This is a genomic window from Bacillus sp. CGMCC 1.16607 (genome assembly GCF_042683745.1).
GTDB lineage: Bacteria > Bacillota > Bacilli > Bacillales > Cytobacillaceae > Pseudoneobacillus.
Genome location: NZ_JBHUJX010000025.1, coordinates 228,830 through 459,515, shown reverse-complemented (window position 1 = coordinate 459,515; position 230,686 = coordinate 228,830). Strand labels below are relative to the sequence as shown.

Genomic DNA, 230,686 nt, shown 5'->3' with positions numbered 1-230,686 from the left:
GGCTATTTTTTCAATGTCTTACTTAAGAAAGTTCCAAATGAAATATAATAGAAAAATGAGTAAGAAACATAGGAATAATAAGATACGAAAGTGAGTGATCCTATTATGGATCTTTTGAAAATAAAAGACCCTTCTTTCTTAAAAGGAATGACCATCCCAGAATTAGAATCATTAAGCCAGGAGATCCGCCAGTTTCTTATTGAGAAGCTTTCCACAACAGGGGGGCATATTGGACCAAATTTAGGGGTCGTTGAATTAACAATTGCACTGCATACTTGCTTTGAAAGTCCAAAAGATAAACTAATATGGGATGTCGGACATCAGTCCTATGTACATAAAATTTTAACTGGAAGAGCAAGCCAATTTGATACGCTAAGACAATTTAAAGGACTGTGCGGCTTTCCGAAAATGATCGAAAGTGAACATGATGTTTGGGAAACAGGGCATAGTTCCACTTCTTTATCTGCTGCAATGGGAATGGCAATTGCCCGCGACCTTAAGAATGAATCATCTTATATTATCCCAATTATTGGTGATGGTGCTTTAACGGGTGGTATGGCCTTGGAAGCATTAAACCATATCGGACATGAAAAGAAAAATATGATAGTCATATTAAATGATAATGAAATGTCTATTGCTCCCAATGTTGGTGCTCTCCATTCTGTTTTAGGAAGACTTCGTACTGCTGGAAAATACCAGTGGGTAAAAGATGAATTGGAATTTATCTTAAAGAAAATTCCAGCGGTAGGTGGCAAATTAGCCTCTACAGCTGAAAGGGTAAAGGATAGTCTCAAGTATTTATTTGTGTCAGGTATGTTTTTTGAAGAATTGGGATTTACCTATCTAGGCCCTGTTGACGGTCATAATTATGAAGAACTATTTGAGAATTTTAAATATGCTAAAAAAACGGAAGGACCTGTACTTCTTCATGTCATTACGAAAAAGGGGAAAGGGTATCATCCAGCTGAAAATGATAAAAAGGGTACTTGGCATGGTACAGGACCTTATAAAATGGAAACAGGCGATTTTGTCAAACCATCTTTGCCAACTCCACCTGCTTGGAGCAGTCTAGTAAGTGAAACGGTTCGTAAGCTTGCGCGTAAGGATGATCGCATTGTAGCTATCACTCCTGCGATGCCTGTTGGTTCTAAATTAGAGGGGTTTGCAAGTGAATTTCCAGATCGAATGTATGATGTGGGGATCGCTGAACAACATGCAGCAACTGTAGCAGCAGGATTAGCAACACAAGGTATGAAACCATTTCTTGCTATTTATTCGACTTTTTTACAGAGAGCTTATGATCAAGTTGTTCATGATATTTGCCGCCAAAATTTAAATGTATTCATTGGTATCGACCGTGCAGGTTTAGTGGGAGCAGACGGTGAAACTCATCAAGGTGTTTTTGATATTGCTTTTTTACGCCATATTCCTAATCTCGTTCTTATGATGCCAAAGGATGAAAATGAAGGTCAGCATATGGTGTATACAGCAATTCAGTATGATCAAGGTCCTATTGCAATGCGTTTCCCAAGAGGGAATGGGATTGGTGTACCTATGGATGAAAACCTACGAACCATTCCGATTGGTACATGGGAGGTATTGAAAGAAGGCGATGATGTGGCTATCCTCACCTTTGGAACAACCATTCCAATGGCATTAGAAGCTGCCGCACAATTAGAAAAAGAAGGTATTCAAGTTAAAGTTGTAAATGCTAGGTTTATCAAACCATTAGATGAAAAAATGCTCTTTAACATAATGAAATCAGATATCCCGATTTTAACGATTGAAGAAGCTGTTCTACAAGGTGGATTTGGAAGTACAGTTTTGGAGTATGCTCATGACCATGGCTACTCATCTGCAAAAATTGAAAGAATGGGAATTCCTGATCAATTTATCGAGCATGGAAATGTGGACTGCTTATTAGAGGAAATTGGTTTAACAACTGAAGAAGCAGTTAAAAAAATAAAAAAACTTGCATTGTTAAAAGTAAAAAGGGCGTAAATATGAAACGTAAGAAAGAGCGACTCGATGTTTTACTAGTAGAAAGAGGATTAATTGAAACACGTGAAAAAGCAAAAAGAGCAGTAATGGCTGGGCTTGTATATTCAAAGGAACAAAGATTAGATAAGCCGGGTGAAAAGGTCATTTCAGACATTCCATTAACAATAAAAGGGAATGTAATACCTTATGTAAGCCGCGGAGGGTTAAAGCTAGAAAAGGCTTTAGAAGTATTTAATCTTGATATTAAAGGCAAGAAGATGATTGATATTGGAGCTAGTACAGGAGGTTTTACGGATTGTGCTCTCCAAAATGGTGTCTTAATGTCTTATGCATTAGATGTAGGCTACAATCAATTAGCGTGGAAATTAAGACAGGATGAGCGTGTAGTTGTGATGGAACGAACGAACTTCCGTTATGTCACACCGGCTGATTTAACTATGGGATTACCAGAGTTTGCCTCCATAGATGTTTCTTTTATTTCCTTAACATTAATTTTACCTGTTTTGAAACATTTATTAATGCCGAACAGTGATGTAGTTGCGCTCATTAAACCACAGTTTGAAGCTGGAAAGGACCAAGTGGGGAAAAAAGGAATCGTTCGTGATCCTAGTGTCCATCTGTTGGTTATTGAGAAAATCATTCGTCACTCTATTCAAGAAGGTTACGATGTGGTTGAATTGTCATTTTCCCCGATAACTGGAGGAGACGGCAATATAGAGTTTTTAATCCACTTAAAATGGGCAGGAAATCAAGAGAATAAGAATGGGGAATCCCTTCTCACTATTACACCAGAAGATGTGGTGAAAACAGCACATAATGAACTGAAAACGAAAAAGGAAGAGGAATAAGATCACACTTATCCTCTTCTTTCTTTTGGTATCAAAAAACATGTACAATCCCGATAAAATGGGCTAACATATGATTAGATAAGACAAATTATTACATATTAATGGTTTGTAATTAGAGGTGAAAGTATGAATAAGGGTCAACGTCATATAAAAATTAGGGAAATAATCACTAACAATGATATTGAGACACAGGATGAATTAGTCGATGCTTTAAAAGAAGCAGGGTTTAACGTTACACAGGCAACGGTTTCTCGTGATATAAAAGAGCTTCATTTAGTGAAGGTCCCATTAATGGATGGAAGATATAAATATAGCTTGCCAGCTGACCAACGTTTTAATCCTTTACATAAATTAAAGCGGACATTAATGGATGCCTTTGTAAAAATTGACTCGGCAGGGCATTTATTAGTAATGAAGACATTACCAGGGAACGCAATGGCTATAGGTGCTTTAATTGATAACCTTGTTTGGGAAGAAATATTAGGTACTATTTGTGGTGATGATACGATTCTGATTATTTGTCGAACACCTGCAGACACTGATATCATAACAAACCGCTTCCTTGAGATGCTTTAAAAAGGAGTGAATGGATTGTTAGTTGAATTATCAATAAAGAACTTTGCGATTATTGAACGTCAAGCGATATCTTTTGAAAAAGGGTTAACTGTTTTATCAGGAGAAACCGGTGCTGGAAAATCCATCATAATTGATGCTATTCATTTATTAGTAGGTGGAAGAGGATCATTTGAATTTGTTCGCCATGGTGAGGAGAAGGCAGAAATTGAAGGTTTGTTTCAAATCGATGAAAAAGAACACCCGATTTTACATAAAGCTTCTGAATTTGGAATTGATATTGAGGATGGAATGGTTGTACTTCGAAGAGAAATTTCCAAGACTGGAAAAAGTATTTGCCGAATAAATGGTAAATTAGTAACGATTTCTGTATTAAGAGAGTTAGGTGGTCATTTAGTTGATATTCATGGTCAGCATGAGCATCAGGAACTTATGAATGAATCATCACATCTTTCTTTATTAGATCAATTTGGGGCGGAAGAAATTGAGCCTGCATTAAAAGAATATCAATTAGTTTATCGTAAATATGAGCAAACAGTAAAAAAGCTAAAGAGTTTAAGTGAAAATGAGCAGCAAATGGCTCATCGGCTAGATTTGATTCAATTTCAATTTGAAGAAATTCAAAAAGCAAACTTAAAGTTAAATGAGGATACAGAATTATTTGAAGAAAAGAAAAAGCTAAACAATTTCGAGAGAATATTTAGTTCGATTCAATCTTCGTATACGGCTTTAAATGGGGAACAAAAAGGTCTTGATTGGATAGGAACAGTCATGGGTCATTTGGAGGATGCTGCAAGTTTAGACTCCCAATATCAAGAATTATTTGAAACAGTATCCAATATCTTTTATTCCCTTGAAGATGCAAATCGGACATTAAGAAATGAAATTAGTGGATTGGAATATGATCCTAACCGTTTAAATCAAATAGAAGAAAGGTGGAATGAGATAAATCAGTTAAAAAGAAAATATGGAAAAACGATTGAAGAAATCTTAGAATATGCTGCAACAATCGAAGAAGAAATAGGAACCATTCAAAATAAAGAAACCCATATTGGTCAATTAGAAAAAGAGATGGTCGAGCTTAAAAAAGAACTGCAAAAGGAATCGCAAACTGTAAGTAAATTAAGAAAAAAGTGGGCTGATAAGCTAACTGTTTTAATCCACAAGGAACTTAAAGAGCTCTATATGGAAAAAGCTATTTTTGAAATTCGATTAGAAAAGGCAGATGACACTTTCTCTCTTTCTGGGTCGGATATGACTGAGTTCTACATTTCAACGAATCCAGGTGAACCGTTAAAACCTTTAGTGAAAATAGCCTCAGGTGGTGAGCTTTCACGAATGATGCTTGCATTGAAAAGTATTTTTTCCAAGCATCAAGGAGTAACATCGATTATCTTTGACGAGGTTGACACAGGTGTAAGTGGTCGAGTGGCACAAGCAATAGCAGAAAAAATTTATCAAGTAGCTGTTGACTCACAAGTATTATGTATTTCCCATTTACCACAAGTAGCGGCGATGGCGGACACTCATTTATATATTTCTAAAAATATGACAGAAGGAAGAACAAAAACCTCAGTTAACACTTTATCTAATGAAGAAAAGATAAAAGAAATCGGACGTATGATATCTGGAATCGAAATAACTGATTTAACGAAGGAACACGCAAAAGAACTTCTTTTATTAGCTGAACATATGAAGAAACAAAAAGAAACTATCGTCTAAACGGTAGTTTTTTTCTTTTCCAATATACTCTTTTCTGCTTTTCTTTATCTTCCAGTTATAAATGAGCCTTTACAAGGCAAAATTATAATTGTAGCCAATAAGACGTTTGTGGACTAGAAGCGAGGAGAGTGAAAAATTTGTTCATTGAAAGCTTAAGAAAAATAATGGGTGGAATTCTCCTTGTTTCATTAATTTCATTAGGTTTTTCCTCGTTTTTTCAAGAATATATAGATATTCCTAAAAGTATTACCGTATTTGAAGGTCAGAATTTACAGTTAAACAAAGCTATTCCGGCTGCCATCTCGTTAAATCATAATAATTCAAGTGTTTCCATACGAGATGAAAAAGAAACGATAAATATTAGCGGAAAAGAGCAAGGAAACAATGAAATGCTTCTTGAATTAGCAGGTTTCCCAATAAAAAAGGTCGATGTTCATGTTTTAAAGGATTTTAAAGTAATACCTGGTGGCCAATCCATTGGTGTAAAACTTAATACAGTTGGCGTGTTAGTTGTTGGTCATCATCAGGTTAGTACAAGTAATGGCAAAAAGTCTCCTGGAGAAATAGCAGGAATTAAAGTTGGTGATATTATTACCAAAATAAATGGCCAAACCATAGAAAAGATGACAGATGTTGCACCATTTGTGCAAAATTCTGGTGAAAATGGTAAACCATTGCAAGTCGTTATTAGCCGTGAAAGCGGTGAGTTTACAACGAATCTTCAACCTTTAAAAGATGAAAATGAAGCCACTTATAAACTTGGGTTGTATATACGTGATTCTGCTGCGGGGATTGGAACAATGACTTTTTATGATCCAAAGTCTAAAAAATATGGTGCATTAGGTCACGTCATTTCGGATATGGATACGAAAAAACCCATAGTGGTAGAAGATGGACAAATTGTTCGATCAACTGTTACCTCGATAGAAAAAGGAAGTAATGGCGATCCAGGTGAAAAACTCGCTCGCTTTTCTTCTGACCGTGAGATCATTGGTAATATAAATAGAAATAGCCCATTTGGAATATTTGGCGAACTAAATAAAGACATTTCCAATGGAGTATTAGATAAACCACTGCCAATTGCATTATCTCATCAAGTAAAAGAGGGACCAGCTCAAATATTAACAGTTGTAGAAAATGATAAAGTCGAATTATTCGATATCGAAATTGTGAGTACGATACCACAAAAGTTTCCAGCAACGAAAGGAATGGTTTTAAAAGTAACCGATAAAAATTTACTTGATAAAACGGGTGGAATCGTTCAAGGGATGAGTGGAAGTCCGATTATTCAAGATGGAAAATTAATTGGAGCCGTTACCCATGTTTTTGTAAACGATCCGACGAGTGGATATGGAGTCCATATCGAATGGATGCTTAATGAAGCGGGAATTGATATTTATGAGAAATCAAGAAAAAAGGCAAGTTAATATGTAATACCATAAAAAAATAGGCGTTTTGCGCCTATTTTTTATGGTATTATATAAATAAAATAAAGATTTTTCGACAAAATCATTATAAAAACTTTGTCAACTATCGAAATAAGTCGAAACAGCTAGAAAAACAGAGGAAATATAAGGTTTTCCGTAAATTTTAAGAAAATTTTAAAAAACAAGAGGATTTTCTGTTGCATTGTCGAATTTGTCATTTAGAATAGAAATAAAGAAGAATTGTTTTGGCAACATTCGAATCTGAGGAGGAAATTTGCATTGAGAAAAATCAAAGTTTGTATTGTTGATGATAATAGAGAGTTAGTGGGATTATTAGAGGATTATCTCTCATCCCAAGAAGATTTAGATGTTGTTGGAATCGCACACAATGGTCAAGAATGTCTAACAATGCTTGAACATACTGATCCAGACGTTCTTGTTTTAGATATTATCATGCCACACTTAGATGGATTAGCCGTCTTAGATAGACTTCGTGATATAAAAAAGAATTCTCTACCGAATGTCATCATGCTTACAGCTTTTGGACAGGAAGATGTGACGAAAAAAGCAGTAGAATTAGGAGCGTCCTATTTTATTTTAAAACCATTTGACATGGAAAATTTAGCAAGCATTATTCGTCAAGTGAGTGGGCAATCGAATCAGGTCACTAGAAAGCCAATGAATATGGGTTTCCGTCAGCCTTTAGAGCAGAAACCAAAAAATTTAGATGCAAGCATTACGAGCATTATCCATGAAATCGGTGTACCAGCACATATTAAAGGTTATTTATATCTGCGTGAAGCGATTTCTATGGTTTATAATGATATTGAATTACTTGGTTCTATTACAAAGGTTTTATACCCTGATATTGCAAAAAAATATAATACTACCGCAAGCCGTGTAGAACGTGCGATACGTCATGCCATTGAAGTAGCATGGAGTCGTGGGAACATTGATTCAATTTCCTCTCTCTTCGGATACACCGTCAGTATGTCAAAAGCAAAACCTACGAATTCAGAATTCATCGCAATGGTTGCAGACAAACTTCGTCTTGAGCATAAGGCTTCATAAACTAGAATTAGACAATTAAGTTTATTGACAATCTTTGCTGATAGGAGAGTATTTTTGGATGACAAAGATTTTTGCCCATCGAGGATATTCAGCTGCTTTTCCGGAAAATACGATGAAGGCGTTTATAGAAGCGGAAAAAGTCGGCGCTTGCGGATTAGAAATCGATGTACAACTTACAAAAGATGGTGAAGTTGTCGTTATACACGATGAAAAAGTAGATCGAACAACAAACGGCAGTGGATTCGTTAAAGATATTACTTATAAAGAAATAAGAAAATTAGATGCGAGTTACAAAAATAAAAAGTGGTTAAAAAAAGAACCAATTCCATCCTTAAAGGAATTATTAGAATGGATGACTTCAAATTCACTAATTTGTAATATTGAATTGAAAAATGGGATATTCCCTTATACAGGGATGGAAGAAAAGGTTATTTCCTTAATAAGGTACTATAATTTGGAAGACCGAATTATTTTATCCTCATTTAATCATTATAGTATAGTTTATTGTTATCGACTTGCACCGGAGATTGAAACAGCACCATTATATTCTGAAGGATTATTCATGCCTTGGGTATATGCAAATTCAATTAAAGCGAAGGGGATTCACCCCAAATTAGTTGCAGCTCCAAATGAAATTATTTTAAGTGCAATGGAAAATGGTGTTGCAGTCAGACCTTATACCGTTAATAAAGAAGAAGATATGCGCCGACTCATTGAAATCGGCTGTAGCGCCTTCATTACCGATGATCCAGTAAAAGCGATCCAAGTTTTTAATAATATTAAAAAGATACCGTAAATAAACGATAATGAGTTTGGTTTTGAAGTAGCAAAAGTAAAATAATAAATCAATTTGAAGCCCAACTCTTATATGATTTGGGCTTCATTTATTTGGTAATCTATTAGAGTTTCGATGAATAAAACAAATCGATTAGCAATTTAGATTCGGAGGACGATAACATACAGAAGGAGTGCTAAATTGATAAAGATTTTAATAGGGATAACGTCACTAATATTTATAATTATTGGTATATTACACGTTTTTTGGGCATTTGGGGGAAGTTGGGGAGTAAATTCGGTTCTTCCAACTAAAGATGACAGTACATTACCAGTATTACGACCAAGAATGTTAGGTACACTTTTTATCGGATTACTTTGCTTTTTTGCATCTGTACTTTTATTAATTCAAATAGATTTGTTCACAGTTATTAAATCCTCCTCTCTTTCAAAATGGCTTTGTATGGCTGGAGGAATTGTTTTCTTGATACGTGCTATCGGTGAAGGAAAATATGTAGGTTTTTTTAAGAAAATTAAACATACTAGATTTGCAAAACAAGATACAGCCTTCTATTCCCCTCTTTGTGTTTGGATTAGTATTATTTTTTTTCTAGCATCATTTATATGAGATTTCGACAATCTACAAATTGATGAGCGTATTCAAGTGGTAAAATAGATTTTAGACGTATTATGAAAAATGGCGAAATTCGAAAGAAAAAGCAATGGAAATGAATTCCATTGCTTTTTTTATTGCTACCATTATGTTGAAAACTTTACAAAATATGATACTAATCGGGTTGTGAAATCCGGAACCCAACCCGTTAAATAAACTATGGTCTCTTTTTATTTTGAAAACGTGCTTGAACCTTATTTCTCTTTTTATCACGGTGTAAGATAAATCCGGCAACAAAACCTAAACCAACAAGAAAGAGAATGAGACCGCCGATAAACTGCAAAGATAAATAAGGAAAGGGGGAGTGAAGAATTCCAAAAAGCATATCTCTCATTAATTTAATCCCGACAGCTGCAAAGAAACCTGGGATAAGTAAAATGATTAAAGCAATAATTCTTGTCATCTAAATCATCCTAACTTGAGTCAATATTAAAATGATAAACCAAGGCAGAAAATTGTCAAGAACTCTGTTTGCATGTAAAATAATTATATTGAAAAATTTTTCACATTGTTTTGTGAAAGTTTAGAAATTTTTTTCAATTGAGGATGATGATATGCAAAAAGTGATGATTGTAGGAGCTGGAAAAGGCGGTTCTTCGATTCTAAAAATTTTAAAAGAAACAGCTGTTTTGGATGTGCAAGTTGTTATTGATCATAATCAGACGGCTCCTGGATTACAATTGGCTAAACAAGAAGGGATTCAGACTGGAAATGATTGGAGACCATTTTTGTCGGATGATATTGATATCATTATTGAGGTTACTGGAAATGAAGACGTATTTAAAGAACTAAGAGATGCAAGGAGTAAAAATACCGTTCTTATTCCAGGTAGCGTTGCTTTTTTAATTTCTAAATTAATGGAAGAAAAAGAAGAGCTAATTGAAACATTGCAAAATGAAACGTATAAGCAAGATTTAATTTTTAATTCTACTGATGATGGAATGATTGTTATTAATGTTACGGGAGAAATTATTTTCTTTAATCGTAGCGCAGAGAAAATGGTTGAAATTCAAAGTGAAAATGCGATTGGAAAACATGTCCTAGATATTATTCCAAATAGTAGATTGCCAAGAATATTAGAATCGAGACGTATCGAAGCCAACCAAGAGCAAATTTTATCAAATGGTTTGAAAATTATTACAACCAGAATTCCGATGGTCGATGAAAATGGGAAATTATTTGGTGCCTTTGCCGTTTTTAAAGATATTACAGAAGTTGTCAATTTAGCGGAAGAGGTTACGAATTTAAAAGAAATTGAAACGATGCTTCAAGCCATTATTCAATCAAGTGATGACGCAATATCAGTAGTAGATGATTCAGGACGTGGGATATTAATTAACCGAGCCTATTCCAGGTTAACAGGTTTAAAGGAAGAGGAAGTGATTGGGAAACCAGCAACAGCTGATATTTCCGAAGGTGAAAGTATGCATATGAAGGTTCTTCAAACGAGAAGACCGGTTCGGGGTGTAGCGATGAGAGTTGGCCCGAATAAGAAAGAAGTTGTTGTCAATGTAGCTCCGATTATTGTTGATGGTAAACTCAAAGGTAGTGTTGGAGTCGTTCATGATATGTCAGAAATTCAAAGTTTAAATCGTGAATTGAATCGAGCAAGGCAAATCATTCGAACCCTTGAAGCGAAATATTCATTTGAAGATATCATTGGCACTTCCGAGGAAATGAAAATTGCCATTGAACAAGCGAAGCTAGGAGCAAAAACTCCTGCAACTGTATTGCTAAGAGGAGAGTCCGGTACAGGAAAAGAATTGTTTGCGCATGCTATACATAATGCTAGTGATCGGAAGTTTAATAAGTTTATTCGAGTTAATTGTGCGGCTATTTCAGAGACCTTATTAGAAAGTGAATTATTTGGTTATGACGAAGGGGCATTTTCTGGAGCAAAACGTGGTGGGAAAAGAGGTCTTTTTGAAGAAGCTAATAATGGCAGTATTTTTCTCGATGAAATTGGGGAACTATCAGCAGGCACACAGGCGAAATTACTTCGAGTTCTGCAAGAGCAAGAAATAATTCGTGTTGGAGGGACGAAGCCAACGCCAATTAATGTTAGAGTTATCGCAGCGACGAATGTAAATTTAGAAAAAGGAATGGCAAATAAGACGTTTAGGGAAGACTTATATTATCGTCTTAATCGTATGCCTATTCAAATTCCCCCTTTACGAAAGAGGCTACAGGAGATTCCTGATCTTTGTGAACGATTACTACATAAAATTAATCGTGATTACGGTAGAAATGTCGAAGGGGTAACGGATGCGGCCTTAAATCAACTTATGTTATACGAATGGCCGGGGAATGTTCGAGAGTTAGAAAATATTTTGGGTAGAGCCATCATTTTTATGCATTATTATGAAACGATGATCGATATTCATCACCTACCTGAATTAAAAAATAAATATACTTTGAAAAAAAATGATCAACAAGATCCTCAAATTTTTGATATGGATCAGTCTTTGTCAGAAATGCTTGATCATTACGAATCTAAAGTTATTTCACAATCTTTAATCAGATACAATGGAAATAAAACCTTAACAGCAAAAGCACTAGGATTATCATTGAGAAATTTATACTATAAGCTCGAAAAATATCAAATTGCAAACAATGGCATGCAATAAATTTCATATAGTGCAAAAAAATGCACACTCAAATACTTTTTTTATCGAAAAATGAAGCGTTTTCATAAGTGTTAAAGTTGGCACGGTTCTTGCAATATACAAATTGTATATGTTTACAGCAATAGAAAGGGTTGGATTCAACTTATGAAACTGGATGTATTAATCAACAAGGCAACCCAAATGGAGAATCAAACTGTTGCAGTAGCTGCCGCTGAGGATGAAGAAGTCATTGAAGCTGTTTCAGAGGCAATCAAACATAATCTTGGAAGTTTTCTCTTATTTGGAGACAAAGAAAAAATTGTACAATTAATTAATGAAAAAAACAGTGATTTACTGTCAAATCCTGCTGTGAAAATTATTCATACAAATTCCAAACAATTAGCAGCGGAAAATGCCGTTAAAGCGGTTAAACTTAATGAAGCAACTGTATTAATGAAAGGGAATATCCCAACTGCTAATATACTAAAAGCAGTATTGAACAAAGAATATGGTTTAAGAACTGGGAATGTTCTCTCGCATGTAGCTGTATTTGCAGTAGAGGGCTTTGACCAATTTATCATTATTACGGATGCTGCAATGAACATTGCACCAGATTTGGAACAAAAAGCTCAAATAACAAAAAATGCAGTAACCATTGCGAGAAAAATCGGGGTTGAAAAACCTAAAGTTGCAGCAATTGCAGCTGTTGAAGTAGTTAATCCTGCCATGCAGGCAACATTAGATGCCGCGGCACTTACTTTAATGAATCAAAGGGGACAAATTCAAGATTGTATCGTTGATGGACCTCTTGGTTTAGATAATGCTATTTCCCAATTCGCTGCAGAACATAAAGGAATCACAAGTAAAGTAGCCGGAAGAGCTGATATACTACTTGTTCCTACTATAGAGGTTGGAAATTCCTTGTATAAATCCCTTATTTACTTTGCTAATGCGAAGGTTGGGGCAGTAATTGCGGGTGCTAAAGCTCCAATTGTATTAACCTCCAGAGCAGATACAGCTGAGAGTAAATTATATTCTCTAGCGTTAGCAATCTGCTCTGCTGCAAAATAATTTGAATAATTACTAACTTTTTTTGAAAATGGGGAGGAAATAATAATGGAAATCTTCAAGTACTTAGAAAAGTATGATTATGAGCAAGTTGTATTTTGTCAGGATAAATCTTCAGGTTTAAAAGCAATTATCGCTATTCATGATACAACATTAGGACCTGCTCTTGGTGGTACACGTATGTGGACATATGAATCAGAAGAGGCAGCTATTGAAGATGCTCTTCGCCTTGCAAAAGGGATGACTTACAAAAATGCGGCAGCAGGATTAAACCTTGGTGGGGGTAAAACAGTTATTATCGGTGATCCTCGTAAAGATAAAAATGAAGAAATGTTCCGTGCTTTTGGACGTTATATTCAAGGCTTGAATGGTCGATATATTACAGCTGAAGATGTAGGTACGACTGTAGCTGATATGGATCTTATTCACGAAGAAACCGATTTTGTTACAGGGATTTCACCTGCATTTGGATCATCAGGAAATCCATCACCTGTAACTGCTTACGGTGTATATGTTGGGATGAAGGCAGCTGCTAAAGAAGCTTTTGGTACAGATTCACTTGAAGGAAAAGTGATTGCTATTCAAGGTGTGGGTAATGTTGCTTATACCTTATGCCGTTATTTACATGAAGAAGGTGCACAACTTATTGTAACGGACATTAATAAAGAAGCTGTACAACGTGCAGTGGAAGAGTTTGGTGCAAAAGCGGTTGATCCAAATGAAATTTATAGTGTAGATTGCGATATTTATGCTCCATGTGCGTTAGGTGCAACGGTAAATGATGATACAATTCCACAACTTAAAGCGAAGGTTATTGCAGGTTCTGCAAACAATCAATTAAAAGACACTCGTCATGGAGATATTATCCATGAAATGGGAATTATCTACGCTCCAGATTACGTAATCAATGCAGGTGGAGTAATTAACGTGGCAGATGAGTTATATGGATATAATCATGAACGTGCAATGAAGAAAGTAGAACAAATCTACAATAGTATCGAGAAAATTATCGAAATTGCAAAACGTGATGGAGTACCTACTTATGTAGCTGCTGATCGTATGGCAGAAGAACGTATTGAAAAAATGCGTAATTCTCGTAGTCAATTTTTACAAAACGGTCATCATATCCTAAGCCGTAGAAAGTAATAAACATATTAGGAAAGAGGGACTGGTCGTGGTCTGAAAGTTTATCATGACTAGCCCCTTATTCCCATTTTGTTAACAATTTAAAAAGAGTTTTTTGTACTACAAAAATGTCTAGCTCCAGCGCCTAGCCCCTCGAGGTCAAATGTTCGAAACCCAAAAAGTCAAAGAACGACTTTATGGGTTTCGAAGCATTTGCTTGTCGGGGCTGACCAAGGCGCTTGCGCTTTTCTTACAATGGAGGAATCTACTTTGTTAGATAAAGAATATCGAATACTCGTTATCAACCCGGGTTCGACATCTACGAAAATTGGGGTTTTCGATAATGAAATGTCTATCTTAGAAAAAACGATTCGTCATGATTCCGAGATCATCAATTCCTTTGATAATATTATTGATCAATACGAGTTTCGGAAAAATACGATTCTCGAAACTTTGGATGATGAAGGAATGAATATTTCTAAATTAAGTGCTGTATGTGGCCGTGGAGGACTACTTCGACCAATCGAAGGTGGTACTTATTCAGTCAATGACTTGATGCTTGAAGATTTACGTGCAGGATATTCTGGTCAGCATGCTTCAAATTTAGGAGGAATCATTGCTTTTGAAATTGCCTCAGGTTTAAATATTCCATCTTATATTGTCGACCCAGTTGTGGTAGATGAATTAGATGAGATTGCTCGAATTTCTGGCTTTTCACTTATTGAAAGAAAAAGTATCTTTCATGCTTTGAATCAAAAAGCGGTGGCGAGACGAGTAGCAAAACAACTTGGCAAGAAGTATGAAGAACTGAATTTAATTGTCACTCATATGGGTGGTGGTATTACCGTTGGTGTACATAAACAAGGGCGAGTAGTGGATGTGAACAACGGTCTTCACGGAGATGGACCTTTCAGTCCGGAACGTGCGGGTACAGTTCCGGCAGGGGATCTCGTTTCGCTTTGTTTCTCAGGAGATTATTACCGTGAAGAAATTATGAAGAAGCTAGTTGGTCAAGGTGGATTAGTCGGTTATTTAGGCACGAATGATGCGGTGAAAGTTGAGCAAATGATTCAAAGGGGTGACGAGAAAGCTAACCTTGTTTATTCAGCAATGGCTTATCAAGTAGCAAAGGAAATTGGAGCTGCAAGTGCTGTTCTGAAAGGGAAAGTTGATGCCATCATTCTTACAGGTGGTTTAGCTTATGGAAAAGATTTTGTTCATGAAATTAGTGAAAGAATTAATTGGATAGCAGATGTGATTGTTCACCCAGGTGAAAATGAGCTTCAAGCTTTGGCCGAAGGTGCTCTTCGTGTGTTAAGAGGGGAAGAACGGGAAAGAGAATACCCTGGTGAAATGAAGAAAACAACTTCAGTATAAGGAGGAGAAGTTTAGGATGGCACGTGAATATGATCTAGTCATACTAGGTGGCGGTACAGGTGGTTATGTTGCAGCGATTAGAGCCGCGCAGCTAGGATTAAAAACAGCAGTAGTAGAAAAGGCAAACCTTGGTGGAACATGCCTTCATAATGGCTGTATCCCCAGTAAAGCTTTATTAAGAAGTGCTGAAGTTTATGCACAGACAAAACATAGTGAAGATTATGGTGTCATAACTAGCGAAGTATCGGTTAATTTTTCTAAGGTACAGGAAAGAAAAAATAAAATCGTTGATCAATTACATAAAGGCGTTCAACATTTAATGAAAAAAGGAAAGATTGATGTATTTGAAGGTTTAGGAAGAATCTTGGGACCATCCATCTTTTCTCCAATGCCAGGAACAATTTCTGTTGAGATGAATGATGGCTCTGAAAATGAAATGTTAATTCCGAAAAATGTAATTATTTCCACGGGATCTCGACCAAGAACACTTCCAGGATTGGAAATAGATGGCCAGCAAATATTAACTTCTGACGAAGCTTTAAAGATGGAAGAATTACCGAAATCAATGATTATTGTTGGTGGCGGTGTCATTGGAATCGAATGGGCATCCATGCTTTCAGATTTTGGAGTAGAAGTAACCGTTATTGAATATGCGAACCGCATTATTCCTACAGAAGATGATGAAATTTCAAAAGAAATGCAAAGATTAATGAAGAAAAAAGGCGTGAAAATTGTTACAGGTGCAAAGGTTCTGCCAGAAACTTTAGTTAAAGACACTGAAGTAAAGATTTCTGCTGAAATTAAAGGCGAGAACAAAGAATTCGCAGCTGAAAAGATTTTAGTTTCAGTTGGTCGTCAAGCCAATATTGAGGGAATCGGCCTTGAGAACACAGAAATTCAAATTGATCGTGGCGCAATTGTAACAAACGAATTTTTCCAAACAAAGGAATCACATATTTATGCGATTGGCGACGTGATTGGTGGTTTACAACTAGCACATGTTGCTTCCCATGAAGGAATTGTAGCTGTTGAACATATCGCTGGGGAAAATCCACATCCTATCGATTATAACCTTGTTTCAAAGTGTATTTATAGTACACCTGAAGTAGCTGGCGTAGGATTAACCGAAGTACAAGCAAAAGAAAAAGGTCATAAAGTGAAAGTAGGAAAGTTTTCATTCCGTGCCATTGGAAAAGCGCTTGTTTTTGGTGAAAGTGATGGTTTCGTCAAGATTATTGCTGATGAAGAAACAAATGATTTATTAGGTGTTCATATGATTGGTCCGCATGTAACGGATATGATCTCAGAAGCGGGTCTTGCAATGGTCCTAGACGCAACACCTTGGGAAATCGGTCAAACGATTCATCCACATCCAACATTGTCAGAAGCTATTGGCGAAGCAGCTTTAGCGGTTGATGGGAAAGCGATCCACGGGTAAAAGAAATTTCAGTACATGTTTATAAATAGGAGGTAAAAAAAATGGCAGAGAATCGTCATCAAGCATTAGGCTTAAGTGATGAAAAAGTATTAGAAATGTTTGAAACCATGTTATTAGCACGTCGAATTGACGAGCGTATGTGGTTATTAAACCGTGCAGGAAAAATTCCTTTTGTCATTTCTTGTCAAGGGCAAGAAGCTGCACAAGTTGGTGCTGCATTTGCACTTGATCGTGAAAAAGATTATGTTCTTCCATACTACCGTGATATGGGTGTTGTTTTAACTTTTGGAATGACCGCTAGAGATTTAATGCTTTCAGGCTTTGCTAAGGCAGAGGATCCAAACTCTGGTGGACGACAAATGCCAGGCCACTTTGGCCAAAAGAAAAACAAAATTGTAACAGGTTCATCTCCCGTTACAACGCAAGTTCCACATGCTGTTGGAATTGCATTAGCAGGTAAATTGGAAGAAAAAGATTTAGTTACCTTTGTAACATTTGGTGAAGGTTCTTCTAACCAAGGAGATTTTCACGAAGGAGCTAACTTTGCAGGAGTACATAAACTTCCAGTGATCTTTATGTGTGAAAATAATAAGTATGCCATTTCTGTACCTATTGAAAAGCAATTAGGTTGTGAGAACGTATCTGATCGTGCTATTGGATACGGTATGCCAGGGTTTACAGTAGATGGAAACGATCCATTAGAAGTGTATAAAGTAGTGAAAGAAGCAGCAGATCGTGGTCGACGTGGTGAAGGGCCTACATTAGTTGAGACTATTTCCTATCGATTAACTGCCCATTCTTCTGATGATGATGATAAAGTATATCGTGAACAAGAGGAAGTAGCAGAAGCAAAAGCAAAGGATCCAATTATTACTTTTGCTGCTTACTTGAAGGGTGTAGGAGTTTTAACAGAAGATCTCGAAAAAGAAATGAATGATCGAGTGATGAAGTTAGTTAACGAAGCAACCGATTATGCGGAAAATGCTCCATATGCAGATCCAGAACATGCAATGAAGTATGTATACGCGGAATAGTAGGGGGGAACAAACATGGCGGTAATTTCATATATCGATGCGGTAACAATGGCAATTCGTGAAGAAATGGAAAGAGATCCGAGAGTATTTGTTCTCGGTGAAGACGTTGGTAGAAAGGGTGGAGTTTTTGGAGCTACCCGTGGGTTATACGATCAATTCGGTGAATATCGTGTTCTTGATACACCTCTAGCGGAGTCAGCAATTGCTGGGGTCGGTATCGGTGCAGCTATGTATGGAATGCGTCCAATTGCTGAAATGCAATTTGCTGATTTCATCATGCCTGCAGTTAACCAAATTGTTTCGGAAGCAGCAAAAATTCGTTATCGTTCGAATAATGATTGGAGTTGTCCGATGGTTATCCGCGCACCATACGGTGGTGGTGTTCACGGTGCACTATATCATTCACAGTCCGTTGAATCAATGTTTGCAAGCACTCCTGGTTTAAAAATAGTTATGCCTTCAACTCCTTATGATGTAAAAGGCTTATTGAAAGCGGCTATTCGTGATGAAGATCCTGTGTTATTTTTTGAACATAAAAGAGCGTATCGCTTAATCAAAGGCGAAGTACCTGAAACAGATTATGTTCTACCGATCGGTAAAGCTGATGTGAAACGTGAAGGTGAAGATATTACCGTAATTACATACGGATTAAGTGTACATTTCGCTCTGCAAGCAGCTGAAAAATTAGCGAAAGACGGTATTTCTGCACATATTCTTGATTTACGTACGGTTTATCCGTTAGATAAAGAAGCGATTATTGAAGCAGCATCCAAAACAGGCAAAGTCCTTTTAGTAACGGAAGATAATTTAGAGGGCAGTATTATGAGTGAAGTATCGGCTATTATTGCAGAGAATTGTTTATTTGAGTTAGACGCACCGATTAAACGTCTAGCTGGACCGGATGTACCTGCAATGCCATATGCTCCGACGATGGAAAAATATTTTATGATTAATCCAGATAAAGTCGAAAAAGCGATGCGTGAACTGGCTGAATTTTAGTTCTAACTATCTAGCTGCAGCGCCTAGCCTCTCGAGGTCAAAAGCCAATCCCTAAATGAAGGCAAAAAACGCCTTCTTTTAGGGCTCGTCTTTTGCTTGTCGGGGCTGAGCAAGGCGCTTCCGCTTTTAAATTAAGGGGGTTAACCACTTGGCTATCGAACAAATTAAAATGCCCCAATTAGGGGAGAGTGTCACAGAAGGTACAATTAGTAAATGGCTTGTAGCTGTCGGTGATAAAGTAAATAAATATGATCCACTTGCAGAAGTGATGACAGATAAAGTTAATGCAGAAATTCCATCTTCTTTTTCGGGAATAATCAAGGAATTAATTGCAAATGACGGAGATACTTTAGCAGTTGGAGAAATTATTTGTACAATTGAGGTAGAAGGTGGCGGAAGTGAGCAGGCTCCTGCAAGCTCTGCACCAACTAGTGAAGCTCAAACTACACCAAGCAACTCTATGATTGAAGCAGATGCTCCTAATAAAGCTCGATATTCACCTGCTGTACTAAAGCTATCCCAAGAAAATGGAATTGATTTAACACAGGTGAAGGGAACGGGTGCAGGCGGACGGATTACTCGTAAAGATTTACTTGCTATTATCGAATCAGGAAATATTCCACAGGCAAGTACTGCCCCAGCATCAGTTCAACCTACAGTTGAATCTGTAGCTGCAACAACATCCGTTACACCTGCAGCACCAGTCGCACCAAAAGCAGCACCTGCACCAGTGAGTGTTCCTACTCTTCCTGGGGATATTGAAATCCCAGTTACAGGTGTTCGTAAAGCTATTGCGACAAATATGCTTCGCAGCAAGCACGAGGCACCACACGCTTGGACAATGATGGAAGTGGACGTAACAAACTTAGTGGAATACCGTAATTCCATCAAAGATGAATTTAAGAAAAAAGAAGGCTTTAATGTTACTTTCTTTGCTTTCTTTGTAAAAGCTGTAGCTCAAGCATTGAAGGAATTCCCACAAATTAATTCAATGTGGGCTGGCGATAAAATTATTCAAAAGAAAGACATCAATATTAATATTGCTGTAGCAACAGAAGATGCATTGTTCGTACCAGTCATTAAGCATGCTGATGAAAAAACGATTAAAGGTATCGCTCGTGAAATCACTGAGTTAGCTGGGAAAGTACGTAAAGGTCAATTAAAATCAGATGAAATGCAAGGTGGAACATTTACAGTGAATAATACTGGATCTTTCGGTTCAGTCCAATCAATGGGTATCATCAACTACCCTCAAGCTGCTATTCTGCAGGTGGAGTCCATTGTGAAGCGTCCAGTTGTTATGAATAATGGAATGATCGCTGTTAGAGATATGGTTAATCTATGTCTGTCTCTAGATCATCGCGTATTAGATGGATTGGTTTGCGGACGTTTCTTACAACGAGTGAAGGAAATTTTAGAAAACACTTCAAAAGAAACAACTTCCGTTTATTAATAATTATGAGAGTGACTACTTTGATTGGTAGTCACTCTTTGTTATTATTTCTATGATTTTAATTGGTTTTATACTAAAATAGTATTAATAATTAGAATTTTATTACTAGAAGGGAGGGCAGCTGTACTTGTGCAGCGTCCAAATGAGGAATGAAACATTTTCACCTTCAAGTTTTCAGGATTGGAAGGAAAAAGCTGAAGAATCACTAAAAGGAAAAAAGCTTGATTCTTTAATGAAACATACATATGAGGATATCGTTTTGAAACCGCTTTATTCTGCGGATGACCTATCTGAAAAAATAAGTTTACCAGGTGATAAGGATTATCGAAGAGGGATACATGCGCTCGGATATCTTACAAATCCTTGGAAAATTGCTCAAAACATATCTTATGAAAATGTCGATGAATTAAAAGTAAATCTTGCTGAAGCATTGAATAAAGGACAATCAGCTTTAGCTTTTAAAGTGAAAAAAGATTTATTGGATTCGCTAGACTTTTTAAGTGAACTTATTTCGGTAGCACCTTTAGCAATTGAAACTAAGGGATTACAAAAAAGCTTTTTGGAACAATTGGTTGCAATTTTAGGACAAAATAAATGTAGCGGCTATGTTGGAGAAGATCCAATTTCTTTATTAGTCAAGCAAGGTTCATTTCCATTAACAATTTCAAGCTATTTAGATACCTGGGCAGAATCAATTAGTCTAACAGACCAGTCTTTACCGAAACTCAAAACTATTCTTATTGATACGACTCCTTACCATAACGGTGGAGCGAGCTCCGTCCAAGAGCTTTCTGTTGCATTAGCAACTGCTGTGTATTATATAGAAGAATTAAAAAAGCGTGGACTTTCACTTGAAAAGCTGTTTGTGAAATTGATCTTTAAGTTTCAAATTGGATCAAACTTCTTTATGGAATTAGCTAAACTAAGAGCCGCGCGTGTACTTTGGGATAAAATTGGGGAAGCATACGGTATTTCTTCTGAACATAGAGGAATGGAAATCATTGCAGAAACCTCATCCTTTACCAAAACTTTGTATGACCCTCATGTAAATATTCTTCGTTCAGGAAATGAAGCATTTGCAGCTATTTTAGGGGGAATTCAATACTTACAAGTTCAAGCCTTTAATGATCTAGAAACGATAACGACTCTATCAGAAAGATTAGCTAGAAATACTCAGCTAATTTTAAAAGAAGAATCGCACCTAAAAAATACTGTGGATCCAGCAGGTGGTTCTTGGTATATCGAATCATTAACGAATGAGTTAGTCGAAAAATCATGGAATTCCTTTTTAGAAATAGATGATCAGGGTGGGATTCTAGCTGTTTTAGAATCCAACTGGCTACAAACCGAAATTGCAAAAGTCTTAAAGAAACGCCTTAACGATGTTCATACTCGGAAACAAAGCGTGATCGGAACAAATGTGTATGCCAATCTGCAAGAAGCAGGTAAGAAGTCGTATCTAATTGAACCTGCAAGCATACCTGATACAGGAAATTTTCATTCAATCAATCCTATTTTACCATTAAGATTATCAGAGTCTTTTGAAAAACTAAGACAAAGGGCAAGTTTATTAAAAAATCAATCTCCAATCGGGTTAATTTGTTTAGGGGAAGTAAAGCAGCATAAAGCACGTGCAGATTTTATAACAGGATTTCTTGCAGCGGGTGGTTTAGGATGTGTTAGAAGCCATTCGATTTCAAATTCTGATGAGGCAGAAGCGTTTTTATTGGCAAGTTCATCAAAACATTTTGTTATCTGTAGCTCGAATGAGATTTATCATGAGTTTGGTCTTGAAATAGTAAAAAAACTAACTTCTTCCCATTCTGAAGTTAGTTTATACTTGGCTGGATTACCAGAAAAAGATGTACAAAGCGATTGGCAAAGTGCAGGAATTAATCAGTTTATTCATGTAAAAACCAATTGCTTTGAATTTTTATCTTCCATCATTACTGAGATTGAGGAGGTGGAGCATAGTGAGTAATAAACCTGATTTTCGAAAAATAAAGTTGAATACCCAGGAAAAATTCTCAAAAGAAGATTGGAAGAAAAAAGCGGAAACAGAAATCAATCAAAATATAGATCAGTTGTTATTTGAAACAAATGAGCAAATAAAATTAAAGGCGTTATATTCTGAAGAAGATATCACTAATCTTGAACACATAAATGATATGCCGGGAATCGCTCCATTTACACGTGGTCCATATCCGACAATGTATGTGAATCGCCCTTGGACAGTTCGCCAATATGCAGGATTCTCTACAGCAGAAGAAAGTAATGCCTTCTATCGCCGTAATCTTGCGATGGGGCAAAAGGGATTATCGGTGGCGTTTGACTTAGCTACTCATAGAGGTTATGACTCAGATCATCCTCGTGTAGTGGGCGATGTTGGTAAAGCTGGAGTAGCAATTGATTCCATCGAAGATATGAAAATATTATTTGACGGAATTCCTTTAGATCAAATGTCTGTCTCTATGACGATGAATGGTGCAGTTCTTCCAGTACTTGCCTTCTTTATTGTTACGGCTGAGGAACAAGGGGTAAGTAAAGAAAAACTGTCTGGAACGATTCAGAATGATATTTTAAAAGAGTATATGGTGCGTAACACCTATATATATCCACCAGAAATGTCGATGAAAATTATTGCCGATATTTTTGAATATACGGCTAAGTATATGCCGAAATTTAACAGTATTAGTATTTCTGGGTACCATATGCAGGAAGCCGGAGCACCAGCTGATATTGAACTTGCTTACACGCTTGCTGACGGATTGGAATATGTAAGAACAGGGCTGAAAGCGGGAATTGATATTGATTCCTTCGCACCAAGATTATCGTTTTTCTGGGCAATTGGCATGAATTATTTTATGGAAGTTGCTAAAATGCGCGCAGGACGATTCATTTGGGCTAAGATGATGAAGTCATTTAATCCTAAAAATTCAAAATCACTTGCTTTAAGAACTCATTCGCAAACATCAGGATGGAGTTTAACAGAACAAGATCCATATAATAACGTCATCCGTACTTTATTAGAAGCACATGCAGCGGCGATGGGGCATACTCAATCTTTACACACGAATGCGCTTGATGAAGCGATTGCTTTACCGACCGATTTTTCCGCACGTATTGCACGAAACACGCAGTTATTTTTGCAGGAAGAAACGGGAATCACGAATGTGATTGATCCTTGGGGTGGCTCGTATTATGTAGAAGCGTTAACGAAGCAGCTTATCGATCGCGCTTGGGAGCATATCGAGGAGATTGAGAGTTTAGGCGGGATGGCAAAGGCGATTGAGACAGGTCTTCCTAAGATGAAAATCGAAGAAGCTGCAGCCAGAAGACAAGCCCAGATCGATTCAGGTAAAGAAGTAATCATTGGAGTGAATCGCTACCGACTCGACGAAGAAGAGCAAATTGAAATTTTAAATATCGATAATACCGAGGTTCGTGCGAAGCAGCTTGAGAAGTTACAGCTGTTAAAGGATTCTCGAGATGAGAAGCAAGTGGAAGAAGCATTATCCCAATTAACGAAAGCGGCAGAAAAAGGAGAAGGAAATTTACTCGAGCTAGCTGTTCAGGCAGCACGAGTTAGAGCAACTTTAGGAGAAATTTCTGATGCGATTGAAAAGGTAGCGGGAAGACATAAAGCTGTCATTCGTTCAATAAGTGGTGTGTATAGCAGTGCTTATTCAAACGAGGAAGAGATTAATATAGTCAAAGAAATGACTGACGAATTTTTAGAAAATGAAGGTAGACGTCCAAGGATTCTTATTGCAAAAATGGGCCAAGATGGCCATGACCGTGGAGCTAAGGTCATTTCTACTGCTTTTGCTGATTTAGGCTTTGATGTCGATATCGGACCATTATTCCAAACACCAGAAGAAACCGCACGACAAGCTGTTGAAAATGATGTCCATGTTGTTGGAATGAGTTCACTTGCTGCGGGTCATAGAACATTACTTCCACAATTAATCGCGGAGTTAAAAAAGTTAGGTCGTGAAGATATTTTAGTTGTTTGTGGTGGTGTTATTCCTTTCCAAGATTATCAATATCTATATGATCAAGGTGCTGCCGCAATATTCGGGCCAGGAACTGTTATTCCCGTGAGTGCACAAAAGGTTATTCAAGCTATATACAAGCAGCTTGGCTATGAGGAAGTGTCATCGTAAATGGCAGAAAATAAGGACCAAATATCTGGCAAAGGTCGATTTCAAAATCGGAGTGGGACATCCATTTCTATTCCGATGCTCTATGAAGGAATTATGCAAAAGGATCGTACAAGTTTGGCTAGAGCGATAACCTTAATTGAGAGTAATGCCGAAAAGCATTTCCCCATTGCTCAGGAGTTGTTACAATTGATTCTCCCTCATGGTGGAAAATCATTAAGAATCGGTATTTCAGGAGTTCCTGGTGCAGGAAAGAGCACATTTATTGAAGCGTTTGGAATGCATTTATGTAGCTTAGGATTACGGGTTGCCGTTTTAGCGGTCGACCCAAGTTCCAGCATAAGTGGTGGGAGTATTCTTGGTGACAAAACAAGAATGGAACAGCTTTCTCGTCATCCAAATGCCTTTATTCGACCATCTCCCTCAGAGGGAAAACTTGGCGGGGTCCATCGAAAGACAAGAGAAACGATGCTCTTATGTGAGGCGGCTGGCTTCGATGTCATTTTAGTCGAAACAGTCGGAGTAGGGCAAAGTGAAGCAATTATTCGTGACATGGTCGATTTCTTCATGCTCCTTGTTCTAACCGGAGCTGGAGACGAGCTCCAGGGCATGAAAAAAGGAATTATGGAGCTAGTCGATGCCATTGTTGTCAATAAAGCGGATGGAGAAAATAAGCCTCGCGCTTTGAAAACAAAGTCTGAGTATAACCGTATCCTACATTTCATTCATCCGGCAACGGTAGGCTGGGAAGCAAAAGCCTATACATGTTCGTCACTAAAGTTTGAAGGGATCATAGAAATATGGGATATGATTTTACAATTTGAAAAAACAACGAGGAACTCGGGCGTATTCGATGACCGACGGAAAAAACAAAATAAACATTGGCTTTATTCTATGATCAGTGATCAGCTACATTATCGTTTTTTCCATAAACAAGAAGTAAGAGCATCACTACCAGCGCTTGAAAAAGCTGTGATGAATGGAGAAAAAACAGTTTCAGCTGCGGTTGATGAATTATTCTCAAATTGAAATAATCCCTCTTTAATTGGTATGATGTTATTATAAAATTAGAAAGGAGTTTTTTATATGAATATTGACTTTAATTTATTTATGAATGACGTTGTTCGCCAAGCACGTCAAGAAATAACGGCTTCAGGATATGAGGAGTTAAAAACGTCTGAAGAGGTGGAGCACGCACTTGCTAAAACAGGTACGACTCTAGTAATGGTTAATTCTGTTTGTGGTTGTGCAGGTGGAATTGCTAGACCAGCAGCGGCTCATTCATTACATTATGACAAGCGCCCAGACCATTTAGTTACTGTTTTTGCTGGGCAAGATAAGGAGGCAACTGAAAAGGCAAGAACTTATTTTACTGGGTTCCCACCTTCTTCACCTTCATTTGCCCTTTTAAAAGACGGTAAGCTGGTTACTATGATTGAAAGACATGAAATTGAAGGTCATGACCCTATGTCAGTCGTGACAAAATTACAAAATGCTTTTGACCAACATTGTGAAGAATTGTAACACACTAAAAACCCCAGAGATTATCTGGGGTTTGTTTTTTTGCGGATCCCCCTTCTCTATTAATATTTAAAAATACTATTGCATAATTATAAAACCGTGTTAAAATACATTTATGTGAATAAATATTAATATTTTTTATAAAAATATGGGGAGGATCTTAAAATGAAAAAAGGTTTTTCGATTATGATGATTCTATTAATTGGTTTACTCGCTGCTTGTGGGACAAGCGATAAAGCAAATAATTCAACTAACGGTTCTAAAGAAGAAGAGAAGAAAGTGATTGTTATGGGAACTTCGGCGGATTATCCACCATTTGAATATATTGATACAGCTAAAGGGGAAGAAATTATTGGTTTTGATGTAGATATTGCCAAGTCTCTCGCTGACAAGCTTGGATATGAAGTTCAAATTAAAGATATGGAATTTAGCGGTTTAATTTCAGCCTTAGAAAATGGTCAAGTTGACTTCGTTTTATCGGGGATGACTCCAACAGAAGAGCGTAAAAAAAGTGTAGATTTTAGCGATGTTTACTATACAGCACATCATATGATCGTTTCTAGCAAAGATAGTGGAATTAAATCGATTGATGATCTAAAAGGTAAAACAGTAGGGGTACAACTTGGTTCAATTCAAGAGGAAAAAGCAACGGAAATGGCTAAAACAATCGATTTCAAGATTGAAAATCGCAATCGTATTCCTGAGTTAATTCAAGAAATCAAGGCAGGTCGTTTTGATGCGGCGATTATCGAGGATACAGTAGCAAACGGATATTTTAAAAAGAACAAAGATATTGAAGGATTTACAATCGAAGATGCTGCTGCAGAAGAAGCTGGTTCTGCGATTGCATTCCCTAAAAACAGCGATTTAACAGAAGATTTTAATACAGCATTAAATGAAATGATCGAAAATGGTGAACTTGATAAATTAGTAGTGAAATGGTTTGGCGGAGAATAATGGTTTCTCGTTAAAAACGTTCAGGAGATATAACTTCTGAACGTTTTTAAAATATGTTATGAAAGGTTGTTTTATGGAATGAATTTAAATTTCGCAGATATTCTTCCCTCCCTGCCATTTATTTTAAAGGGTGTAGGGGTTACTCTTAAAATTGTTCTTGTCGCTGGTATACTTGGATTTGCATTCGGTGTCGTTTTGGCATTATTAAAAATATCATCACTAAAAATATTAAATTGGTTAGCGGATGCCTATACATCCATTTTCCGTGGAACTCCATTAGTACTGCAATTGATGCTTATTTACTTCGGATCTCCACAAATATTTGGCTATCAAATTGAGCCATATACGGCAGCTGTCCTAGCATTTGCCCTGAACTCTGCGGCTTATATTTCTGAGATCATTCGTGCGGGAATATTAGCTGTTGATAAAGGTCAACAAGAGGCAGCTATGGCACTAGGAATTCCTTATAAGAAAATGATGTGGGATATAATTTTACCACAAGCTTTAAAAAATATTTTACCCGCACTTATGAATGAATTTATTACTTTAACAAAAGAATCTGCGATCGTAACAACCATTGGAGCAATGGATATTATGCGTCGTTCCTATATTGTTGGTGCAGATAAATTTTCCTTTTTCGAGCCGCTATTGCTAGCTGGACTTATTTATTACTTAATGGTCATGACGTTAACTGTTCTTGGAAAAGTGTTAGAAGGGAGAATGAGACGAAGTGATTAAAGTAGCTGATTTGCATAAAAATTATGGGAAACTCGAAGTGTTAAAAGGAATTTCGACAACGATAAAAGAAGGTGAAGTGGTCGCAATTATCGGGCCATCAGGATCTGGTAAATCTACTTTTTTACGTTGTTTAAATTTACTAGAAACTCCAACGGGTGGGCAAGTATTCATTAATAACAAAGATATTACAGATAAAAAAGCGGATATTATGAGTGTACGACAAAATGTAGGAATGGTATTTCAGCACTTCCATTTATTCCCTCATAAAACTGTAATGCAGAATCTGACCTATGCTCCCATCAAGGTGAAGGGGCTAAGTAAACAGGAAGCAGAAAAATTGGCTTTGGAATTATTAGATAAGGTTGGTTTAGCTGAAAAAGCGAATGAATATCCGACTAGATTATCTGGAGGTCAGAAACAAAGAGTAGCTATTGCAAGGGCTTTGGCGATGCAGCCTGATGTTATGTTATTTGATGAGCCAACCTCTGCGCTCGATCCAGAAATGGTTAAGGAAGTTCTTGAAGTAATGAAATCTTTGGCACATACGGGAATGACAATGGCTATCGTCACACATGAAATGGGTTTTGCCCGAGAAGTTGCGGATCGAGTACTATTTTTAGATGGTGGCGTATTAGTGGAAGATGCTCCTCCAAAAGAATTTTTCTCACAACCAAAGAGTAAACGTGCACAAGAATTTTTAGAAAAAATGCTTTAAAACAATTAATTATTATCATAAAATAACAATAATAAAATATTTGTATGTAAATGATAAAGAAAAAGATGGTCAATGATGATCATCTTTTTTCATTATATTAGGGAGACGTCTTATGAAATATCGAATTGGTTATCGAACACTCAAAACAGCGCTTGGCACGACGATTGCGATTATGATTGCCCATCAGGTTGGCCTTGGGAATTATGTTTCAGCCGGTATCATTACTATCTTATGTATTCAAGTGACAAAACGAAAATCTTTAATGACCTCATGGGAACGTTTTTTAGCCTGTCTATTAGCGATGCCTTTTTCCTTTATCTTTTTTGAAGGGATTGCCTATCATCCAGTTATGATTGGAATTATGCTTTTATTTTTTATCCCGACGCTTGTCATGCTGAAGCTAAAGGATGGGGTTGTAACAAGTTGTGTCATTATTTTACATATTTTCTCAGCAGGTCAGGTTACATGGGGACTGCTATTACATGAAGTGGAAGTAATTGTTATCGGAATTGGCGTGGCCTTATTGATGAATTTATATATGCCAAGTTTAGATAAAAAGCTAGAAGACTATCAACAAATGATTGAGGCAAATTTAAGGATAATCTTTCAAGAATTGGTGCAATATTTACAAACAGGTAGGAGTGATTGGAATGGGCAAGAAATTTTGGCAACAGCAAAGCTAATTGAGGAAGCGAAAGCCCTCTCTTATCGCGATGTGGAAAATCGATTTTTACGAAATGAAAATCTTTATTTTCATTATTTCAAAATGAGGGATAAGCAGTTAGAAATTGTAGAGAGAATTTTACAAATGATTACCACAATTCCGTTAACGGTTAAGCAAGGGAAAATGACTGCTGACTTTTTTGCGGAATTGTCAGAACATATTCATCCTGGAAATACGGCTACCTACTTTTTGACTAAGTTAAAAGAGCTAAGGGATGAGTTTCAAGAAATGCCTTTACCAAAGACAAGAGAAGAATTTGAATCAAGAGCTACTCTTTTTCAAATTGTTAAGGAAATAGAGCAGTACTTAATTATAAAAAGCTCCTTTAAAGGGCTAAGGAAAGAAAATAGCCCGAATCAAATGCAAGTAAATGAGGCAAACTATGGAAAATAAGGTAAGGGTGATGTTATGTTTAAAACATTTACAGCCTTTGTACTGACTCTCTTCCTTTCTCCTATTTGGCCATTGGGGCAGAATCCTATGCCAGGAGACCCATTTGTCATTGTTAATAAACAGAAAAATGAAATGGCTTTTATTAACGAAAATCGTGTACAAACGGTCATAAGTGTGGCGACTGGAAAAACAGAGGATCTTACTCCTGAAGGACTATTTACCATTACGGTAAAAGCGATCAATCCTTATTATCGAAAGAAAGATATTCCAGGTGGGTCGCCTGATAATCCTTTAGGAACTAGGTGGATCGGTTTTGATGCGAAAGATTCAGATGGTCGAACATACGGTATTCATGGAACCAATCAACCCGAATCAATTGGAAAAAATGTTTCACAAGGTTGTATTCGAATGCAAAATGAAGCGGTAGAATCATTATACGATTTCATTCCATTAGGTACAAAAATTGTTGTCACTTCAACCAATAAAAGCTTTGAAGACATTGCTAGAGAAAATGGCGCAATACAAAAATAGGGACTGCTCCTTTGGAACAGTCCCTATTCTTTTATAAAAACGATGCAACTCCAATAAGTAAGGTTGAAGCAAGCATTGCGAATAGCATACAGTACACAACGATTTTTTGTGTTTTTTTTGACATGGTTATACCATTCCCTTCTATTTCTTCGATTTTCACTACTATTATTTTACCTAGAAAAGTCTCCTACAACAACCACTTAAATAAGGAAGGATTTTTGACTTTTTTGTCGAATAATGAAATGATTAATATTATTTTAAACTTTCAAACTGGAGAGGGTACAATTGGTTAAGAAAATTGATCATATTGGGATTGCTGTTCATTCCATTGAGAAAGCTCTTCCCTTTTATACAGAAATATTAAATCTATCACTCCAAGGAATAGAAGAGGTAGAAAGTGAAAAAGTGAAAGTCGCATTTTTAAAAATAGGCGAGTCAAAGCTTGAACTTCTAGAACCTACCACTTCAGAAAGTGCGATCGCTCAATTCCTTGCTAAGCGTGGGGAAGGGATTCATCATGTGGCATTAGCGGTTGATTCGATCCAAGAGCGAATCAATGATATAAAGGAAAAAGGAATTCGGATGATAAATGAAACGCCAAAACAAGGTGCTGGTGGGGCAATGGTGGCCTTTATGCACCCTAAATCAACTGGCGGAGTCCTTATTGAATACTGCGAAAAGAGAGGATTGAACAAATAAATGGCAGACATCTATGAAAAAATCAACGAACTTTATGATCGCAAACGTGAAATTGAACTTGGTGGCGGAGATGAACGAATTGAAAAACAGCATGAAAAAGGAAAATTAACAGCTAGAGAACGAATTGAGCTACTTGTTGACGAAGGCTCCTTCGTAGAATTAAATCCCTTTCTTGAGCATCGATGCAATGATTTTGGTTTAGCTGATCAAAAAGGACCTGGAGATGGTGTTGTAACAGGCTACGGAAAGGTAAATGGCCGCCCGATTTATTTATTTTCTCAGGATTTCACGGTATTTGGTGGAGCATTAGGGGAAATGCACGCGAAAAAAATCGCTAATGTGATGGATTTGGCAGCTAAAAACGGTGCACCCTTTGTTGGTCTCAATGATTCAGGCGGAGCACGAATTCAAGAGGGCGTCGTCTCATTAGATGGATATGGCCATATTTTCTACCGCAATGCGATTTATTCTGGAGTGATTCCACAAATCTCAGTCATTATGGGGCCTTGTGCTGGTGGGGCTGTATACTCACCTGCCATTACTGATTTCGTCTTTATGGTTGAAAAAACGAGTCAAATGTTTATTACCGGTCCAAAAGTAATCGAAACCGTGACAGGTGAAAAAATATCGGCAGAGGACTTAGGGGGAGCCCTAGTTCATAGTTCAATTAGTGGAAATGTTCATTTCCATAGTCAAACGGAAGCAGAAATTCTTGAAAAGGTTCGCAATCTATTAAGCTATTTGCCACAAAATAATGAAGAGAAGCCGCCTCGCAAAGAAGCTGATCTGGAAGATGATTATCGTCCAGATTTAACGGATGTTGTCCCATTCGATGCGGTAAGACCATACGATGTTCGAAAAGTAATTGAGCAGGTAGTGGACCAAAATTCATTCATGGAAGTTCACCAAGATTTTGCTAGAAACATTGTTGTTGGGTTGGCAAGGGTTAAAGGCGAGGTAGTCGGACTTGTTTGTAATCAGCCAAAGTTTATGGCTGGAGGGCTTGATATTGATTCATCTGATAAAGCATCCCGCTTTATTCGTTTCTGTGATTCCTTTAATATTCCGATTATTACGTTTGAGGATGTAACAGGCTTTTTCCCAGGAGTAAAACAAGAACACGGGGGAATTATTCGTCACGGAGCGAAAATTTTATATGCTTATTCTGAGGCAACCGTTCCGAAATTAACGATTATTTTACGAAAAGCATATGGTGGTGCTTATGTTGCACTAAATAGTAAATCGATTGGAGCAGATCTAGTATTTGCATGGCCAAATGCAGAAATAGCCGTAATGGGACCACAAGGAGCTGCCAATATTATTTTTGCGCGCGAAATCGACAGTAGTGAAAATCCAGAAGCGCTACGTCAGCAAAAAATCGAAGAATACCGTGAGAAATTTGCGAATCCATATGTTGCTGCAAGTATGGGAATGGTCGATGATGTCATCGATCCAAGAGAAACTAGAATAAAAATTATCCAAGCGTTAGAAATGCTTCGTAATAAAAAGGAATCACGTCCAGCTAAGAAGCATGGGAATATTCCTTTATAATTTAACATTATAAGGTAGATGAAGCATATTTTTGCTGATTCTATCTTTTTTTATTTTTTTGGAAACTGTAAAATACTCGGATGTAGATAACTTCTTAACTTGTATAATCCACGTCCAGCGCAAGCGTCCTAGCCCCGACGTACAGGAAGTGTTAGTGTCGACAATGCGACAGGACGCCCGAGCCTTTGTCGTCCTCGAGGTCAAATGGCGCCCCAAAGATGAGGTTAAAGTGCAAACCTCCTCTTTGGGACGGCATTTGCTTGTCGGGGCTGATCAAGATGCCCCGCGCTTTTGTTCTTTAACTTCCAATCGACTAGGTGTTTGATTTGTATGGTTTATCATTTCTTTGTATAATTTAAAATGAATACATAATTGGAGGTTATTTCAGATGATAAACGAGCAACGCCTTTTAGACGAATTTTTAGAACTTGTACAAATTGATTCGGAGACGAAATTTGAAACCGAAATTGCGAAGGTATTGAAGCAAAAATTTACTGATTTAGGCGTTGATGTTTTCGAAGATGATACGACTGCGCAAACAGGACATGGTGCAGGGAATCTGATTTGTACACTACAAGGAACAAATGATTCGGTAGAACCTATTTATTTTACTTGCCATATGGATACAGTCGTACCGGGCAAAGGAATTAAACCATCTATTAAAGACGGTTATGTTGTCACAGATGGAACAACCATTTTAGGAGCAGACGATAAAGCTGGATTAGCTGTCATTTTTGAGGTTATTCGTGTGCTTAAAGAACAAAATCTTCCACATGGAACAATTCAATTTGTGATTACAGTTGGGGAAGAGTCTGGTCTTGTAGGTGCGAAGGCCATCGATCCTTCTTTAATAAAAGCCAAGTTCGGTTATGCGCTTGATAGTGATGGAAAAGTAGGGAATGTTGTGGTTGCTGCGCCAACACAAGCGAAGGTGAAAGCAACGATTTACGGTAAAACCGCACATGCTGGTGTGGCCCCTGAAAAAGGTATTTCAGCTATTACGATCGCAGCGAAATCAATTGCGAAAATGCCATTAGGGCGTATTGATGAAGAGACAACAGCTAATATTGGACGCTTTGAAGGTGGTAGTCAAACCAATATCGTTTGTGACCGTGTTGATATTTTAGCAGAAGCCCGCTCGCTAGTTCCTGAAAAAATGGAAGCACAAGTAGCGAAAATGAAGGAAGCGTTTGAAACCGTTGCTGCTGACATGGGTGGAAGAGCGGAAGTCGATGTTCAAATCATGTACCCTGGCTTCAAATTTGCTGAAGGAGATCATGTGGTTGAGGTAGCGCGCAAAGCAGCTACGAAAATTGGTCGAAGTTGTGAACTCTTACATAGCGGCGGTGGAAGTGATGCAAACGTCATTGCTGGATTCGGTATTCCGACTGTCGTTCTTTCGGTAGGTTATGAAGAAATTCATACAACAAATGAAAAAATGCCGATAGAAGAGCTAAATAAATTAGCGGAAATGACTTTAGCGATAATTGATGAAGTAGTAAATGGATAATGTGAAATTTCCATCAGTGGGGGGGTTCTTCATCCCCCACTGATGGTTAGTTGAACTAATCACGCACAGAACGGCACGTCCTGTGCCTTCGCCTGACCAGGACATCCTGTCCGTCGTCGGACCATTATGGGCAGTTGATCTTCCCACCTATATTCTTTGTTCACTCAGAATCTTGAGGTGGGGATCTTACTGCCCGTTATAGTGGGATAAAAGTAAAGTAGAGGGCCTTTTGGCTCTCTTTTTTCTATTAATAAGGTGTAAATTAATGTATAGTAGTAGTACAAACGTAATAAATAGGAGGCTCTGAAATGGTAGAATCCAATAAAGTTGTCGTTTTCCAGGTAAATAAAGAAGAATATGCAATTTCTATTCAATATGTCATTTCGATCGAAAAGTTGGAGGGAATTACACCTATTCCTCATCTTCCTAATTATGTAAAAGGAATGATGGTCGTAAGAGGAGAGCTCGTTCCAGTTATTGATTTAGAACAGATCTTTTATCGGCGTCAATTAGAACAGACAGAATCATCTCGCTTAATCGTCCTGAAGACAGAAGAATTATCCATTGGGATCTTTGTTGAAGATGCAAAAGAAATAATCGACATTCCAGCTGAAAAGATCAAACAGGTTGGTTTAGTTGCATACTCTAAAACTTCTTACTTTACTGGAGTTGCAAATCTTGATTCGGGTCTAATAACATTAATCGATCCTTTAAAACTAGTTCAATCCTTAGAAGGAATTAAAGAAATTAAGGAATACATGAAAAGTCATCAGTAATGGTGGCTTTTTTGTATTCTCTGGCTGCTTTTTGCAAAAAATAGTTCCTGAAGCAATGTAATTATTTAGGAATGGATGGAGTCTATGAAATTTTTATATTTGACGAGTGAATTAGTTATTGGATTTTTCTTATTATTTGGCATTGTAAAGTTTGTTGGTAAGAAAATTATTAATCAAATTAGTCCTTTTACTTTTATTGCTGCTGTTGTTTTAGGGGAACTATTAGGAAATGCTCTGTATGATCATAATATTGGTATTCCTTATATTATTTACTCTATGTCTCTTTGGGCAGTGATGTTATTTTTAGTAGAACTTATTGGACAAAAATCTTTATTCCTTCGGGGCATATTTGAAGGGAAGCCTACTGCTTTAATAAAAAATGGAGTTGTCGACCGGGAAGCACTCAAAAAAAGCCGCTTAAATATCAATCTATTACAAAGCATGCTTCGTCAAAGTGAAACCTTTTCCATTAGAGAAGTTGCGTATTGTTATTTAGAAGCCAATGGCTCACTTAGTATATTAAAAAAATCAAAATACCAGAAAACAACTCAGGAAGACTTTCAAATGCTTGACCAACCTGTATATGTACCTGTTAGTTTAATTCGGGACGGAGTTGTTTTATGGGACGAAGTGAAAGATTTAGGTTTTGATGAAGAATGGTTACAAGGGAAATTACAAGCCCAGGGAGTGGATAATTACAAAAAGGTTTTTCTTGCAGAGTGGTTGGAAGGGGACGAACTCTTTGTTCAGACGATGTAATCAAAAAAACACAAAGCGACTGAATGGAAATTTCGCTTTGTGTTTTTTCTTATTGTTAAAGAAACTATAAAATACTCGGATGTGGATACCTTCCTAACTTGTACAGTCCACGTCCAGCTCCGGGCGCCTTGCGCTTTTCTTAATAGGATTGCTCTAATTCATCAACTAATGAACCAACAAAAGAAACAGCTTTCTTAATCGCATCTGGTTTTGTCATGTCAACACCAGCATGTTTCAATAAGTCTTGCGGTTTCATTGTTCCACCGGATTTTAAAACTTCCAGCCAACGATCAACAACTGGTTGCCCCTCTTCTTGAATCATTTGGGCAACTGCTGTGGAAGCTGTAAGTCCTGCAGAGTACGTATATGGATAAAGTCCCATATAATAATGTGGTTGACGCATCCAAGTTAAGCTTGCACCTTCATCGATTTCTACAGAATCACCCCAGAATGATTTCAGGACATCTCCTTTAATATCACAAAGAGTTGTTGCAGTTAACGGTTTTCCTTGTTCAGCATGAGCATAAACTTGACGTTGGTACTCACCTTCAAGTAAATGAGTAACAAAATTATGATAATACGTTCCCAGTAATTGAAGAATGACCCAACGTTTCATTTGTGTATCTTCGGTATTTTTCAATAAATGCTGTCCTAATAGGAGCTCATTCATTGTCGATGGTGCCTCCACAAAATAAGTAGATGGTCTTGTATTAAAGATGCGTTGATTTTTATTTGCAAGATAGAAATGTCCAGCATGGCCAAGCTCATGGGTAAGGACAAATGCACCACGCATCGTATCCGTCCAAGTGATTAAAATATATGGATGCGATCCATATGGGCTTGAGCAGAATGCACCAGTAGATTTACCTACATTATCAGCTAGGTCTACCCATCTTTCTGACAATCCTTTTTCCATAATTTCGCCGTATTCAGGCCCCATTACCTTTAAAGACTCTAAAATGACTTTACTTGCTTCTTCATAAGTAGTTTTTGGATTAAAATCAGGGTCTAAAGGTGCCTTTAAATCACAGAATAACATTTTATCTAAACCTAACACTTGTTTCTTTAAGTTAGCAAATCTTCTCATATGCGGTGCTAACTCTTTTTGAATGATATCAAGCTGATTATGATACATCTCGACCGATACTTGTTGCGGGTCTAGTAGCATATGTGTGACAGATTCATAGTTTCTTAATTTTGCCATCGCTACTTGTTTTTTTACCTCTGTTGCATAAGTAGTGGCAAACGTATTTTTATATTGTTTTAATGTTGAAACGAATGAGTCATATGCGTTTCGGCGAATGGTTGTGTCTGCTGAAAATTCATAACGATCTTCAAATAAAGCAAATGAGTTAGGCAGTTCATTTCCTTCTCCATCTTGGAAGGAAGAGAATTGCATATCTGCTGACTTACTCATTTCGTAGATTTTATATGGTGCTCCATGAACTTCTCCTAATGAAGCTAAAGCAACTTCTGTTTCGGGTGATAATTTATGTTTCTTTGATTCTAGTAGTTCGGTTAAGTTTTTGCGGAAAGGAGCAAGTTCCGTCAATTCATCTATGTATGCCTCAACAGTCCCCTCTGGAAGAGAGAGAATTTCCGACGAAATAAATGAGAGTGATGCATTAACCTTAGTAAATAATGCAGCAAATTGGGAAGAGTTGGCTTGGTTGACTGGATTTGTGCCATCTTCTGTTTGTCTTAAATTAGCATAAGTACCAACAAGAACTAATCGCTGCTGAAGTTTTTCTTGAGCTAGTAGGCATTCGCAAAAGCTTTTCGCTCCACTTTCAAATGTACCTTTATATTGTGTTACGGTAGAAAGGTCTGCCTCAATCGATTTTAATTCTTTTTCCCAGCTTTCGAAGGTTGGAAATAAATCATCTAGCTTCCAAGTTAAATGCTCAGGAACTTCTGAACGGACATAGCGTTTTTCTGCTGTAGTTGTCATTTTTACCCCTCCATTATTTCGTATTTCAAATATTTCGCAAAACTAATTATAAATCATTTCTTCTTTTAATCATAGTATATTATTTTGAATTTTGCCACTATTAATAGTGACCTTCTATTCTATTTCAAATTTTTTCATCGTATTCCTGTATGGTAAAATAAATGTGTGATGAAAAGTTAAAGGAAGTGGCTGTAATGAAAGAGTTTTATCCGAAAAATGGTAGGGTCATTTTACATGTTGATATGAATAGTTTTTATGCCTCTGTTGAAATGGCTTTTGATCCTACCTTAAAGGGAAAGCCACTTGCAATTGCCGGAAATGTTGAAGAAAGACGTGGCATCATTATTACATGTAGCTATGAGGCAAGGAAGTTTGGCGTTAAAACGACGATGGCACTTTGGGAAGCAAAGAAGCTGTGTCCTGATCTGATCATGATGAAGCCTAACTTTGATCGTTATCGGACGGCATCATTACAGATGTTCGAAATTCTGCGTCAATACTCCGACTTAGTTGAACCCGTTTCAATTGATGAAGGCTATGTCGATATTACAGAAAGCTATCGATTTGGCAGTCCTTTAGAAATAGCTCAAACATTACAAAAAAAAATTTTAGAAGAGCTTGATCTACCATGCAGTATAGGTATTGCGCCGAATAAATTTTTAGCAAAAACAGCTTCTGATATGAAAAAACCTATGGGAATCACTGTTCTTAGGAAAAGGGATATTAAAGCAGTTCTATGGCCACTGCCTACGAATGAAATGCACGGTGTGGGCAAGAAAACAGCAGAGAAATTAAAAACAATTGGCATACATACTGTTGGCGACTTAGCGATAGCTAATGATATTCAGTTGAAAGCTTTGTTAGGAATTAACGGTATTCGTATGAAAGAAAGAGCAAATGGAAAGGATCAGAGAGTAGTAGATCCAGAAGCAGTTGATGAGTTTAAATCAATTGGTAATTCGACGACACTTCCTAAAGATACTACCAATCAACAGGAATTATTTCGTGTGTTGGATAAACTTGCAGAAACGGTTTCAATTCGGATGAAAAGAAAGAAAGTGGTTGCCACAACGATAGGAATTACCATTCGTTTTAAAGATCGTAAAACGATCACTAGAAGTAAGAAAATGGCTAATCCATTTTTTAAACAGGAAGAGATTTTCGTAAGTGCAAAAAACTTATTTTTAAAACATTGGAATGGAGATCCCATTCGCCTTTTAGGGATCACTTCAACGGATTTAACTGATCACGATCATGCCTTCAAGCAACTCGATTTATTTTCTTATGAAAAAGAAGCAAAAAAAGAGCCACTTATTCAAACGGTGGCAATGTTGAAAGAAAAGTATGGAAAAAATATAATTGAACAAGCGAGTGAAAAGGAGATTCAAAAGAATCAAGCAGGGACGTTTACTAGTTTTAATCGGGATTTTTTACAATAAAACGGAAGCGCCTTGATCAGCCCCGACAAGCAAATGCTTCGGCACCCGGAAAGTCGTTCTTTGACTTTTTGGGTGCCGAACATTTGACCTCTAGGGGCTAGGCGCTGGAGCTGGATATAAAAAAGAGGGGAGGATGACACGATCGTGTAACATCTTCCCCTTTTCATTTATTTGTTAAGTCCGTCCAGTAAGAGTATTCTTGCCGGTGATGCATCGACGCCTTGAAGTTTGAGTGGGGCAGCAACCATGAAATATTCTCCAGCTTCAACCTCTTTTAATCGAATTCCTTCAATAATGATAATATCTTTACCCATTAGCGCACGATGGGTTGGGTGACCTTCTTGGGCACGTTCAATACCAAGGGCATCGATGCCGACGCCGCTTATGCCAATTTCAGCCAAGTATTCAGCAGCATCTTCTGCTACATAAATAAATTCGAAATTAAACTGGTCATCATACGAATTCTTGGTTTTAAAGAGAATAAAGTCACCTTGATTGATTGACAAATCTTTAATATCCTCTTTTGTAATTTTTTCAGAAGCGCTTGTTAAATCAAACACTTTGCAGGATCGAACGAGTCTTTCAATCGGAAGTGTTTCGATTGTTTTTCCATCATTCATCATATGAAGAGGGGCGTCAACATGTGTTCCCGTATGAACATCTAGACTAATTCGTGATTCGGTGACGTGCGCATTTGTAACCGTTTCGATTTTTGGTTGTTTTTCAGGCTTGTTTTTATAAACAGGCATTCCTTCAAAAATAGGTGCTGTAATATCAATAATTTTCATTTGAATATCTCCCATTTTTAACATTTTTCGACGTCTAAGTCCGTAATTGGCCACCAGAAGAATCCGTCTTTTTCTAGTAAATCATCTGATGCTTTTGGTCCCATTGAACCTGATTCATAGTTTGGAAAGCTCTGTTCCTTTTCGTTTTCCCATACTTGTGATATTTTATCAACAAATGCCCAAGAAAGAGCCACTTCGTCCCAATGGGTAAAGTTTGTTGCATCGCCGCGCATACAATCAAACAAAAGAGTTTCATATGCTTCAGGAGTATTCATAGCGTCTACACCTTTATTAGCAAAATTTAGTTTGATTGGTGTCGCATCCATTTTTTGACCGGATTTTTTGGCATTTAAATATAATGTAATTCCTTCTTCTGGTTGAATATGGATAACAAGGAGGTTAGGGCTTAATGTTTGATCTGTTTTATAATAAAGATTCATTGGGATATCTTTAAATTGAACGACGATTTTGGTTGATTTCGCTGTCATTCGTTTGCCAGTTCTTATATAAAAAGGCACACCAGCCCAACGGAAATTATCAATCATCAGCTTTCCAGATACAAATGTCTCGGTATTCGATTGTGGGTCAACCATATTTTCTTCCCTATAAGAGGGAACATTTTCTTCTTTTATGATTCCTTTTCCATACTGTCCACGAACAAAATATTGTCCCACTTCTTCGTGTTCAAAAGGTCTCATCGCTCGAAGTGCTTTCACCTTTTCTGAACGGATTTCATCTGTCGTTAATTTAATTGGTGGTTCCATTGCTAGTAACGCAACCATTTGTAGCATATGGTTTTGAACCATATCTCTTAAAGCCCCACTATTTTCATAATAACGTCCGCGTTCCTCTACTCCTAGCGTTTCACTAGATGTAACCTGTATGTTTGAAATATATCGATTATTCCAAAGTGGTTCGAAAATGGCATTGGCAAATCGAATGACTTCGATATTTTGTACCATTTCCTTTCCTAAATAATGGTCAATTCGGTAGATTTCATTTTCTGAAAAAGCTTTTCTGATTTGATCATTTAACGTGTTTGCCGTGTCTAAACTATGACCGAACGGTTTTTCGATGACTAAACGTTTAAATCCGTTTACATCTGTTAAACCGTCTGATTTCAAATGTTCGGCAATTTGACCGAAAAATTCTGGAGCCATCGCTAAATAGAAGATGCGATTTCCTTCTAAGTTGTAATGATTGTCAAGTTCTTTTGCAAGACTTTTCAGTACAGCATAGGAGCTTGGATCAGCAATATCATGTGATTGGTAATAGAAATGGGAGATAAATTCATCAATTTTTTCTGTCGTTCCTAAGAATGTAGAAATGGATTCTTTTACATTTGTTTGGAATTGTTCTGTAGTCAGTGTTCTTCGGGCAACTCCTATTACCGCAAAACGCTCTGATAGCTTGCCTTTTATAAACAATTGATAGAGAGATGGAAATAGTTTGCGATTAGCTAAGTCCCCTGTTGCTCCAAAAATCATAATCAAAGCTGTTGGTTTTTCTTTATGTGTCACGATTAGTACCTCACTTTATGTAATTGATATAAATGAATTAATAAAAAAGATCAAACCAATATTAAATTTTATCGTTTCGACAAGAAATGCGCAAATTTTAGTTTCTTTCCTTAGCTTTCGAAGAAGTGTAAAAGACTATCCAGTATTCCCACGATTTGTTTTCTGAAAGAGAGAATTGTATAAATTATGTTATATTAGTTGTAAATGAGAATTCGATGTTTGCCTCGAATTCTTACTATATAAAGGAGATGGATGAGAGTGAAGCTGTTTTTTTTAGGAACAGGTGCTGGAATTCCTGCCAAACATCGAAATGTGACTTCGATCGCCTTAAAGCTTTTAGAAGAAAGAGGTTCTATATGGCTTTTTGACTGTGGGGAAGCGACCCAGCATCAAATTTTACATACCCCAATTAAACCACGACGTCTAGAGAAAATCTTTATTACGCATATGCATGGTGATCATATTTATGGTCTGCCCGGGCTTCTTGCGAGTCGATCCTTTCAAGGAGGGGAAACGGAATTAACGGTATATGGTCCTAAGGGAATCGAAGAGTACATTCGCATTAGTTTAGAGGTCAGCCAGACGTATTTAAAGTATCCCCTAAAGGTGGTTGAAATAGGGGATGGCGTGATTTTTGAAGATGAGCAGTTTATTGTTAAAGCAAAGCTTTTAGAGCATGGGATTCCTTCTTACGGCTTTCGTGTTGTTGAAAAGGACAAACCAGGGACACTATTAGTAGACAAGCTATTACAAATGGGAATTCAGCCAGGTCCTCTTTATCGAAAAATTAAAGAAGGAGAATCTGTTTTGTTAGAGAATGGGGAGATGATTGAAGCTTCCGAATTTCTTGGTGAGGCGCAAAAAGGGCGTGTCGTCACTATTTTAGGAGATACAAGGAAATGTGATAATGCGCTTGTACTTGCTAAAAATGCTGATGTTCTTGTTCATGAAGCGACATTTGCGAAAGATGATGAGCAACTAGCCTATGATTATTACCATTCAACGACTGGGCAGGCTGCTGAAATTGCTGCTAAAGCACAGGTGGGGAAACTCTATTTGACCCATATTAGTTCGCGTTATGATCGAGAATCAGTTTTAATGTTAGAAAAAGAGGCGAAAGAGGTTTTTGCCAATTCGGAAGTAGTGGAGGATTTTAAAGAATTTTTGATATAGAAAGAAAGACTCCAATTCACTTATAAAGTGTGGAGTCTTTTTATTGTTTTTTAAAGCCAACCCCGCTCATATTGATTCGGACTTTCGATTTTCGTCCCAAGCTCTTTTGCTGCAGTTCGTGGCCAATACGGATCTCTTAACAGCTCTCTTGCGATAAAGATTAGATCAGCGCGTTCATTTTGTAAAATTTCTTCTGCTTGTATACCGGTTGTTATGAGGCCAACTGCCCCCGTTGGAATTTGAGCTTCTTCTCTAATTTTTTCAGCAAATTTTACCTGATAGCCAGGATAAACATGTATTGCTGCTGGAACGACTGCACCTGAGCTAACATCGATTAGGTCCACCCCTTGTTCCTTCATCCAAAGGCTATATGTAACATAATCTTCCGGAGTTAAACCTCCATCGTGGTAGTCATTTGCAGATACACGGACAAATAAAGGCCCATTCCAAACAGTTTTAACGGCTTCAATAACCTCTCGAAGGAAACGATATCGATTTTCTGCTGAACCACCATATTCGTCATTTCGTTGATTGGAAAGCGGTGAGAGGAACTCGTTAATTAAATATCCATGTGCCCCATGAATTTCAATCACATCGAATCCAGCTTTTTTCGCTCGTTCTGCTCCTGCTTTAAAGGCTTCTACCGTTATTGTAATATCTTCTTTACTCATTTCTTTTGGTGTCTTCATTTTGTCATTGAATGGAAGAGAGGAAGGGGCAATAATTTCACCTTCAAGCACTGCTTTACGTCCAGCATGAGCGATCTGAATTCCGGTAGCAGCTCCATGCTCTTTTATTAATTGAACGAGCTTGCTAAGACCGTCGATATGATCATCACTCCATATTCCTAAATCCTGGGGAGAGATTCTCCCTTGTGGGGTGACTGCTGTAGCTTCTAATATAATTAAACCAACTTGGCCAACAGCGCGACTGACGTAGTGAGTGTAGTGCCAGTTCTCTACTTTGCCATCTTCATTATGACTGGAGTACATACACATTGGCGCCATAACAATACGGTTTTTCAAAGTCATATCCTTAATCGTATACGGAGTAAAAAGCTTAGTCATTGACATAAAAAACTCCTCCTTTATTTCGTTATACTAAATTTTCTTTTTCATTATAACAATTAAAGAAAAAATAGCGAACTAAGACAACTTATAAAACGCTTTGCCGCATTAACGCACCGGGGGACTGACCCCCGGTGCGTTAATGTGGCAAAGTGGATTTGAATTCGGTTCCGAGTTTTTTTGATTGGTTGGTTGCTTCGATGATGCATGTGATGAAGGCTTCTTGTACGTTGTATTGCTCTAGTACTCGGATTCCTGCTTCGGTTGTTCCGCCTGGGCTTGTGACTTCTCGGCGAAGCTGGTAGGACGGTTTTTGTGATTTTGTTAGCATTTCAGCAGTCCCCAATAAAGTTTGAACAATCAACTCTTTGGCTAGTTTTGGCTCCAGGCCGATTTCCACAGCACTTTTCTCCATAGCCTCTACAAGATAATAAAAATAAGCAGGACCACTTCCAGAAAGACCAGTTACGGCATCAAGCTGAGCTTCTTCAACAAATCGAGTTAAACCAATCGTATCAAACATTTTTTTCACACATTCCACTTGCTCTAAAGTAGAGTGTGTATTATAAGCTAATGCTGTTGCGGACTTGCCGATGGCTGCGGACGTGTTCGGCATGGCTCTTATAATCGCTAATGGACGTTCAGCAAGTTCTTCAATTGTTTGAAGTGAAACTCCTGCAAGAACGGATACCATTAACATTTTCTCTGTCAGAAATGGTTTTATCATTTCTATCGCGCTACCTGCATCCTTGGGCTTCATTGTAAGTATTACGATGTCTGCTCCTGTCATTAAATCAAATAAATCATACGTCGTATTAATTTGAAATTCTCCTTGAAGCTTCTCCAGTTTCAAGCTATCGCTACGGTTGGTAATCCATATATTTCTACGATCAATAAAGTGATGATCAACCATTCCTGAGATTAATGCCTCAGCTATCGAACCAGCACCAATGATTGCAATCTTTTTCACTTCCATCTCCTCCTGGTTCATTTTTTGTGAAAAATAAAAAGACCCTTCGTCCGTAAAAAGGACGAAAGGTCTTAGCTCCCGTGGTACCACCTTCATTCATCTTCTGATATGAAACGTGTCCGTTTCACTAGAAAGATGCTTCTTAATCCATTAACGTCGGAGACACGGTCAGGTTTGCCTGACAGCTCATAAGGTAGGTTCGATAGATAAGAGGACGGTGAAACCTTTCAGCAGGTTCCCTAGTTTCACTCTCTTTCGTCATTGTCCATCTACTGGTCTTATTCATCACTTCTGCTTCATGAAATTTTATAGTGATTATGAGGGAAGGGAGGATTGTCTGTCAAGAGCGTAATTTGCCCTAGTGTATATTCTTTCTTCATTAAATTATGTGAAAATAATGACAATGGATACAAGAATCGTTAAACTTAAATAATAATAGGCATGAAAAAATATAACTCTTTAAATACCTTATTTAAAAATAATATTAGGGAGCAAGTAAAATGACAGAATGGATAAATGGAATTGCGAAATTGACGCTACCAACTCCTTTTGCTGTTGGGGATGTAAATGCGTTTTTAATAAATGGCCCACGTCTAACCCTCGTAGATTGCGGCCCTAAAACGGAGGATGCTTGGAACTCACTTCAGCATCAACTCGATCATCTAATGCTAACTCCTGATGATATTCAGCAAGTAATACTTACCCATCATCATCCTGATCATGTAGGATTGCTTGACTTTTTGCCAAAAACAGTTGAAGTGTTCGGTCACTATTTAAACGAGCGATGGCTTTTACGATCTGAACAGTTTTTAAAAGAACATGATGATTTCTATAAAAAGCTCTTTGTCGAATTTGGTATTCCCGATGCATACTTTCCATATATAAATCAATTAAAAAAGACATTACGTTTTTCCTGCAATCGTTCCTTAACGGGTACCCTACAGGAAGACAGCATCGTACCAGGTTTAGTAGACTGGCAAATCATTTTTACTCCCGGACATGCTCTTAGCCATATCTCATTATTTCGGGAAAGCGATGGGGTCTTAATCGGCGGCGACCATATTTTGGCTCATATTTCACCCAATCCATTGTTAGAGCCACCATACATTTCAGAAGAGGACAGACCAAAACCACTTATCCAGTACAATCAATCTTTGAAAAAATTACTCCAATATCCGATTCAAAAAGTTTATACAGGACATGGTGAAGAGGTCTATAATTTACCGCAGTTAATTGATAAAAGATTAAAGAAGCAGCATGAACGGGCGATGGCAGTAAAGGAATTCCTTAAAGAAGGACCCCTCTCTGTATTCGAAATTTGTAAGCGGCTATTTCCAACTGTTTATGAAAAGGAATTTTCACTTACCATTTCAGAAACAGTTGGACAATTAGATTATTTATTGGATATAGAGGAAATTGATCAAATAAAGGATCAACAAAAATATCTTTATTCTGCGAGGTGAAATCATGCCGTCATTACTTGGGAGAAATATTGTCATCACGGGAGCTTCAAGTGGAATTGGTGCCGAGATCGCTAAGCTGTGCGCTGCCAAAGGGGCCAATCTAGCTTTGCTTGCTCGAAGCATCGATAAATTGCAGCAAATAAAAAAGGAATTAGAAGAAAGATACTCAATTAAAATAATCGTTTATCACCTGGATGTTTCCAACATGGAAGAAATCGAGCGTGTTTTTCATGCAATCTTTGAAGAAATGAAGTCCATTGATATATTAGTAAATAATGCTGGATTCGGGGTATTCCGTGAAGCTCATGCGGCATCTATTGAGGAAATAAAATCAATGTTTGATGTAAATGTCGTCGGACTAATGGCTTGTACAAGTAAAGTGTTACCGAAAATGCGAGAGCGACGTTTTGGTCATATTATCAATATTGCTTCACAAGCTGGAAAAATTGCGACCCCTAAATCAAGTGTGTACTCAGCAACAAAGCATGCGGTTTTAGGGTACTCTAACAGTCTCCGAATGGAGTTAGCGGATCAAAATGTCTTCGTTACAACGGTTAACCCTGGCCCGATTGCTACTAATTTTTTTAATATCGCTGATGAGCAGGGAACATATGTGAAAAATGTCCAAAGATTTATGCTGCAGCCCGATTATGTAGCAAACAAAGTTGTAAGTGCGATGCTAACGAAAACACGCGAGATTAATTTGCCGCGCTGGATGAACCTTGGGAGTGTCATTTACGCCTTATTTCCAAGGACATTTGAACGCATTGGACGCAAAGCGTTTAATAAAAAATAGAGGTTTTTAAGTTTGTCATTTGTCTCACTAGGTCTCAAGTCTTAGTGGTAATTCATTCCAGAGCCGTTATTTTACTTTAAGATCTTTTCCTATAATGTGATTAAGGTAGAAATAACAGGAGGAATGAAAAAATGAAAAAGAATATAGTATTAGGGTTAGTGGTTGCGGCAAATTTAATGTGGGTAGCAGGTTGTAGCAGTATTGTAAATGGAAAATCAGATCAATCTGAAAAAATTCATATTAAAGAAGATAAAGTAAAGCAATTAGATATCACTTTAAACATCGGGGCTGGACAGCTAAATGTGTCGGAGGGTACAAAAGAGTGGGTTGAGGGGGAAATTGATTATAATATCGATGACCTTGAGCCAAAAGTGAAATACAAGCGTTCTGGTCAAAACGGAAAACTTGTTATTGAGCAGTCGAAAAAGAATTTCTCTGGCATCAAAATGGGTGACATCAAAAATGATTGGGATCTACAGCTTTCAAACAAAGTTCCGATTGATCTATCAGTGAATTCTGGGGCTTCGGAAACAAAGCTTGATTTACAAGGATTGCAGTTAAGCAGTTTAGATATTGATGCCGGTGTTGGCGATATCACGGTTGACTTAAGTGGTGATTGGAAAGAGAGTTTTGATGTGGATCTAGAGATGGGAGTAGGTCAGTCGACGATTATCCTGCCAAAAGATGTTGGGGTGAAGATTAAATCCTCTAAAGGAATTGGCCATACGGATTTCAAAGGCTTTATTTCAGAAGGTAATGGCGTTTATGTCAATGAGGCTTATAAAAATGCCGATGTGAAAATTGAGGTCAATACGGAACTTGGTATTGGTGAGGCAAATTTTGTTTTGGAGAAATAGTTAGCTAGGATGGTCCAAATTAATTTGGATCGTCCTTTTTATATTATCCAAAATAAAAAGAACCATCATATCCTGCGTCGGAAGAATGGTTCTTTCTTTTAAAAAGATATAGATGGTCTTTTTTCGTCTTTGTTTTTCGTGTTCTCATGTCTGCAAAGACGAAAGGACTTCTGCTATCCGCTGGATTTCTTCTTCCTTCACGGACTAATTTTTCGCGTAGCTTTTTTGCTTTTGATTTTGCCAAAATAATCACTCCTATATATTTTCCATAATTATACCACAACAAGCGTTTGATTGTGCTTGTTGTGGTTTTGGCCAAATAGTTTCTCTTTTTCATTTTCCTAATAAATGTAGGATATCTTCTTCAAGCTTTTCAGGCCCATCTGTCGATGCAAATCGTTTGATCACATTTCCATTAGAATCGATAAGAAACTTGGTGAAATTCCATTTGATCGATTTCGAACCAAGGATTCCAGGTGCTTCTTTTGATAAATACTTGAAAAGCGGCTCTGCATTTTCTCCTTTAACATCCACTTTGGCGTACATTGGGAATGTGACTCCGTAATTCAATTGGCAGAACTCTATTATTTCATCATTTGTTCCTGGTTCCTGTGCCCCGAATTGGTTACTTGGGAATCCTAGAATCTCGAAACCGCGAGCTTTATATTTTTCATATAATTTTTGAAGGCCTTCATATTGTGGGGTAAAGCCACATTCACTTGCTGTATTGACGATTAATATTACTTTGCCTGAGAAATCCTTTAAAGATTGGACCTCACCGCGAATTGTTTTCACTTCAAAATCATATATTGTCATCAACGTACCTCCCAATTGATTTTTTAGTATATGGTATCATTATATCTATTTATGATCATTATTTCATTTAACTTCTCTTTTGTGATTGCCTTAAGGCTAGTAATTAATGCAATTAGTTGTATTTTGAAAGGTGGAAATGGTTTGAGTATTGTTGAAATTATAACTTCACGACGTACAATAAAAAAATTTAAAAGTGATCCGATTGAACGGAATGTCATTATTTCCTGGTTAGAGGCAGCAAGTAAAGCCCCAAATCACAAAATGACAGAACCTTGGGAAGTTTTGTTTGTTGGTCCTAAAACAAGAACCGACTTAAACCATAAAACGAATTTCGGAAACGCTTCAGTGGTATTCGCTGTTTTATCAAAGAAAGGTTCTACTGTTATAGAAAGAGAAGAAAATATGGCTGCAACGTCATGCTTTATTCAAAATTTTATGCTCGCTGCATGGGCGGAGGGAATCGGAAGCTTTTGGTCTTCTACTGGTGCATCCAAAAAGAATCGTGACATCTTAGGTGTAACCGAAGAATATGACGTGATTGGTGTAATAAGTGTAGGATATCCAGAAGAAATCCCTCAGGATAAGCCAAGAACACCGATTGAATTGAAAATAAAGGAACTCTCTTAAAAGAGATAGAATGAGAAAAGCGTAAGCGCCTTGATCAGCCCCGATAAAGAATCCAGAGACATAGTCGCACTTATGCAAACCGTTCGTTGGTTTGCCAAGCAAATGCTTCGCCAGCCAGAAAGTCATTCTTTGACTTTTTGGCTGGCGAACATTTGACCTCGAGGTCGACAAAACCGCGACGTCCTGTCGCATTGTCGACACTAGTACATCCTGTACGTCGGGGCTAGGACGCTTGAGCTGGACAATTTTCGAAGTCCGAAAATGTTATACTTTCTTATCTTATGAAAAAACACCGGTTACTTTGTAAAATTAAAGATAAGTGAATGTATGTTTTCTTTATAAGAACAGTAACTTACTTTTAATGTCGCACATTTATGATAATTAGTACATCACTTATATATAGTGGTGTACTCAGACTGAAGACAAACTCAAAGAATTTTTGAGTTTGTCTTCAGTCTTTTTTCTTATGAAATGAAAATGAACAAGTAAAGTTGATTTCCGCTCCGGGCGAACGTTTTCCGCGGGGTGTGATCTTTTAACCTCCTCAGTCGCTTTGCTCCTTGAGGGGTCTCAAGGTTCACACTATTTCCCGCAGGAGTCGTCGCCCTACGCTCCAATCAACGGTGTTTCTAAAAATTTTGAGGTGATTCATCCCTATCTACAATTGGCTTGAAGATTAGATTATTATACATCTTTTTTTTACCAACTTTGAGAATCTCTAGGTTATAATGTTTATAGCTGAATGTATATGAAAGAGTTGTAATCTTTCTACTTAGGGATTTATTTTCTTTATCAAAAATGGGGTGGCGCGGCAGTAATATATACAACTCACGGAAGGTAGTAACAAGCCGAGATAAAAAATGTACAAGAATTTTTTTGATAATTTAAGAGGGAACGTGAAAAATGACTAGTTTTATTAATGTGGAAGGTTTGTATAAATCATTTGGTCAACAATCAGTATTAGAAAATGTAAACTTCAAGGTTAAAAAAGGGGAGGTAGTAGGGCTATTGGGCCCAAATGGAGCTGGGAAAACGACCTTTATCCGAATATTGAATGGCGTTATCAAACCGGAAAAAGGGTCAATCTCATTAAACGGTATGGATCCATCTACCGGGGGAGATGCAATTAGAAAAATATCTGGAATTGTGACGGAAAGTGCGGGATTGTATCACCAGATGAGCGGAAAAGAGAACCTGGAATTATTCGCTGAATTATATGGGGTATCGGATAAGGTAAGAGTGTCAGAGCTACTTGACCTTTTTGATTTGAAAGAACATCAGGATAAGCCAGTGGGAAAGTATAGTACCGGAATGAAAAAGCGGTTGGCATTGGCTAAAGCGCTGTTGCATAAACCGGATATCTTGTTTTTAGACGAACCGACAAATGGATTGGATCCTGATGGAATTCAGATGGTCTTAACCTATTTAAAAAAATATAATCAGGAAACAGGGACCACGATTATTATTTGTTCACATGTCCTTCATCAATTGGAGACAATCTGTGATTCTTTTGCTTTCATTGAGAATGGGACGATAGCTGAACAAGGAACTTTAACAGAGTTAGAGGATAAATATGTTCAAAACGTTAGCGTGAAAGTAAATACGACCTTTAAGCCACAAGAAAACCATTATTCAGGGTTTCCTTGCAGAGTAATGGGAGAATCTATAGTAGTTTTCGATTTGCCTTCTAAAAATGATATCCCTCAGTTGCTAAATGGCTTGCTGAAGACGGATCCTGTTTATTCGGTTACGATTATGAATAATGATTTACAATCGATTTATTTCAGGGTAAGGGGGGGCAAGTAATGGGTACAAATATTAGTAAAGCTCTGATCAAAAAAGACATTAAAGATATTTTTAGAAGTAAAACATTGCTAGTAACCATGATTATCATTCCAATAATGTTTTGTGTTATATTCCCTTCAATTGTGATGGGGAGTGCCCTAATTTTTGATGTCGAAAAAATAGTCGGAGATGATGGACAGAAACTAATTGATACTTTTCTCAAAAGTACGACGGGAAATGCGTTTTCTTCTTATACACTTGAGCAGCAAATTGTTTATATGTTCATTAATTTTATGCTTCCAACCTTATTTTTGCTGGTTCCGATTATTACTGCCATGACAGTAGCTGGTAATAGCTTTGTTGGAGAGAAGGAAAACCGAACGCTAGAAAGTTTATTATTTTCACCAATTTCGATTAAAACGTTATTTCTTAGCAAGATATTAGCATCTTTATTACCGCCATTATTTGTTTCTCTTATCAGTTTTGTAGTTTGTGGTGTCATTATCAATTCTTTGGGGTATCCTTTGTTTGGTGAGTTAATCTTCCCATCGGGTAACTGGGTGGCATTAATAACCTGTCTTTTCCCAATGGTTATTTTACTTTCGGTGCTGATGAATATCTTAATATCAGCAAGGGTGAAGACGTATCAGGAAGCCCAGAACCTTGGTGGCATTATCGTTCTTCCTGTTATTGCCATGATGATTGGCCAGGTTACTGGACTGTTTTTACTGGGAGTTCAGTTAATTATCCTGATTTCAGTAGGTTTATTAATGGTTAATCTGGTGTTATGGAACATCATTTCAAAAAATAATAACAGGTATGTGTTATTTGAAAAACAAATTCATTAATGGATTTTAATGTTAAAATATGTTCTTAAGCAAACGGGGCTATTCTTCATGAAGGAGAATAGCTCTTTCCTATGGGAACAATTTATCTTTCTATGCCCAACAGCTTTACAAATTTTTAATATTGAGAGAAACAGATTCCCTATATCCTTTTTTCCGACACCATAGTAATATTATTATTATTATTATTATTATTATTTTCAGGTAGTAAAGTATATTGTGAGATATATAACCAAAAAGGGGGAGCACATATGTTCAGGCACCGCCAGAAACAGGGAAAAGGCATCAAATGGTTAGATTCTCCATCAAAAAAGGGAGTAATTAATGTTACGGACACTTTAATTAGTGAAAAACTTAACATGATTCAACTAAACGAGGAACATCTACAGCATGTAATTAGTGTAAAACCCGTGGTTGAAACTCACATAGAGGAGCTTGTAGAAAGATTTTATAAGACTGTGCTACAGGTTCAAGAATTAAAAAACATGATTGAAGCTCATAGTTCTGTTGAGCGATTACGCCAAACGCTTCGTATTCACTTAGTAGAGTTGTTTGAAGGAAGACTTGACGCTGAATTTTTTGAAAAGCGAATCAAAGTAGCGAAAATTCATTATCGAATTGGTCTAAAGCCAGCTTGGTATATGGGTGCATTTCAAAACCTACAACAAGCGTTATTTCAAGTCATGATGGATGAAGTGAAGGATAGAGATGAGTTCCGTTTAATCTGGGATGCAATAACAAAACTATTAAGCTTGGAACAGCAATTGGTTTTGGAAGCATATAATGAGGAAACTGAGCACAAGATACAAGAAACATTTGAAGAAGGTCAAAAGAATTTACAAAACAAAATACATGAAGTGAGTGAAGGATTGGTAGCGGTGTCTGAACAGACTCATGCTTCTGTGGAATCCCTTATTTCGAACAGTCGAGATGTCAATTCTTTAGTCGAAGGTAGCTACGAACAAGCGAAAGAGGTTCAAGCCCAAGTCCAGGAAGGACAAAATGTAATACTTACCCTCTTAGAACATATGAAACAAGTTGAAGAGGACACGTTATCCATGAGGCAAACGGTCCAACTGTTAGAAGATTCTTCAAATAAGATTTATAAAGTCATTCAGATGGTTCATGCCATCGCTGATCAAACCAACCTGTTGGCATTGAATTCGGCAATTGAAGCAGCAAGAGCAGGAGAGCATGGAAAAGGATTTTCAGTAGTGGCACAAGAAGTAAGAAAACTAGCGGAACAAACCAAAAATTCAATCGCTGACATCCAAAACCTTGTTGACACATCACAAACGTATACCAGAGAAGTAAACAGCGTATTGAAACGAGTAGAAGGGGCTGTACAATCTAGTGCTGATGCGTCAAGCTCTACCAGTACTTCCTTCCAAGCGATACGGATTTCAATAGAGAAGAACGAATTGAATCTAAGCTCAATGAATTTACAAATTGAGGAGTTAGTAAAAATTATTGAAGAAATTGGAGATGCTACTACTCATGTGGCAACGTCGGCTGAAAAGCTAACTCAAGCTACTCAAATGATATAGGAAAAAAGCCCGTTATGGGCTTTTTTAAATTCCTCTATTTCTTATGAAGTTCCGGCAATTAAAGTAAAGAGCTTATCCAATTTTTCTGACTTTTGCATGGTATGCGGATGAAGAAAACCAATTGTAACCAAAGTGAATTAAGATTCCTCGTTCATGGGTAATCTGTTCTTTTAATTCTATTATCACTAGTTATAAACACTGGACTGAATACCTACCTACAACCTTCATTGCTACTACCTATTTAATTATGGGTGGAAGTTAAAAGTAAGTACCGGTTAGTTATGACAATTTGTTGAACTTTTCCTAAATAAAAAGACGCAATGTGAAGTTCTTTGAGATGTTTCGAGGGATATTAAATCGGCAATAAGTGCCGACAACTATTGAATATTCAGAAGTAGAGCATAAAACAATACAGCTGTAGGTGTAGAAGATTCAATATATCCCAATATAAATCATTAATTATTTGAGGCAGTTTTTAATTCGAAGTTACATAATTTTGATAAAGGGTGTGTAGTTATTAAAGCGGTTATTTTTGATTTTGATGGTACACTTGTTGATATTCTGCCAGTTTGTTTTTAAGCATTTCAAGCTGTATTTAAGGACTTTGACAACAAAGAGGTTACTCCAGATGAGATAAAGGCTATGTTCGGTCCATCTGAGACTGGAATCATCAGAGAAAATCTTATGGATTCAAATCATGACAAAGCAATTGAATTATATTATAAAAGGTATATAGAAAAACACCAAGAACTTGTTCTTGAGAATGAGGAGATTAACGATTTACTCCTGTTTTTAAAAAGAGAAGGTTTTAAATGGGGGGGTGTAACAGGAAAAGCTAGCAGAAGTTTGCGGATCTCTTTAGATTGCCTAAATATGAAGGACTTATTTGATGTGATAATCACTGGGGATGATGTTTCTATACCAAACAAAACCTCATCCAGAAGGACTGAACAAGGCATTGGCACAGCTAAACTTAAAAAACACCGATGCTATTTATTTAGGAGATAGTGACGCTGACATTTTAGCTGGTAAACAAGCTAACGTACATACGATCGGAGTACAGTGGTTGCTAAATTATCAGTCATCAGAGTTTGGTGTTCAACCAGATCAATTGTTCAGTCACATAAGTGAATTCATACAAGCACTAAAAAATTACAGGTGTGTATAAGATTAAAGTTATGTAAACAATTTAGCCTATTCAAGTAACGGTGAGCGTTAGTTGCACAACAACCAAAATCGTTGTTGTGGTAAACGAGGTCATATGTTGTAAAAAAAGAATAGAAGAATACAGGTATTTAAAGCCTGTTCATCTATCCTCTCTTTTGTCTTAAAATGTGTGACATTTTATTTGGTTGCTTAATTACTAATGGTTTTAAATATTTTCTTGACTTTTAATAAAACAAATAGCCAGTGTCTTTCAATCTACTTTAAATGTTTCATTGCTTCTCTCACGCTTAGCTTAGGTAAAGTATGGGTTTCGACAAACTCTTTTACAAACTCAGGATTTGTTTTTGCGTATTCTCGTAATGCCCAGCCAATTGCTTTTTCGATGAAGAAGTCTTTTATATGTTTTGACCGTTCAATCATTTCCGACAAAAGGTTTTCGTCGGTGTTCCCTTTATAGCCGAGCTGAAATAATATGCAGCTTCGTACAAGCCAAAGATGTTCGCTTTCCAACCATTTGTCTAATGTCGGACGCTTCATTTCGGGATACATTTGAAAATAGTGACCAACTAAATGTTTGGCGATATGATCAATGGTGTCCCACCATGATTTATCTTGGATGATTTTTTCGAGTAATTTGATATCATCCTTTGTGAATTGTTTTTTCATTTGAGTAAGTAGGCTTAGCGCCGCCATTTGCAATTCGCGTTCGGGATATGCCCATAATTCTGCAATTACCTCATGCAGTTCCTCACGTTGTGGCAATCCCTTTTCGGCAATATACTCCTTGAATAAAGCTTTCATCACAGGTGCCTTAAGACCGATAAACGTAAATTGATCCCGCATATATTTTTCCATTTGTTTGGCATCTTTCTCATTTCGATGCTTTAAAAGTAATTCCCGTAATTCTTTTGCGTATGTATTCACGGGTAACTACCTCCTTTTTTTTAATTTGTCAAAAACTCGTATATGACATCGTTTACGATATCATGCAAATCGGCATCCGTTTCCGCTTTTAGAGCAATAATTTGCTGATATAACTCAGTATATTCAGACTCCCCAAGTGGGCTTGATTGAAGATCACGATGATATTGTTTAAAGCTATTTTGAATCATTTTTAAGATTAATTTTTTATCCATTTAAGCCACCTCACTACCTTCGATTATAACGCTTTTTTAGTTATATGTCAGAAAGTGGACATTCATGGATAAGGTTACATTCAATCCATTTATCATCGATTTTAATTCGTTGTTTTATTGCATCTAGATGTGTGATCATGCCAGTCACAACATCAAATCTCTTACCATTAAAGTAACTGATTCGGATTTCTATCTTTTCTTGAAAAGCCTGTAGTAGAAAACGGTTAATTTCTTCCTGTTTTTGTTCATCGACGAGTGGCATATGTTTATTTTCCGATTCCCTGCTCCGATGAATAATGGCATCTCGATGCTCCATTAACATCATTCGACTACTTTCCCATAACCCATTTCCTTGTAGTTTTTTCATTTTATGTGCCCTCCAATTTTTTGAGATAAGAATTTAGCTTGACCAGCTCGTGTTAACGAAGAAGCAAAGATAATAGAGGTTTCTCCAAATCTTTGTTTGATTTTATCCATACTCTTTTCTAAAGAAAGCTGTCTTTCCCGATTTTCAAAAAGAGAGAGCTGCAAACAATCATCTGTCTGAAATTGGCTGAGTGATACGAATATTTTTCGAACAGGTAGCCGATTCCAGTTCTGATGAAAGAGTATTTTTGCTGTTTCGAACACTTCATTAGTTAGGCAAGAGGGGTGTCGTAACTTCTTTTGTCTATGGAATCCAGTTGGATTTTTAAAATCAGCACCCTGGATGCCGACATGGACAACGTTCCCCATATAGCATTTATAGCGGCTTCTTTGACAAATTAAGGATGATAGTTCTAACAGGACAACTTCAATATCTTTTGCTTCATAATAGTCAATCGGAAGAGTGGTTTGGCGGCCGATTCCTTTTTGCATAGAAAATGCATCGGGAGTGACGGGTGAATGATCGATGCCATTAGCCGTAGCCCATAAGACTTGGGAAAGAATATCGCATTTTTTGCCATGATATTTTTGTAATTTTCTTTTTAAATCAGCTAAATCTGTTCTAGCCACATCTCCAATCGTTTTTAACCCGATTTGATGAAGATGGTAAAGGGTTTTGGAACCGACACCGAACATTTTGTCTGGAGTTAAATCCCAAAGATAATCAGCTATATTTTTTTTGGTTAATTCAAAAATCCCATCTGCATTTTTCTTAGCAAAGTTATCACATGCCATCTTGGCTAGAATCTTATTTTCACCAATACCAATTCGTACATAAATACCTGTTTGGATGAGAATTCGTTTTTGAATATTAAGCGCCATTTCTCTAGGAGATTCAAAAAAATGAAGAGAGTTGGTTACATCTAAAAACTGTTCATCAATCGAGAACGGTTCAACGAGATTGGTATACGATTCTAGAATAGAAGTAATCTGTAATGAAATATTTACATATTCCTGCATCCTCGGTTTAATGGCAACTAAATGAGGACATTTAATGAATGCTTCACGAAGTGTTTCAGCAGTGGAAATGCCAAAACTTTTTGCTATTGGACAAGCTGCTAAAATGATCCCACTGCGCCTCTCCGGATCTCCAGCGACAGCTAATGGCTTGTTGGCATACTGAGGGTGGGTGGCTTTTTCTACAGATGCATAGAATGATTGACAATCGGCTAAGAAAATCACTTTTTTTTTCATGGTGTTAATCAATCTCCGTCAATTCGATTTTTAAGTATTCACTAAAAATGATTATAATTTGAGCTTGAATAAAACCTTGTAATAAACTTATTTCATGTTCATACCCTCTGCATAGAAATTGCGTGAATAAGCCATTAGATTCCTGTTGTTGGGATAAGATTTTAATTCCCTTTTTTCTCATTTGCTTTTCCAATTCCTTTAATTCCATCTTGATTGCATTTACGATAGATTTGATTTGAGCGTTATATAATAACCACATATGTAATGAGTTTTTTTGCATTGCATCTAGGTCTTGATCTAAATTTTTAAGTAAGATAGGAAGAAGAATGACTTTCTTAACTAATTCAATTTCCTGAGATTGTAGGAAAGGTGCGGGAGACATGAAAGAATCACCTCTTGATAAGAACGTTTGTTCCTATATATTATGTTTATAATAACAGAATATACGTTCGTATTCAATGTGTGAATATTTACCAAATGAATATTTGATTGGAGTGGAGGTTTATTAATAATAATATTGGAGGTGATGAGATGAAAAAATTTCCGAAGTGGTTTTGGATTTCAATTATTACCTTTATTATTGTCTAATGGGCTGCTATTCCTATTTCGGCCTATTTTACGGAACACGCTAGACATGTAGCGAGAACGGTTATTAGTATTGGTCTAATTGTTTATCCTGTTTTTTTCGCCATTATGTTGTTGATATTATTTAGAAAATCAAAACTAGATTCAAACGAAAAAATATGGGGATTTTACTTTATGTTAATTCCCATTTTGGTCTATTTCCCATTTTGGTTCATAATTACACAGTGACAATTTTAATTCTACTATTAAATGAGTATAGAGATTGAAATATGGTACTTAACAGGGAACAATTCTTAATTAAAGAAGGCATTAATCCAAGGAGGATTAGTGTCTCTTTTTGTTGAAGTAAACAGCAGGTGAACCATACATCGAGTAGTTGTATCTATTTATGAATTTATAATTACTTCTTCATAAAGGAAGGAATTACAGTTGTGAATAGGTTAGTGCTTATTACAGTTGGTAAAACACATAGCGGCAAAACTACATTTGCAAGAGCTTTAGAAAAAGAGTTAAACAATTCTTTTGTGATGGATCAAGATAACCAAGCGGAATTATAAACGCCTTTTACAAAAACTTACAAACCGAAACAAGGTCCTAATACTCTTAAGCACACCATCTCAAAGCTAATTGTCGATTACGCCATAGCAAACACTAATTTGCACCTTATTATATGTAATTCAGATCGAAGTCGAAAAAGTCGACTGAATCTGCTGGAAAAGTTGTTTAATAAAAATATGTTTGTTCGTATCCTTGTCAATTTTGATATTCGAGATGACATTCTTCAATCTCGAGTTATTCATAGTAAACGAAGTACGAATATATTTAGGGGTGCGTATTCAAATTTTGAGAAAGTGCTTATTCGGCAACAGGCTGAATCTTTAGATGATGATGTGGTAGATCCAGTAGAAGGTGAAGCAGACTATTTATTTGTAATTAAAGACAATAAAGAGATTGATTATGTTATTCAAAAAATTGTTCATAATGGTGAATGTTTATAATTATTTTCAATCCATTGATAAAAGAAGTTAATAGCGTAAAGGAGATTGATAGTGGAATAAGGGAATTTTACTTGGGTAGTCAAAATTATATCCGGAGGATAGAGATTTTTTATTTGAATACAGAACGAAGCATTCATGTCCAAAGCTTTATTTTAGCACGGGGAAGATTTATTAAAGAACTTTTATTAAATTCTGTTTATGGGGATGATAGGATAATCGTATTTCGGTGTAGAAACAATTAACAGGCGACAAAATTAAGGAGGACGATATGAGTAAATTTAGTTTGTTCGGCAAGTTTATAGTACAAGAAGGCGAACGTGACACTCTGATAGAGATTTTGTTGGAAGCAGCAGAATCAATGAAGAATCTGGACGATTGCGAGATATATCTCGTAAATATTTCAGAAGACGAACCTAATTCTGTTTATGTTTATGAAGTGTGGAGTAATAAAAATGCCCATCAAGCGTCTCTTACTCTTGAAGCTACACAAATATTAATAAAGCGTGCAAAACCTATCATTACTGGAATGGAGAGAATCAGCACCCTGGAAACAAGGGGTGGAAAGGGCATTTCAACGAATTCTTATTAAACTAAAGGGGGCTTATATACAGTATATAAGCCCCTTTAGTTTAATAAGAAGTGTGAAGATTGCTTCAAACTCTTAAAATCCCTATGAAATTTACTAATTGTATGTTTATAGGTACCTGATATGGATGGTTTATATACATCAACAAGGAGGTTAATAAAAAATGTGTGGGCGCTTTACTTTAACGATTACGTTTGAGGAATTAATGGAAAGATATGCGATTGAGGAACAGAGAACACCTTTTCATCGACCTAAATATAATGTAGCTCCTATGCAGCAAGTTCCAGCTATAATCAATGATGGAAATAAAAACCGCTTAGGAGAATTAAGATGGGGGCTAGTTCCATCATGGGCTAAAGATGATAAATCCGCAGGGAAAATGATTAATGCTAGGAAAGAAACCTTGTTGGAAAAACCCTCATTTAAAAATCTAGTTTATCGAAAAAGATGTATCATACCAGCAGATTCATTTTTTGAGTGGATAAATGTTGAGGGACAAAAAAGACCGATTAGATTTATGAAAAGAGATGAAAGTATTTTTAGTATGGCGGGACTTTATGATACTTGGATTAATCCAAGTAACGGAGAAAAGACAAACACATGTACAATAATTACGACAACTCCAAATAATCTAGTTTCGCCTATTCATGATAGGATGCCTGTTATTTTAAAGAAAGAAGATGAACAGAAATGGCTTCAAAGAAATGAAGTGAATGTAAATGAATTATTGAGATTACTCATGCCATTCCCCGCTGAAGAAATGAAGGCATATCCTGTGTCCACATTGGTTGGAAATGTAAAAAATGAAGGTCCAGAATGCATTGAACGGATCAAGATAAAATAAAAGTCTGCCATTTATGCTGAAGTTAACAGTTGGGAGGAACTTCATAGATGTTGAATGAACTAGAATTGATGGAATATCACGTAAATGTGTTATTTAAACATGATTCGAAAAATCAAATGACAGTTATAAATGAACCACCATTCGATGTTGCACCAAGTATTTTTATTGGTGGTACGAGACAGGGCAATATAATAAGGTATTCAAATATGTTAAATACAAGACTCATAGAGAAGGCAGAACGGTTGATTGCGGAAAATCCGGGTGACTATTTAGGAGAAGTAATTAATATTCTAAGCACTGATGGACGAATAAATGATTTATCGATTGGACCAGCTTATGTTTTTCCTAATGTCAGAAATAGGTTCTGTTCAAAAGTAATACAAGTAACTAATGAAAACAAAGAACTTTTAAAGCCACATTTTCCATATACATTTGAGGAATTTGAGTATAAGCAACCTTGTTTCGTAGTCATTGAAGATCATATTCCTGTTTCACTTTGTTGCAGTGCGAGACAAACTTCGAAGGCAGCTGAAGCAAGCGTATATACACATGAAGATTACCGTGGAAAGGGGTACGGAATTGAGGTTTCAAATGCATGGGCACAAGAGGTACAAAAACAAGGAAGAACTGCTTTGTACAGCACTTCGTGGGATAATTTTTCTTCCCAATCTGTAGCAAGGAAACTACAATTGATTCAGTATGGAACAGATATTCATATTAGTTGAAATAAAAAGAAAAGACCTACCCTACCACGCCAATGTTAGGGTAGGTCTTTTCTATTCACATGTAGGCCACTACACTTCATTGCAGCTTGCTGTAAAAAAGGCTCCCAGGGGACTCTTTTTTACATTCTAATAAAATCCTATGCCTACTCTTCCTGAGGCTTTTCAGCTCTTACAACCGATTCGAAGTTTCCTTTATGCGTGCCATCACAATAAGGAAGCTTTGAGGATTTGCCACAGCGACATAAAGAGAAAGCTGGTTTTGCTGGGAAGACGTTTCCTTCCGCGTCAATTAGTTCAACATCCCCTGTTATGCGGTACGGTCCATTATCCATTACTTTAATTTGTACTTTTGTCAAAAAAACCACTCCTTCACAAAATATTGTCATATTTCTCCTTTGATGGTAAAAGGAAACAAGAAAAAAAGCAACGAAAGCGACTCTGACAATAACATATGATAAAATAATTATAGACAACAAAGAGGAGGGGTTAAACGTGGAAATCAATCTAACTGGAAAAGCAGTAGCTAAAATTAATGAAAAAACCTCCGGGAAAGAAGGATATTTAAAACTAAAATACGATATCGATGGCTGTGGTTGTGTTGTTAGTGGTGTGCCAACACTATGGTTTGTAAGTGAACTAGATGAAGAAGATGAGGCGATTCAAACGAATGACATTACCATTTATATCGAAAAATCAAAAGCTATTTTTTTCGATGAGCAAATGAAGATTGATTTTACTGAGTCAGCTAACTGTTTTCAACTAAAGAGTCCGAATCAAATGATCAATGGGCGAATGAGCTTTTTAATAAAATAAATCATGTCAAATTAATTCCCCTTAAGAGCAGAGGAAATGTCCTAGTTTTTAGGGGGTTTTTTATGAAATTAAGTTTCCAACATTGTCATATTATTTACTTGACACAATTTGATTACAAACATATACTAACTTACATAAAGTAAGTAATTATTTTTTAAAAGAATAGGTGAAAATAATGATAACAGAAGATGTGAAAAATATATTAAAAAATAAAATGACAATAATAAAGCAAGAAAATAAAAATGATTTGTGCCTAGTTGGGCCCGTTAGATTACCAGTCCAACTAGAGGAACAAACAGTGACCTTCCAATGGTATTCCTGGTTAGAGTTAAATGGTCATTTGTCAGAAGAAGAGGTACTAGATTCATTAAATCAAGCAAATCTTGCTTCTTCGCAGCAATCCTCTGTGTTAGTTTATGGAGATTTTAAAAATTCGGAAGATGCTCGCATTCGGATGCATAGCATATGTCATACGGGAGATATATTTGGAAGTAAGCGTTGTGATTGCGGCTTCCAATTGCGCCAATCAATGAAAATGGTCGTAGAAAATGGAAGTGGTGCGATATTTTATCTAGCAGCCCACGAAGGAAGAGGTATCGGATTATTTTCTAAATCATTAGCGTATCTCCTTCAACAAGAAGGCTTTGATACGGTAGAGGCAAATCATGCTTTAGGGTTTGAAGACGATATGCGTTCTTATGAAGAAGCGATAAGAGTTTTAAAAGAGCTAAGGCAAAAACCAGTAACACTCATTACGAATAATCCGAAAAAATTAGAAGCTTTAAGAAAGCATGGACTTGCAGTAGAAAATCATATCCCGCTTTGGGGAGATAAATCTGACTACAATAGTCATTATTTAGAGACAAAGGTTCGTAAGTCAGGTCATATCCCACTCGAAGCGGTGTAAGGAGCTAACCTAATGAATATGGATCAATATTTTATGAAAATGGCTTTAGATTTAGCGGCGACAGCAAAGGGGAAAACCAATCCAAATCCAGTAGTTGGTGCTCTCCTAGTAAAGGATGGGGTAATTGTAGGATCTGGATTGCATCGAAAAGCAGGTGAGCCACATGCGGAGGTTCATGCTTTTAGAATGGCAGGAGATCATGCAAAAGGAGCAACATTATATGTTACGCTTGAGCCTTGTTCCCATTTTGGAAAAACACCGCCATGTGCCAACCTAGTGAAAGAATCCGAAGTGAGTCGTGTCGTAGTGGCGATGCAGGATCCAAATCCGCAAGTGGCAGGACGAGGAATTAACCTGCTAAGGGAAGCTGGCATTGAAGTGGAAGTAGGCGTATTAGAAGCCGAAGCTAAAGTTTTAAATGAAAGATTCATCCATAACATGATTACGAAAACGCCTTATGTTATATCAAAGGTAGCGATGACATTGGACGGAAAAATTGCCACATATAATGGTCACTCCAAATGGATAACTGGCGAAGAATCTCGCCATAATGTTCATCGTTTACGAAATGAAGTCGATGCTATCTTAGTAGGAATTGGAACTGTAATGGCCGATGATCCGATGCTGACAACACGTTTAGAAACAGGCGGGAAAAATCCTATTCGAGTCGTTCTAGATTCCAAACTAAGAATTTCTTTAGAGGCAAAAATAACTGATTGCACAGAAGCACAAACATGGATTGTCACTAAAGAAGGTATTGACTCAGAAAAACTTCAAGCATTGAAAGAAAAAGGGGTAGAAATCATTTTTATTCCTAAAACAGATTCAGGTCTTGATTTAACGACTTTAATGGAGAAGCTATATGAAAAAGGAGTTACTGACCTCTTAGTAGAAGGCGGTAGCGAAATAAATGGATCGTTCTTAAGAGCAGGCCTTATTGATAAATTTTTCATCTATATGGCTCCTAAAATTTTAGGTGGAAAAGGATCATTGACTCCGTTTACAGGCGATGATGTTGAACACATGGATGAAGCACTTGACGTTTCGATTCATTCGATTGAACACTTTGGAGAAGACATCTGTATGACGGCTTATCCAAAAAACAAGAAGTAATGAAGGTAGCTCATATTCAAAAACTACCAGAATATATGAAAAAATTCTAACAGTAGTAATGAGAGAAAATAGTCTCTCCTCTAAATATTAATGAGGAGAGGCTATTTTTTTAGCATTTCTAAAACTTACCTACTGAAATGAGCTTTGTTTGTATAACTATCTAAAATTCTAATATATAATTAATTTGTGAATAATAAGATAATAGAGTAATGGTTTTTGAGAATCATCCATAAATCTATAAAAAGAGAAACTTAAGCAGGGGTAATGTATCGTATGAATGAGAAATTAGTAAAAAATGCCGATGAATGTTATCGGCTGGCCGAGCAGAAGGCTGCTCATTATTTTCAAACACTTTATGAGCAAGTCAAGCAAAAGACCTATATCCCCACGCTAACTAAAGATATACTGTCTTGGAAACACAATCATATTCGTTCTTATCTGAGCTTTTTTTCACGTGGGAAGAAAAAAACAGACTCTCATGGATATCACAACTATATCCGATGGCTGGATTATTCAGGAAAATTAGACAATTACCTTGATCGAAGCATCTCCTATATTTTTATGCGAGATCTAGGCAAATCCCTGAGCTCACATGAAACACAGATCAGGATTCGGAGTGTTGTTAACAATATAAAAAATCACCTAACAGCTGACCGGGGAGAAAAAAACGATACGTTTAGCATGGCTGAGTTATACCGATGGGCCCAGAAAGAAGGCGTTGAATCGGCCATGATCTGGGTGATTGACAAACTTAAGACGGTAACCGCTAATATTCCAAAGGGAATGGATGCTGAGCATGCCCAGCGAAAACTAATTAAAATCATTGCTGGAGTAGTGATGCATGAAATTGAAGAGATCGGTGATGAGATATCGCCTGAAATACGTTCCTTGAGACTCGATAAAGCAATCAGACTTGGCTATTGCTATGGTCTGACGTATCCTTTCATTGACGATCTCCTAGATGCCAAAATTTTATCTTCTATAGAGGAAAAACAATATTCCGATTTGATTCGCACAACCCTTATCACTGGATCTGTACCGAAATTGGGTGAGTGGCCTGGAAATAATAAGGCACTGATTCGATATATTCATTCGGAACTCCGAGATGCCTTTGAGTTTATTAAGACGAACCAAAGACAAGAAACAAGAAAAAGTTTTTTCGAGCAATCCTATGTGTTTTTTCATTCTCAGGAAGTCGATCGTGTAAAAGATCTGTCCAATGAAAATTACACCAATGAAGAGCTTTATTTACCAATCATTCTAAAATCCTCTTCCTCACGATTGATTGTCCGCTCTGTTATTAGTGCTCCCGAGGATGAGGGATTTGACAACCGAACATTCTATTATGGAATTTATAACCAGTTGGCAGATGATTTTGCAGATATGTTTGATGACATGAAGGAAGAAGCGGTAACACCTTATACCTACTATATGAAGTATCATGATAAGCGTCCTGATCTGATCAATCCTTTTGAATTATACTGGACAGTCATTGCTAATTTAATCCATCATGTGTATCACTCAGATAAAAAAACATGTGAGGTCATACTAGATCGAGCCATAAACGGTCTAAAACGATTTAAAGAACGAACGGGAACGAAAAAATACAACGAAGTGATGGAGCTATTTGCTTCCGGAAATCCGAAATTCAATCATCTTATCCAAAAAATGGTTCAAAAAGCGGATGATGTGGATTTTTTCGATAAATTGCTAAGGGATCATATTATTACAAATTTGAGAAACGAACGGAGGGAACAGGACGAATTTTTACATACGATCGAGACTATTCGGAATGACATCAACAATAGCTTATCTATCCTTAAAACCGATTCTGTTTCTGTGATGAAAGAGCCGATCATTGATGCCGCGAATTACAGTCTAAATGGCGACGGAAAACGATTGAGACCCATCGTTGCCTGGGTTATGGGTGTTAATGGATATGGTCTTGAAAGTTCAGCAATCGTTCCACTTCTGAAATCATTGGAATACATGCATACGGCTTCCCTCATTTTCGATGATTTGCCATCCCAGGATAATGCGTCTATCCGCAGGGGGCGTCCAACTCTACATCAGGTGTATAATATTGCCATAGCAGAATTAACCGGACTTTTTCTAACCCAGAAGGCTATAGAAGAACAGGCATCTTTAGAACAGTTTGATTCGAAAACAGTGCTTAACTTGATTAGATATTCGGCCCAAATGACAGCTGATATATGTATGGGGCAGGCGATGGACTTGGATTCTAAAGGAAAAAAATTAACACTAGAACAATTGAATCTAATGTGTTTTTATAAAACGAGTCTAGGATTTGAGGCTTCTCTCATCATGCCTGCAATTCTCGCCAAAGCACAGGAAGTAGAAATAGAGGCTTTAAAAAAATATGCCCGGCATGCTGGGATTGCGTTTCAGATTAAAGATGATTTGCTTGATGTGGAAGGAGACCTGACTTTACTCGGAAAGTCAATTGGAAAAGATGCCGAAAATAACCATTCAACTTTTGTGTCAATCTTAGGACTGGAAGGGGCAAGAAAAGCGATGTGGGAACATTACTGTCTTGCTATGGAAGCACTGCAAAAGGTAGAACAAAATACCACTTTTTTAAAGCATTTATTGAATTATATGGTGAACCGGGACCGTTAAGAGTTAGTAATAACTTAGATTTAGGTTAAATGTGAAGTCAGTTCGCTGATACTCGTGATTAAATTTCTAGAACAAACCTGTCCGTGGGCTAAGAATTTGTCCACGGACGATGACTGAAAATAGATTAGCTATATAAAGCTGAAGCCCGATTAAAGATAAACCTCTTCCTCCACGTAAACATACTTCTTCAAAAACTCATCAATAGCTTTTTCGTAATCTTCTTTATTCTCATTCAGTGATTGTGCATGGACACCATGCTCAGCTAAATACAGCATTTTTGGCCCTTGTTTCTTTTCAAATAAATCGATTGTCATGGAGGGTAAAATATAATCATCCTTTTTACTATGGATAAATAAAATTGGACTTTTAATATTTTGAATGACGGAAATAGGTGAGACCTCTTTAATGGAATAACGGTCACGTTTCTTGATGAAAAAGTCCCCTAATGGAATAAGTCCCTTTGGCGGCAGCTTCATTTCTCTTTTTAAAAGGTATTTCACTTGTTCATCAAAGCTTGAAAAAGGACAGTCCGCAATATAAAAGTCTGCCGCGTCTTCAAGCATACCTGCATATAAAAGTAGGGTGGCGGCACCCATAGATTCTCCGTGAATTCCAAGTTGTAAAAGGGGACCTATTTCGTTTCGTAGCCAATCCACTACTGCTTTTAAATCAAATTTTTCATAATGACCAAAGCTTGTCGTATTCCCGCCGGATTCACCATGGCGACGATGATCGTAAATAAGTACATTAAAACCCCGATTAAGAAACAGATTCATATATTTAATCGAATTCATTTTATTTTCAGTAACTCCATGGCAAACAATGATATATCGATTCGAACGATGCGGCTCAACTAAAACAGCATTTAAAAGATAACCGAATGGAGATTCGATTTTGACCTCTCGTTTCGGTAAATGATCAAAATCTAAAGGCTGGAACCGACCAGCTGCCGTTTCGCGTTGTAAGATAAAATCATTCTCTTTTTTCTTGATATACATAAGACGGCTGGAAAAAAAGTACCCTAAGGCCCCAACAGCCGAAAAAATAGCTAAAAATGAAAACAGCACTTTATATAATTTTTTCAAATCCATCCCTCAAATCAAAGGTCTAGTTAGTTATATATTATCACTCAAACAGTGAAAAAGCCGCAGTATTTTGCGGCTTATGTGGTAACAATTTGATTCTATGTCTAGCTCCAGCGGCTAGCCCCTCGAGGTCTTTATCACTCCATAAATGAAGGCAAAGAACGCCTTCTTTTATGGAGCGATAAAGCTTGTCGGAGCTGAACGAGCCGCTTCCGCTTTTCGAATTTATTGCTCAGTATTCTGTCGTTTCGTCGGATGGATGGCTAATTCTAGTTCTTCGGCTGAAATTAAGCGTTTACCTGTGTCTGAATTTGGTTTCCCTTTTTGACTATACCCTTTGTCACGTTTTTGACTCATAAGTATCGACTTCCTTCCATCATGTTCTCCTTATTAAGATGGATAAAGATATCAAAGGTTATGCATGCTGTAAACGGTAATAAGTACTTTCGATATTTCTAGATAGAAATGGTGCTACCACATCGACCGCTTTTAGCAACCCGTCTAAATCAATGCCAGTTTCAATTCCCATACGTTCCAACATATAAACGACATCCTCGGTCGCCACATTCCCTGTTGCTCCAGGTGCGAACGGACATCCACCTAAACCGCCAGCAGAAGTATCAAAGCGATCAACCCCAGCTTGTAAGGCTGCAAAAATATTAGCCAAAGCCATTTTTCTAGTGTCATGAAAATGGGCATTGAGCAAAACATTCGGAAACATCTTTTTCAGATTTGAAAAAAGTGAAAAAGATTCATCGGGTGTAGCCATTCCAATCGTATCTGCCACACTTAACTCATCGACGCCAGCTGCAACGAATTCAGAACAAAGCTTAATTGTATCCTCTTCATTCATTTTTCCTTCATAAGGACAGTAAAAGGAAGTTGAAATACAAGCTCGAACGAAAAATTGCTTTTCTTTTAAGCTTTTAATAATTGGCTTTAGTTCTTCCAGGCTTTCCCCTGTCGTTTTGTTAATATTTTTTTTATTAAAAGAGTTGCTTACGCCAACAAAAACAGCAACCGCTTTGCAGTTGGTTTCAAGAACGCGGTCTATGCCTCGTTGATTCGGCGCTAGAACAATGTTTCGGGTATTAGAATCTAAACAATCTGCTACAATTTCGCCAGCATCACTCATTTGCGGTACCCACTTAGGTGATACAAATGAGGTTAGCTCCATTTCTTGAATACCCGCGGCCTTTAGGGCTGTAATAAATTGTTTTTTTATTTCAGTTGGAATAAATGATTTTTCATTTTGTAATCCATCTCTAGGACCAACTTCAGTGATGATCACTTTTTTTGGTAAGTTTAACGTCATGATTTCCCCTCCTATGCTCATATATAAGAATGTGAAACTTTTTTTGGACTTCGAAAATTGTCCAGCGCAAGCGTCCGCCCCGACGTACAGGATGTACGAGTGTCGACAATGCGACAAGACGTCCGAGTTTTTGTCGACCTCGAGGTCAAATGTTCGCCACCCAAAAAGTCAAAGAACGACTTTCTGGGTGGGCAAGCTTTGCTTGTCGTGGCTTACAAGAGCGCTTCTGCTTTTCTCATTATATTTATTGTAGTGCGAATAATTTTCAAAATGCAAGAATAATAGAAATTTTGTCAAAATAAAAGGAATTTTGCTATTTCAATCGAATAACTAAAGGTGAACATAGTTAGGAAAGGAAGATTAAAATGACTCAAACAGAAGTAGTAATTGTGAGCGCAGTTCGAACGGCTATCGGTAGTTTTAGTGGAAGTTTAAAAAATATATCTGCTCCAGATCTTGGTGCAATTGTTATTAAAGGTGCATTGGAAAAAGCAGGCGTGAAGCCAGAGCAAGTAGATGAAATTATTTTAGGAAATGTTTTACAGGCTGGACTAGGGCAAAATCCAGCAAGACAAGCAGCTATTAAAGCGGGAATTCCTGAAAGCGTTTCCTCCATGACGATCAATAAAGTTTGTGGATCAGGTTTAAAAGCGGTTCATCTAGCTACACAAGCGATTTTAGCAGGAGATGCTGAAATCGTCGTTGCAGGTGGAATGGAAAATATGAGCCAAGCACCGTATATTTTAAAAAATGCACGTGATGGTTTTAAAATGGGTGACCAAAAGCTAATCGATACGATGGTTGCTGATGGATTAACATGCGCGTTTAATGATTATCACATGGGCATAACGGCTGAAAACCTTTGTGATAAATATGAATTAACTCGTGAAGAACAAGATCAATTTTCTGCTTGGAGCCAGGAAAAAGCTGCAAAAGCGATTGCAGAAGGAAAATTTAATGACGAGATAATCCCTGTTGTTATCCCACAACGTAAAGGTGATCCAATTGTATTTGCCCAGGATGAATACCCAAAGGCAGGTACCACAGCAGAGAAATTAGCAGGGCTGCGACCAGCTTTTAAGAAGGATGGCAGTGTTACAGCGGGGAATGCTTCTGGAATTAATGACGGGGCTGCAGTTGTAGTCGTTATGAGTAAAGCGAAAGCGGATGAATTAGGATTAACACCGTTAGTGACAATTAAAGCAAATGCTAGTGCTGGAGTGGATCCTAGTATTATGGGGATTGGACCAGTTACTGCTGTGAAAAAAGCACTTGAAAAAGCAGGAACAAGTCTTTCTGAGATCGAGCTGATCGAAGCAAATGAGGCATTTGCTGCACAATCATTAGCGGTCGATCGTGAGCTTCAATTTAATAAAGAAATATTGAATGTGAATGGTGGAGCGATTGCTTTAGGACACCCAATCGGAGCAAGTGGTGCAAGAATTCTTGTTACATTAATTCATGAAATGAAAAAGCGCAATGCACAGAAAGGCTTAGCAACCCTTTGTATCGGTGGAGGACAAGGTGTTGCAACGGTTATCGAGCTAGCATAAAGTTACGAAAGGGGAGCTATTTGATGAAAAAAATTGGCCAATCTTTTACAGAAGCAGTAGCGGACATTCAAGACGGAGCTACATTAATGGTCGGAGGATTTGGACTTTGTGGTATTCCTGAAAACTTGATTTTGGCTCTCGTTGAAAAGGGAGTGAAGGACTTGACGGTCATCTCAAATAACTGTGGAATCGATGACTGGGGTCTTGGATTACTTTTGCAAAATAAACAAATAAAGAAAATGATTGGCTCCTATGTTGGAGAAAATAAAGAGTTTGAAAGACAAGTACTTTCTGGGGAACTAGAGGTAGAATTACTTCCACAAGGCTCATTAGCGGAGAAAATTCGCGCAGGTGGTGCTGGCATCCCTGCTTTTTACACACCGGCAGGAGTAGGAACGCCGATTGCAGAAGGTAAAGAAACAAGAGTGTTTAATGGAAAAGAGTATTTGCTAGAAGAAGCATTAAGCGCAGACTTTAGCCTTGTGCGAGCATGGAAAGGCGATAAAATGGGGAATCTCGTATACCACAAAACGGCACGGAATTTTAATCCAATGATCGCAGCTGCTGGAAAGGTGACTATCGCTGAAGTGGAGGAACTAGTTGAGATTGGTGAACTTGATCCGAACGGCATCCATACCCCAAGTATTTATGTGCAAACCATTATTGAAGGCAAGCAAGAAAAACGGATTGAGCGATTAACCGTTCGTAAATAATCGATAGAAGGGAGAAAAAGTCAATGAATAATCGTGAAAAAATTGCTAGAAGAGCAGAACAAGAAATCGAAAATGGCTTTTATGTCAACCTTGGTATCGGAATTCCGACTTTAGTGGCGAACTTTATTTCGGAAAATAAACAAGTTGTTCTTCAATCCGAAAATGGGCTTCTTGGAATTGGGCCGTACCCAGGAGAAGATGATGTAGATGCTGATTTAATCAATGCGGGAAAGGAAACGGTTACGGCAATCCCTGGCTCCGCCTATTTTGATAGTGCTGAATCCTTTGCAATGATTCGTGGCGGACATGTGAATATTGCCATTCTAGGTGGAATGGAAGTTTCAGAAAAGGGTGACCTAGCAAACTGGATGATTCCAGGAAAGATGATTAAAGGAATGGGTGGCGCGATGGACCTCGTCCATGGAGCAAGAAAAATCATTGTCATCATGGATCATGTCAATAAAGCTGGTGAATCAAAAATATTAAAAGAATGTACTTTACCACTTACAGGTAAAGGTGTCGTGAATCGTATCATTACCGAAAGAGCGGTAATGGATGTGACAGAAAATGGGCTGAAGCTTGTAGAGGTTGCACAAGGATTTTCAGTAGAGGATATTGTGAACTCCACTGAAGCAGCTTTACTTGTCGATGAAACTGTGAAAGTAGATGCTTATTAAAGAATAAAGCAGGGGGGAATCCCTGCTTTATTTTCAATATTTTTTCTTAGGTTGAAAGTCTTCTGAACCAGATGGTAATAAGTCGAATAAATGCCAGACAATATTATAATCATCACCAGGTCCAAGGGGGGCTTTGGCATGGTGATAAATATTTCCTTCTTTATCTCTTCTAAATGTGGACACCCCTGGATAATTATAGCCATCCTTTTCAAAGCCAAAGTCTGCTTTAAAGCTCGTTCCTTTTGTAGAAACCATCGGAAACTTCCATCCTCTTTCAGCTGCCAAATTTTCTTGTACCTCCGGTATATCAGGAGAAGTAAGGACAAATGCTGCTTTTTGGATTAAATGATGATAAACCCCATTGAACCCATCCGCCCACATTGTGCAGTAGGAGCATCCTTTTCCCATATTGTGAATGACAATTAACTCATCTTTCTCGCCGAATAAATCAAGTAAATTTACCTCTTGATGATCTGTAGCGACAAATTGATAATTTTCTACTTTTTGCTCGGGTACAGATTTTCTAAGTTGCGCTAATTTTTTCTTTTTTTCTAGTATTTCTTGTTCAAGTTGATTAATTTCATTTGATAAAGACTCCACTGCCACTTTCTTCACCCCTAAATAATGATAGTAAGCTATTCTCCAGTGTTTGATGATTTCCCTTTTTTCAAACCATGTTATAATATTTTTAAAAATAAAAAGGAGGGGTCATATGATGAAAAAGCAACAGCCAAAAGCAAAAAAAGATGAATCTGCCATTACTTTAGGTGATATGCTAAATCAAGATTTAATGAAGCAGCTGAAGGAGAAACAGCAGGAATTAAAAGCAAAAGAAGATAAGAAATTGCAAGAAGAGGAAGCTCGTAAACGTGAGGAAAGAAGATTAAAAGAAAAAAATAAATCTTTTGAAGAGCTACTCAATGAAAGTACAACGGATTGGAGAAATTTTAAATAATGGTAAGAAAGGTAGAGGTGGTCTCTTACCGTTCTGAATGGGAAAGTCGATTTTTAGCAGAAAAAGATGTATTATTAAAGACTTTTACTCCTAAACAGGTAACTGTACATCATATTGGAAGCACCTCTGTCCCAAGTTTAGCGGCGAAGCCAATTGTAGACATAATGATTGAATCGAATTCTTTAGAGATTTTTGATCAAAATACTCAAAAACTTGAAGAGATGGGCTATGAAGCACGTGGTGAAAATGGGATCCCTGGGAGACGATATTTTGTGAAATTTTCTCCAGAAGGTGAACGTTTAATCCATCTACATGCCTTTCAAACGGAGAATCCAGAGATAAATAGACATCTAGTTTTCAGGGATTATTTACGAGAACATCCAACCCATTCAAAAAGATATGGTGAAATAAAACTAGAAGCAGCAAATAAATTTCCATGGGACATAGATAAATATATTTCTTATAAAGATCCAATTATAAAAGAATTAGAGAAATTGGCGTATCAGTGGAAAAAGAAGGACTAGTATTTGTGATAGTCCTTCTTTTTCGCGTTTATTAAAATCATTCATAAAGCCCGTAAACATGGAAATTAGCCAAACTCGGTAGATAAGAAGGTTTTATAAAACCCCTAAAAACAAATTTTCTCAAAACACGGTCATTAAGAACAAATTCATAAAACCAAATCTATCCTATCGATGATCTTTATAAACCGATCTTTTTGTAATTTGTCTTAGTAAACCCAACTCTTCTTTTGATAAAACTTGAGATTGTGCTGACTGCACATTTTTTCTAACCTGTTCAGGCGAGCTCGCTCCAGCTACAACTGTTGCAACCGTGGGATCAGATAAACAATATTGGGTGGCTACTTCGGTTAAAGTACGTCCAGATAATTTTTCCTCTAATGAATATAAAAGATTCATTAATTCAGAAGAAGAATAGTCTAAATAACCTTTTTCCTTAATAGAAGTGGAAAAATCATCCCATTTTTTCTCAGTAAGTATCCCTTTTGCTAGAGTACCGCGACAAACAATACTAATTTCGTGTTGAGCTAGAAGTGGGATTGCACTTTCTTCAGGGCGTCGGTCAAGAAGGCTATACTGCATCATTACAGAAACAATGCTTGATTTTTCAACATACTCACGAATTACATTTGGACGAATCGAAGAAATTCCGTAATAACGTATGAATCCTTCAGATTTCAACTCCTCGAAAGCCTCAATCGATTCTTCGATACGGTCTTCCATTGTCCCGCCATGTAGTTGATACAAATCAATATAATCCGTGCCCAACCTCTTGAGACTTTGTTTAACTTGTTCTTTTATATAAGCCTTGGACGGATCCCAGCTCCACCCGCATTTATCATCATTCCAGCGATTCCCCACTTTCGTGGCAATAACCACTTGGTCTCGAACCTTTTTTAAAGCAGATCCAACGATTTGTTCATTGACTCCAAAATCATATAAATCAGCCGTATCGAAATAATTGATTCCCTCTTCAAATGCAGCATTTATTACTCGGTGTGCATTTGCTTCATTCGTTCCAAGCGACATGCAGCCTAATCCGATTTCACTTACGAATAAATCAGACTGCCCTAGCTTCCGTTTTTGCATACTGTACCTCCAGGTATTTCGAATAATAATTTAATTCTACAAAAATGAAGCAGGGAAACCAAATCATCTGACTTATAAGTCTGATTTTTGACTTGTATCATTCACCCAATCTTTTACGGTTACAAATTTGTGCCGATATTCAATTAGCTTCTGCTTTATCTCCCATGCTTTACCGACTAGAACTACTCCTTTTTCGTGTACATACACCTTCATCAAAACTACCTCTTTCATTTAAGTATGGTAAAATGTATGAGCATGTCATATCGGATTAGAACAGGAGTGTTTTTAATGAGCCGTTTAGAAGAAAAAACGATTAAGACTGAAAAAATTTATGATGGGAAAGTAATCAGCCTCCAAGTGGATGAAGTTGAACTTCCAAATGGGAATACTTCGAAGCGTGAAATTATTAAACACCCTGGGGCGGTGGCCATTTTACCGATTACAAATGATGGAAGGATTGTCATGGTTGAACAATATCGCAAAGCGCTAGAACGAACTTTAGTGGAAATTCCGGCTGGGAAATTAGAAAAAGGAGAAAACCCAGAGGATTCAGCAAAAAGAGAACTAGAGGAAGAGACAGGTTATGGATGTGAAAATTTGGAATGGCTCATTTCATTCTATACGTCACCAGGCTTTGCAGATGAAATTATTCACCTATATGTAGCAACAGGCTTAACAAAAATAGAAAATGCAGCTTCATTAGATGAGGATGAATTTGTTGATCTCTTGGAATTAACATTATCTGAAGCAAAACAGTACATAATAGAAAAGAAAATATACGATGCAAAAACAGCTTATGCCATCCAATACCTTGAGTTAAAAGAGGGTACGAAATAACAATGCAAAAATTCTACGTTGATTTACATATACATATCGGAAGAACGCGCTCAGGTAAGGCAGTGAAAATTACTGGAGCGAAGTCATTAACTTTTACAAATATTATTCATCACGCTCGTAATGAAAAAGGCTTAAACATGATTGGGATTATTGATAGTCATTCTCCAGAGGTTATTATGGAAATGGAAGACTTACGTTCACAAGGAATGCTTACTGAGCATCCAGATGGGGGAATACTGTTTGGTGATTTAACCATCATTCCAGGTTCAGAGCTTGAAATATATGATGAGAAATGTCATGGTCCGATTCATGTATTATGTTTTTTTCAAACGATAGAAATAATGAGAACTTTTTCTATGTGGCTATCAAATCATTTGAAAAATATCCAATTGAGCTCACAACGAATCTATGTTACTGGAATTGAACTTCAGAACAAGGTGAAAGAACTAGGTGGGCTTTTTATTCCCGCACATGTATTTACTCCATTTAAAAGCTTGTATGGGAAAGGGGTCATATCGAGTTTAACAGAGGTTTTTGATCCAACAAAAATCGATGCCATCGAGCTTGGACTCAGTTCTAACACAATGATGGCGGATGAGATTGGAGAACTCCATCAATTTTCTTATATATCTAATTCAGATGCACATTCATTAGCGAAAATAGCTAGAGAGTACCAAGTGGTTGAAATGGATCAACCAACTTTTAAGGAACTTGAAAAAGCATTAAAAGAAATAGATGGACGCAAGGTATTTGCTAACTATGGATTAGACCCTTTACTAGGAAAATATCATCAAACCGCATGTGCAAATTGTGCCACTGCAAGATATGACCAGAATGAAAAATGTCCAGAATGTGGTCATGATAAAATAGTTAAAGGGGTAGCTGATCGTATTAAGGAATTACAGTCAGAAGCAAAGATTCCAAGAAATCGTCCTCCTTATATACACCAAGTCCCATTAGAATTTATTCCAGGCTTAGGACCGAAAATGCTTGATAAACTATTAAGTCATTTTGGGACCGAGATGGCTATTCTTCACGAAGTCCCATTAGAGGCATTAAAAGAAATTGTCCCAGTAAATATAGCAGAATTAATCAATAAAGCACGTCTCGGTGAAATCAATCTACACGCCGGCGGAGGAGGCAAGTACGGAAAAATTGCAGACCAATAACAAAAACGTGACGTCCTGTCACATTGTCGACACTAGTACATCCTGTACGTTGGGGCTAAGTGCTGGGGTTAGAAGAAAACTTCACGATTTACTAAAAGGTAATCCAATACGAATATTATATAATTTCATAAACATAAAAAATTGTACATTTTCTTTAACACATTAACGCGCTGGGGGTCAGACCCCCAGCGCGTTAATGCGTTAAAGTTCTTATTTTTTTGTCATATGCGCAGTAGACGAGCATACAATTTAGTAACGAAAGGGTAGGAGGAAGGACACAAGATGAGAAAAAAAATGTACCAGAACGTTGCAGCAAATTATTTGCGTGAAAACTCCTCAATGTATTTATTTGTACTTGTACTGTTTTTAATGGGTGTTATTTTTGGAGCAGTGATTGTCAACAGCTTAAGCTTTGCGCAAAAGGAAGATTTGTTTTATTATTTAAATCAATTTTTTAGTCAAATGAGTGATGGAAAAATTGCAGAGGCTTCCGATTTGTTTAGGCAAAGCTTTCTCCATAATATAAAGTTTATTGGGCTTATGTGGCTACTTGGCATTTCGATTATTGGACTTCCGGTCATTCTCATTCTGCTATTTATGAAAGGAATGGTGGTTGGGTTTACCGTTGGTTTTCTAGTCAACCAAATGGGATGGGACGGGTTTTTCTTAGCGTTTGTTTCGATTCTTCCTCAAAATTTTATTATTATTCCCGTTTTTATCATCACGACATCAGTGGCCGTCATGTTTTCATTGAAAATGATTCAAAGGCAATTTCTAAAGAAATACGGTCAGCCATTTTTACCATTATTCAAAAATTATATAGGTGCACTAATAATGGCAGCGATATTAATTGCTGCAGCAGCAGCTGTAGAAGCCTATTTATCGCCAGCCTTTATGAAAGCCGTAATGACCACAATCCCGAATTTATAATAATTATTACATGATATAAATTATTTATATCTAGTGATAATAATTTTATTTTGAATCTCCTTATCCATCTGTTATAATAAAAAATGACAGTGGCGAGGGAGGACTTCGGTATGGAAAGCAGAATTGATAGAATAAAAAAGCATTTGCACTCATCTAGCTATAAACTCACTCCACAACGAGAAGCTACCGTACGTGTGTTGTTGGAAAATGAAGAGGACCATTTAAGTGCAGAAGATGTCTACCTCCTCGTGAAAGATAAATCGCCTGAAATAGGGTTGGCAACTGTTTATCGAACGTTAGAATTACTTACTGAATTAAAAATCGTCGACAAAATTAATTTTGGAGACGGAGTTTCCCGATACGATTTACGTCAAGAAGGAGCAGCCCATTTTCATCATCACCTTGTCTGTATCGAATGCGGCGCCGTGGATGAAATACAAGATGATTTATTAGAAGATGTAGAAGCAATCGTTGAACGAGATTGGAACTTTAAAATTAAGGACCACCGTTTAACCTTTCATGGAATTTGTTATCGTTGTCAAGATAAAACAAATGAAGAAACAGATCAATAGGCCTTTACATAAAGGTCTATTTATTTTATTCATTGTAGGTATAATTCTTGTCCAAACTGGCATAACCTTTAATAGGTTATAGATTACTTGTTCATAGAAACAGTTGGGGGCAGGAAGATGGGCTCATTTATTAAAATAGTTTTTCAAACGTTAAAAGTATTTGTTATCTTTACAGGATGCACAATCCTTTTTTATTATGGTATCATTTGGATAAATGAAGAGTATCAAGATTATCACCGTTATGACGAACCTGAGGGTGCAGCGGTAAAGGTTTCTACAACGGAAAATGATAATGACTTATCACTTCTTGATCGGTTAATCTTGTTTTACTTAAATGGGGAGTAATGCATTTTGGCAGAAGATCATTTAAAAGACTTTATTCATTTTTTAATCGTTGAAAAGGGATTAGCACAAAACACGATTGTCTCTTATGAAAGAGATTTAAAAAGTTATTTATCCTTTTTGAAAAATATTGAAAATAAACATGATTTAAATGAAATAAAGCGGGGACAGATCGTTCATTTTTTAGGACATCTTAAGAAACAAGGGAAATCGTCCAAAACACTCGCAAGGCACACAGCATCGATTCGTGCATTCCATCAATTCTTAATTAGAGAGAAAGTAGTCGATCATGACCCTACCGTTCATATAGAATCTCCGCAGCTGGAACGAACGCTTCCAAAAGTTCTGTCAATGGAAGAAGTAGAGACTTTATTGGAATCACCTAAACTTATGAACCATTTTGGCTACCGTGATAAAGCGATGCTAGAGTTACTGTATGCAACGGGGATGCGGGTAAGTGAGTTAATTGGATTAAATAATGGAGATGTCCATTTATCGTTAGGATTTGTTCGCTGTATCGGAAAGGGAAATAAGGAAAGGATTATCCCGATTGGAAGTACGGCTGCAAATGTATTGCAAGACTACATTGATAAAGCGAGATATAAATTTTTATCAAGTCGTCAAAGGGAAGAGGCTCTGTTTTTAAATCACCATGGAAAAAGATTAACAAGGCAGGGTTTTTGGAAAATCCTCAAGAAATTAGTCGCTGAAGCAGGGATTGAAAAAGAATTAACCCCGCACACGCTAAGACATTCATTCGCAACACATCTTCTAGAAAATGGAGCAGACTTACGTGCAGTTCAGGAAATGTTAGGACACGCAGACATTTCTACCACACAAATTTATACACATGTCACGAAAACACGTTTAAAAGAAGTGTACACGAAATTTCATCCAAGAGCTTAGAAGATTCATAGAAATGTAAGAAAGCTGTCCTAATGAAGATAGCTTTTTTTTTATATTTTTAGTAAAATAAAGTTGTCAGACTTCTGACGTTATTATTTTTTTGAAATGATTATTCTAATAAAACAGGGGAAATATAAATCATATTACTACCTTTGTGGGGAGGATCTACATGTCTGAGTATACATATAAACGAATTTTTCTCATTGTGATGGATTCGGTTGGAATTGGTGAAGCTCCAGATGCAAAAAAGTTTGGGGATGAAGGATCAGATACTTTAGGCCATATTGCAGAAAAAATGAACGGATTAAACATGCCAAACATGGCCCAATTAGGCCTAAGTCATATTCGTGAAATTAAAGGAATTGAAAAAGTAGATAAACCTTTAGCTTATTTCACAAAAATGCAGGAAGCTTCTAATGGTAAGGATACGATGACTGGGCACTGGGAAATTATGGGGTTGAATATTCAAACTCCATTTAGAGTATTTCCAGATGGATTTCCGCCAGAGTTGGTTTCTGAACTAGAGGCTAAAACTGGGAGAAAAATTATCGGAAACAAGCCAGCCAGTGGTACCGAGATTTTAGATGAACTTGGTGAAGAACATATGAAAACAGGCGCATTAATTATTTATACATCTGCTGATTCAGTGTTGCAAATTGCGGCCCATGAAGAAATTATCCCTATCGAAGAACAATATAAAATATGTAGCATTGCTAGGGAACTGACATTAGATGAAAAATATATGGTTGGTCGAGTGATAGCGAGACCGTTCTTAGGGGAGCCAGGAAATTTCAAACGTACCTCCAATCGCCACGATTACGCATTAAAGCCATTTGATCGTACAGTGATGAATGAATTAAAAGATTCAGAACTTGATGTTATCGCTATCGGGAAAATATCCGATATTTTCGATGGTGAAGGAGTAACTCAATCCTTACGAACTATTTCAAATATGGATGGTATGGATAAATTGCTTGATAGTTTAAATATGGATTTTACAGGATTAAGTTTCTTAAATTTAGTCGACTTCGACGCTCTTTATGGACACCGTCGTGATCCTCTTGGATATGGCAACGCGTTAGAAGAATATGATTCGAGACTTCCAGAGGTTTTTGAAAAAATGCAAGAAGATGACTTGCTTATTATTACAGCAGATCATGGAAATGATCCCGTTCACCCTGGTACAGATCATACGAGAGAGTACGTTCCATTACTTATCTATTCCAAAAAAATGACAGAAGGTAAAGAATTACCAATTTGTAAAACATTTGCAGATATTGGAGCGACAGTTGCAGAGAACTTCCATGTGACGATGCCGAAATTTGGTCAAAGTTTTTTGAAAAAAATAAGTGATTCAAAATAGAATAAACAATTATCAAGAGAAGATGGTGATATCCATGAGAATGGTGGATTTAATAGAAAAAAAACGAGATCAACTTGAGTTAACGACTGAGGAAATCCAATTTATCATTAATGGTTACACAGAAGGTTCGATTCCTGATTATCAAGTAAGTGCCTTTACAATGGCCGTATTCTTCAATGGAATGACTGAACGTGAAAGAGCCGATTTAACAATGGCAATGGTTAACTCCGGTGACACAATTGACTTATCACAAATCGAAGGAATCAAGGTCGATAAACATTCAACTGGGGGAGTCGGCGATACGACAACATTAGTGCTAGGTCCTCTTGTTGCAGCAGTTGGAGTCCCTGTAGCAAAAATGTCTGGTCGAGGTTTAGGACATACAGGCGGAACCATTGATAAATTGGAATCAGTGGCAGGATTTCATGTGGAAATTGAAAATCAAGAATTTATCGATTTAGTAAATAAAAATAAAATTGCTGTTATTGGTCAAAGTGGAAATCTAACTCCTGCTGATAAAAAGCTATATGCTCTGCGCGATGTGACGGCTACAGTTGATAGCATTCCATTAATAGCGGGTTCAATAATGAGTAAAAAAATTGCTGCAGGTGCTGATGCAATCGTCTTGGATGTGAAAACGGGTGCCGGTGCCTTTATGAAAACGCTTGATGATTCCAGGGAATTGGCAAAGGCAATGGTACGGATTGGGAATAATGTTGGTCGACGTACGATGGCAGTTATTTCAGATATGAGTCAGCCGTTAGGATTTGCTATTGGAAACGCCCTTGAAGTGAAAGAGGCTATCGATACCTTAAAGGGTGTAGGTCCAAAGGATTTGACAGAACTTTGTTTAACATTAGGAAGCCATATGGTGTATTTAGCGAAAAAAGCAAGTTCACTACAAGAAGCAAGACAATTACTTGAAAAAGCGATAGAGAATGGATCAGCATTAGAAAAATTAAAAGTTTTCTTGAGCTCACAAGGTGGAGATGCTTCAGTAGTCGATGACCCATCTAAACTTCCACAAGCCCAATTTGTTTATGAATTAGAGGCAAAGGAAGATGGTTATGTACATGAAATGGTTGCTGATGAAATTGGTACAGCCGCGATGCTTTTAGGTGCTGGAAGAGCAACAAAGGAATCAGTGATTGATTTAGCCGTTGGTTTATTATTACACAAGAAAATTGGAGACCAAGTCAAAAAAGGTGAGTCAATTGCTTCCATATATAGTAATTTTGAAAATGTTGAAGAAATAAAGCAAAAACTCTATGAAAACATTATCATTACATCAGAGCCGACAAAGGCTCCAACACTAGTATACGAAGAAATAACTGAATAGTAGTTGAAGCGTCTTGGGATATCCCAGGGCGTTTTTTATTTTTTTCTAATTACTATTTATTGTATAAAAGTACTTAATTTGGAAAAAATAATGCCTATAAAGAATAGGAGGGGTATGTAAATGAAACGATTTTTCACTATGATGATCCTATCAATTTTAGTTTTTTCCATGATCGGTCCATCAGCATATGCAGCGGAAAAGAAGCAAACCGATTTAGTAAATAACGTAAGTTCTGCGATATTAATCGAGCGAGATACGGGCACAGTTATGTATGATCAAAACAGTCAGGAAAAACTGCCACCAGCAAGTATGACCAAAATAATGACAATGCTGTTAATTATGGAAGCCATCGATGAAGGCAGACTGTCTTTGAAGGAAAAAGTAAGAGCGAGTGAATACGCTGCTTCAATGGGAGGTTCACAAATCTTCCTTGAACCTGGAGAAGAAATGACTACAAGTGAATTATTAAAAGGAATCGCAATCGGTTCTGGAAATGATGCATCTGTCGCATTAGCTGAGAGAATTGCCGGTTCTGAAGAAGCTTTTGTTGACATGATGAACAAAAAGGCAAAGGAATTAGGTTTAAAAAATACGAAATTCCAAAATACCACAGGACTTCCTGCTGAAGATCATTATAGTACGGCATACGATATGGCTATGATGGCAAAAGAATTATTAAAATACGATACCATCACAGAGTTCACGGGCAAATATGAGGACTACCTAAGAGAGACGAGTGAGAAGAAATTTTGGCTAGTGAATACGAATAAACTCGTTCGATTCTATCCTGGAGTTGATGGACTAAAAACGGGTTTTACAAGAGAAGCAAAGTATTGTTTAACTGCAACAGCAGAAAAAAATGGAATGCGTGTTATTGCCGTAGTATTTGGGGCCCCAACCTCTAAGGAAAGAAATGCGCAAGTCACTAAACTATTAGATTTTGCTTTTAGCCAATATCAAACCCACCCTTTATATAAAAGAGGTCACACACTGGGCAAAGCAGTAATTAGTAAAGGTGAAAAGAAAACGATTAATGCAGTGACAAGTGAACCGATTTCATTACTTACAAAAAAAGGGGAAAATATTGATAAAGTTAAAAAAGAAATTACTTTACAAAAAAATATTAAAGCCCCTGTTTTAAAAGGTGATCGAGTAGGAACGATCAAACTTGTAAAAGATGGTAAAGTATTGACGGAAAGCCCTTTAGTTTCAAATGAAGATGTAAAGCAAGCAGGATGGTGGAAGTTATTTAAACGTTCTTTCGGAATGTTTACAAAAACGAATTAAAGGGAATGTCGAAAATTACCGTTTTCTTACTATCTTTAGCGAATAAACACTAGTTTTGTTTGTTAGAAGGATTCTATCACTAAAGCAGCGAATTGACTCACTATACCAGATGAAGGAGGCTGAGGATAGTGAGTCTTAATATTGACTTAGAAGTAATAAATGATGTTCTTTGCATTCGTCTTTCAGGCGAGCTTGATCATCATACAGCAGAAGAATTACGCGATCTCACTACAAAGGCAATAGAAAAGCATCAAATTCGGCATATTCTTTTAAATCTAGAGCATCTTTCTTTCATGGATAGTTCTGGTTTAGGAGTTATTCTAGGACGTTATAAGCAAATTAAACAACTTCATGGTGAAATGGTAGTATGTGCCATCTCCCCTGCGATTCAAAGACTTTTTGATATGTCGGGCTTATTTAAAATTATTCGTCAAGAGCCGACTGAAGAGTTTGCATTGCAACATTTGGGGGTGGCATAACTTTGAAGAATGAAATGAAACTACAATTTAGTGCTTTAAGCCAAAACGAATCTTTCGCAAGGGTCACTGTTGCCGCATTCGTTGCACAACTTGATCCGACAATGGATGAATTAACAGAAATTAAAACTGTTATTTCAGAAGCTGTGACGAACTCCATTATTCATGGATATGAAAATGATCCTGAAGGGCTAGTATACATTAATGTAACCATTAATGATGGTTTTATTGATATGACCATTAAAGATGAAGGAATGGGCATCAATGATGTGGAGGAAGCCATGCAGCCATTATTTACAACGAAACCAGATTTGGAGAGATCTGGAATGGGCTTTACGATCATGGAGAATTTTATGGATGAAGTGGAAGTATTTTCACAACCAGGTAGAGGAACCGAAATCAGATTAAGAAAGCATTTATTAAACAGCAAAATGCTATGCAATTAAGGAGACTAGCCGATGGATGTGGAGGTCAAAAACGAAAAAAACCAAACCTATTTAAAAGATCACGAAGTAAAAGAATTGATTAAAAAAAGTCAAGATGGGGATCAAGAAGCGAGAGATACAATTGTTCAGAAAAACATGAGGCTCGTTTGGTCTGTTGTGCAACGATTTATTAACCGTGGATATGAACCAGACGACTTATTTCAAATTGGCTGTATTGGTTTACTTAAATCGGTTGATAAATTTGACCTTTCCTATGATGTGAAATTTTCAACCTATGCCGTTCCGATGATCATAGGAGAGATTCAGCGTTTTATTCGTGATGATGGAACAGTTAAAGTTAGCAGGTCATTAAAAGAAATGGGTAATAAAATTAGAAAGGCAAAAGACGAGCTATCGAAAACGTTAGGTAGAGTCCCGACTGTTTCTGAACTATCTGAGTACCTAGAACTTTCACCTGAAGATATTATCCTTGCCCAAGAAGCGAGCCGTACACCATCGTCCATTCATGAGACGGTATATGAAAATGATGGGGATCCAATTACCTTATTGGATCAAATTGATGATGGAAATGAAGGAAAATGGTTCGATAAAATTGCTTTAAAAGAAGCAATAAGAGAACTTGATGAGCGAGAAAGGTTAATCGTCTATTTAAGATATTATAAAGATCAAACTCAATCAGAAGTAGCAGGTAGGCTTGGAATATCGCAAGTTCAAGTGTCAAGATTAGAAAAAAAGATACTCCAACAAATGAAAGACCGTATGGATCAATAAGATTCATACGGTTTTTTCTATAATCAAACAAAAAATAAAAATTAGTAAATATTGGTTATCATGAAATGAAGTTCTTAACAAATAATACTTATACAAGGAAATCCATGTGTGGGAAGTGAATGTTTTGGAAAAAACAATCTACATTCGCATGAGGAATCGTGTCTTCACTCATCCATTTACTACTGTCCATTTAAAGGATATTGCTCAAGTAAATACTGACGAAGAGCTTTATCAAAAAATAATCAACATTCCCATCCATAAAATCACCAAGCAGGACAAAAATATCATCATTATTGATGTGATGAAAGTAATTAATTTGATTACTGAATATGATTCCAGTGCAGAGGTGCAAATCATAGGCCCTTCCCAAACCATTATTGAGGTGATCTATAAGAAAAAAGGAGTTTCCATTCCTCTTTTTATTTTAATTTGGCTTCTACTCTTTTTTGGAGCTGCTATGACAATTATGAATTTCCATGAAGATGTCAGTATGAAAGAAGTCCATCAGAATCTTTACACCATTATCACAGGCAAGGTTAACCCGCATCCTCTAATATTTCAAATACCCTATTCTATCGGACTAGGCCTTGGTATGATCTTATTTTTTAATCATATTTTTCGAAAAAGAATCAATGAAGAGCCAAGTCCATTAGAGGTTGAAATGTTTAATTACCAGCAAAATTTAGATCATTACGTCATTATGAATGAGAATAAAGAAAGCATGAAGCATATAAATGACGATTAATGTCATCATTGTCGTTTTTATTGGATTTGCTGGTGGATTAGCTGTTGGAACAGGCTTTGTTGCCTTTTTAACAGTATTAGGTGTGATTCCGAGGTTAACACAATTAACAAAAACAATGAAAATGATTCATTGGTATGAATGGGGTGTCGTTCTTGGTGCATTAACAGGGGTAATGGTAAGTTTAGAGGATATTCTCTTATTTCTTACCCCATTTATACTCATCCCATTAGGTTTATTCGCTGGAGTATTTTTTGGTCTTATAGCTGCTGCATTAACGGAAGTATTAAATGTCCTGCCGATTTTGGCGAAAAGAGTAGGCGTAGATGGGAAAATAACTATTTTACTAATGGCGATTGTATTGGGGAAAATCTTCGGATCTTTGTTCCATTGGATCTATTTCGTGAAACGATAAACGATTGAAAGAGATAGAATCCATTTAGAAAGGATATCTCATATGGAAAAACGAAGACAAGTGATATTAATTACTGATGGTGATGATTATGCCAGACGAACAATTGAGAAAGTTGCTGTGGATATCGGTGGGCGTTGCATATCCATGTCCCATGGAAATCCTTCCAATCTAACTGGTGCTGAGATTGTTCATCTAATTAAAAAGGCTACAAATGACCCCGTATTAGTCATGTTTGATGATAGTGGTTATATGGGGGAGGGCATGGGGGAAAAGGCTTTAAAATTTGTAGCGACCCATCAAGATATCCAAGTCTTAGGTGTTATTGCCGTCGCTTCGAACACTCGTCATAGAGAATGGACACGAGTCGACGTGTGTGTTGATCGCGATGGAAATCTAACTCCATATGGGGTAGATAAATATGGGTTGCCAGATCTAGAGCTGGGGCGAATGAATGGAGACACGGTTTATTGTTTAGATACATTAAATATTCCTATTATTGTAGGAATTGGTGATATTGGGAAAATGTCAAAACAGGATCTTCTTGAAAGAGGATCACCAATCACAAAAAAAGCAATTGAAATTATTTTAGAAAGGAGCGGAAAATAATGGTTGAACAGAGTAATGAGAAAAAAACAATTCCAGCCTCTTTAGAATCTGTTGAAAAATATATGAAAGATAGAATTGGGTTAGGTGTAAGCTTTGATTTAGGGATAAGAAAACTAAAGATATTAAGAAAAGATGTACATATTTATTATGTAAACGGTCTATGTGATACCCTTTTTATTATAAACCTATTCGAAGAACTAGTAGAAATAAATGATCATGAAAAGCTTTCAACCCATCTATTTGATATTGTAGAAAATCGCTTAATTCATCAATCTGTTAGTAAAATCAAGACATTAGATGAACTTGTGGATCAAGTCTTATCTGGTTTAATCGTGGTCCTTGTAGAAGGAGAAACAACTGGGCTTCTAATCGATGTAAGAAGCTATCCAGGCAGGCAGCCACAGGAGCCTGATACAGAGAAAGTTGTTCGTGGTGCACGAGATGGGTACGTTGAAAATATTATAGTCAATACTGCTTTAACAAGAAGAAGAATTAGAGATGAGCGGTTAAGGTTTGAAATGTTAAAAGTGGGTGAACGTTCTAAAACTGACGTAGCAATTGGATACATTAAAGATGTAGCTGATCCTGATTTAATCGAAATATTAAAGAAAGAAATTGAAGCAATTGAGACGGATGGCTTAACGATGGGTGATAAAACAGTTGAAGAATATTTAGTTAAGCAATCCTATAACCCGTTTCCATTAGTACGATATTCAGAAAGACCTGATGTGGTTGCTGCTCATATCTTAGAAGGACATGTTGTTATTTTTGTTGATGCTTCTCCAAGTGTGCTCATAACACCCGCCACTTTCTTTCACCATGTACAACATGCTGAAGAATATCGCCAATCACCAGCAGTTGGTACTTTTGTTAGATGGATTCGATTTTTAGGAATATTTTCTTCAATCTTCTTTTTACCTTTATGGTTTTTGTTCGTATTAGAGCCAGATCTGTTACCAGAGTCTTTAGCGTTTATTGGCCCGAATAAAGAAACCAACATTCCAGTAATCGTTCAGCTATTCTTAGCGGATCTAGGTATAGAGTTTTTAAGAATGGCGGCCATTCATACACCTACCTCCTTATCAACAGCAATGGGATTAATTGCTGCTGTATTAATTGGACAAATCGCTATAGACGTTGGACTTTTTGTTCCTGAAGTAATTTTATACGTTGCTTTAGCAGGTATCGGAACGTTTACAACACCGAGTTACGAATTAGGAATTGCAAACAAAATAGCAAGGCTACTTCTATTGGTTTTAGTCGCCATATTCTATGTTCCAGGATATGTAGCTGGGGTGACTTTATTTATTCTAATCCTTGCAAGTATCAAAACTTTCAATACCCCATATTTTTGGCCATTTATTCCATTTAGTCCGAAAGCATTTCTGACTATACTTATTAGACGGTCAGTACCTAGCTCGAAAATACGTCCTAGTATCACACATTCGAAAAATCGTTACAGAGCACCGCATTAACAATGTACAGCACTATTGCAGATTATTAGTTCTTATGATAAAGTTTTAAATTAAATAAGAAGAATAGACAGTTTCTTAAAGATTCTGTCTATTTGTTTTCGAAAAAGGATTTGAAAATTGTCTAGCGCAAGCGTCCTAGCCTGACGTACAGGAAATACAAGTGTCGACAATGCGACAGGACGTCCGAGTTTTGTCGACCACGAGGTCAAATGTTCGACACCCAAAAAAGTCAAAAAACGACTTTCTGGGTGCCGAAGCATTTGCTTGTCGGGGCTAATCGAGACGCCTCGCGCTTTTCTGAGGAATGAGGGAAAATGCATGCATTTTTATGGAACAGCAAAAATTAATCATCTCCGTCATTTAGAAATTGGTGGTGTTGATACAGTTGAATTAGTACAAAAATACGGGACGCCTCTTTATGTTTATGACGTAGCTTTAATTCGCGAGCGTGCACGTGGTTTTAAGAATACTTTTGAACAACTAGGTATTAAAGCACAAGTTGCTTATGCAAGTAAGGCATTTTCTACCATTGCAATGGTTCAACTCGTTAATGAAGAAGGGCTTTCGTTAGATGTCGTTTCAGGCGGAGAGTTGTATACAGCGATTAAAGCGGAATTTCCGACTGAAAGAATTCATTTTCATGGTAATAACAAAAGTATTGAAGAATTAGAAATGGCGCTTAACTATGAAATTGGTTGTATTGTTGTAGATAATTTTTTTGAACTTGAAAACTTAATTCAATTATGTGAACAGAAAAATAAAAAAACAAAAATATTATTGCGGGTGACTCCGGGGATTGAAGCTCATACTCACGATTATATATTAACTGGTCAGGAAGATTCTAAATTCGGTTTTGACTTACAAAATGGTCAAGCTGAACAGGCGCTTAAAACAGCGCTTAAATATGAATGTCTAGAAGTATTAGGAGTTCATTGTCATATCGGTTCACAAATATTTGATACGACTGGTTTTATTTTAGCGGCTAAGAAAATTTTTGAAAAATTAAATGATTGGAAACAAAGTTTTGGATATACCTCAGCTGTTTTAAATCTTGGTGGAGGGTTCGGTATTCGTTATACAAGTGAAGATGAACCGATTCCAGCTTCCCGATATGTGGAAGAAATTATTTCAGAAGTAAAGAATCAAGTAGAAAAATTCAAAATGGAATTACCTGAAATTTGGATTGAACCTGGCAGATCATTAGTTGGTGATGCTGGGACCACATTATATCAAATCGGCTCTCAAAAAGAAGTGCCAAATGTTCGGAAATATGTGGCTGTAGATGGGGGAATGAGTGATAATATCCGCCCTGCACTCTACCAAGCTAAATATGAAGCTGTGTTGGCAAACCGACCATTAGACCAGATCGCAGAAAAGGTATCGATAGCAGGGAAATGTTGTGAATCAGGCGATATGTTAATTTGGGACTTGCCATTGCCAAAACCAGAAAATAATGATGTACTTGCTGTATTCTGTACAGGTGCATACGGCTATTCAATGGCAAACAATTATAATAGACTAGCTCGTCCTCCCGTTGTATTTGTTGAAAATGGAACAGCCCAACTAGTAGTAAAGCGGGAAACATTTGAAGACTTGATAAGATTAGATGTTCCTTTGAAACAGGGCGTAAAATTGTAAATATTTTAGTGGGTTAACCTTTTAAGGGTTAGCCTATTTATTTGAGTAGTAAAATAAAAATGTGGAAATTCGTTATTTATTTAGGATAAACTAGAAGGGAGCTACCTAATAATGAAAAGAAATAATTGGGCCGTGTTTTTATTTATTCTTCTAATTGCAATGGTTTGGGGAGCGATTTATTGGATTTTTATTGGTCCGACTAAATAAGATGATTGAAGTCTTTATCTTAATGTAATATGATAACCAATAGATATATGCAACAAACAATATTTCTATACATATAATATGGAAAAAGTTTATAAACAAACATTTTTGGAGAAACTAGAACATTAGTAAAGATGAATGAACTTAATGAGGGATATATATGTTAATTCGCTACAAAAAAACATTTGAAAAAATCGCCATGGGATTACTATCCTTTATGCCAAATGAAAAGGATTTAAAAAAATTACAACAATCTATGAAGAACTATGAAATGGAAGATTCATGGCAGCTTTTTCTTTGGAAAGAAGAAGATATCATTGGATTGATTGGTGTTACTTTCCATGATGAAAATTCATTCGAAATCCAGCATATTTCAGTTAACCCATCACATCGAAAACAAGGTATTGGTAAGAAAATGGTTCAGGCAGTCAAAGACCTTTATCCAAACAAGTCAATGGTCACCAATGCTTTGACAGAATCCTTTATTCAAAAATGTGAGCAAGACAGTGAATAAAACTATTCGCTGTCTTTTCTTTTTCGCTCGATTAAGGCGTTATTTCTATCTGCGATAATATTTGAACGGTCTCTCAGTTTATGACGGTGAATTAAATGCTCATTTAATAAATTACTTTCTTTACCCCAATCATCTGGCTCCTTACAAATAGCTAAACATTGACTGTGAAGGTCTTTATTGATTATTGGTAATAGATAACTCTTGTATGGTTCCATCCTTTTTAGCTTAACTAATTGATCATTTAGCAACTGTAGAAGTTGTACTTCATCAATTCCCAAATGAGTGATCTCCATTTCCTTCTTACTTAATATCAAATTCGCCTTTTCTAAAGTACGTATCGCACCCTTAAAATTATTGCGGCGATGATGATAATTAGCAACAGCAAGTAAAATAAAACCCACCCAAATGGAATCCTTTTCTTGAGAGGTATTTTCTTTCCAATATTCTTCTAGAACCTCGTGACATTCAAAATAATCACGGTCCACATGAAAATGATATAAATAAGTAACAAATTCTGTAGGTATCAATAAGACCCCTCCCTCATTTTTCTATAGGAATTAAAAAAATTAAGACTGTTTTGTATAGTTTGTTGCTTTTTAAGTGTTTTTAATTTTAACAATCTGAATTGATTGTAGCGGATCGCACTTTACTCCTGTGGGGAATAGAGGGAAGTGGGAGACCCCACAGGCGGAACGCCGAGAAGGCTCCCATCCCTCCCCGCGGAAAGTAAGTGCCTGGAGCGGAAATCAACGGACAAACTTTATCGTTTAAATACTAATCGAAAAAAGCCAAAACTAAAAAGCAACTTCAATTTTACGATGAAAAGGAGATATTTTCTAATCATTCTCTAAAACTGTCCTCTATACTAAAGTATAGTTTAACAGTAAAATAGATGTGAAGGAATTACAAAGAAATTTTGGTGAGAATATGCAATATAATGTGAAAATTGATTCATTTGAAGGGCCGTTAGATTTATTACTTCATTTAATTAATCGATTAGAAATCGACATTTACGACATTCCTGTATCGGAGATTACCGAGCAGTATTTGATATACATTCAAACAATGAAAGAACTACACTTAGACGTCGCTAGTGAATTTTTAGTTATGGCCGCGACATTACTCGCTATTAAAAGTAAAATGCTATTACCTAAACATGAGGAAGAACTGCCAGAAGAAGAACTTGAATTCCCATTCGAAGCTGATCCGCGTGACGAACTAGTTGAAAGATTAATTGAATATCGAAAATATAAAGAAGCGGCGCAAGATTTGAAAAGCTTAGAGGAAGAAAGAAGTTTAATGTTTTCAAAGCCTCCAAGCGATCTATCTGAACTAGCAAAAGATATCCAGGTTGAAAAAGTGGATGTAAATGTATCGATCTACGATATGTTGGGTGCTTTTCAAAAACTAATGAGAAGAAAAAAACTTCAAAAACCTCTATCAACAAAAATTGCGCGTCAAGAAATTTCAATCGAAATAAGAATGAAAGAAATTTTAGAAGAATTGCGAAATATTAAAGGTCGGAAAAGTTTTTTTGAACTTTTTCCTTTCCCGCAAAAGGAGCATATTGTCGTTAGTTTCTTAGCCATTCTTGAATTGATGAAACGTCAAGAAATTCAAATCGAACAAGAGCAAAATTTTGCTGAAATTTTTGTCATGTCTTTGGAAGGAGTAGAACTAGTTGGAACTAATTAATTGGACTGGAATAGTGGAGAGTCTGTTGTTCGCAGCTGGTGATGCAGGACTTTCTTTAAAGCAAATTTCTAATGTACTAGAAGTCGATGAGGAGATTGCTGAACAAATTGTTCAGAATCTACAATCTGATTATGAAAGAAATGAGAGAGGAATTACCATTGTTCAGTTAGCCGGAACTTATCAATTAGCGACCAAGAAAGAAAATGCAACTTATTTAAAAAAATTGGTCGAAACACCGAGTAACTCAGGCCTTTCTCAAGCAGCACTTGAAACTTTAGCCATTATCGCGTATAAACAACCAATTACCCGTATAGAAATTGAGGAAATCCGAGGAGTTAAAACCGAACGGCCGCTTCATACATTAATAAGCAAAGTATTAATTAAAGAGGTTGGTAGATCTGAAGGTACAGGTAGAGCTTATTTATATGGGACGACAAAGGAGTTTTTAGAAGCTTTTGGATTAAAGAGTCTCGAGGAATTACCACCTTTACCAGAAAACTTTACTGAGGACTTTGTTCAAGAAGAAGCTGACTTGTTTTTCGAAAAATTTCAAGAAACGATGGGTTCTAGCAGTTAACATCTGCATTTTATGCTAGAATATGTATGCTAGAAACATTCAGGAGGGTTATTTATGATTATTAAGGAATGTAAAGGATACGAGCTTGAAAAAGAGAAATCTAATACGTCTGAAGACTACTTTAATCGAAGTGAAATTACATACGAAGAAGATGGAGTAGAAAAGCATTTGCATGTGTTATTTGTTCGTTATTTCGAAGAAAATTTTGGACAATGCACTCCATTTGAGTCCAATCCTGTATGGACGGTAAATGATACAGACATTTACATTAAGGACATCGTGGCACTTATTTGCTTGTTGAAAAACCCAGGACTTAGACATCGAAAGCGGTTATACATTAATTCGGAAAAAGAATTTAAATTTATTTTCCAAGGGATGAATCTTGATAAAATTAAAGAACTAGTAACCGATCTTATGAATAAAAACAAGGTTGAAATAAAGTCACCACTTTTATATGTACTTCAACCAAACTAAAATAAATAATAATTATTGAAAGAGCAGCCAATTGGAACTGCTCTTTTTCTGTTCTTTAGGAAACTATAAAATACTCGGATGTGGATAACATCTTAACTTGTATAGTTCACGTCCAGCGCAAGCGTCCTAGCCCCGACGTACAGGAAGTACTAGTGTCGACAATGCGACAGGACGTCACGCCTTTGTCGACCTCGAGGTCAAATGGCGCCCCAAAGATGAGGTTAAAGAGCAAACCTCCTCTTTGGGACGGCATTTGCTTGTCGGGGCTGATCAAGGCGCCCCGCGCTTTTGTTTTTTTAGAACGTTTTAGGCTTTCATACATACGATGTAGGTGGAGTGAATGAAGAAAAGAGGGATGGTATGGGAGCATTTGCTAAATATGTCCACGATATAATGAAATGGAATGAAGAAATGAAAACTTTTTTAGAATCAGAAGAAGTTCAAAAAGAAGAAGGAATTTGGGGAAGTCTAGATCGATTTACTGAAATTATTGAAAAAATCGGAGAAACAAATTCACAAGAAGAAATCCTTAACATACAAAAAAAGGCTGAATCACTTCATGATGAAGTGGAGGAGTATTTTAATAAACGTCAACAATTAGGTAATATTTGGATGTCTAAGTCTACAGTTGGAATTGGAAAACATAAACTTCCTGTTCTTACTTATCCATACAATAGTTTGGAACCATATATCTCTGAAGAAATTATGAGATTACATCATGATAAGCACCATCGATCCTATGTCGAAGGATTAAATAAAGCTGAAATAAAATTGATGGAAGCACGGGAGAAGAATGATTTTGCCCTTATCAAGCATTGGTCAAGAGAGCTGGCTTTTCACGGTTCGGGTCATTATCTTCATACGATTTTTTGGAATAATATGAAGCCTGAAGGTGGTGGAACACCATCAGGAAAACTGTTAAAAGAGATAAATCAATATTTTGGGAGCTTTGAAACTTTTAAAAAGCAATTTATTGAAGCTGCTAAGCAGGTTGAAGGGGTAGGTTGGGCTATTCTTGTTTGGTCCCCTCGTTCACATCATTTAGAAATATTACAATCTGAGCGCCATATGTTGTTAACACAGTGGGATACGATTCCACTTTTAGTTCTAGATGTTTGGGAACATGCTTATTATTTGCAATATAAAAACGAAAGAGCGGAGTATGTAAATAATTGGTGGAATATTGTGAATTGGGATGATGTAGAGGACCGTTTTGAAAAAGCACATCAGTTAAAATGGAATCCATTTTAGATAGTGGATTTCCCTTGTCCATTTTCTTGTCATAAGCACTCTTGTCCTGCATAAACTTGTACAAACTAGATAAGGAGACGGAGTGAACAAATGAAACGTTTGACGAAGATAAGCATCTTTTTCCTTATAATTTCGATCCTAATCATGAATATTCCAAGCAAAACCGAAGCTTCTGTTTCAATTAGTGCAAGTACTGCGGTGCTTATGGACCAAGTGTCAGGACGCGTTTTATTTGAACGTGGGGCTCATGAAAAGAAGAGAATCGCAAGTATTACTAAAATCATGACCGCCATCTTAGCTATAGAATCCGGAAAACTAAATGATACGGTAAGAGTAAGTATAAATGCAACGAAGGCAGAAGGTTCCTCTGTGTACTTAAAACCGAATGAAAAAATTAAACTCGAAGAACTAGTTTATGGATTAATGCTAAGATCGGGGAATGATACAGCTGTTGCGATTGCTGAGCATGTAGGTGGGAGTTTAGACGGATTTGTATATTTAATGAATCAAAAAGCTCAGGAAATCGGTATGGCGAATACTCATTTTGCTAATCCGCACGGTCTAGATAATTATGAGAACCACTACTCAACAGCTTATGATATGGCGTTGCTGACACGTTATGCGATGCAAAATGATGAGTATCGAATCATTTCCGGAACAAAGGTTCATAAATCACCAAATCCAGGTGAGAAATGGGACCGAGTATGGCGAAATAAAAATCGAATGTTAAAAAAGTATAAGTATTCAACAGGTGGAAAAACAGGTTTTACAAAAAGAGCAAAACGCACTCTTGTTTCCACAGCAACAAAAGGGGATATGGACTTAATTGCTGTTACGTTAAATGCTCCAGATGATTGGAATGACCATATCTCGATGTTTGAATATGGTTTTAATCAATATCATCTAGTAGAAGTTGTTTCAAAAGGAAAAATCAATCAAGTGAAAGAAGGAATTTATAAAAACAATCTTAGTATCAATAGAGCCTTTTTATATCCAGTCACAGATGAAGAAGAACAATTATTTAAAGTAAAATATCAATTAAAAAAACCGAATGAGGATTGGTTAAAAACGAATCCGAAGGTTGTTGGAAAAGCGATAGTTTATCTTGACGAAAAACCAATTGAGGAGATATCTATCTTTTTTAAAACAGAAATAAAGGATAAGAAAAGCTGGGGAGATTATTTCAAAAACATTTTCTTATCCATTTTAAATGTAGGTCAGAAAAATGGTTAATTATATTTGGGTAGGTTTAACCATAATTAGTCTTATCTTCGCTGCTTTTACTGGGACAATGAATGAAGTGAATGAGGCAATATTTAAAGGGGCAAAAGAGGCAGTCACACTTTGTATTGGATTAATTAGTATTCTTGTATTTTGGCTTGGAATGATGAAGATTGCAGAAGATTCGGGTCTGCTTAAAAAACTTGCCCTCCTATTCAAACCTTTAGTTAAGCTTATTTTTCCGGAGGTACCAGCAAACCATCCAGCATTGGGGTATATTTTATCAAATATGATGGCTAATATGTTTGGTTTAGGTAATGCAGCAACGCCTCTCGGAATTAAAGCGATGGAACAGCTGAAGGAATTAAATGGAGGGAAAAACGAAGCAAGTCGATCAATGGTTACTTTTCTTGCTGTAAATACTGCTAGTGTGACGATCGTACCAACAATGGTGATTGCTATACGAATGAACTATGGATCTGTTTCGCCAACAGATATCGTTGGCCCGACACTAGTGACAACCATTATTTCGGCAATTGCCGCTATCTTAATTGACCGGTATTTTTATTATCGTCGTACCCGTAAAGGATGAGAGATATGGAGCTTATTTCGGGCATTTCCTTATGGATTATTCCATTTATTATTGGTTTTATACTAATCTATGGAACAATAAAAAAAGTTCCAACCTATGAAAGTTTTGTAGATGGTGGAAAAGAAGGGATAAAGATAGCGGTGTCCATAATTCCATTTCTAGTAGGAATGCTCGTGGCCATTTCTGTCTTTAGAGCTTCGGGTGCTTTAGAATTTCTCATGAATTGGCTAAGACCTAGTCTTATCGCATTGGGACTCCCACCTGAAATTGTTCCATTGGCTATTATTCGTCCTTTATCAGGTACTGCCGCATTAGGAATGACTAGTGATCTCATTGCTACACACGGACCAGATTCGTTTTTAGGAAGACTTGCCTCTGTGTTACAAGGAAGTACAGATACTACCTTTTATGTATTAACAGTTTATTTCGGGGCAGTTGGTATCCGCAAAATGGGTGATGCTCTAAAAGTAGGGCTATGGGCAGACCTCGTGGGTATTCTCGTTGCTATACTAGTAGTTACAGTCTTTTTTGGTTCGAAATAATATAAACGAATGAAGAAAGAATCAAAGACATCGTCTATTGGTTCTTTCTTTTTTCTTTTTATAAAAATTCTGCCGATATATTGAACACTTTGAAAATGTGATGAGTTGTGTCATAATTCTAGAGGAAGTCTAAATAGCGTTTTTTCATAAGAACCGTAATCTATTTTTGGATTTTGAAAATTGTCCAGCTCCAGCGCCTAGCCCCTCGAGGTCAAATGTTCGACACCCAAAAAGTCAAAGAACGACTTTCCGGGTGTCGAAGCATTTGCTTGTCGGGGCTGAGCAAGGCGCTTACGCTTTTCTTATAAATTCGATATTTTAGAAGGATTTTATATATAAATTTTGAGGTGACAAGATGGAAAGATTGCAAAAGGTTATTGCCCATGCTGGGGTTACATCTAGAAGAAAAGCGGAAGAATGGATTAAAGAAGGTAGAGTTAAAGTAAATGGTAAAGTTGTCACAGAATTAGGAATTAAGGTTACAGGAAATGACCGTATTGAAGTTAATGAAATCCCTATTGAACGTGAAGAGCCTGTCTATTTTTTAATTTACAAACCTAGGGGGGTTATTTCTAGTGTGAAGGATGATAAAGGTAGAAAGGTTGTTACCGACTTCTTTCCTTTTTTAGAAAAAAGAATCTACCCTGTTGGCCGTCTTGATTATGATACATCAGGATTACTTCTATTAACAAATGATGGAGAATTTGCCAACTTACTTATTCACCCAAGACATGCCATAGATAAAACTTATGTAGCGAAAGTAAAAGGGATTCCTTCTAAAGAATTACTAAGAAAGTTAGAAAAAGGGATTGAGCTAGAGGACGGGAAAACTGCACCAGCCAAAACGAAACTTTTATCTGCAGATAAAAAGAAACAGACATCGATTGTAGAAATTACCATCCACGAAGGAAGAAATCGCCAAGTAAGAAGAATGTTTGCAGCGATTGGCCATGAGGTGTTGAAATTAAAGCGTGAAAAATTTGCCTTTTTAACGTTACAAGGGCTTAGTACAGGCGATATAAGAGAGTTAACACCACATGAAGTGAAACAGTTACGTACACTTGCACTGAAAAGTTCATAGAAGTTTCACATTTAATCGAATTAGTAAACAACGTGAAGATATTAATAAATGATATAATGACTTGTAATTATGTGTAATAGTAGGAGGTGTACATATGAAACAAAAGCGGTTATTAATTAGAACCGTCATATTGATCCTTTTAGGTGTAGCCGTTGCCTATACTTTATATGCGAATTTTAATAAGGATAAAATTCAAAAAGTTGAAATAGGTTCTCAAGCACCGGATTTTGTTCTTGTAGATTTGAATGGACAAAAGCATAAATTATCCGATTATAAAGGGAAAGGTGTATTTCTAAACTTCTGGGGAACATGGTGTAAGCCTTGTGAAAGAGAAATGCCATATATGAATAATCAATACAAACATTTTAAGGAAAAAGGTGTTCAAATATTAGCGGTTAATGTTGGTGAATCTGATTTAGCCGTAAAGAAATTTGTGGAGAGATATGATTTACAATTTCCTATTTTAATTGATAAAGATTCACAAGTACAAACAGCCTATGGAGTAAATCCATTACCTGTAACATTTCTCATTGACCCTTCGGGAAAAGTGGTTAAGATGAGTACTGGTACATTAACTGAATCAATGATTTACGATTATATGCAATCAATTCAACCTTAATGGATATAGGGAGATTTTTTTATGAAAGAGGTAAAATGTGAATGTGGACATGTCAATCCGCATGGCACCGTTTTTTGTGAAGCGTGTGGGAAATTAACAGCAGAGCACGAAGAGAATAAAGCCCTATTAGATATGAGATATGAGGGCAGTGCTAGGCGTTCTCAAACCTATAATAAAACATTTATTGATAAGATTTGGAATTTCTTTTCGTCGGTAAAAGTTGGTGTATGGTTAATTGTCCTAACTTTGGCAGCTTCTGCAGTAGGAACAATCCTTCCACAGGAAATGTACATACCGGGCAATATGCCAGCTTCTGAATATTATTATGAAGAATATGGTTGGGTTGGTAGACTATATTATCAACTAGGATTTCATAATTTATATAGCTCATGGTGGTATTTAGTTTTAATCGCTTCAATTGGTATTTCGTTAGTTATTTGTAGTTTGGATCGAGTCGTTCCATTGTATAAAGCTTTAAAAAAGCAAAAAGTGACGAGACATGAAGGTTTTTTAAAAAGACAACGTCTCTTTGGTGAATCATCATCATTAGATGAGAATGAAATTCAAAATATTAAGAGTAAATTAATTTCCAAACGCTATAATGTTAGAGAAGAAAATGGAAATCTTTTAGCTGAAAAAGGTAGATTTTCTCGTTGGGGTCCTTATGTAAATCATGTAGGATTAATTATTTTTCTTTTTGGTGCGATGCTTCGGTTTGTCCCAGGCATGTACGTGGATAAAGTATTATGGATTCGTGAAGGAGATACAAAAGTTATTCCTGAAACGAAAGGAGAATATTATTTATCCAATGAGAAATTCATTTTAGATATATACGATAAAGATAAGGATAATAAGGCTTTCGAAAAGACATTAGACCGAGTCGGTAGTGTCGTTAAAAACTACCAATCTAATGTAGTTTTATATAAAAAGGTTGGAGATACCCTACCCGGGGAAAAGCCGAAATTAACGAAAGTAAAAGAATTTCCAATACAAGTGAATAAACCGTTAAAATTTGATCATTTTGCTCTTTATCAAGTAGATTATAAATTAGATGAATTTTATCAAATGTCATTTACACTTACAAATAAAGAGTCGGGAAAAACATATGGCGATATTTCTGTCAACTTATATGAACCACAAAATGAATATAAATTAGATAATGGATATTCAGTTGAATTAAAAAGTTATTTTCCTGATTTTGAATTTGATGAGAATAGTGAACCAACAACCAAAACAAGAGTTCCGAACAATCCAGCTTTTGTATTTAAAATCATTTCACCTGAAAATCCCAAAGGCGAAGTAAGTTTTGTAGCGATTAAGCAAACGATTGAACCTTTTGGGAATAATGTTTATAAAATGGCGTTTAAGGGCATGGAAACAAAAAATGTTTCAGCCTTAACGGTAAGGAAAGATTTAACGTTATGGGTAATTGCAATAGGTGGGCTTATCTTTATGATCGGAGTGATCCAAGGAGCGTATTGGAATCATCGTCGTATTTGGATCCAACAAGTAAAAGGCTCTTCATGGATTGCGGCTCATACAAATAAAAACTGGTTTGGATTAAAACGAGATATACTTCAAATAATAGAAGGTTCTAAATTAACAGAGCCTAAAGATCAACTAAACGATGTGAAGACGGAATAGGGGGACCAGGGCTTGGTAGCATTAAGTTCAAATTTATTATATATAGCGTTTATCCTATATTTGGTAGCAACATTATTTTTTGGTGGTGCTATAAAAACAAAGAGACCTGATGGAGAAAAGCAAGGTACGAACGGATGGAGTAAAATTGCGATCTTTATTACAGTAATCGGTTTTGCCTCACAATTAGGTTACTTTATCACAAGATGGATTGCGGCAGGTCATGCACCAGTCAGTAATTTGTTTGAATTCATCACTTTCTTCGGAATGGCATTAGTTGGTTCCTTTATTGTGATTTATTTTATGTACAAAACTCCGCTTCTTGGGTTATTTACATTGCCAGTTGCACTATTAATCATTGCTTATGCAAGTATGTTTCCGAAGGATATCTCGCCTTTGATTCCAGCCTTACAAAGTGATTGGCTTCATATTCACGTAACTACAGCTGCCTTAGGCCAATCCATACTAGCGATTAGCTTTGCGGCAGGATTAATTTATTTGGTGAAATTTGTCGATCAATCGAAGCCAAGTAAAAGAACCTTTTGGTTAGAATTTGTATTATTTGGCTTAATTTGTACACTAGGCTTTGTTGTCACATCATCAACCTTTTCTGCATTAGATTATAAAGCAGAATTTTCTTGGCAAGATAAAAATGATAAAGAAGCTAAAGCAGAATACTTAATGCCAGCTATTACTGGACCGCACAGTTGGGAGTTAAAAACAGAAGGTGCATTCAAGCCATTAGTTGAGATGCCAGCAATCATCAATGCTAAAAAGTTAAATACCGTCATATGGTCTCTATTATCTGGTACCGTACTATATTTCCTTTTTAGACTTATTTTAAGAAAACGGATTGCTGCATCCCTTCAACCGATTGTGAAAAATATTAATTTAGATTTAGTGGATGAAATCAGTTACCGCTCGGTACTCATCGGATTCCCAGTGTTTACATTAGGTGCGTTAATATTTGCAATGATTTGGGCACAAATCGCTTGGACTCGCTTCTGGGGATGGGATCCAAAAGAAGTATGGGCACTTATCACTTGGTTATTCTATGCAGCATTCCTTCACTTAAGACTTTCCAAAGGCTGGCATGGTGAGAAGTCAGCTTGGTTAGCAGTAATCGGTTTTGCGATCATTATGTTTAACACTGTATTCGTAAACCTTGTGATTGCAGGTTTACATTCATATGCCGGATCATAGGAAAATTCGATAGCCTTCACAACTACTTTAGGTGTGAAGGTTTTTTTACAACATAATCTCATTAATTTTACTAATTTTGCAACATTTATGACGGAAAAAGCATGGATAATTGAATTTTAGTTTTGTAAAATTACCACATGGGGGGATTATCGATGGAAAAAGACATGAAAATTTTAGTTGTAGATGATGAGGAAAGAATTCGTCGTTTATTAAAAATGTATTTAGAACGTGAAGGATATACAATAGATGAAGCAGAAGACGGTAACGAAGCGTTAGCAAAAGCATTAAATTATGAATATGATTTAATCCTACTCGATCTTATGATGCCAGGGAAAGATGGGGTTGAAGTTTGTCGCGATTTAAGAGAGAAAAAAAGTACTCCTGTCATCATGTTAACGGCTAAAGGGGAAGAAATTAATCGCGTTCAAGGATTCGAAGTTGGAACAGATGATTATATAGTGAAACCGTTTAGTCCACGTGAAGTTGTATTAAGGGTAAAGGCTTTACTTCGCAGGTCATCGAGTGCCAGTTTTATACAGGCAGAACCATCAACAAAAGATGTCATTGTTTTTCCTTTTTTAACGATTGATAACGATGCTCATCGAGTAACTGCTGAACAAAAGGAAGTTAGTCTTACGCCTAAAGAATATGAACTTTTATATTTTCTTGCAAAAGCACCAGATAAAGTGTTTGATCGCGAGCAATTATTAAAGGAAGTTTGGCATTATGAATTTTTTGGGGATTTAAGAACGGTCGATACTCATGTAAAACGATTGAGAGAAAAATTAAACAAAGTATCTGAACAGGCTGCAAGAATGATAGTTACGGTTTGGGGTGTTGGCTACAAATTCGAGGTCGTTAATGAATGATTTTTATTCGAAGTGTAGTTGGTAAACTGTGGCTTACAATTCTTTTACTCGTTTCCTTTGTATTATTTATTTTGACTGTTATGCTTCTACAGTTTTTTGAGAATTATCATATTACGGAAACTGAAAAAGGCTTGTTAAATACGGCTAATAATATTGCCAGTATTTTAGAAGAGCATAATGAAAAAGAATTGGCAATAGGTCTTGAAGTATCTTGGAAATTAGCTGGTGATGTGACCAAGGTATTAATTGTAGAAAATGAAAATGAATACTATTATTCACCTAATACAATCGGTTCTCAAAAACTTACCCTGTCTGAAATTCATAAAGATTCACAATTAGCTAAGGTGTTATCACAAGGGAAGATAGAGAAAAAAATTTCTTCCCTCCCCTTATCAAAAGAAAGTATGGATAAAGATTTAAGACATGTAATCATTGGGGTGCCTTTCAAACAATCTGATTCCAAATTTGGTGCTGTTTATATATATCAATCGTTAGAAATAATGGAACAAACCACGAATTCAACAACGAAATTTATACTGCTTGTTGCTGGTGTGGCTATTATTTTAACTACTATTTTTGCTTTCTTTTTATCAACTAGAATCACTGCTCCATTACGGAAAATGAGAGAAGCAGCTTTTGAAGTAGCCAGAGGTAAATTTGATACAAAAGTACCTGTTTTGTCACATGACGAAATCGGTGATTTAGCAACAGCTTTTAACCAAATGGGGAAACAGCTTAAGTTTAATATGCATTCGCTAAATCAGGAAAAAGAACAGCTATCAAGTATTTTAAGTAGTATGGCAGATGGTGTAATTACATTTAATCGTGATGGCACCATTTTAATCACCAATCCACCTGCGGAACGATTTTTGCAAAATTGGTATTTTGAGCAGGGAGATTCGAATAAGCTAACGGAAGCAATTCCATCGAAGGTTGATGAATTATTTCAGTTAGTTGTTAATACAGAAAAAGAACAAATTGGTGAGGTTTCGTTACAGGGTAGATATTGGGTCGTAATTATGACTCCACTATACAATAACAAGGTTATTCGTGGGGCAGTTGCTGTTATAAGGGATATGACAGAGGAACGACAATTAGATAAATTAAGACAAGACTTTATCGCAAATGTTTCTCATGAACTTCGTACACCAATTGCCATGCTACAAGGATATAGTGAAGCAATTATAGATGATATTGCTCAAACGAATGAAGAAAAAAAGGAAATGGCTAAAGTCATTTATGATGAGTCACTGCGAATGGGACGACTTGTAAATGAATTACTTGACTTGGCAAGAATGGAGGCAGGACATCTTCTACTTTCCATAGATAAAGTAGATATTCCTGTTTATATACAGCGTATTATTCGTAAATTTCAAGGTCTTGCAAAAGAGAAAGACATTAATTTATCTGTATCTATGACAGAGACTAGTCATTTTTTTGCAATGGATCCTGATCGGATTGAACAAGTATTAACTAATTTAATTGATAACGCGATTCGTCATACGCCAAATGGTGGAAGTGTATCTGTAATTGAATCAATTGATGATAAAGGATTATATTTTGAAATAAAAGATTCTGGATCAGGTATACCTGAAGAAGATATTCCATTTGTATTTGAAAGATTTTACAAAGCAGATAAAGCTCGTACTAGGGGTAGAGCTGGGACAGGTCTAGGGCTATCCATTGCCAAAAATATCATTGATGCCCATAAAGGACATATCACTGTTCAAAGTAAATTCGGACAAGGAACGACATTTTCCTTCTTTATCCCACGAAAAAACGAATAAAAGAATGAAACATGCCGACAATTCTTGATTCATGTGTAACATAAAAAAGTGGAAGTGGCTTGTTCAGCCCCGACAAGCAAAAGAGGCTATCAGGAAGAAGGCGTTCTTTGCCTTCATCTTGATAGTGGCTTTTGACCTCGAGGGGCTAGCCGTTGGACCTAGACACAAAGAATACAACTTTTATTAAAGTCAACTATATTTGATATTCCTAGGGAGGCATTTATCATGAAATGCCTTCCTTTTTATCCAAAAAAAGTCTATATTTAAAGGTGAAACTTTTTATACATAAAAAACGACTAATACTATGAACGGGGAGGGGAAAGAGATGGACTCCGTTTTCAATGACCTCTATGAAAAATACCATCAAGATGTTTTTCAATTTCTCTTTTATATGGTGAGAAATAGAGAACAAGCGGAAGATTTAATGCAAGAAGTTTATATTCGGGTGTTGAAATCTTATAAACAATTTGAAGGTAAAAGTAGTGAAAAAACATGGCTATTTTCCATAGCTAGAAATGTTGCAATCGATTCTTTCCGTAAACAAAAGGGCTGGAAGGAAAGAATCATGGAGAAGTTTGATTGGTCTACTCAACAGGTAAAGGATGAGTACCCGATTCCTGAAGAAATTACTTTGCAGCGTGAAGAAATCCAACTAATGTATAAAGGATTAAATAACTGTACAGTGGATCAGAGAATGGTTATCATCATGAGATATATTCAGGAATTATCCATCACTGAAACTGCTGAAGCCTTAGGGTGGACGGAAAGTAAAGTAAAAACAACTCAACATCGTGCTCTGAAGATCTTGAAAAAGAATATGGAAGAATTGCTTGGAAAGGAGGAAATCACCAATGAGAAAGTCAGAGTGGAGCGATAATGAACTCGAACAGCTATTACGTGAAATGCCGAAGATTAAAGATCATCGCGATCCTCGTGACATCTACCAGAGTCTTTCGATAAAAGCAAAAAAGCGAAAACGCCCAGTTTGGTTCATTCCTTCCATAGCAACCGCAGCGGCAGTATTGTTGCTTTTTCTGCTTGTACCAAATGTCTGGCAAAATATTACTAATAATAATAACAAAAGTGAAATAGCACTAGATAAAAGTAATAATAAAATGAAGATGCAAGATGAAGCTGTAGAAAATAAAATAACTGCAGATATAGTAAATCCTGAAGGAAAACCCGGATTTAGTGCTCAAGCAAAGCTAATGACTATACCTACTGAAACGGCGATTTATTCAGAAGATTTGGTAGATCAAGAAGTAATCACCTATTTGGTTCCTGACAAAAATGTAACAATATTTGTTCCTGTTTCTATTATTGTACCGAAGGAAAATAAACCATGGTTAGAGTCATTTCAATCATATTCAGAAAAATTAACGGAAGCTCAGTGGGGATTAACTGATTTCTATCCTCTAAACGCGACCTTAAGTATGGTTGACGAGCATACAGTAAATGTGGATGTTCCTGAAGGACATATTTATGGTCAAGGTTCAGCAAACGAATGGTCCTTTTCTTCTGTTCAGCAGCAAATATTTAGTCAATTAAATGAAGTACAGAAAATAACTTTTAGTACGAATACAAAGCCAGGAATTGAATTAGGGAATAATGGAGTTAAAAATGAGGTTATTAGAGAAGAATCTAAAGTGAGGCATTCATATTATTTATTCTATCCTAATAATAGTAACATGCCATTTTTAGTCCCATCCGTAACACCATATACTGATCTACAAACTGCCTTTGATTCAATGAGAGCAAATTTGGAGGAAGATGCTGGATTAATTCCTTCTTTAAGTTTTAATTTTACCATTCAAAGTAGTTCAGATAAGAAGCTAGTATTAAAAATAGAAGATCATTTTCAATTAACAGATGAGCCGATGAATATTTATGCGATTGAAGCCATTTTACTAACGGCTAAAGAGTTTGGATATGAGTCTGTAAAATTTGAAAATGCATCTGCACCACAAATTGGGAGATTTAATTTGGAAAATGAAATAAAAGTCCCGATTGCACCAAACAAAGTGTTCCTCCCATAGAAGAGAAAGAAGAAGTCTGATGATTTAATCAGGCTTTTTCTATTTAAAACATATAAACACCTATCTTAATAACGAAATTTAAATAGTTTTTTTCCTAAATTTTGTATAAAATAGTAGTCTATGTCCTATTCTAAGAAATGTGTCTTAGAAGACCCTTCCAATGGTTCGTTCTAAAATTTTTCCCAGCTTCATAATGTTGAATAGGAAGGTATAAGTATGAGGAGGATATGGATGCTTGACTATTTAAAGCGATTTTTGATTGCAGGAATTGTAGCTATTTGTGTAAGCTTGTTATTCTTTGGTGGTAAACCTCAGGCAGAAGGATTGGATGGGCAAAGTGAACATTGGATTTGGCCGACAGATGGTACTATATCGGATACTTATGGGACAAGGTTGGGCCATCATAAGGGAATTGATATTGCCGCTGAATTAAATACCCCTGTTTATACTGTTGATGATGGATTTGTGTCTAAATCTTATTATTCGGATACATATGGTCATGTTATTTTTATAAAACATAATAATCACTTAGAAACGGTGTACGCCCATTTAAATAAAAGAGAAGTAGAAGAAGGAGATCAAGTAATAAAAGGAGATACGATTGGAAGGATGGGGAACACAGGAAGGTCGTATGGAGTCCATCTTCACTTTGAAGTGCACCAAAATGAATGGACTTTTGAGAAGGAAAATGCATTAAATCCGACTGCCCTATTAGGAAGTATTGAAATAGGAAATGTAGTTCAAGCAATAGTAGAAGATAATGCCCATTATGTAGTGAAAAATATTGAGCCAGAAGGTCAATTAAACGGAACAGGATTAGAAACAATATCTACTAAACATAAAGTAAAAATGGGTGAAACACTGTGGTCAATTTCACAAAAATATTCATCTTCTATAGAAGCGATACAAGATGCAAACTCATTAAATAATACAGATATTTATGAATCTCAATCCTTAGTGATACCGATGAGTAAGGATAGAACAACATATACCGTCCAAACAGGTGATACTTTAACTGCCATTGCGAAAAAAACAAATGTAACAGTTGATGAAATAAAAAAGGTTAATCATATGAAAGCAGATGATATATATCCTTTTCAAATCATCTCAATACCTGCTAGAGAATAGGACATAGCATATCATTTTAAAGGTTATTTATGGACACCGCGATAACCTTTTCTTTTTGCTTTCCAACCGAAAGTATTTTCAGTATAATAAAGTGGTAAAAATAAGATCTATCTTCGGGGCCGGGTGAAAATCCCGACCGGCGGTGATGAGAATGTGAATATTCTTTAAGCCCGCGAGCCGTAAGGCAGGATTTGGTGGGATTCCAAAGCCGACAGTATAGTCTGGATGGGAGAAGATGGAGGTTCTGCGGACATTCAAAAATGCAGGGTTTTTGAGTGTTTATTAAGCATGCCTTTAAAACTCTCCTCAAGTCGAACTTGAGGATTTTTTATTTGTGTGTTTTGCTGAACTTTCTCTTTGTGAAGTGGATCACAAGAGGAGAGGTATAGAGATGAAGAAACAAAATATTAAAGCACTTGTATCGATTGGAATGCTTAGTAGTATTTCCTACATTCTTATGCTATTAAATTTTCCATTACCACCATTTCCAAACTTTCTAATGATTGACTTTAGTGATATTCCTGCCATTATCGCTGCGTTAATTTTTGGACCTTTAGCTGGAGTGCTGGTTGAATTATTTAAAAATATTCTAGATTACTTTATGACAGGAAGTACAACAGGAGTACCTGTTGGACATATTGCCAATTTTATTGCAGGAATCATTTTTGTGTTATCTACTCATTATATTTTCATGAAACTTAAATCGAAAAAAGGAATGACATTTGCTTTAATTGGAGCCACTTTTATTATGGCAATCATTATGAGTGTCTTGAATTATTTAGTGATTTTACCTGCATACACATTTTTTCTAAATGCACCTGCGATGTCAACGCCAGAAATGAAACAATTGGTTGTTAAATTTATTCTTCCTTTTAATATCATTAAGGGATTCATTGTAACAGGTATGTTCATGTTAATATATATTCGTCTTCAAACGTGGATTGGAAAGCAAGTAGCTTATAAATAATAAAGAAGAAACACAACGAGGTTTTGTCGTTGTGTTTTTTTATATCAAGATTAGAAACATTTTCGGACTTCGAAAATTGTCCAGCGCAAGCGTCCTAGCCCCGACGTACAGGATGTACTAGTGTCGACAATGCGACAGGACGTCGCTTTTTTGTCGACCTCGAGGTCAAATGTTCGCCAGCCAAAAAGTCAAAGAACGACTTTCCGGCTGGCGAAGCATTTGCTTGGCAAACCAAAGAACGGTTTGCATAAGTGCGACTAGGTCTCTGGCTTCGCTACTCTCGCCAATCGACCAGTCTTCTTTATCGGGTTGATCAAGGCGCTTGCGCTTTTCTTATCGATTCTTTTCAAAATAAATACCCCTTCTTTTGAAGGGGTAGAATTCTTATTCGAATTTTGTAGGATTGCCGTCGAATGACTCGTCAGCTACTTTAATAGAATCTGTTGGACAGCCTTCAAAAGCATCCATCATGTCATCGATTAAAACATCTGGAATTTCAACGATACCTTGGTTATCGTCTAGAGTAACGAATGCAATACCTTCATCATCATAATCATAAATATCTGGAGCAGCTGCCCCACATGCACCACATGCGATACATGTTTCTTTGTCAACGATTGTGTACTTTGCCATGAAAAAACCCTCCCAATAATTAAACAATGATTCATAAATCGTTTCCACTGATTTTTGGAAACGTATTCCTCATACCCTATTGTAAAACTGAATGGCCAACTTTTCAATAGTAAATGTATTGAGAATGCTTATCATATAAGGGTTTGTTAACTTTGGACATTATATTGTGCAGTAATTAACTACACCAAGACTGGGACAATCGTGGTAAAATAAAAGTAGGATTTTGTCGACCTTTAGGGAAGTTAACAATTTCCATGAGAAAGTTTGTAGTTAAGTAGGTGAAAATGTTGTTTAAAACTTATTTATCAATACTTATACTCTTTTGTCTTCGAAAGATTAATGGAGAAAGAACGATTTATTCCATTTTTCATTTACTAAAAGGGAAGAAGTCCTCACAAACGATTCAAGATTCTCATTTATTTCATTTAACTAGTTTGTTTCAAACATTCCCATCCTTAAGCCGTCATTATTTTGAAAAAGAAGTTAGTACACTTGAAAATAATCAACTTATTATTTGTGTAGAAGGCGAAAAGTTTCGCTTAACGGAAAAAGGCGAAACACTTCTAGCTGAAGAAATGGAGAAGTTTCCTCTACCTCCACACTTGAATGGATGGACATTTCATTCTTTACAAGATGAATTTTGGAAAAGGTTTTCGTTATTAGTACAAGTAAGTTCGAATTTTATAAATTATGAATCCACTTATATACCTATCCATAGTGATAGCAAAATATCTGAATGGCTAAAGACAGCATTACGTAAATTGCATTTAAACCGAGAAAAGTTGGCTAATCAGTTATTGAGTGAAATTACCAGCTGCTTTGCAAATGAAAAAGGGATCAATCCAAATGTAATCGTTTTGAGGCTAACTGGTTATAAACAAATTGGATTAACGCCCAAGCAGGCTGGAGAACATTTAGGAATGGATCCAGCTTATTTTCAACTTGAATTCTTAAATATTATACATTTTCTAATTCATAAGATTAGCAAATATAAAACGCAATATCCAATATTGTTTCATCTACTTTCAGATTTTCAAAATCGTATTGTCTTAACAAACTCATCTTCGATTACCTACATTTATTTAAAAAAAGGATATAGTATTGACGAAATTGCTACTATTCGAAATTTAAAAGTCAGTACAATTGAAGATCATGTTGTAGAAATTGTGTTGAATGAACCAAGTTTTCCTTTGGAACCGTATGTATCTTTAGAAAATCAAGATCTAATAAAAAAATCCATGATTAAGTTGGCGACAAAGCAATTAAAGACTATTCGTCAGGACATACATGAAAAAGTGTCCTATTTTCAAATTCGATTAGTCTTAGCAAAGTTAGGTGACTGATAAGTGAACCTTGAAGAAATTTTATTGCGTTCTTTTGGCTTTAATGAATTTAGACCAGGACAAAGAGAGATCATTCATTCACTCATAATGGGACATAACACTGTGGGAGTGCTACCAACAGGCACAGGAAAGTCTTTATGCTATCAATTTGTTGGGAAGCAGTGTATTGGTCATGTCATCATTATTTCTCCTCTTTTATCACTTATGCAAGACCAAGTGGAGCAAATGAAGGCAAAAGGGGAGAAGAGTGTGATTGCAATCAATTCCTTTTTGTCATCAACCGGGAAGCGAACGATAATCGATACGTTAAAAAATTATAAATATATATTTATATCACCTGAGATGTTACAAGCAGAGTTTATTCAAGCGAAGCTCAAAAAATTAAAAATAGCTTTATTTGTAATCGATGAAGCCCATTGTATTTCACAATGGGGATATGATTTCAGAACCGATTATCAAAAGCTAGGAGAAATTCGGAAAATATTTGGTTCGCCATTAACGTTAGCTTTAACGGCAACAGCAACTAATGAAGTAATGAGTGACATTTTTAAAGTATTGGAAATAGAAGATGCGTCTATCTTTAAAACGAGTGTTGATCGCTCTAATATTTCAATAAAAATAGAATGCCTAGATGATCAACAGATGAAAAAACATGCCATCTTATCCTATTTAAGAAATTTACCGGGACCTGGGGTTATATATTTTTCAAGTAAAAAATTAGCAGAACAAATGGTAGAATTCCTTAAAATTAATGGAGTAACAAAAGTGATGGCATACCATAGTGGAATGACACATGAAGACAGAATCTTAATTCAACAACAATTTATTTATGGTCAAATTGACTATATTTGTGCTACAAGTGCATTTGGCATGGGGATTAATAAAGAAAATATACGATTTGTAATCCATTATCATATGCCATTACAGTTAGAGTCTTATCTTCAAGAAATTGGTCGAGCTGGAAGGGATGGAAAAGCGAGCATCGCCATCCTCCTCTATGCAGCTGGAGATGAAAACTTAGCCCTTCAACTAATTGATCATGAGTTACCAATGGATGTACAGTTAAATTGGCTATACGATCAACTTTCTTCACCAGAGGGAAATGAGCTTGAAGAGATGAAATTTACAGAGGAAATAAGACTAAACGGAGGTTTTTCGGAAATACAATGGCGGATAACGAAAGAGTTTATTCTCACTCGTTCAAATAATCGACTTTCTTTAAGTCAAATTGTTGATAGTTTAAAAACCTTTGTTTATTTCAGGAAAAAAATAAAAACCGATAAAATTTTTGATTGTTTAAAATTAATCCGTTCTGTCAATTGCAGAAGAAATCATATTTTGGAATATTTCGGTGAGCCCCCTTTGTCTAATCGAGTATCTAATTGTTGCGATCAATGCGGAATCCAAATAGAAGATTTTTACACAGAAAAACAAAATGGTATTAAAACAAATGAACGTAAAGACGACTGGCAATGGAGACTTACCAAACTACTTACAGCCACTGAAAATGAATTTTAGGTGAGTGAGCAAAATATGAAAAAACGCTATCAAAATATGGTTGAAGAATTAACGGAAAAAGAACTTATTTTTCACCTATATGCAACTCAAGTTATTCTATTAATCATTTCGATTTTTCTGGGTTTATTAATTTATAAAGACCTTTGGTTTGTTTTTTCTCTGTTTGATTGGTCAGATTTTTCGATCCTCTCTGTTGGAATTACGGCAGGACTGTTCATTGTACTCTTTGATTTAATAGGTATGAAGTTACTACCAAAATCATTGTACGACGATGGAGGATTAAATGAAAAGATTTTTCAAAACAGAAATGTCTTTCATATTGCTATCATTTCCTTGATAGTCGCTTTTAGTGAGGAGCTTCTGTTCAGGGGGATCATTCAAACGAAATTAGGTTTAATAACAGGAAGTATTGTTTTTGCATTAGTGCATTACCGCTATCTATTTAATTGGTTTTTATTTATTAATATTATTTCTTTGAGTTTTGTTATAGGTTTTATCTATCAATGGACTGGTAATCTAGCTGTTACATTTATTATGCATTTTATCGTCGATTTTTTATTGGGCTTTTTATTAATGAAAAGATCTAAAAAATCGAGAGGGAAAGGAGTAGTAGGCATTCATGAATAAGGAAGAACCGTATCGTGATCAGGCCGAGCGTTTACGTCAAAAAATTGAAAAAACAAAATCTGAATCTGAAGCGATAAAAGAATTACCAACTAGAAGTGATCTTCATCGTCATAAAAAGAAAAAAACGAAATGGAAATTAAAATATCCAGTCATTCGTTTATTGGTATTATTTTTCATTTTGTTACCCATAGCCATTTTTAGTGCTATTTCTACCCTTAGTGAAAGAAGCGAGAAAGTGAATAGTGAAAAAAATGGATATGAAGAAGTTAATTTTGAAAATGAAAATAAAGAAGAAATTGAAAATAGTAAGATTGATATCGACAACGTAGAGAGTAGAACGGAAGATACAGAGGAAAAAGATCTAGATATAAGCTCAGAGGAAGTTCAACAAAATGAGCAAACAACAAATGAAACGACTGAACAATCTAACTTACCTTCGACAGAAAATAGTGATATTAATTCAAACTCACTTAATGAGGAATCACAAGAAAAAGAGGTCTATCATACTGTACAAAGTATGGAAACTTTATATCGAATAGCGATGAAATACTATCAATCACAGACAGGTATTGAAAAGATTAGAGAAGCAAATCAGCTTAGTGGAAATGAAATCCATGTTGGACAAGTTTTAAAAATTCCTAAATAAAAGGATACTTTCAACTCATTTTTAATCATATATCTGTGGACAAGAACATATGAATGTGATGAGGTGGGGAGATGTGGAACAATCGATACTATTGCTAGATGAGAAAACGGACAATGCAGCAAAGCAAATGCTAGAAAACGTAGTAAAACGGAAAAAAAAATTTGATGATTTTAAATTCAATCATAATCTTTCAATTATGATTACCTTAGGTTTTTCATTTATTTTTTTAGTTTATTTATATAAAACTGTTGTCATTCCTTATTCCTACTCCTTTATGGCGATGTTTTCTGTTTTTTTTCAAAAGGAAATAAATTTATTTTTTTTAGTCATTACTATAGGTATGTATGGGATGATGACTCTTTTAAAAGCAAAAAGAGAGAAAGCAGAAAAAGAATATCATGCCTTACGATGTGAAATTGTTGATCGAAGTAAAGATTTATGGAAAAAAGAAGAGGAATGGAAAAGTCGTCATAAAGTATTCGAAATGATGAAGGAAAAATATGATATAAATTTATTCCATGAAAGTAAATAGGTTTGGTTCCGATTGGAACCAAACCTATTTATTCTAAAAGAACCTCTTTTTATCCCTTTCATCTTTCAGGATCTCAACCGCCTCTCTAAACCGTTGGGAATGGATGATTTCTCTTTCTCTAAGGTACCTTAGCCCATCGTTTAAGTCCGGATCATCACTTAAATTAATGATCCATTGATACGTTGCTCTTGCTTTCTCTTCTGCAGCAATGTCTTCGTATAAATCTGCAATAGGATCTCCTTTAGCTTGTATATAAGTTGCTGTCCAAGGTGCTCCTGCTGCATTATGATAAAAGAGTGCGTTATCATGGGTTGCATAATGATCACCTAAACCAGCTGCTTTCATTTGTTCAGGTGTGGCATCTTTCGTTAATTTATAAATCATGGTAGCAATCATTTCGAGATGAGCAAATTCTTCCGTGCCAATGTCTGTAAGTAAACCGATGACTTTATCAGGAATGGTATATCGTTGATTTAAATATCTTAACGCAGCAGCTAGTTCACCATCAGCCCCACCATATTGTTCAATCAAATATTTGGCTAAAGTTGGATTACAGGTGCTAACTCTCACTGGATACTGTAATTTTTTTTCATAAATCCACATGTTGTTATTCCTCCCCCTGAAAATTATATTCATCTCTAAATAAAAATAGTGACTATACTTGCCATGGCCAAGGGGAATCATTCCAATTCCATGGATAGCCTGAATAACTATTGCCATACTGTTGCAAAGGACCATAAATACTTTCTACAGCTTTTTTTAATTTTTTTCTTTCTTTTGCATAATGGTTAAACTGATTAATGGCTTCTAAATCATCTGGATGGGTATCAAGATAGAGTGTTAATTCAACGAGAACAAAATCAACGGCTTGAAGCTGTTCCATTAATGGGTAAAATTCTGCAGGTAATTGTTTCATTTAGTCCTTAGCCTCCTTCCCTTTTTCAAAAGGATTGAAGTACGGGTCGTAAAAAGCCTTCCAAAGTGTACCTGCTCTTAGAGCTTCTTGAGGAGTGAATTGTGGTAAATTAGGTGGTTGAAATCCAATATATAGATTAGGTGGAGTAGAAAATGTTTTAACTGTTATCGGTTTACATGGGTCAAAGGGACTTACGTAAGGATGATAAGATTTGTAGAGTGTGAACATATTAGCCCTCCCTTATTCAAACATCATTCATTTTTATGAGAATGAGGGTAAAAATATACCTTTAAATTATTGAATAAGTCCATTTGGAAAAAAGGTTTTTTTGTACGATTGGAGAATATATTAAGTGGGTGAAATTATAAAGAGGTGATGAGAAATGTTTGTTAAAAGTATTATGTTACCTAAGCATTATTGTGCAACCATTCAAGAAAATGAATCGGTAAAAAGTGCTCTTTCTAAATTAGAGGAACGTTCGATTGATGGTTTACCTGTTCTTAATGGTGAGCAATACGCTGGAGTGATTACAAGATTTGGCATTTACGAAAAATTCTTTACTTCTGGTCAAACAAAAGGCGATTTTCTTGAAACTACATTGGTAAAAGATATTGCCAAGAATCAGGATAAGTATTTAGAGGGTAATGAAATCTTTGAAAGAACATTAGTTGATTTGAAAGATTTCCCTCTGTTAGCTGTCGTAGGTGAGAATAATAAATTCCTAGGTATTGTTACTAGATTTGATGTTTTAGAACAATTCCAAAGTGCTTTTGGAATGAATAGACCAGGAGTTAGAATTGCTTTCACTTCAGTTGAGACAGAAGGACGTATCGCACGTTTAGCTGAAATAGCCCACCATTTCCATGAACATATTATCTCTTTAGTTACTTTTGATGAAACCGATAAGCTTGTACGTAGAATTGTTATGAAAGTGGAAAAGAAAGATAATCTCGATAAGTTTGTGAAGAAGCTAGAGGAGTCTGGCTTTAGAATTTTAAATATTGACGAAATATAATTGGAAAATGAAATGAAACAAAATCCCTTTCATACATTGGTATGGGAGGGGTTTTTTATGAAGAATATTCTCTTTTTTTTAATAGCAATTATTAGCTGTTATTTGTTTGAAAGTTGGGTATCCGTTCCTAAGCCATTTAGTTTAACTGCTGTCATTTTACTTGTTGTCTTTAATCCGATAAAAATATTTGCCGCAGCTTGTGCTTTTTTTATTGGCTTTATTAATGGCGGAGTGTTTATACGGAATCGAATTATTATGATAAAGAGGATTATAAATCGAAAAGATAGGATAATCCCTGAATTAATTTATTTTACATTATTTATTTCTACCTTTTATTTTTTAAGTAAACTTGGATTTTGGCAAACCACACTGTTTTTCAGTTTTGCTTTATTGTATGGTATGATGACAATTGAAAAAAACATATAAATAGGCAGTAAATATTTCTGAGGAGGAACGAATGGAGTATATTATAATAGTTATTTTCATCCTCATTTGTTTTTTATTATATATGGTGAAAGAGGCTTTTCGAAATGAAGTCTTGATTAATGAATTATGTTTCCCTGATTTTCCAGATACGTTCGGAGAGATAAAAATCTTTTTTATTTCAGACATTCATCGAAGGAAAATTTCAAAGAAAATTATTACGGATGTGAAAGGGAAAGTAGATTTAGTCATTATTGGGGGAGACTTAGCAGAAAAAGGAGTACCGTTAGAACAAGTAAAAAATAACCTAGAGCTTCTGAAAGAATTGGGTCCGGTCTACTTTGTTTGGGGAAATAATGATTATGAAGTCGATTATCATGAGTTAGATGCTCTCTTATTATCAAGTAATGTTAAAATTCTTGACAACACCGCTGTAAAATTTGAATCCCGTGCTGGAGAATTGTTTGTTCTCTTAGGTGTTGATGACATGAATGGCAATCGGGACCGAATTGAATATGCTTTAAAGGACGCTGGTGATGAAGGATTCAGAATTTTAGTTTCTCATAATCCAAGAATCAGTTCGAAAATACAAAGTGCCCATAATATTAGATTTGTTTTATCAGGGCATACACATGGTGGACAAATACATATTTTAGGGTTTAGCCCATATGAAAAAGGAACAATAAAAAAATTAAATCATACAACCCAATTAATAAGCAATGGTTACGGTACTACATCTCTTCCTTTGAGATTAGGGGCAAAGGCTGAGACTCATTTAATTATTCTGAAAAAAGGATAATGTATGATAAATTAGATTGTCAGTTCACCTTATTTATCTGGAAAAACAAATCACCTTCCTGCTTGATATACATACACTGTTTATAAGAATAGCGATGATGATTGATGATCGCGCAATTAGGAAAAACAAACGGTGAATAGTTATGTCATAGCAGGAGGAAAAAGCATGCGCTTAGAGCGGATTACATTAAATAAAATTAAAGTTTCTCTTAGTTCGGATGATCTTTTTCATCGAGGAATATCAAATGATGATATTTGGAAAGACTCAAATAAATGGCAACAGCTATTTCATGAAATGGTGGATGAGGCTTCGGATGAATTCGGTGTTGACATACGAGGTCAGGTAGCTGTAGAGGTGTTTTCACTACAAACCCAAGGGATGATTATGATACTGACGATGGAAGAGGAATTTGTGGATGAAGAAGACTTCCAGTCAGATGGATTCATCGAAATGCAAGTGACAGTAGGTGGATGTGAGGACTGCTTATTTGAATTTAAAGATTTTGAAGATATTGTTCAATTGGCAAAAAGGTTAGCAGACTTAAATATTTTCGAAGGAAAATTATTTTATAAGGATAATAAGTATTACTTACTTTACGACTCCACTAATCAAAGTATGATAGAAAAAATTGCATGTATACTTTCAGAATACGGTAATCCATCATTAGTAAGTTCCCATATTTTAGATGAATATGGTACGGTTATTATTGATCATAAAGCAATCGAAAAAATTAATAAATATTTTAAATAATATTTATGAGGTGGCTACCGCCTCTATTTTTTTGTTAAGTTAATATTTTTGACAACGTTTACATAAAATAATCGAAAAAAGCGGAAAAGTTCACTTTTCATCTTGCATAAAAAAAACAAACGTGTATACTATGTCATGAAAGCGGACAACAACCGTAATAGTGTTTTTAGGAGGGTTTACAAAATGGTAGCCGACAAGGGTACTGAGAATAAACATATGGAAGACAAACATGACGTTTTAAAGTCAACTCAAACTGTGATCCACAAGGCTTTAGAAAAGCTTGGATATTCTGAAGAAGTGTATGAGCTTTTAAAAGAGCCAATTCGCATGATGACGGTGAAGATTCCGGTGCGAATGGATGACGGGACTGTCAAAGTCTTTACAGGCTATCGTGCTCAGCATAATGATGCTGTAGGTCCTACTAAGGGTGGGATTCGTTTCCATCCAAACGTTACTGAAAAAGAAGTGAAAGCATTATCGATTTGGATGAGCTTGAAATGTGGAATTGTTGATTTGCCATATGGTGGCGGTAAAGGTGGTATTATCTGCGATCCACGCGATATGTCTTTTCGTGAACTGGAGAGATTGAGCCGAGGGTATGTGCGTGCTATTAGCCAAATTGTCGGACCTACTAAAGATATACCTGCTCCTGATGTATTTACAAATTCTCAAATCATGGCATGGATGATGGATGAATATAGTCGTATAGATGAATTTAATTCTCCGGGCTTTATTACTGGAAAACCTATTGTTCTTGGTGGATCACATGGACGTGAATCAGCTACAGCTAAAGGGGTAACTATTTGTATTCACGAGGCTGCTAAAAAAAGAGGTATTCAATTAAAAGGCGCACGTGTCGTAGTTCAAGGCTTTGGAAATGCTGGAAGTTATTTATCAAAGTTTATGCATGATGCTGGTGCCAAAGTCGTTGGAATTTCCGATGCATTTGGTGCGTTATATGATCCGAATGGTCTTGATATCGATTATTTACTTGATCGTCGTGATAGTTTTGGAACAGTAACAAAATTATTTGATAATACCATTACGAATAAAGAACTGTTAGAATTAGATTGCGATATTTTAGTACCAGCAGCAATCGAAAACCAAATTACAGAAGAAAATGCTCATAATATTCGTGCAAGCATTGTAGTAGAAGCAGCGAATGGACCTACTACTCTAGAGGCGACACAAATTTTGACTGAGCGTGGGATTCTTCTTGTACCAGACGTTTTAGCATCTGCAGGCGGTGTAACGGTTTCATACTTTGAATGGGTACAAAATAACCAAGGATATTATTGGTCGGAAGAAGAAGTAGAAGAAAAACTTGAAAAAGTAATGGTTAAATCCTTTAATAATATTTACGATACTGCCCAAACCCGTCGTATAGATATGCGACTAGCGGCATATATGGTGGGAGTACGTAAAATGGCGGAAGCAAGCCGTTATAGAGGTTGGATTTAATATTTGAAATAAGACACTAAATCTCCTATCATTAGATAGGGGATTTTTTTTGTAGGTAAGAATGTATAACTTTTTTGATTTTCGAAAAATGTCCAGCGCAAGCGTCCTAGCCCCGAAGTACAGTATCGACAATGCGACAGGACGTCGCGCCATTGTCGACCTCAAGGTCAAATGTTTACCACACAAAAAGTCATAGAAAGACATTCTGGGTGGTGAAGCATTTGCATGTCGGGGCTAATCAAGGCGCTTTTCGTTTTTCTAATGTAAGGAGGAAATGAGCTTGGAAGATGTCATCATTGTTGGTGGGGGGCCATGTGGTTTAGCGGCGGCCATTGCATTAAAGGAAAAAGGTAAAAATCCTTTAATTCTTGAAAAAGGAAATATTGTGAATGCTATTTATCAATACCCTACACATCAAACATTTTTTAGTACAAGTGAAAAGCTGGAAATCGGGAATATGCCATTTGTCACAGAGGACTATAAACCTAAAAGAAATCAAGCTTTAGTATATTATCGCGAAGTTGCTAAGAGAAAACAATTACGAATACATTCATTTGAAAAAGTGTTAAATGTTATAAAGAGTGAAGATTATTTTTTAATAGAATCAGAAAAATCAATTTATAAAACTAAATATGTCATCATTGCGACAGGATATTATGACCATCCTAATTATTTGAAAATTAAAGGGGAAGACTTGCCAAAGGTCTCTCATTATTTTAAAGAAGCACATCCTTATTTTGACTTAGATATATGTGTTATTGGAGGCAAAAATTCAAGTGTTGATGCCACATTAGAATTAGTGAAAGCTGGAGCAAGAGTGACTGTCCTTTATCGTGGGAAGGAATATTCGCCAAGTGTAAAACCGTGGATTTTGCCTGAATTTGATTCTTTAATAAAAAATGGAATTGTAAAAATGGAATACAATGCGCATTTACAGGAAATTAATGGAAATGAAGTAGTGTATTTGCAAAATGGTGATGTGAAAAGGATAAAGAATGATTTCGTATTCGCGATGACAGGCTACCATCCTGATCATGATTTTTTGAAACGAATAGGTATCCAGATTGACAGTGAGACGGGAAGACCATTTTTTAATGAGGAAACAATGGAAACCAACATAAATGGAGCTTATATTGCTGGTGTAATTGCCGCTGGAAATAATGCAAACGAAATTTTTATTGAAAATGGTCGATTTCACGGAGATCTCATCGCACAATCTATAATATCAAAAGAAAATCAGGGATAAGTATCCCTGATTTTAATGTTGAAAGATAGTCTCTACTTCTTTCATATCTGATGTATAAGAAAGGGCAATAAGTAATTTTAATCTAGCTTTTTGTCCATTTAGCCCATTTGAGAAAATGACACCTAGATCTTTTAATTGCTTTCCACCACCTTCGTAACTATATATGTCTTGAACAATCCCATTAAAGCAACGTGAAACAAGGACAACAGAAATTTTATTTTCAATCAGTTTCTTTATTCCCTCAACTGTAGCGGGAGGTAAATTACCTTGTCCAAGTGCTTCAATAACAACGCCATCATATTGCAAATTACTAATGGCTAATAGGAGTGTTGAATCCATTCCTGCATAGGCTTTGATCAATACTACCTTTTTTGTTATACTCGTAATTTCATAACATTCATTATTAGTAGGGGCATGATGGAAAACGATTCCTCTTTTCGTAATGATTCCAATAGGTCCATATTGTGGACTTTGAAAAGTGGATACATTACTAGTGTGGGTTTTTGTTACATTTTTTGCAGTATGAATTTCATCATTTAAAACGACAAGAACACCTTTACCTTTCGCTTCTTCATTACTTGCTACTCGGATTGACTCCATTAAATTATACAATCCATCAGACCCGATTTCATTACTTGATCGCATGGCTCCAGTAACTACAATAGGTATATCTAAACGAACAGTTAAATCTAAGAAATAGGCTGTTTCCTCAAGTGTGTCTGTTCCATGAGTAATGACTACACCATCAATCTGATTTTGCTGAAAGTGTTTTTCAATTAAATCTTTTAATTGAAGCATTTCACTCGATGTAATATGTGGTGAGGGAAGATTGAATGGTTCCTCGACGATTACATTTGCTAAATCCGTTAATGAGTTAGTTTTGTCTAAAAGTGGATTGTGTTCTCCAGGTTTCACTGCTCCAGTAATGGAATCCTCACTCATGGAAATCGTTCCACCTGTATGAATAATTAATATCGTTTTTTTCATAATTTCCTCCGTCTTTAAAACTCTTTAATGAAAGTAAAATCAATGATCATTATTTTCTTTCTTCCTATTACATGATACGATTAATAAAACAGATTGAAAAGAGGGTCGCCCATGTTAGCGATTTTATCTGCTGGGGTTGCACCCGGCTTGGCATTATTAAGCTATTTTTATCTGAAAGATGAATATGAAACAGAGCCAGTTTCATTTGTTTTTAAAACATTTATTTTTGGTGCACTTCTTGTTTTTCCATTAATGTTTATTCAATATGTATTTAAGACTGAGATGGTTTTTCAATCCACTTTATTGAATGCATTTATAACTTCAAGTTTATTAGAGGAGTTTTTCAAGTGGTTTATCCTTTTTTATACCGTTTATAAACATGTATCGTTTGATGAACCTTATGATGGGATTGTTTACGGTGCTGCCGTTTCATTAGGATTTGCTACAGTTGAAAATATCCTTTATTTAGTTGCAAATGGATTTGAGCATGCGATTGGAAGAGCTTTACTTCCAGTGTCAAGTCATGCCTTGTTTGGAGTGATTATGGGCTATTATTTAGGAAAAGGAAAATTTTCACTTGTGAGTAACAGAAAATGGATTTACCTTTCATTACTATTACCGTTCTTTCTACATGGAACTTATGATTTTATCCTACTCTCACTAAAAAATTGGGTTTCCTATATGGTTCCATTCATGATTTTTTTATGGTGGTTAGGCTTAAGAAAAGTAAAAAAAGCTAGAATATTATCTACTAAGCATCTTGAAAACAAATTAAAAATTCAAAAGACTCTTCCCTTTTAAATGTATAAGGGGAGAGTCTTTATTCTTTATACAACCAAAGTTTACCTCTATCATGAATAAAATCCCATTCCAAACAAAAAATAGGATTAATGTTTATTCATCTTATAATTGGAGGGTAGTTCCATGAAGAGGAAGTTTTTCCGATTTTTAATGATCACTATTGTATTGATTCTAAGTTTCCCGTTTGGAGGAAGTTTAAAGGCAGGTGCTTTTTCAAATCAAATCATTCAACAAGGAGCTGTTGGTGATGATGTGATTGAGCTCCAGGCGAGGTTACAATATATTGGATTCTACAATGGAAAAATTGATGGAGTATTCGGCTGGGGGACATATTGGGCATTACGTAATTTTCAATATGAATTTGGCTTACCAATTGATGGATTGGCTGGTACGGATACTAAAGCAAAGCTCGTAAAAGCTTCTAAATATGATAAAAATTTCGTTAAGCAACAAATGAATCAAGGAAATGATTTTACTCACTATGGCGGGTTTTCGAACAAAAATCAGGCAAAAAGTAATAAAGCAGCGCCGAAAAAGAGTACAACTCCAACTGCGAACAAACAATCAAAGCCTTCTGCGGCAAACGTTCCAAGCGGCTATTCTCAAAATGATATTCAATTAATGGCGAATGCAGTCTATGGAGAAGCAAGAGGCGAATCATATGAAGGACAAGTAGCTGTTGCGGCTGTTATTTTAAATCGAGTTCAAAGTGCAACCTTTCCTAATACCGTTTCTGGAGTTATTTTTGAACCTGGTGCATTTACAGCAGTAGCTGATGGTCAAATCTGGTTAACACCGAATGAAAAGGCAAAAAAAGCAGTTTTAGATGCAATGAATGGCTGGGATCCTACTGGTGAAGCACTATATTATTTTAACCCAGATACAGCGACAAGTGCTTGGATTTGGGGACGACCGCAAATTAAGAGAATTGGCAAACATATTTTTTGTAAATAAAGGGGTGAAGAAAATTGCTTAGAGGAATCTTGATTGCCGTATTATCCTTAGGAGTCGCAGGAACTGCTTTCTGGGGTTATCAAGAACATCGTGAAAAAAATGCTGTCCTGTTAAATGCAGAAAATAATTATCAAAGAGCGTTTCATGATTTATCCTACCAGATAGATTTATTAAATGATAAAATTGGAACCACTTTGGCAATGAATTCTCGGAAATCATTATCCCCTGCTTTAGTGGAAGTATGGAGAATAACTTCTGAGGCACATGGGGATGTTGGCCAATTGCCTTTGACCTTATTACCATTTAATAAAACTGAGGAATTTTTGGCCAAAATAGGAGATTTTAGCTACCGAACAGCTGTAAGAGATCTTGATAAAGAGCCACTGAATGACAAGGAGTATGCAGCACTTAAAACTCTGTATAAACAATCAGCTGATATTCAAAAAGAATTAAGGAAAGTCCAGCATCTTGTTTTGGAGAAAAACTTACGTTGGATGGATGTTGAGCTTGCCTTAGCAACACAAAAGGAATCTGTCGATAATACAATCATTGATGGATTTAAAACGGTTGAGAAAACTGTATCTGAATATGATGAAACTGATTTTGGGCCGGCATTTACAAATATGCAGGTAAAGGATGAAAACTATAAAAAACTTAAAGGCCCAAAGATTAATAAAAATGAAGCAGCCAAAATCGCTAAAAAATATTCCGGTTTAAATAATCACGAAAAAATACAAGTGATTGAAAATGGAAAAGGATCAGATTATGGTTTTTATAGTGTATCGATAAAAGACAGTAAATCAGGCTTAGAAGCGAATATGGATATTACCAAAGTGGGAGGATACCCAATTTGGTATATTCTATCGAGGGATGTAAAAACACAAAAAATCAGTCTAAATCAAGCTTCACAGGATGCAATAAAATTTTTGAAAGATAATGGTTTTGAGGATTTAGATTTGTTTGAAAGTTCCCAATATGATCATATTGGAGTATTTACCTTTGTAGGTAAACAAAAAGATGTACGTATTTATCCAGATGCGATTAAGGTAAAGGTAGCCTTAGATAACGGAAAAATTATCGGACTTTCAGCAAGTGATTATTTGAAATCCCACTATACAAGGGAAATACCTGCTCCTTCTTTATCAGAGAAAGAGGCTCGAACGAAAATAAATCCTAACTTAAAAATTCAAGAAACACGATTGGCGGTTATTTTAAATGATATTAACCAAGAAGTATTGTGCCATGAATTTTTAGGAACATTAGGAGACGATACGTATCGTATCTATGTAAATGCTGAAACGGGAATGGAAGAAAAAGTTGAGAAATTACGTAATGCAGAACCTGTATATGAAGATGTACTTTAAAGGAAAAGCATTTTTGCTTTTCCTTTTTCTTTATTAGCAAGTTAGTACAATTTTACCATTTGTTAAAAAATGTTTCTTTGCAGTTCTGGTAATACGTGGCATAATAAGGAAAGATAATACGAAAGTAATCTATTTGATTTTTACTTTTTTAGGTAATTTAGAGAAAGAGTGATTGGTATGATAAGTATTGGGGACGTTCTTACTCTTGAGCCCAAATATTCTAATTCATTTGAAAGATATAAATGTAAATTAGTTGAACAAAAAGGTAATGATTTATATATTGATTATCCTGTTAATTTAAAAACGAATCGCACAGCATTTCTATTAGATGGGACACAGTTGAAAGTTTCATTTGTTGGTGAGGATGGTTCTGTATATGTTTTTGAAACAGAAGTGAAGGGTAGAACGAAACAAAATATTCCCATGTTAATCTTAACTTTTCCTGGTAAGGAACATTTAATTAAAATTCAACGTCGGCAATTTGTAAGAGTAGAGACACCAACAGATATTGCCATTCATCCGACAAATTCGGAATTTCTCCCTTTTACGACCATAACTGAAGATATTAGTGCAGGAGGGGCGGCTATCCTAGTTCCACATGAACTAAATATAAAAGAAGGAATGGTTATTGAAACTTGGTTTGTCTTACCTATGCAAAACGGAGAATATCATTATTTAAAACTATTATGTAATGTTGTTCGTGTCATTCCTAGAAATGAGACTAGAAAAATGATATCGCTTCAATTTCTTGATTTATCAAGTAATGAGCGTCAATATTTTTTAAGGTTTAGTTTTGAACGGCAATTAGCGATGAAGAAAAAAGGCATCACATATTAAAAGAATAAATAACCCGTATTTTCTCCATAATAGATATAAAATTAAAATTATGGAGCGGTATGATGAAAAATTTTGAACGAATTTTGATCAAGGTTATTATTGTCCAGTTTCTTTTCCTAATAATAACCCAAATAGTTTTCCATCATTTTAATGCATTTCCTGAACTTAAAGAAATCATTCAATATGAAGGAGTAAACAACGAGAATTATTCAGAAATATTAGAAACACTAGGCAGGTGACTTCACCTGTCTTTTTACTTGGCTCTTTTCATAAAAATTGTTGTTTCAGACTATAAAATTGATCCGTTGATTTCTGCTGCATGCACTTGCTTTCCGCGGGGAGGGATGGGAGCCTCCTCGGCTTGCGCCTGCGGGGTCTCCCACTTCCCTCTATTTCCCGCAGGAGTCAAGTGCCCTCCGCTACAATAAACTCAGATAATTAAAGTTAAATTTCACTAAAAAGCAACAAATTTTGTATAAACGGCCTTTTGAAAAAAGTTTTGAAAACGCAATCTAATGATATAGAGGTTGATTGGAACGGAAGGTGCGAGACTCCTGCGGGAGCAGCGGGACAGGTGAGACCCCGCATGAGCCGTGCTACGAGGAGGCTCACCGCTCGCCCCGCGGAAAGCGAGCGAGCAACCTGCAGTGGAAATCAACCACTCTACTTGTTCAAGTACAACAAAATTCACGAGAACAGCCTTTTTCTTTTATGAAATCATCAAAATGAAGTAAGATTTTTGTTTTATATGATAAAATAAGAGATAGGTGAAATTGAATAATCTGTTTTGAATTTGGGAGGAAATATGACTAAAAAAATATCGATTGCAATTGACGGGCCTGCTGCTGCTGGTAAAAGTACAGTAGCTAAAATCGTAGCAGAAAAATTTTCCTATATCTATATAGACACGGGTGCTATGTATAGGTCTATTACATATAAAGCTCAAGTTAATGGAATCAAATTAGAAGATGAAACCGCACTATTCTCTTTACTTCAAAATACAAAAATTGAGTTATTTCCAAGTCCAAATGGACAACTAGTCGTTCTAGATGGAAAAAATGTATCTGAAGAGATACGATCATCAGAGGTAACGAACGCTGTTTCCAATGTTGCCATCCATAAACTAATCCGTGAAGAAATGGTCAAACGCCAGCAAGAGTTTGCTATTAACGGTGGTGTAGTCATGGATGGAAGAGATATCGGTACCTTTGTTTTACCACATGCAGAGGTTAAGGTATTTCTTTTAGCAAGTGTTGATGAGCGGGCACAAAGGCGACATCAAGAAAATCTTAAAAAAGGATACCCCTCTGATTTAGAGAATTTAAAAAGGGAGATCTCAACTCGAGATAAAATTGATTCTGAAAGGGAAATCGCTCCATTACGAAAAGCTGATGACGCGATTGAAATAGACACAACATCTTTAACCATTAATGAAGTTGTTGATAAAATCGTCCATTTAGCATTAGAAAGGATCGAAATACGATGACCATGTATTCTTTTGCTCGATCCGTTGTCAGCGCAGTATTTAAACCATTATATCGAATAGAAATAATAGGTTTAGAAAACTTTCCAAAAGAAGGTGGTGTACTTTTATGCACCAACCATATTAATAATTTTGATCCGCCAGTAGTTGGAATTACTGCTCCGAGACCTGTACATTTTATGGCAAAGGACGAACTCTTCAAGGTCCCCATTCTAGGGAAATTGGTTCCTCATTTAAATGCCTTTCCTGTTAAACGAGGTATGAGTGATCGGGAGGCATTAAGAAAGGGTTTAAATATTTTAAAAGAAGGGAAAGTTTTCGGACTTTTTCCAGAAGGAACGAGAAGTAAGGATGGCGAATTAGGTAAAGGATTAGCTGGTGCAGGTTTTTTTGCATTAAGGACAGAAGCAAAAATTGTTCCATGCGCCATTATTGGTCCATATAAAGCTTTTCAAAAATTAAAAGTAGTGTATGGAAAACCGATCCCAATGGATGAACTTAGAATGGCAAAAGCATCAGCAGATGAAACTACGGATGTAATTATGAATGCAATAAAACAATTAATAATGGAGCACAGGAAATAAGGATTCAATTGCTTGACAAAAGGCTCCTTTTATAAGAAGTTAGTAAAAAGGAGTTTTTTAAAAATTCTTATATTAGCAACTCAATTTATATAAATTAAACAAAAAAGGTAATGGATAGGGAGGATTACATATGACTGAAGATTTAAATCAAGTTGAAGTAAGAGAATTTCAAGTTGGCGACAAAGTGAAGGGACAAGTTACTAAGGTTGAGGAAAAACAAGTCATTGTAAACATTGAAAATAGTAAGCTAGATGGAATTATTCCAATTAGCGAGTTATCGAGTTTACATGTGGAAAAAGCCTCAGATGTTGTTACCGAAAATGAGGAATTAGATCTTGAAGTAATTAAGGTGGAGGAAGACGCACTAATCCTTTCAAAAAGAAGAATAGATGCTGAAAAAGCATGGGAGGATTTAGCACAAAAATTTGAAACAGGAGCTATTTTTGAGGCACAAGTGAAAGATGTCGTAAAAGGTGGTCTTGTTGTAGATTTAGGTGTACGTGGGTTTGTCCCGGCTTCTTTAGTAGAAGCACATTTTGTTGAAGATTTCTCTGAATACATGGATTTAACTTTATCGTTTAAAATTGTAGAACTAGATAAAGAAAAAAATCGATTAATCCTTTCTCATCGTGCAGTAATCGAGCAAGAAAAGGGTCAGCAAAAAAAGGCGATATTGGATTCCATCCAATCAGGAAAAGTGTTGGAAGGCACTGTTCAACGTATAACTGATTTTGGCGTTTTTGTAGATATTGGAGGAATTGATGGTTTAGTTCACATTTCCCAACTTTCACATCAACATGTTGATAAACCGAGTGAAATCGTAGAAGAAGGCCAAAAAGTAACAGTAAAGGTACTAAGTGTGGACCGTGACAATGAACGAATTTCTCTATCTATTAAAGAGACTCAACCTGGACCTTGGACCAATATGAATGATAATGCACCAAAAGGTAGCGTTTTAGAGGGGAAAGTTCGAAGACTTGTGTCATATGGTGCTTTTGTTGAAGTATTTCCGGGTGTGGAAGGACTTGTCCATATCTCGCAAATTTCTCATAAACACATCGCTACTCCATTTGAAGTATTAAAAGAAGGTCAGATTGTTAAAGTAAAAGTATTAGATGTGAATGAGGCTGATCAACGCATTTCATTAAGTATGAAAGAGCTTGAAGAAAAGTTCGAAGAAGAGTATGAAAAGTATGAACTTCCAGAAGAAACAAAAGGTTTCCAATTAGGAGAAGTCATTGGAGATATGTTGAAAAATTTGAAAAATTAATATGGTGATAAAATGACTAGAGCCAAAAGAAAATGGGAACATATCCAGTATGCATTACAAGACTTAAAGCAAAATAACAGCTCTGGATTTAACGATGTAACTTTTGTTCATCAAAGTCTACCAAATCTGGCATTAGTAGAAATTAGTTTAAAACATTTTATAGGCGAACTTCCGTTAAGTTCGCCTATTTTTATCAATGCTATGACTGGAGGTGGAGGAGAACAGACCACTCGAATTAACGGTCAACTAGCGATAATTGCAAATGAATTAGGAATGGCGATGGCTGTTGGATCACAAATGTCAGCGTTAAAGGATCCAGTTGAAAAGGGAAGCTACGAAATTGTTCGAAAAGAAAATCCGACTGGGATTATATTTGCAAACTTGGGTAGTGAAGCAAGTGTAGAACAAGCAAAAATGGCCGTCGAAATGATTGCGGCAAATGCGTTGCAAATTCATTTAAATGTCGTGCAAGAAATTACGATGCCAGAGGGTGATCGAGATTTTCGTGGTGCGCTAAAACGAATTGAAAATATTGTTCATCAAATAAATGTCCCTGTAATTATTAAAGAAGTCGGTTTTGGAATGTCGAAAGAAACTGTAGAAAAATTATTTTCGATTGGAGTCACGGCAGTAGATGTTGGTGGATACGGGGGTACGAATTTTGCTTTCATTGAAAACGCTCGCCGAATGGAAGAATTAACCTTTTTTAATGATTGGGGAATTCCTACTGCTATTTCAATAGTAGAAGCGAAAAGTGCTTGCCCTTCATGTTCAATTATTTCTTCCGGCGGAATAAAGCAAAGTTTAGATATTGTTAAATCTATTGCTCTCGGTGCTGACGCAGTGGGACTAGCGGGCTTTTTCTTAAAGCCATTAATTGAAAATGGACTTGAAGATACGATCCAGAAAGCAAGGAAATTAGAAGAAGAGATTCGTTATATGATGCTTGCACTAGGTGTAAGGAGCATTAAAGAATTACAAAATGTCCCCCTTGTTATATCAGGAAATGTCCATCACTGGTTAAAAGAAAGAGGAATCAATACACAAAAATATAGTCAACGATAGAAAAGAGCTCCCTACTAAATAGAGAGCTCTTTTCGAATTTATTTACCATCATTAAGCTTTCTAGCTTCTTCAGGACTAGATAATTTAGTTGCCCCATCAAAATGCAGTGCTTGATCACGGTCCGATTCAACTCTTCTGCTTTGCTTTAATTTCTTCTCCTGCCGATCCTTTCCCATCATAACACCTCCCTACTGTTTAAGATGATGAATTTCCAATAAAATATACAATTCGAGATTAAATTGCCTTATATTTTCCCATAATGGAGATAAGGAGGGATGATATGGAAGGACTCTATTTTTATGGGTTTTGCTGGACCGTTTGGATAATTACTACCTTTTTAGCAAATAAAAATAATCATAATCGTCTCCCATATGCATGCTATATATTAATGATTATTATTTTTTCACCTTATACTTTTACGATTGAAAATTATTCAGTAAGTTATGTAGCGATATTGATCTTATTTTTATGTTTTTTTAAAATTGCCTTATTGCCAGTAAAGAGAAAATGCTATCTGCTAATAAGTTCATTAATTATTGGAATAGGCTTTGTGGCATTTCAACTTTTCGAATTGTTCGATCCAATATGGATTATCTTTAAAAGGGAATGGTTGCTAGGGGGGCTATTAACGTACTTAACTGTTCTCTTACAACAAAAGCTCATTTGGAGAATTATTACTGTCGTAACTGGGTGTATTTATGGGGAATTTATATTTGCGATGATTCTTCACCGATACACTTTCCCATATACAATCGGATCGTTCGTATTTTTAGATGTATGTTCATTCACTATTACAATGCTTATAGGGTGGTCTTGTATAAAGTCTGCAATTGGTTATTTTGAAAACCATATTCAAACCATTACAAGGGGAAGCAAAAAACAACTTAACTAGCTCCTTTTTAAGTTTTATTTGCACTAAAATGCTTTGATTGGTAAGATAGTATAGTTAAACCCTTCTATACTTAGAAGGGTTTATTTAATAATTACGATATTATACATATATAATATATGTCATTTATAGATAAAAGGGAAAGGGTGACTGCTTTGGTTAAGCCAGTTGTAGCCATCGTTGGAAGACCTAATGTTGGAAAATCCACGATATTTAATAGAATAGTCGGCGAAAGAATATCGATTGTTGAAGATATACCAGGTGTTACGAGAGATCGGATTTATAGTACAGGAGAATGGTTAACACATGATTTTAATATTATTGATACGGGCGGAATCGATATTGGGGACGAGCCTTTCCTTGAACAAATTCGTCAGCAAGCAGAAATAGCAATTGATGAAGCAGATGTTATTATCTTTTTGACAAATGGTCGTGAAGGAGTAACAGCTGCTGACGAAGAAGTAGCAAAAATCCTTTATAAATCGAAGAAGCCTATTGTCCTAGCGGTGAATAAAGTGGACAACCCGGACATGAGAGATCAAATCTATGATTTCTATGCACTTGGATTTGGTGATCCATTTCCTATCTCCGGTTCTCATGGTCTCGGTTTAGGTGATTTACTTGATGAGGTAGCTAAGCACTTCCCGAAAGATAAAGGGGGCGATTATGAAGAGGATATGATCAAATTCTCTTTAATCGGTCGTCCAAATGTAGGTAAATCATCCTTAGTGAATGCTTTGTTGGGAGAAGAAAGGGTCATTGTTAGTGATGTAGCTGGAACCACAAGGGATGCAGTCGATTCAATATATACGTATCATGGGCAAAAATATGTCATTATTGATACAGCTGGGATGAGAAAAAAAGGAAAAGTATATGAAAGCACCGAAAAATATAGTGTATTACGGGCATTAAGAGCTATTGAACGTTCCGATGTTGTCCTAGTGGTATTAAATGCAGAAGAAGGAATCATCGAGCAGGATAAAAAAATTGCTGGATATGCGCATGAAGCAGGACGAGGAGTTATCATTGTTGTCAATAAATGGGATGCAATAGAGAAAGACGAGAAAACGATGAATGAATATGAAGAAAAAATTCGTGATCATTTTCAATATCTCGATTATGCTCCTATTGTTTTCTTATCTGCTAAAACAAAAAAACGGGTTTTGAATTTATTGCCAATGATTAATACGGTTAGTGAAAATCATTCGTTACGCGTTGAAACATCTGTATTGAACGATGTAATTATGGATGCAGTAGCAATGAATCCAACTCCTACAGATAATGGTCGACGTTTGAAGATTTTCTATACGACACAAGTTGCTGTTAAACCTCCAACCTTTGTGGTATTTGTAAACGAACCTGAATTATTGCATTTTTCATACGAGCGTTTCTTAGAAAATAGAATTCGTGATGCCTTTGGATTCGAAGGTACACCGATTAAGATTTTTGCCCGTGAAAGAAAGTAGAGAAGCGAAAGCGCCTTGCTCAGCCCCGACAAGCAAATGCTTCGCGATACAGAAAGTCGTTCTTTGACTTTTTGTATCGCGAACATTTGACCTCGAGGGGCTAGGCGCTGAAGCTGGACAATTGTAGAGAAGCGAAAAGCGGCTTGCTCTAGCCGTTTTCGCTGGCCAATTATAGGAGAAGGTTGTGATAAGTATGCAACGAGTACAAAAGAAAGTAGCTGTTCTCGGAGCTGGTAGTTGGGGTACAGCATTATCATTAGTATTGGCCGATAACGGTCATGAAGTTCGGTTATGGAGTCATAATCCTTTACAGGTGGATGAAATAAACACCCATCATACGAATCAAAAATACTTACCTAAAATAGAGCTTCCTGAAAATATCGTGGCCTTTTCGTCTCTTCATGAGGCATTAACAAATATTGAAATTGTTATATTAGCAGTCCCAACAAAAGCAATTCGTGAAGTTTTAAGAAATATTCGTGAAATGCAAATGACAAAGCAACTAACCATTGTCCATGTAAGTAAAGGCATTGAACCGGATTCTTTATTAAGAATTTCTGAAATGATAAAAGAGGAGCTTCCTCCAATAATTCTAGGTAATGTTGTCGTTCTATCTGGACCTAGTCATGCCGAAGAAGTTGTTTTAAGACAACCTACTACAGTGACCGTTTCTTCTGAAAATATGGAGGTTGCTGAGGAGATTCAAGATTTATTTATTAATCAGCATTTTCGTGTCTATACGAACCCCGATGTGATTGGTGTTGAAATCGGCGGTGCTTTAAAGAATATTATTGCATTAGCAGCGGGAATAACGGATGGATTAGGCTATGGAGACAATGCTAAGGCTGCTCTAATGACTAGAGGATTAGCTGAAATTGCTAGAGTTGGAACGAAAATGGGGGCAAATCCGTTAACATTTTCCGGCTTAACAGGTATTGGTGATTTAATTGCTACCTGTACAAGCATTCATTCTCGGAACTGGAGAGCTGGAAACCTTTTAGGTAAAGGTCAGAGCTTACAGCAGGTATTAGACAATATGGGGATGGTAGTTGAAGGTGTACGTACAACGAAAGCAGCCCATCAACTAGCTGAGAAATATGAAGTACAAATGCCTATAACTGATGCACTTTATAAAGTACTATTTGATAACATACATCCAAAGACAGCTGTTGATCAACTAATGGCTAGAGGAAAGACCCATGAAATGGAAGACCTTGCCATTGCCCTTGATGAAAGAGGAGTGGAAAGTTAAATTCGTAAAACTTTTTTTCTTCGAAAATGGGCATTCGAGGATACGAATAGTACTTATTTAGCATACAATGCAACGAAGCACACTAGTAATTGAACTGTGTGGGCTATTTAGTCATAATAGATCCGAAGTAAAGAATTGCCCCTCTTTACTTCGGTCTATTTATGTATTGACGAATAATATTTCACCCTTTATTTCTCCATATGTTATAATTACCTTCGGAAAAAGGAGGTTTAATCATGTCACAATCGTTATTAAAAATGTGGATCTCCCTAGCGTCTATGGGGTTTATGTTCTTAGCTATTATTCTTATTTTTTTTAGTAGGTACAAGCTAAAGGGAATATTTAAATGGCTAACCGGCATTATTGCATACATATTGATGATTATATCAGGAATAATCATCATTTTTGTTGTCTTAAGTGGTCCAACCGCATAGCTATTATTACTAAAGGATTGAAAATAAATGAAAAAAAAGAATTATTTACTTTTAGTGTTTACTATCCTAATCCTTTCAGGCTGTATGTATCCTAAAGAAAAATTATCGCAAAATCAAATCCCATACGAAGACCAAATTGTTTCCGTTCAATCGGCAGTTCACCAGTTTCAAAAAGATAATGGTGGAATTCTTCCGATCAAAACAAAAGAGGGCACAACACCGATTTATCAAAAATACTTAATTGACTTCCAAAAAATTGTTCCAAGATATTTGTCAGATATACCGGGAAATGCATTTGAAAGTGGTGGAATCTTTCAATATGTATTAGTTGATGTTGAACAACAACCAAAAGTTAAATTGTTAGATTTAAGAATCACAGATACGATAAGAGATATAAAACTCCGTATTAGTGCGAATGGCGGATACCCTCCCTATAAGGAGAAAATTGGTGAAAATGTATTTTCACTTGATTTTAACAAAATAGGGTACAAAGAGGAACCGTTCGCGGTCAGTCCGTATACGAACGTAAATTTACCATTTGTGGTTGGCACGAACGGAGAGATCTATGTTGATTACAGAATGGATCTTTACAAAAAATTAAAAGAGGAAAAAAATATAGAATCCTTAACGAAAAAGGATATCAGATACTTATTAGTGAAAGATTCGATGTTTGTTCCAGCTTATTCTTTACCTTATTCGATCGATGAGCATACGAAAGAACCTGCTTTTATGAGCGAGTAATCTAAAGCAATTAGAAGGTTTTTTCAATAATACATTTCAAATAGGATTTTTAGTCATAACCTTTCATCTACAAAAATATATTGTAGGAGAAGGGTTTTTTCTTTTTGAATATTATGGCTTCTATTCCATCAAATTTGTAAAGTTCGGTTTGGAATACTAGCTTCAAAAAAAGAAATTGAAATAGGGAGGTAAAATAAATATTCAATAACTGTCATAAAAACATAGGACAACATCATAAACATATACTGTCCAACATGAATGAAATGGATATATTATTATCCCATATATTGTATGATGATCGGGAGGGGATCTCTTGGAAAAGGTAGATATTTTTAAAGATATCGCTGAAAGAACGGGTGGAGACATCTATTTTGGCGTTGTTGGTGCCGTACGAACAGGCAAATCCACTTTTATTAAAAAATTCATGGAATTAGTTGTATTACCAAACATGACAAATGAGGCCGAGAGAGCTCGTACGCAAGATGAACTACCACAAAGTGCAGCGGGTAAAACCATTATGACAACTGAGCCAAAGTTCGTTCCAAATCAGGCAGCAACAGTCCATGTCGGTGATGGTTTGGATGTAAATATTCGTTTGGTAGATTGTGTAGGCTATACAGTTCCAGGTGCAAAGGGCTATGAGGATGAGAACGGTCCAAGAATGATCACGACTCCTTGGTATGAGGAACCAATCCCATTCCATGAAGCCGCTGAAATCGGCACACGTAAAGTGATTCAAGAGCATTCCACAATTGGTGTCGTTATTACGACTGATGGGACGATTGGAGAGCTTACACGCAGCAGCTATGTTGAAGCGGAAGAAAGAGTCATTGAAGAGTTAAAAGAAGTCGGTAAACCTTTTATTATGATTGTAAATAGCGCTCAGCCACATCATCCAAATACAGAATCTTTACGGGCAAACTTATCTGAGAAGTACGATATCCCTGTCGTAGCCATGAGTGTTGAAGGGATGAGAGAAGCCGATGTTTTAAATGTACTACGTGAAGCATTATATGAATTCCCAGTATTAGAAGTGAATGTAAATCTTCCAAGCTGGGTCATGGTGCTGCGTGATAATCATTGGCTTAGAGAAAGCTATCAAGAGGCAGTAAAAGAAACAGTTAAAGATATTAAGAGACTTCGTGATGTAGATCGTGTCGTTCATCAGTTCAGTGATTATGATTTTATTGATCGAGCAGGTCTTGCGGGAATAGAAATGGGTCATGGTGTTGCCGAAATCGATTTGTTTGCACCAGATGATTTATATGATGATATATTAAAAGAAATTGTAGGTGTGGAGATTAGAGGGAAAGACCATCTCCTTGAGCTTATGCAAGATTTTGCCTATGCAAAGAGAGAGTATGATCAAATTTCGGATGCGATAAAAATGGTTAAACAGACGGGCTACGGGGTGGCTTCACCATCTTTAGCAGATATGAGCTTAGAGGAGCCAGAAATCATTCGACAAGGGGCAAGATTTGGTGTTAGATTAAGAGCTGTAGCTCCTTCTATCCACATGATTAAAGTGGATGTTGAATCGGAATTTGCACCAATTATTGGAACGGAAAAACAATCAGAAGAGCTTGTGCGCTATTTAATGCAAGACTTTGAGGATGATCCACTATCAATCTGGAATTCCGATATTTTCGGACGTTCACTTAGCTCCATAGTTCGAGAAGGAATCCAAGCGAAAATATCATTAATGCCAGAGAATGCACGTTATAAATTAAAAGAAACACTTGAGAGAATCATAAATGAAGGTTCTGGTGGTTTAATCGCCATTATCCTATAAAAGAGTAAAAAGGCTCCCGAAAAAGGAGTCTTTTATTTTTGCTAAGGAAACTATTAAATACTTCGATATGGATAACTTCTTAAGCTGTATAATCCACGTACAGCGCAAGCATCCTAGCCCCGACGTACAGGAAATACTAGTGTCGACAATGGGACAGGACGTCGCGTATTTGTCGACCTTGAGGTCAAATGACGCCTAAAAGAGGAGGTTAAAGAGCGATCCTCCTCTTTGGGATGGCATTTGCTTGTCGGGGGCTGATCAAGTGGCTCCGCGCTTTTGTTCTTGAAATCGATCATAAATTCCCTAAACTTATTAAAAATATGTATCTTTTGAGAAAAGATTCCTATTATTTCTTGAAATTTTCTTGATAAGAGTAAATGATTGTGATAATCTTTTAACAGAATTAGTGCTATAAATGCTTGAAGGCTTGCTATGAAAGGGTTTTAATCCTTTTTAGTCACTTTTAACGTTTATTTTTGAAAAATTAGCACAATAATTCATCTGTAACGTATAGAAATAAGAAAAAGTGTTTAGAAATGTAGGTAGATACCTATATTCTGATTCCAAACTTATTTCGGGAGGAGGTGAATGGCATGAACAAGACAGATTTAGTAAATGCAGTTGCTGAAGCTAGTGAAATTTCAAAAAAGGACGCTACTAAAGCGGTTGATGCTGTTTTTGACTCAATTTTAGAAGCTCTAAAAAGCGGTGATAAGGTTCAACTTATCGGATTTGGTAACTTCGAAGTTCGTGAGCGTGCTGCTCGTAAGGGACGTAACCCACAAACAGGTGAAGAAATCGAAATCGCTGCAAGTAAAGTACCAGCATTCAAACCTGGTAAAGCGCTTAAAGATGCAGTTAAATAATTACATAAAATACTGCTTTAAGCTAGAGCTTAAGCAAGAAGGCCATGGAATTCCATGGTCTTTTTTCTATTACGAGCAATTCCTACCTACTTTCTATGTATGGACTAATTGTTTTTGCTACAAACAAAGTGGTTATGCTAATATGAAATAAGTTACTTTATATGATAAAGACATCATACTGGGGGAAAGATTCATGGCTAGTGTTAATCGTGCCCAAATAGAGGAAGCGGTACGTCTAATTTTAGAAGCGATAGGAGAAGATCCAAATCGTGAAGGGCTACTAGATACTCCTAAAAGGGTAGCCAAAATGTATGAAGAAGTTTTTGAAGGTTTAAATCAAGATCCAGATGAATATTTCGAAACGATATTTGGTGAAGATCATGAAGAATTAGTTTTAGTGAAAGATATACCATTCTACTCCATGTGTGAGCATCATTTAGTTCCTTTTTATGGGCATGCACATGTAGCTTATATTCCTCGTAATGGAAAAGTTACAGGTTTAAGTAAACTAGCACGTGCAGTTGAAGCAGTATCGCGAAGACCACAGCTGCAAGAAAGAATTACTTCAACTGTAGCAGATTCTATTATGAAAAAACTAGAACCTCATGGTGTAATGGTGGTACTAGAGGCTGAACATATGTGTATGACAATGAGAGGGGTAAAAAAACCAGGAGCAAAAACTGTTACCTCTGCAGCAAGAGGAATTTTTGCAAAAGACTCTCAGGCGCGGTCTGAAATTCTTAGTTTAATAAAAAATTAAAAAATAGAACTCTCTTCATTTACGAATAATCAAAAATGGAAGTGAATGTACATATGGATAAGAAAATTACTTTTAACGGTGATTATGTAGTGATAAAAGCTATTGAAGATGGAGTAAATGTTATTGGGCTGACAAGAGGAACAGATACACGTTTTCATCATTCGGAAAAATTGGACAAAGGTGAAGTGATGATTGCTCAATTTACAGAACATACCTCTGCCATAAAAGTTAGAGGAAATGCTAAAATCATAACTTCTAATGGTGAAATTGAAAGTGAAGCAAAAAAATAAAGATTTAAATTCAAAATGAAAAAAGAGAATAATTCCAATTAACTACTTTATTAAACATGCCAACTTGGATTCTTTTATGGTATAATAATGACTGCCTTATGTCGCGAGAAATACACATTTTATAAATCCAAAAAGAATTCCGCGAGGGAAGCAAGGGTGATATGATTTGCAGCAAATAAAAACGCTAGTAACGGATATGAAAGAACTTGTACTTCACAAGATTCGTCATAACTACTTAAATAGGAATATTCAATCTCCATATATTGATGAAGATAAACTCCTTCTGATCATTTCTATGTTAGAACAACATGGCTTAACAAAAAAAGAAATGGAAGATTTTGTTGTCACGACCATGTTGATACAAATAGCCCTTGATACCCATGAAAATGTCTCTAACTCCTTATCAACAAGTGAGACGGATTCCAGTTTAAAACCTAGGCAGCTGACCGTGCTTGCCGGAATATATTATAGTAGTCTTTATTATAAAATCTTATCTGATACGAGTAATTTAGCAATGATTCGTCTCCTATCAGAGGGAATAAAAGAGATAAATGAGCACAAAATTCTTTTTTATCAGAACGATATTGATGAGATTGACCGACTTATGAATAGTATCATGATTATTGAATCCGCCTTACTGAGTAAGCTAGCAGCTTATTTTCAAGAAAGAAATTGGAATGAAATCTCTCCACATACTCTATTAATTAAGAGATTATTATTTGAAAAAAATAAACTAATTCAAGAAGGTACTTCTCCTTTATTTGAGGCATTAATGAAAATCGAGTTTCCAAATTTTCAACACACAGAATATACGATAGAACAACAAAAATACTTGGTTAGCATCTTGGATCGGTATATTCAAAGCTCTAAACAAATCATTGAGGAAAATATTCAAAATATCCCTCCAATAAATGAAACGTTAAAGAGAAGGTTTTCGATTTTATTGCATCAAATACCAAATGAAAAAACATTTGTGGAAGAGGGTTAGACTAGTATGCAGCAATCAAAAGAAGAGCGAGTGCATCATGTATTCGAAAAAATATACGATAACTATGATAAGATGAATTCAGTTATTAGTTTTCAACAACATATTAGATGGCGTAAAGATACGATGAAGCGTATGAATGTCAAGCCTAATTCTAAAGCATTAGACGTTTGCTGTGGTACAGCTGATTGGACGATTGCACTTGCAAACGCAACTGGTTCAAATGGAGAAGTTGTAGGGTTGGATTTTAGTGAGAATATGCTTAAAATAGGCCATAAAAAAGTTAATGAGTTAGGTCTAAAACATGTGAAGCTTATTCATGGTAATGCGATGGAATTACCTTTTGATGACAATTCGTTTGATTATGTTACAATCGGATTTGGTTTACGAAATGTACCAGATTATTTGCAAGTACTTCGTGAGATGAATCGTGTGTTAAAACCTGGAGGAATGGCAGTTTGTTTGGAAACTTCACAACCAACGATGATCGGTTTTAAACAGTTATATTATTTCTATTTTCGATTTGTGATGCCTGCCTTTGGCAAATTATTTGCTAAAAGCTATAAAGAATATTCTTGGCTTCAAGAATCAGCTCGGGATTTTCCAGGTATGAAACAGTTAGCTAGTATGTTTGAAAACGCTGGTTTTAAGAATGTCTACTATAAGCCTTATAGCTTAGGTGTAGCTGCTGTTCATATTGGTTATAAAAAAGAGTAAAGAATAAAAAAGCTAAATGGTAAAGCTGGTGGATTCAGATGAAATTAAAAATGATGTACTCATTTTTGAATTCGGATATTAATATGGTTGAAAAAGAGCTTGAGGCCGCGATTCAAACAGAATCGCAGTTATTACGACAAGCTTCTTTGCACATACTACAAGCTGGAGGAAAAAGACTTCGTCCAGTTTTTGTTTTGCTTGGTGGGAAATTTGGTCAATATGATATTAATACGATCAAAAATGTAGCGGTTGCTTTAGAGCTGATCCATATGGCGTCCCTGGTGCATGATGATGTGATTGATGACGCAGAGCTGAGAAGAGGAAAACCAACCATTAAAACAAAGTGGGACAATAAAATTGCCATGTATACAGGTGATTACATTTTTGCAAGAGCGATTGAGTTAATGACAAAAATTGAAAAGCCTGTTGCTCATAAAATTTTATCAAAAGCCATTGTTGAACTTTGTATTGGTGAGATCGAACAAATTAAAGATAAATACAACTTTGATCAAAATTTAAGAGATTATTTAAGAAGAATTAAACGAAAAACAGCATTGCTCATAGCTGTTAGCTGTCAACTCGGGGCTGTGGCAGCTGGAGTAGAGGAAAATTTACATAATACTTTATATCGATTCGGCTATTTTGTTGGAATGTCCTTTCAAATTACGGATGATTGTCTAGATTTTACCGGGACAGAAAAAGAACTTGGAAAACCTGCTGGAAGTGACCTAGTACAAGGGAATATAACATTACCTGTACTTTTCGCGATGGAAGATGAAAATTTAAAAAGAAAGATATGTAGCGTCCATGAAGATATGGACAGAGATGAACTTTCAACGATTATTCAATTGATCAAAAATTCCGGTGCCATTGAACGTTCATTAAAAATGAGTGATCAATATCTTGAAAAAGCACTTCAAGTTTTAGATGAACTCCCTAACAATAAAGCTAAGAAGACTTTTAAAGATATTTCTAAATACATTGGACGTAGAAAAAATTGATATAGTTGATAAATTTTCTAAACAATGTTACTATTTTTCTGGATTATCACGAGATAATAACTTACATATAATTAGGAGTGGAACAAATGGAAAAAACCTTTTTAATGGTCAAACCTGATGGAGTACAACGCAATTTAATCGGTGAAATCGTTTGCCGATTTGAAAAGAAAGGTTTCCAATTAGTTGGAGCAAAATTAATGCAAATTTCACAAGAACTAGCTGAAGAGCACTATGGCGAACATAAAGAGCGTCCTTTCTTCGGAGAACTTGTTGACTTTATTACTTCTGGACCAGTGTTTGCAATGGTTTGGCAGGGTGAAAATGTTATCGCAACTGCACGAGGAATGATGGGTGCTACGAATCCAAAGGATGCTGCAACAGGTACGATTCGTGGAGATTTCGGATTAACAGTAGGTAAAAACATTATTCACGGTTCTGATTCTCCAGCGAGTGCAGAGCGTGAAATCGGATTGTTCTTTAAAGAAGATGTACTTGAATACAGCAAAATTGTAAATGAGTGGATCTACTAATTTATAAGGCACTTGCATGTTATGCAGGTGCCTTTTTTCTTTTTATTTTCGAATTTATAACAAAAAACACTCTCCAAAATTTTTTTATTTCCGATATAATTAATAAGAATGAATAAAAAGAAGATTTTTCAGGGGAGTTCACTATGATTGATGATTACCAAAATTTTGTTCAGAAAATGAAAACGAAAACGGGGATCGATTTAAATTTATATAAAGAAGCTCAAATGAAACGAAGACTGACTACGATGTATGAAAAAAAAGGTTTTCAGTCATTTGACGATTTTTTTATATCGATAAATAAAGATTCGAATTTATTAAATGAATTTTTAGATCGAATGACCATCAATGTTTCTGAATTTTATCGAAATGCGAAACGATGGGAAGTTCTCGAAAACAAAATCCTTCCAAAATTATTAGAAAATAATAAACGATTAAAAATCTGGAGCGCAGCTTGTTCAACTGGTGAAGAGCCATATACGATTGCTATGATTTTGTCTAATTTAGTTCCTTTATCGCAAATTGACATTTTAGCTACAGATATCGACACGAATGTCATTGCAAAAGCAAAAATGGGGGTCTATTCTGAGAGATCTTTAAACGAAGTTCCAGCTGAAATGAAAAAGAAATATTTCACTAAGGATGGAGACTATTTTCGAATAGATGAAAGTATCAAAAAAACGGTTACTTTTAAAAAGCAAAATCTGCTTTCTGACCCATTTAATGGTCCATTTGATTTAATCGTCTGTAGAAATGTGCTAATTTATTTTACAGAAGAGGCAAAGGACAAACTATACCAAAAATTTAGCCAAGCACTAAAACCAGATGGTATTTTCTTTGTTGGAAGTACGGAACAAATCTTTAACCAAAGCGTTTATGGTTTTGAAACAGAGGATACTTTTTTTTATCGAAAAAAATGAAAAGTTATTTGAAAAAATAATTTTCTGAAAAATACTATTGACATTTCTAAAGAAAAACTATTATAATTCAAAACAACATATTAATTTTAACAATGCATTGAAGGGAATCAAGTAATGTTTATCTCACTGTTATAGAGAGCTGATGGTTGGTGTGAATCAGTACAAAGATAAATATGAATTTCAATCCTGGAGCTTCTTTTTCGTAATAAAGGCTAATAGCCTTTATGAAGGGAAAGACGGTCGAATGATCGTTAACAATAAAGAGTGGTAGATGATTTCTGTCTACAACTAGGGTGGTACCGCGATTATTATCGTCCCTACTGAGTGAATCAGTAGGGACTTTTTGCATTTAAGTATACAATTGAATAAGCTAAGCAATGAGAGGATATTTAGTAATGTTTGTTTCCCTGTTTCAGAGAGCTGATGGAAGGTGTGAATCAGTACAAAAGCAAACGTGAATTTCAGTCCTGGAGCATCTTTTTCGTAGTAAAGACATGTCTTTATGAAGGGAAAGACGGTAAGTATGACCGTTAACAACGAGAGAGGTAGATGAAGTTTGTCTACAACTAGGGTGGCACCGCGATAACCATCGTCCCTACTGGAAAACCAGTAGGGACTTTTTTTTTCAAAATTAGAAGGAGTAACTTTTGTTCATTGAAAATTGAATAGCTAATGGGAGAAAAGAAATTCTCGTATCATTTTTTATTATTGACAGTAAATTTAATATATACTATAGTTACTTTAACGCTTAAAAGCGTTTAAGTGCGAAAATATATTTAATTTATTAAAAAATAATAGTGTCTTCAGTCGAAGTAGTAAGATATTATGCAGCATATAGAGACTAGATGATTTGGTGAAAATCTAGGCATTTATCGTATGAAATACAGCTGAGTTTAATAGGACACATTTAATTAAGTGGGTAAATCATGATGATTTATCAACTAGGGTGGTACCGCGGAGCTTCTTCGTCCCTATGGATGAGGGGCTCTTTGTCGTTTTTTACACTTAACATTTTAGGGAGGCAATTATAATGGGAAACAATGAATTAATGAATTTACGTCAAAAGGTGGATAATATTAACTCACAGTTGGTATATCTATTAAACGAGCGAGCAAAGATTGTTCAAGAAATTGGTCAGCAAAAGAAGCTACAAGGTACAAAACGCTTTGATCCAGTAAGAGAGCGAGAAGTGCTCGATATGGTTGCAGAACAAAATGAAGGACCATTTGAAACATCTACACTTCAGCACATATTTAAAACGATTCTTAAAGCTAGTCTTGAGCTTCAAGAAGACGATAATCGAAAAGCATTATTAGTTTCACGTAAAAAGAAACAAGAAAATACCATTGTAGATGTAAAAGGTGAGTTGCTAGGAAGTGGCATACAAACATTTATCATGGGACCTTGTGCTGTCGAAAGTCTTGATCAAGTTCGTATTGTTGCGCAAGCGATGAAGGAACAAGGAATTAATCTAATGCGTGGAGGAGCTTTTAAACCTAGAACATCGCCTTATGATTTCCAAGGTTTAGGAATAGAAGGATTACAAATTTTACGACAAGTAGCTGATGAGTATGATATGGCAATCATTAGTGAAATTTTAAATCCCAATGATGTAGAGATGGCACTTGATTATGTTGATGTGATTCAAGTAGGCGCGCGAAATATGCAAAATTTCGATTTATTAAGAGCTGTAGGGAAGGTCAACAAACCTGTATTACTAAAACGTGGTTTAGCAGCAACGATTGATGAATTTGTTCATGCAGCCGAATATATAATTGCACAAGGAAATGACCAAATTATATTATGCGAGCGTGGTATTCGCACATACGAAAGAGCTACGCGTAACACCCTTGATATATCTGCAGTACCGATTTTAAAGAAAGAAACTCATCTGCCTGTTGTGGTCGATGTAACTCATTCAACTGGAAGGAAGGATTTACTTCTTCCAACGGCAAAAGCAGCATTGGCTATCGGTGCAGATGCAGTAATGGCAGAAGTTCATCCAGACCCAGCAGTTGCATTGTCAGATTCAGCGCAGCAAATGAATATCAAAGAGTTCCATTCATTTATGAGCGAATTAAAAGGTTTCAAAAATAAATTAGCTTCCATTTGATTTGATTTTTCTATGTCTTCGTTAACTTTGTTACTTTTGACAAGTAGAATGGTTGATTTCCACTGCAGGTTGCTCGCTTTCCGCGAGGCAGGCGGTGAGCCTCCTCGGAGCATAGCTCCTGCGGGGTCTCACCTGTCCCGCTACTCCCGCAGGTGTCTCGCACCTTCCGTTCCAATCAACCTCTATAAAACCTGTTTGTTTTTCAAAAACATCAATCTTTTAGAAAGCTTGTATTCATTAAGTAAATATCTTTTAAAGTACTACATAATTTTAAATCTGAGTTGATTGAAGCGGAGGTCACTTGACTCCTGCGGGAAATAGAGGGAAATGGGAGACCCCACAGGCGGGAACGCCGAGGAGAAGAAAAGCGGAAGCGCCTTGCTTAGCCCCGACAAGCATAAGACGCTCCCGGAAAGAAGGCGTTCTTTGCCTTCATTCCGGGAGTGGCTTATGACCTCGAGGGGCTAGGCGTTGCAGCTAGATAGGCTCCGATCCCTCCCCGCGGAAAGCAAGTGACCGTAGCGGAAATCAACGGACAAACTTGAACGACAAAAATAATAAACTATGCTATAGAAGCCTTTTTTTAAAAGGCAAATGCTATTATAAAACATTTATGAGTTGAAGGAGGAATGAGCTTTTAATGAGATATTTAACTGCTGGGGAATCCCATGGACCACAATTAACAGCTATCGTAGAAGGCTTGCCAGCTGGGATTCCATTAACGGAGGAAGATATTAATAGAGAACTTGAAAGACGGCAAAAAGGTCATGGTAGAGGTCGAAGAATGCAAATTGAGAAAGACAAAGTCCAAATTTTATCCGGAGTCAGACATGGTTTATCTCTAGGATCTCCAATTACATTAGTTGTAGAAAATAATGATTGGAAGCATTGGACGAAAATAATGGGCTCTGAACCTATTTCTGAAACTGAAAATGAAGAAATTAAAAGGGTAATTACTAGACCACGACCTGGTCATGCTGATTTAAACGGTGCTTTAAAGTACGGACATCGAGATATGAGAAATGTGTTAGAAAGATCCTCTGCAAGAGAAACGACAGTTCGAGTAGCTGCAGGTGCTGTCGCTAAAAAACTTTTATCATTACTTGGTATTGAAGTTGCTTCACATGTAATTGAAATTGGAGGAATAAAAGCTGAAGAGATTGCCTATGTCTCTTTGGAAGAACTAAGACAAATGACGGAAAACTCTTCGGTTCGTTGTGTAGATAAAAACGCAGAAGAGAAAATGAAAGAAGCGATTGATTCTGCAAAAGCAAATGGTGATTCTATTGGTGGGGTAGTGGAAGTGATTGTTGAAGGAATGCCTCCTGGTGTAGGTAGCTATGTACATTATGATCGAAAATTAGATGCAAAAATTGCAGGTGCTATAGTTAGTATCAATGCCTTTAAAGGTGTAGAATTTGGAATTGGTTTTGATGCAGCTAGAAAGCCGGGCAGTCAAGTTCATGATGAAATTGCTTGGACAGAGGAAAAAGGCTATTATCGTAAAACCAATCGATTGGGAGGTTTTGAAGGAGGAATGTCTACAGGAATGCCAATTGTAGTAAGAGGAGTAATGAAACCTATTCCGACTTTATATAAACCTTTACAAAGTGTAGATATCGAAACAAAAGAAGCTTTTGCAGCTAGCATTGAAAGATCGGATAGTTGTGCAGTTCCTGCTGCTGCTGTAGTTGCTGAAAGTGTTGTAGCATGGGAAATCGCTTCTGCTATCGTTAGTCAATTTTATAGTGACCGTTTGGAGTCGTTACAGCAAACCATTCAAGCTCAAAGGGATTTCGCGAGGGATTTTTAATGGAGCTAATAAATATCTCGACTGAATCTAAATCATATCCAGTTTTTCTTGGATCGAGGACAATTGACGAATTTCCAAAATTTATAAAAAAAAGATTCACGAAGATGAGTAAAATGATCCTTATTACAGATAAGTTGGTAGCGGATCTCCATTTGTCCACATTAGAACATGTATTAAAAGACTTTGATTATTGTACTTATATCACTCCTATCGGTGAAGCAGCAAAAACATTTGAAGTCTATTATGATGTTTTAACTTTTGCTCTTGAACAAAAGTTAGATCGAAATTCTGTCCTTCTAGCTTTTGGGGGAGGGGCAATTGGAGATTTAGGTGGATTTATTGCCTCAACCTTTATGAGGGGAATACCGTTTATTCAAATTCCTACTACCATCCTAGCACACGATAGTGCGGTTGGTGGTAAAGTAGCGATCAATCATCCAGTTGGGAAAAATATGATAGGTTCCTTCTATCAACCTGAAGCTGTTATTTTTGATTTAGATTTTATTCAAACCCTTTCCCTAAAAGAAAAACGATCTGGGTTTGCTGAAGTCATAAAGCATTCTCTCATCCATGATAATTCCTTTTATAATTGGTTAGTCCAAAAGATTAGAACTTTAGAAACATTGGATATGGATCATTTACAATGGATGCTCTCAGAAGGAATAAAAGTAAAAAGGAAGTTTGTAAGCAATGATGAGAGGGAACAAGGAGAAAGAGCGTTTCTAAACTTGGGGCATACTTTAGGTCATGCCATTGAGGCTGAAATGGGCTACGGAAAGATTTCTCATGGTGAAGCGGTTATTATCGGCATGATTTTCGCTTTGAAATTAAGCATTGAAAAATTAAATCTAGAATTTGATCTAAACAACTTCATTTATTGGCTAAAGGAATTGGGCTATCATACGTCTATCCCGAACGAATTATCGATTAAACAACTAATCGAACGTATGAAACAAGACAAAAAATCGGTAAAAGAAGAAATAAGAATGGTGTTATTGTCTAAAATTGGTCAGCCTGTTCTAACGCCGATTTCAGAGGAAGAAATAATAATAATCATGAGGAAGTCATTTATGTGAGCCGATATGTTCTGAAATTATTTGACCTTGAGGTGAAGAAATTGAAGATAAAACAGCAACTACATTCCTTAAAACCTTATCAACCAGGAAAATCAATTGAAGCAGTTAAAAAACAATTTGGATTGGAAAAAATCATTAAGCTAGCATCCAATGAAAATCCATATGGGAGTTCTCCTAATGTGAAAAAGGCAATTATACAGATGGATGTACCATATTCTTTGTATCCAGACGGACTTGCTTCACCTTTAAGAATATCAATGGCCAATTTTCTAAATGTAAATCCCGATCAACTAATGTTTGGAAACGGATCTGACGAGATTATTCGAATCATTTCAAGGTCCTTACTTCATAAAGAATGCAATACGGTAATGGCAACCCCAACTTTTCCACAATACAAACATAATGCGATTATTGAAGGAGCAGAAATACGTGAAGTTTCATTGATTAATGGCGAGCATGATTTATCTAACATGCTTCAAGCGATTGATGAAAAGACAAATGTAGTTTGGCTATGCAGTCCGAATAACCCAACAGGAACTTATATTAAGAAAGATCAAATCATTTCGTTTTTAGATCAAGTACCAAAACATGTTTTAGTTGTTTTAGATGAAGCGTATTATGAGTATGTTCATGAACCCGATTACTATCACTCACATGAGTTCATTCATCTTTATGAAAACCTAGTTATTTTAAGAACATTTTCGAAAATTTATGGATTAGCCGGATTTAGATTAGGTTATTGTATAGGCAATTCGGTGATTATTAAAGGGCTTGAACCTTCAAGGGAACCATTTAATGTAAATGCTTTAGCACAAATAGCAGGTGAAACAGCCTTAAAAGATCAAAATTTTGTTGAACAATGTAATAAGGCTAATCAAGAGGGATTACAACAATTTTATCAATTCTGTAAAAAAAATGAGTTGCACTATTTTCCTTCACAAGGAAACTTTATTCTTATTGATTTTAATCAAGATGGAGATGAAGTGTTCCAATATCTATTAGAACGTGGGTATATCGTCCGATCTGGGAAAGGGTTAGGCTTTCCTACTTCAGTTAGAATCACGATAGGATTAAAAGAACAGAATGAAGGCTTAATCCAAGTGTTAGGCACATTCCTTGAACAGAGAGAAACAATTGTTGAAAACACTTTGGTTTAAATGATTATATCTGAAAAATGTTACTAGATTAATAACTGGGATTCAAAAGGTAGTGAGTAAATTGGAAAAAAGTGTGTTTATAATAGGATTAGGATTAATCGGAGGTTCGTTGGCTCTATGTATCAAAAACGTTCATCCTAACATAAAGATTTTTGGCTACGATATTAATAAGGTTGAAATGAATAAGGCTGTAAAGCTTGGAATAATAGATGAAATGGTTGAAGATCTTCCAAAAGGTGCCAAAAATGCTGATTTTATCTTTATATCTGCTCCAGTACTCGAAACGGCAAAGATTCTTGGGGAATTGGCTAATTTACCTTTAAAAGAAGGTGTTATCATTTCCGATACTGGAAGCACTAAAGTGGAAATTGTTAAAGCAGCAAAACTACTTAGGGAGAAAAATATTACTTTTATTGGTGGTCATCCTATGGCTGGCTCTCATAAAAGTGGTGTGTTAGCTGCGAAATCCATTCTTTTTGAAAATGCCTTTTATTTATTAACACCTATAGATGGGATAGCAGATGAAAAAATTGAAAGTCTAAAAACATTATTAAACGGTACAAATGCGAAATTTTTAATAATGAGTGCAGAAGAACATGATAGACTAACGGGAGTTATCAGTCATTTTCCACATTTGATAGCTGCCTCAATCGTGCATCAAGCAGAAAAAAGTAGCAAAAATCAAGCATTAGTGCCGCGTCTAGCTGCTGGTGGTTTTCGTGATATAACTAGAATTGCATCCAGTAGCCCTGAAATGTGGAGAGATATTTTACTACACAATAAAGCAGTGTTGGTTGATTTATTAAATGATTGGATAAAGGAAATGGACTATGTAAAAGAAATAATCGAACAGGAGAATGCTCAATCAATTTTTGATTACTTTCATAAAGCAAAACAGTTCCGTGATTTACTACCCATCAAGGAGAAGGGTGCGATTCCAGCCTTCTATGATTTATTTGTTGATGTTCCTGATTTCCCTGGGGTGATATCGGAAGTAACAGCTTACTTAGCTGATGAAAACATCAGTATCACTAATATACGAATTATTGAAACTCGTGAGGAAATCTATGGAATACTCGTTATTAGTTTTCAAACGGATATAGATCGCAGTCGAGCAATGGAATGTATTAGTAATAAAACAAATTATGCCGTTTCAGTTGATTCTTAATTTTTTTTAGCAATTAACACCTCATTTCTAAATAGAAAGGATGGTTAGATGGGGACTCAAAAGTTAATCCATAATATACATAAATTAGAAGGTCATTTAAACATCCCTGGAGATAAGTCTATTTCGCATCGGTCAATTATGTTTGGAGCAATTGCGAATGGGAAGACAACAGTTACTAACTTTTTGAAAGGTGAAGACTGTTTAAGCACCATTGCTTGTTTTAAAGAACTTGGGATCGATATTGAAGTGAATGATGACTTGATTACGATAGAAGGTAAAGGGTGGGAACATTTAAAAGAGCCTGTACATGTATTAAATGTAGGTAATTCTGGGACTACGATTCGATTAATGCTCGGCCTACTTTCGGGTAGACCTTTCCATGCTGCCATTGTTGGTGATGAATCGATTGGCAAACGACCAATGAAACGAGTAATCAATCCTTTAAGGGAGATGGGTGCAAAAATTAACGGTAGAAATAATGGAGAGTTTATTCCTATTTCCGTTGTAGGTGGCGATTTAAAGCCAATTAGCTACAATTTGCCAGTAGCGAGTGCTCAAGTAAAATCAGCATTATTACTTGCGGGTTTGCAAGCAGATGGAATAACCCAGATTATTGAACCGACTAAAACTCGAGATCACACGGAAAGAATGATTCGCCAATTTGGTGGAGAAATCAAAACAGATGGATTATCCATTGTCCTAAAGGGCCCTCAAACTTTAACAGGAACAAAAATTAATGTACCGGGAGATATCTCATCGGCTGCATTCTTTCTAGTTGCAGGAGCAATTGTACCTGATAGTAAAATTCATTTAAAAAATGTCGGATTAAATCCGACAAGAACTGGTATCGTTGATGTTTTAAACAATATGGGTGCAAATATTTCTATCGTCTCGAAAAATGAGGAATCATATGAGCCAGTTGGTGAATTGATTATTCAGACATCTGAACTGGTAGGATCGATAATCGAAGGAGAATTAATACCGAGATTAATAGATGAAATTCCTATTATTGCTTTGTTAGCTACACAGGCGAATGGAACAACTGTGATTAAAGATGCAGAGGAATTGAAAGTAAAGGAAACGAATCGAATCGATACAGTGGTTAATGAATTGAACAAACTCGGAGCAGATATTGTAGCAACTGAAGATGGAATGGTCATAAATGGTCCAACAAGACTTCATGGTGGGAAAGTATCAACGCATGGGGATCATCGTATTGGAATGATGTTAGCGATCGCTGCATTAATTTGTAAGGAAGAAGTGTATTTAGAAGATTCTGAAGCCGTTGCGGTTTCATATCCTAATTTTTTTAATGATTTATCCGGACTAATTAAATAAAAATCACTTGGAAATCCGCAATTATGCGGATTTTTTTGCATCGTAAGTAATCTAACTTCAATATAAAGTCATATTTTCTAGTATTTTTCATAGCTTGTCTTAAGACCAAAAATTGGAGTGGTTTTATGACTTATATTATTGAAAATGCTAATATTCTAAAAGAAAACGAACTTGTCACAACCTCATTCCTGGTTAAAGAAAATCATATTGCCTATATGAGCAGCCATTTTCATAAATATTCATTTATGAAAATGAACGGGGAGCCATATATAATGACTCCAACTTATGTGATTTTTGATCCTCTTATTGATTTACCTGTTTCCTTTCAAGAGAAAAGGGATTATTTCCTCAATCAGTTTATTCAAAAGGGCTGTACTACCTTATTGACGATAGTTGAAGTGAAATATGAGAGTGAGTTACAGTCAAAATTAAAGAGTAGAAAAGTGGAGCTTCTTAATTCACCGATTGATTATGTCATAGGGGTGAAAATTCCTCTTCGAACGATTAGCTCTAGTTTTGTAAGAAAGTGCAAAAGAGAAAAAATACCCGCTATTTTTATTGAAATAAAGGAATCAGATGATCTTACTTCGGTTCCATGGGGGTGGGTACGAGAAGCTATGTTCCCCTATAATAGTCCATTAATCCCGATATTTTCAGATAATGACCTTCATAATAACAAAAGATTACTTCTGGAATGGAACAGAATCCTCGATGAGCATAAGATCAATCATATTTCTTCTACTCTAGATGAGAAAGTACCTCTTCAAATGAATGTGTTAAGTAAAATTGGAATATTCCCATTAAAGTCAAGCTTAATTCAAGGTGCTGAAGTAAGTTATAATCTGTATAAAAGAAATCGGGAAATCAAGAATATTGATGTTATGAGTCTGTTTCATTATCATAATGATAGACTACTTATTACGGTTCATAAAGGTGTTGTTATTCGAGCTGAAGGAAACGAGAGTTTATTTCGTTCAGGCTTTGGTGAGTATGTTTTAATTAATACTCCGTCATATTTTTCAATTTCTTAATACAGAAAGGAAATAAACATGCAAATCGTTGATGAAATTATTTTATTACTTGAAGATGGTCAGCAATCGGAAGCGTTAAAAAAATATAAACAGGTTTTAAAAAATGGGGAATCTGAAGTTCAATTTGATTTAGGTGAAAAACTTTTCCAATTAGGTTTTTTAGAAGAGGCCAAATCCTTATTTGAAACACTTCTTAAGAAATATCCAGAGGAAGGGGAACTTCTAGTCTTTTTAGCTGAAATCTATCTTGAACTTGATAACGAGAACCATGCACTACATTTATTAGAAAGCATACAAGAACAGGATTCTTCGTTCCCACAAGCTTTAATGTTATTAGCGGATTTATATCAAATGCAGGGGCTATTTGAAGTTAGTGAACAAAAAATTTTAAAGGCAAAAAAGATTTTGCCGGATGAGAAGATAATTGATTTTGCCCTTGGGGAACTATATGCAGAGCAAGGGAAACTAACTGAGGCGATTGAATCGTATCAACAGGTATTAAATGAAGCGACCGAAATCGCAGGGGTAAATTTAAACCAACGTTTAGCGGAAGTTTTAAGTGTATCAGGCAAATTTGAGGAAGCACTTCCTTATTATGATAGAGCTTTAGATGAAAAATTAGAAATTAATACTCTTTTCGGTTATGCATTTACCGCATATCAGGCAGGTTATTATCGGACAGCGATAGAGAAATTTATCGAATTGATGGAGCTTGACCCTGAATATCATTCGTTATATCTTTACTTAGCAAGGTCATATGAGCAAGAAGGTGAGCTTGAAGAAAGTTTTCGGATAATAAAGGAAGGCATTAAACAAGATGAATTTAATAAAGATTTATTTCATTATGCTGGTAAAATCGCTTTAAAATTAGGACAAGAGGAAGAAGCAGAGGAATTACTAAGACAAGCACTTGTCCTAGATCCAGGCTTTACTGAGGTTGCTTTAGTTTTAAACAAGCTTTTTATCCAAAATGAACAATATGAAAACGTACTTGATCTAGTTGAGTATATTGAAACGTTAGACGAGGAAGAGCCCCAATTCCTCTGGGATGCCGCCATCTCTTATCAAAAAACAGAAAATTATTTGCAGGCATTAAACAAATATGAGCGTGCATATACTTTCTTTAAGAATAACACAGACTTTTTAGAAGATTACGGATATTTTTTAATGGAAGAAGGAAAAACAAAGGAAGCTGCCGAAATTTTTAATAAGCTATTAAAAGAAGATCCAAGTAATGAAGAGTATCTAGAAATACTTGAAAGATTAGTCTAAAGATAATCCATTTAGGATGAATAAGCAGAGGAGGGATATAAAATGGCAACCCCTGTATCTGTCAACGAGAAAAAGGACTTTATACGTTGGTTTTTAAATCATTATCAGCTGAAACGCAGAGAATGTGTGTGGATTCTTAATTATTTGATGAGTCACGACGGTTTAATGGAAAAGGTTCACTTTGTTGATCAGGCACAGTATTGTCCAAGAGGATTGGTCATGTCTACGCATTGTGTTGATAAAGTTCCATTTCGGTTTTATAAGGAAAACGTAATGACGACGGATGCTGAAAAATCATTTCACGACATTCGCTTAAATCGCGATGAAGAGATTTTCATTCAATTAAATTTTCAAAGTTCCAATCAAGCACATCAATACGTGGCCGTTCTTGAAGAAAATCCCTTCATGCCCAAGCATCTTCAAGTGAATGAAACGGACCGCGCCATTGCAGAGCAGTTTTTAAATGAAAGTATAAAGCGATTTCAAAGAGAAAAACTTTTATCACTCATTGATTTAGCACTTGATCAACAAGATCAAATAGCTTTCATTCGATTAACAGAGCAATTGAAAAAAATAAAAAAATGAAAAGAAGCCTAAATTAAATGAACCTATTTAATTTAGGCTTCTTTTTGACTTTGAAAATTGTCTAGCTTCCGCGCCCAGCGACTAGATTACTGTCCCTCTCCTCCATACGATAAGTTAACATCGAATCGCTTACGCTCTTCGTGTTTCCTTTATCTCATGATTTAAAAAGCGAGGCGACTGTCCAGCCCCGAAAAGCATAAGTCGGTCCTGACAAGAAGGTTGCCTTTTACCTTCTTGTCAGGAGTGGCTTATGACCTCGAGGGGCTAGAAGCCGCAGCTAGATTAAGGAGCGAGCCAGTCCTGTCGTACGTTAAACGGGCGCTTCCGCTTTTCTGTTTGTGACAATTTTGTGAAACTTTTTGATAAATAGAAGGGATTATTTTTATGTGTAGAACTAATTATAGGTATATGGATAATTTTTTTAGAAAAATTGCCCATAATAATGATATGATTATAGAGGAATTTTAGATGTTGGAGTGAAGCAAATGAAATGGATACCGCAAGATATCGAAATGTTTGTGAATGCAAAAGAATATGTTGATACTATTGTTATTCCTCTATATCCAATCTCGTTTGGGGATGATGTAAAGCAAACAGCAAACATGACTGAGTTTACAAATTTATTAACGATTCAATTGGAAAGACAATTTAAAGGCAGATTAATATTATTGCAGGGTTTTACCTATTTTAAGAAAAAGAATTTAGACCAGCTTATAAGTGATCTATTAGAGTGGGAAAATTGGTTAAAGGAAGAAAATTTCAAACATATCTTCTATGTAACGTCTGATAGCGATTGGAAGATAAAGGAACAACAATTAGGTGGATCTCTCATTTGGTTGCCAGCCCTTCCTTTAGAACATATGGAAGAGAATCAGAAAAATGCGATTTTGCAAGACCAAGTTAAACAATTATTGAATTTATTTACACAAAGATGGCGAAATGAAGAATAATTTTAGATTGTGAAGTATGTTATTGACCTTCAATAGAGATTGATATATCATGGTTATGTCCTAGTTTTATATGTATGAATTATGTCTAATTTACTTCATTTTGTAATAGAGGGGGGAAAAGCATGAGCAAAAATCGAGTTTCTAGACGTCAGTTTCTAAACTATACATTAACAGGTGTAGGCGGATTCATGGCTGCAGGCATGTTAATGCCAATGGTTCGTTTTGCAATTGACCCTGTTTTGAAAGCAGAGGCCGCTGGAGATTTCATTCCAACAAAGCAAAAAGTAGCTGATCTAACAAATGAACCTGTCCGTGTCGATTATACTTTCACACAAGTAGATGCGTGGTATGAATCAGAAGTAACTGGCACTGCTTGGGTTTACAAAGATGATAATGGCAAAGTTGTAGCTCTATCACCTGTTTGTAAACATTTAGGCTGTACAGTTGACTGGAATACGGACAAGGCTAATCCAGAACAATTTTTCTGTCCTTGCCATTATGGTCGTTATACTAAGGATGGCACAAATGTTCCTGGTACACCACCACTCGCTCCATTGGATGTATTTCCATTCAAGGAAAAGGATGGTTTCTTGTATTTAGGTAAAGCAAAACCACGAAAGGAGGCGTAATCAGTGTTAAACAAGATTTATGATTGGGTTGATGAGCGTTTAGATATTACGCCTTTGTGGCGTGATCTTGCAGACCATGAAGTACCAGAACATGTAAACCCTGCTCATCATTTCTCGGCATTTGTTTATTGTTTTGGCGGATTAACATTCTTTGTAACTGTGATCCAAATTCTATCCGGTATGTTTTTAACGATGTATTATGTACCAGATATTAAAAATGCATGGCAATCTGTATACTATCTCCAAAACGAAGTGGCATTTGGACAAATTGTTCGTGGAATGCACCACTGGGGAGCTAGTTTAGTCATCGTAATGATGTTCTTACATACGTTACGCGTATTTTTCCAAGGAGCTTATAAAAAGCCACGTGAACTAAACTGGGTTGTTGGAGTTCTAATTTTCTTCGTTATGCTTGGATTAGGTTTCACTGGTTATTTATTACCATGGGATATGAAAGCATTATTTGCAACAAAAGTAGGTTTACAAATTGCTGAGGCAACGCCATTAATTGGTACTCAAATCAAGATCCTACTAGCTGGTAGTGCAGATATCGTTGGTGCACAAACATTAACTCGTTTCTTTGCTATCCACGTATTCTTCTTACCTGGTGCATTATTAGGATTAATGGGTGCTCACTTTATTATGATTCGTAAACAAGGAATATCAGGTCCACTATAAGAATTAATTATAAGACCTTACGAAAAAAAGGAGGGGGATTACACAATGCATCGTGGAAAAGGGATGAAGTTTGTTGGAGACTCTCGTGTTCCAGCAGAGCGAAAACCGAATATTCCTAAAGATTATTCGGAATACCCTGGTAAAACCGAAGCTTTCTGGCCTAACTTTTTATTAAAAGAGTGGATGGTAGGAGCAGTATTTTTAGTCGGTTATTTATGTTTAACAGTAGCTCACCCATCTCCATTAGAGAGAATAGCTGATCCTACTGATACAGCATATATTCCATTACCAGACTGGTATTTCTTATTCTTATATCAATTGTTAAAATATACTTATGCTTCTGGACCATATACTTTAATCGGAGCATTCATTATGCCAGGTTTAGCATTTGGCGGCTTACTGCTTGCACCATTTATTGATCGTGGACCACATCGTCGTCCTTCGAAGCGTCCTTTAGCTACTGGCTTTATGCTTTTAGCCATTGCAGGTATTTTCTATTTAACTTGGGAATCTGTTGCAACTCACGACTGGGAAGCTGCAGCTAAACAAGGGAAAATTGTAGCTGAAGTGGATGTAGATAAAGAAGCTGAAGGATATAAAATCATGGAAGCAAACACATGTCTTACTTGTCATGGTGGAGACTTAACAGGTGGAGCAGGTGCACCGGCACTTGTTGATACTGGTTTAACTCCAGAAGAAGTTATGGACATCGCTAAAAATGGTACAGATGGTGGAATGCCAGCAGGTATCTTTAAAGGAACAGATGAAGAGTTGAAAAAACTTGGTGAATTCATCTCTAGCTTAGAAGCTAAATAATTTTATTCAAAAAAGCTGGCGTATATGCGTCAGCTTTTTATTTTAACCTCATTTATATGGTAAAATAAGGGCAGATTGAATGAAACGAGGAATCAATAGTGAATTGGATGTATGCATTTTTAACGAATCGAAGTATTCTATTCCTTTTACTTATCGTTAATATTCTAGGAACTGCCTATGGATATTATTGGTATGGGTGGCAGTTAGAAGAAACACCGACAAAGTTTTTAATCTTCGTACCTGATAGCCCTACAGCAAGTCTCTTTTTTGTATTCGTATTAATTGCTTTTCTAATGAGGAAAAATTGGGGTTTGATTGAATCATTAGCTATGGTTACATTGTTTAAATATGGTATTTGGGCAGTTGTTATGAATATTCTCGTACTAGTTGTTACAGGAGAATTGGACTGGATTGGCTACATGCTTATTTTTTCACATCTTGCGATGGCCATTCAAGGACTACTCTATGCTCCTTTCTATCGTATCAAAATATGGCATTTAGTAGTCACAGCTATTTGGACTTTACATAATGATGTGATTGATTATGTATTCTTTATGCTACCAAAGTATCATGTATTAGACTTATATACACCACAAATAGGTTATTTCACATTCTGGCTATCAATACTATCAATCACATTAGCCTATTATTTTGGAATGAAAAAAAACCGCTTAAAGTTACACTATTGATAATCTGAAATTTATACTAATGTGGTCTAAACTTGTCCAGCCCTTCATACATTTTATTAGTGATTAGAGGGGGGACAAGGATGAAAGCAAAAGTATTAAGCATATTCCTAACTATATTTATTTCATTACCATTTTATGTGAGTGCAGAAACAATGTCGCCTTTATCTGAATTAGACCATATTTCAGATGATGCCTTACAAATGGTTAAATTAAATAGGAATGAAGATGCAAAAAAGCTTCTTCAATATTTTTCAGATAAATTTCTTATCTTTAAGGGAAATGGTCAGCATTTTTCAATGGATGAATTACGAATCGTTACAATTTCACATAATGATGCCCTTGAGGCAGCAACAAGCTTGAATATGGACCAGCCTGAAAGGATTAATCAATTAACAAAGTTCCGATTAGTGATTGATGCTATCTCCTCCTCTCATCAGCCTTTATGGACGGAAATGGAAGGTCCTATCATGACCACATTTAATCAAGTGAAAGAATCAGCCAATAGTGGTGATCATATCGGATTTCATGATAATTTTAATGCTTTTTTACAACTTTATAAAATGGTTTATCCAAGTTTGAAAATTGATTTATCTGCTGAACGGGTCCAACAATTAGATGCAAGGATAAAGTTTATTGACGAATATAGACCGGAAATAATCGCCCAAGCGACTAGTCAAAAAGAATTATTTGCTCTTGAAACCGATCTAAAGTCAATATTCGATGAAATGTCAGAGGACGAAGCGGATCCTTCTTTGTGGTGGGTTATGATTTCAACTGGAAGTATTATCATTATGACATTATCCTACGTAGGTTGGAAAAAATATAAAGGTGATAAAGAAATAAAGAAGGATTATAAGCGAGACTTCCGTGAATAATGGTATAATATAACTAACAAGATCGAGCATCAAGGAGGTAAAAATGAGTTATTATTTAATTTATTTTGTGATTATTATCTTAATTCCATTATGGGCTCAATGGAAAGTAAAATCTGCTTTTTCAAAGTATTCAAAAGTAGCAAATTCCTCCCATATTAGCGGGGCAGAGGTAGCTAGAAGGATTCTGGATCATCACGGTTTATATCAAATTGGTGTTGAAATGACGAAAGGCTTTCTAGGTGATCATTATGATCCGAGATCAAAAGTCATTCGACTTTCGCCAGATGTTTATCAAGGTTATTCGCTAGCAGCTGCTGCAGTAGCATCCCATGAGACTGGGCATGCTATTCAGGATAAAGAAAATTACACATTTTTGCGGCTTCGTCACGCATTGGTTCCAGTCGCAAATATTGGTTCGAATTTTTCGTGGATAATTATAATGATTGGTTTTTTTGCACATATAAGTGGTATGGTGCTTCTTGGAATTCTTTTTATGGCTGCAGCTGTCTTATTCCAAATAGTCACACTTCCAGTAGAGTTTAATGCATCCAACCGTGCGATGGATGAAGTCATTTCTTTAGGGTTAATTAGAAATGATGAAGAAAGAGAAACAAAAAAGGTATTAAATGCCGCAGCATTAACGTATGTGGCAGCAGCAGCGGTGGCTGTAATGGAACTTCTTCGTCTAATACTCATCTATACAGGAATGAGAAACGACGATTAATTGAAATGTAAAGAGCCTGTCCGTTTCGGACAGGCTCTTTACTAGGTCCAGCTCCAGCGCCTAGCCCTGACGTACAGGATGTACTAGTGACGACAATGCGAAAGGACGTCGCGTTTTAGTCGATCTCGAGGTCAAGTGTTCGCCACACAAAAGTCAAAAAACGACTTTCTGGGTGGCGAAGCATTTGCTTGGCAAACCAAAGAACGGTTTGCATAAGTGCGACTAGGTCTCTGGCTTCGCTACTCTCGCCAATCGACCAGTCTTCTTTATCGGGGCTGATCAAGGCGCTTCCGCTTTTCTTATCTTTCAATCGGCTTTTTATTTTCATCTAAAGTAAAGCCCTCACCTAAAACATCATGCACTTCACTTACAGAGACGAATGCATGAGGATCGACAGAAGTGATAACGCCCTTCAATCGAACAATTTCATTTTTGCCGACAACGCAATATAAAACCTCACGTTCACTCTTAGTAAAATATCCATACCCTTTTAAAACGGTTACGCCTCTTTCCATTTCTTGCATAATCTTGTTTGCGATTAAATCATTTTGATCTGAAATGATCATAGCCCCTCTTGCGGAATAGGCACCTTCTTGGATAAAATCGATGACCCTTGCACCAACAAATACTGCAACTAGTGTATACATTGCTTCCTTATAGGTTAAATAAAAAATAAGTGAGAGTGTGATCACAACCGCATCAAACATAAACATCGTTTTCCCCATACCCCAGCCAGCATATTTATGGGCAAGTCTTGCGATAATATCTACACCACCAGTTGTCCCGCCAAATCGAAATATAATCCCTAAACCAATTCCGATGAATACACCAGCAAAGAGGGCAGCTAATGTTAAGTCTTCTTTTAGTGGCATATGGATACTATATCTTTGAAATATCCATAGAAAGATCGATACCCCAACCGTTCCTATTATCGTATAAATAAAAGCATTTCGACCTAGAAATTTCCAACCAATAATAAATAGAGGAATATTTAATATTAAGTTTGTATATGAAGGGTCCCATTTAAACAAAAAATAAAGCAACAGGGTAATACCTGTAAATCCACCCTCCGCTAAATTATTTTGCATATTGAAATGTACAAGTCCAAAAGAAAAGATTGCTGCACCTAATAAAATGAAAAAGAAATTTTTAAATTTTAAACCATAAAGCAATAATATCCACCCTTTCCAACGATTGCTAGCGACTCTTATTATATAGGATATAAAAAGAGTGAGCAATCTACTCTAAATAATAGAAGTATAGACGAAAATATTGTAAAAAGAGGATTATTTAGCTAACATATTTATATATGTAAAATAGTACATGCATAGACTTGGACTTGAGGTGAATGAAATGTCTTCACAAAAGACAATGAAAGAAATACAAGCTGATGTAGATACATATATTAGCCAATTTAAAGAAGGATATTTTAGCCCGCTAGCAATGCTAGCTAGATTAACGGAGGAATTAGGAGAATTAGCTAGAGAAGTCAATCATTATTACGGTGAAAAACCAAAGAAAAAAATGGAAAAAGAAAAGACAATAGAAGAAGAACTAGGAGATTTGTTTTTTGTCCTAGTTTGTCTAGCAAATTCATTACATATTGATATCGAGGAAGCTCATGAAGTTGTTATGAATAAATTCAAGACGCGTGACAAGGATCGTTGGACGAAGTTAGACAATACGAAAGAGGAGTAAAGAAATATGAAAACAATTAAGATTGTCATTGCAGGACCACGTGGTCGAATGGGTAGAGAAGCTGTAAATTTAGTAAATGAAACACCTCATTTTGAATTAATGGCAGTTATCGACAATAAAAATAATGGTCTGCAACTATCTGATATTGAAGGATTCGGTGGTATTAATGTTCCGATTTTTAGTAATATCGTTGATTGCTTTAAACAAGTAGCTGCTGATGTGTTAATCGATCTTACCACACCTGAAGTAGGGATGTACCACGCTCAAAAGGCATTAAACTACGGTGTTCGCCCTGTAGTAGGAACTACAGGCTTTACAAATGAAGAGCTTCAGAAGTTGAATGACTTATGTGAAGAAAAAGATTTAGGTTGTATCATTGCACCTAATTTCGCTATTGGTGCAATTTTAATGATGAAATTCTCACAAATGGCGGCTAAATATTTCCAAGATGTTGAAATTATCGAATTGCATCATGATAAAAAGCTTGATGCTCCATCAGGCACAGCAGTCAAAACCGCACAAATGATTTCAGAAGTTAGACTTACAAAGAAACAAGGTCATCCAGATGAAAAGGAAACGATTCAAGGTGCACGAGGAGCGGACATGGATGGAATGCATATCCACTCGATCCGTTTACCTGGATTAATTGCCCACCAGCAAGTGATGTTCGGGGCAGATGGACAAACATTAACCATTCGCCATGACTCTTATAATCGAGCTTCATTTATGTCTGGTGTCAAAGTGGCAGTTGAAAATGTTATGAAAATGAACCAATTCGTCTATGGACTGGAAAACATTTTAGAATAGGAGTTTAACGATGAACATCGCTTTAATTGCACATGATCATAAAAAGGATGATTTAGTACAATTTGCTATCGCCTATAAATCAATATTTGAAGAACATCAATTATTTGCCACTGGTACAACTGGATTAAGAATAATGGAAGCTACAGGACTTAGTATTGTAAGATTTAAATCTGGTCCATTCGGTGGTGATCAAGAAATTGGTTCGATGATTGCAAAAAACCAAATGGATATTGTCTTTTTCTTTCGTGATCCTTTAACAGCACAGCCTCATGAGCCTGATGTAACAGCACTCGTTCGCTTATGTGATGTATATTCTATTCCGCTAGCTACGAATATGGGGACGGCTGAAATGCTCATTAGAGGATTAGATGAAGGATATTTGCAATGGAGAAACATAGTGAAATCTAAAGGTAGTGAAACAAATGAATGAACGAAAACTTGATATATTGGCTTTTGGAGCACATTCCGATGATGTGGAGATCGGTATGGGTGGGACGATTGCTAAGTATGCAGCAATGGGAATGAAAATAGGGATTTGCGATTTAACGGAAGCAGAACTTTCATCCAATGGAAATGTAGAGATTAGGAAGAAGGAAGCTAATAAGGCAGCAGATATATTGCAAGTATCAATTCGAACTACATTGAAATTTCCAGATCGAGGTCTTTTCATAGATGACGAGCGTATTAGAAAGGTTGCCGAGATCATTCGTCAATATAAACCGGATACCGTTTTTGCACCTTATTTTGAGGATCGCCATCCTGACCATGGAAATTGTGCACGAATTGTAGAGGAAGCGGTCTTCTCAGCAGGAATTAAAAAGTATCAAACCTATACACATACAGAATCACATCGAGTGAAAAATATGTATTTTTTCATGATAAATGGTTTTCACAAACCTGATTTTGTCGTCGATATTACAAAGCAAATAAATGTGAAGAAATTAAGTCTTGAGGCTTACGAGAGTCAATTTATTAAATCGGATGAAACTGTAGATACTCCGTTAGTTAATGGTTATATCGAAACAATCGAGGCAAGGGAAAAAATGTTTGGTAAAGAGGTTGGGGTAGGTTATGCCGAAGGGTTCAAAACCAAAAAGCCTTTACTGCTAGACCTTGCTAAATGAGGGGTAAATAAATGAGAAAGCTTAAAATTGGAATTACCTGTTATCCAACGGTTGGCGGATCAGGTGTTGTAGCAACGGAATTAGGAAAAATGTTAGCGGAAAAAGGACATGAGATACATTTCATATCATCTAGCCTACCCTTTCGTTTAAAGAAAATGTACCATAATATTTACTATCATCAAGTAGATGTTAATCAATATAATGTTTTTCAATTTCCACCGTATGATATCGCATTAGCAAGTAAAATGGCAGAAGTAGCAAATCGAGAAAATCTAGACATTTTACATGTACATTATGCGATGCCGCATGCCATCTGTGCTATTTTAGCAAAACAAATGATCACAAGAGATATAAAAATTGTGACAACTCTTCATGGAACAGATATAACGGTTCTAGGATCTGATCGTTCCCTATCTGAGGCGATAAAATTTGGCATTGAAAAATCAGATTATGTTACCGCAGTATCTAATTCTTTAATAAAAGAAACAAATGAACTGTTAAATCCAAAGAAAAAAATTGAAACTGTTTATAATTTTATTGATGAACGCGTCTATCAAAAAATCAATTCACAGGCCTTAAAAGATGAGTTCCAAATACATAAAGAGGAAAAAGTAATTATTCATGTCTCTAATTTTCGGGCTGTTAAACGAGTTCCAGATGTTGTGAAGGCTTTTGCAAAAATTGCCCAACATCTTCCTACGAAGCTCCTTTTAGTAGGGGATGGTCCTGAGATGACAGTTGTGTGTAATTTAGTGGCTGAACTTGGCTTGCGAGATAAGGTATTATTTCTTGGCAAACAAGATAATGTTGAGGAGCTTTATAGTTTAAGTGATCTTATGCTTTTATTATCAGAAAAAGAAAGCTTTGGCTTAGTGGCATTAGAAGCAATGGCATGTGGGGTCCCATGTATAGGTACAAATATAGGTGGAATTCCTGAAGTAATTACAGATGGGGAGAATGGATTTACTTGCCCTGTTGGAGATATTGATATGATTGCTGATAAAGCGATTACCCTTTTAAATGATCCACTTTTACATGAAAAGTATTCTGAGAAATCGATTAAAACAGTTCAAGATAAATTTCGAGCAGACCATATTGTTTCACAATATGAAAATATCTACTATCAACTTTTGGAATAGATACAGTGGATCTTACTTTGGAAAAGGTGATCATATGTTACAAGCGTTTCAGGATGCCGTGCCAATACTAGATAAAATAGAAGAAGCAGGTTTTGAAGCCTATTTTGTAGGAGGATCTGTAAGAGACTATTTATTAAAAAAAGAAATTGATGATGTTGATATCGCTACATCTGCTACTCCAGAAGAAATTAAATGTATTTTTCAAAAAACAATTGATGTAGGAATTGAACACGGTACAGTCATTGTTTTATACAATGGGAAAACTTATGAAGTAACAACTTTTCGAAGTGAGTCAAATTATGTAGATTTCAGAAGACCGAAAGATGTTACCTTTATTCGCTCTTTATACGAGGATTTGAAAAGAAGAGATTTTACAATGAATGCTATTGCCATGGATCGTTTTGGAAAAGTAATTGATCCATTTAATGGTCATTCTGATATTAAAAGAAAATTGATTCAAACAGTCGGTAAAGCTGAGGAGCGTTTTTCTGAAGATGCACTGCGTATGATGCGTGCTGTTCGTTTTGTAAGCCAGTTATCCTTCGATATTGAGATTGACACATTTGCTGCATTAAGACAATTTGGCCCTTTACTAATGAATATTTCTATTGAGCGAAAAACGAAGGAATTTGAAAAGCTTCTAACGGGTAAAAATCGTAATAAAGCTTTGGAAATTTTGCTTAAGGCGGAATTAAACGCATTTTTACCAGGACTTAAGGATGAAGAGAAAGCGATCAGGAAAACGATTGCCTATTCCTTAAGTCATTTAAAATTAACGGAAATGTGGACAATTCTACTTTTTACATTAAATTTATCTGTAAAAGAATCTAAAATTTTGTTAAAAGAATGGAAGCTATCAAATCAAAAAATTAAAGAGATTGAAAAAATATCAAATTTTCTATCAAAACGCTTCTTACAAAACTGGTCTAAAGTGGCAATATATCAATCCGGAATAGAAGTAAGTATGAGTGTGGAAAGAATTTATAATGTCATAAATGGAATTCAAATGGAGGAACAAATAGATAAACTAAAAAGCTTGTATAATGAACTTCCAATTAAAGAGCTTGGCGATTTAGTGGTCACTGGTCAAGACATAATGAATTGGAATATGAAACCTGGTGGGCCGTGGGTAAAAGAATTACTAATGAAGATCGAACAGGAAGTTCTATTAGGAAATATTCTTAATGAAAAGGAAGCAATAAGGGAGTGGCAAACAACTTGCAATCCGAAATAAGAAAAAAATTATTGGATGCTTTTTCTAATCACCAAGATGAGTTTATATCTGGTCAAGCGCTTGCGGATGTGATTGGTTGTTCAAGAACGGCCGTTTGGAAACATATGGAGGAGCTGCGAAAAGAAGGTTTTATCTTGGAGGCTATAAGGAATAAGGGTTACCGAATTATTAAAACAACTGAAAAAGTGACCGCAGATGAAATTCGCCTTGGGTTAAAAACTTCATTTCTAGGACAATCGATTCATTATGAAGAGAGTGTCGATTCGACTCAGAAAGTTGCTCATCGACTAGCAAATGAGAATACACCAGAAGGAACAATTATTGTAGCAGAAGAGCAAACATCTGGTCGGGGAAGAATGGATCGTAAATGGCATTCACCAAAATATACAGGTATTTGGATGAGTGTTATTTTGCGACCAAAAGTGGTGCTTGCCAAAGCACCTCAACTGACATTGATTGCCGCTGTTGCAGTGGTACAAGCGATAGAAGAAATGACGGATTTATCACCACAAATAAAATGGCCAAACGATATTTTGATTAATGGTAAGAAAATGACGGGAATACTAACTGAACTTCAAGCCGAGTCTGATCGAATCCATTCAATCATAATTGGCATGGGGATTAACGTAAATCAGTTAAAAGCCGATTTTCCAGAGGAACTACATGATATTGCTACTTCCATTGCCATTGAGCAAGGTTCAACCATTTCTAGGTCAGCTTTAATACGTAGTGTTCTGATTCATTTAGAAAAATTATATCAAATGTATTTGGAAAATGGATTTTATCCTATTAAGCTTTTATGGGAAGGATATGCATGTAGCATTGGGAAAGAAATAAAAGCACGGACGCTTACGAATACAATTGAAGGAAAAGCGTTAGGAATTACAGAAGATGGAGTATTAAGAATTGAAGATTCTACTGGTAAAATACATCTTGTGTATTCAGCTGATATTGAAATAGGAGAATAATTTTTTTCCTATAAGTAGATCAATCTAGCCAAAATGAATTAGGTTTTGTTATAATACCTAGTGGGCAGTATCCATAGGGAACTGCACCTTGAGAACGAGCTTTTTATTACAAACAATTGAAGTTCTGCCTAGATCCATTATCGGACAAGGACAGAGGGATGAAACGACTTAGGGAATTACAGGATCCTTCTGCCATGCGGAAAGATCCTTTTTTAATAGAAAAGCGGAAGCGCCTTGATTAGCCCCGACACAAATGCTTCGAAATCCAGAAAGTCGTTCTTTGACTTTTTGGATTTCGAACATTTGACTTCGAGGAGCTAGGCGCTGGAGCTGGACAATTTTCGAAGTCCAAAAAAACATATCCTTTCTTTTCTATGGGATGTCACTCTAAACATCGTTTCGTTACCTTTTTTCGTTGTCTAGCTAGGGTGTCAAATGGAATGCATTTTAGCTTTACAGTAGAAGGAGGAAAACGATTGAAACAAACGACGGATTTTATAAAAATGAAAGCAACAAATGAAAAAATTGCCATGCTTACAGCCTACGACTATCCAACTGCGAAACAAGCAGAAGCCTCAGGAGTAGATATGATATTAGTTGGGGATTCATTAGGTATGGTTGTACTTGGCTATGATTCGACAATTCCAGTAACAATAGATGATATGGTCCACCATGCTAAAGCAGTTAAACGCGGTGCGAAAAATACCTTTATTGTCGTAGATATGCCATTTTTAAGTTATCATACAACAACGAAAGATGCTCTCCTAAATGCAGGTCGTTTAATTCAGGAAACAGGTGGAAATGCTGTTAAGCTTGAAGGGGCAGATGAGGTTATAGATAAAATTTCTGCTCTAACAAAGGCGGGAATTCCGGTGATGGCCCACTTAGGTTTAACACCTCAATTAGTTAATGTATTGGGAGGCTATAAAGTTCAAGGAAAAGAAGCTAAAGCAGCCCAAAAAATAATTGAGGATGCGAAAAAATGTGAGGAAGCAGGTGCTTTCTCGATTGTATTGGAATGCGTTCCTAAACAATTGGCAAATGAAATATCAAAGGCGGTTTCCATTCCAACAATTGGCATTGGTGCAGGTTTAAATGTTGATGGGCAAGTATTGGTGTATCATGATATGATCGGTTATGGTGTGGATCGTGTCCCGAGATTTGTTAAACAATTTGATAATATTCAAACTCAAATTATAGAGGCAATTAAATCCTATGTTTCTGACGTGAAAGATGGGTCTTTTCCTGAAGAACAACATTCTTTTTCTATGAAAGAAGATGAATTAAAGGGCTTATATGGAGGAAAGTAAATGCAAATAATTGAAAACATTCATGAAATGCAAAAACAAATGACCAAGCAGAAAACTCAATCCAAATCAATTGGATTTGTTCCGACGATGGGTTATTTACATGAAGGTCATTTAAACCTAATTAGAAAATCTAAAAGTGAAAATGACGTAACAGTTATTAGTATTTTCGTTAATCCATTGCAGTTTGGGCCAAATGAGGATCTTGAGACTTACCCTAGAGACTTCGATAGAGATTACAAACTAGCATTAAATGAGGGAGTCGATTATGTATTTTATCCTTCTGTAAATGAAATGTACCCCACTGAACCTTCCGTTCTAGTAAAAGTTCAGGATCGGACAGAAGTCCTTTGTGGACGTTCTCGTGCCGGCCATTTTGATGGGGTGGCAACTGTTTTAGTAAAATTATTTAATATTGTTTCACCACATAAAGCCTACTTTGGGTTAAAAGATGCTCAACAAGTAGCTGTTGTTGATGGACTTATTCATGATTTCAATTTTCCAATTGAATTAATTCCCGTGGAAACGATTCGTGAAAATGATGGTTTAGCAAAAAGCTCAAGAAATATTCGATTAACGGATCAGGAAAGACAAGAAGCTCCTCATCTATATAAAGGCTTGCAGCTCGCTAAAGAAAGATTTGAAAATGGTGAGAGAAATACAGAACAAATCATTGCATATATCAATGAATATATTCAAAAACATACAAGTGCAGTAATTGATTATATTGAAATATACTCATATCCTCAATTAAAGCCAATTGATCACTTGGATGGGAAAATCATTATCGCATTAGCCGTTAAATTTTCTGATGTTAGATTAATTGATAATATTATTTTTTAAAGAGATAGATAATCAATAGGAGGAGGAACAACCAATGTTTCGCACCATGATGAATGGAAAAATCCATCGAGCTCGAGTAACTGAGGCAGATTTAAACTATGTAGGAAGTATAACGATTGACCAAGATATACTTGATGCTGTAGGAATGGTAGCAAATGAGAAGGTTCAAATTGTAAATAATAATAATGGCTCACGCTTTGAAACGTATATTATACCTGGAGAACGCGGAAGTGGTGTGATTTGCGTGAATGGGGCAGCTGCACGACTTGTTCAAAAGGGAGATGTAGTTATTATTATTTCCTATGTTCTCGTGGCAGAAGAAAAAATAGAATCTCATAAACCAAAGGTAGCCATTATGGATGAAAATAATCAAATAGTTGAACGCATTTCAGCAGAACCCCCGCTGACAGTAATGTAAAAAAATTATATGAATTCAAAGATCCCCTCTAGAAGGGGATTTTTCCGTTCTGAAGGTTACAATAATAATGATAAAATTATCATTTTCATACATAATATGATACCTTTTATAGATAGATGTTTCGAGGTGTAATAATGAATAATAAATATGTTGTGATCGATTTAGAAACAACTGGAAATTCGCCGAAAAAAGGAGATCGAATCATTCAATTTGCAGCGGTTATCATTGAAAATGGTCAAATTGTAGATACCTTTTCTTCGCTCGTGAATCCGAATATGCCTATTCCGATTTTTATTGAAGAATTAACAGGAATCAATGATGATATGGTTACCCATGCACCTTTTTTTGAAGAATTGGCTCCTAAAATCCAAATTCTTCTGAAGGATGCTTATTTTGTTGCACACAATGTTCTCTTTGATCTTTCTTTTCTACAAGAAGAGCTAGTATTGGCAAATCAAGAAGGCTTTTTTGGTTCAGTCATTGACACGGTTGAGATGGCAAGATTTCTTTATCCTACTATGGATAGCTATAAATTAAACGATTTAGCAATTCAATTTGGATTTGAGCATGATCGACCACATCAGGCAGATAGTGATGCCTTAGTAACAGCAAAAATATTATTGCATTTTTTAAATAAAATGAATCAGATTCCATTTCCAACTTGCACTCAGTTAAGTGAACTAGCAGGAGGGTTAAAAAGTGATATTCAGTTGCTATTCGAAGAAATGATTGAAGAAAAAGCGCGAGAATGGAAAGTGTTGCCTCATACTTTAGAAATAGTTAACGGACTTGTTCTTTACAAAGAAATGGATGAAGCTAAATGGAAAAGTACAGAGATAATTCAATATCCATATCCAGTTTCCCATAATGATAAGGAAAATCAAATAAAAAAAGCCTTTTCCAAATATCAAAGAAGAAAGGGTCAGTTTCAAATAATGGATCATGTATATGAAGCCTTTATTAATGAACATCATTCAATGTTAGAGGCCGGAACAGGAATTGGAAAATCTTTAGGCTATCTTTTACCTGCAGCATATTTTTCAAAGCACACAAAAAATAAAGTATTAATTAGTACTTTTACGACCCAACTTCAAAGCCAACTCATTGGAAATGATCTTACCCTTTTAAAAAAGATGCTGCCATTTGACATCAATATTGCTTTGTATAAGGGGAAAACCCATTATGTAAGTTTATCAAAATTTGCCGAAAGCTTACGTGATCATGAAGATAATTACGATTCATGTTTAACGAAAATGCAAATCTTAATTTGGTTACTAGAAACGAAGACAGGAGATGTCGATGAATTAAACTTATCAAGTGGGGGACAAATTTTTTGGAAAAGAATTAGACATAGTAAAGAATCAGATAAAGGCGAATTAGCTGAAAAGGATTTTTATTTAAGGGCAAAAAAGAAGGTTAACCAAGCTGAGTTAGTCATTACGAATCACAATATGCTTTTATCAGATTTATCTAGTCAAAAACATTTACTGCGTAAGATCGATTATATTATTTTAGACGAGGGACATCAGTTTCATAAAGTGGCACTCAAATATTTTGGTGCACAATTGGATTATTTTACAATCCGTTTACAATTGAATCAATTTGGATTATTTGATCAAAAGCAACTTTTATATAAATTAGACCACTGGCTTAGAAAGATTGATCATATATCATTTCCCTTTGAAAAAATGTCTAAATTAATTACGGATCTATTTTTTGAAATGGATGAATTTTTTAAAGCGATTCGGATCTTTGTGAAAAATACAAGTAGTAGTGAACCAACTTCAAAAATAAGCCATAAAATAGATAGAGGATCAAGTCATTTTAAGAGCTTACTTCATAGTTCGGAGCGATTTTCTTTCACATTAAAAGATTTTATTGATACGATCCAATTAGGCTGTGATTTAATGGGGGATTTAAAAGGATTAAAAGAATCGGATCAACGATTATTGGACGGAATAACACAAGGATTGGAAGACCTTACAAGGCTTAGAGAAAATATTACTCGTATTTTTTTACATCCAGATGAGAAAGATGTTTCTTGGATTGAAATTGATTTTAGAGCCTATCAGAATTCAACAACTGTTTATTTACAACCTGTTTCGATATCCGAGCAACTAAATAAGCAATTCTTTTCGGATAAAAAAAGCGTAATTTTAACTTCTGCGACATTAACGGTGAATAATGGATTTGATTATATCTTAAATGAAATGGGTATGGAAGCAACAACCAATACTTTAACAATTCCATCTCCTTTTGATTATAAAAATAAGATGAAGCTTTTTGTTCCCCAAGATGTACCAGATATCAAGAAAGTAAGTCTTGAAAATTATGTAGCAGCAATTACTGAACAAATTATTTCTATAGCAGAGGTAACTAAAGGACGTATGCTTATCTTATTTACCTCTCATGACATGCTTAGAAAAACCTATAATCTAATGAAAGAAAGTGGCTTACTAGAGGAATATGCATTAATCGCGCAAGGTATTTCCAGTGGAAGTCGTACGAGATTAACAAAGAATTTTCAAAAGTTTGAGAAAGCTATCCTCCTTGGAACGAGTAGTTTCTGGGAAGGGATTGATATTCCAGGTGAAGATCTTTCTTGCTTAATAATGGTTAGACTCCCCTTTACACCACCAGATGATCCGTTTATTCAGGCAAAGTGTGAAGAAGTAAAAGCTCTTGGAGGAAATCCATTTCTCGAAGTATCCTTGCCAGAAGCTGTTTTACGTTTCAAGCAGGGTTTTGGTAGATTAATTCGTACCGATGAAGATAAAGGAGTTTTGATCGTATTTGACAGAAGAATTATTCATACAAAGTATGGAAGCGCCTTTTTAAAGTCAATCCCAGATGTGCCAGTAAAGGAATTAAGTTTAAATGGAATTCTCGAAACCATGAGAAGGTGGCTTTAAAAATAGGCTAAATCGGTCCAGAAAAAAAGCCGTGCAATTTAGCACAGCCAAGACAAGTGGACTAGAAAGTATTTTGTGTTTAACAATGAAAAAACATTAACGAATAGATTTTCAACTGCTATAATAGTGATGGAAGTTGACTAATGGTTCGTAATCATATTATGACCGATTATCACATTGTTATAAGTAATATATTGTTCATCTTTAGGAGGATTTTTCCAATGGAAAGTAAGATTGAGATTCTTTCGACTGTAACAATACAAAACAGTCCTGAATTATACAAAATTGTCGACACTTTAAATCGAACTTTAAAACATGAAAATTTAATGTTTGGTTTAGCATTAGCACGAGAAGATCAAAATAAAGCGATTTTTACTATTTATCGTACATAGAGACTGAGTGATATCAATGAAAAAATTCCTTTGGATTTTCTTATGTTTCTTATTCTTAATTATTGTTGTTTTCATTTTTACTTATAATCAATCAGTTAAACCAATCAAAAGTGCGGAACAAGAGGCCATAAAAATTGCTTTAGAAGAAACTAGAATGGAATCGGTTGATGAGTATGAACTATATCATGGACTTGAAACGATTTCGGTTGTAAAAGGGAAAAACCGTGAAGGCGAAAAAATCATTGTTTGGATTCCCGAAAACCCCAAAAAGTTAATAACAAGAAAAGAAAAAAATGGGGTTTCTGAAAAGGAAGCTATTGAAAAAGTTTTTCAATTTACAAAACCTAAAAAAATTGTCGATGTGCGATTAGGAATGGAAAAAGGGATTCCATTTTGGGAAATATATTATCTTTCTGAATCCAATTTAATTAATTATTATTATGTTGATTTTGAAACAGGTGAATGGCTTAAAAAAATAGAAAATTTATAATTTTTTGGGAGGAAATACTTCAATGGACATAAAGCTAGCCAATAGAGTTAAGGCATTAACCCCGTCAACCACACTTGCCATTACAGCAAAAGCCGCAGCATTAAAAGCGCAAGGTTTTGATGTAATCGGCTTAGGTGCAGGAGAACCAGATTTTAATACTCCGCAGCATATCATTGATGCTGCATTACAATCGATGAATAAAGGTTATACAAAATATACTCCATCTGCAGGACTGCCAGCTCTAAAACAAGCGATTATCGAGAAATTTATAAAAGATCAAGAAATCGAATACAAACCGAATGAAATCATCGTGGGTAATGGGGCAAAGCATGTTCTCTACACATTATTTCAAGTCATTCTTGATGATGGGGATGAAGTTATAATTCCAACTCCTTATTGGGTAAGTTATCCTGAACAAGTGAAGCTTGCAGGAGGAGTACCTGTATATGTAGACGGAGCAGAACATAATGATTATAAAATTACCCCAGAACAACTATCAGCAGCCATATCGAATAAAACACGAGCAGTAATCATAAATTCTCCAAGTAATCCTACTGGGATGATTTATTCTAAAGAAGAACTAATGGAATTGGGTAGAGTTTGTCTTGAGAAAAACATCATCATTGTTTCTGATGAGATTTATGAGAAACTCGTTTATGGTGAGAATAAACATGTATCGATTGCTCAGCTTTCGCCACAATTAAAACAACAAACGATTGTAATAAATGGGGTTTCAAAGTCCCACTCAATGACAGGGTGGCGGATTGGTTATGCTGCGGGGAATAGCGAAATCATTACAGCGATGACAAATCTTGCTAGCCATAGTACATCAAACCCAACAACAACCGCTCAATACGGAACGATTGCTGCTTACACAGGACCTGCGGAACCTGTTGAAGAAATGCGGCGAGCATTTGAAGACCGTTTAAATGCCATATATGATAAACTAATTTCCCTTGAAGGCGTAACCTGTATTAAACCTCAAGGAGCATTCTATTTATTTCCTAATGTGAAAAAGGCTGCAGAGATAACTGGATTTCAATCCGTTGATGATTTTGTAGAAGGATTATTAGAAGAGGCAATGGTCGCTGTTATCCCTGGTTCTGGTTTCGGTTCCCCAGACACTATTCGCTTATCCTATGCAACCTCTTTGGAATCATTAGAAAAAGCCATTTCTAGAATGGAACAATTTATTAATAATAAAAAGAAGTAGTATACAACTATAAAATGAAAAGTCGACATCGACTTTTCATTTTATTTTATAATCCAGCTTCAGCGCCTAGCCCCTCGAGGTCAAATGTTCGACACCCAAAAAGTCAAAGAATGACTTTCTGGATGTCGAAGCATTTGCTTGTCGGGGCTGATCAAGGCGCTTACGCATTTTTTTCACTTGTAATTGTTGGTCATGTGTCCAATCAGTATCCGTACCGACAAGGAAACATTCATGTTATACTAGTATGGAGGTGGCATTGATGGATAAAATGAATCTTATCGCTTGGGCTAATGAAGGAAGTATTAACATACCATCCTTTCTAATTACTCATTTCAAATCTTTAAAACTAAATGAATCGGAGTTAGTTTTAATTCTTCAAGTTATTTCTTTTCAAAATAAAGGAAATGATTTTCCTACCCCAGAAGAATTGTCAAATCGAATGACATCATCAGCTGATATTTGTGCAAATATGCTAAGATCATTAGTACAAAAGGGATTTATTGAAATCTCTGATGAATATAGTTCTGAAGGTATTCGTTATGAAAAATACTCACTTGAACCACTGTGGGAGAAAGTTATTGAGCAATTTTTATTAATAAGAAAATCAGAAGATCATGTAATCAAAAGTACATCGGAATCCGATTTATATATTTGTTTCGAAACAGAGTTTGGGCGTCCGCTTTCACCATTTGAAATCGAAACTTTATCGATGTGGTTGGATGATGATCGTCATGATACCATTATCATTAAAGCGGCGCTAAGAGAAGCTGTGATATCAGGTAAATTGAATTTTAGATATATCGATCGTATTTTATTTGAATGGAAGAGGAATGGAATTAAAACGGTTGAGCAAGCAAAAAGCTATGGGTTAAAATTTCGACAAAAACCTAGACAAGCAGTCAATCAAAAACCATCTACTAACCCAGTTCCTATCTATAACTGGCTAGAAGACGTAACGGGAGAAATTTAATTTTCTCTCTTTTTTTGAATAACTAATGTAATAAAAGGATTTCAAAGAGGGGATAAAACAATGTTAAATAAAACTGAAATTAGATATGCGTTAGATCAAATGGGTGAATTATTTCCTGATGCACATTGTGAGCTTGTTCATTCAAATCCTTTTGAACTAGTTATTGCTGTTGCTTTATCGGCACAATGTACTGATGTATTAGTTAATAAAGTTACGAAGGATTTATTTCAAAAATACAAAACTCCAGAAGATTATTTAAAAGTGTCATTAGAGGAATTACAAAACGATATACGCTCCATTGGACTTTTTCGCAATAAAGCAAAAAATATTCAAAAACTTTGCCAGTTACTTCTAGACGAGTACGACGGTATTGTTCCTAAAGAACGTGACGAACTTCAAAGACTTCCAGGGGTTGGGAGAAAGACGGCAAATGTTGTTATGTCAGTTGCCTACGGAATTCCAGCAATTGCAGTCGATACACATGTGGAGAGAGTAAGTAAACGTATAGGAATTTGCAAATGGAAAGATTCTGTCTTAGAGGTTGAAAAAACACTAATGAAGAAAATACCTGAGGATGAATGGTCAGATACGCATCATCGATTAATTTTTTTTGGAAGATACCACTGTAAGGCTCAAAACCCTCAATGTGGTTCTTGTCCTTTGTTACACATTTGTAGGGAAGGAAAAAAACGAATGAAAGGAAAGGATACCGCGTGAAAGTTGAGTGTTTTGAGAACCACATCCTTTTATTATTAGACCAATGGTCAGAATTAAAATTAAAGCTAATCCAACTTTTTGAAAATAGAGATCGAAAAAACACTCTTGGTCCAATGCAAGAAGGAATTGATTTATTTCTTAATTTTCTTTCGTGGAGTAATGATATCGTACGAGACGATCTTTCAATGAACTATTCAGCGTTACATTGGAAGCCGGTCAATGTAAATGAACGCCTTGAATTTATTAAACAACGTCCAAATCTTTATCATTCTTTTATTCAGTTAGTAGAATTAATGTCAGAACAAGAAAAGCAATATAGAAAAAAAATAGCCATAAAAAAAGTGACTAAGCAGTAGCTGAGTCACTTTTTCTATTTGTTTAATCGTTATTAGAACCAGTATCATCATCATTTGGATCGGTTCCATCGGTCTCGCCGTTATTTGGATTCTCGCCTGTACCGTTATTATTTCCATCATCATTTAGATTTTCGTCATTTCCGCCACCCAAGTCAATAGGATTTGGAATTTCGATCATAACTACAGCAGGCTCACTTCGTAATTCTCCTCTAATTGCAACAACCTTAAAGGTATATATCCCACCAACTACAGGTTTTGTCACGAGAAGTCCTTTTTCTTTCGTTGTCTCCAGAATCTGATCTGCACCATCATCTAAAGAGGCACTTACCTCAAAATCAATAGGAGATTCTACAGTTCCAGTTAAAGGATAGTCCCATGTTAGTTTAATTTCATTCATTGTAGGATCATAGGTTGCAATGAAGTTTCCAGGTATATCTACTTTATCGAATTTTGTTGAAGTTTCTTTAGGCGCCTTACCTTTTACAGCCCACTCATATAATATTTGATCCTTTGGTGTAAACGGACTTGCTAATTTAGCAGGGAAGGTGCCTTTTTCAATTTGGACTTTTTCTACACTTTTTGGAACGGTAAAATCTGTAGATTCTATATCCTTAGAAACGTATTCCATAATATTTTTAAATAAATATTGGGCGATTCTTTGATCATTTCCGGATGGTATATATTTTTTTCGATTTTTATATCCTGTCCATATTGCGGCTGTATAATCAGGTGTGTATCCAGCAAACCAAGCGTCTGGAACAGCCCCTCTTGGGACATTATATTTTTGCATCTCGTCATCGGAATAGTTCGTAGTACCCGTTTTTCCTGCTATATGAAGGCGAGGGACATTTGCTCTTCCCCCCGTACCATATGATTCCTTTACTACACTTTTTAACATATCGGTAATAAGAAAAGCTGTATAGTCTTTCATAACAACTTGCATTTCCGGTTTCGTATTTATTTCAGTGCCATCTCTTAATTCTATTTTCGATACTGTGTATGGTTCTGTGTAAAAGCCATTATTCCCAAATGCACTGTAGGCTCCAGCCATTTGAAGAGGGGATACACCCGTTTCTAGACCACCAATTGCGTACGATTCATATACTTCTTCAAGCGGAAGTCCTAAGTTCTGAGCAAATTCCTTCGCATTCTCGGTGCCAACCTGTTGTAAAGTTTGAATAGCAGTCGTGTTTCTAGAACGAGCTAACGCTTCTCTCATTGTCATAGGTCCCATATATTGTTTATCCCAGTTTTTTGGTTGGGTGGTACTATTCCCTGAATATTTGGTCGGTTTATCGTCGAGGGTATGGTATGTACCCCATTGTAAAAATTCAATCGCTGGACCATAATCTAAAATTGGTTTTATCGTGGAACCAGGTTGACGTTTTGTGTCAATAGCATAATTAAAGGGTCTTTTCCCCTTTTGATTACGTCCACCGCCAATGGCACTCACTGCACCTGTTTTCGTATCTAATAATACGATACCGGCTTGAAATTCATCATCTGGATATTCAATTACGTCATCTGTGTTTAAAATATTTTCAACATAAGATTGTGCATCAGGGTCTAGTGTCGTGTGAATCGTTAATCCATCCGAATAAATATCATAGTCACCTTGATTATTCACTTCGTCAATGACTGCATCAACAAATGATTCATAAGGGTTATCATCCTGCTCGCGATCTTCTTCCTTCACAAGCGTGGATTCAATCGGAACTTTCTTCGCTGCTTCCATTTCTTCTTTCGAAATATACCCATGTTGATGCATTAACGTCAATACAATATTTCTTCTTTTTTCTGCTCTTTCAGGATAATAAAAAGGGTTATAGTTATTAGGGCTTTGTGGTAATCCGGCAATAACAGCTGCTTCAGGTAGCGTTAATTCTTCTAACTCTTTCCCGAAATAGATATGTGCAGCTGTTTTAATACCGTGAAGATTTTTTCCCATTAAGTTTTTGTTTACATAAATTTCAAAGATTTTTTCTTTCGTATATTTTTGTTCTAGCTGATAAGCTAACCAAGCTTCTTGAATTTTTCTTGTTAATGTTTTCTGGGTTGTTAGGAACGAATTCTTAACAACCTGCTGGGTAATCGTACTAGCTCCTTCAGATCCAAATCCATTCGTGAAATTGGCAATGACTGCCCCTCCTAGACGGATGAAATCAATGCCATGATGCTTGTAGAATCGAACATCTTCGGTTGCCAATACGGCATCTTCCATTAACTTTGGTATATCATCATATTCAACATAATCACGGATAACGGCTCCTAGCTCTGTTACAACCTCGCCATTTTTGTCTAGTATTTTTGAAGAAACAGGGTCTTTTAATAATTTTTCATCTAGCTTAGGTGTATCTTTTAAGATCATTGCCACGGTGACTCCACCTGCAATGACACCAATTAGTCCAATAATGACAATTGATAGAAATACCTTTTTCCATAAACCAGCCGATTTCTTCTTTCCTTTTTTATTTTGATTAGAAAGTTTTTTTCGGCGATCCTCTCTTGATTGGTATTTCTCACTCATATTTATTTCCTACCTTTCCTTTGTAAACGACTATTTAGAGTTGATAAAGTTTATCTATTACTTTAATATAGTCAATTCTTGGATGAAAGCCAACTGATATGAGGTGAGCATTCTGTCCAATTTCCTCTAATGTAATAGATTTTCTTCCACCGTTTATCATTCTATTCCAAAATGAAAGTAACATGTTTCCCTCTAGTAAATAAATCTCCTCGATCGTAGAAAAGCGAAGGATAACAAAACTGATTCCATTTTGATTAAGAACCGAAGAGATATGTTTGATTTGATGCTCATGAAAATTTTTAAGCGGAAAGGAACTGCTTAATTGCGTTTCCTTTGCTTCAAAATCAATATATCGTCCTTTATATACTCCATTATAATCTGTAGTAGAAGCTTGTTTAAAATATGCTTCCTTAATTACAGCTGCACTTCTCTTTGGATAATCCACTTGTACAATTTGAACCGGTGTGGGTTTTTTGTGAATCACAGCAATATTGTTCTCTAGGTAATATTCATTTGTCACATTTAAGTCTTCCTCCAAAGTCATTCCCCTGTTACTATATGTCCCATTTTTCTTTAAAGAATTCGCAAAGGATGGCTGGGGTTTGGGGATATAACGTTTACCGTTTGGATAATGAACATTCATTTGATTGCACCTCGCCTACTATACCATATCATAACAAAACTTCTTCGTCAGTTGTTGAATAAATTGATTCAGGTATTAAAGAATAATAATATTACGATGAAAAGGCAGATGACGAAGTGCAACAATTTGAAACGGATAAAAAGATTGTCAATGTAATTAAGCAATTAACACTACATCATAATAAAGATAATCTTTCCAGGACGGAAGCCTATTTTAACTATTTTAAATCCTATCCAGAAATAAAATGGTCCTTTCTTGCAAGTATGGTTTCAAGAAATAGCGGCTACAATATGTGCGATTTAGAAGGAGAATATTTTTCTAATTTGCTAGACCCTTCTTTTAGAAAGCTCCTTTATTTGACATATGAACGGGCAAATTGGCTTATCTTTCAAGATATTTTTCCACAATTAATGATTTATAAATATTCGACGAAATTTAAACGTCCTTTGTTTCACCTCATGGAATATTTCCAAGTTTCAGACTTTATTCAAAATGAATGGGAACATTATTGGGACAAGCGTGATGAGAATCGATTACTAACTGCCTTAATCATAAATGAACAAAATGTGATCCATAAACCAGTGATAAAACATCCGATATACAAAAATAGTGTATTTCATTCTTTCATTTTTCAAATGGAGGATTGGTTTCATTTTAGTTGTGTTCTCTTTCCTACTTGTGAAGGCAAAGTTTATGGAGCAAGTGTAAATGGATTCAGAAAAGTGGATAAAAGAATTGATTTAGGAAAGAGGTTAGCTAATATACTATTTCAACCGCAATTATTTCCAGACTTTTTTGTGTTCGCTGAGAAACAAACACATACGGGATCAAGATATGATTATGAACGTTACTTTTCTAAAAAAAATTATAGAAAAACGCCATATCTTCGAACAGCTTTTCCAATTATTAGTCATCACCTTCATAATAAAGTGGATTGGAGCTTGAAAAAGAAAGTTCCACATTCATGGTTATTTGGGGATATTATCCATAAACACCCGATACAGCTGAATGATTGGTATGAAAAAAAACAAAGTCAGATTCAATTACTAGTTGCGTTGAACCAATTAATAAAATAGAAAAAACGGCTAATTGAGCCGTTTTTACTTTAAGTTGATGGACGATTTGGTCCTTCTAATTTTTTATCACCGTAACCTCGTTTATTTTCGTTTTGACGATCTAATTGTTTTTTACTTTCTTTCCCTTGTTTTTGCACAGGAAAACACCTCCTAATAAATAGGTTGTGCTATTTGCGGACGTATCATTCCTTGTATAGAAACTGTCGAATTCCATGCAAAACAACACTTTCTTTGGCGAATTACTTCTAGTTTTGTCAAGTGTGAAGGAGTCCTTCAATCGTTAGAGAATACCTTGATTAAGAAAACATTAGGAGGTCTTAATAATGATTGAAAACCAAAGCTCAAAAGAAAAATTATTAACGATGCTTACGGAGATTTATGACCAGTTAGAAGAGTTAGAGGAAGTACTAGATTGTTCGTTATCTGACCTTCGAGATGATCTTTATCAGCAGCATTCCAATAATGTGGCAAAAATAGAAGAAAAGATTGTAATGAAAGAACAAAAATATCATCGTCACATAAGTGCTACAAAATGTGAAAAAGAAACGAATCAAAGTATTCCCCAAAACTTAAAACTTGAATTAGGTTTTTAAAATAAATAAAATGATGGGAGTAGCTTCTGATTTGGGCTACTTTTATTTTTTTATAAATGAGGGATGGGGATGGAAAAACAGCTTTTCATAACGACTAATAAACTTCTTAATCTAATTGAAAAAGGGAAAGAGCATTTTGAGAAAGCAAAGACCAGTGGAAAGGAAGGGGACTTTTTTACAGAAGTAAAGCCATTTTCGGATATAGTAAAGATTACAGCTGACGAATGGTTGGATGTGGCAATAAGATGGATTCAAATAAGAAATCCAAAGTATATTAATCAAAAACAGTTAGAGACAACTTATGATCATCTTGAAAAAATCAGTATTCAATCTTTTTATCCAAATACAAGTAGAAAAATATTTTTAAGCTCCATTCAATCATCGCAATTCGTTCTTCAAAGTATTATCCAATTTCTTGAAGATACTCCTTCGTAAAAGGTCTAGAAAATTAACTTTTTTAGGCTTTTTAAAATTTTTTTCACCTTATTGTTTGTTAGGCATAATGTATAGTAGTGATAAATGCGATAGGAGATGTATGCCCATGTTTAGGAGAAAACAAAATATGCAAAGTTATAATAGACAGTATAATCAAATGGAGTTATTAAATATGGGAAATCCATATTATCCTTCAGCTCCAATTCCGATGTACTCTCCATTTCATCAAAATCCATACGTACATCAACCATATTCAAATTATCCCCAAAACTACTCGAACAACCAATGGAATAATCAACAGTCATATAATTTTCATACTCCTTATTCATCTGCATTAATGGGAACGAAGAGTAATGTTCAGTCTATTTTTCATAATCCATTAGAACCAAAAAATCCGTACACTTCACAAATGCAAATGAATCAAAATCAAATGAACTACAATCCCTATCCAAAACCAAACATGATTCCAAGACCTAATGGTGGATTTGGAACGATTATGAATTCATTTAAAGGCCAGGATGGTAATCTGGATTTAAATAAAATGATGAATACAGCTGGCCAAATGGTGAATGCAGTAAGTCAGGTTTCTTCAATGGTGAAAGGATTAGGTGGATTTTTTAAAGTATAGCAACTCATATGTTTGTAAGATAAGACGATGGCTATTCGTCTTTTTTTATTGGACTCTTTATTGTGATTACCTTGAATTAACGAAAAATAGAGAATATTATTGACAATATGAAATGAAATAAGGAAAATGAAATTAATTATTATTTCAATAAAGTAATCGTAACGCGATCTTTACTTTATATAGAAAGGAGATAAAAAATGATAAGAATCCTTCAGCAAATATTTTTTATCATTATTTTAATATTATTACTAGCGTCATTACCGAGTGTCATCGGGATAGATCCAATCTCAAAAGGTATATCGTGGGAATTTGATAATCTACCACAGGTTTTTGGGAATTTTATTACGGAACTTAGTAGTGGAAGTCTTGGAACTTATCATTTAGGAGGACAAGAACGGCAGATTTCTGTAGATATAAGAAATAATTTTTTTACAAGTTTATCTATTATGATAGTCGGCGTGAACGTAGCCGTTTTCGTAAGCTTATTGTTTGGCATCTTCGTTAGTCGATTTAGAGTGACAAAAATAGTTAATGTTTTTTTGAATATTTTAGCAATTATTCCTGATTTTATTATTATCATTTTTTCATTACTAATAGCTGTGAATATATATAAGGCAACAGGGGTAAGAATCATATCATTAAGACCCGATGCAGGTGCTCTTAATATATGGTTTCCGATGTTACTTGTCGGTATTGCTCCTACATTGTACTTATTTAAATTAATTGCCGTAAAATATTATCAAATAAGTGGTGAGGATTATATTCGAACAGCAATCGCAAAAGGAATGAGGATAAATTATATTAACTTCCAACACGTATATAAGAATATCGAACCTTTTATTGTCGCTGAATTAACAAAGATCGTTTCACTTTCAATTGGTAATATGTTTATTATTGAATATTTATTAAATGTTCCGGGAATAACAAAATTTATTTTTTTAAGTCAGCAAGTACAGCCGATTACAATTGGTTTGTTTTCTATGCTTATTATTTCACTGATTGTCTATGTTTCTGTTAGATTCGGACTCTATTTGTTTAAAAGAGGTTTTCTATATGAATAAACTGCTGCGGATTAATTACTCATTTTATTTGGGTATCACACTGGTGCTTATCCTTGTTTTCCTTGCTATCTTTGGACCCGTTTTGGCTCCACACTCATTAACGGAGACACTCGGGACAAGCTATGTAGATGGCGATATTATTGCTCCACCATTAGAGCCTTTTAAATCAATCATCTATCCTTTAGGTACCGATCGTTGGGGCTATGATTTATTGTCAATGGTGTTAACGGGGATACGTTATACCATATTTATTTCCTTAGCTATTACGATAATCAAAATGCTTGCTGGTACGATCATCGGGATATATGTAGGAACTTGGAAGGAAACCCCCAGTTGGATGGAGTCGATTGAGGTTTCATGGAGTTATGTGCCATTATTTTTAATTCTCTATTTCTTTTTTAATCCAATCAATTTTAATAATAAGGTAGAATTAGAGTCTTCTCAATTAATACTTTACTTTATTATCTTAACTTCAATTATAAGTATTCCAAGTATTATTTCTTCAGTTAGAAAAAAGTCTCATGAAATCTCTAAGTCTGTATTTATTGAGGCTGCAAGAACGTTAGGAGCAAACCGACATCGGATTATCTGGAAACATATTTTTCCACAAATGAAGGAATCTCTACTTGTTATGTTTATTTTAGAAATTGTATACGTGATTACGATAATGGGGCAACTGGCTTTAATGGACATTTTTATCGGTGGAACCATTGTTAGAACAGACCCAACGATCTATTTATCAATAACCAAAGAATTATCAGGTTTAGTAGGGTCAGCACGTGGAAATATTTATGGGTCACAATATATTTTACAAATCCCATTAGTATTATTGTTAATTACGACACTTTCTTTTAGCCTTTTAGCAAATGGCTTAAAAAATCGTTATCAATCGAATTATCAGAGAACACCTTGGATTAAAACCGGTTTTGAACCGAAGTTAATGCCAAGAAGACAAAAAAGGTCATAACAGAATTTGTTATGACCTTTTTTGATGTATAGGAAATTATAAAATACTCGGATTTGGATAACTTCATAACTTGTATAATCCACGTCCAGCGCAAGCGTCCTAGCCCCTACGTACAGGAAGTACTAGTGTCGACAATGCGACAGGACGTCGCACCTTTGTCGACCTCGAGGCCAAATGGCGCCCCAAAGATGAGGTTAAAGAGCAAACCTCCTCTTTGGGACGGCATTTGCTTGTCGCGGCTGATCAAGGCGCCCCGCGCTTTTTTTAATCAAAAGATCTCATCCATTAATGTTTCTGGATATAGAATCATATTTCCATGTTCGTCCATTTCGATTAATTCTTCTTTTTTCATTTTTGTTAGTGTTCGGCTAACTGTTTCTCTTGTTGTACCGATCATATTTGCTAAATCCTTATTGGTAAACTCATTTTTTAAGGTTACTGAACCATCTTCATTTGCTGTGCCGTGCTCTTCTCCTAAACGAATGAGAAGTTTAATGATTTGTTCATATGTATTATTTAGAATTTGTTCTTCGAGGCGATTTTGCAAATTGACAATTTTCTCTCCTAACACTTTAAACACTTTAATGCAAAGTTCAGGATTTTCAATTAATACATTTTCGAATTTGGCAATAGGGACAACAACTAAAGTCGCTTTCTCTAACACTTCTGCATTTGCTGGATAGCTTCCCTTTCGGAAGAAACCAACATGTGGGAACATTTCGCCTTTTTTTAATATCGAGACAATTTGCTCTCTTCCGTTTATATCACTTTTATAAATTTTCACCTTTCCCTCATCGATAAAATACACATTATCTAATGGTTCACCTTGTAAAAAAATATAACTGTTTTTTTTCCACGTTCGTGATAAAGAAATTTGCACAATCTTTTCAATTTCTAGCTCATTTAAATCTCTAAAAAGCATAAAGTCAGAAAGAACTTTTTTAATTTGATCTTCTCTCATTTCCTTCACTCCAAATCATCCACTAATCCTCTTATTCTATTCTAACATTATAGCCAGTTTAAACAATCTTTTAACAAATATATTATTCACGTTGGAGTTTTAATCAGGCTGTTTTCTTAAACTGTGTTGCTTGAAAAAGTAGTGGTTGATTTCCACTCCAGGATTCTCGCTTTCCGCGGAAAGCGAGTACCCTTGCAACAATCAACGGACAAATTTATCGTCTAAACAATGTGAATAGAACTTTAAAAAATTAGGGAATTAGTGGAAAGGGAAAATATTTATTTATTTCCTCTTTTGAAACGAACATCTATTCGTTAAAATAGATATGATGAGGTGAAAGAAATGAATGTTCGTAAATCTTTGCAAACCATTTTAGCAGAAATAAAACTTCAAGAAAGTTTTCACGAAAATATTGTCCATTGGCATACGTTAGAATCTAAGCCTGCCATTACAGAACCACTTCCAGTGAATCTTCATCATAAATTAATTGAGGCTTTAAAGAATAAAGGAATCGACCAATTATATAGCCACCAACGAACTGCGTATGAGCGAGTACAGAATAATCAATCGATAGTGGCTGTTACTCCTACTGCATCAGGGAAAACTCTTTGTTATAACTTACCAATCTTGCAATCTATTTTAGATAATAAGAACTCAAGAGCCTTATATATTTTTCCTACAAAGGCACTTGCTCAGGATCAAAAAAGTGAGATTAATGAGTTGATTCAGTCTTCAGATATGAATTTGAATAGTTATACATATGATGGAGACACTCCTGCAAACATCCGCCAAAAGGTGCGAAAAGCGGGACATATTGTGATTACAAATCCCGATATGCTGCATTCGGCAATTTTACCCCATCACACGAAATGGGTTTCATTGTTTGAAAACCTTAAATATATCGTTATTGACGAACTTCATATTTATAGAGGAGTATTTGGCAGTCATGTGGCGAATGTCATTCGGAGATTGAAAAGGATTTGTAACTATTATGGTAGTGATCCGATTTTCATTTGCACATCCGCAACTATAGCGAATCCACTAGAGCTTGCAGAAACACTTACGGAAAAGAAAATGGAATTAATCGATAATAATGGTGCACCTTCGGGTACCAAACATTTTTTATTCTACAATCCACCAATTGTTAATAAACCGTTAAATATTCGTAGAAGCGCCACTCTTGAGGCTAGAAAATTAGCAGCAAATTTATTGAAAAATAAAATACAAACGATTATTTTTGCTAGAAGCAGGGTACGTGTGGAAATTTTACTATCTTATCTTCAAGATTTGGTAAAAAATCAGCTAGGTCCTAAATCAATTCGCGGTTATCGAGGGGGATACTTACCTACGGAACGTCGTGAAATTGAAAAAGGTTTAAGAAATGGAGAAATTTATGGTGTGATCAGTACAAATGCTCTTGAATTAGGGGTTGATATTGGTCAGCTACAAGCATGTATTATGACTGGATACCCTGGAAATATTGCAAGTGTTTGGCAGCAAGCTGGCCGTGCTGGAAGACGGCATGGTGAATCACTTGTTATATTAGTGGCAAGCTCTAGCCCATTAGACCAATATATTATCCAAAATCCTGACTACTTTTTCAATAAGAGTCCAGAAACGGCGAGAATTAACCCGGATAACTTGATCATTCTGATTGACCATATGAAATGTGCTGCATTTGAATTACCATTTAAAAAGAATGAACCATTTGGATTGCTTGACACAGCTGAAATTCTAGAATATTTATCAGAAGAACGGGTATTATTCCAAAATGGTGATAAGTACTTCTGGATGAACGATTCATTCCCAGCTCACAATATTAGCTTAAGATCTGCATCTGGGGAAAACGTGATTATTATTGATCAATCTGAAGTGGCTGCTGTAAAGGTTATCGGTGAGATGGATCAATTTTCAGCGATGACATTGTTACATGATGAAGCGATCTACTTACATCAAGGCATCCAGTATCAAGTTGAAAAGTTGGACTGGGAGGAAAAAAAGGCATATGTACGTGAAGTAGAGGTTGATTACTTTACTGATGCTAATCTTGCTGTGCAGCTTAAAGTGTTAGAAGTGGATAAACAAAGGGAGTCGAATGAAGTGGAGATAGCATATGGGGATGTGACGATCCAAGCTATGGCGACTATTTTTAAAAAAATTAAATTCGAATCTCATGAAAATATCGGTTCAGGACCAATTCATTTACCTGAAGCTGAGCTTCATACTAGTTCTGCCTGGATTTCTTTGAATAAAGGTATGGAAAAGTTCGGACAAGAACGTTTAGAACAAGGGTTAATTGGTGTGTCCCATGTATTAAAGCATATTGCCCCATTGTATGTCATGTGTGATCCACAAGATGTTCATGTTGTCCCACAATTAAAAGCTTCACATAATGAGAAACCAACGATTTTCTTCTATGACAGGTATCCTGGCGGTATAGGATTAAGCGATTCTTTATATACAGGAATGGAAATGATACTAGAAAGTGCTGTGAAAATGGTAGAGAGTTGTCAATGTGAGGACGGGTGTCCTTCCTGTATTGGCACAGATTCTTTTCATGAACAAGGTAAAAGAGATGTTTTAAAGCTACTTTCGTTATTTCTAGAGGTAGGAAATCAATATGTCACTTAAAAATAAGTTAAATCGAATAAAAACACATATCGTGAATAAGGAATTGGCAATCGACAATCATCAAATAAGCCCATCGTTGGAGATACCCTTTTTAGATAAATGGCAAGATGAAGGAGCAAGCCCCTTTTTCATGGATGGTCAATACTGTTTTATACGTAAAAAGTCTTTTCCATTACAGTTTCAGCACGGTCGTTATCAATTAGGTGAATATCTTAATGCGGTGGAGTCATGGAACCATAGCCATCTTAACCATCCTTTATCCACGAAAGGGTTTCAAGCAGAACAGTTGTTTTTCTTTGATACAGAGACAACTGGTTTAGGAGGTGGCGTTGGGAATACGATTTTTATTTTAGGTCATGCAGCCCTTAATAAGCAGGAGATCATCTTGACACAACATATCCTGCCACATCCAGGTGCTGAAATTCCGTTATATTATAGTTTTTTAAGTCAAGTTGATTACGAAACACTTGTTACATATAATGGAAAATCCTTCGATTGGCCACAAGTAAAAACCCGGCATACGTTAATTCGTGATCACGTACCGAAGCTTCCGGAATTCGGCCATTTTGATTTGTTTCATTCGTCTAGACGAATGTGGAAGCATCGCTTAGAACGAATGAAACTAGCTATTGTAGAAAAAGAGGTACTAGGAGTCAATCGGACGGATGATACACCGGGTTTTTTAGCACCAATGATTTATTTTGATTATGTTGAGAGAAAAGATCCTGAAGGAATGTTTAAAATGTTGCATCATAATGAATCAGACATCCTATCGTTAATCACATTGTATACACATCTTTCCTACCAAATCTTAGGTAAGGATCAAAATCAAACCGTCAAGGAAAAGTTTGAAGTAGGTAGATGGTTTAATGCTCTCGGGGAAATTTCTTCTGCTAAAGAGGTATATGAAGAGATTGAAAATAAAAATGATGTGGTTTCTACACATTCTCAATTACATCTCGGCTACGTTTATAAGAAACAAAAGAATGTGGACGAAAGCCTTTACTATTTTCAAAAAGTAGTAACATCAAAGGGAAATCCTGATATTCAAATCGAGGCATGTATCGAGGTTGCTAAAATATGGGAGCACCATTTTAAAGACTTTAATAAAGCCATTCATTATTGCGACATTGCATTAGACCTGATTAATAAAGGCTCATCCAAAAAAATAGGAATCTCAGAAATTGAAAAGAGAATAAAAAGAAATAGAGGGAAACTTTGTAAAAATAATAAAGAATAAAATTGTCAATAATTCGCCATAATTTGCCTGTTGTTTGAAAAGGATGGAAGCTGTAAAATGTAAAATTGTATGACTATGATTTAATGGAGTTGGGCACATTGTACAAAGCAATTTTACTTTTATTCTTTATTGTCATTTGTTTAACTGCGTTTATTTTTACATCTTTAAAAGATAGTTTTTATTCTATTCTATAAATTTATGAAAAATAGGTATTTTCATTAGTACAAGATAAACCCTTTCATCATAGGCTATTAGTGTAAACAACTAATAAAATATCGAAAGGAGATTGTCTAATGTTTTGTCGACCAAATAATATTTTGCCAGCCATTGTGCACCCAACAAAGTGTTGCACAAACCATACTTTTGCAAATACGATTGTTCCACATATTCATCCATCACATACGACTACAGTCAATCATCAAAATTTCCAGCATAAGCACTATTTCCCGCATACTCAATCTGTAGTGGGTGAAGTCACACATCAACATTTTAATTGCTCAGGACCTGGACCAGGAATGGCACCAGGGTTTGGAGCAGGCCCAGGAGTGGGAATGGGCCCAGGATTTGGAGCAGGACCGGGAATGAGCCCAGGATTCGGACCAGGACCTGGAATGTATCCGGGAGTAGGAAGATAGATGTAAAAGAAGCAGGGGCGCATATGCCCTTGTTTTTTTATTAGGTAAGAAAGTATAACATTTTTGGACTTAGAAAATTGTCTTGCGCAAGCGTTCTAGCCCCGACTTACAGGATATTCTAGTGTCGACAATGCTTCAGGAGGTTGCGAAGTTGTCGACCTCGTGTCCAAATGTTCGACATTCAAAAAGTCAGAGATCGACTTTCCGGGTGCCAAAGCACTTGCTTGTCGGGCTGACCAAGGCGCCTCACGCATTTCTAAATATTTTGTTCATATTTTGACTTTTGTCTAGTATGATTAGTATAGAAAATTTAAATGAGGGCGAAGATCATTTGAAGAAGAATGTAACCATCACAGGATACAAGCCACATGAGCTTGGGATATTCAAAAAAGATCATGCATCAGTAGAATTTATTAAAAAGGCTATTATGAAAGAGTTAGCACCGTTAATTGAGGAAGGTTTAGAATGGGTAATCATTAGTGGGCAACTTGGAGTGGAATTATGGGCAGCAGAAGTCGTTTTTGACTTTCAAACCTATTTTCCTGATTTAAAACTTGCTGTGTTGACGCCATTTTTTTCCCAAGAAGTGACATGGAGTGAAAACAATAGAGAATGGTATGAATCTGTTTTGGCGCAGGCGGATTTTGTCGAGTCAATTACGCATAAACCATATGAAAATCCAAAACAATTTTATTTGAAAAATCAAGTTATGCTTCATAAAAGCGAATTGGCGATCATTATGTATGATCCAGAAAAAGAAGGAAGTCCTAAATTTTTCTATGAAGCAGCAAAACGCTATATGGAAACACATAATTATGAGATACGTGAAATATCATTTTATGATTTACAATTGATTGTAGAGGAAGAAATGAGTAAAAAAATGGATCAATATTAAGATAAAATTGACAATCACAACTATTTTTGAAAAAATAGATGGTATGATTGGAGATATTCCGAGGTGAATGTAATGTTGTCAGATAAAGTGAAATTAACGGCGAAGGATATTTTAGAAAAAGAATTTAAAACATCAGTAAGAGGATACAAGCAAGAGGATGTAGATAAATTTTTAGATTTTATTATTAAGGACTATGAAACATTTCATCAAGAAATTGAAGATTTACAACAAGAAAATCTTCGTTTGAAGAAACAACTTGAAGATAATTCACGTCGTCAACCGGCACAATCTGCAGGTACAACAAATTTTGATATTTTAAAAAGATTGTCAAATCTTGAAAAGCATGTTTTTGGCAGTAAATTGTACGATTGATAATGTTTACCTTATTTTCTAATTAAAAACATTGATTTAGTTATCATCATTACATATAATACAACATGTAGTAATTAATTGCGTTCGGGTAATCGCTGCAATGTAAATTGTAGAGGAAAGTCCATGCTCGCACGATGCTGAGATGCTCGTAGTGTTCGTGCCTAGCGAAATCATAAGCTAGGGCAGTTAGAGCAAGACTCTAGCTGACGGCCGGGAAAATGCCTAAGTCCTTTAACGGATATGGCATGAATACCTATAAAAGTGCCACAGTGACGGAGCCTTTTCAGAAATGAAAAGGGTGGAACGCGGTAAACCCCACGAGCGAGCAACCCAAACGATGGTAGGGGCACCTTCTCTAAGGAAATGAACGAGAGAGAAGGACAGGATCTTTGATTCTGTAGATAGATGATTACCACCTGTGTACAAGACTTTTTAGTCGTTTGCAGTACTATGGTACAGAACATGGCTTACAGAACGCAATTGATGAAATAAATGTAAAGATGAAGGTTCAAGCTCTCCTTGATTTGGAGGGCTTTTTACTTGTATGGGTTTGTAATTCGAAAATAAAGACATTAAAATAAAGATGTGATAAATTAGTTCGGTACTATTTATACTGTACATTACGAAAAATAGGTGAAAAAATGACAAAGTATAAGTTAATTGCTACAGCAGCTATGGGCTTGGAAGCTCTAGTTGCAAAAGAGGTAAGGGCACTTGGATATGATTGTGAAGTGGATAATGGAAAGATTATTTTTGAAGGCGATGAGAAAGCCATTGCTAGATGTAATATGTGGCTTAGAACAGCCGACCGAATCAAGGTGGTAATCGGTGAATTTAAAGCAACAACCTTCGATGAGCTTTTTGAAAAAACGAAAGCATTACCTTGGGAGCGCTATTTACCGGAAGATGCAGAATTCCCTGTTACAGGAAAATCAGTCAAATCACAGCTTTTTAGCGTTTCAGACTGTCAAGCAATTGTGAAAAAAGCTATTGTGGAAAGAATGAAGAAACATTATAAAAGAAATACTTGGTTTGAAGAAAACGGTGCATTATTTAAAATTGAAGTTGCTTTATTAAAAGATGTTGCAACCATAACACTGGATACTAGTGGAAAAGGTTTACATAAACGCGGCTATCGAACAGACCAAGGGGAAGCCCCATTAAAAGAAACATTAGCAGCAGCACTTATTATGTTAACAAATTGGTATCCCGATAAACCATTTATTGATCCGTTTTGTGGCTCAGGCACTATTCCGATTGAGGCTGCTTTAATTGGTCAAAATATAGCACCTGGATTTAATCGTGATTTTGTTTCAGAAGGTTGGAACTGGATTTCTAAGCAAACATGGAATGATGTTCGCCTGGAAGCTGAAGATTTAGCTAAATATGATCAGCCACTTGAAATTTTTGGCTCCGATATTGATCATCGTATGGTGAAAATAGCGGAGGAAAATGCCTTTGAAGCAGGATTAGGTGATTTAGTCCGTTTCAAACAAATGCAAGTACGAGATATATCTACTAATTTGCAGTATGGGGTAATAGTTGGGAACCCGCCTTATGGTGAAAGGATTGGGGAAAAGAGTGCAGTTGAAACGATGTACAAAGAAATGGGAAAAGCCTTCACTAAATTGGATACTTGGTCAGTGTATATTTTAACCTCTAATGAAAATTTCGAGCAGCTTTATGGTAAACCCGCGACAAAAAAACGAAAACTTTTTAATGGGTTTATTCGCACTGATTTATACCAATACTGGGGACCACGACCACCGCGAGTTCAAGAATGATCATCAAACTGCAGTCTCGACAACAGTAGTCGAGACTGTTTAAATATATAAGAAAGTATAACGGTATTGGACTTCTAAAATTGTCCAGCACAAGCGTCCTAGCCACGACGTACAGGATGTACTAGTGTCGACAATGCGACAGGACGTCGCGCTATTGTCGACCTCGAGGTCAAATGTTCGCCACCCAAAAAGTCAAAGAACGACTTTTTGGGTGGCGAAGCATTTGCTTGTCGGGGCTGACCAAGGCGCTTCCGCTTTTTTAATTTTCCTAGGAGGTTTTTATGTCAAATCGTTTACCGTTTTCTGTCTCGAAGACAGAATCTTTTTATGAGAAATTAGGGGATTGGATTGGAGACGTGTTTTACGATATACTTCCCGAATCAGGGTTTGAAATACGCGATGAACAAATTTACATGGCTTTTCAATTAGAAAAAGCATTTAAAGAAAAAAAGGTGATGTTTGCGGAAGCGGGAGTCGGAACTGGAAAAACGATTGCCTATCTTTTATATGCCATTTGCTACGCTAGATATACTAATCGTCCCGCTATCATTGCCTGCGCAGATGAAACATTAATTGAACAGCTTGTTAAAAAAGAAGGCGATATCGCTAAAATTGAAGCGGCTTTAGGATTAAATATGGATGTCCGTTTAGCAAAGTCAAGGGATTCCTATTTATGTCTTAACAAGCTAGAGTCAGCAATGGCAAGAGAAGAGGAGAACGTCTTTCAAGAAGTCTTCCATGGTCTTCCTGACTTTGTACATGGCAAAGGTTCGATGCAGACTTTCACCCATTATGGAGACCGTAAAGATTTTGCTCATTTGCAAGACGAACAGTGGGAGCAAATTGCATGGGATTCTGTGCAGGATTGCTTTAGCTGTCACCAAAGACATCGATGTGGGCAAACCTTACACCGTGACTATTATCGAAATGCAAAAGACATTATTATTTGTTCACATGATTTTTATATGGAGCATATTTGGACGAAAGAATCGAGAAAAAGAGAAGGCCAATTGCCATTGCTTCCCGAAGGCAGCTGTGTCATTTTTGATGAAGGTCATCTTTTGGAATATGCTTGTCAGAAAGCGTTAACGTACCGGTTTACAGAACAAACACTTGAAAAATTATTGTCAAAAATAATGGCAAATGATGTGAGGGAAAAAACATTACTTCTAATCGAGGATGCCATATTTGAAAGTGAATCATTTTTTACATTACTAGAAAATGTCTCGCAATCAACTTTAGGCTCGGAAAAACATAAGGTTGAAAAAACCAAAAATGTCCTTCATTCCGCGTCTAAACTTCTGACCATATTACAGCAAGTAGAGGAAGAACTTGTTTTTGAAAGTGAGTTATACGTAATTAATGAGTATGATTTAAAGATTGTTGAAGAATATTTAGAACAAATTACCTATTCATTATCTTTATTTTTAAAGGGCCAAAAGGGTATTACCTGGTTTGAACACCATCATGGAGAGAGAACGCTAGTAATCATGCCTAAATTAGTGGAAGATATTATGCGCCAAGAAGTATTTTCACAGGAAAAACCTTACATCTTTTCTTCGGCAACCTTATCTGATGATCAGTCCTTTAACTATATTGCGCAAAGTCTTGGGATTGATGATTACTTACACTTTTCAGTCGCATCCCCATTCGATTATGATGATAATATGAAAATTATTATGCCGACCTTCTCAAATGACCGATTGGATGAAAAACTTCGATATGTAAAGGAAGAAATTTTACGTTCAGAAGGTAGGGCTTTGCTTTTATTAAATAACACAGAAGAAATGAAGCAGGTGAAGGCTTATTTAAAGGAGTTGCCATTCCCTATTTATTTCGAAGGGGACGCAGAAATAAGTACACTTGTTTCGAACTTTCAAAATGATGAACATTCTGTCCTATGTTCTATTCATCTTTGGGAAGGGCTAGATGTCCCAGGCAGGTCGCTAGAGAATGTAATCATCTATTCTTTGCCTTATCCACCTATTGATCCAGTTTTTGAAGCGAAAAGAGAAGGGGCAACGAATCCATTCGAAGAAGTGGACTTGCCATATATGATTCTTCGTTTAAGACAAGGTATTGGAAGATTGATTCGTAGTCATGACGATAAAGGCACAATTCACATATTAATGGACGAAAATATGAATGAAAAAGTTCTTCATAAAATTAATAGTATTCTTCCTATATCAAAAAACGGTGATGGAGAAGATCGCTAACAAGCGATCTTTCATCACCGTTTTTATTTTAACGTAATATCCTCTTCGCTTCATCCGACATTTTATCTGGTGACCATGCGGGCTGCCAGACTAGATTAACAACTACTTGATCGATCTCCGCCATTTGTTCTACGCAATGCTTCACACCACTCGTGATACTATCATGTAATGGACACCCGGGAGTTGTTAAAGTCATGTCAATTTCAACCGATCGGTCAGAAGTCTGCTTAATATCATAAATTAATCCTAAATCTACTACATTAATATTTAACTCTGGGTCATAAACCGTTTTTAACTCTTCGCGTACTTTTTTAATAATTTCCACTTGTTAACACCTCATTTATTTAATATAACGAGTAATATTGAAATGGCAGTTGATAAGATGGATAATGCTAGCAATACGATTCCAATTGTCAAAATCGCGCTTATTTGAATGATGAATCCAAGATATATGATAAAACAGCTTAGGATCAGTATAGATAATAAAGTAACTGCTAAGTTTTCATTCAGCATATCCTTTAATGCAGGAACGGTTTTTTTGCCTATTTCTTTACTGTATTTATGAGTCCACCATAAGAAAGGAACAATTTTATATAAATATCCTAAAATACTTAGTACAATCCAAAGCATGAGATAAAGGAATAATAATGGCCCTATTAAATTAGTTTTATTTTGGGTAAACAGATTTAGAAAAAACAAAGCGTGTAAAAAAACGCCGAAGCCTATTCCAGATAATGCAAACATAAAGGGCTTATCTAGCTTCCTTTTTATTCGTTTTTTGATAATCATTGAAACATGCCATGCAAATAAACTAAATCCAATAAATAAAAGGAAGAAACCTAGTTTCATCAATAGTGATTCATTTGTGAAAAAGGAGATGATCGTAACGACAATCCCTGTTACATAGCAAATATAAACATACTTAGCAAGTCCCATTGAATAGCCGTGAGATAGTGAAAACATCGGGACCATTTTATAGGAGAAACCAAATATTAGAAATGTAAACCAGCCTCCAACACCAAGTAAGAGATGGCTTTTAAAGAAAGCTTGATACCCAGCGCCTAGTAATCCTGTTTTCCATGAAATGATAAGAGCAATGCCAAAAAAAATAGTTAAAAATAAACATAGCAAGCCTGTTCCGACAAAGACTGTTAATATATTTGGCCTTGCTTGATTCCTTAATGTCATGAGCATTTGAATAAGAAACATGAAAATTCCTAAAACTGTAAGCACTCCCGGTATGAGAGCATGCTGTGGTGACCAAAATAAAAAACTGGCAAAACTAATGATTCCAACGGAGGAAACTCCAAACTGGACATAACCAAATTTTTCATTCCAAATAGGAGTTAAAAAGGCTACAGGAACAAGTTGATACATTGATCCCATTGCAACCATTAATGCCCACCCGAGTATAAATAAATGGGCAGCTGACCAAATGGCAGGTGTTCGGAAATTGCCGCTTGCGAATTCTCCTGTATTTAAAACGAGTATAGTTTGTGATAAAAGTAAGGCAACCATACTAAAAAAGAAAAAGGAAAAAGGAAGCTTAACATTTGTTTCACTTCCCATATTTTGCGGAAGCATCTTCTTCACCTACTTTAACGATAAATTTCAATCTTGTAGCTCCCATCTTCTTGTTGCACGGTACGATTTTTAAACCCGAGCTCTTCTAACTGTTCATATAAAAACATTGGCCTTCTGTCATTAATGATTGTTAAAATTTCATTTTCTTTTAGATTTTCCAATGCTGCAAGGGTCCTCATCATTGGTTGAGGTGGTTCCAGTCCACGATTATCTAGAACATTCATACCGAAGCACCTACCTTGGTAAAAGTAACTTTCCAGTGTTTCTTCTCAAGCTCCTCAGCTTTATGAGTAAAGCCCTTAGCTTTCATAACTGCAAAAAGGGGACCTGGTATAAATGGAGCATGAAGGATAAATACATCATTTTCCTTTAAACCTGAGATGGCCGACATAATCTTTTGGAATGGCTCGAGTTTATTATTTAGGTCCTCTCGAACATCTAATTCAATTATTTTTGCATCCATTCGTATCTCTCCCAATGAATTATTTTCTTATATAACTAGTTTAACAAGCTTACTGAATGATTAATGTGATATAAATCATAAATTAAAGCCTATTTGAAAATAATTCTCACTTAAATGCATAGAAAAATCCCGTAACAATGTTCTTACGGAATTTTTTTATCATCTGTAATTGAATTATGACAATCAAAACAAAGTAACTCTTTCGTTTCCAAAATGATTCCATTAAAAAATCCATCCAAACAGAAAAGTTCTTTTTGACAAATGGAACATTTTCCTATAAGTTCCTTCATTTTCAATCACCTCTTCATAATATATTCTCTTTCTATGATATAAATCCTACAGAGTAAGTAGTAAATATCATTCATATAGTGTGATTCTAGACACTGAATAAGAACGACCGACTTCATATAATAAAAAAGTAGAATCAATTCATCAAAGGGAGAGAGTAATATGGAAAAGATCTTTACTGCTATTGTCAATGTTCCTGATTATCCACCGAAAGAAAAACACCCAACTATTTTCAAAACATTTGACGGATTAAACGCTGGAGAGAATATGAAAATTGTAAATGATCACGATCCACGTCCATTACTTTATCAATTCATGATGGAAAGACCAGAACAGTTCGAATGGGAATATTTAGAAGAAGGTCCAGAGATTTGGCAAGTAGCTATAAATAAGAAATAACGCGAAATAAGGTGGCAGGAGACTGCCACCTTATTTCTATTCCCATTCTTTCTGAATACTGTGATAAAATAAGGGAGTAAAGAGAATGGGGGGATACGATGACTGAGTTAGTCAATCAAACAGAGAAAGATTTTTTAGAATATGTGAAGAAAATGACGGGGTATTACGAAGCAATCTCCTTGATGTATTGGGATCTTCGTACAGGTGCACCGAAGCAGGGTATCGAGCAACGTTCTGAAGTAATTGGTATGTTATCATCCGAGGTTTTTAATATGTCTACTTCTGAAGAAATGGCTGCATACATAGCAAAACTTTCAAAGGAATCGCTAAATGAAGTAACGAGAAAAACACTTGAAGAATGCAAGCTAGAATATGACCGTAATAAAAAGATTCCAGCAGCAGAATATAAAGAATATGTTATTCTTCAGTCAAAAGCGGAAAGTGTTTGGGAAGAGGCGAAAGAAAACTCTGATTTTGAATTATTCCGTCCGTACTTAGAAAAACTTGTTGAAGCAAACAAACGTTTTATTGAATATTGGGGATATGAAGGAAATAAGTATAATACATTGCTAGATCTATATGAACCAGGAATGAGTGTCGAAGTACTTGATCAAGTATTTGGGCAGCTACGCGAGAATATTGTCCCACTAGTAAAGCAAATTTCAGAATCTCAAAATAAACCAAAAACAGACTTCCTGTTTAAATCTTTTTCAAAAGAAAAGCAAAAGGAATTTAGCTTAGAAATTTTAAAACAAATGGGATACAACTTCCAAGCAGGACGTCTTGATGAAACGGTCCATCCATTTATGATTGGTCTGAACCCTGGTGACGTAAGAGTAACGACAAAATATGATGAACATGATTTCCGCACTGCTGTATTCGGAACAATTCATGAAGGAGGACACGCCTTATATGAACAGAATATCTCCACAGAGCTAGTAGGAACACCGCTTTGTACAGGTACATCTACTGGAATTCACGAATCACAATCTTTATTCTATGAAAATTTTGTTGGCCGAAATCAATCATTTTGGAAGAAAAATTATGATTTGCTGAAACAGTTTGCTGTTGGTCAATTTGACGACATTGAAATTGAAGATTTTTATCGTGCGATTAATGAATCAAAACCATCGCTTATTCGAATTGAAGCAGATGAGTTAACATATCCATTACACGTCATTATTCGATATGAGATTGAAAAAGACTTAATTAACGATAAAATTGAAGTTAAGGATTTACCAACAATATGGAATGATAAATACGAAGAATATTTAGGAATTCGTCCTGACAATGATGCTCAAGGTGTATTACAGGATGTACATTGGTCAGGTGGAAGCTTTGGTTACTTCCCGTCATATGCATTAGGTTATATGTATGCAGCACAGTTGAAAGCGAAAATGCTTGAAGATCTTCCGAACTATGATCAATTATTAGAAGAGGGAAATCTACTACCTGTAAAAGAATGGTTTACAAAAAATGTCCATCAATTTGGAAAAATGAAAAAGCCTCTAGAAATCTTAAATGATGTGACAGGGGAAGGTTTAAACGCAAAATATTTAATCGATTATTTATATGACAAATACGGTAAAGTTTATCAATTATCTTAAAACACTAAAGAAAGGGTGGCGAAACTGTCACCCTTTTCGCCATGGGGGATGCATATGAAGAATTCTTTATCCATTTTGATGATTGCAGTTGCAGCGTCATTGTGGGGAATTATTGCCTTATTTGTTAAAGAGCTTGCAGTAATTGGATTTTCCCCAATGGAAATTGTCAGTATTCGAGTTACAGTCGCATTTTTTGTGTTATTAATTATTGGCATTAGCTTTTGCCGAACACAACTTATAGTTAAAACAAAAGATATGCCGATTTTTTTTGGTTCAGGAATTATTAGTATTGTATTTTTTAATTGGTGTTACTTTACGACCATTAACCAAATGAATTTATCACTTGCAGTTATTTTATTGTACACTTCACCAGCTATTGTCGTTATCTTATCAAGATTGTTTTTCAAAGAGTCATTAACAAAGCAAAAGATCATTGCAGTAATCGGAACATTAATCGGATGTATATTCATTACTGGAGTAGGTTCGGACAGTACAGGTGATTTAACCATTATTGGATTGCTAACAGGCTTAGGTTCTGGACTAGGCTATGCACTTTATAGCATTTTTGGAAAAATCGCATTGAAGAAGTATCCACCATTTACGATTACGATATATACATTCTTATTTGCTACTGTTTTTTTATTACCACTTACAACCTTGTGGGATAAACGAGATTTATTGTTTCAAGCAAATACTTTGCTTTGGGCATTAGGGCTAGGGATATTACCAACTGTTTTAGCATATTTCCTCTATACAAAAGGGCTAGACAAAATTGAAAGCAGTAAAGCGGCAATTATTGCTACAGTTGAACCTATCGTTGCTACTATTCTAGGAATCATACTTTATAAAGAGGGTATGGGTGTATGGCAAATGGTTGGAACCGGTTTGATATTCATGTCTGTTATCATTGTAAATATGAGAATGGATAGGAAAACGCGAAATATTAGCTTAAATACAGAAAAGGTCTGAACGGTTTAGCGTTCAGACCTTTTTTGTTGTTTTACCAGAATTTATAACCCTTAGATCCAGGTGGTGCATTTTGAATCATATCAATGAATGGAATGGTGTAAGCGAATAAAATTAAAACTGCTAAGATGCCAAGCCATAACTTCCAGTTCTCGAAAACCATAGGTGCTTTTTCAGAACCATCAGCTGCTTCACCGACAGGGAACTCTTCATCACCTTTAGGTGCAAAGAATGCTAGATTAATGAAAATGACTAGTGCAAGAATAATACCAATGAATAAGATAGAACCCCCAACTGCTTGAGCAATTTGATATGGAATCCAATCAGCAGCCTGCTGTGCTCCACCGTATTCAGAGAATGAAGAACGTCTTGGTGCCCCTAGAAGACCAACCGCGTGCATTGCACCAGACATAAACGTCATACCAATCGTCCAAACAACTGCTTGAATAATAGCAAGCTTGTTCATTGCTTTAGTTAATACACGTCCTGTTAAATGCGGAATTAACCAATAAGAAATACCAAAGAATGTTAATACAACGGAAGTTGCAACAGTTAAATGGAAGTGTCCAGTAACCCAAATCGTATTATGGATAACAGCGTTCATTTGATGGGAAGCATTGATTATACCACCCGCACCTGCTGGAATGAAAGCAAGCATACCGATGAAAGGTACTAGGAAACGTGAATCTCCCCATGGTAATTTTCTAAACCAACCGAATAACCCTTTTGCTCCTTTAGAACGTCCGTATGTTTCAAACATTGCAAATAAAGAGAAGGCAGTCATTAATGATGGAATGATAACCATGAATGTTAAGACAACTTGAAAGTATTTCCATGCTGGATCAATACCTGGTTCCATTAATTGATGGTGGAATCCAACTGGAACAGAGAACAATAAGAATAGAATAAATGACAATCTAGCTAATGAGTCAGAAAAAATCTTTCCACCGATAACTTTTGGGATAACAACGTACCAGCACATATAAGCAGGTAATAACCAGAAATAAACAAGTGCGTGTCCAAAATACCAGAACAACGTACGGCTTACTAAAATATTAATAGTATCTACTAAACCTAATGACCAAGGTAAAATTTGAATAAGTACAGTAGCAGCTACTCCAAGTGTAGCGACAATCCAAAGTAAGGTATTAGCAATTGACATATATGCTAATAGTGGACTAGTTTGACCGGGATTCATTTTTTTCCATTTAATAAATGTAGCAATCTGTGACCCTCCAGCTACCCAGCTACCTACAACAACTAGGGTTAACCCAATATAGAAGATCGGATGTGCTTTTAATGGAGCATAGAAAGTGTACAAAACACTTGCTTCTTTTAATAAAACCATTGTCGCAGCCATTGCTGTTCCAATTGTCATAAGCCAGAAACCAATCCAACCAGTCAATCGGGCACCTTGAGATAAAGTACCTAGTGTTTTACTGATGGAGGCTAATTGAAAACCCATAATAAAGAAAGTAGTTAAGACAAGTCCTAATAATACACCGTGAACGGTTAAAACTTGATAATAATCGATGCCCCAAGGGAGCACTACTTTTCCTGATCGTACTAATGTTTGTAATAATCCTGCTAATCCACCAAGAGCTAATGCGATAAAGGCTACATAGAAATAAGCCATTGATAGTTTAGCATCACGTGAATCAACCTTATCTTTCATGCTAAGCATTATTCAGTCACCTCAATCATAGAGTGCATTAAGTGATGTCCTGTTCCACAGTACTCGTTACAAACGATTAAATATTCTCCGGCTTTATCAAATGTAGTCACAATCTCACTAACATATCCCGGTTCAAGCATCATATTAATATTTGTACCAGCTACTTCAAAACCATGGATAACATCTTTAGTAGTAGCGATTACTTTTACTTTTGCGCCAAGTGGAACTTCAACTTTTGCAGGATTATATGAGAATGCTTGTGCAACATAGACTAACTCATAATCCCATTCTTTACCTTCAACCTTTTTCAACCCAGGCTCATTGAATGGTGCTTTCTGACCGACCGTTTCTGGATCAATCGTTGTTAAGCAACTAGGAGGTTGATTTCCCATATAGAAAGCACTAACCCCCACAACTGATAAGAAAACGATCAACGTACCAATACCAAAGACGAGCCAAATTTTTTCAAACTTATGAATATGCATGGCTTTTTCCCCTTTCACTCTCTAAAAGCGATCTAAATATAGGTAATACACACCGACCCAAGTGATGATGATAAAGAAACCTAATAAGAAAACGGAGGCTAAAGTACCAGTCAAAGGAGTTGATTGGTCCTCTACTTTAATTTTCTTTTTTGCATTTAATTCCGTTTTCGCCATCCTAAAGCACTCCCTTCTGAAAATAAAAATATTTGATGGTGTTTACTATTCCATCATACAAAACATTTGCGAAAGTAAAATATCCTTTTTACGACTTCACAAAATGTTCAATTTTCCTTTAATACTATGTTAATGATGTAAACTTATAATAACAGTGATTTTAATCACATACTCTAAACTGAAATTGTGAACGATATGTGAAATCTAATTTTCGTAATTAGAATAGGCTCTTTTTTAAAAGCCCCTTATCGAATAGATTGTTGTTTTAGACATTGTTCGTTGATTGCAGCACGCGGTCACAAGATTCCCGGGGGGGGGGGTGGAAGCCTCCTCGGCGCAACGCCTGTGGGGTCTTCCATTTCCCTCTATTTCCCTCAGGGGTCAAGTGTCCTCCGCTACAATCAACACAGATTGTCAAAATAATATGGTACTTAAATGCAACATACTTTAGAAAACAACCTTTCTAAAAAATTGTTATTTTTGAATAGCAAATTAGTTATATAGAGGTTGATTGGAACGGAAGCTACGAGACTTCTAACGGGAGCAGCGTGGCGGGTGAAACCCTGCATGAGCGCAGTGAAGAGGAGGCTCACCGCCCGCAGTAAGCGAGCAACCCTACGTTCTAATCAACCATTCTACTTATTTAAGAACTACAAATTTACGAAAACTGCCTAAAAAATGATCAACCATATCAAAATTAGAGATTGTTAAAAAACTGTCACCATCAAGAATGAATAAAAATACAATATTCCATATATCGATTGGGAGAGTGTCAAAAGGAATGGAGAAATACTATTGTGAGAATTGTCGGCTCTTATACAATAAGCTAGAGAAATGTAAGATATGTGGGGATTTAGCTTCCAAAAAAATTAAAATTGAAGTGCAGAACCATCAAAATGGTAACAATATTTAGACCCAATAGTCATTTCCGATATAAATGAAAGAGGTGCATTCTATGAATGCACCTCTTGCTTTACGTCGATCATTAAAATGATTAGTAGCGTACCCTTGTCTTGAATATGAATTGGAAGGCGAAAGGCTCTTTCAAAACCATAAATTTTGGACTGACCGACTAGTACTGTAGGTGGGGTAATATCCATTTCATAACCGTTTTGTGAAATGATGGTTGATAAATTACCAGCAAGCATATTGCCAAGTTCACCAGCGAAGGATTCTAACATTTCTCCCTCAAGACGCATGCCGAACATTCCTTCACCAATTTTCCCGAAAACTTCTTCATCGCCATTAATAATGATTCTACCCTTTACATCACCAGTCATTCCAATAAGAACAGCAATCATTTCCTGAGTAAATGGCTCTGCAAATAATGAAGGTTTATCAAGTACAATTTGAAAGGGCAGCAGAGATTTTACAGATTCGATCGTTCCATTTAGGATATTTGTTACATTTGTGGATAAGGTCATCTCATGTTCCCTCCAACCATTTGAATGTATCTATAGTATCATAAATTGTCGAATTATAGACAAAAATTTTACATCCTTATATGACTTTTTTCATAATTTAAAAATTATCAACCACATTGGATAATTTTAGCTGATGATTGCTGGTATGTTACAGGTTATAATAACATTGCACAACAACAACAACCTTCAAAACGTTTTGCTTCCTTTGAAAAAAGGAAGCTTTTTTTGTATATATTAGGAAAAACAGGGGATTATAAGGAAAAATATTCTAGGAGAATGCCAATGCCTAAAATTATCTCTGTTGCAAAGGCCATTCCTTCTTTTCAAATTAGTCAAAGTGAAACGATGGAATTTGCTAGAGAATTATTTTCGGATTCATTTAAAGATATTGAAAGGCTATTAACAGCTTTTCAAAATGGACAAATTGAAAAAAGACATTTTGTAAAAGGGATCGATTGGTTTAAAGAGAATCATTCTTTTCAAGAAAAAAATAATACCTATATTGAAAAAGCAGTAGAGCTTGGAAAGACTGCTATTGAAAACTGTCTTCAACAATCAAAATATTTACTACAGCCGGTTCCCTATGAAGAAATTGAAGCGATTTTTACAATTACAAGTTCTGGAATAGCGAATCCAAGTATTGAAGCACATATTATGAATCATCTTCCCTTTTCACCAGATACGAAAAGGATACCGATTTGGGGTCTTGGATGTGCTGGTGGTGCATCCGGTCTATCACGTGCCTATGAATATTGCCGTGCTTTTCCAAAAGCAAAGGTAATCGTTCTTACCATTGAACTATGTAGTTTAACCTTTCAAAAAAATGATCATTCTAAAAGTAACTTAATTGGAACTTCTCTATTTGCTGATGGTGTGGCTTGTGCACTTATCGTTGGGGATGAGATAGATCAAGCCCATTTTTCTAGCTTAAAAGCAACTCCATCTATTTTGAGCACTCAATCAACCACAATGAAAGATTCATTGGACGTCATGGGATGGGAATTGAAAAATGAAGGATTGTATGTTCTTTTTTCAAAAAGCATTCCTACCCTCATTGAATCATGGCTAAAGCCAAATGTAGAGCGATTTCTTAGCAAAAATAATTTAGGAACCGATCAAATTAATCATTTTATTGCTCATCCAGGTGGCCTGAAAGTATTGGATGCTTATATAAAAGCATTAAAAATGCCCGAATCAATGATCGAGCACTCGCTAAAGGTTTTAAAAGAATATGGTAATATGTCTTCTTCAACGATTCTTTATGTGTTGGACAGGTTTATTAATATGGATATCAATTCTGGCGAGATTGGATTAATTGCTGCTTTAGGACCGGGATTCAGTTCTGAATTGCTATTAGTAAGGTGGGATTAACATGAGTGTTTTTTTATCTTTCATAGCATTCATCGTAGTACAAAGACTAGTCGAGTTGAAAGTAGCGAGTCAAAATGAAAAGTGGATGAAAGCCAAAGGCGGAATTGAGTTTGGCCAAAAGCATTACTACTTGATGGTGGGCATACATACCCTTTTTTTTCTTTCTTATTTGTTTGAAGTTATTTATTTTCAAAAAAACATCTCAACCTTTTGGCAAATCCTTCTTGGCCTCTTTATTTTCACCCAATTAGGAAGAGCTTGGGCTTTAATGTCTTTAGGTAGGTTTTGGAATACAAAAATCATCGTACTGCCAAATGCAAAGGTAGTAATGAAAGGTCCGTATCGTTTTATGAAACACCCTAATTATGTAGTGGTAACTTTGGAATTTCTTATCATTCCATTATTTTACCAAGCATATTTAACCGCAATTGTGTTTTCGCTATTAAATTTATGGATTTTATCAATTCGAATTCCAATTGAAGAAAGGGCTCTTAGGGAGCTTACATCTTACAATCAATCATTTGAACCTTCGAGACGTTTTTTTTCAAAAATTTAATAATAAACATGTCATATTAAAAAGTGCTATTGAAAATGATTATCGTTCGTGATAAACTTCAAATGTATTTGAAAATTGTTCTCATTTATTACTTTCTTTTAAGAAAGGGTGCTTAGGTATGACGCTTGCTTTAATATCAGGTACTGTCATTGTATACGGATTTGTGATGAAATACGTAATGAAAAATATACTTAATCCATCTTAATAATGAAATTCCAATGAAACCAGCGCTATAAGCCTGGTTTTTTTCTATTTGCTAAGAAATTCTAGATTGAAAAGTTTTGAATAACTCTGAAGGAGTTTTTCGTAATCCAGCTCCAGCGCCTAGCCCCTCGAGGTCAAATGTTCGCCACCCAAAAAGTCAAAGAACGACTTTATGGGTGGCGAAGCATTTGCTTGTCGGGGCTGTTCAAGGCGCTTGCGCTTTTTTTCTATTTATATATAAAAAATGAGAATTATCGTATAAAATAGAAGCAGTAAAAAAGTTTATTTAAGGGGAAAGATTATGTCTCAATTGATTCAACAACTAGAAACGAAAGATTTTAAAGGGAAAATAACTAATTTATATAACTACGTACAATCACAACAAAATAGTCAAATTGAAAAAAAACTTCAGCAATTGGCTGAAAAAGCAATGAATAAGGAATATGCTATAGCCTTTTGCGGCCATTTTTCTGCTGGAAAATCTACAATGATCAATCGATTAATTGGCGAGAATCTTTTACCATCAAGCCCGATCCCAACGAGTGCGAATTTGGTTAAGGTGAAGACAGGTGAAGAATATGCGAAAGTGTATTTTAAGAATGAAAAACCGCGAATGTATTTGGCACCATATAATTACGAACAAGTAAAAAATTATTGTAAAGATGGCGATCAAATTGAATGGGTGGAGATTAGCCATTCAGAATCTGAACTTCCTAAAGGAATGGTTATTTTAGACACACCTGGAATTGACTCAACTGATGATGCACACCGAATTGCAACAGAATCTGCTATTCATTTAGCGGATGTCATTTTTTATGTGATGGATTATAACCATGTTCAATCAGAAGTAAATTTTTTATTTACAAAGGATTTAACAATCGCTGGAAAAGAAATTTATTTAGTAATTAATCAGATTGATAAACACAGAGAAGAAGAGTTATCTATGGAAGCTTTTCAACAGAGTGTAGTGGACTCCTTTGCTTCATGGGGGGTAAATCCGAAAGGTATTTATTATACAAGTTTAAAAGAATTTACGCATCTATATAATCAGTTTAATGAACTTCAAACATTCATTCATGAGCGAATGAATCATATTGATGAAAGTATAAGTGACTCTGTATTCCAATCATTAAATCAATTAGCAAAAGAGCATCTTGTTTGGTTGGAGGAGGAAAATGCAGAAGAAGAAACACGAAATTTAGAAATTCTTGAGCAACTATCAATTGACGAACAAGATCATTTAGAAGAAAAAGAACAGAATTTAAAAGACCAATTAAAATCTCTTGAACAGGAAGTCTTTGAGTTTAAAAAATCATTCCTTGATGAAACTGATAAAATATTGTCCAATGCCTATCTAATGCCTTTTCAAACGAGGGAGCTTGCAAAGTCATTTTTAGAAGCTAATCAGGAAAATTTTAAAGTTGGATTCTTATTCTCAAAACAAAAAACAGAGACTGAAAGAATGGAGAGGTTGAATCGTTTCTATGATGATTTAGTCGAAAAAGTCTCAACTGAGTTGGATTGGCATCTCCGTAGTTTTTTCCAAAAAATAATGAAGGAAAATCATATCCAAGATCAAAACGCTTTAGATGACTGCCAAAGCTTTCAAACTTCCTTTACAAAAGAATTACTTGTATCCATCGTAAAGCCAGGTGCGTCATTATCTGGGGAATACTTAATTAACTTTACAAATGATGTAACCAGAGAAATAACAAGATTAGCAAATAGAGAGATCATTCAACTAAGCGAGCATTTATTTAAGGCTATCGAAAAGAAGAATGAAGAACAAAAGAAAAAAATAACCATCGAATTGAATGAACTGCAGCCTTATATCGATGCAAAACAAAAAATAATGACATGGAAGAGCTTTTTCCAAAAAGCTCAAAAAACAGTTCATGAGATTATGGAAGGAACATATTCAAGTACCTTCATGAATGATGATTTGTTTGAAGTTAAAGCGGAAGAAGTAGAAATTGTTAAAGGTTTTGTTGAAGAAGAATTTTCCGCAGAAACTAAGTCAGAGATTGAAATGGTTAGTGAAAAAAATGCTGGCGTACCTTTGCAAAAGGCCACTTCTATAAATAAAGATGCCATCGTGCGTAGGCTAAAACGCACTGCCGATGAATTAGGTCAAATCAATGGATTTGAAAAAACAATATATGATTTATACGAAAAAGCATCGAGAATTGAGAATCAAGGTTTTACAGTGGCTTTATTCGGTGCTTTTAGTGCAGGTAAATCCTCCTTTGCAAATGCTTTAATGGGAGAAGATGTATTGCCTGTATCACCTAACCCAACTACAGCGGCTATAAACAAAATTTTACCTGTTACTGAGCAATACCCACATGGAACAGCAAGAGTAAAAATAAAGAATGCAGAACAGCTATTAACAGAGGTAGCTCGTTCATTAAAGGTATTCGATTTAGAAGCTGTTGATTTTCAAACAGCTTTAGTATGTATCGATAAAGTCATGAGTCATTCAACTGATTTTATCGGTAATGAAAAAATTCATTTTAGTTTTTTAAGAGCTTTCCAACATGGTTTCGTTCATCTTTCTAAAAGTCTAGGAGAAGTGATTCAAACAGATGTGACAGAGTTCCGTGATTTCGTGGCTAATGAATCAAAATCCTGTTTTGTTGAATGGATTGAACTTTATTATGACTGTGAACTAACAAAAAAAGGAATTACATTGGTTGATACACCTGGTGCTGATTCAATTAATGCACGCCATACAGGGGTAGCCTTCGATTATATAAAAAATTCGGATGCGATTTTATTTGTTACTTACTATAATCATGCCTTCTCGAATGCAGATAGAGAGTTTTTGATTCAATTAGGTCGTGTGAAAGATACTTTTGAATTGGATAAGATGTTTTTTATTATTAATGCCATTGATCTTGCCAACAATGATGAAGAACTAGAAACTGTTATTTCCTATGTAAGAAATCAATTAATGGTTTATGGTATTCGTAATCCTCATTTATTTGCTTTATCTAGTCTTTTAGCGTTAAAAGAAAAGCAAAATAAACAGTTAAATCCATCATCAAACATGATGAATTTTGAAAACGCATTTTACCAATTTATCTCGAATGACCTTTTAAATACATCCCTAGCATCAGCAAATACAGATATTGAAAGAATTATACATGAGATCAGAGTCCTAATTAACGCTTCAAATCAAGATGAATCGGTGAAACAAGAACGAAAGAAACAACTGTTGGAAGAAAAAAAACTGGCATCAGAAATTCTTTCAAAACAAACAGTCCATTTTCTTGAAAAGAGAGTGACCCAGGAGTTACATGAATTAATTTTTTATATTAAACAGAGAGTGTTTTTACGTTTTAATGACTTCTTTAAAGAGTCTTTTAATCCAGCAGTAATAAAAGAAGATGGAAGGAATATGAAGAAAGCTTTATATTCTGCCTTAGAGGAATTACTTCTTGTCTGCGGCTATGATTTTTCTCAGGAATTAAGAGCGACAAGTTTAAGAATGGACTCTTATTTAAGGAAGCAATTAGATGATTTTTATGTAAGTTTGTCCAATCAAATTACTGAACTAAATGGAGAAATCAAATTAACGAAACCAGGATTCAAGCAAAGCAAACAATTAGATTTTGAAAATGCTTTTGATCATTTAAATCGTGATGTTTTCCAAAAAGCGATTTCCTCTTTTAAAAACACAAAATCCTTTTTTGAAAAAAATGAGAAAAAGGTAATGAACGACGAGCTTTACCAAATTTTACAGCAGCCAGCTGACTCATATTTACAAAAAGAAGGCAATAGACTTAGTGAACTATATTTAAGCCTAACGAATGAAAGTTTCGAAATAAATCTCACTCAAGCAAAAATGGAAGTGGATTTGTTCTATCAGCGCTTTATTTCATTATTAGACCAAAAAGGTCAAGCAGAAGTATTAGCGAAAGTGTTAAGGAACATAGAAATAAAATAAATGGGGGGCTAAAGTTTGAGAAATATTGTTGATAAAGAATGGGTTAAATCAAGATTAGGATCGAATAATTTCATGTTACTTGATTGCCGCTTTTCTTTAGGAAACCCAGAAAGTGGAGAAATTGCGTATAAAGCTTCACATATACCCGGAGCAGTCTATTGCCATTTAGAAAAACACCTATCTGGTCCTGTACTTGAACATGGAGGGCGCCATCCACTTCCCAATATTGAAACCTTTCATAAGTTTATAGAAGATGCAGGAATTGGAAATGATTCTATTATCGTTGCTTATGATAATGGAGAATCAGCATATGCTGGAAGGCTTTGGTGGCTGATGAAATATATCGGTCATGAAGAAGTGTATGTATTAAACGGTGGATACAATGAATGGGTGGCTGCGGGATTACCAGTGGATGAAAAGGAAGTGACACCTTCCCATACAAAATATAATATTCAACTTCAACCTCATTTAATGGTATCATTTGAAGAAGTAAAATCAATTGTAGAGAAGAAGTATGAAAATACTAAATTGATTGATTCAAGAGAACCAAAAAGATTTGCTGGCTTAGAAGAGCCGATTGATAAAGTAGCAGGAAGAATTCCAGGAGCGATAAATAAGTTTTGGAATGAGGGCCTGGAAAATGGCAGATTTAAGTCATTAGAGGAACAAAAAGATCGATTTATGGATCTAAACCAACAAGACTCAATCATTGTTTATTGTGGTTCCGGTGTTACAGCTACCCCTAATTTTCTTATTCTACATGAGCTTGGTTTTACAAACCTTAAGTTATATCCTGGTAGTTATAGTGATTGGATTAGTCATCATGATGTTAAAATAGAAAAAAATTAAAGTAAAAGGATAATTAGTTATTAAACTAATTATCCTTTTATTTTCCAAAGGTGAAACTTTCCTGTATAATAGCAAAAGGTGAAATATTACAAATATTTCAATAGTAGATATGTAAATAAGGAGGAACATCATGTCAGGTTATACAGTTACAAAGAAAAGAAAGGGGACAGACTTCAATCATATATTATTTTCAATAGCACTCATCTTACTTTTCGCATCTTTTTTAAGTCCTTTATTTGTATTAATGCCAGTTCAAGATGTTTTATACACACCAACAGACCATTGGTTTTTTTCACCACCAAGAACGGCTTTTGTTGTGCTAATTCTAAGTATAGTAATCCTAGCTGTCTTAATCTTTATTAAAGTTTGGCTCGATTCGAATGAATTATTTAAGGGAAAATTCAAATTAGCTATTTATATTATGGGGATCATTTCCTTGATCTTTATTTTTTTAGCAATTAATCAATATCGTTATGTAAACGGCGATGGGATTCATATTAACCCTTTATTTGGCTTTTCGGAAAAGCATTACGCATGGAGTGATATCGAAAAAGCACAACAAACCGTTGATGGTGGTAAGGTAACTTTTGATTTTGTCTTTAAAAATGGGGATACTTATTCGATGCTTCTAAATGAGGATGAACGAAAATCTTGGAAATTGCTTTTATTTACAATTGAAGAACAAGGTTTAAAGGTTAAATATATTCAAAAGGAAAGCTAAAATGGAAATGATAATTTTCCGCAAAAATAAGTTCTCCATGCTATAATGATAAAATGTTAATACGAACAGGGGGAATGAATTTTGAAAGAAAAGCATGAATCCTCACATTTAATGCTAGTTGATGGGATGGCATTGTTATTTCGGGCATACTATGCAACTGCATTAACCGGACAATTTATGATCAATTCAAAGGGAATTCCAACGAACGGAATTTCAGGTTTTCTTAAGCACATGTTGACAGCTGTTTCGACTTTTAATCCGTCACATCTAGCGGTTTGCTGGGATATGGGGAGTAAAACATTTCGGAGTGAGCTATACACTGATTATAAAGGAAATAGGGGAGAAGCACCTGTGGAGTTAATTCCACAATTCGACCTTGTAAAAGAAGTAGTGGCTTCTTTTGATATTCCTAACATCGGACTAGCTGGATATGAAGCCGATGACTGTATAGGAACGGTTGCAAAAGACCTGAAAAGAGATATGAAAGTTTCTATTTTAACTGGGGATCAAGATATTCTTCAATTATTAGAAGAGAATATATCGGTTATTTTATTAAAAAAAGGTTTTGGTAATTATTTGGTCCATACTCCTGATACTTTTTACGAAGAAAAAGGGATAAAACCGCGTCAAATGATTGACTTAAAAGGATTAATGGGTGATCCTAGTGATAATTATCCAGGGGTTAAAGGAATCGGTGAAAAAACGGCTTTAAAACTGTTACAGCAGTATGAAAGCATTGATGGGATCCTAGAAAACCTACATGGATTATCTAAATCACATCGCGAAAAAATTGAAAACGATTTAGATATGCTTCATTTAAGCCGAAAGTTAGCGGAAATTAAATGTGATGTACCTGTTTCCTGCTCCATTCAAGACTCCGAACTACTTTATCAGAGAGGTAAGGTAATGAAGATGCTGGAGGAAATGGAACTAAAAGGAATTCATCGCTTTTTAGCTACTGAAAAAGAATTAGCATAAAAGAAATGAGGATTACTCTTAAAGGAGTAATCCTCATTTCTTTTATTTTGTATTCTTTTTCTTAGCAGCATTTTCTAATTTACTTTTAGGTTCTTCTGCAAATTCTGCATCCTGACCGTAACCTTGTGGATTTACACCAGGAGCTTTCGTCCCACGATTGGTTTGACGATGCTTATTTTGTCCCATTTTCTCACCACCTTTTAAAAGAATCTTGCTTCGTTTTTAGTTTGTCCGATTAGAATAATTGAAGTCGCTTATCTTCAAAATAAAAGAAGAGGTGAATGATTTGAATAAAGGTGTCTATATTGCATTAGCGAGTATTGGACTAGCTCAAGCTGCAAAAATTCCCATTCATTATATGAGAACAAAAGAATGGAGACCAGAAGTGATTTATCAAACAGGTGGTATGCCTAGCTCCCATTCAGCTGGTGTATCGTCATTAACTACTTATGTAGCTCTCTCACGTGGGATGCCGACAATTGATTTTGCTTTATCGCTTGTTTACGGGCTCATCGTAATGTATGATGCACAAGGGGTAAGAAGGCAGGCAGGGAGATTAACCTTAAAAGTAAATGACCTAGATGAATTAATTGATAAAATAAATAAAGATCAGCCAGTAAAATTTGTTGAAAAATCCCCTGACAAATTAAAAGAAATGTTAGGTCATGAGCCTGAAGAAGTGATTGGTGGAGCGATTTTTGGAATCATAACAGGTGCCATTGGCTATGCAATAACAAAAAATGATAGAAAAACGTCGAAATTTAAGGTAAAATTTAGGGACTGGATAAGGTGAATCTGACAATCAGTGGGGTTTTTTATTTCCACTGATTGTTAGATGAACCAATCGGACCTTTACGGGCAGTTATCCCCCGACTATCTTCTTCGAATTATTTTAAACTTGAGGTGAAGGGATTACTGCCCGTTAAGTGTGGGATGAAGTGAAAGTGTGGGAATAAATGGGGAAGATTATCAATCAACTAGAGGATTTTTTAGCAAATCTACAGGCAAAAGGTTTTCACTTGCAAGAAGATGCCATCGGATTTATCTACTTCGGTAAACATTTTACGAATGCACCTGATGATGTCATCATAACGGCAATTGAATTCACACTAAAGACGCAAAAAGAATTCGACGGTAGCTTTTATATCTCACTATTGGAGACCCTTACTGTACAAAAGGTACAAACTAGAGAGGAAGCAATCCGTTATATTAGGGAGATAGAGCTCATATAAAAAGGGACTGATCATTTTCAGTCCCTAGTTCATTTTTTTGACCGTTTTATTTCGATATAATAGGAAACGGTCTGCAGGCAGCTCAGCAAATACCATTCCTAAAAAAATAAACAAACATCCAAATACAGCACTAATCGAAAGTCTTTCATTTGCCCAAAAGTAAGCGGTAAGTGCAGCAAATACTGGTTCCATAGCGAAAATTAATGCAACTCTTGTAGGAGTCGTATTTTTTTGAAAACGAGTTTGTGCAAAAAAGGCAATAGCCGTTGCAAATACTGAAGTAATCAATAAAGCAGCTATGACTGCTGGTGAAAAGATGACCGTTTTATGAAACATAGATTGAAAGTCTTCAAAAATAATTGAACTAATAATCGATAAAATAGAGACAGTTAAGATTTGAATGGTTGTTAATAATAATGTTGGAAATTGTCCACTAAATTTCCCAGTGAAAATGATATGCATCGCAAACCCCAGTGCGCAAATGAAAACAAAGAAATCGCCTATATTTAATGATGCTACATCAGTCATCGTTAAAAGGAAAAGTCCGATTGTTGCTACACTTACACCGATTACTGCTGGGAAGCTTGGTCTTTGTTTTAATAGTAAAAATGAAAAAAGCGGAACAAGAACAACGCTAAGACCAGTAATAAACCCAGCTTTTGAAGAGGTGGTGTACACTAATCCAAGTGTTTGAGTAGCATAACCTAAAAATAACCAAAATCCAAGGAGTACTCCAGATACAATTAATTTTTTGTTAACGTATTGTAATGGATTTTTTTGAAATAGAAATAAACATGTACCAAGAATGACAAAAGCAATAAAAAAGCGAAAGCCGTTAAAAGCAAATGGCTCCATTGTTGAAATCGCATTTTGTACTAGTACAAATGTAGTCCCCCAAATAAAAGCAATAAATAGTAAACTTAGATCGGCAAAAGTTGATTTTTTCATTGTTACAAATCCTTTTTATCGTTTTTTCTAATCGCTAATCGGGCTAACTCATCCGCCACTTTATTTTCGCTACTTGGAATCCATTTCATAAAAAAAAGATCAAATTGACGGCTAAGAATCAGAGCTTTTTCTAGGAGCGGGGCAAATAGTTTATTTTTGGCGAATTCCTTTTCAACTGCTCGATTAACAAGCTCTGAATCGGTTCGGAACGATACACTTTTGTATTCTTTTTTAAGACAAATTTCAAGTGCCTTAATAAATGTATGGAATTCTGCCTCATGATTGGACATCGTTCCTAATGGAATGGAAAATCGCTCAACGTTTCCGTTTGCTTTAATAAATATCCCTGCACCGCTTGGGCCAGGATTGCCAGCGGTTGCGCCATCAATATAAACTTCAATCACTGCTAATTCCTCCATAAAATACATAGAATAAAGGTAAGTTTAACATAAATGAGAAGAATATAACGTAATTTTATTCTTAAAATAATCAATTTATTAACATTAAGAAAGGTTGAAACGGATGAAATACAAAATAGAGTGGAGTTATAAGCGAAAAGGAAAATCACCTGTCATTTTTTATTCTGAATGGATAGCCAGCGAAGAAGTGATTGAATTAGGGGAGGAAATTGAGAAATCTGGGAAGGCCACTGATCTTTTTTTCTACGACGAAATAGGGACTTCTTGGACTTTAAAAGATATGAAAAAACTAACTGTTGAGGTGGAGGAAGAACCACATGACATTACGGTATATTTTGATGGAGGCTATAATGAAGCAACAAAACTGGCTGGAGTAGGAGCCGTTATTTATTATAAAGAAGGCAAAAAAAAATATCGTATTCGAGCAAATGAAAAATTTTCTGATATTCATTCTAATAATGAAGCGGAATATGCTGCCTTTTATTTTGCTGTTCACTTACTTGAAGAACTTGGAGTTCATAATATGGTGTGTGAATTTAAAGGTGATTCACAGGTAGTATTAAAACAATTAGAAGGTGAATGGCCATGTTATGAAGAGGAGTTCAATCGATGGCTTGATCGGATCGAAGCGAAATTGAAAAGTATGGGAATTGAATCTAGATATACATCAATCCTTCGAAAAGATAATAAAGAAGCAGATAAGCTTGCTACTCAAGGTTTAGAAGGGAAAATGATTAATAGTAAAATGCAGATTATTTAAGGAAAGGAGTGAAAGGTTTGAATAAACAAGAAATTTTGGCAAGTTTGGATACCATCCAGAACCATTATTGCCAAGATTGTTTTCTTCATAAGCATTTAAAGGATGATAAAGGGCGCAGATATGCCCATCGTTTTTGTATTACTCAATGTACTGTTGGACAGAAAATTAAGGAATATGGGGAAAAATTGATCAAATAAAAAGGCTGGCAAAATGCCAGCCCTGAACTTTTTAATAGTAGAAATTAACGTTTTACTACGTTAGCAGCTTGTGGTCCACGATTTCCTTCAACGATTTCGAAAGAAACTTCTTGACCTTCTTCTAGTGATTTGAAACCTTCGCCAGTGATAGCAGTGAAATGTACGAAAACATCGTCTCCACCTTCAACTTCGATGAAACCGAAACCTTTTTCATTGTTAAACCATTTTACTTTACCGTTTTGCATTACTCTTTCCTCCTAAGCCTTTCAAGACACCTATTGGTGCTTAAGTTAAATATTATCACTTTAACCATATTAATGAAAAATAGTTAAAATGATGCTTTAAATATACAACAATAGCCATATTCAGTCAACAATTTTTCCTTCAAAATAGACTATTTGTAAGTTTATTTTGAAAAGTTTTAATATTTGGACAAGTATTTAATTCCTTTTCCTATACATAACATTGGTTCTTAAACATATTAATAATTATCCAAAATAAAAGGGTGAGAATATGTATCGATTTTCGATTAATGGGGAAAATTGGATATTGAGATTTTCTCCACATATTATTCTAGAACAAAAGGAAAGACAGGTGATTGTTAGTCTCCTTATCCAATTAGGAAATGATCTTTCAAGATTTCCTCATGGGAGCGCATTCTGTATATTTACAGAGAAAATGGGATTACTTGTCTTTAATGTTGAACGAATTCCCTCCCTTATTATTACGATTTCCAATATGGTTCCTAATGAAAACTGGTATAAACAAGAGAATGACAATACAAAATCTTATTATTAAAGTGAAAAACTGCTCTTTTCAGGGCAGTTTTTTTATTGTTTAACTATAAAATACTCGGATGTGGAAAACTTCATAATTTGTATAGTCTACGTCCAGCTCCAGCGCCTAGCCCCTCGAGGTCAAATGTTCGCCAGCCAAAAAGTCAAAGAACGACTTTCCGGCTGGCGAAGCATTTGCTTGTCGGGGCTGATCAAGGCGCTTGCGCTTTTTTTATTTTGAATAAATATAATTGACAATTTATGAATAGATTCATATTATAAAGAAAAGTTGGTCTAAGGAAACTTATTGAGACGGAGGAAATATAAATGGGTGTGACTAAAAAAATAAGATTATCTGACGGGAAAAAAGGTGAAATCATAAAAATTACAAATCTGATGATTGAAGGAGTTATGAGACGAAGGCTTCTTGATTTAGGATTTGTTCCTGGCGCAATCGTAGAAGTTATGCGTAAAAGTCCGCTAGGTGATCCAATTGCATTTAAAGTAAGTCAAACGATGATTGCTCTTCGAAAGGAAGAAAGTCAAAGAATTGAGGGAGAGTTGATAGAGTCATGAATAAATCCTATCGTGTAGCGTTAATGGGGAATCCAAACACTGGTAAGAGTACATTATTTAATACATTAACAGGACTTAGACAACATACGGGAAACTGGGCTGGAAAGACCGTAGAGCTGAAAGAGGGGACATTTGAATTTAAAAATAAAACTTATAGAATGATTGATTTGCCTGGCAGTTACTCACTCTTCTCCAATTCAATTGATGAGGAGGTTGCCCGAAACTATGTATTATTTGAGAAACCCGATGTGACGATTGTTGTTCTTGATGCAACAGCACTTGAAAGAAATCTAAATCTTGCTTTACAAGTACTTGAGATTTCTAAAAATGTAATCATATGTTTGAATCTTATTGATGAAGCTGAAAAAATGGGAATGAGAATAAACGAACAGCTTTTTATGAGAAAATTAGGTGTACCAGTTGTAAAAGTGTCGGCGAGGAATAGAACGGGTATCCCTATGTTACTTGATACTTTAGATCGTATCATTGAAGGTGTAATCGAATGTAACCCAACTCAAATGATCTATGATCCAGTAACGGAAGAAAATATTTCCTATTTAGAGGAGAAGCTAACTAGTATTTTTGGCAAACATTTACCAACAAGATGGCTTGCCATTAGAATGTTGGATGGAGATCAAAGTCTCATTCAGGCTATTGAAGAAAAATACTTTGGTTTGGAGGTTCATTAGCAATGGAAATCAAAATAAACCAACAACAAGTAGAATTTCGTACCCTTTTAAAAGAAGCAAATGAAATGAGTACAGCTAATATTAGGGATCGGATTGTTGAAAATTTATTTAAAGAGAGCCAAAAATTAATGAAGTCAGGAGTTAGATATTCGAATACAAGTCAAGATCATCTGACAAATAAATTAGACTCTATTTTAACATCACCCTTAATTGGATTTCCAATTATGATCGCTATGTTAGGAATCGTCTTTTATATCACAATTGCAGGTGCGAATGTTCCGTCTAGTATGCTTGCTGATTTCTTTGTTTGGTTGGAGGGATATTTAACCGCATTATTTCAATACTTCAATGCACCTGATTGGCTACATGGTATGCTAGTTCTAGGGTTATATCGTGGAACGACTTGGGTAATTAGTGTGATGCTGCCACCAATGGCCATTTTTTTTCCAACATTTGCTTTACTTGAGAATTACGGATATTTACCTCGAGTTGCATTTAATCTAGATCGTTTATTTAAATCGGTTGGTGCTCACGGGAAACAATCACTCACAATGGCGATGGGATTCGGGTGCAATGCAGCAGCAGTCTTGTCCACTCGAATTATTGAATCTCCACGGGAAAGAATGTTAGCTATTTTAACAAATAATTTTGTTCCATGTAATGGTCGGTGGGGAACCTTAATTGTTTTAGCCTCTTTATTCATGGCTTCAGGATTTACAGGGGGATTGAAATCACTTGTGACAACAAGTGTAATAGTAGGTATTGTCATAGTTGGAATTATGATGACCTTTGTTGTATCATGGGCTCTTTCTAAAACATTACTTAAAGGTGTACCAACTCATTATACTTTAGAACTTCCACCATACCGTAAACCAAAGATTTTTGACACGGTTATTAGGGAGTCAATAACGAAATCCTCTTCTGTCCTGTACCGTGCGATTAAAGTTGCTGCACCGGCTGCCGTTTTAACTTGGGTTTTAGCCAATATTACTATTGGTGATTCTAGTATTCTCTTACATGTCGTCCATTTTCTAGATCCTTTAGGAAAAGCAATTGGTTTAGATGGGTACATTTTAATGGCTTTTCTAGTAGGACTACCTGCAAATGAGATTGTACTTCCAGTTTTATTAATGGGTTATTTATCCACTGGGGCACTGATCGATGTAGAAGGAATTGCCGATATAAAGCAAATCTTTCTAAAACATGACTGGACATGGCTAACAGCACTAAATATGATGTTGTTTTCTCTTCTACATTTTCCTTGCGGAACGACGCTCGTAAATATATATAAGGAAACGAAAAGCCCAAAATGGACCTTTTTAGCTTTTTTAATACCGACAGCTATTGCCTTTTTAGTGACATTTACAGTTGCATTTTTTGTAAGATATTTTAACCTTGTTTAATAGTGATTTGTCACATAAACTCCTTGTTTACAGCTTAATAAGGAGTTTTTTCCTTCTTTACGAAAAGTAAAGATAAGCCTAAAATAGGTTTATCACAACATAAAGGGCAGTAAGATCCCTACCTTAAGATTCTAATTATACAATAGGAGATAGGTGGGGGATCAACTGCCCGTAAAGGTCCGATTGGTTCAACTAACCATCAGTGGGGATGAAAAAAACCCCCACTGATGGAAGTTTCAATGTATATGTATAAAAAGAAATGTAGGCGATTTATTTGCGGTTAATTATTGCGGAAAAACCGGATCAAGGTTCAACATTGGCCTCAGTATTTAAAACCAAAAAGAATACAGGGTATATTGAAGTATTACCGAATGAAATTTTCCCACAAGGAGCTTTTGTCACTTGGGCTGTTGGTCATCTTTGTGAACTATCCGCACCAGAGAAATACGATCCTTCACTTAAAAAATGGTCTTTACAAACGTTACCGATTTCTCCCGAACAATATAAATATGAGGTCGTAAAAAATAAACAAAAACAATTTGATGTCATTAATAGGCTCGTTCATCACCCAGCTGTTACGGAAATTATTCACGCAGGAGATGCTGGGAGGGAAGGAGAATTAATAGTACGAAATATTCTTAGGTTGACGAACGCCCATAAACCGATGAAACGGCTATGGATTTCTTCCTTAACAGCGAATTCTATAAAAGAGGGGTTCAAAAATTTATTAACAGAACAGGAAACGAGAAATTTATATTTTGAAGCTTACACAAGAGCTTGTGCTGATTGGCTTGTAGGAATGAATGCCTCAAGACTTTATAGCTTATTACTTCAACAGAAGGGGTTTTCTGACGTATTTAGCGTGGGACGAGTGCAAACGCCAACTTTGGCGCTAATCGTTAAGAAAGAATGGGAGATTGAGCAATTCGTTTCAGAACCATTTTGGGAAGTAGAGGCTACATTTGCAATCGATAAAAGAAAATATGTTGGAAAATGGGAGAAGGATGGAAATTCAAGAATCCAATCGCAGGAAATGGCGGAAAAAATCGCTGCTTTCTGTGAAAAAAAAGCAGCAGTCGTGGACGATGTTCAAGCAGAGAAAAAAGAATATTTGCCACCTTTCCTATATAATCTTTCAGCCCTTCAAACAGAGGCCAATAAAAGATTTAAGCTCTCGCCGAAAAAAACATTAGATATCCTTCAAAAGCTTTATCAAAAAGGAAATGTTTCCTATCCACGTTCAGATTCAAGATTTGTTACGACTGAGGAAGCTAAAACATTCCCTGCCATTCTTCAAAAATTTAGTCAATTAGAAGATTATGAGTCATATTTCCCATTGCCTATCTCATCGATTCAAGGGAATAGTCGCTATGTGAATGAGAAAAAGGTGACAGATCACTATGCCATCATTCCAACGGAACAAGTCCCAAATTTTAGTAAACTTCTTCCTGAAGAAAAACAAATTTATGATCTACTTGTTCGAAGTTTAATAGCTGCCCATTACGAAAAATCGATTACAGAATATACAACCATTACTACATTCGTTGATGGCCGTGCTATTTTCATTTCGAAAGGGAAAGTACAGCTACAAGAGGGCTGGAAAAAGATAATAACATCGAAAGATCATGACAAGGAGCCAGAACTTCCACTAGTTGAGAAAGGTGAAACGGGAAAAGTCACTAAAGTGAAAGTAAAGGAAAGCAAGACACAGCCACCGAAACGATATACGGAAGGTCAACTTATTAATGTGATGAAAACAGCTGGTAAACATTTAGAGGATAAAGAACTTGAAAAGGTATTATTAAAGACAGAAGGTTTAGGAACAGAAGCAACTCGTGCTGGAATTATAACCATGTTAAAAGATCGAAATTATATAACAGTTCAAAAAAATCTCGTATATGCTACGGCAAAAGCAAAAATTCTTATAACTGCAGTTGGAAATCAAATTCTTGCCTCACCAGAAATGACAGCAAAATGGGAACAAAGACTTCGAGATATTTCAGAAGGATCTGCTTCACCAAAGCAATTTATGGAATTAACGAAAAAAATGGTTAACCATTTAATAGAAAATACTCAGCAGGAAACACATTCATGGTCGTTTGCATCAGATGTTCAAGAGGAATTTGAACCGAGGAAGTTTAAAGGTGGAAAAACGGCAACTAAGCTTGGAAAATGTAAAAAGTGTGACGGATCTGTCGTTGATAAAGGTAGTTTCTACGGTTGTACTAATTATAAAAACAATCATTGTTCTTTTACGATATCTAAAAAAATACTCGGCAAATCGATTACACAACAACATGTTAAATCCATACTATCAAATGGATTAACGGGCGTGATTGAAGGTTTCAAAGGGAAAGAGAAAACATTTAATGCTATGCTGAAATGGGACGAAGGGCAGCAAAAAATTCAGTTCGTTTTCAGTCAAAATGTAGAGAATATACCTTTAACTTGAGCTAAACAAGTTTAATTCCCTTGTCCATCTTATTCTTCTATAGTAAAATTTAGGATGATTGAGTTGACTGGGAGGGTAACATTTATGCCAACGCCAAGTATGGAAGATTATATTGAACAAATTTATATTTTGATTGAAGAAAAAGGGTATGCCCGAGTATCTGATATTGCCGAGTCCCTTTCAGTACACCCCTCCTCTGTGACAAAGATGGTTCAGAAGTTAGATAAAGATGAATACTTAGTTTATGAAAAATATCGAGGGTTGATTTTGACCCCAAAAGGAAAGAAAATTGGCAAGAGATTAGTGTTTCGCCATGATTTATTGGAACAATTTATGCAAATAATTGGGGTTAAGCAAGAAAATATTTATAATGATGTGGAAGGCATAGAGCATCATTTAAGTTGGGACGCCATTGATCGAATTGGAGATTTGATTCAATTCTTTGAAGAAGATTCATCCCGAGTAGAAAGTTTACGACAAATTCAAAAAAATAGTGAAGAGGGATAAAGGATCCGACATTTTGTCAGATCCTTTTTAAATAGAAGTTAGAATCAATTTTTAATTTATTTGGAGGAGTAAGTTTATGGCAAGTTTTAATTGGGTTAGTGAGGCAGAAAAGCAATGGAATGAGCGAGCAAATTTTTGGAATAAAAACAGTAAAGAAATGTGGGAAGCAGGGAGCAGAAAGGATATTGTTCCATTCTTTCAAAAGCATATCAAAGAAGGTACCAGTGTTTGTGATTTAGGCTGCGGAGATGGGTATGGTTCTTTCAAACTAGCTCAATCTGGCTATCACACTCTTGGAATCGATTTATCAGAAGAAATGATTGAAAAAGCTCTTACACAACGTCAACACCAAAATTTACAATTTGTAAAAGGTGATATTTCTAAAGTTAAGATAGAAAAGGGTTCTTTTGATTCAGTAATGGCCATTAATTCACTCGAATGGACCGAAAGCCCATTGGAAGTAGTTAAGGAGATCGAACGAATTGTTAAACCAAATGGTTTTGCTTGTATCGGCATTTTAGGCCCAACGGCGATGCCGAGAACGAATAGTTTTCGTAGATTGTACGGTGAGGAAGTCATCTGCAATACGATGATGCCATGGGAATTTGAACAGTTGGCAAATGAAAACGGTTGGGAAAAGGTTGACGAAATGCCTGTCTATAAGCGCGGTGCAGATCAACTTCCATTACATCATCTGTCACCAGAATTAAAGCAGGCGTTATCCTTTATGTGGGTATTTATGTTAAAGAGAAAGAATTAGGATAGAGGGGTTAATCATTGTCGGGAAATTACTTCAAAATGGCTGTCACATTTATGGTGCAGCCATTTTGGAGTAATGTTTATTTCCATTCAAAAGGTGTTTCCTGATACACATAATAATTCAACCAGTTTGAAAACAAGAGGTGGCCGTGAGAACGCCAGCGGTTTATAGGCTTTTCGGTAGGGTCATTGTTAGGGAAATAGTTTTTAGGAACGTCAATATCCAGGTTTTTCGCTATATCCCTCTCGTATTCCTGTGCTAATGTTTCATTTTCATATTCTAAGTGACCAGTTATCATTAACATTTTTCCGTCGGTTGAAGAAATTAACAATGGTCCTGCTTCTTCAGAATAGGAAAGTAGTTTAAGGTCAGATGCCTGTCTAATCTTTTCCATTGATACGTCTGTATAGCGCGATACTGGGGCTGGAAAAACATCGTCAAAACCACGCAAAATGGGTTCTGACCAATCACTTACCAAATGTTCAAATACGCCTGAACATTTCTTTCCTAGCTCATGTTTATCAATTCCAAAGTGATAATAAAGTGCAGCTTGTGCACCCCAGCATATGTGTAAAGAGGATGTTACATTTTCTTTAGACCATTCCATTACCTCTGATAATTCCTGCCAATAGTCTACATTTTCGAATGGAAGGTGTTCGATTGGTGCACCGGTAATAATAAGACCATCAAAACGCTTTGATCTCACTTCTTCAAAGGTTGAATAAAATTGCTCTAAATGTGACTGACTTGTATTTTTTGAATGATAAGATTTTGTTTTTAATAGAGTAATATTCACTTGAAGTGGTGTATTTCCTAGTAATCTCAATAGCTGCACTTCCGTTTTTTCTTTTTCAGGCATTAAATTTAATATTAATATGTTCAATGGGCGTATATCCTGCGTAGTTGCACGATCCTCATCCATGATAAAAATATTCTCAAGCCTCAGTACTTCCCCTGCAGGTAATTTTTTTGGAATATTAATAGGCAAATGGTGAACCCCCTTTAATCATTTTTAAAATTTATTTTATTATAGTCACTGAATTTCTAATTCGCAACGTTTAGTGAACAGTAGGAAAAATCAGAAATACACTCCCAAACGAATAAAGAAAGGTGATACAATAGAAAAAGGTTGTAAGAAAATGAAGAATGGTAGGGGATAAAATGGAGATGAAGACGAAATATAAGTCGGATATTGAAATCGCTCAGGAAGCTACGATGAAACCTATTTATGAAATCGCTTCCAACATTGGCTTAGCAGAAGACGATTTAGAGCTTTATGGTAAATATAAAGCGAAACTTTCTACTGAAGCATTGAAGAAAGTTCAAACAAAAGAAGCCGGTAAAATCATTCTTGTGACAGCGATAAATCCAACTCCTGCAGGGGAAGGAAAATCAACAGTCACGGTTGGTCTTGGTGATGCTTTTAACCGTATTGGTAAAAAAGCAATGATAGCGATGCGTGAACCATCTTTAGGTCCAACAATGGGAATTAAAGGCGGCGCCACTGGCGGTGGATTTGCCCAAGTTCTTCCAATGGAAGATATCAATCTTCATTTTACAGGTGACCTACATGCCATTACGACAGCAAACAATGCATTAGCTGCTTTTATTGACAATCATCTACAACAAGGAAATGAACTGCAAATTGATCAGCGACGCATTGTTTGGAAACGTGCAGTAGACTTAAATGACCGTGCTCTTAGAAAAGTGATTATCGGATTGGGCGGTCCATTGCAAGGGATTCCTCGTGAGGATGGCTTTGATATTACGGTAGCGTCAGAAATTATGGCAGTACTTTGTTTGTCAACAGATCTTCAGGATTTAAAAAATAAATTAGCTAAAATGGTTGTTGCCTATAATTATCAAAAACAACCTGTAACGGTTGGAGATTTAGGAGTAGAGGGAGCCTTGACTCTCCTATTAAAGGATGCAATCAAACCAAATCTTGTTCAAACGATCGAAGGAACACCTGCACTAATCCATGGTGGACCATTTGCGAATATCGCTCACGGCTGTAATAGTGCCATTGCGACTGTAACAGCTTCCAAGTTAGCCGATTATGTTGTGACAGAGGCAGGCTTTGGGGCTGACTTAGGGGCGGAGAAGTTTTTACATATAAAATCACGTATTGCCGGATTTAAACCTGAAGCAGTTGTCATTGTAGCGACCATACGTGCTCTAAAAATGCACGGAGGGATGTTAAAAACAGAACTCGTTAATGAAAATGTACAAGCGTTAACGGCAGGATTTTCTAACCTGAAAAAACATATCGAAACAATCCAAAGTTTTGGTTTACCAGCAGTAGTTGCCATTAACCGTTTTGTAACAGATTCAGATCTAGAAGTGAAAACATTACTAAAATGGTGTGAAGAACAGAATATTTCTGTTGCTTTAACAGAAGTTTGGGAAAAAGGTGGAGAAGGTGGTATCGAACTCGCTAAGAAAGTATTAGAAGCGATTGAAAACCAAGAAAATCATTTCCAACCTTTATATGATCTTTCAGACACGATAGCAGAAAAAGTAAAGGCAATCGTGCAGAAGGTATACGGTGGAAAGGATGTAGAATTTTCACCGAAAGCGAAGAAACAACTTCAAGATTTTGAAAGCTATGGTTGGTCACACTTACCAGTGTGTATGGCAAAAACACAATATTCCTTATCAGATGATCCATCTAAATTAGGAAGACCAACAGATTTTACAATAACCATTAGAGAGTTCAAGCCTTCAATCGGTGCTGGTTTTATCGTAGCACTAACTGGAGAAGTAATGACAATGCCTGGTCTTCCGAAAAAACCAGCAGCACTTAATATGGGTGTCGATGAAAAAGGTAATGCGGTAGGTTTATTTTAACGATTTATGGTGTAAATGAATCATAGGGAAGTGAAGGTATGTTTGATCCAACGGCATTTGACAATATGAAGGTCGTCATTGAAGGATATCTTTACGATAAGGATATTGATGGGGAATTAAACATAGTCGATCGTAATGATGTGATAAATTTAGCAAAATTATCGAGGGAATATTCGATTAAGTTTTGTTTGAAAAACTCTCCACGGGAATCTTATGGTGACTTTTGCTTAAAGGCTGGTTTAGAAAATTTATCAGCTGAGCTTTTACCAATTAAAATAAAACCTAGACAAGGCTGTGTCGTACAACTTCAATTCTTTTTAACCCACCCGAACGAAGCTGATTTTTATTATAAAATTCAAAATGAACTAGGGTTAATTTGGGGGACGAATAGAAAAATTACACAGTCTATTCAAGTCGATCCATTAAAAGAGAATCTATTAATACAAAATAGAATAATAATTGATTTTAATCGCCTTATTGAAGAAGACCAGATAGACGATTTAGTAGATATCGTTGACCACATGGTTCAAACCTTGATATGGATGGAAACTTTATCTCAATAACATTAAAAGGCAGGTAACAGATATTTTCTGTCACCTGCCTTTTATGTCAATTTTTCCGAAGTTGAATTATTCAAAATATTATTTACAATATAATAATAAACAGATAGAATTAGCTTTAATTGTATAGAAATGAAGGGGGCTTTCCTTGTGAAGAAAAAAATTGCCTGGGTAACGGATAGTACAACATATTTAGATGACGAGCTCAAAAATCATCCAGATATGTATTCGATCCCGTTGACGATTATTTTAGATGATAAAGAATATAATGATGGTATCGACCTAACTCCACAAGAGCTCTATTCTCGGCTAAAAACTTTGAAAAGTCCGCCTAAAACATCTCAGCCTTCTGTTGGGGCATTTAAAATACTGTATGAAAAATTAGCCGAAAATTATGATATGGTAATCGCGGTATTGTTATCCTCTAAACTTAGTGGAACGGTTTCATCTAGTGAGCAAGCGGCACAATTAGTGAATATCCCCGTTATAACGATTGATTCAAAAATAATTGCCTATATGCAAACCTACTTAATTAAGTATGGAATGAATGCTGCTCGACAGGAGGACAATATTGAAAGCGTTATCAAAAAAATGGAAGAGATTACAGATACAAATGAAACATACGTATTAATAGGAAGTTTGGAGCAATTGCACCGTAGCGGTAGAATGAATGGGCTTCAATTTATATTGGGAAGTATGTTAAATGTCAAACCGATTATTTCTATAGAAAACGGTGTTTTAGAAGCAAAGGAAAAAGTTCGTAGCGAGAAAAAAGCAAGAGAAAAAATTGTGAATTTATTAAAGTCTTCTCATGAAAAAAATACTATAAAGGAAGCTTACATTCTTTATGGATTGCAGCCTGAAGCTGCTCTACAATGGAAAAACGAACTTTCTGAGCAATTTCCTGAAATAGATTTCGGAGTGTATCCATTATGTGCAACAATAGGTGTACATGCGGGTGAAAACACATTGGGGATTAGCTGGTATAACTCTTGAAAAAAGTGCTTCTAGTAAGCACTTTTTTCTATGGATCCAATCGTAAGTGTAAAACTTTTAATGCCTCTTATGTTAAAATAGGGTTGATCTGAAGGTGAGGGAAAGCATTGAATTATTCTTTTATAATAAATCAAGCTGAAGAGTACGTGAAGAAGAAAATGGGCAACGATTCTACAGGGCATGATTGGTTTCATGTTGACCGGGTTAGAAATAATGCACTTCACATATATGAACAAGAACAAAAAGGGGATAGATTTATCATAGAAATGGCTGCATTATTACATGACATTTCCGATGAGAAATTAAATGAAAGTAAGGAAGAAGGACAACAAATTTTACAGTCTTTATTAGAAGGGCTACAATTACCGAATGAAATCACCACAAGAGTAAAAGAAATCATCGACTCAATTTCATTTAGTGGTGGTGAAAAGAAAGAATTAACTTCTTGGGAGGCAAAAATTGTCCAAGATGCGGATCGACTTGATGCCATTGGTGCTATAGGCATAGCCAGAACCTTTGCTTATGGTGGTAAAAAAGGACAACCTCTTTATCATCCCGATTTTGAAGTACGAGAAAATATGAGTATAGAAGAGTATCGAAATGGAAAATCATCGAGTATTCATCATTTTTATGAAAAGCTTTTATTATTAAAGGATCGATTAAATACTGAATCGGCTAAAAGCATCGCAGAAAAAAGACATGCTTATATGGAAGAATTTTTATCTCAATTTTATCAAGAATGGAATGGTCAAGCTTGAAAATGATTTCTATTGAAAATGTGACGAAATCGTATGGTGAGAAGCAATTATTCAATCAAATCGATTTCACCATTAGTGAAAAGGAAAGAGTTGGTTTAATCGGTATCAATGGAACTGGAAAGTCTTCATTATTAAAAATTGTGGCGGGTATTGATTTTCCTGATTCGGGTGAAATTGTAGCTGCTAAAGATTATTCGATTTCCTATCTTTCACAACAACCAGAATTAAACGGTGAATTAACCGTCCTTGAACAAGTATTTAAAGGGGAGTCACCTATTTTTAAGGTATTACGTCAGTATGAACAGGCGCTTGCCGACTTAAATAATGATGCAAACAATGAGCAGTTACAACAAAAATTATTTGCCTTACAAAAAGACATGGATTCGTTAAATGCTTGGGATGCTAGTGCCAATGCGAAGGCGATTTTGAATAGGCTAGGAATAGAAGACTACCAGCAGAAAATTGAAAGAATGTCCGGCGGTCAGAAAAAACGTGTTGCTCTTGCGCAAGTGTTGATCGATTCACCTGATTTATTAATTTTAGATGAGCCAACGAATCATTTAGATTTTGACTCAGTGAAATGGCTTGAAGATTATTTAAGTCGATATAATGGTTCGATTTTGCTTGTGACACATGATCGTTACTTTCTTGATCGTGTGACTAACCGTATTTTCGAATTAGACGGAGGTAACATTTATAGCTATAAAGGGAACTATGCGTCCTTTTTAGAATCTAAGGCAATTCGTGAGGAAAATGAAGCCGCTTCGTTTGAAAAAATGCGTAATCTTTATCGCAATGAGTTGGAATGGATGAGACGAGGTGCAAAGGCTCGTACTACAAAACAGAAGGCCCGTATTCAAAGATTTGAAACATTAGATACTAAAGTTTCAGAGCAAAAGTCATCCGAAAAACTTGATATTTCATTAAGTGGAAGTCGCCTAGGTAAACAGGTGTATGAACTGAAAAATGTCTCAAAAAGATTTGGAAATAAGCAGGTGATTTCCGATTTCAACTATTTAATAAAGCCTGGTGACCGAATCGGTATTATTGGACGAAATGGGGCTGGAAAATCCACCTTATTAAATTTATTAGCAGGTAGGTTTTCGCAAGATGAAGGCGACCTAATTACAGGGCAGACTGTTAAAATTGCTTATTATACACAAGAAAATGATGATATGGACGAAAATATGCGGATGATTGAATATTTGAAAGAAACAGCGCAAATTGTCCATACATCTGATGGGAAAGTCATTTCAGCTGCCCAAATGCTTGAACGTTTTCTCTTCCCAATGAATTCACATGGAACACCGATTCGAAAGCTTTCTGGAGGCGAAAAGCGTCGTCTATATTTATTAAAGAAATTAATGGAAGAGCCGAATGTATTATTACTGGATGAACCTACGAACGATTTAGATACTCAAACCTTAACGGTATTGGAAGATTATTTAGATGATTTTCCGGGAGTCGTCATTACCGTTTCCCACGATCGTTATTTCTTAGATAAAGTAGTTGATCAATTACTGGTTTTCGAAGGAGATGGACAAATTTCAACTTTCTACGGTAGCTATTCTGATTACTTAGAAAATCAAATGGCAAAGAAAAATGAAAAGCCGAAAGCCGAAATTCCAAAGCCACAACAACCGGTTAAAGAAAAGAAAAAACGTATGACTTATAAAGAGAAAAAAGAATGGGAAGAAATTGATGATAAAATCGCTTCAACTGAAGAACAATTAGAAATTATCGCCAATGAACTAGGAAAGGTTGGCAGTGATTTTGAAAAAGCACAATCTTTAACCGATAAAAATGATCTTTTGAATCAAGAACTCGAATTTTTAATCGAAAGATGGTCTTATCTTTCGGAACTAGCAGAAAATGAGTGATTGATAAAAAATATTATGAGGTGATCTGATGAAAATACTTTCAATCGAACCTACGCCAAGTCCAAATACAATGAAAATCATCTTGGATCAGGAATTACCATTTGGTAAAAGCCATAATTATAAAAAGGATCAGCATGAAGGTGCACCTGAAGTCATTAAAACGATTCTTAAAGTGGACGGAGTAAAAGGTGTTTATCATGTGGCTGATTTTCTAGCCGTAGAGCGAAATGCGAAATATGATTGGAAAGAAATTTTACCTAAAGTTAGAACTGCATTTGGAGAAGAGTATTCTAATAGCGATTTAAGTGGGTCCCCTGTTCAGCATTATGGGGAGGTAAAGGCTTTAGTTCAAATGTTCAAGGGCATTCCTCTTCAAATTAAATTGAACGATGATGATAATGAAAAACGTTTTGGGCTTCCTGAAATGTATAAGACTGCAGCATTTGAAGCACAATTGCCTGGTGACAATTATATTTTACTTAGAAAGTGGCAAGATTTTGGAATCCGCTACGGTGAAATGGATCAGGTTGGACAAGAATTATTAGAAGAGTTATTGGCGGCTTATCCAGAAGAAAGAGTGAAAAATCTTGTGTCAGATGCGAAAAAGGAAAATGGAACGATTACTGATAAAAGGGTTCGTTCAAAGAAAAATGTGTCAGTAGAAGATTTGAATAATCCTGATTGGCGAATCCGTTTCCAAACATTAGAGCAAATGGATGATCCGACTGTTGAAGATTTACTAGTGTTAGAAAAGGCATTAAATGACGAAAAAATGTCAATTCGAAGGCTTGCAACTGTGTATGTAGGTATGATAGAAGATAAAAAAGTATTACCATTACTATATAAGGCATTAAAGGATTCGGCAGTTGCGGTAAGAAGAACAGCTGGGGATTGTTTATCCGATTTAGGATTTGAAGAAGCGATTCCTGAAATGTGTGAATCCTTAAAAGATCCAAGTAAGTTAGTTCGATGGCGTGCAGCGATGTATTTGTATGAAGTGGGCGATGAAACTGCCCTTCATGCATTGAAGGAAGCAGAACTGGATCCAGAATTCGAAGTTAGCCTTCAGGTTAAGATGGCCATCGAACGAATAGAAGGTGGAGAAGAAGCAAAAGGTTCTGTTTGGAAGCAAATGACCGAAGCGAGGAAAAATGACTAATAGGTTGAGTAATTCGCATTCATTGCATTTTTCTGCATAATTATAGTATGCTAGCACTACAAAATGCTTAACTAAAGGTGGTTATCTAAAATGTCAATGGCATATGAAGATTATATGAGACAAATGGTTATACCAATGCGCCAAGAATTAACTCAAGCGGGATTCAAAGAATTACTTTCCGCCGAAGATGTAGAAGAATACATGAATAATGTAGAAGGAACGACTTTAGTTGTCGTTAATTCTGTCTGTGGTTGTGCTGCTGGATTAGCGCGCCCTGCTGCCACTCAAGCTGTGCTAAGAAGCGATAAAAAGCCTGATCATCTCGTGACTGTTTTTGCCGGTCAAGATAAAGAGGCAACAGCAAAAATGCGTGAATACTTTGGT

The 230,686-nt window shown here is 35.9% G+C and carries 239 protein-coding genes, 1 other RNA gene, 3 pseudogenes, 1 riboswitch and 2 other annotated features (1 of these 246 only partly in view); of the genes and pseudogenes, 197 read left to right on the top strand and 46 right to left on the bottom strand.

Annotated features, from left to right (window positions below; translation table 11 throughout):
* Positions 1–105: 105 nt before the first annotated feature.
* From dxs to ACFSO7_RS18720, 8 genes are all read left to right on the top strand, one after another.
* Entirely contained in the window at positions 106–2,001 is a 1,896-nt protein-coding gene (gene dxs / locus ACFSO7_RS18755; protein WP_377878897.1) for a 1-deoxy-D-xylulose-5-phosphate synthase, read from the top strand.
* Positions 2,002–2,003: 2 nt separating this feature from the next.
* Entirely contained in the window at positions 2,004–2,849 is an 846-nt protein-coding gene (locus ACFSO7_RS18750) for a TlyA family RNA methyltransferase (RefSeq protein WP_377878896.1), read from the top strand.
* 126 nt (positions 2,850–2,975) lie between these two features.
* Complete coding sequence (gene ahrC, locus ACFSO7_RS18745) at positions 2,976–3,425, top strand: transcriptional regulator AhrC/ArgR (RefSeq protein WP_377878895.1); 450 nt, start codon at positions 2,976–2,978, stop codon at positions 3,423–3,425.
* A gap of 15 nt (positions 3,426–3,440) precedes the next feature.
* A complete protein-coding gene (gene recN, locus ACFSO7_RS18740; RefSeq protein ID WP_377878894.1) occupies positions 3,441–5,144 on the top strand; it encodes a DNA repair protein RecN in 1,704 nt (567 codons plus the stop codon).
* Positions 5,145–5,308: 164 nt separating this feature from the next.
* A complete protein-coding gene (gene spoIVB / locus ACFSO7_RS18735; protein ID WP_377879479.1) occupies positions 5,309–6,571 on the top strand; it encodes a SpoIVB peptidase in 1,263 nt (420 codons plus the stop codon).
* Positions 6,572–6,850: 279 nt separating this feature from the next.
* The gene (gene spo0A, locus ACFSO7_RS18730) at positions 6,851–7,642 is read left to right on the top strand and encodes a sporulation transcription factor Spo0A (RefSeq protein ID WP_377878893.1); all 792 of its coding nucleotides are present in this window, start codon (positions 6,851–6,853) and stop codon (positions 7,640–7,642) included.
* Between the two features lie 58 nt (positions 7,643–7,700).
* The gene (locus ACFSO7_RS18725) at positions 7,701–8,438 is read left to right on the top strand and encodes a glycerophosphodiester phosphodiesterase (protein WP_377878892.1); all 738 of its coding nucleotides are present in this window, start codon (positions 7,701–7,703) and stop codon (positions 8,436–8,438) included.
* Between the two features lie 180 nt (positions 8,439–8,618).
* A complete protein-coding gene (locus ACFSO7_RS18720; RefSeq protein WP_377878891.1) occupies positions 8,619–9,044 on the top strand; it encodes a DUF3995 domain-containing protein in 426 nt (141 codons plus the stop codon).
* 202 nt (positions 9,045–9,246) lie between these two features.
* Here ACFSO7_RS18720 and ACFSO7_RS18715 read toward each other — a convergent pair whose 3' ends face one another.
* Positions 9,247–9,492 carry a DUF2627 domain-containing protein gene (locus tag ACFSO7_RS18715; RefSeq protein WP_377878890.1) on the bottom strand — a complete coding sequence of 82 codons (246 nt, stop codon included), beginning with the start codon at positions 9,490–9,492 and terminating at the stop codon, positions 9,247–9,249.
* Positions 9,493–9,643: 151 nt separating this feature from the next.
* Here ACFSO7_RS18715 and ACFSO7_RS18710 point away from each other — a divergent pair, with 151 nt between their 5' ends.
* From ACFSO7_RS18710 to ACFSO7_RS18630, 17 genes are all read left to right on the top strand, one after another.
* A complete protein-coding gene (locus tag ACFSO7_RS18710) occupies positions 9,644–11,716 on the top strand; it encodes a sigma 54-interacting transcriptional regulator (RefSeq protein ID WP_377878889.1) in 2,073 nt (690 codons plus the stop codon).
* 144 nt (positions 11,717–11,860) lie between these two features.
* Positions 11,861–12,766, top strand: coding sequence for a phosphate butyryltransferase (gene yqiS, locus ACFSO7_RS18705; RefSeq protein WP_377878888.1), 906 nt, complete (start codon positions 11,861–11,863; stop codon positions 12,764–12,766).
* 45 nt (positions 12,767–12,811) lie between these two features.
* Complete coding sequence (gene bcd, locus ACFSO7_RS18700; protein ID WP_377878887.1) at positions 12,812–13,909, top strand: branched-chain amino acid dehydrogenase; 1,098 nt, start codon at positions 12,812–12,814, stop codon at positions 13,907–13,909.
* 234 nt (positions 13,910–14,143) lie between these two features.
* Complete coding sequence (gene buk / locus ACFSO7_RS18695) at positions 14,144–15,265, top strand: butyrate kinase (protein WP_377879478.1); 1,122 nt, start codon at positions 14,144–14,146, stop codon at positions 15,263–15,265.
* A 16-nt stretch (positions 15,266–15,281) separates the two neighbouring features.
* A complete protein-coding gene (gene lpdA, locus ACFSO7_RS18690; protein ID WP_377878886.1) occupies positions 15,282–16,703 on the top strand; it encodes a dihydrolipoyl dehydrogenase in 1,422 nt (473 codons plus the stop codon).
* 41 nt (positions 16,704–16,744) lie between these two features.
* Positions 16,745–17,737 (top strand): thiamine pyrophosphate-dependent dehydrogenase E1 component subunit alpha, encoded by a 993-nt coding sequence (locus ACFSO7_RS18685; protein WP_377878885.1) that lies wholly within the window; start codon positions 16,745–16,747, stop codon positions 17,735–17,737.
* A 15-nt stretch (positions 17,738–17,752) separates the two neighbouring features.
* Positions 17,753–18,736 (top strand): alpha-ketoacid dehydrogenase subunit beta, encoded by a 984-nt coding sequence (locus tag ACFSO7_RS18680; RefSeq protein ID WP_377878883.1) that lies wholly within the window; start codon positions 17,753–17,755, stop codon positions 18,734–18,736.
* A 148-nt stretch (positions 18,737–18,884) separates the two neighbouring features.
* On the top strand, positions 18,885–20,189 hold the full coding sequence (locus ACFSO7_RS18675; RefSeq protein ID WP_377878882.1) for a dihydrolipoamide acetyltransferase family protein: 1,305 nt from the start codon (positions 18,885–18,887) through the stop codon (positions 20,187–20,189).
* A 127-nt stretch (positions 20,190–20,316) separates the two neighbouring features.
* Positions 20,317–22,170, top strand: a complete 1,854-nt coding sequence (locus ACFSO7_RS18670) for a methylmalonyl-CoA mutase family protein (protein WP_377878881.1) — start codon at positions 20,317–20,319, stop codon at positions 22,168–22,170.
* Entirely contained in the window at positions 22,163–24,355 is a 2,193-nt protein-coding gene (gene scpA / locus ACFSO7_RS18665) for a methylmalonyl-CoA mutase (protein WP_377878880.1), read from the top strand. The genes ACFSO7_RS18670 and scpA overlap by 8 nt, the downstream gene beginning before the upstream one ends.
* Positions 24,356–25,381: a methylmalonyl Co-A mutase-associated GTPase MeaB gene (meaB, locus tag ACFSO7_RS18660; protein ID WP_377878879.1), complete on the top strand. Its 1,026-nt coding sequence runs from the start codon at positions 24,356–24,358 to the stop codon at positions 25,379–25,381.
* 57 nt (positions 25,382–25,438) lie between these two features.
* Entirely contained in the window at positions 25,439–25,876 is a 438-nt protein-coding gene (locus tag ACFSO7_RS18655) for a BrxA/BrxB family bacilliredoxin (RefSeq protein ID WP_377878878.1), read from the top strand.
* Positions 25,877–26,038: 162 nt separating this feature from the next.
* Positions 26,039–26,830, top strand: a complete 792-nt coding sequence (locus ACFSO7_RS18650) for a transporter substrate-binding domain-containing protein (RefSeq protein ID WP_377878877.1) — start codon at positions 26,039–26,041, stop codon at positions 26,828–26,830.
* A 78-nt stretch (positions 26,831–26,908) separates the two neighbouring features.
* Positions 26,909–27,568, top strand: coding sequence for an amino acid ABC transporter permease (locus ACFSO7_RS18645; RefSeq protein ID WP_377878876.1), 660 nt, complete (start codon positions 26,909–26,911; stop codon positions 27,566–27,568).
* Positions 27,561–28,283, top strand: a complete 723-nt coding sequence (locus tag ACFSO7_RS18640; protein WP_377878875.1) for an amino acid ABC transporter ATP-binding protein — start codon at positions 27,561–27,563, stop codon at positions 28,281–28,283. The genes ACFSO7_RS18645 and ACFSO7_RS18640 overlap by 8 nt, the downstream gene beginning before the upstream one ends.
* A gap of 112 nt (positions 28,284–28,395) precedes the next feature.
* The gene (locus ACFSO7_RS18635; RefSeq protein ID WP_377878874.1) at positions 28,396–29,400 is read left to right on the top strand and encodes an aromatic acid exporter family protein; all 1,005 of its coding nucleotides are present in this window, start codon (positions 28,396–28,398) and stop codon (positions 29,398–29,400) included.
* Between the two features lie 15 nt (positions 29,401–29,415).
* The gene (locus ACFSO7_RS18630) at positions 29,416–29,931 is read left to right on the top strand and encodes a L,D-transpeptidase (RefSeq protein WP_377878873.1); all 516 of its coding nucleotides are present in this window, start codon (positions 29,416–29,418) and stop codon (positions 29,929–29,931) included.
* Between the two features lie 31 nt (positions 29,932–29,962).
* Here ACFSO7_RS18630 and prli42 read toward each other — a convergent pair whose 3' ends face one another.
* Positions 29,963–30,055 (bottom strand): stressosome-associated protein Prli42, encoded by a 93-nt coding sequence (gene prli42 / locus ACFSO7_RS18625; RefSeq protein WP_377878872.1) that lies wholly within the window; start codon positions 30,053–30,055, stop codon positions 29,963–29,965.
* A gap of 161 nt (positions 30,056–30,216) precedes the next feature.
* Here prli42 and mce point away from each other — a divergent pair, with 161 nt between their 5' ends.
* From mce to ACFSO7_RS18600, 5 genes are all read left to right on the top strand, one after another.
* Positions 30,217–30,630: a methylmalonyl-CoA epimerase gene (gene mce, locus ACFSO7_RS18620; RefSeq protein WP_377878871.1), complete on the top strand. Its 414-nt coding sequence runs from the start codon at positions 30,217–30,219 to the stop codon at positions 30,628–30,630.
* Complete coding sequence (locus ACFSO7_RS18615) at positions 30,631–32,181, top strand: acyl-CoA carboxylase subunit beta (protein WP_377878870.1); 1,551 nt, start codon at positions 30,631–30,633, stop codon at positions 32,179–32,181.
* A 388-nt stretch (positions 32,182–32,569) separates the two neighbouring features.
* Positions 32,570–33,691, top strand: a complete 1,122-nt coding sequence (locus ACFSO7_RS18610) for a tripeptidase T (protein WP_377878869.1) — start codon at positions 32,570–32,572, stop codon at positions 33,689–33,691.
* Between the two features lie 308 nt (positions 33,692–33,999).
* Positions 34,000–34,467: a chemotaxis protein CheW gene (locus ACFSO7_RS18605; RefSeq protein ID WP_377878868.1), complete on the top strand. Its 468-nt coding sequence runs from the start codon at positions 34,000–34,002 to the stop codon at positions 34,465–34,467.
* 84 nt (positions 34,468–34,551) lie between these two features.
* Positions 34,552–35,226: a DUF421 domain-containing protein gene (locus tag ACFSO7_RS18600; RefSeq protein WP_377878867.1), complete on the top strand. Its 675-nt coding sequence runs from the start codon at positions 34,552–34,554 to the stop codon at positions 35,224–35,226.
* A 139-nt stretch (positions 35,227–35,365) separates the two neighbouring features.
* Here ACFSO7_RS18600 and pepF read toward each other — a convergent pair whose 3' ends face one another.
* Positions 35,366–37,177, bottom strand: a complete 1,812-nt coding sequence (pepF, locus tag ACFSO7_RS18595; RefSeq protein WP_377878866.1) for an oligoendopeptidase F — start codon at positions 37,175–37,177, stop codon at positions 35,366–35,368.
* 194 nt (positions 37,178–37,371) lie between these two features.
* Between pepF and ACFSO7_RS18590 the strand changes: the two genes are divergently transcribed.
* Positions 37,372–38,616, top strand: coding sequence for a DNA polymerase IV (locus ACFSO7_RS18590; protein ID WP_377878865.1), 1,245 nt, complete (start codon positions 37,372–37,374; stop codon positions 38,614–38,616).
* Positions 38,617–38,783: 167 nt separating this feature from the next.
* Here the strand turns inward: ACFSO7_RS18590 and ACFSO7_RS18585 are convergent, their stop codons facing one another.
* Together ACFSO7_RS18585 and zwf are read right to left on the bottom strand one after the other, a co-directional pair.
* On the bottom strand, positions 38,784–39,404 hold the full coding sequence (locus ACFSO7_RS18585; protein WP_377878864.1) for a cyclase family protein: 621 nt from the start codon (positions 39,402–39,404) through the stop codon (positions 38,784–38,786).
* Between the two features lie 17 nt (positions 39,405–39,421).
* On the bottom strand, positions 39,422–40,891 hold the full coding sequence (gene zwf, locus ACFSO7_RS18580; RefSeq protein ID WP_377879476.1) for a glucose-6-phosphate dehydrogenase: 1,470 nt from the start codon (positions 40,889–40,891) through the stop codon (positions 39,422–39,424).
* Between the two features lie 291 nt (positions 40,892–41,182).
* Here zwf and rnz point away from each other — a divergent pair, with 291 nt between their 5' ends.
* Positions 41,183–42,097, top strand: a complete 915-nt coding sequence (gene rnz, locus ACFSO7_RS18575) for a ribonuclease Z (protein WP_377878863.1) — start codon at positions 41,183–41,185, stop codon at positions 42,095–42,097.
* A gap of 50 nt (positions 42,098–42,147) precedes the next feature.
* Here the strand turns inward: rnz and namA are convergent, their stop codons facing one another.
* Positions 42,148–43,170, bottom strand: coding sequence for an NADPH dehydrogenase NamA (gene namA / locus ACFSO7_RS18570; protein WP_377878862.1), 1,023 nt, complete (start codon positions 43,168–43,170; stop codon positions 42,148–42,150).
* 133 nt (positions 43,171–43,303) lie between these two features.
* Positions 43,304–44,155 carry a pyrroline-5-carboxylate reductase gene (gene proC / locus ACFSO7_RS18565; protein WP_377879475.1) on the bottom strand — a complete coding sequence of 284 codons (852 nt, stop codon included), beginning with the start codon at positions 44,153–44,155 and terminating at the stop codon, positions 43,304–43,306.
* A 479-nt stretch (positions 44,156–44,634) separates the two neighbouring features.
* On the opposite strand from proC, the gene ACFSO7_RS18560 reads away from it, so the two are divergent.
* The 3 genes from ACFSO7_RS18560 to ACFSO7_RS18550 all read left to right on the top strand — a co-directional run bounded on the left by ACFSO7_RS18560 (position 44,635) and on the right by ACFSO7_RS18550 (position 47,250).
* Positions 44,635–45,597 carry an MBL fold metallo-hydrolase gene (locus tag ACFSO7_RS18560; RefSeq protein ID WP_377878861.1) on the top strand — a complete coding sequence of 321 codons (963 nt, stop codon included), beginning with the start codon at positions 44,635–44,637 and terminating at the stop codon, positions 45,595–45,597.
* Positions 45,598–45,601: 4 nt separating this feature from the next.
* On the top strand, positions 45,602–46,393 hold the full coding sequence (locus ACFSO7_RS18555) for an SDR family NAD(P)-dependent oxidoreductase (RefSeq protein ID WP_377878860.1): 792 nt from the start codon (positions 45,602–45,604) through the stop codon (positions 46,391–46,393).
* A 131-nt stretch (positions 46,394–46,524) separates the two neighbouring features.
* A complete protein-coding gene (locus ACFSO7_RS18550; protein ID WP_377878858.1) occupies positions 46,525–47,250 on the top strand; it encodes a toast rack family protein in 726 nt (241 codons plus the stop codon).
* Positions 47,251–47,293: 43 nt separating this feature from the next.
* On the opposite strand, the gene ACFSO7_RS18545 is transcribed toward ACFSO7_RS18550, so the two are convergent.
* Together ACFSO7_RS18545 and ACFSO7_RS18540 are read right to left on the bottom strand one after the other, a co-directional pair.
* Positions 47,294–47,494 (bottom strand): hypothetical protein, encoded by a 201-nt coding sequence (locus tag ACFSO7_RS18545; protein WP_377878857.1) that lies wholly within the window; start codon positions 47,492–47,494, stop codon positions 47,294–47,296.
* Positions 47,495–47,583: 89 nt separating this feature from the next.
* Positions 47,584–48,066 (bottom strand): glutathione peroxidase, encoded by a 483-nt coding sequence (locus ACFSO7_RS18540; protein WP_377878856.1) that lies wholly within the window; start codon positions 48,064–48,066, stop codon positions 47,584–47,586.
* 141 nt (positions 48,067–48,207) lie between these two features.
* Here ACFSO7_RS18540 and ACFSO7_RS18535 point away from each other — a divergent pair, with 141 nt between their 5' ends.
* The 6 genes and pseudogenes from ACFSO7_RS18535 to ACFSO7_RS18510 all read left to right on the top strand — a co-directional run bounded on the left by ACFSO7_RS18535 (position 48,208) and on the right by ACFSO7_RS18510 (position 54,038).
* Complete coding sequence (locus ACFSO7_RS18535; protein WP_377878855.1) at positions 48,208–48,693, top strand: nitroreductase family protein; 486 nt, start codon at positions 48,208–48,210, stop codon at positions 48,691–48,693.
* A gap of 903 nt (positions 48,694–49,596) precedes the next feature.
* Positions 49,597–50,499: an ABC transporter ATP-binding protein gene (locus tag ACFSO7_RS18530; protein WP_377878854.1), complete on the top strand. Its 903-nt coding sequence runs from the start codon at positions 49,597–49,599 to the stop codon at positions 50,497–50,499.
* Positions 50,499–51,326, top strand: coding sequence for an ABC transporter permease subunit (locus tag ACFSO7_RS18525; RefSeq protein ID WP_377878853.1), 828 nt, complete (start codon positions 50,499–50,501; stop codon positions 51,324–51,326). Before ACFSO7_RS18530 ends, ACFSO7_RS18525 begins: the two co-directional genes overlap by 1 nt.
* Positions 51,327–51,574: 248 nt before the next feature.
* A pseudogene (locus ACFSO7_RS18520) lies at positions 51,575–52,108 on the top strand (protoglobin domain-containing protein); the annotation flags it as partial.
* A gap of 72 nt (positions 52,109–52,180) precedes the next feature.
* A complete protein-coding gene (locus tag ACFSO7_RS18515; protein WP_377879474.1) occupies positions 52,181–52,870 on the top strand; it encodes a methyl-accepting chemotaxis protein in 690 nt (229 codons plus the stop codon).
* Positions 52,871–53,386: 516 nt separating this feature from the next.
* Positions 53,387–54,038: pseudogene (locus ACFSO7_RS18510) on the top strand (HAD family hydrolase).
* A 254-nt stretch (positions 54,039–54,292) separates the two neighbouring features.
* Here the strand turns inward: ACFSO7_RS18510 and ACFSO7_RS18505 are convergent.
* The 5 genes from ACFSO7_RS18505 to ACFSO7_RS18485 are packed head-to-tail and all read right to left on the bottom strand — an operon-like array spanning position 54,293 to position 57,175.
* A complete protein-coding gene (locus ACFSO7_RS18505) occupies positions 54,293–54,961 on the bottom strand; it encodes a DNA alkylation repair protein (protein WP_377878852.1) in 669 nt (222 codons plus the stop codon).
* A gap of 20 nt (positions 54,962–54,981) precedes the next feature.
* Positions 54,982–55,173, bottom strand: coding sequence for a YqzH family protein (locus ACFSO7_RS18500; protein ID WP_377878851.1), 192 nt, complete (start codon positions 55,171–55,173; stop codon positions 54,982–54,984).
* A 40-nt stretch (positions 55,174–55,213) separates the two neighbouring features.
* On the bottom strand, positions 55,214–55,540 hold the full coding sequence (locus ACFSO7_RS18495; RefSeq protein WP_377878850.1) for a YolD-like family protein: 327 nt from the start codon (positions 55,538–55,540) through the stop codon (positions 55,214–55,216).
* Positions 55,537–56,793: a DNA polymerase IV gene (locus tag ACFSO7_RS18490; RefSeq protein WP_377878849.1), complete on the bottom strand. Its 1,257-nt coding sequence runs from the start codon at positions 56,791–56,793 to the stop codon at positions 55,537–55,539. Before ACFSO7_RS18490 ends, ACFSO7_RS18495 begins: the two co-directional genes overlap by 4 nt.
* Positions 56,794–56,797: 4 nt before the next feature.
* Entirely contained in the window at positions 56,798–57,175 is a 378-nt protein-coding gene (locus ACFSO7_RS18485) for a YhjD family protein (RefSeq protein WP_377878848.1), read from the bottom strand.
* Between the two features lie 634 nt (positions 57,176–57,809).
* Between ACFSO7_RS18485 and ACFSO7_RS18480 the strand changes: the two are divergent.
* The 4 genes and pseudogenes from ACFSO7_RS18480 to ACFSO7_RS18465 all read left to right on the top strand — a co-directional run bounded on the left by ACFSO7_RS18480 (position 57,810) and on the right by ACFSO7_RS18465 (position 60,531).
* Positions 57,810–58,376: pseudogene (locus ACFSO7_RS18480) on the top strand (ATP-binding protein).
* A gap of 268 nt (positions 58,377–58,644) precedes the next feature.
* On the top strand, positions 58,645–58,965 hold the full coding sequence (locus ACFSO7_RS18475; RefSeq protein WP_377878846.1) for a putative quinol monooxygenase: 321 nt from the start codon (positions 58,645–58,647) through the stop codon (positions 58,963–58,965).
* A gap of 160 nt (positions 58,966–59,125) precedes the next feature.
* Complete coding sequence (locus ACFSO7_RS18470) at positions 59,126–59,806, top strand: SOS response-associated peptidase (RefSeq protein ID WP_377878845.1); 681 nt, start codon at positions 59,126–59,128, stop codon at positions 59,804–59,806.
* Positions 59,807–59,853: 47 nt separating this feature from the next.
* Positions 59,854–60,531: a GNAT family N-acetyltransferase gene (locus ACFSO7_RS18465; protein WP_377878844.1), complete on the top strand. Its 678-nt coding sequence runs from the start codon at positions 59,854–59,856 to the stop codon at positions 60,529–60,531.
* A gap of 143 nt (positions 60,532–60,674) precedes the next feature.
* Here the strand turns inward: ACFSO7_RS18465 and ACFSO7_RS18460 are convergent, their stop codons facing one another.
* Positions 60,675–60,917: a CDGSH iron-sulfur domain-containing protein gene (locus tag ACFSO7_RS18460; RefSeq protein WP_377878843.1), complete on the bottom strand. Its 243-nt coding sequence runs from the start codon at positions 60,915–60,917 to the stop codon at positions 60,675–60,677.
* Positions 60,918–61,023: 106 nt separating this feature from the next.
* Between ACFSO7_RS18460 and ACFSO7_RS18455 the strand changes: the two genes are divergently transcribed.
* The 4 genes from ACFSO7_RS18455 (at position 61,024) to ACFSO7_RS18440 (ending at position 66,004) form a co-directional block, all read left to right on the top strand.
* Entirely contained in the window at positions 61,024–61,344 is a 321-nt protein-coding gene (locus ACFSO7_RS18455; RefSeq protein ID WP_377878842.1) for an iron-sulfur cluster biosynthesis family protein, read from the top strand.
* Positions 61,345–61,519: 175 nt separating this feature from the next.
* Entirely contained in the window at positions 61,520–62,251 is a 732-nt protein-coding gene (locus ACFSO7_RS18450; RefSeq protein ID WP_377878841.1) for a GTP cyclohydrolase II, read from the top strand.
* A 12-nt stretch (positions 62,252–62,263) separates the two neighbouring features.
* Positions 62,264–63,364 carry a bifunctional diaminohydroxyphosphoribosylaminopyrimidine deaminase/5-amino-6-(5-phosphoribosylamino)uracil reductase RibD gene (gene ribD / locus ACFSO7_RS18445; RefSeq protein WP_377878840.1) on the top strand — a complete coding sequence of 367 codons (1,101 nt, stop codon included), beginning with the start codon at positions 62,264–62,266 and terminating at the stop codon, positions 63,362–63,364.
* 264 nt (positions 63,365–63,628) lie between these two features.
* Positions 63,629–66,004, top strand: coding sequence for a polyprenyl synthetase family protein (locus tag ACFSO7_RS18440; RefSeq protein WP_377878839.1), 2,376 nt, complete (start codon positions 63,629–63,631; stop codon positions 66,002–66,004).
* A gap of 149 nt (positions 66,005–66,153) precedes the next feature.
* Here the strand turns inward: ACFSO7_RS18440 and ACFSO7_RS18435 are convergent, their stop codons facing one another.
* The 3 genes from ACFSO7_RS18435 to ACFSO7_RS18425 all read right to left on the bottom strand — a co-directional run bounded on the left by ACFSO7_RS18435 (position 66,154) and on the right by ACFSO7_RS18425 (position 68,404).
* On the bottom strand, positions 66,154–67,089 hold the full coding sequence (locus tag ACFSO7_RS18435; RefSeq protein ID WP_377878838.1) for an alpha/beta hydrolase: 936 nt from the start codon (positions 67,087–67,089) through the stop codon (positions 66,154–66,156).
* Positions 67,090–67,314: 225 nt separating this feature from the next.
* The gene (locus ACFSO7_RS18430) at positions 67,315–67,446 is read right to left on the bottom strand and encodes a hypothetical protein (RefSeq protein WP_377878837.1); all 132 of its coding nucleotides are present in this window, start codon (positions 67,444–67,446) and stop codon (positions 67,315–67,317) included.
* A gap of 58 nt (positions 67,447–67,504) precedes the next feature.
* Positions 67,505–68,404, bottom strand: a complete 900-nt coding sequence (locus ACFSO7_RS18425; protein ID WP_377878836.1) for a hydroxymethylglutaryl-CoA lyase — start codon at positions 68,402–68,404, stop codon at positions 67,505–67,507.
* 365 nt (positions 68,405–68,769) lie between these two features.
* On the opposite strand from ACFSO7_RS18425, the gene ACFSO7_RS18420 reads away from it, so the two are divergent.
* Genes ACFSO7_RS18420 through ACFSO7_RS18410 form a run of 3 tightly spaced genes read left to right on the top strand, consistent with a single transcriptional unit; the run spans position 68,770 to position 71,347 of the window.
* The gene (locus tag ACFSO7_RS18420; RefSeq protein WP_377878835.1) at positions 68,770–69,957 is read left to right on the top strand and encodes an acetyl-CoA C-acetyltransferase; all 1,188 of its coding nucleotides are present in this window, start codon (positions 68,770–68,772) and stop codon (positions 69,955–69,957) included.
* A gap of 23 nt (positions 69,958–69,980) precedes the next feature.
* On the top strand, positions 69,981–70,670 hold the full coding sequence (locus ACFSO7_RS18415) for a CoA transferase subunit A (protein WP_377878834.1): 690 nt from the start codon (positions 69,981–69,983) through the stop codon (positions 70,668–70,670).
* Between the two features lie 23 nt (positions 70,671–70,693).
* Positions 70,694–71,347 (top strand): 3-oxoacid CoA-transferase subunit B, encoded by a 654-nt coding sequence (locus ACFSO7_RS18410; protein WP_377878833.1) that lies wholly within the window; start codon positions 70,694–70,696, stop codon positions 71,345–71,347.
* A 33-nt stretch (positions 71,348–71,380) separates the two neighbouring features.
* On the opposite strand, the gene ACFSO7_RS18405 is transcribed toward ACFSO7_RS18410, so the two are convergent.
* Positions 71,381–71,953 (bottom strand): DUF899 family protein, encoded by a 573-nt coding sequence (locus tag ACFSO7_RS18405; protein WP_377878832.1) that lies wholly within the window; start codon positions 71,951–71,953, stop codon positions 71,381–71,383.
* Between the two features lie 106 nt (positions 71,954–72,059).
* On the opposite strand from ACFSO7_RS18405, the gene ACFSO7_RS18400 reads away from it, so the two are divergent.
* Both ACFSO7_RS18400 and ACFSO7_RS18395 read left to right on the top strand, forming a co-directional pair.
* Positions 72,060–72,302 (top strand): YqkE family protein, encoded by a 243-nt coding sequence (locus ACFSO7_RS18400; protein WP_377878831.1) that lies wholly within the window; start codon positions 72,060–72,062, stop codon positions 72,300–72,302.
* The gene (locus tag ACFSO7_RS18395) at positions 72,302–72,826 is read left to right on the top strand and encodes a GrpB family protein (RefSeq protein ID WP_377878830.1); all 525 of its coding nucleotides are present in this window, start codon (positions 72,302–72,304) and stop codon (positions 72,824–72,826) included. Before ACFSO7_RS18400 ends, ACFSO7_RS18395 begins: the two co-directional genes overlap by 1 nt.
* A gap of 165 nt (positions 72,827–72,991) precedes the next feature.
* Here the strand turns inward: ACFSO7_RS18395 and ACFSO7_RS18390 are convergent, their stop codons facing one another.
* Both ACFSO7_RS18390 and mciZ read right to left on the bottom strand, forming a co-directional pair.
* Complete coding sequence (locus tag ACFSO7_RS18390) at positions 72,992–73,912, bottom strand: aldo/keto reductase (RefSeq protein ID WP_377878829.1); 921 nt, start codon at positions 73,910–73,912, stop codon at positions 72,992–72,994.
* Positions 73,913–73,984: 72 nt separating this feature from the next.
* Positions 73,985–74,125 (bottom strand): Z-ring formation inhibitor MciZ, encoded by a 141-nt coding sequence (gene mciZ / locus ACFSO7_RS18385; protein WP_377878827.1) that lies wholly within the window; start codon positions 74,123–74,125, stop codon positions 73,985–73,987.
* Between the two features lie 75 nt (positions 74,126–74,200).
* Between mciZ and ACFSO7_RS18380 the strand changes: the two genes are divergently transcribed.
* From ACFSO7_RS18380 to ACFSO7_RS18295, 18 genes are all read left to right on the top strand, one after another.
* Positions 74,201–74,749 carry an NUDIX hydrolase gene (locus tag ACFSO7_RS18380; protein ID WP_377878826.1) on the top strand — a complete coding sequence of 183 codons (549 nt, stop codon included), beginning with the start codon at positions 74,201–74,203 and terminating at the stop codon, positions 74,747–74,749.
* A gap of 2 nt (positions 74,750–74,751) precedes the next feature.
* Positions 74,752–75,918: an endonuclease Q family protein gene (locus tag ACFSO7_RS18375; protein ID WP_377878825.1), complete on the top strand. Its 1,167-nt coding sequence runs from the start codon at positions 74,752–74,754 to the stop codon at positions 75,916–75,918.
* A gap of 282 nt (positions 75,919–76,200) precedes the next feature.
* Positions 76,201–76,848 (top strand): stage II sporulation protein M, encoded by a 648-nt coding sequence (gene spoIIM / locus ACFSO7_RS18370; RefSeq protein WP_377878824.1) that lies wholly within the window; start codon positions 76,201–76,203, stop codon positions 76,846–76,848.
* A 110-nt stretch (positions 76,849–76,958) separates the two neighbouring features.
* Entirely contained in the window at positions 76,959–77,420 is a 462-nt protein-coding gene (gene fur / locus ACFSO7_RS18365) for a ferric iron uptake transcriptional regulator (RefSeq protein WP_377878823.1), read from the top strand.
* 117 nt (positions 77,421–77,537) lie between these two features.
* On the top strand, positions 77,538–77,765 hold the full coding sequence (locus ACFSO7_RS18360; protein ID WP_377878821.1) for a YqzK family protein: 228 nt from the start codon (positions 77,538–77,540) through the stop codon (positions 77,763–77,765).
* A gap of 6 nt (positions 77,766–77,771) precedes the next feature.
* A complete protein-coding gene (gene xerD, locus ACFSO7_RS18355) occupies positions 77,772–78,668 on the top strand; it encodes a site-specific tyrosine recombinase XerD (protein WP_377878820.1) in 897 nt (298 codons plus the stop codon).
* A 169-nt stretch (positions 78,669–78,837) separates the two neighbouring features.
* On the top strand, positions 78,838–80,031 hold the full coding sequence (gene deoB / locus ACFSO7_RS18350; protein WP_377878819.1) for a phosphopentomutase: 1,194 nt from the start codon (positions 78,838–78,840) through the stop codon (positions 80,029–80,031).
* 34 nt (positions 80,032–80,065) lie between these two features.
* Positions 80,066–81,370 (top strand): pyrimidine-nucleoside phosphorylase, encoded by a 1,305-nt coding sequence (locus tag ACFSO7_RS18345; protein WP_377878818.1) that lies wholly within the window; start codon positions 80,066–80,068, stop codon positions 81,368–81,370.
* A 120-nt stretch (positions 81,371–81,490) separates the two neighbouring features.
* Complete coding sequence (locus tag ACFSO7_RS18340; RefSeq protein ID WP_377878817.1) at positions 81,491–82,657, top strand: D-alanyl-D-alanine carboxypeptidase family protein; 1,167 nt, start codon at positions 81,491–81,493, stop codon at positions 82,655–82,657.
* Positions 82,658–82,785: 128 nt separating this feature from the next.
* Positions 82,786–83,136 carry an anti-sigma F factor antagonist gene (gene spoIIAA, locus ACFSO7_RS18335; RefSeq protein ID WP_377878816.1) on the top strand — a complete coding sequence of 117 codons (351 nt, stop codon included), beginning with the start codon at positions 82,786–82,788 and terminating at the stop codon, positions 83,134–83,136.
* 2 nt (positions 83,137–83,138) lie between these two features.
* The gene (spoIIAB, locus tag ACFSO7_RS18330) at positions 83,139–83,579 is read left to right on the top strand and encodes an anti-sigma F factor (RefSeq protein ID WP_377878815.1); all 441 of its coding nucleotides are present in this window, start codon (positions 83,139–83,141) and stop codon (positions 83,577–83,579) included.
* Positions 83,580–83,591: 12 nt separating this feature from the next.
* Positions 83,592–84,350, top strand: a complete 759-nt coding sequence (gene sigF / locus ACFSO7_RS18325; protein ID WP_377878814.1) for an RNA polymerase sporulation sigma factor SigF — start codon at positions 83,592–83,594, stop codon at positions 84,348–84,350.
* A gap of 124 nt (positions 84,351–84,474) precedes the next feature.
* Positions 84,475–85,095: a stage V sporulation protein AA gene (locus tag ACFSO7_RS18320; RefSeq protein WP_377878813.1), complete on the top strand. Its 621-nt coding sequence runs from the start codon at positions 84,475–84,477 to the stop codon at positions 85,093–85,095.
* Positions 85,085–85,507: a stage V sporulation protein AB gene (locus ACFSO7_RS18315; protein WP_377878812.1), complete on the top strand. Its 423-nt coding sequence runs from the start codon at positions 85,085–85,087 to the stop codon at positions 85,505–85,507. The genes ACFSO7_RS18320 and ACFSO7_RS18315 overlap by 11 nt, the downstream gene beginning before the upstream one ends.
* A 42-nt stretch (positions 85,508–85,549) precedes the next feature.
* Complete coding sequence (spoVAEA, locus tag ACFSO7_RS18310) at positions 85,550–86,113, top strand: stage V sporulation protein SpoVABEA (RefSeq protein ID WP_377878811.1); 564 nt, start codon at positions 85,550–85,552, stop codon at positions 86,111–86,113.
* Positions 86,113–87,588 (top strand): spore germination protein, encoded by a 1,476-nt coding sequence (locus tag ACFSO7_RS18305; RefSeq protein ID WP_377878810.1) that lies wholly within the window; start codon positions 86,113–86,115, stop codon positions 87,586–87,588. The genes spoVAEA and ACFSO7_RS18305 overlap by 1 nt, the downstream gene beginning before the upstream one ends.
* Positions 87,589–87,906: 318 nt before the next feature.
* Positions 87,907–89,226 carry a diaminopimelate decarboxylase gene (lysA, locus tag ACFSO7_RS18300; RefSeq protein WP_377878809.1) on the top strand — a complete coding sequence of 440 codons (1,320 nt, stop codon included), beginning with the start codon at positions 87,907–87,909 and terminating at the stop codon, positions 89,224–89,226.
* A gap of 364 nt (positions 89,227–89,590) precedes the next feature.
* On the top strand, positions 89,591–89,944 hold the full coding sequence (locus ACFSO7_RS18295; protein ID WP_377878808.1) for a GNAT family N-acetyltransferase: 354 nt from the start codon (positions 89,591–89,593) through the stop codon (positions 89,942–89,944).
* Positions 89,945–89,946: 2 nt separating this feature from the next.
* On the opposite strand, the gene ACFSO7_RS18290 is transcribed toward ACFSO7_RS18295, so the two are convergent.
* On the bottom strand, positions 89,947–90,471 hold the full coding sequence (locus ACFSO7_RS18290; RefSeq protein WP_377878807.1) for a DUF309 domain-containing protein: 525 nt from the start codon (positions 90,469–90,471) through the stop codon (positions 89,947–89,949).
* A 400-nt stretch (positions 90,472–90,871) separates the two neighbouring features.
* On the opposite strand from ACFSO7_RS18290, the gene ACFSO7_RS18285 reads away from it, so the two are divergent.
* From ACFSO7_RS18285 to ACFSO7_RS18205, 17 genes are all read left to right on the top strand, one after another.
* Positions 90,872–91,639: a segregation/condensation protein A gene (locus ACFSO7_RS18285; protein ID WP_377878806.1), complete on the top strand. Its 768-nt coding sequence runs from the start codon at positions 90,872–90,874 to the stop codon at positions 91,637–91,639.
* On the top strand, positions 91,626–92,216 hold the full coding sequence (scpB, locus tag ACFSO7_RS18280) for an SMC-Scp complex subunit ScpB (RefSeq protein WP_377878805.1): 591 nt from the start codon (positions 91,626–91,628) through the stop codon (positions 92,214–92,216). The genes ACFSO7_RS18285 and scpB overlap by 14 nt, the downstream gene beginning before the upstream one ends.
* Positions 92,217–92,270: 54 nt before the next feature.
* Positions 92,271–92,690 (top strand): hypothetical protein, encoded by a 420-nt coding sequence (locus ACFSO7_RS18275; protein WP_377878804.1) that lies wholly within the window; start codon positions 92,271–92,273, stop codon positions 92,688–92,690.
* 360 nt (positions 92,691–93,050) lie between these two features.
* Positions 93,051–93,941, top strand: coding sequence for a Fe-Mn family superoxide dismutase (locus tag ACFSO7_RS18270; protein ID WP_377879473.1), 891 nt, complete (start codon positions 93,051–93,053; stop codon positions 93,939–93,941).
* Between the two features lie 90 nt (positions 93,942–94,031).
* Complete coding sequence (locus tag ACFSO7_RS18265; RefSeq protein WP_377878803.1) at positions 94,032–95,174, top strand: D-alanyl-D-alanine carboxypeptidase family protein; 1,143 nt, start codon at positions 94,032–94,034, stop codon at positions 95,172–95,174.
* Positions 95,167–95,754 (top strand): nucleoside recognition domain-containing protein, encoded by a 588-nt coding sequence (locus ACFSO7_RS18260; RefSeq protein ID WP_377878802.1) that lies wholly within the window; start codon positions 95,167–95,169, stop codon positions 95,752–95,754. Before ACFSO7_RS18265 ends, ACFSO7_RS18260 begins: the two co-directional genes overlap by 8 nt.
* A 5-nt stretch (positions 95,755–95,759) precedes the next feature.
* Positions 95,760–96,296 carry a spore maturation protein gene (locus ACFSO7_RS18255; RefSeq protein WP_377878801.1) on the top strand — a complete coding sequence of 179 codons (537 nt, stop codon included), beginning with the start codon at positions 95,760–95,762 and terminating at the stop codon, positions 96,294–96,296.
* A gap of 355 nt (positions 96,297–96,651) precedes the next feature.
* The gene (rluB, locus tag ACFSO7_RS18250; protein ID WP_377878800.1) at positions 96,652–97,377 is read left to right on the top strand and encodes a 23S rRNA pseudouridine(2605) synthase RluB; all 726 of its coding nucleotides are present in this window, start codon (positions 96,652–96,654) and stop codon (positions 97,375–97,377) included.
* 94 nt (positions 97,378–97,471) lie between these two features.
* A complete protein-coding gene (gene resA / locus ACFSO7_RS18245; protein WP_377878799.1) occupies positions 97,472–97,996 on the top strand; it encodes a thiol-disulfide oxidoreductase ResA in 525 nt (174 codons plus the stop codon).
* A 21-nt stretch (positions 97,997–98,017) separates the two neighbouring features.
* On the top strand, positions 98,018–99,640 hold the full coding sequence (gene resB, locus ACFSO7_RS18240; RefSeq protein WP_377878798.1) for a cytochrome c biogenesis protein ResB: 1,623 nt from the start codon (positions 98,018–98,020) through the stop codon (positions 99,638–99,640).
* 12 nt (positions 99,641–99,652) lie between these two features.
* Positions 99,653–100,840 carry a c-type cytochrome biogenesis protein CcsB gene (gene ccsB, locus ACFSO7_RS18235; protein ID WP_377878797.1) on the top strand — a complete coding sequence of 396 codons (1,188 nt, stop codon included), beginning with the start codon at positions 99,653–99,655 and terminating at the stop codon, positions 100,838–100,840.
* A 152-nt stretch (positions 100,841–100,992) separates the two neighbouring features.
* Positions 100,993–101,709: a response regulator transcription factor gene (locus tag ACFSO7_RS18230; protein WP_377878796.1), complete on the top strand. Its 717-nt coding sequence runs from the start codon at positions 100,993–100,995 to the stop codon at positions 101,707–101,709.
* Complete coding sequence (locus tag ACFSO7_RS18225; protein ID WP_377878795.1) at positions 101,706–103,496, top strand: ATP-binding protein; 1,791 nt, start codon at positions 101,706–101,708, stop codon at positions 103,494–103,496. Before ACFSO7_RS18230 ends, ACFSO7_RS18225 begins: the two co-directional genes overlap by 4 nt.
* A gap of 304 nt (positions 103,497–103,800) precedes the next feature.
* Positions 103,801–104,373 (top strand): RNA polymerase sigma factor SigX, encoded by a 573-nt coding sequence (gene sigX / locus ACFSO7_RS18220; RefSeq protein ID WP_377878794.1) that lies wholly within the window; start codon positions 103,801–103,803, stop codon positions 104,371–104,373.
* Entirely contained in the window at positions 104,348–105,532 is a 1,185-nt protein-coding gene (locus ACFSO7_RS18215) for a hypothetical protein (protein WP_377878793.1), read from the top strand. The genes sigX and ACFSO7_RS18215 overlap by 26 nt, the downstream gene beginning before the upstream one ends.
* 231 nt (positions 105,533–105,763) lie before the next feature.
* A complete protein-coding gene (locus ACFSO7_RS18210) occupies positions 105,764–106,660 on the top strand; it encodes a peptidoglycan DD-metalloendopeptidase family protein (RefSeq protein WP_377878792.1) in 897 nt (298 codons plus the stop codon).
* A gap of 105 nt (positions 106,661–106,765) precedes the next feature.
* Positions 106,766–106,901, top strand: a riboswitch (FMN riboswitch).
* 150 nt (positions 106,902–107,051) lie between these two features.
* A complete protein-coding gene (locus ACFSO7_RS18205; protein ID WP_377878791.1) occupies positions 107,052–107,627 on the top strand; it encodes an ECF transporter S component in 576 nt (191 codons plus the stop codon).
* 384 nt (positions 107,628–108,011) lie between these two features.
* Here the strand turns inward: ACFSO7_RS18205 and ACFSO7_RS18200 are convergent, their stop codons facing one another.
* The gene (locus tag ACFSO7_RS18200) at positions 108,012–108,260 is read right to left on the bottom strand and encodes a ferredoxin (RefSeq protein ID WP_377878789.1); all 249 of its coding nucleotides are present in this window, start codon (positions 108,258–108,260) and stop codon (positions 108,012–108,014) included.
* 287 nt (positions 108,261–108,547) lie between these two features.
* Here ACFSO7_RS18200 and ACFSO7_RS18195 point away from each other — a divergent pair, with 287 nt between their 5' ends.
* The 5 genes from ACFSO7_RS18195 (at position 108,548) to ACFSO7_RS18175 (ending at position 112,926) form a co-directional block, all read left to right on the top strand.
* Positions 108,548–109,603: a YpbB family protein gene (locus ACFSO7_RS18195; protein WP_377878787.1), complete on the top strand. Its 1,056-nt coding sequence runs from the start codon at positions 108,548–108,550 to the stop codon at positions 109,601–109,603.
* Between the two features lie 3 nt (positions 109,604–109,606).
* A complete protein-coding gene (locus ACFSO7_RS18190; RefSeq protein ID WP_377878786.1) occupies positions 109,607–111,121 on the top strand; it encodes a RecQ family ATP-dependent DNA helicase in 1,515 nt (504 codons plus the stop codon).
* 15 nt (positions 111,122–111,136) lie between these two features.
* Complete coding sequence (locus ACFSO7_RS18185) at positions 111,137–111,748, top strand: CPBP family intramembrane glutamic endopeptidase (protein WP_377878784.1); 612 nt, start codon at positions 111,137–111,139, stop codon at positions 111,746–111,748.
* Positions 111,741–112,394: a LysM peptidoglycan-binding domain-containing protein gene (locus tag ACFSO7_RS18180; protein ID WP_377878783.1), complete on the top strand. Its 654-nt coding sequence runs from the start codon at positions 111,741–111,743 to the stop codon at positions 112,392–112,394. Before ACFSO7_RS18185 ends, ACFSO7_RS18180 begins: the two co-directional genes overlap by 8 nt.
* A 73-nt stretch (positions 112,395–112,467) precedes the next feature.
* A complete protein-coding gene (locus ACFSO7_RS18175; protein WP_377878782.1) occupies positions 112,468–112,926 on the top strand; it encodes a YpbF family protein in 459 nt (152 codons plus the stop codon).
* Between the two features lie 33 nt (positions 112,927–112,959).
* On the opposite strand, the gene ACFSO7_RS18170 is transcribed toward ACFSO7_RS18175, so the two are convergent.
* The 3 genes from ACFSO7_RS18170 to ACFSO7_RS18160 are packed head-to-tail and all read right to left on the bottom strand — an operon-like array spanning position 112,960 to position 114,070.
* On the bottom strand, positions 112,960–113,529 hold the full coding sequence (locus tag ACFSO7_RS18170; protein ID WP_377878780.1) for a manganese catalase family protein: 570 nt from the start codon (positions 113,527–113,529) through the stop codon (positions 112,960–112,962).
* 52 nt (positions 113,530–113,581) lie between these two features.
* Positions 113,582–113,842, bottom strand: a complete 261-nt coding sequence (locus ACFSO7_RS18165) for a spore coat protein CotJB (RefSeq protein WP_377878779.1) — start codon at positions 113,840–113,842, stop codon at positions 113,582–113,584.
* Positions 113,843–114,070, bottom strand: coding sequence for a spore coat associated protein CotJA (locus tag ACFSO7_RS18160; RefSeq protein WP_377878778.1), 228 nt, complete (start codon positions 114,068–114,070; stop codon positions 113,843–113,845). It abuts the gene before it with no gap.
* 154 nt (positions 114,071–114,224) lie between these two features.
* Here ACFSO7_RS18160 and ACFSO7_RS18155 point away from each other — a divergent pair, with 154 nt between their 5' ends.
* The 6 genes from ACFSO7_RS18155 to ACFSO7_RS18130 all read left to right on the top strand — a co-directional run bounded on the left by ACFSO7_RS18155 (position 114,225) and on the right by ACFSO7_RS18130 (position 119,536).
* The gene (locus tag ACFSO7_RS18155) at positions 114,225–114,857 is read left to right on the top strand and encodes a CBS domain-containing protein (RefSeq protein ID WP_377878777.1); all 633 of its coding nucleotides are present in this window, start codon (positions 114,225–114,227) and stop codon (positions 114,855–114,857) included.
* A 57-nt stretch (positions 114,858–114,914) separates the two neighbouring features.
* Entirely contained in the window at positions 114,915–115,283 is a 369-nt protein-coding gene (locus tag ACFSO7_RS18150) for a hypothetical protein (protein WP_377878776.1), read from the top strand.
* A gap of 31 nt (positions 115,284–115,314) precedes the next feature.
* Entirely contained in the window at positions 115,315–116,079 is a 765-nt protein-coding gene (locus ACFSO7_RS18145; RefSeq protein WP_377878775.1) for a metallophosphoesterase, read from the top strand.
* A gap of 165 nt (positions 116,080–116,244) precedes the next feature.
* A complete protein-coding gene (locus tag ACFSO7_RS18140; RefSeq protein WP_377878773.1) occupies positions 116,245–116,829 on the top strand; it encodes an adaptor protein MecA in 585 nt (194 codons plus the stop codon).
* A 183-nt stretch (positions 116,830–117,012) separates the two neighbouring features.
* Entirely contained in the window at positions 117,013–118,290 is a 1,278-nt protein-coding gene (locus ACFSO7_RS18135; RefSeq protein ID WP_377878771.1) for a Glu/Leu/Phe/Val family dehydrogenase, read from the top strand.
* Positions 118,291–118,564: 274 nt separating this feature from the next.
* Positions 118,565–119,536: a YpdA family putative bacillithiol disulfide reductase gene (locus ACFSO7_RS18130; protein ID WP_377878770.1), complete on the top strand. Its 972-nt coding sequence runs from the start codon at positions 118,565–118,567 to the stop codon at positions 119,534–119,536.
* A 12-nt stretch (positions 119,537–119,548) separates the two neighbouring features.
* Here ACFSO7_RS18130 and ACFSO7_RS18125 read toward each other — a convergent pair whose 3' ends face one another.
* Complete coding sequence (locus ACFSO7_RS18125; RefSeq protein ID WP_377878769.1) at positions 119,549–120,523, bottom strand: asparaginase; 975 nt, start codon at positions 120,521–120,523, stop codon at positions 119,549–119,551.
* A 111-nt stretch (positions 120,524–120,634) separates the two neighbouring features.
* Between ACFSO7_RS18125 and prsW the strand changes: the two genes are divergently transcribed.
* From prsW to fni, 9 genes are all read left to right on the top strand, one after another.
* Positions 120,635–121,324, top strand: a complete 690-nt coding sequence (gene prsW, locus ACFSO7_RS18120) for a glutamic-type intramembrane protease PrsW (protein WP_377878768.1) — start codon at positions 120,635–120,637, stop codon at positions 121,322–121,324.
* A 150-nt stretch (positions 121,325–121,474) separates the two neighbouring features.
* Entirely contained in the window at positions 121,475–122,278 is an 804-nt protein-coding gene (gene sleB, locus ACFSO7_RS18115; RefSeq protein WP_377879472.1) for a spore cortex-lytic enzyme, read from the top strand.
* A gap of 14 nt (positions 122,279–122,292) precedes the next feature.
* Positions 122,293–123,642 (top strand): germination protein YpeB, encoded by a 1,350-nt coding sequence (gene ypeB / locus ACFSO7_RS18110; RefSeq protein ID WP_377878767.1) that lies wholly within the window; start codon positions 122,293–122,295, stop codon positions 123,640–123,642.
* 177 nt (positions 123,643–123,819) lie between these two features.
* Positions 123,820–124,479: a flagellar brake protein gene (locus ACFSO7_RS18105; RefSeq protein ID WP_377878766.1), complete on the top strand. Its 660-nt coding sequence runs from the start codon at positions 123,820–123,822 to the stop codon at positions 124,477–124,479.
* A gap of 59 nt (positions 124,480–124,538) precedes the next feature.
* Positions 124,539–124,718: a YpfB family protein gene (locus ACFSO7_RS18100; RefSeq protein WP_377878764.1), complete on the top strand. Its 180-nt coding sequence runs from the start codon at positions 124,539–124,541 to the stop codon at positions 124,716–124,718.
* Positions 124,719–125,284: 566 nt separating this feature from the next.
* Positions 125,285–125,965 (top strand): (d)CMP kinase, encoded by a 681-nt coding sequence (gene cmk, locus ACFSO7_RS18095; protein WP_377878763.1) that lies wholly within the window; start codon positions 125,285–125,287, stop codon positions 125,963–125,965.
* Positions 125,962–126,546 (top strand): lysophospholipid acyltransferase family protein, encoded by a 585-nt coding sequence (locus tag ACFSO7_RS18090; RefSeq protein ID WP_377878761.1) that lies wholly within the window; start codon positions 125,962–125,964, stop codon positions 126,544–126,546. The genes cmk and ACFSO7_RS18090 overlap by 4 nt, the downstream gene beginning before the upstream one ends.
* A 130-nt stretch (positions 126,547–126,676) precedes the next feature.
* Positions 126,677–127,816: a 30S ribosomal protein S1 gene (rpsA, locus tag ACFSO7_RS18085; RefSeq protein WP_377878760.1), complete on the top strand. Its 1,140-nt coding sequence runs from the start codon at positions 126,677–126,679 to the stop codon at positions 127,814–127,816.
* A gap of 12 nt (positions 127,817–127,828) precedes the next feature.
* On the top strand, positions 127,829–128,881 hold the full coding sequence (gene fni, locus ACFSO7_RS18080) for a type 2 isopentenyl-diphosphate Delta-isomerase (RefSeq protein WP_377878759.1): 1,053 nt from the start codon (positions 127,829–127,831) through the stop codon (positions 128,879–128,881).
* Positions 128,882–128,919: 38 nt separating this feature from the next.
* On the opposite strand, the gene ACFSO7_RS18075 is transcribed toward fni, so the two are convergent.
* Entirely contained in the window at positions 128,920–129,057 is a 138-nt protein-coding gene (locus ACFSO7_RS18075; protein WP_377878758.1) for a YpzI family protein, read from the bottom strand.
* Positions 129,058–129,161: 104 nt separating this feature from the next.
* Here ACFSO7_RS18075 and ACFSO7_RS18070 point away from each other — a divergent pair, with 104 nt between their 5' ends.
* From ACFSO7_RS18070 to ACFSO7_RS17925, 30 genes are all read left to right on the top strand, one after another.
* Positions 129,162–129,773, top strand: a complete 612-nt coding sequence (locus ACFSO7_RS18070; RefSeq protein WP_377878757.1) for a YphA family membrane protein — start codon at positions 129,162–129,164, stop codon at positions 129,771–129,773.
* Between the two features lie 152 nt (positions 129,774–129,925).
* On the top strand, positions 129,926–131,236 hold the full coding sequence (der, locus tag ACFSO7_RS18065) for a ribosome biogenesis GTPase Der (RefSeq protein ID WP_377878756.1): 1,311 nt from the start codon (positions 129,926–129,928) through the stop codon (positions 131,234–131,236).
* 193 nt (positions 131,237–131,429) lie between these two features.
* The gene (locus tag ACFSO7_RS18060) at positions 131,430–132,488 is read left to right on the top strand and encodes an NAD(P)H-dependent glycerol-3-phosphate dehydrogenase (RefSeq protein WP_377878755.1); all 1,059 of its coding nucleotides are present in this window, start codon (positions 131,430–131,432) and stop codon (positions 132,486–132,488) included.
* A 236-nt stretch (positions 132,489–132,724) separates the two neighbouring features.
* Complete coding sequence (locus ACFSO7_RS18055) at positions 132,725–132,922, top strand: DUF2768 domain-containing protein (RefSeq protein ID WP_377878754.1); 198 nt, start codon at positions 132,725–132,727, stop codon at positions 132,920–132,922.
* A gap of 27 nt (positions 132,923–132,949) precedes the next feature.
* A complete protein-coding gene (locus tag ACFSO7_RS18050) occupies positions 132,950–133,663 on the top strand; it encodes a hypothetical protein (protein ID WP_377878752.1) in 714 nt (237 codons plus the stop codon).
* A 313-nt stretch (positions 133,664–133,976) separates the two neighbouring features.
* A complete protein-coding gene (gene spoIVA / locus ACFSO7_RS18045) occupies positions 133,977–135,455 on the top strand; it encodes a stage IV sporulation protein A (RefSeq protein WP_377878751.1) in 1,479 nt (492 codons plus the stop codon).
* Positions 135,456–136,048: 593 nt separating this feature from the next.
* Positions 136,049–136,321, top strand: coding sequence for an HU family DNA-binding protein (locus ACFSO7_RS18040; protein ID WP_377878749.1), 273 nt, complete (start codon positions 136,049–136,051; stop codon positions 136,319–136,321).
* Between the two features lie 193 nt (positions 136,322–136,514).
* Complete coding sequence (gene folE / locus ACFSO7_RS18035) at positions 136,515–137,081, top strand: GTP cyclohydrolase I FolE (protein WP_377878748.1); 567 nt, start codon at positions 136,515–136,517, stop codon at positions 137,079–137,081.
* Positions 137,082–137,134: 53 nt separating this feature from the next.
* Positions 137,135–137,371, top strand: a complete 237-nt coding sequence (mtrB, locus tag ACFSO7_RS18030; RefSeq protein ID WP_377878747.1) for a trp RNA-binding attenuation protein MtrB — start codon at positions 137,135–137,137, stop codon at positions 137,369–137,371.
* Between the two features lie 166 nt (positions 137,372–137,537).
* Positions 137,538–138,359 carry a heptaprenyl diphosphate synthase component 1 gene (locus tag ACFSO7_RS18025; protein WP_377878745.1) on the top strand — a complete coding sequence of 274 codons (822 nt, stop codon included), beginning with the start codon at positions 137,538–137,540 and terminating at the stop codon, positions 138,357–138,359.
* Between the two features lie 6 nt (positions 138,360–138,365).
* Positions 138,366–139,073 (top strand): demethylmenaquinone methyltransferase, encoded by a 708-nt coding sequence (locus ACFSO7_RS18020; RefSeq protein WP_377878743.1) that lies wholly within the window; start codon positions 138,366–138,368, stop codon positions 139,071–139,073.
* Positions 139,074–139,111: 38 nt separating this feature from the next.
* On the top strand, positions 139,112–140,074 hold the full coding sequence (gene hepT, locus ACFSO7_RS18015; RefSeq protein WP_377878741.1) for a heptaprenyl diphosphate synthase component II: 963 nt from the start codon (positions 139,112–139,114) through the stop codon (positions 140,072–140,074).
* A gap of 86 nt (positions 140,075–140,160) precedes the next feature.
* Positions 140,161–140,604 (top strand): nucleoside-diphosphate kinase, encoded by a 444-nt coding sequence (gene ndk / locus ACFSO7_RS18010; protein ID WP_377878740.1) that lies wholly within the window; start codon positions 140,161–140,163, stop codon positions 140,602–140,604.
* A 146-nt stretch (positions 140,605–140,750) separates the two neighbouring features.
* Positions 140,751–141,521 carry a CheR family methyltransferase gene (locus ACFSO7_RS18005; protein ID WP_377879471.1) on the top strand — a complete coding sequence of 257 codons (771 nt, stop codon included), beginning with the start codon at positions 140,751–140,753 and terminating at the stop codon, positions 141,519–141,521.
* 88 nt (positions 141,522–141,609) lie between these two features.
* Positions 141,610–141,843, top strand: a binding site (T-box leader).
* Positions 141,844–141,889: 46 nt separating this feature from the next.
* Positions 141,890–142,121, top strand: a binding site (T-box leader).
* A 430-nt stretch (positions 142,122–142,551) separates the two neighbouring features.
* A complete protein-coding gene (locus ACFSO7_RS18000; protein ID WP_377878739.1) occupies positions 142,552–143,634 on the top strand; it encodes a bifunctional 3-deoxy-7-phosphoheptulonate synthase/chorismate mutase in 1,083 nt (360 codons plus the stop codon).
* Between the two features lie 640 nt (positions 143,635–144,274).
* Positions 144,275–145,447 (top strand): chorismate synthase, encoded by a 1,173-nt coding sequence (aroC, locus tag ACFSO7_RS17995; protein ID WP_377878738.1) that lies wholly within the window; start codon positions 144,275–144,277, stop codon positions 145,445–145,447.
* Positions 145,447–146,523: a 3-dehydroquinate synthase gene (aroB, locus tag ACFSO7_RS17990; RefSeq protein WP_377878737.1), complete on the top strand. Its 1,077-nt coding sequence runs from the start codon at positions 145,447–145,449 to the stop codon at positions 146,521–146,523. The genes aroC and aroB overlap by 1 nt, the downstream gene beginning before the upstream one ends.
* Positions 146,524–146,564: 41 nt before the next feature.
* Positions 146,565–147,680, top strand: coding sequence for a histidinol-phosphate transaminase (hisC, locus tag ACFSO7_RS17985; RefSeq protein WP_377879470.1), 1,116 nt, complete (start codon positions 146,565–146,567; stop codon positions 147,678–147,680).
* A gap of 61 nt (positions 147,681–147,741) precedes the next feature.
* Complete coding sequence (locus tag ACFSO7_RS17980) at positions 147,742–148,848, top strand: prephenate dehydrogenase (protein WP_377879469.1); 1,107 nt, start codon at positions 147,742–147,744, stop codon at positions 148,846–148,848.
* A 48-nt stretch (positions 148,849–148,896) separates the two neighbouring features.
* Positions 148,897–150,186: a 3-phosphoshikimate 1-carboxyvinyltransferase gene (aroA, locus tag ACFSO7_RS17975; protein ID WP_377878735.1), complete on the top strand. Its 1,290-nt coding sequence runs from the start codon at positions 148,897–148,899 to the stop codon at positions 150,184–150,186.
* A 125-nt stretch (positions 150,187–150,311) separates the two neighbouring features.
* On the top strand, positions 150,312–151,217 hold the full coding sequence (locus tag ACFSO7_RS17970) for a hypothetical protein (RefSeq protein WP_377878734.1): 906 nt from the start codon (positions 150,312–150,314) through the stop codon (positions 151,215–151,217).
* Positions 151,218–151,235: 18 nt separating this feature from the next.
* On the top strand, positions 151,236–152,489 hold the full coding sequence (locus ACFSO7_RS17965) for a tetratricopeptide repeat protein (RefSeq protein WP_377878732.1): 1,254 nt from the start codon (positions 151,236–151,238) through the stop codon (positions 152,487–152,489).
* Positions 152,490–152,531: 42 nt separating this feature from the next.
* Positions 152,532–153,074: a ReoY family proteolytic degradation factor gene (locus tag ACFSO7_RS17960; protein ID WP_377878731.1), complete on the top strand. Its 543-nt coding sequence runs from the start codon at positions 152,532–152,534 to the stop codon at positions 153,072–153,074.
* A 485-nt stretch (positions 153,075–153,559) separates the two neighbouring features.
* Entirely contained in the window at positions 153,560–154,024 is a 465-nt protein-coding gene (locus ACFSO7_RS17955; RefSeq protein WP_377878729.1) for a YpiF family protein, read from the top strand.
* Between the two features lie 122 nt (positions 154,025–154,146).
* Complete coding sequence (locus ACFSO7_RS17950; RefSeq protein WP_377878728.1) at positions 154,147–154,653, top strand: QcrA and Rieske domain-containing protein; 507 nt, start codon at positions 154,147–154,149, stop codon at positions 154,651–154,653.
* Positions 154,654–154,656: 3 nt separating this feature from the next.
* Positions 154,657–155,331, top strand: coding sequence for a menaquinol-cytochrome c reductase cytochrome b subunit (gene qcrB, locus ACFSO7_RS17945; protein ID WP_377878727.1), 675 nt, complete (start codon positions 154,657–154,659; stop codon positions 155,329–155,331).
* A 45-nt stretch (positions 155,332–155,376) separates the two neighbouring features.
* Positions 155,377–156,147 carry a menaquinol-cytochrome c reductase cytochrome b/c subunit gene (locus tag ACFSO7_RS17940; RefSeq protein WP_377878726.1) on the top strand — a complete coding sequence of 257 codons (771 nt, stop codon included), beginning with the start codon at positions 155,377–155,379 and terminating at the stop codon, positions 156,145–156,147.
* A 98-nt stretch (positions 156,148–156,245) separates the two neighbouring features.
* Positions 156,246–156,836, top strand: a complete 591-nt coding sequence (gene lhaT, locus ACFSO7_RS17935) for a lipoprotein heptaprenylglyceryl N-acetyltransferase LhaT (RefSeq protein WP_377878725.1) — start codon at positions 156,246–156,248, stop codon at positions 156,834–156,836.
* 80 nt (positions 156,837–156,916) lie between these two features.
* Positions 156,917–157,711: a sporulation protein YpjB gene (ypjB, locus tag ACFSO7_RS17930; protein WP_377878724.1), complete on the top strand. Its 795-nt coding sequence runs from the start codon at positions 156,917–156,919 to the stop codon at positions 157,709–157,711.
* Positions 157,712–157,754: 43 nt separating this feature from the next.
* Positions 157,755–158,435, top strand: a complete 681-nt coding sequence (locus tag ACFSO7_RS17925) for a zinc metallopeptidase (RefSeq protein ID WP_377878723.1) — start codon at positions 157,755–157,757, stop codon at positions 158,433–158,435.
* A 299-nt stretch (positions 158,436–158,734) separates the two neighbouring features.
* Here the strand turns inward: ACFSO7_RS17925 and ACFSO7_RS17920 are convergent, their stop codons facing one another.
* Positions 158,735–159,607, bottom strand: a complete 873-nt coding sequence (locus ACFSO7_RS17920) for a YitT family protein (protein WP_377878722.1) — start codon at positions 159,605–159,607, stop codon at positions 158,735–158,737.
* A gap of 151 nt (positions 159,608–159,758) precedes the next feature.
* On the opposite strand from ACFSO7_RS17920, the gene ACFSO7_RS17915 reads away from it, so the two are divergent.
* The 17 genes from ACFSO7_RS17915 (at position 159,759) to ACFSO7_RS17835 (ending at position 175,023) form a co-directional block, all read left to right on the top strand.
* Positions 159,759–160,133, top strand: coding sequence for a nucleotide pyrophosphohydrolase (locus ACFSO7_RS17915; RefSeq protein WP_377878720.1), 375 nt, complete (start codon positions 159,759–159,761; stop codon positions 160,131–160,133).
* 6 nt (positions 160,134–160,139) lie between these two features.
* Positions 160,140–160,940 carry a 4-hydroxy-tetrahydrodipicolinate reductase gene (dapB, locus tag ACFSO7_RS17910; RefSeq protein WP_377878719.1) on the top strand — a complete coding sequence of 267 codons (801 nt, stop codon included), beginning with the start codon at positions 160,140–160,142 and terminating at the stop codon, positions 160,938–160,940.
* Between the two features lie 10 nt (positions 160,941–160,950).
* A complete protein-coding gene (mgsA, locus tag ACFSO7_RS17905; RefSeq protein WP_377878718.1) occupies positions 160,951–161,370 on the top strand; it encodes a methylglyoxal synthase in 420 nt (139 codons plus the stop codon).
* Positions 161,363–162,064: a bacillithiol biosynthesis deacetylase BshB1 gene (gene bshB1, locus ACFSO7_RS17900; protein ID WP_377878717.1), complete on the top strand. Its 702-nt coding sequence runs from the start codon at positions 161,363–161,365 to the stop codon at positions 162,062–162,064. The genes mgsA and bshB1 overlap by 8 nt, the downstream gene beginning before the upstream one ends.
* Before the next feature lie 11 nt (positions 162,065–162,075).
* Positions 162,076–163,203 (top strand): N-acetyl-alpha-D-glucosaminyl L-malate synthase BshA, encoded by a 1,128-nt coding sequence (bshA, locus tag ACFSO7_RS17895; RefSeq protein ID WP_377878716.1) that lies wholly within the window; start codon positions 162,076–162,078, stop codon positions 163,201–163,203.
* 34 nt (positions 163,204–163,237) lie between these two features.
* Complete coding sequence (locus ACFSO7_RS17890) at positions 163,238–164,437, top strand: CCA tRNA nucleotidyltransferase (protein WP_377878715.1); 1,200 nt, start codon at positions 163,238–163,240, stop codon at positions 164,435–164,437.
* On the top strand, positions 164,422–165,405 hold the full coding sequence (locus ACFSO7_RS17885) for a biotin--[acetyl-CoA-carboxylase] ligase (RefSeq protein ID WP_377879467.1): 984 nt from the start codon (positions 164,422–164,424) through the stop codon (positions 165,403–165,405). The genes ACFSO7_RS17890 and ACFSO7_RS17885 overlap by 16 nt, the downstream gene beginning before the upstream one ends.
* Before the next feature lie 476 nt (positions 165,406–165,881).
* Positions 165,882–166,715, top strand: a complete 834-nt coding sequence (gene panB, locus ACFSO7_RS17880; protein ID WP_377878714.1) for a 3-methyl-2-oxobutanoate hydroxymethyltransferase — start codon at positions 165,882–165,884, stop codon at positions 166,713–166,715.
* A complete protein-coding gene (panC, locus tag ACFSO7_RS17875) occupies positions 166,716–167,555 on the top strand; it encodes a pantoate--beta-alanine ligase (RefSeq protein ID WP_377878712.1) in 840 nt (279 codons plus the stop codon). It begins immediately after the preceding gene.
* Between the two features lie 34 nt (positions 167,556–167,589).
* Positions 167,590–167,973, top strand: a complete 384-nt coding sequence (gene panD, locus ACFSO7_RS17870) for an aspartate 1-decarboxylase (RefSeq protein WP_377878710.1) — start codon at positions 167,590–167,592, stop codon at positions 167,971–167,973.
* 134 nt (positions 167,974–168,107) lie between these two features.
* The gene (dinG, locus tag ACFSO7_RS17865; protein WP_377878709.1) at positions 168,108–170,885 is read left to right on the top strand and encodes an ATP-dependent DNA helicase DinG; all 2,778 of its coding nucleotides are present in this window, start codon (positions 168,108–168,110) and stop codon (positions 170,883–170,885) included.
* Positions 170,886–171,106: 221 nt separating this feature from the next.
* The gene (locus ACFSO7_RS17860) at positions 171,107–171,277 is read left to right on the top strand and encodes a YpmA family protein (RefSeq protein WP_377878708.1); all 171 of its coding nucleotides are present in this window, start codon (positions 171,107–171,109) and stop codon (positions 171,275–171,277) included.
* A gap of 16 nt (positions 171,278–171,293) precedes the next feature.
* On the top strand, positions 171,294–171,767 hold the full coding sequence (locus ACFSO7_RS17855) for a cell wall elongation regulator TseB-like domain-containing protein (RefSeq protein WP_377878707.1): 474 nt from the start codon (positions 171,294–171,296) through the stop codon (positions 171,765–171,767).
* Between the two features lie 22 nt (positions 171,768–171,789).
* Entirely contained in the window at positions 171,790–172,980 is a 1,191-nt protein-coding gene (locus ACFSO7_RS17850; RefSeq protein WP_377878706.1) for a pyridoxal phosphate-dependent aminotransferase, read from the top strand.
* Between the two features lie 259 nt (positions 172,981–173,239).
* Positions 173,240–173,950, top strand: a complete 711-nt coding sequence (locus tag ACFSO7_RS17845) for a DnaD domain-containing protein (RefSeq protein ID WP_377878703.1) — start codon at positions 173,240–173,242, stop codon at positions 173,948–173,950.
* Between the two features lie 60 nt (positions 173,951–174,010).
* Entirely contained in the window at positions 174,011–174,667 is a 657-nt protein-coding gene (gene nth, locus ACFSO7_RS17840) for an endonuclease III (RefSeq protein WP_377878702.1), read from the top strand.
* Positions 174,664–175,023 carry a YpoC family protein gene (locus tag ACFSO7_RS17835; protein WP_377878701.1) on the top strand — a complete coding sequence of 120 codons (360 nt, stop codon included), beginning with the start codon at positions 174,664–174,666 and terminating at the stop codon, positions 175,021–175,023. Before nth ends, ACFSO7_RS17835 begins: the two co-directional genes overlap by 4 nt.
* Positions 175,024–175,045: 22 nt before the next feature.
* Here the strand turns inward: ACFSO7_RS17835 and ACFSO7_RS17830 are convergent, their stop codons facing one another.
* The gene (locus tag ACFSO7_RS17830; RefSeq protein ID WP_377878700.1) at positions 175,046–177,550 is read right to left on the bottom strand and encodes a transglycosylase domain-containing protein; all 2,505 of its coding nucleotides are present in this window, start codon (positions 177,548–177,550) and stop codon (positions 175,046–175,048) included.
* Between the two features lie 34 nt (positions 177,551–177,584).
* Positions 177,585–178,193, bottom strand: coding sequence for a Holliday junction resolvase RecU (gene recU / locus ACFSO7_RS17825; protein ID WP_377878699.1), 609 nt, complete (start codon positions 178,191–178,193; stop codon positions 177,585–177,587).
* A 116-nt stretch (positions 178,194–178,309) separates the two neighbouring features.
* On the opposite strand from recU, the gene ACFSO7_RS17820 reads away from it, so the two are divergent.
* The 6 genes from ACFSO7_RS17820 (at position 178,310) to ACFSO7_RS17795 (ending at position 182,953) form a co-directional block, all read left to right on the top strand.
* Positions 178,310–179,269, top strand: a complete 960-nt coding sequence (locus tag ACFSO7_RS17820) for a DUF2515 family protein (RefSeq protein WP_377878697.1) — start codon at positions 178,310–178,312, stop codon at positions 179,267–179,269.
* Positions 179,270–179,592: 323 nt separating this feature from the next.
* A complete protein-coding gene (locus ACFSO7_RS17815) occupies positions 179,593–179,862 on the top strand; it encodes a hypothetical protein (RefSeq protein ID WP_377878696.1) in 270 nt (89 codons plus the stop codon).
* Between the two features lie 69 nt (positions 179,863–179,931).
* Complete coding sequence (locus ACFSO7_RS17810) at positions 179,932–180,297, top strand: YppE family protein (protein WP_377878695.1); 366 nt, start codon at positions 179,932–179,934, stop codon at positions 180,295–180,297.
* A gap of 127 nt (positions 180,298–180,424) precedes the next feature.
* Positions 180,425–180,925, top strand: coding sequence for a YppG family protein (locus ACFSO7_RS17805; protein ID WP_377878694.1), 501 nt, complete (start codon positions 180,425–180,427; stop codon positions 180,923–180,925).
* Positions 180,926–181,122: 197 nt separating this feature from the next.
* Positions 181,123–181,986, top strand: coding sequence for an ABC transporter permease subunit (locus tag ACFSO7_RS17800; protein WP_377878693.1), 864 nt, complete (start codon positions 181,123–181,125; stop codon positions 181,984–181,986).
* Complete coding sequence (locus ACFSO7_RS17795) at positions 181,979–182,953, top strand: ABC transporter permease (protein ID WP_377878691.1); 975 nt, start codon at positions 181,979–181,981, stop codon at positions 182,951–182,953. Before ACFSO7_RS17800 ends, ACFSO7_RS17795 begins: the two co-directional genes overlap by 8 nt.
* Positions 182,954–183,221: 268 nt before the next feature.
* On the opposite strand, the gene ACFSO7_RS17790 is transcribed toward ACFSO7_RS17795, so the two are convergent.
* On the bottom strand, positions 183,222–183,914 hold the full coding sequence (locus ACFSO7_RS17790; RefSeq protein WP_377878690.1) for a Crp/Fnr family transcriptional regulator: 693 nt from the start codon (positions 183,912–183,914) through the stop codon (positions 183,222–183,224).
* A gap of 342 nt (positions 183,915–184,256) precedes the next feature.
* Between ACFSO7_RS17790 and ACFSO7_RS17785 the strand changes: the two genes are divergently transcribed.
* The 8 genes from ACFSO7_RS17785 (at position 184,257) to ACFSO7_RS17750 (ending at position 193,687) form a co-directional block, all read left to right on the top strand.
* A complete protein-coding gene (locus tag ACFSO7_RS17785) occupies positions 184,257–186,545 on the top strand; it encodes a DEAD/DEAH box helicase (protein ID WP_377878689.1) in 2,289 nt (762 codons plus the stop codon).
* Positions 186,535–187,785 carry a ribonuclease H-like domain-containing protein gene (locus tag ACFSO7_RS17780; RefSeq protein WP_377878688.1) on the top strand — a complete coding sequence of 417 codons (1,251 nt, stop codon included), beginning with the start codon at positions 186,535–186,537 and terminating at the stop codon, positions 187,783–187,785. The genes ACFSO7_RS17785 and ACFSO7_RS17780 overlap by 11 nt, the downstream gene beginning before the upstream one ends.
* Positions 187,786–188,078: 293 nt before the next feature.
* Positions 188,079–188,420: a CotD family spore coat protein gene (locus ACFSO7_RS17775; protein WP_377878687.1), complete on the top strand. Its 342-nt coding sequence runs from the start codon at positions 188,079–188,081 to the stop codon at positions 188,418–188,420.
* Between the two features lie 331 nt (positions 188,421–188,751).
* Positions 188,752–189,315 carry an SLOG family protein gene (locus tag ACFSO7_RS17770; protein WP_377878686.1) on the top strand — a complete coding sequence of 188 codons (564 nt, stop codon included), beginning with the start codon at positions 188,752–188,754 and terminating at the stop codon, positions 189,313–189,315.
* Between the two features lie 72 nt (positions 189,316–189,387).
* Positions 189,388–189,687, top strand: a complete 300-nt coding sequence (gene gpsB, locus ACFSO7_RS17765) for a cell division regulator GpsB (RefSeq protein ID WP_377879465.1) — start codon at positions 189,388–189,390, stop codon at positions 189,685–189,687.
* A gap of 80 nt (positions 189,688–189,767) precedes the next feature.
* Positions 189,768–190,162: RNase P RNA component class B (gene rnpB, locus ACFSO7_RS17760), an RNA gene on the top strand.
* 166 nt (positions 190,163–190,328) lie between these two features.
* Positions 190,329–191,471 carry a THUMP domain-containing class I SAM-dependent RNA methyltransferase gene (locus tag ACFSO7_RS17755; RefSeq protein WP_377878685.1) on the top strand — a complete coding sequence of 381 codons (1,143 nt, stop codon included), beginning with the start codon at positions 190,329–190,331 and terminating at the stop codon, positions 191,469–191,471.
* 281 nt (positions 191,472–191,752) lie between these two features.
* Entirely contained in the window at positions 191,753–193,687 is a 1,935-nt protein-coding gene (locus ACFSO7_RS17750; RefSeq protein WP_377878684.1) for an ATP-dependent DNA helicase, read from the top strand.
* Between the two features lie 28 nt (positions 193,688–193,715).
* On the opposite strand, the gene ACFSO7_RS17745 is transcribed toward ACFSO7_RS17750, so the two are convergent.
* The 5 genes from ACFSO7_RS17745 to ACFSO7_RS17725 form a co-directional block, all read right to left on the bottom strand.
* Complete coding sequence (locus ACFSO7_RS17745; RefSeq protein WP_377878683.1) at positions 193,716–194,012, bottom strand: metal-sulfur cluster assembly factor; 297 nt, start codon at positions 194,010–194,012, stop codon at positions 193,716–193,718.
* 11 nt (positions 194,013–194,023) lie between these two features.
* Positions 194,024–195,271: a hypothetical protein gene (locus ACFSO7_RS17740; RefSeq protein ID WP_377878681.1), complete on the bottom strand. Its 1,248-nt coding sequence runs from the start codon at positions 195,269–195,271 to the stop codon at positions 194,024–194,026.
* A gap of 14 nt (positions 195,272–195,285) precedes the next feature.
* Positions 195,286–195,495, bottom strand: coding sequence for a DUF2249 domain-containing protein (locus ACFSO7_RS17735; RefSeq protein ID WP_377878680.1), 210 nt, complete (start codon positions 195,493–195,495; stop codon positions 195,286–195,288).
* A complete protein-coding gene (locus tag ACFSO7_RS17730; RefSeq protein WP_377878679.1) occupies positions 195,492–195,734 on the bottom strand; it encodes a DUF2249 domain-containing protein in 243 nt (80 codons plus the stop codon). Before ACFSO7_RS17730 ends, ACFSO7_RS17735 begins: the two co-directional genes overlap by 4 nt.
* 143 nt (positions 195,735–195,877) lie before the next feature.
* Complete coding sequence (locus ACFSO7_RS17725) at positions 195,878–196,024, bottom strand: hypothetical protein (RefSeq protein ID WP_377878677.1); 147 nt, start codon at positions 196,022–196,024, stop codon at positions 195,878–195,880.
* Positions 196,025–196,184: 160 nt separating this feature from the next.
* Between ACFSO7_RS17725 and ACFSO7_RS17720 the strand changes: the two genes are divergently transcribed.
* From ACFSO7_RS17720 to ACFSO7_RS17710, 3 genes are all read left to right on the top strand, one after another.
* Positions 196,185–196,421, top strand: a complete 237-nt coding sequence (locus ACFSO7_RS17720; RefSeq protein WP_377878676.1) for a DUF2249 domain-containing protein — start codon at positions 196,185–196,187, stop codon at positions 196,419–196,421.
* Positions 196,422–196,519: 98 nt separating this feature from the next.
* On the top strand, positions 196,520–198,028 hold the full coding sequence (locus ACFSO7_RS17715) for a carboxypeptidase M32 (protein WP_377878674.1): 1,509 nt from the start codon (positions 196,520–196,522) through the stop codon (positions 198,026–198,028).
* Between the two features lie 54 nt (positions 198,029–198,082).
* Entirely contained in the window at positions 198,083–198,997 is a 915-nt protein-coding gene (locus tag ACFSO7_RS17710; protein WP_377878672.1) for a DMT family transporter, read from the top strand.
* A 31-nt stretch (positions 198,998–199,028) separates the two neighbouring features.
* On the opposite strand, the gene ACFSO7_RS17705 is transcribed toward ACFSO7_RS17710, so the two are convergent.
* From ACFSO7_RS17705 to ACFSO7_RS17690, 4 genes are all read right to left on the bottom strand, one after another.
* Positions 199,029–200,678, bottom strand: a complete 1,650-nt coding sequence (locus ACFSO7_RS17705) for a b(o/a)3-type cytochrome-c oxidase subunit 1 (protein WP_377878671.1) — start codon at positions 200,676–200,678, stop codon at positions 199,029–199,031.
* The gene (locus ACFSO7_RS17700; RefSeq protein WP_377878670.1) at positions 200,678–201,154 is read right to left on the bottom strand and encodes a cytochrome c oxidase subunit II; all 477 of its coding nucleotides are present in this window, start codon (positions 201,152–201,154) and stop codon (positions 200,678–200,680) included. Before ACFSO7_RS17700 ends, ACFSO7_RS17705 begins: the two co-directional genes overlap by 1 nt.
* Positions 201,155–201,175: 21 nt before the next feature.
* On the bottom strand, positions 201,176–201,328 hold the full coding sequence (locus ACFSO7_RS17695) for a cytochrome c oxidase subunit 2A (protein ID WP_377878669.1): 153 nt from the start codon (positions 201,326–201,328) through the stop codon (positions 201,176–201,178).
* Positions 201,329–202,281: 953 nt separating this feature from the next.
* On the bottom strand, positions 202,282–202,752 hold the full coding sequence (locus tag ACFSO7_RS17690) for a chemotaxis protein CheX (RefSeq protein ID WP_377878667.1): 471 nt from the start codon (positions 202,750–202,752) through the stop codon (positions 202,282–202,284).
* A gap of 282 nt (positions 202,753–203,034) precedes the next feature.
* Here ACFSO7_RS17690 and ACFSO7_RS17685 point away from each other — a divergent pair, with 282 nt between their 5' ends.
* The 6 genes from ACFSO7_RS17685 to ACFSO7_RS17660 all read left to right on the top strand — a co-directional run bounded on the left by ACFSO7_RS17685 (position 203,035) and on the right by ACFSO7_RS17660 (position 211,380).
* Positions 203,035–204,123, top strand: coding sequence for a type III polyketide synthase (locus ACFSO7_RS17685; RefSeq protein WP_377878666.1), 1,089 nt, complete (start codon positions 203,035–203,037; stop codon positions 204,121–204,123).
* Position 204,124: 1 nt separating this feature from the next.
* A complete protein-coding gene (locus tag ACFSO7_RS17680) occupies positions 204,125–204,679 on the top strand; it encodes an isoprenylcysteine carboxyl methyltransferase family protein (RefSeq protein WP_377878664.1) in 555 nt (184 codons plus the stop codon).
* Between the two features lie 505 nt (positions 204,680–205,184).
* Positions 205,185–208,832: a dynamin family protein gene (locus tag ACFSO7_RS17675; protein ID WP_377878663.1), complete on the top strand. Its 3,648-nt coding sequence runs from the start codon at positions 205,185–205,187 to the stop codon at positions 208,830–208,832.
* Positions 208,833–208,847: 15 nt separating this feature from the next.
* The gene (locus ACFSO7_RS17670) at positions 208,848–209,681 is read left to right on the top strand and encodes a sulfurtransferase (protein ID WP_377878662.1); all 834 of its coding nucleotides are present in this window, start codon (positions 208,848–208,850) and stop codon (positions 209,679–209,681) included.
* A gap of 130 nt (positions 209,682–209,811) precedes the next feature.
* Complete coding sequence (locus tag ACFSO7_RS17665) at positions 209,812–210,402, top strand: hypothetical protein (protein WP_377878661.1); 591 nt, start codon at positions 209,812–209,814, stop codon at positions 210,400–210,402.
* Between the two features lie 111 nt (positions 210,403–210,513).
* The gene (locus ACFSO7_RS17660) at positions 210,514–211,380 is read left to right on the top strand and encodes a 5'-3' exonuclease (protein ID WP_377879464.1); all 867 of its coding nucleotides are present in this window, start codon (positions 210,514–210,516) and stop codon (positions 211,378–211,380) included.
* A gap of 42 nt (positions 211,381–211,422) precedes the next feature.
* Here ACFSO7_RS17660 and sspL read toward each other — a convergent pair whose 3' ends face one another.
* Positions 211,423–211,566: a small, acid-soluble spore protein L gene (gene sspL, locus ACFSO7_RS17655; RefSeq protein WP_377878660.1), complete on the bottom strand. Its 144-nt coding sequence runs from the start codon at positions 211,564–211,566 to the stop codon at positions 211,423–211,425.
* 100 nt (positions 211,567–211,666) lie between these two features.
* Here sspL and ACFSO7_RS17650 point away from each other — a divergent pair, with 100 nt between their 5' ends.
* Positions 211,667–212,173, top strand: coding sequence for a divergent PAP2 family protein (locus tag ACFSO7_RS17650; protein WP_377878659.1), 507 nt, complete (start codon positions 211,667–211,669; stop codon positions 212,171–212,173).
* 163 nt (positions 212,174–212,336) lie between these two features.
* Entirely contained in the window at positions 212,337–212,612 is a 276-nt protein-coding gene (locus ACFSO7_RS17645) for a DUF6123 family protein (protein ID WP_377878658.1), read from the top strand.
* A gap of 24 nt (positions 212,613–212,636) precedes the next feature.
* On the opposite strand, the gene ACFSO7_RS17640 is transcribed toward ACFSO7_RS17645, so the two are convergent.
* Entirely contained in the window at positions 212,637–213,560 is a 924-nt protein-coding gene (locus ACFSO7_RS17640) for a DMT family transporter (RefSeq protein WP_377878657.1), read from the bottom strand.
* 2 nt (positions 213,561–213,562) lie between these two features.
* A complete protein-coding gene (locus ACFSO7_RS17635) occupies positions 213,563–213,964 on the bottom strand; it encodes a reverse transcriptase-like protein (RefSeq protein ID WP_377878656.1) in 402 nt (133 codons plus the stop codon).
* 118 nt (positions 213,965–214,082) lie between these two features.
* On the opposite strand from ACFSO7_RS17635, the gene ACFSO7_RS17630 reads away from it, so the two are divergent.
* Together ACFSO7_RS17630 and ACFSO7_RS17625 are read left to right on the top strand one after the other, a co-directional pair.
* Positions 214,083–214,739 (top strand): reverse transcriptase-like protein, encoded by a 657-nt coding sequence (locus tag ACFSO7_RS17630; RefSeq protein ID WP_377878655.1) that lies wholly within the window; start codon positions 214,083–214,085, stop codon positions 214,737–214,739.
* A gap of 17 nt (positions 214,740–214,756) precedes the next feature.
* Entirely contained in the window at positions 214,757–214,936 is a 180-nt protein-coding gene (locus ACFSO7_RS17625) for a zinc-finger domain-containing protein (protein ID WP_377878654.1), read from the top strand.
* Between the two features lie 44 nt (positions 214,937–214,980).
* Here the strand turns inward: ACFSO7_RS17625 and cspD are convergent, their stop codons facing one another.
* Positions 214,981–215,181 (bottom strand): cold-shock protein CspD, encoded by a 201-nt coding sequence (gene cspD, locus ACFSO7_RS17620; protein ID WP_377878653.1) that lies wholly within the window; start codon positions 215,179–215,181, stop codon positions 214,981–214,983.
* 268 nt (positions 215,182–215,449) lie between these two features.
* Here cspD and ACFSO7_RS17615 point away from each other — a divergent pair, with 268 nt between their 5' ends.
* The 7 genes from ACFSO7_RS17615 (at position 215,450) to ACFSO7_RS17585 (ending at position 222,099) form a co-directional block, all read left to right on the top strand.
* Positions 215,450–215,734 (top strand): hypothetical protein, encoded by a 285-nt coding sequence (locus tag ACFSO7_RS17615; RefSeq protein ID WP_377878652.1) that lies wholly within the window; start codon positions 215,450–215,452, stop codon positions 215,732–215,734.
* Positions 215,735–216,039: 305 nt separating this feature from the next.
* Complete coding sequence (locus ACFSO7_RS17610; RefSeq protein WP_377878651.1) at positions 216,040–216,288, top strand: FeoA family protein; 249 nt, start codon at positions 216,040–216,042, stop codon at positions 216,286–216,288.
* A complete protein-coding gene (locus tag ACFSO7_RS17605; protein ID WP_377878650.1) occupies positions 216,285–216,977 on the top strand; it encodes a FeoB small GTPase domain-containing protein in 693 nt (230 codons plus the stop codon). The genes ACFSO7_RS17610 and ACFSO7_RS17605 overlap by 4 nt, the downstream gene beginning before the upstream one ends.
* Positions 216,978–216,979: 2 nt before the next feature.
* On the top strand, positions 216,980–218,380 hold the full coding sequence (locus ACFSO7_RS17600; protein WP_377878649.1) for a nucleoside recognition domain-containing protein: 1,401 nt from the start codon (positions 216,980–216,982) through the stop codon (positions 218,378–218,380).
* A gap of 274 nt (positions 218,381–218,654) precedes the next feature.
* Positions 218,655–220,832, top strand: coding sequence for a DNA topoisomerase III (locus tag ACFSO7_RS17595; protein ID WP_377878648.1), 2,178 nt, complete (start codon positions 218,655–218,657; stop codon positions 220,830–220,832).
* 84 nt (positions 220,833–220,916) lie between these two features.
* Positions 220,917–221,339 (top strand): transcriptional regulator MntR, encoded by a 423-nt coding sequence (gene mntR, locus ACFSO7_RS17590; RefSeq protein WP_377878647.1) that lies wholly within the window; start codon positions 220,917–220,919, stop codon positions 221,337–221,339.
* Between the two features lie 76 nt (positions 221,340–221,415).
* A complete protein-coding gene (locus tag ACFSO7_RS17585) occupies positions 221,416–222,099 on the top strand; it encodes a class I SAM-dependent methyltransferase (RefSeq protein WP_377878646.1) in 684 nt (227 codons plus the stop codon).
* A 79-nt stretch (positions 222,100–222,178) separates the two neighbouring features.
* Here ACFSO7_RS17585 and metA read toward each other — a convergent pair whose 3' ends face one another.
* Entirely contained in the window at positions 222,179–223,087 is a 909-nt protein-coding gene (gene metA / locus ACFSO7_RS17580; protein WP_377878645.1) for a homoserine O-acetyltransferase MetA, read from the bottom strand.
* A gap of 173 nt (positions 223,088–223,260) precedes the next feature.
* Between metA and ACFSO7_RS17575 the strand changes: the two genes are divergently transcribed.
* The 7 genes from ACFSO7_RS17575 to ACFSO7_RS17545 form a co-directional block, all read left to right on the top strand.
* A complete protein-coding gene (locus tag ACFSO7_RS17575) occupies positions 223,261–224,949 on the top strand; it encodes a formate--tetrahydrofolate ligase (protein ID WP_377878644.1) in 1,689 nt (562 codons plus the stop codon).
* 38 nt (positions 224,950–224,987) lie between these two features.
* Entirely contained in the window at positions 224,988–225,512 is a 525-nt protein-coding gene (locus tag ACFSO7_RS17570) for a hypothetical protein (RefSeq protein WP_377878643.1), read from the top strand.
* 147 nt (positions 225,513–225,659) lie between these two features.
* Positions 225,660–226,505 carry a DegV family protein gene (locus ACFSO7_RS17565; RefSeq protein ID WP_377878642.1) on the top strand — a complete coding sequence of 282 codons (846 nt, stop codon included), beginning with the start codon at positions 225,660–225,662 and terminating at the stop codon, positions 226,503–226,505.
* 158 nt (positions 226,506–226,663) lie between these two features.
* The gene (locus ACFSO7_RS17560; RefSeq protein ID WP_377879463.1) at positions 226,664–227,263 is read left to right on the top strand and encodes an HD domain-containing protein; all 600 of its coding nucleotides are present in this window, start codon (positions 226,664–226,666) and stop codon (positions 227,261–227,263) included.
* On the top strand, positions 227,260–229,143 hold the full coding sequence (locus ACFSO7_RS17555; protein WP_377878641.1) for an ABC-F family ATP-binding cassette domain-containing protein: 1,884 nt from the start codon (positions 227,260–227,262) through the stop codon (positions 229,141–229,143). The genes ACFSO7_RS17560 and ACFSO7_RS17555 overlap by 4 nt, the downstream gene beginning before the upstream one ends.
* 28 nt (positions 229,144–229,171) lie before the next feature.
* On the top strand, positions 229,172–230,302 hold the full coding sequence (locus ACFSO7_RS17550; RefSeq protein WP_377878640.1) for a conserved virulence factor C family protein: 1,131 nt from the start codon (positions 229,172–229,174) through the stop codon (positions 230,300–230,302).
* 90 nt (positions 230,303–230,392) lie between these two features.
* Positions 230,393–230,686, top strand: the 5' portion of a protein-coding gene (locus ACFSO7_RS17545) for a BrxA/BrxB family bacilliredoxin (RefSeq protein ID WP_377878639.1). The gene runs 144 nt beyond the window's last position; the window shows 294 of its 438 coding nt (coding positions 1–294); it begins with the start codon at positions 230,393–230,395; its stop codon lies off the right edge, out of view.

Excerpts from the sequence above, each read along its gene's own strand:
- dxs (WP_377878897.1), top strand. The coding sequence starts at position 106 with ATGGATCTTTTGAAAATAAAAGACCCTTCTTTCTTAAAAGGAATGACC.
- ACFSO7_RS18750 (WP_377878896.1), top strand. The coding sequence starts at position 2,004 with ATGAAACGTAAGAAAGAGCGACTCGATGTTTTACTAGTAGAAAGAGGA.
- ahrC (WP_377878895.1), top strand. The coding sequence starts at position 2,976 with ATGAATAAGGGTCAACGTCATATAAAAATTAGGGAAATAATCACTAAC.
- spoIVB (WP_377879479.1), top strand. The coding sequence starts at position 5,309 with ATGGGTGGAATTCTCCTTGTTTCATTAATTTCATTAGGTTTTTCCTCG.
- ACFSO7_RS18725 (WP_377878892.1), top strand. The coding sequence starts at position 7,701 with ATGACAAAGATTTTTGCCCATCGAGGATATTCAGCTGCTTTTCCGGAA.
- ACFSO7_RS18715 (WP_377878890.1), bottom strand. The coding sequence starts at position 9,492 with ATGACAAGAATTATTGCTTTAATCATTTTACTTATCCCAGGTTTCTTT.
- ACFSO7_RS18710 (WP_377878889.1), top strand. The coding sequence starts at position 9,644 with ATGCAAAAAGTGATGATTGTAGGAGCTGGAAAAGGCGGTTCTTCGATT.
- yqiS (WP_377878888.1), top strand. The coding sequence starts at position 11,861 with ATGAAACTGGATGTATTAATCAACAAGGCAACCCAAATGGAGAATCAA.
- bcd (WP_377878887.1), top strand. The coding sequence starts at position 12,812 with ATGGAAATCTTCAAGTACTTAGAAAAGTATGATTATGAGCAAGTTGTA.
- buk (WP_377879478.1), top strand. The coding sequence starts at position 14,144 with ATGGAGGAATCTACTTTGTTAGATAAAGAATATCGAATACTCGTTATC.
- lpdA (WP_377878886.1), top strand. The coding sequence starts at position 15,282 with ATGGCACGTGAATATGATCTAGTCATACTAGGTGGCGGTACAGGTGGT.
- ACFSO7_RS18685 (WP_377878885.1), top strand. The coding sequence starts at position 16,745 with ATGGCAGAGAATCGTCATCAAGCATTAGGCTTAAGTGATGAAAAAGTA.
- ACFSO7_RS18680 (WP_377878883.1), top strand. The coding sequence starts at position 17,753 with ATGGCGGTAATTTCATATATCGATGCGGTAACAATGGCAATTCGTGAA.
- meaB (WP_377878879.1), top strand. The coding sequence starts at position 24,356 with ATGGCAGAAAATAAGGACCAAATATCTGGCAAAGGTCGATTTCAAAAT.
- ACFSO7_RS18655 (WP_377878878.1), top strand. The coding sequence starts at position 25,439 with ATGAATATTGACTTTAATTTATTTATGAATGACGTTGTTCGCCAAGCA.
- ACFSO7_RS18650 (WP_377878877.1), top strand. The coding sequence starts at position 26,039 with ATGAAAAAAGGTTTTTCGATTATGATGATTCTATTAATTGGTTTACTC.
- ACFSO7_RS18645 (WP_377878876.1), top strand. The coding sequence starts at position 26,909 with ATGAATTTAAATTTCGCAGATATTCTTCCCTCCCTGCCATTTATTTTA.
- ACFSO7_RS18635 (WP_377878874.1), top strand. The coding sequence starts at position 28,396 with ATGAAATATCGAATTGGTTATCGAACACTCAAAACAGCGCTTGGCACG.
- ACFSO7_RS18630 (WP_377878873.1), top strand. The coding sequence starts at position 29,416 with ATGTTTAAAACATTTACAGCCTTTGTACTGACTCTCTTCCTTTCTCCT.
- prli42 (WP_377878872.1), bottom strand. The coding sequence starts at position 30,055 with ATGTCAAAAAAAACACAAAAAATCGTTGTGTACTGTATGCTATTCGCA.
- ACFSO7_RS18615 (WP_377878870.1), top strand. The coding sequence starts at position 30,631 with ATGGCAGACATCTATGAAAAAATCAACGAACTTTATGATCGCAAACGT.
- ACFSO7_RS18610 (WP_377878869.1), top strand. The coding sequence starts at position 32,570 with ATGATAAACGAGCAACGCCTTTTAGACGAATTTTTAGAACTTGTACAA.
- ACFSO7_RS18605 (WP_377878868.1), top strand. The coding sequence starts at position 34,000 with ATGGTAGAATCCAATAAAGTTGTCGTTTTCCAGGTAAATAAAGAAGAA.
- ACFSO7_RS18600 (WP_377878867.1), top strand. The coding sequence starts at position 34,552 with ATGAAATTTTTATATTTGACGAGTGAATTAGTTATTGGATTTTTCTTA.
- pepF (WP_377878866.1), bottom strand. The coding sequence starts at position 37,177 with ATGACAACTACAGCAGAAAAACGCTATGTCCGTTCAGAAGTTCCTGAG.
- ACFSO7_RS18590 (WP_377878865.1), top strand. The coding sequence starts at position 37,372 with ATGAAAGAGTTTTATCCGAAAAATGGTAGGGTCATTTTACATGTTGAT.
- ACFSO7_RS18585 (WP_377878864.1), bottom strand. The coding sequence starts at position 39,404 with ATGAAAATTATTGATATTACAGCACCTATTTTTGAAGGAATGCCTGTT.
- zwf (WP_377879476.1), bottom strand. The coding sequence starts at position 40,891 with ATGATTTTTGGAGCAACAGGGGACTTAGCTAATCGCAAACTATTTCCA.
- namA (WP_377878862.1), bottom strand. The coding sequence starts at position 43,170 with ATGTCAATGACTAAGCTTTTTACTCCGTATACGATTAAGGATATGACT.
- proC (WP_377879475.1), bottom strand. The coding sequence starts at position 44,155 with ATGAACCAGGAGGAGATGGAAGTGAAAAAGATTGCAATCATTGGTGCT.
- ACFSO7_RS18560 (WP_377878861.1), top strand. The coding sequence starts at position 44,635 with ATGACAGAATGGATAAATGGAATTGCGAAATTGACGCTACCAACTCCT.
- ACFSO7_RS18555 (WP_377878860.1), top strand. The coding sequence starts at position 45,602 with ATGCCGTCATTACTTGGGAGAAATATTGTCATCACGGGAGCTTCAAGT.
- ACFSO7_RS18550 (WP_377878858.1), top strand. The coding sequence starts at position 46,525 with ATGAAAAAGAATATAGTATTAGGGTTAGTGGTTGCGGCAAATTTAATG.
- ACFSO7_RS18540 (WP_377878856.1), bottom strand. The coding sequence starts at position 48,066 with ATGACAATATATGATTTTGAAGTGAAAACAATTCGCGGTGAGGTCCAA.
- ACFSO7_RS18530 (WP_377878854.1), top strand. The coding sequence starts at position 49,597 with ATGACTAGTTTTATTAATGTGGAAGGTTTGTATAAATCATTTGGTCAA.
- ACFSO7_RS18525 (WP_377878853.1), top strand. The coding sequence starts at position 50,499 with ATGGGTACAAATATTAGTAAAGCTCTGATCAAAAAAGACATTAAAGAT.
- ACFSO7_RS18500 (WP_377878851.1), bottom strand. The coding sequence starts at position 55,173 with ATGGATAAAAAATTAATCTTAAAAATGATTCAAAATAGCTTTAAACAA.
- ACFSO7_RS18495 (WP_377878850.1), bottom strand. The coding sequence starts at position 55,540 with ATGAAAAAACTACAAGGAAATGGGTTATGGGAAAGTAGTCGAATGATG.
- ACFSO7_RS18490 (WP_377878849.1), bottom strand. The coding sequence starts at position 56,793 with ATGAAAAAAAAAGTGATTTTCTTAGCCGATTGTCAATCATTCTATGCA.
- ACFSO7_RS18485 (WP_377878848.1), bottom strand. The coding sequence starts at position 57,175 with ATGTCTCCCGCACCTTTCCTACAATCTCAGGAAATTGAATTAGTTAAG.
- ACFSO7_RS18475 (WP_377878846.1), top strand. The coding sequence starts at position 58,645 with ATGAGTAAATTTAGTTTGTTCGGCAAGTTTATAGTACAAGAAGGCGAA.
- ACFSO7_RS18470 (WP_377878845.1), top strand. The coding sequence starts at position 59,126 with ATGTGTGGGCGCTTTACTTTAACGATTACGTTTGAGGAATTAATGGAA.
- ACFSO7_RS18465 (WP_377878844.1), top strand. The coding sequence starts at position 59,854 with ATGTTGAATGAACTAGAATTGATGGAATATCACGTAAATGTGTTATTT.
- ACFSO7_RS18460 (WP_377878843.1), bottom strand. The coding sequence starts at position 60,917 with ATGACAATATTTTGTGAAGGAGTGGTTTTTTTGACAAAAGTACAAATT.
- ACFSO7_RS18450 (WP_377878841.1), top strand. The coding sequence starts at position 61,520 with ATGATAACAGAAGATGTGAAAAATATATTAAAAAATAAAATGACAATA.
- ribD (WP_377878840.1), top strand. The coding sequence starts at position 62,264 with ATGAATATGGATCAATATTTTATGAAAATGGCTTTAGATTTAGCGGCG.
- ACFSO7_RS18440 (WP_377878839.1), top strand. The coding sequence starts at position 63,629 with ATGTATCGTATGAATGAGAAATTAGTAAAAAATGCCGATGAATGTTAT.
- ACFSO7_RS18430 (WP_377878837.1), bottom strand. The coding sequence starts at position 67,446 with ATGAGTCAAAAACGTGACAAAGGGTATAGTCAAAAAGGGAAACCAAAT.
- ACFSO7_RS18425 (WP_377878836.1), bottom strand. The coding sequence starts at position 68,404 with ATGACGTTAAACTTACCAAAAAAAGTGATCATCACTGAAGTTGGTCCT.
- ACFSO7_RS18420 (WP_377878835.1), top strand. The coding sequence starts at position 68,770 with ATGACTCAAACAGAAGTAGTAATTGTGAGCGCAGTTCGAACGGCTATC.
- ACFSO7_RS18415 (WP_377878834.1), top strand. The coding sequence starts at position 69,981 with ATGAAAAAAATTGGCCAATCTTTTACAGAAGCAGTAGCGGACATTCAA.
- ACFSO7_RS18410 (WP_377878833.1), top strand. The coding sequence starts at position 70,694 with ATGAATAATCGTGAAAAAATTGCTAGAAGAGCAGAACAAGAAATCGAA.
- ACFSO7_RS18400 (WP_377878831.1), top strand. The coding sequence starts at position 72,060 with ATGATGAAAAAGCAACAGCCAAAAGCAAAAAAAGATGAATCTGCCATT.
- ACFSO7_RS18395 (WP_377878830.1), top strand. The coding sequence starts at position 72,302 with ATGGTAAGAAAGGTAGAGGTGGTCTCTTACCGTTCTGAATGGGAAAGT.
- ACFSO7_RS18390 (WP_377878829.1), bottom strand. The coding sequence starts at position 73,912 with ATGCAAAAACGGAAGCTAGGGCAGTCTGATTTATTCGTAAGTGAAATC.
- mciZ (WP_377878827.1), bottom strand. The coding sequence starts at position 74,125 with ATGAAGGTGTATGTACACGAAAAAGGAGTAGTTCTAGTCGGTAAAGCA.
- ACFSO7_RS18380 (WP_377878826.1), top strand. The coding sequence starts at position 74,201 with ATGAGCCGTTTAGAAGAAAAAACGATTAAGACTGAAAAAATTTATGAT.
- ACFSO7_RS18375 (WP_377878825.1), top strand. The coding sequence starts at position 74,752 with ATGCAAAAATTCTACGTTGATTTACATATACATATCGGAAGAACGCGC.
- spoIIM (WP_377878824.1), top strand. The coding sequence starts at position 76,201 with ATGAGAAAAAAAATGTACCAGAACGTTGCAGCAAATTATTTGCGTGAA.
- fur (WP_377878823.1), top strand. The coding sequence starts at position 76,959 with ATGGAAAGCAGAATTGATAGAATAAAAAAGCATTTGCACTCATCTAGC.
- ACFSO7_RS18360 (WP_377878821.1), top strand. The coding sequence starts at position 77,538 with ATGGGCTCATTTATTAAAATAGTTTTTCAAACGTTAAAAGTATTTGTT.
- deoB (WP_377878819.1), top strand. The coding sequence starts at position 78,838 with ATGTCTGAGTATACATATAAACGAATTTTTCTCATTGTGATGGATTCG.
- ACFSO7_RS18345 (WP_377878818.1), top strand. The coding sequence starts at position 80,066 with ATGAGAATGGTGGATTTAATAGAAAAAAAACGAGATCAACTTGAGTTA.
- ACFSO7_RS18340 (WP_377878817.1), top strand. The coding sequence starts at position 81,491 with ATGAAACGATTTTTCACTATGATGATCCTATCAATTTTAGTTTTTTCC.
- sigF (WP_377878814.1), top strand. The coding sequence starts at position 83,592 with ATGGATGTGGAGGTCAAAAACGAAAAAAACCAAACCTATTTAAAAGAT.
- ACFSO7_RS18315 (WP_377878812.1), top strand. The coding sequence starts at position 85,085 with ATGACGATTAATGTCATCATTGTCGTTTTTATTGGATTTGCTGGTGGA.
- spoVAEA (WP_377878811.1), top strand. The coding sequence starts at position 85,550 with ATGGAAAAACGAAGACAAGTGATATTAATTACTGATGGTGATGATTAT.
- ACFSO7_RS18305 (WP_377878810.1), top strand. The coding sequence starts at position 86,113 with ATGGTTGAACAGAGTAATGAGAAAAAAACAATTCCAGCCTCTTTAGAA.
- lysA (WP_377878809.1), top strand. The coding sequence starts at position 87,907 with ATGCATTTTTATGGAACAGCAAAAATTAATCATCTCCGTCATTTAGAA.
- ACFSO7_RS18295 (WP_377878808.1), top strand. The coding sequence starts at position 89,591 with ATGTTAATTCGCTACAAAAAAACATTTGAAAAAATCGCCATGGGATTA.
- ACFSO7_RS18285 (WP_377878806.1), top strand. The coding sequence starts at position 90,872 with ATGCAATATAATGTGAAAATTGATTCATTTGAAGGGCCGTTAGATTTA.
- ACFSO7_RS18275 (WP_377878804.1), top strand. The coding sequence starts at position 92,271 with ATGATTATTAAGGAATGTAAAGGATACGAGCTTGAAAAAGAGAAATCT.
- ACFSO7_RS18270 (WP_377879473.1), top strand. The coding sequence starts at position 93,051 with ATGGGAGCATTTGCTAAATATGTCCACGATATAATGAAATGGAATGAA.
- ACFSO7_RS18265 (WP_377878803.1), top strand. The coding sequence starts at position 94,032 with ATGAAACGTTTGACGAAGATAAGCATCTTTTTCCTTATAATTTCGATC.
- ACFSO7_RS18260 (WP_377878802.1), top strand. The coding sequence starts at position 95,167 with ATGGTTAATTATATTTGGGTAGGTTTAACCATAATTAGTCTTATCTTC.
- ACFSO7_RS18255 (WP_377878801.1), top strand. The coding sequence starts at position 95,760 with ATGGAGCTTATTTCGGGCATTTCCTTATGGATTATTCCATTTATTATT.
- rluB (WP_377878800.1), top strand. The coding sequence starts at position 96,652 with ATGGAAAGATTGCAAAAGGTTATTGCCCATGCTGGGGTTACATCTAGA.
- resA (WP_377878799.1), top strand. The coding sequence starts at position 97,472 with ATGAAACAAAAGCGGTTATTAATTAGAACCGTCATATTGATCCTTTTA.
- resB (WP_377878798.1), top strand. The coding sequence starts at position 98,018 with ATGAAAGAGGTAAAATGTGAATGTGGACATGTCAATCCGCATGGCACC.
- ACFSO7_RS18230 (WP_377878796.1), top strand. The coding sequence starts at position 100,993 with ATGGAAAAAGACATGAAAATTTTAGTTGTAGATGATGAGGAAAGAATT.
- ACFSO7_RS18225 (WP_377878795.1), top strand. The coding sequence starts at position 101,706 with ATGATTTTTATTCGAAGTGTAGTTGGTAAACTGTGGCTTACAATTCTT.
- sigX (WP_377878794.1), top strand. The coding sequence starts at position 103,801 with ATGAACGGGGAGGGGAAAGAGATGGACTCCGTTTTCAATGACCTCTAT.
- ACFSO7_RS18215 (WP_377878793.1), top strand. The coding sequence starts at position 104,348 with ATGAGAAAGTCAGAGTGGAGCGATAATGAACTCGAACAGCTATTACGT.
- ACFSO7_RS18210 (WP_377878792.1), top strand. The coding sequence starts at position 105,764 with ATGCTTGACTATTTAAAGCGATTTTTGATTGCAGGAATTGTAGCTATT.
- ACFSO7_RS18205 (WP_377878791.1), top strand. The coding sequence starts at position 107,052 with ATGAAGAAACAAAATATTAAAGCACTTGTATCGATTGGAATGCTTAGT.
- ACFSO7_RS18200 (WP_377878789.1), bottom strand. The coding sequence starts at position 108,260 with ATGGCAAAGTACACAATCGTTGACAAAGAAACATGTATCGCATGTGGT.
- ACFSO7_RS18185 (WP_377878784.1), top strand. The coding sequence starts at position 111,137 with ATGAAAAAACGCTATCAAAATATGGTTGAAGAATTAACGGAAAAAGAA.
- ACFSO7_RS18180 (WP_377878783.1), top strand. The coding sequence starts at position 111,741 with ATGAATAAGGAAGAACCGTATCGTGATCAGGCCGAGCGTTTACGTCAA.
- ACFSO7_RS18170 (WP_377878780.1), bottom strand. The coding sequence starts at position 113,529 with ATGTGGATTTATGAAAAAAAATTACAGTATCCAGTGAGAGTTAGCACC.
- ACFSO7_RS18165 (WP_377878779.1), bottom strand. The coding sequence starts at position 113,842 with ATGAAACAATTACCTGCAGAATTTTACCCATTAATGGAACAGCTTCAA.
- ACFSO7_RS18160 (WP_377878778.1), bottom strand. The coding sequence starts at position 114,070 with ATGTTCACACTCTACAAATCTTATCATCCTTACGTAAGTCCCTTTGAC.
- ACFSO7_RS18155 (WP_377878777.1), top strand. The coding sequence starts at position 114,225 with ATGTTTGTTAAAAGTATTATGTTACCTAAGCATTATTGTGCAACCATT.
- ACFSO7_RS18150 (WP_377878776.1), top strand. The coding sequence starts at position 114,915 with ATGAAGAATATTCTCTTTTTTTTAATAGCAATTATTAGCTGTTATTTG.
- ACFSO7_RS18145 (WP_377878775.1), top strand. The coding sequence starts at position 115,315 with ATGGAGTATATTATAATAGTTATTTTCATCCTCATTTGTTTTTTATTA.
- ACFSO7_RS18140 (WP_377878773.1), top strand. The coding sequence starts at position 116,245 with ATGCGCTTAGAGCGGATTACATTAAATAAAATTAAAGTTTCTCTTAGT.
- ACFSO7_RS18135 (WP_377878771.1), top strand. The coding sequence starts at position 117,013 with ATGGTAGCCGACAAGGGTACTGAGAATAAACATATGGAAGACAAACAT.
- ACFSO7_RS18130 (WP_377878770.1), top strand. The coding sequence starts at position 118,565 with ATGAGCTTGGAAGATGTCATCATTGTTGGTGGGGGGCCATGTGGTTTA.
- ACFSO7_RS18125 (WP_377878769.1), bottom strand. The coding sequence starts at position 120,523 with ATGAAAAAAACGATATTAATTATTCATACAGGTGGAACGATTTCCATG.
- prsW (WP_377878768.1), top strand. The coding sequence starts at position 120,635 with ATGTTAGCGATTTTATCTGCTGGGGTTGCACCCGGCTTGGCATTATTA.
- sleB (WP_377879472.1), top strand. The coding sequence starts at position 121,475 with ATGATCACTATTGTATTGATTCTAAGTTTCCCGTTTGGAGGAAGTTTA.
- ACFSO7_RS18105 (WP_377878766.1), top strand. The coding sequence starts at position 123,820 with ATGATAAGTATTGGGGACGTTCTTACTCTTGAGCCCAAATATTCTAAT.
- ACFSO7_RS18100 (WP_377878764.1), top strand. The coding sequence starts at position 124,539 with ATGATGAAAAATTTTGAACGAATTTTGATCAAGGTTATTATTGTCCAG.
- cmk (WP_377878763.1), top strand. The coding sequence starts at position 125,285 with ATGACTAAAAAAATATCGATTGCAATTGACGGGCCTGCTGCTGCTGGT.
- ACFSO7_RS18090 (WP_377878761.1), top strand. The coding sequence starts at position 125,962 with ATGACCATGTATTCTTTTGCTCGATCCGTTGTCAGCGCAGTATTTAAA.
- rpsA (WP_377878760.1), top strand. The coding sequence starts at position 126,677 with ATGACTGAAGATTTAAATCAAGTTGAAGTAAGAGAATTTCAAGTTGGC.
- fni (WP_377878759.1), top strand. The coding sequence starts at position 127,829 with ATGACTAGAGCCAAAAGAAAATGGGAACATATCCAGTATGCATTACAA.
- ACFSO7_RS18075 (WP_377878758.1), bottom strand. The coding sequence starts at position 129,057 with ATGGGAAAGGATCGGCAGGAGAAGAAATTAAAGCAAAGCAGAAGAGTT.
- ACFSO7_RS18070 (WP_377878757.1), top strand. The coding sequence starts at position 129,162 with ATGGAAGGACTCTATTTTTATGGGTTTTGCTGGACCGTTTGGATAATT.
- ACFSO7_RS18060 (WP_377878755.1), top strand. The coding sequence starts at position 131,430 with ATGCAACGAGTACAAAAGAAAGTAGCTGTTCTCGGAGCTGGTAGTTGG.
- ACFSO7_RS18055 (WP_377878754.1), top strand. The coding sequence starts at position 132,725 with ATGTCACAATCGTTATTAAAAATGTGGATCTCCCTAGCGTCTATGGGG.
- ACFSO7_RS18050 (WP_377878752.1), top strand. The coding sequence starts at position 132,950 with ATGAAAAAAAAGAATTATTTACTTTTAGTGTTTACTATCCTAATCCTT.
- ACFSO7_RS18040 (WP_377878749.1), top strand. The coding sequence starts at position 136,049 with ATGAACAAGACAGATTTAGTAAATGCAGTTGCTGAAGCTAGTGAAATT.
- folE (WP_377878748.1), top strand. The coding sequence starts at position 136,515 with ATGGCTAGTGTTAATCGTGCCCAAATAGAGGAAGCGGTACGTCTAATT.
- mtrB (WP_377878747.1), top strand. The coding sequence starts at position 137,135 with ATGGATAAGAAAATTACTTTTAACGGTGATTATGTAGTGATAAAAGCT.
- ACFSO7_RS18020 (WP_377878743.1), top strand. The coding sequence starts at position 138,366 with ATGCAGCAATCAAAAGAAGAGCGAGTGCATCATGTATTCGAAAAAATA.
- hepT (WP_377878741.1), top strand. The coding sequence starts at position 139,112 with ATGAAATTAAAAATGATGTACTCATTTTTGAATTCGGATATTAATATG.
- ndk (WP_377878740.1), top strand. The coding sequence starts at position 140,161 with ATGGAAAAAACCTTTTTAATGGTCAAACCTGATGGAGTACAACGCAAT.
- ACFSO7_RS18000 (WP_377878739.1), top strand. The coding sequence starts at position 142,552 with ATGGGAAACAATGAATTAATGAATTTACGTCAAAAGGTGGATAATATT.
- aroC (WP_377878738.1), top strand. The coding sequence starts at position 144,275 with ATGAGATATTTAACTGCTGGGGAATCCCATGGACCACAATTAACAGCT.
- aroB (WP_377878737.1), top strand. The coding sequence starts at position 145,447 with ATGGAGCTAATAAATATCTCGACTGAATCTAAATCATATCCAGTTTTT.
- aroA (WP_377878735.1), top strand. The coding sequence starts at position 148,897 with ATGGGGACTCAAAAGTTAATCCATAATATACATAAATTAGAAGGTCAT.
- ACFSO7_RS17970 (WP_377878734.1), top strand. The coding sequence starts at position 150,312 with ATGACTTATATTATTGAAAATGCTAATATTCTAAAAGAAAACGAACTT.
- ACFSO7_RS17965 (WP_377878732.1), top strand. The coding sequence starts at position 151,236 with ATGCAAATCGTTGATGAAATTATTTTATTACTTGAAGATGGTCAGCAA.
- ACFSO7_RS17960 (WP_377878731.1), top strand. The coding sequence starts at position 152,532 with ATGGCAACCCCTGTATCTGTCAACGAGAAAAAGGACTTTATACGTTGG.
- ACFSO7_RS17955 (WP_377878729.1), top strand. The coding sequence starts at position 153,560 with ATGAAATGGATACCGCAAGATATCGAAATGTTTGTGAATGCAAAAGAA.
- ACFSO7_RS17950 (WP_377878728.1), top strand. The coding sequence starts at position 154,147 with ATGAGCAAAAATCGAGTTTCTAGACGTCAGTTTCTAAACTATACATTA.
- ACFSO7_RS17940 (WP_377878726.1), top strand. The coding sequence starts at position 155,377 with ATGCATCGTGGAAAAGGGATGAAGTTTGTTGGAGACTCTCGTGTTCCA.
- ypjB (WP_377878724.1), top strand. The coding sequence starts at position 156,917 with ATGAAAGCAAAAGTATTAAGCATATTCCTAACTATATTTATTTCATTA.
- ACFSO7_RS17925 (WP_377878723.1), top strand. The coding sequence starts at position 157,755 with ATGAGTTATTATTTAATTTATTTTGTGATTATTATCTTAATTCCATTA.
- ACFSO7_RS17915 (WP_377878720.1), top strand. The coding sequence starts at position 159,759 with ATGCATAGACTTGGACTTGAGGTGAATGAAATGTCTTCACAAAAGACA.
- dapB (WP_377878719.1), top strand. The coding sequence starts at position 160,140 with ATGAAAACAATTAAGATTGTCATTGCAGGACCACGTGGTCGAATGGGT.
- mgsA (WP_377878718.1), top strand. The coding sequence starts at position 160,951 with ATGAACATCGCTTTAATTGCACATGATCATAAAAAGGATGATTTAGTA.
- bshB1 (WP_377878717.1), top strand. The coding sequence starts at position 161,363 with ATGAATGAACGAAAACTTGATATATTGGCTTTTGGAGCACATTCCGAT.
- bshA (WP_377878716.1), top strand. The coding sequence starts at position 162,076 with ATGAGAAAGCTTAAAATTGGAATTACCTGTTATCCAACGGTTGGCGGA.
- ACFSO7_RS17890 (WP_377878715.1), top strand. The coding sequence starts at position 163,238 with ATGTTACAAGCGTTTCAGGATGCCGTGCCAATACTAGATAAAATAGAA.
- panC (WP_377878712.1), top strand. The coding sequence starts at position 166,716 with ATGCAAATAATTGAAAACATTCATGAAATGCAAAAACAAATGACCAAG.
- panD (WP_377878710.1), top strand. The coding sequence starts at position 167,590 with ATGTTTCGCACCATGATGAATGGAAAAATCCATCGAGCTCGAGTAACT.
- dinG (WP_377878709.1), top strand. The coding sequence starts at position 168,108 with ATGAATAATAAATATGTTGTGATCGATTTAGAAACAACTGGAAATTCG.
- ACFSO7_RS17860 (WP_377878708.1), top strand. The coding sequence starts at position 171,107 with ATGGAAAGTAAGATTGAGATTCTTTCGACTGTAACAATACAAAACAGT.
- ACFSO7_RS17855 (WP_377878707.1), top strand. The coding sequence starts at position 171,294 with ATGAAAAAATTCCTTTGGATTTTCTTATGTTTCTTATTCTTAATTATT.
- ACFSO7_RS17850 (WP_377878706.1), top strand. The coding sequence starts at position 171,790 with ATGGACATAAAGCTAGCCAATAGAGTTAAGGCATTAACCCCGTCAACC.
- ACFSO7_RS17845 (WP_377878703.1), top strand. The coding sequence starts at position 173,240 with ATGGATAAAATGAATCTTATCGCTTGGGCTAATGAAGGAAGTATTAAC.
- nth (WP_377878702.1), top strand. The coding sequence starts at position 174,011 with ATGTTAAATAAAACTGAAATTAGATATGCGTTAGATCAAATGGGTGAA.
- ACFSO7_RS17830 (WP_377878700.1), bottom strand. The coding sequence starts at position 177,550 with ATGAGTGAGAAATACCAATCAAGAGAGGATCGCCGAAAAAAACTTTCT.
- recU (WP_377878699.1), bottom strand. The coding sequence starts at position 178,193 with ATGAATGTTCATTATCCAAACGGTAAACGTTATATCCCCAAACCCCAG.
- ACFSO7_RS17815 (WP_377878696.1), top strand. The coding sequence starts at position 179,593 with ATGATTGAAAACCAAAGCTCAAAAGAAAAATTATTAACGATGCTTACG.
- ACFSO7_RS17810 (WP_377878695.1), top strand. The coding sequence starts at position 179,932 with ATGGAAAAACAGCTTTTCATAACGACTAATAAACTTCTTAATCTAATT.
- ACFSO7_RS17805 (WP_377878694.1), top strand. The coding sequence starts at position 180,425 with ATGCAAAGTTATAATAGACAGTATAATCAAATGGAGTTATTAAATATG.
- ACFSO7_RS17800 (WP_377878693.1), top strand. The coding sequence starts at position 181,123 with ATGATAAGAATCCTTCAGCAAATATTTTTTATCATTATTTTAATATTA.
- ACFSO7_RS17795 (WP_377878691.1), top strand. The coding sequence starts at position 181,979 with ATGAATAAACTGCTGCGGATTAATTACTCATTTTATTTGGGTATCACA.
- ACFSO7_RS17790 (WP_377878690.1), bottom strand. The coding sequence starts at position 183,914 with ATGAGAGAAGATCAAATTAAAAAAGTTCTTTCTGACTTTATGCTTTTT.
- ACFSO7_RS17785 (WP_377878689.1), top strand. The coding sequence starts at position 184,257 with ATGAATGTTCGTAAATCTTTGCAAACCATTTTAGCAGAAATAAAACTT.
- ACFSO7_RS17780 (WP_377878688.1), top strand. The coding sequence starts at position 186,535 with ATGTCACTTAAAAATAAGTTAAATCGAATAAAAACACATATCGTGAAT.
- ACFSO7_RS17775 (WP_377878687.1), top strand. The coding sequence starts at position 188,079 with ATGTTTTGTCGACCAAATAATATTTTGCCAGCCATTGTGCACCCAACA.
- gpsB (WP_377879465.1), top strand. The coding sequence starts at position 189,388 with ATGTTGTCAGATAAAGTGAAATTAACGGCGAAGGATATTTTAGAAAAA.
- ACFSO7_RS17755 (WP_377878685.1), top strand. The coding sequence starts at position 190,329 with ATGACAAAGTATAAGTTAATTGCTACAGCAGCTATGGGCTTGGAAGCT.
- ACFSO7_RS17750 (WP_377878684.1), top strand. The coding sequence starts at position 191,753 with ATGTCAAATCGTTTACCGTTTTCTGTCTCGAAGACAGAATCTTTTTAT.
- ACFSO7_RS17740 (WP_377878681.1), bottom strand. The coding sequence starts at position 195,271 with ATGCTTCCGCAAAATATGGGAAGTGAAACAAATGTTAAGCTTCCTTTT.
- ACFSO7_RS17735 (WP_377878680.1), bottom strand. The coding sequence starts at position 195,495 with ATGAATGTTCTAGATAATCGTGGACTGGAACCACCTCAACCAATGATG.
- ACFSO7_RS17730 (WP_377878679.1), bottom strand. The coding sequence starts at position 195,734 with ATGGATGCAAAAATAATTGAATTAGATGTTCGAGAGGACCTAAATAAT.
- ACFSO7_RS17725 (WP_377878677.1), bottom strand. The coding sequence starts at position 196,024 with ATGAAGGAACTTATAGGAAAATGTTCCATTTGTCAAAAAGAACTTTTC.
- ACFSO7_RS17720 (WP_377878676.1), top strand. The coding sequence starts at position 196,185 with ATGGAAAAGATCTTTACTGCTATTGTCAATGTTCCTGATTATCCACCG.
- ACFSO7_RS17715 (WP_377878674.1), top strand. The coding sequence starts at position 196,520 with ATGACTGAGTTAGTCAATCAAACAGAGAAAGATTTTTTAGAATATGTG.
- ACFSO7_RS17710 (WP_377878672.1), top strand. The coding sequence starts at position 198,083 with ATGAAGAATTCTTTATCCATTTTGATGATTGCAGTTGCAGCGTCATTG.
- ACFSO7_RS17705 (WP_377878671.1), bottom strand. The coding sequence starts at position 200,678 with ATGCTTAGCATGAAAGATAAGGTTGATTCACGTGATGCTAAACTATCA.
- ACFSO7_RS17700 (WP_377878670.1), bottom strand. The coding sequence starts at position 201,154 with ATGCATATTCATAAGTTTGAAAAAATTTGGCTCGTCTTTGGTATTGGT.
- ACFSO7_RS17695 (WP_377878669.1), bottom strand. The coding sequence starts at position 201,328 with ATGGCGAAAACGGAATTAAATGCAAAAAAGAAAATTAAAGTAGAGGAC.
- ACFSO7_RS17690 (WP_377878667.1), bottom strand. The coding sequence starts at position 202,752 with ATGACCTTATCCACAAATGTAACAAATATCCTAAATGGAACGATCGAA.
- ACFSO7_RS17685 (WP_377878666.1), top strand. The coding sequence starts at position 203,035 with ATGCCTAAAATTATCTCTGTTGCAAAGGCCATTCCTTCTTTTCAAATT.
- ACFSO7_RS17680 (WP_377878664.1), top strand. The coding sequence starts at position 204,125 with ATGAGTGTTTTTTTATCTTTCATAGCATTCATCGTAGTACAAAGACTA.
- ACFSO7_RS17675 (WP_377878663.1), top strand. The coding sequence starts at position 205,185 with ATGTCTCAATTGATTCAACAACTAGAAACGAAAGATTTTAAAGGGAAA.
- ACFSO7_RS17665 (WP_377878661.1), top strand. The coding sequence starts at position 209,812 with ATGTCAGGTTATACAGTTACAAAGAAAAGAAAGGGGACAGACTTCAAT.
- ACFSO7_RS17660 (WP_377879464.1), top strand. The coding sequence starts at position 210,514 with ATGCTAGTTGATGGGATGGCATTGTTATTTCGGGCATACTATGCAACT.
- sspL (WP_377878660.1), bottom strand. The coding sequence starts at position 211,566 with ATGGGACAAAATAAGCATCGTCAAACCAATCGTGGGACGAAAGCTCCT.
- ACFSO7_RS17645 (WP_377878658.1), top strand. The coding sequence starts at position 212,337 with ATGGGGAAGATTATCAATCAACTAGAGGATTTTTTAGCAAATCTACAG.
- ACFSO7_RS17640 (WP_377878657.1), bottom strand. The coding sequence starts at position 213,560 with ATGAAAAAATCAACTTTTGCCGATCTAAGTTTACTATTTATTGCTTTT.
- ACFSO7_RS17630 (WP_377878655.1), top strand. The coding sequence starts at position 214,083 with ATGAAATACAAAATAGAGTGGAGTTATAAGCGAAAAGGAAAATCACCT.
- cspD (WP_377878653.1), bottom strand. The coding sequence starts at position 215,181 with ATGCAAAACGGTAAAGTAAAATGGTTTAACAATGAAAAAGGTTTCGGT.
- ACFSO7_RS17615 (WP_377878652.1), top strand. The coding sequence starts at position 215,450 with ATGTATCGATTTTCGATTAATGGGGAAAATTGGATATTGAGATTTTCT.
- ACFSO7_RS17610 (WP_377878651.1), top strand. The coding sequence starts at position 216,040 with ATGGGTGTGACTAAAAAAATAAGATTATCTGACGGGAAAAAAGGTGAA.
- ACFSO7_RS17605 (WP_377878650.1), top strand. The coding sequence starts at position 216,285 with ATGAATAAATCCTATCGTGTAGCGTTAATGGGGAATCCAAACACTGGT.
- ACFSO7_RS17600 (WP_377878649.1), top strand. The coding sequence starts at position 216,980 with ATGGAAATCAAAATAAACCAACAACAAGTAGAATTTCGTACCCTTTTA.
- mntR (WP_377878647.1), top strand. The coding sequence starts at position 220,917 with ATGCCAACGCCAAGTATGGAAGATTATATTGAACAAATTTATATTTTG.
- ACFSO7_RS17585 (WP_377878646.1), top strand. The coding sequence starts at position 221,416 with ATGGCAAGTTTTAATTGGGTTAGTGAGGCAGAAAAGCAATGGAATGAG.
- ACFSO7_RS17575 (WP_377878644.1), top strand. The coding sequence starts at position 223,261 with ATGGAGATGAAGACGAAATATAAGTCGGATATTGAAATCGCTCAGGAA.
- ACFSO7_RS17570 (WP_377878643.1), top strand. The coding sequence starts at position 224,988 with ATGTTTGATCCAACGGCATTTGACAATATGAAGGTCGTCATTGAAGGA.
- ACFSO7_RS17560 (WP_377879463.1), top strand. The coding sequence starts at position 226,664 with ATGGGCAACGATTCTACAGGGCATGATTGGTTTCATGTTGACCGGGTT.
- ACFSO7_RS17550 (WP_377878640.1), top strand. The coding sequence starts at position 229,172 with ATGAAAATACTTTCAATCGAACCTACGCCAAGTCCAAATACAATGAAA.